Origin of the sequence: Pedobacter rhodius (assembly GCF_027213645.1) — a bacterium.
In the GTDB taxonomy this organism is placed as follows: Bacteria; Bacteroidota; Bacteroidia; order Sphingobacteriales; family Sphingobacteriaceae; genus Pedobacter; species Pedobacter rhodius.
Genome location: NZ_JAPWGL010000004.1, coordinates 1 through 230,686, shown reverse-complemented (window position 1 = coordinate 230,686; position 230,686 = coordinate 1). Strand labels below are relative to the sequence as shown.

Sequence of the window (230,686 nt, the reverse complement as noted above, 5' to 3'; positions counted from 1 at the left end):
TCATCTATGGTGCTGCTACTAGCCAGTTCCTTTCTCTTGTGCTTTACGCTGCTGAGAATGGATTCAAAAAAAGCCCCTTTAGAAAAAAAAGCACTGCTAAAAGTTGAGAGTGGGCTTAGCGAAATAGGAACAACTGTAAGTAAGCTTAAAAGAACTCTGGAAATTAGGGAAGCGCTGAAAGTTTTATTGGCCAAGGAAACGCTAAATAGCCAGGACAGCCTGCTCATGGTCAGTATGGTAGCCGAGCTTGAGCGTGCCGGCCACACGAAGAATTAATTAAATTATATGAAAAAAATAGATTTAAAAAAGCCCAGGTACGCTCTTCCCATAATCTGTCTGCCTTTTCTTTTTCTCTTCTTTTATGTCTATAAAAGCAGTTTTGGAAAAGAAGGTAAAATAGTCCTGGGAAGAGATTCGCTACAGACCAACGTGGCAAATGTTTCCGAGCAGGTGAGGAACCAGGAGCTTTCGGGAAAGCTGGATGCCTTTAGAAATAAATTCAAGCAGGCCGATGGATACACTGCTGTTGGTAGTATTGGTGAAGAAAACCAACAGCTGGCAGAGATAAGCTCATCCTACAATTTGAGGGAAAAGCATATGCTAGATTCCATTGACCAGGTAATGAAGGCAAAATATGGTCTGCCAGGCAGACCGGAAAATGTAAACCATGGATATTCTGCGGCAGGACAGAGCTTTGTAAAGTCGCGGAACCCTTCCAGAACTGAGCAGGACATCGCACTCGCCTCGGCACTGTCGAAGATAAAAATGCAGGAGAACAGGGTAACTAAGGAGGTTGATAACTCTAAAAACCCATCCGATCCCATGCAGCTTTTTCGGGCACAGATGGCTCTTGTCGACAGTATGGGGAAAGCTAATGATCCCGCTGTAAAGGAGAATATTGAAAAAGAACGGGCTCTGAAACTGGCCGAAGCAGAAGCCAAAAGCAAGAAGATCATTCCGGTCAAAAGATCGCATGGATTTTCGGCTGGCTTCAATACCATACTTTCCGGAGATGTCGAACGCCCTATTTCTGCGATCATTGATCAGGATGTTACAGGCTTTTCCGGATCGCGCCTGCGTATAAGGCTGACTGATGATATCATGGCCGGCAAGTTTATGATCCCTAAAGGCACCTACCTCTATGCAACTATTTCAGGCTTCTCTGCCCAAAGGGTTTCCTTGGTGATCTCATCGGTATTCCATGGCGGGGAAATTCTGCCGGTAAATCTTCAGGTTTATGACAACGACGGAATGGCCGGTATTTATGTTCCATCTTCCGCCTTTCGCGAATTTACCAGGGACATGAGCAGTTCAAGCACGCAAGGGATTACCATACAGCAGATGGCAGAAAACAACAATCAACTCGTTATGGGGGTGCTTTCCAAGATGTTCCAGTCTACAACAACAGCGGTAAACAAGTTGATCCGGTCCAATAAGGTCAAGGTCAGATACAATACCCAGGTTTATCTCATTGATCCCAATGAGCTTAAAAGAAAACAACAATCTTATTAGAATTTCATGAAAAAAATATTGTTCCTAGCTCAAATTTTCCTGAGCTCACTGGCCCTTTATGCGCAAGTGCCACACTCAGTTACCGTTGCCGATATTCCGGTAATCGGAATATCGGGTTCAGTTTCTATCCACTTCATCTCGCCAGAGAAAATTTCCTATGTAGACCTATCCAGCAGTTCGCTGATTGGTGACCTTCCGGAAAAGAACATTCTCAGGATCAAGGCGATTCCAGACTCTGTTGCCGCTCTTTTCTCCAGCGGCGATGCTGGCCTGGTTACCATTGTCGGAGAAACCTTTATTGCACAATACAGACTCTCCTTTTTATCGCCTGCTAGTCCCGAGCTGGTTTCCACACAAATCGATATCCTGCCAACCTATATGAGATCCATTGATATTTCGGGGATAGGATTATCAGAGAACGAAATGAAGAGCAATGCGCTTTCCCTGCTAAAGCGCAGAGGGGATTCCCGAATTAAAAAAGAATCAGCTTTCGGGATATCACTGGTGGTAAACCGGGTTTATACCCTTGGCGATTGCATCCTTCTTGACCTGAGCTTCCATAACTCGACAAATCTCACCTTTGATGTCGACGAGCTCAGGTTTAAGATAGCGGACAGAAAGATCAATAAATCTACCAATGTCCAGTCCATAGAATTAAAGCCGGTTTTTCAGCTTTATCCCTTTGAAAGATTTTCGAAATCCTATCGTAATATTTATTTCATTAAAAAAACCACCTTTCCCGGTGACAAGGAATTCAGTATTGAATTATCGGAAAAGCAGATTTCCGGAAGAAATCTTCGCGCTTCATTAAGTTACTCCGATATCCTAAACGCCGACACCTTTTAATGTTTCATTATGGAAGAAAGCAAGGAACAACAGAGCCTGCACCGCTTCCTTCAGTTTGCCATTTATCTAGCCCTTTTGCTTGATGTGCTCATGTTTGTCTATGCAACTAAGCTGTTAACTGATTTAGGTGCAGAGAAAATCGGGCTCGCCAGGTTTCTAGTGCGCATGTCACGGATTATTATTTACCAGCACCCGCTCTACAGCCGGTTTTTCTCGTTGTTGCTTATCTCGCTGGTTTCAATCGGGACACTGAGCAAAAAAGAAAAAGATCTTGATGCTAAAACAGCGATCATTTATCCGCTCGTGTTGGGATTAGTCTTAATGGCGGCCAGTATCTTTTTTTTTGGTGAAAAGGGGACTGCGGTTTTTTATCTGACCAGCTGGCAGGATATCGGGTATATCTTTTTATTGTTGATAGGTACGATCCTGGTGCACCTAGCGATGGATAATGTTTCCAAGATTATCAGCTCTTCTTTAGGTAAGGATAAGTGGAATACCGAAGAAGAATCCTTTATGCAGGCAAGAAAGCCTGTAAACGGACCATTTGCAGTTACCATCCCCTCACTTTTTTATTACCGCAAGAAAGTACATTCGGGCTTCATTAACATAGAGAACATCTTTCGCGGAACGCTTTTGATCGGGACCCCGGGCTCGGGCAAGAGTTTTGGCATTGTTATGCCCTTTATCCGGCAGCTTATCTTTAAGGAATTCTGTATCTGCTGTTATGACTTTAAGTTTCCCGACCTGGGTCAGATCGCCTATTACCATTATCTGCTGGGTAAAAAGCAGGGCAGGCTCTCAGGCTTTGATTTTCATGTCATCAACTTAACCCAGGTAGAGCGAAGCAGGAGGATAAATGTATTAAGACCAGATTACATAGTAACGCTCGCCGATGCTGGCGAAACAGCGGAAGCCCTGGTTGAAGCCTTGAAAAAAGGGGATAAATCCGGTGGTAGCGATCAGTTCTTTACCCAGAGTGCGGTAAATTTTCTTTCTTCCTGCATTTATTTCTTTTCTCAGTACCAGGGAGGGAAGTATTCTACTTTTCCGCACGTACTTTCATTTTTGAACTGCAGTTATGAGCAGATTTTTTCGGTGCTATTTTCCAATCCTGAGCTTGGGAGCTTACTTTCTCCATTTGCCACTGCATGGCAGGCTAAAGCTTTCAACCAGCTAGAGGGGCAGATAGGAACGCTAAAGGTATTCATCTCCCGCTTAGCTACTAAAGAGACGTTCTGGGTTTTTTCCGCGGATGATTTCAACTTAAAGATTTCATCCCGGGCGGAGCCCTCTATATTAGTCCTTGCCAATGACCCCAATACACAGAATATCAATTCCGCCTGCTATTCTGTGGTGCTCAACAGGCTGACCAGGCTTATCAACTCTAAAGGAAACCGGCCCTCGGCCTTGATTATCGATGAGCTGCCAACCTTATTTGTGCACCGCATTGAAAATCTAATTGCCACTGCCAGATCAAATAAGGTAGCGGTTCTCATGGGACTCCAGGAGCTTCCACAGTTTCAGCAGCAATATGGAAAGGATACCGCAACCACCATTACCTCGGTAGTAGGGAATGTACTTTCTGGCTCGGTAAGGAACAAGGAAACGCTCGAATGGCTGGAGCGGCTTTTTGGGAAAGTTAAGCAACAGTCAGAGAGCTTGTCCATTGATAGAACCAAGACATCGGTGTCGCTCTCGGAAAAACTAGAATCGCTGATTCCTGCAGGTAAGATCGCATCATTGAAGGCCGGAGAGCTCGTTGGTATGCTTGCAGCGGATGCGGTAGAAGAATATACCGGAAAATTTGATACCTCGGCGATCAACTGCAGGGTGAATCTTGATATGGAGGCATTAGCTACAGAGGAAAAAGCTTACCCTGATATGCCGTTGTATTATGATTTCGCAGGAAAAAAGGATGAGATTCTCCGTAAAAACTTCATGCGCATAAATGATGAAATACAGGTATTGGTTAAAAAATTCAGAACCGAGGCTGCCGTCCCAAAAAATGGGGAAAGTCCCAAAGCCTCCATGGCAGGCGGAATGAAGAGATAAACAAACTATTTTTTTTCAATCTTAAAATCAATTTTTATGGAAGAATTAACCGGCCGGCTTGTGGTGGTACATCCCCAGCTGACAACAGATCCTGTTTCCAGACAGGGTCAGATAGGTGTAATTGCAATAGCGGATCTTCAAAAAGATAACATTAGCGTCGGCTTTGGTAGTGGTCCACTTGGCAGGTATTCCTCAGATGCCCTCCTTGTGCTAAAGGATAAAAGGGAGCTTTATCAGGATATTATGACCGGGGTAAAGGATATGGATGCCGGTACTTTTAAAGACCTGCTCGATATTAATATGAAACAGGAGTATTCAGATTATGGTCACATCTCTGCTGCGATGAAGATTGCTGTCGAAAATCCAGAGGTGATGAAAAGGAGCATGATTTCCCTGGAGGACTATATTTCACGAAATCACAATATAAATGTCAGCGAAGCGGTTTCTTTTGAGCGTTAGGCTTTTGGCAGGCGTACTTCTCATTTTTGTTTGCTCTTCTCTATCCTGCTACTCCCAAATCTCCTTGCCTTTGAATTCAATAAAGGTAAATAGCGCTTTTGGTAAAAGGATACATCCTATTACCCATTTTGCGGATTTCCATCGTGGCATTGATCTTCACGCAAGAAATGAGCCTGTATTTTCTTTTCTTACCGGAAAGGTATCCGGCGTAGGCTTTAATCCAATTCTGGGAAAATTTATAAGGATTGATCATTCAGGCCTTGAAAGCATATATGGCCACCTCTCCATTATTCTGGTTCGAAAGGGCGAGGAAGTCCGTTCTGGGGAAGTTATAGCGGTTACGGGATCTACCGGTAGGGTGACTGGCGAACACCTGCACTTTAGTTTGCGCATCGGGGGAGTCTACATCGATCCTGTAAACTTTATTCTTCGCTACTATAAAGTAGCCAAAATTAATCAAATAAATTTTATGGAAAATTCAGCCTATTTGACCCTAAGGCAAAAACTGGAACTACTCGCCATGGTAGAGGAAGTGGAACTGAATCAGGACGAGGCCTGGGTTTACGGAATTGGTTTTGCGGATACGGAGGAAGAGCAAGATGGATAAAAAAGATGTTCATAAACCCCTGCACGTTCAGGTTGCCGAGAAAGTAATTGAGGCACTCCGCGCCGGAACCGCACCCTGGCAGATTCCATGGGATTCAGCGGGCATGCCTCTTCTAATGCCTTACAATTTTCAGAGCGGCAATAGATATAAGGGAATCAATGCCCTATCACTTTTGATGGCAGGTAGGGAAGATCCAAGATGGATGACCTACAGGCAGGCAGAGGAAAGCGGAATGCAGGTGAGAAAGGGAGAGAAATCCATGCTCATCCAGTTCGTTAAAACAAGTGATGAGCGAACCAGGCGCGACGCTTCAGGAAAGGTTATGCATGATGAGCTCGGAAAGCCCATAAAGGAAACAAGGGAACTTCCCCATGCCATTGTTCGCAATGCTTACGTGTTTAATGCCGCGCAGATCGAGGGCATGCCCAAACTGGAAAGAGAAAAGCCAGGCACCAAGTGGGCACCGGTTGAGCGGGCAGAGAATCTCATTGCCTCCTCAGGCGCAGTAATTTTTCACCAATATTCCGCAAATGCCTTTTATGACCCAAAAAGGGATGCTATTACGCTTCCCTACAAGGACTGGTTTTCTGAAAGCCACAAATATTATGCTACACTGCTCCACGAACTGGGACACTGGACGGGGCATCCAGACCGGTTGAACCGAGACATGGGTAAAGGCTTTGGGGATGCGAGCTATGCCAGGGAGGAGCTCAGGGCAGAAATCGCTTCGATGCTTATTGGACAGGAACTTGGTATAGGCCATGACCCGGGACAGCATTATGCCTATGTGGAAAGCTGGATATCGATTCTGGAGAACAATCCTTTTGAGATCTTTTCTGCTTCCATGGATGCCGAGCGTATTCTTGGCTATATCATGGATATAGAAAGAAAGCAGGAGATTACCAATGAAAAGGTTTCCCTGAATGCGATGCAGCCTGCTCCCGGAAAAGCTTCTGGGTATCTCACCACGGGAGATAAGATTCCATATAACGGATCGGTCTATGAGGTTCTAGGCCATTTAAAACAGGGAAGGCTGAAGATGCATGAAAGCCTGAACGGCAATGCATTTACATTGGGCCGGGAAGATAGACTCTACGCAGCGCTTTTATATCTCAAACGCGAAATGGGTGCTGAGTTTCAAAATGATAAGCACACTAACCAGATTGGCGAAGCTGTGAACCAATCACATCTTGATTTAAACAGATAAAACGAATTTATGAAAAATATAATTATCGAGGAGGCCCTGCCCGTTGCAGAGCTATCCAGGCTAGGGCTATACGACGGGACCAGGTACTTATTGGACGACACAGACATTGCTGCACTTCTTTCGGGCAGGAGAACTTCTTTAGTGAACCTAAAGAATCTGGTCAGCGAGGCTTTTGCTATTGATAGCCTGGATGCTAAGCTATCCTTAAACCTGGATGAAGATAGTCTCCACGAGATAAAATTGCATCCTATTTACAAGGAGCCGAAACTGTCTCCGGATTTATTGGATGTTGAAGCTGATGCGCTGGTCGCAGGAGAGGTTAAGAATATTGCAAAACCCATTAATTTTCCTGATGGCACAAATAGGACTATCGTATTTGAATATGATAGTGAAACCAGGGAGTTCATTTCCTATGATCCAAAAGGGGTAGAGGTTCCATTTCAGATCAACGGAGAGAAACTAGATGTAAAGAAAAGTAAGGATTTTGCCCTAGGACGCATTGTGCAGCTAATCGATGGGACGATGATTCAACATAGGGCCAGTGAGCCCAAGGGGATCGTAGCCAGCCGTACAGCACTTATCTTAACTTTTTTGAAAGACGGTAAAGCCGCGGGTTTTTTATTAAAAGATCTCGCTCCCATAATGGATTCAAGTATTCATCAGACTCCCTTTTCACTAGGCTTTGAATCAGCATTCCTGGAATTGAAAAAAAACGATGGCGCAATTTCAGACGAGATGTTGCAGCAGAGAGAACTCGATGAGTTCAAAAACGAGTATAGCCGCGGCTATAGTCATGGCATATCTAGATAAATATGGACAGAGAATGGGTTATGTGCGATGGTTTCGCATACCTGATTCCTTACGGGCTGCCAGAGATATGTATCCGTACCGTTTATCTTTTTTATGAAAAAAGGGATTGTCTAAAAGTTCTGTCGGATGCTACCTCAGTCAAATTTCGGGATGCCGCGCTGGCAACGTTTGGTTTTCTTGCTCTTCCGGAAGGTATAATACGCATCAGCTTGGTATTTCCCAATGCGAAATTCGTGACTGTATTCGGAGATGATCTGCCTGCAATCGTATTAACCTGTAAGATTTCGCTATGGCTGAAAGGATTTGACGCAACTTTTCTGGTTTTATCCCATCATGTGATTTTCACTTTTAAGTCATGCGAATTTTCATGTGCGGAATCACTCTTTTCACTTAATAGGTTTTGTAAGATCACCGGATTTAGGACTAATCTAAGGCCTTTGCAAATCCGGTAAAATCCATTCCCATGATTCCAGAAATTTTCAAACAGGATATAAGTCTCGATATCCGGGTATTTGGATTCGATGTCAATGTCAATTATGTGTACAACTGGCCCAGCAAAAGAAATGATGAAAAAGAGCCAACCGTTGTACACCTGGAGTTTCGCTCAGATTCCAATATTATATCCGGTACAGGCTACCGGTCACATTTTCTCTTTTCTGCTTTTTTAAAGGATTGCGGATATGCGTCCATCGAGGAACTGGCAATCTCCCTTGGCGAACACCTCGCCCGGGAAAATGGCTATAGCCCTCCCCAGCCTGAGCGACAGCTTAGCCTATTTTAATTAATTAATAATATATTCTTATGAATGAACAAAATTTGGATTATCTAAAAAAGAGCCTGGATTATCTGGGCTTTGGAACAAAACTTAACGATGTTCTTGAATCAGCAATTTCCAGGGAACTCCCTGCTTTTACCCTCGGAGTTACGCAAAGCTACACATCTGCCAACGCCAAAAAGAATCCTGCAATTGGTTCCGATCAGGTCAGGTTCATGCTGAATTTCAACCGCTCCAAGCAGAGCGATATGTATTTTCTGAACGATTATGAGGTAACTCTGAATAAGGCCGGAAGTGCCTTGCCTATCAGACAAATCTTTGATCTGGAAAGGGACAACCGGATTACGGTGCTACAGGCCTATAAACTACTCTCTGGGAACTCACTTGAACGGGATGTTTACACCAAATTGGAAAACAGTGAGGGTTCGGAAAAGAAAAAGGTTTGGTTTAAGCTCAACCTTGATGTTCAGGATGCCTACGGGAATCATCCCCTGAAAAAATTCTACCCCGAATTCAAGTTTGAGCTATCTGATGCCATAGACAAATATCCGTTCAAGGGTCTTACTGAACTTGGAAAGGATGGTATGATGAAAATGCTGAGAAGTGGCCATCTGGCACCGGCCGAGATGATGGTGGGTAAGAAAGCCGTTGCTGTAATGGTAACCGCGAATCCCCAGTTTAAGGGACTTGATGTTTATGATAAGAACATGGCCATTATCCGCCAGGATGAAATCTTTCCTAAAAAAGAAGAGCAAAAAGAAAGCACGGCCTCGGCTGAGCAAAGAACTTCCCAAAAAAGCGAAATCGATGCCAGCAATACAGAAGAGCGGTTTCCATGGGAAAACCAGCGGGATGGTGATACCTCCCAAAGCGAGGAAATAGGAAGATAATCTTTTGTAACAGCAAAGAAAAAATGAGAAAGCTTTTAGCTAAGATAGACCGCATCCGCGCAAGCGGATGGGTTACCCTTGATCTTAAGGAAGATCACCTGCTATATAACTTAAACGGCAAGCGCTTTCAGGTAGAAAGTATGGCCACGCCCGATATCAAGTGCAGGGTGTCGGTAATGATTGAGGGTGAAAAAGTTGATTTAAGCATTGACGACTTGTATTAGAATTTATGACCAAACTAAAATTAAGAACCCCCATAAGCTATTATGGGGGTAAACAAAAATTAGCCAAACGCATTGTTTCGGTAATTCCGCCACATGTGCTTTATTGTGAGCCTTTTATTGGTGGCGCGGCGGTATTCTTTGCTAAAGAACAATCAAAGGTTGAGGTAATTAATGATACCAATAAAGAACTGATGAATTTTTATAGGGTAGCGAAGGAGGATTTTACTTCACTTGAAAAGGAGATCAGGATCTCTCTTCATTCCAGGGATCTGCACAGAAAGGCTTCGGTGATCTATAACAATCCGGATATGTTTTCGGAGATAAAAAGGGCATGGGCAGTCTGGCTGACTTCATCACAGAGCTTTTCTTCGCAGCTTGACAGCAGCTGGGGATATGATAAATCAGGTAATACCACCACAAAAAAAATAAATTCCAAGAAAGAAGGATTTGTTGAGGAAATGGCTATCAGGCTCCAGAACTGCCAGATAGAATGCGCAGATGCGCTCTACATCATCGCAAGCCGCGATACCTCAGATAGTTTCTTTTACTGTGATCCGCCCTACTACAACTCTGACTGTGGTCACTATGATGGTTATTCTGAAGGGGATTTTGAAGCCCTTCTTTTTTTACTGGCCGGAATAAAAGGTAAGTTTTTGCTCTCTTCCTACCCATCTCCACTATTGGAAAAATATGCCAAAGAACATGGCTGGCATCAATGGTCGGTAAAGCAACAGGTCTCCGTTAATGCAAAGGGAGGAAAGCAGAAAAGCAAGACGGAGGTGCTAACAGCTAACTACCCGATAGACCTAAAGACGGAATTTGGAGTTTGAAAGTAAAGGAAATAAACCCAGAATTGCTGGCACTTTATCATGGTTCGCTTGGACTGGACGGTGGGAAAATAAACATCCAGTCCGGTAAAGGAGTTGGCTGGAACGCTCTCACTCTCGGAAATGCATTTTATACTTCAATAAGTGAGGACGCCGCCTGCCTTTTTAGCCATCTCGTACTCCAGAAGTCAAGATTGAAAGGTGAATCGGGGTTTGATAATCTTGGATATGCCAAAATCTATAAGATAACACTCAGCAAGGATGCCAGCATTTTGGATGCTGACAAAGCTCTGGACGCATCTCGCGTCCGGAGTATTTTGCTGTGCGCAGGAGTTTCCGAGCGATACCTAAATCACTGGCACGATGACCAGCTCTCTGATTTTTACAAGGTTGCTGATCTGCTCTGCTATGGGATGGACTGGGAAGGTAACCGTAATGAATATCTTACAAGGGTACTGGGTTACGACGGACGTTTAATTAAAGAGAGAGCCTGGGAAAACTGGGATTATTATCCATCAGGCATTGGGATTGACTGGGATAAAACAAACGACCCGAAACTTTGGCCACCAAAAACAGTCGCGATATACAATACAGATAGTGTAGCGGGATTTGAGGTAATCCGCGATGGCGTAATTGAATCTTTGGCAATAGATCATTCAGATTTGCAAAGATAAATTATTAACAGGAGACTCATGTGCTCATCTCAAAATGCGAGTACATTAATGATAGATGCACCCCAGGTTATGCCTATTTGCATCTATTTCTAACAGGAGCGTAATTAAATGTGATTATCCAATCCTGTTATTCTTCAGAATACCGTTCGAAAAATATTTGTTACTCAAAATAAACGTCATGGATATGGAGTTTGATTTAAATATAGAAACTATTGTGCGCCAGCATGATCTAACGATCGAAGAGGTGCTTTCAAAGCAAATGTTTTCACATTTTACCGAGCAGCAGGCTAAGGATGTGATCCTTACTATCAAAAAAATGTCTATAATCATTTTTAATGCAAGTGAAAAAAAGGATCAAAAAACTTGATAAATTAATTGATTATTAGTATCTTATAGTGTAATAAAAAGAAGTATTATTTATGTCAGACATCTTTTTTTTCGACTCATTTGCAAAAGGGAAACAAAATAAAAAAGTTTCCAAAAGCTTGGAATGCGTTATCTATACAAGGGTTAGTAGTAAAGAGCAGGCTGATAATTTAAGCCTGGGAACCCAATTGAAGGCATGTATGCTATACGCAGAGAAATTTGGGTTTAATATTGCCGCTCAGTTTGGGGGAACCTACGAAAGCGCTGAGAACGATGAGAGAAAGCAATTTACCGCCATGCTTTCTTTCGTGAAAAAATTCAAAGGAAAAATATCTTCTATCTTAGTGTATAGTCTGGAGAGGTTTTCAAGAAATGACAACTCAATCTGGCTTAGCGGAGAATTGAGGCGCTTAGGTATAGAAATAATTTCCGTAACACAACCTATTGATACCTCGAGTGCTTCGGGTCAGATGCAACAAAAGTTGTTGTTCCTGTTTGGCGAGTTTGACAATCAATTGAGAAAGCAAAAATGTAGTGCTGGTATAAAAGAGATGTTACTGCGTGGTGATTGGCCGACTAATCCCCCTTTAGGATTTGAGATTGACAGATCGAAGAACAAAAGGCAGATTGTTATAAATGGGAAGGGAAGGCTCATTCGTCAGGCCTTTGAATGGAAAGCTTATGAAAATGTGTCAAATGAGGTAATTCGCGATAGGCTGGCGGCTAAAGGACTAAAATTGATTCATCAGCGTATCTCAGAAATCTTTAGAAATCCATTCTATTGTGGCTTGATGGTGCACAATATGTTGGAGGGACAAGTGGTTGTGGGCAATCACGAGAAATTAATTAGCAGGGAACTTTTCTTAAAGGTTAACGGTATGCTAGATAAGATTCCCCATGGTTTTTCACTAAATGAAGAAAATGTGCACATTCCTTTGAAGCGCTTTATGGTATGTGCCGAATGCGGGAAGCCGTTGAGTGGCTACCTCGCACGCAAAAAGAATATACATTATTATAAATGCAAAACCAAAGCTTGCTGTAATAACAAAAATGCTGATTCTCTTAATTCCAGATTTGCAGACATACTTGATTTCTTTAAAATTGACATTGCCAAGGAATATATAGAACTATTGGTTGAGCAGGTTGCTGCAACATTTAACCAGTTGACTCAAAATAAGCAAGCGGATCTTTTAGAGTTGGAGAACAGCCACAGAGAAGTGAAGAAGAAGGTGGAGCGATTAGAGGAAAGATATATTGAAGAAGATATAAGTCAGGAACTTTACACAAAGTACCATGAGAAATATTCGGACGAAAAAAGAGAAATTGAGCGGAATTTGCTCATCCTGTCTAATAAAAGTTCGAACCTTTTAAAATGCGTTAGGTTGGCTATAGAATATGCCACTCAGCTACCTTTAAACTGGCTTTCTGGTGATTACCATACTAAGCAACAACTCCAAACATTACTGTTCCCTAGTGGTATGAGTTATGATAAGAAAAATGATAAAGTTCGAACCACTGAAATAAATTTAGTGTTTTTGTATATAGCTTATTTTCAGCAACTTATCAGTAAAAAGAAAAGAGGCATACCAGAATTATCTCTGGATTATGCCTCTTTTGCCGATTCGGTAGCGGGGAGCAGGATCGAACTGCCGACCTCAGGGTTATGAATCCTGCGCTCTAACCATCTGAGCTACCCCGCCGGGTAAAAATATTTGCTTATATTATCAAATATTTAGGTGGTTATTTTTTGGAGTTGCAAATATAGAATAAATTACCTTTCTTTAGAAAAATAAAATAAAAAAAGTAGTCCGGAATTTTATTCTGGTAATGAATTAACATGGCAGATAAGAAAAAATTTACGCTTGAGTACGAGGTTAAATCGTCACCACGAATATTGTATAGTTTTATAAGTGAGCCAAATGGCTTATCGCAATGGTTTGCTGATGATGTGAATTTTCGCGATCAGGTTTACACTTTTACCTGGGATGATGAAGAACAAAAAGCAAAGCTTGTTTCAATAAAAGAAAATAAACTGGTTAAGTTTAAATGGCTTGATGATGAACCGCAATGCTATTTCGAGATGGAAATTGTGCAGGATGAGCTAACCAATGATGTTGCACTGGCCATAACCGATTTCTCCACAGAAGAACTACTTGCCGAGAAAAAATTAATCTGGGATAACCAGATCGATTATCTGATAAGTGTTTTAGGTGCGTAATATTTCTATGCTTTGTTTACCTTTGTAAGGTGAAAAAGATACATCTGCTCATAATAAAAACATTCATCAGGCCATTTATTGCCACGTTTTTTGTGGTAATGTTTATCCTGTTAATGTTTTTCCTCTTTAAATACGTAGATGATTTAATTGGTAAGGGCTTCGAATGGTATACCATACTCGAATTAATGTACTATCAGTCTATGGTGCAGATATCCATGGCCTTACCGCTTTCCGTGCTGCTTTCCTCCATCATGACTTTTGGTACGCTGGGTGAAAATTATGAACTTGTGGCGATAAAATCGGCCGGTATTTCACTTCAGAAAGCCATGCAGCCTTTAGTGGTTTTAATTCTTTGTCTTACCGTTAGCTCATTTGTATTTTCCAATTACATCCTGCCCAAGGCAAATCTTAAATTTTATTCCTTAATGTATGACGTGCGAAATAAAAAACTCGCATTCTTAATTAAGCCGGGCGTTTTTAACAACAGTATTCCCGATTATTCCATTCGGGTAGATAGTAAGGATGAAGATGGTAAAATGTTTGGCATCATGATTTACGACCATAAAGGAACGAACGGGATTCCGAAAGTGATTATGGCCAAAGAGGGGGAGATGAAAAAATCTGAAGATGGCAAGTTTTTAATTTTTAACCTTAAAAATGGCGTAACCTACGAAGAACAATCGAGTAGTAGCGGCGTGTATAATCCAAGGCAAATCCTGTCGCGGAGCAGGTTTAAAGAAACCGAGCCAAAGTTCAGCATGGAATCTTTTGATATGCAAAAAACCGATCAGGGCGCTTTTGGCAATAGTACAGTAATGCTCAATTTAAAGGGAATTGTGAGGAAACGCGATTCGCTTTCCAAACAAATGGATACCCTATACCGAAATACGGGCAGAAGTTTAGGTAATAACTTTAAGCAAAATAATATCGCCATAGGGTATTCGAAGCTTAAGGTAGCACCAAAAAAAATTGATGACAATATTCTAAAGAGTATTCCAAACGGATCGAGGTTATCCAGTATTCAGAGTGCATCCAATACCATAACGGTAATTACGCAAAGTCTGGCAAACAGCGTTCCACGGGATGAGGATTTAAAAGGAGAAATTATTTTTACAAGTGTAGAATATCAGCGGAAATTTACGCTCGCGGCATCATGCGTTTTGCTTTTTTTTATCGGTGCACCGCTGGGTGCCATTATAAGAAAAGGCGGTATGGGTTTACCTGTTGTTATTGCAATTTCCTTCTTTCTGGTCTACCATATTGTAACTACGGTAGCTGAAAAATCTGCCCGGGAAGGTTCTATTAATCCTGTTTTCGGGATGTGGATTGCCTTTATCATTCTAACACCCTTAGCGGTATTCCTTACCTATAAAGCAACGGCAGATTCGGCTTTGTTCGATATCAACCAGTATAAGCAGTTTTTTGTCAAACTTTTCAAGTTGAAGCAACGTTAACCCTGGGGTTTTCCTTTACTTCTAAATGATATATCCATAAAACATATTGCTTAATAAGATTGTACCTTTGTATTAATGAATGGCTGGCAATTTGTTAAAAAACTGCTGCCATTATTGATTATTGTAATTACAAAATGCAAACAAAATTAAACACCATACAAGAGGCTATTGAGGATATCAAAGCCGGTAAAGTTATTATTGTTGTAGACGATGAAGACAGGGAGAATGAAGGCGATTTTTTAACAGCTGCTGAGAATGCAACGCCGGAAGTCATTAATTTCATGGCAACTTATGGCCGTGGCTTAATTTGTGCGCCTTTAACTGAAGAGCGCTGCGATGAGCTTAACCTGAATTTAATGGTGGGCAAAAATACAGCAGCCTATGAAACTAACTTTACGGTGTCAGTTGATTTAGTGGGGCATGGTTGTACCACAGGTATTTCTGCAAGCGACCGTTCGAAAACCATGTTGGCTTTAGTAAATCCAAATACCAATCCTGATGAATTAGGCCGCCCGGGACATATTTTTCCGTTAAGGGCAAAAGATGGCGGTGTAATCAGAAGAGCCGGACATACAGAAGCTGCTGTAGATTTAGCCAGATTAGCCGGTATGAAACCTGCGGGTTTGCTGGTTGAAATTTTGAAGGAGGACGGCGAAATGGCCCGCTTACCCGATTTGTTTAAAATTGCCGAACAACATCAGTTAAAAATTATTTCGATTGAAGATTTAATTTCCTACCGCTTAGGTATCGATAGTTTGGTTAAATCGGAAGTAACCATAGATTTACCGACGGCCTGGGGCGATTTTAAAATGACGGCCTATACGCAGCTTGATAATAACGCAACACACCTTGCCATATCTAAAGGAACATGGAAAGAGGGCGAACCCATTCTTGCCCGCGTACACAGCTCTTGCGTAACCGGCGATATCTTCGGTTCCTGCAGATGCGATTGTGGTCCTCAGTTGCATAAGGCGTTAGAAATGATTGAGAAAGAGGGTAAAGGTGTTGTGGTTTATATGAATCAGGAAGGCCGGGGAATCGGTCTCATCAATAAACTTCGCTCTTATAACTTACAGGATGCCGGTTTTGATACGGTTGAAGCCAATATTAAATTAGGCTTTAAAGGTGATGAACGTGATTATGGTGTTGGTGCGCAGATTTTAAGATCGCAGGGTGTTACTAAAATGCGCCTGATGAGCAATAACCCCACTAAACGTGCCGGTTTAATCGGGTATGGTTTAGAAATCGTAGAAAACATTCCGATTGAAATTGAAAGTAATGTTCATAACGAACGTTACCTGAAAACTAAAAGAGATAAAATGGGTCACTCCATTATGAAGGGATAGATCAGTTAGCAATGGGCAGTTTTCAATTATGTTAACTTCAAAACCTTAAACTGTTAACCGAAACTGTCCAATTAGTCGTCATTGCGAGGCGGCTTTTTCAGCCAACGAAGCAATCTTTTTTGCATGACAGATTGCTTTGTCACCCTCCTCGCATCCGATAGCTACAGGATTACTATTTGGCGATTACATGAAGCGAACTGCTGACCGAAAACCATTCAGCTCGCCGTCATTCCGACCGTAGCGTAAGAATCTTTTTCGTAAGATACTTTATGGGTTAGATTGCTTCGTCATTCCTTCTCGTATCCGATAGTTATAGAAATGACTACTTGGCGATTGCATGAAGCAAACTGCTAACAGAAAACCAATCAGCTCGTCGTCATTCCGACCGTAGCGGAAGAATCTTTTTCGTAAGATACTTTATGGGGTAGATTGCTTCGTCATTCCTTCTCGTATCCGATAGTTATAGAAATGACTACGTGGCGATTGCATGAAGCAACTGCTAACAGAAAGCCAATCAGCTCGTCGTCATTCCGACCGTAGCGGAGGAATCTTTTTCGTAAGATACTTTATAGGATAGATTGCTTCGTCGTTCCTCCTCGTATCAGATAGTTATAGAATGACGAATTGAACTGAAAACTACCTCTTAGGGTTATTCTTTCTGTCGTTGATAATCGCTTCTTTACTTATCGATTTGTTTGTTTTAACGGGTTGTTCCGCTTGTTTCTTCCTCAGATTTCTTCTGTAAGCCCCGGTAAGTTTCTGTAAAAATTCTTTAAACGTATCGAACTGCTGGGTATAAACCAGCCCGATAGAAGTAACATTGGCTGTTGCGCTTATACCACTGTTTAGAAAGATGCTTTGTTGAGTAGGTGGTTTATTGGCTAATTTCCCGGTTAAACTTCCGTCTTTTCTGATTAGAAATAAGGCCTCAACCTCACTGCCGACATTATTTTTAGAAAAATCGATTACGGTAAAATCATTTACACTATTTCTGTCGACAATACCCGCATTTATAATTAAACGGTCGTTAAAGAACTTAAATGAGGCATTGGCTTCACTTAGAGATTTCACGTTTAAATCTACAAAGTTGAGGTTTAAGGAGGAAAGTACATTGTTAAACTGATTGAATACCAGCTCTGTAGCTGTACTTGATACGCTCGAACCCAATTGTTTACCGATTGATTCACCACCGTTACCAGGTGCAAAACTTCTTCTTATAATTAAGCTGAATGCCTGTAAATTCCGGTTACTTTCATCACTAAAATACGTTTGCAATTCTTCTTTAATGGCCGGGTTAGACGGGAAATTAATGTCTAATTTAATATCCGGTTGTAATAGCAAACCTGTTAAACCCATTTCTACCTCAGTGTTTACCCTTTGATTCGCATTAGCACTCGCATCGCGGTTAGCGGCTTTAAATAATTCATTTAAACTGGCTCTCAATGCATAAACGGCTTTTAAGTTTATTTGAGCAGCAGTTGGATTACCAGTCCACCTGATGGTTCCACCTTGCCTTATCTCGAATTTTTTATTGATAACTTCCTGTGCAGTAAAATCAAAGCTACCGCTCTCGATAATATAATCGCCAGACATTTCAAAATCGCCTAAACTGTTAATATTCAGGTTTAATTCTGCATTACCTTTTCCGCTTAAATTACCAAGTGTGGTATAAATATTTGCCGTGGTATTTGGATCTATGGTTAATTTAAAGGTTAAGGTCAAGCCTTCGAAGTTTGTTGTTTTCTTTACAACCTTTGCCGAATCTCTACTTATAAAATTGATAAAATCTTTATCCGATACCGTTTCAGAACTATTCAGAGGCAGGTTAAATACTGTTCCTTTTTCCGTTTTTGCCTTAATATCAATCTTCATTTTACTGGTTGGGCCGGTAAAATTGAAAACACCAGTACCATAAGCTTTTCCGAAATAAACGGAATTATCTTTCGATGTGGTGTTAAGTGCCATGAAATTCTGGGCATTTAACTTTACTTTCAGCGTAGGGTCGTTAATATCATTTAAATCTACCGAACCATTCGCGGTTGCTTCATGACCTTCAAGATCTGAAAGTTTAAAATTATCCAGGTTAATCACACTATTTTCTACCTGAACTTCGTCACTGATGGTATAGGTTGTTTTAAGGTAATTAACCATAAGCTGTCCCTTATCAAAAGACAACGTTCCATTAATCTTTGGATTATCCAACTTTCCTTTTACCGTTAAATCTGAAGAAATATTTCCTTTTAAATTAGATACCAATGTTTTAACAAAAGGTTCAAAAATGGTTAATTTACTTTCATCCATTTTAACTTTTAAATCGATGTCTTTTTCTTTGAGGTCTAAATTCCCCGATAATTTAAAGGTTTCCGTATCATCAGCCATAATTCTGGTGTAAACATTAATATTGTTTTTATCGCTGTTGAAAGAAGAAGTGTCTGTTAGTGTGCCGATGTAGATATCATTAAAATTTAAAGAGTCAATCTTAACATCGTCTGTAATTCTCGGCCCTTTTAAAATGCCATATAAATCTGTTTTACCATTAACAAGACCACCCAGTTTAACGCCAAACCCTTTAGTAAAAGGATTAATTGTTTTAAGGTTGAAATCTTTAAAACCAACCTGAAGTAAATCTTTGGGATCATCGGATATTAAACCATCTACCGTAATCTGTTGATTCCCGTTAGTTAAATCGAAGTTCTTTATTTCTGTTTTACCATTGTTTAAAACGATACGGACCTTTTCCTGGATGCGCCATTCTTCATTGTTAATCTTTAAAATCGATGGTAAAACACTCAGTCTGGCCGCGGTATCCTGATTCTTGGTAAATTCAACCAATCCGTTTAAATCCAGTTGATTGTCTTCCATTGCGCTCGACATCTTTACGTTGAACGCCAGGCTATCATTCCTTAAAATATTTGAAATGTTCACATCCTTGATAAATAAGCTATCATTTATCTGAACCCGGTCTGATGTGATGTTGAGTTGTAATTGCTGCGGTGTTGTGTTTTCATCAACAATGATATTGTTTACGACAATGCCTTGATATTTTAAGTTTTTGACAAAACCATTAAGCGTTGCGGTATTGTTTCGTGAATCGAAATTGCCTATAAAGTTTGCACCTTCAGCCAGTTCTAATCCGGGAGAAATCAGCTGTGCCAATGCTTCGAATTTCTTAATCTTTAAAGTGAACTGAAAAATCTGTTCGTTATATTTAATAATCTTCGTCTGGAAAGATGGAACATAGGTTTTAGCAATGGCTTTATAATAGGAGCCGATGGAATTCAGATCGTACTCACCGTTAACACTTGCATCAAGGATATCAGATTTAATGGTCAGGTTTCTTGCCACACCGGTTCCATTTGCTGTAAGTTCTACCGAATCAATGCTGTAAGTTCCTTTTGGATTTTTTAAAGTAATTTCCTGTATGCGTAGCTTTCCTTCAATATTATTCAGGTTTGTGCCGGAGAAGTTTGTTGTAAATTTAGCATCAACCCTTAAGGAATCTTTGAGCAGGTGTAATGCCTTCAGTTTTGCGCCTGATATCGTTGCATTAAAATTAAATACCGGTAGTTTTGGATTTAAGTTTACCCCTCCATCAAAAATAAGCTTAATGTTTTTGTCATTGATGCTTAGTTTGCCATCAAAATATTTTTTATCGAAAGTTCCGTCTACCTTAACATTCCGGTACCTGTAGTTGTTAAAATCGATGTATTCAATGTTGCCGTTTAATTTTTCTGTTAAGTGCTGAAGTTCTGTTCCTCTGCCTTTAACATATAGGGATGAAGTGATTTTGCCTAAACTTTTTTCGTTAAGGAGGTTGCCTATATTGAAATCATACGTTTTAACATTGCCCGAGTAAGATGGAACATCGTTTTTGTCGATTTTCATGTTAACATCAGAAACAATTCTACCGATTTTGGTTTTAAATTCCCCGTAAGCAATAAAATCATTTTGAAAACCTGTAAAGCTTCCGTTGAAGTTTATGTTTCCAAATTTATTTACAATTGAAGGAACCAGTTTTTTATTTTTACCCGTAATCCCGGCAAGCACTTCATCTAAATCTGTTTTATTTGTTCCTGCCAGCTCAATGTTCAAATCCATAAAAGTTTCATCCCAATTGGGTAAACCTTTAATAATGAAATCACCTTTTATATAAGTAGCTTTTCCTGATTTAATAGAAAGTTTTTTGGCTTTAAGGTTGTTTACCAGGCCTGTAATCTGGCCATCAACATCTACATCAAGTTTCATCCTGTTCATTTCAGGCGCAAAAAATGCAACATCTTTCGAAGTGATGTGGCTGTCTTTGAAAACCGCTTTCATCCGCACATTATCAATGTAATGGTTAAAATCTCTGAAGGTTTTAAACTTCATTTGAAAGTAATTCGTTAACCGGCTTTGATTGGTTACCAATAATAAGTCTTTGAGTTCTATTGCATTCGAGTCTACAGTGGTTTGAGCCGAAAGGTTTTTTAAATAAAAGCCGCTTTTTTCTTTTAAGGTGAGGTTTTTAATATTGGTTTTTAAAAGATGGTTTTTAATGTCAAAACCTTCTAAAATAACACTTAATTCTTTTACATCTACGTTATCGAAATTTACGCTTTTACCTTGCGTTAAATCTTTTGCCTTAAAGTTTTTGTATTTAAAATTAAGCTTGTTGATAATGGCTCTTCTTAAGTCTATCTTGTAAGGCTTTTTATTTGGATCTTTTACACTCGGCTTACCGGAATTGAAATAATTAATAATGAAATCGAGATTAGAAGAATTATCTTTGAAGTCTTTCAGGAAGAAAGTTCCGTTGTTTATTTGTACCGTATTGATATCGATTATCTTTTTTTCAATAGATAACTGATTGATATCGACCATAAATGAAGGTGTACTTAAAAGGGTATCTTTTTGGAGATCCAAAACGAGTAAATCTTCGAGTACAACAGATTTAAAGGGCTTTATATATAAGCTCTTAATGGAAACAGTAGTTTTAAGTTCCTTTGATAAATAGGCCGCTGCTTTTTGAGCAAAATAGGTTTGAACCGATTTAAATTGCAAAGAAAAAATAAGAAGCGCCAGCAGCAAAATTATTGATGCGATTACCCAAAGGAGTATTTTAAATAGTTTTTTAATAATTTTGCAGCTTAAATAAAAATAATTTGTCTGTTATACTTGCTATCGAGTCTTCTTGCGATGATACTTCAGTCGCTATCTGTAACAACGGCAAAATTACGGCCAATGTTATTGCAAACCAAACAATTCATGAAAATTATGGTGGTGTAATCCCTGAATTAGCTTCAAGGGTACATCAACAAAATATTGTGCCTGCAGTTGAGCAGGCTTTAAAAAATGCAAATGTTTCAAAACAGGACATCAGTGCTGTTGCTTTCACTCGCGGACCCGGCTTATTGGGTTCATTGTTGGTTGGTGTTTCTTTTGCAAAATCTTTCGCATTGGCATTAAATATACCTTTAATTTCTGTCAATCATATGCATGCCCACATATTGGCACATTTTATTGATGAACCAAAACCGAATTTTCCGTTTTTATGTTTAACCGTTTCTGGCGGACATACACAAATTGTGCTGGTTAAGGATTATTTTGACATGGAAATCGTTGGTGAAACACTGGATGATGCGGCAGGTGAAGCTTTTGATAAGACCGCAAAAATTTTGCAATTGCCTTATCCCGGCGGACCATTAATTGACAAGCATGCGCAGTCAGGTAATCCACATGCCTTTAAATTTGCTGAGCCGAAAATAGATGATTTGAATTTCAGTTTCAGTGGATTTAAAACATCCATCTTATATTTTATCAGGAAGCAGGAAAAAGAAAACCCTGATTTTATTGCCGAAAATTTAAATGATATTTGTGCCTCAGTTCAGTACAGCATCATTCAGATTTTATTAAACAAATTGAAGAAAGCAGCAAAGCAATATGGAATAAAAGAAATAGCAATTGCCGGAGGGGTATCTGCTAATTCTGGCTTAAGAAATACCTTACAGGAAACTGCTGTTGAGTTAGGCTGGAACGTTTATATTCCGGCTTTTCAGTATTGTACAGATAATGCAGGTATGATCGCCATAGCTGGTTACCAGAAATATTTAAAGCAGGATTTTGCAGGTCAGGACGTTTCGCCAATGGCGAGAATGGCGTTTTAAATAAGGTTGGTTAGCTGTTTAAATTGCTTAATTGTTGAAATGGTTAACTGCCAGCTGAAAATTTGGTTAACTGGTAACTTATAATTGAGAACAGTAAACTGGTTAATTGTTTTATCGCTGAATTGTGGAACTCAAAATTGAGCTGCCAACTAAAAATTGAAAGCTGGTTATTGTTTATTGCTAAATTATTTATTGTTGGTTTGAAATTACCAGCTAAAATTGAATTATATGACAGGAGCATCATTAGTATTTTGGATTGTTTGTGCGATTCCGTTAATCGGTATTTTATATTACCTGATTAGAAAAGATAAAAATAAAATGAAGGGTTGCTGGGGCGTTATAATTTTAGGTGTTTTGTTAATTGCTGCAATACTGGTTATTGTTTATGTAACCAAAGATTTCAATGCAATTTTTAGTCAGGACGGGAATTGATTTTAAAGCCTGTTTATACTAAACTTAATATCATAGTTGACAATTTTGATATTCCCATTTTCCATATAGAAAGTTAGCGTTTCAATCGTTTTATTTATTTTTCTTTCAACATCGAACGTTAAAGTATATACATTTTTGCTTTCGTCATTACTTACTGTAATCGTATGCCAGTGAGCCAAATTAGTATTAGTTACAATACCTTGTTCGTTCGAGATTTTATTGTAATTTTTAAGTAGTGCTTCTTCGCTGATGAACTGAAAGAATTTTGGGCTAAAAAGATTAAAGGTATTTGCATATTCTTGTTTTTTTAATGCCTCATAGAATTTAGTTGCTATACTTTCAGCTTGATTTTTATCTTTAATATTGTCAGTGTATATTGTAGTTGTTTTAGTTGTGCATGAAACAAGTACAGATGTCAGGAAAAACAGCAATAGATAATATTTCGACAGAATGATTTTCATGTTAATTTTTTATAAGATCGAATAATAGGTTGTTGTTCGTCTTAATTTTTTTGTTATTTGGGATCATTAAAATAAAATAAAGATGGTCGAATCTTTTTAAAAATAATATCTGTGCATTCAATGCTTTTTCTTTACTACTTGCAAATAGTTCCACATCTTGCTCACTATTGAATTTGATTGATAAATTATCTAATATTAAATGATAACTTAAAAAATTATTTTTTGCTTTTACCTTTAAAGAGTCACCAGAAATAGAGAGGTTTAGGCGTTGACAAATTTGAGGATTACTGTTAATATTTGACTGGTAGTTAAAGCTATTTAAAAATAATATTGAATTATAGATAACACCAATAGTCGGATGCGACTGACCAGTATTTAACCTGATTAATTCTTGCAGATTAGTTTTTTGATTTATTTTAAAACTACTAACAATAATCTTATACTTCCCGTCATAGTTAAATGTTGCAATAGGTAATTTCGTTTTATTAAAGTATGTTAAATCAGACTTGATTAAGTCTGATTTAATAAATATTTGAGCGTACAAGTTTGTTTTCTTTGTCCAAATTACACTTTTATCAATATGCCATATTTTGATTATTGAAATAACAAAATACAGTAAAAACGCAATGGCAATTATACCATAGAAATATATCCTTTTAAATTTCATCTACTTCTATTTAATTTCTCTAAGGAATTCCAACAGATTCCCGGGTAATAACAAACCACTCTAAAGCAGCGACCTGAATAATTACTACCGTCAATGTATCCGGTACCATAGCTCATACCACCCAACCCACTTAAAAAACCAAAATCGGTGTAAGAACCATATTATTTCGCCTGCACTATCGACAGTAGTGGGTTCCACATTTTCACCTAGGTTTCCACCACTATAGATAGTGTTTTCTGGTGCTTGGGCAAGGCCTCCTTTAATTTTTGACTCCATGCTCAGGCTGGAATCGACCAAACTCATCTACCCCATTAGTTCGAACTCTAATCTCTTTTTTCCCATGTCTTTAAAATTTAATTTTTATTAAAAAGATGATTCTACTGTAAACCTCAAAAAGTTTTATGAAGAAATGGTGAATAAAATATCGTTTTGGCGTTTCTATATTTTAAAATATTCCAATTTGTCTATTGGAATATAAGCACCTTGATAAATCTTCAATAATTTCCGAACGACAGACAGTTAGGCATGATGGACAGCGGTCCTGCATATTTAAAAATGATTGCCAAGCATTATGAAAGATTTGACTCTTAACAACATTTATGGGATAAGTATGGCATTATGAAAGAAGGTGTTTCTTTTAAGATATCATCCATGCTTAAGAAGAAATAGGATTAAGAAGCTGCTCTTTTAAATGTACTATTTATGATTTGTTGCTTAAAATTCCTTTAACCGCAATTCTACATTTGGATAATAGTCACTTTGTGGTTGTGTATAAGACTAAGCTGATTCTTTAACAACGAGCACTACGAAAACAGAAAAAGAGTGAAATTGATACTTATCTCGTTTTAGTCGATTTTCCGAATCAGTTAAAAACGAATTACGGAACCAAACTTGATTTTAAAGCAGAAACAAAAGGTACCGCAGAAATTATCACTAATGACGGACGATTAATTCAAAAGTTATTTGATAACTTAAATATATTATGAAAAAATAAAATGCAAAAGCCCCAAATTACTTACAATTTGGGGCTCTATTTAAATGTAGTGTTAAACTATTTTTCTTCTAATTTATCGCCGGTTACTTCAGCTTTAATTTTAACTTCTAATTCCTCAGCCAATTCAGGGTTATCACTTAAAAGTTGTTTAACCGCATCTCTTCCCTGGCCAAGTTTAGTATCGCCATAAGAATACCAGGAACCTGCTTTCTTAATGATGCCGAAATCTACGCCTAAATCGACAATTTCACCATTTTTAGAAATCCCTTCTCCAAACATCACATCAAACTCTGCGATGCGGAAAGGTGGAGCAACTTTATTTTTAACGATTTTAACTTTAACGCGGTTACCGGAAACCTCATCAGAATCTTTAATCTGAGAAATACGACGGATATCCAAACGAACTGAAGCATAGAATTTTAAGGCGTTACCACCGGTTGTTGTTTCAGGGTTACCGAACATTACGCCGATTTTATCACGTAATTGATTAATGAAGATACAGCAACATCCGGTTTTTGAAATTGTACCGGTTAGTTTACGTAACGCCTGACTCATTAAACGGGCATGTAAGCCCATTTTGCTGTCACCCATTTCGCCTTCAATTTCACTTTTAGGAACCAAAGCAGCAACAGAGTCAATAACAATTACATCAATAGCGCCCGAACGAATTAAGTTGTCGGCAATTTCCAAAGCCTGTTCCCCGTTATCCGGCTGCGAAATTAACAGGTTGTCTGTATCAACGCCTAGTTTTTTAGCGTAAAACTGGTCAAAAGCATGTTCCGCATCGATAAATGCCGCGATGCCACCTTTTTTCTGTGCTTCAGCAATAATATGTGTAGCTAAAGTTGTTTTACCTGAGGATTCAGGGCCATAAATTTCAATTACACGGCCTTTTGGAATACCGCCAATGCCTAAAGCAATATCTAAACTGATTGAACCTGTTGAAATAAAATCAATTGGTTCTATGGCGGTATCGCCAAGTTTCATTATGGTACCTTTACCATAAGATTTTTCTAATTTATCCAGCGTTAACTGCAGGGCTTTTAATTTGTCAGGATTTGCGCTTGCCATGTTTAATTGTAATTTGATTTCGTAAATATATTGAATTATCGGCTAATCTATTCTTATGTTTATAAGTAATAATACTAAAATATTTAGCTAAGTTAATGGTTTTTTGGCTAATGTCAATAGTAAAATGAAAATAAATTTATATTGGGTTACCAGTTAAAGGTCAAGGATTGCAAGGTATGTGTTTTATTCGTGGTTAAACAACAAGTTTACCGGTGTTTAGCTAAATTTATGTATCTGATAACCAGCCAACAAAACCTTAAACATTTAACCGTTAACTTCTTAATTTATCCCGCTCGTTTTGTGCAGTTAAACGTTCAAAATACCTGCACATATAGGTAATTTCACAAACAGCACATTTCGGATTTCTGGCAACACAAACATATCGCCCGTGAAGAATCAGCCAATGGTGAGCAATATGAATATCATGCTCGGGGAGGTTTTTAACCAAATCTTTTTCTACCGCAAGCGGCGTTTTACCACTGGTTAAACCTAATCTGTTTGCCACACGGAAAACGTGTGTATCAACAGCCATTGCCGGCGCATTGTAAATTACTGATGCAATTACGTTTGCTGTTTTACGGCCAACACCGGGCATTTTCTGCAAATCATCAATAGCTGAGGGAACCACATCATTAAATTCATTAACCAAAATATTTGCCATTCCAACTAAATGTTTGGCCTTGTTATTCGGATAGCTAATGCTTCTGATGTAATCGAAAACAATATCGGGCGTTGCTTCCGCAAGTGTTTTTGCATTAGGGAAACGCTGAAAAAGGGCAGGTGTAACCAGATTAACTCTTTTATCGGTACACTGTGCAGAAAGGATTACAGCAACTAAAAGTTGATAGGGATTATTATAATGTAATTCGGTTTCTGCATCAGGCTGCTTCGCAGAAAAGTGTTCTACAAAAAGTTTATAACGTTCTTTTTTAAGCATCAGCAAATATAAACGAAAGACAGGTTAATCGTTAAAGGGTTAACGGGTTAATTGTTTGAATCGGTTAAATAAAAAATCCTGACTGTAAAAGTGATAACCAATTGTATCCGACAGAGGCATATGGCAAATAAAACTAAACTCAGGTTGTTATTGAAAACCGTTTAAGAGACCAAATTTGCATATTAATGCAGTACAACATACTTTTCCTTCGCCTTAATTCCGTCAGAAGTTGGAATTGCAGCATTTCTTTTAATCAGCCAAAAAGCAAAGAAAGCCCCGAATAAAGCCATCGCCGCGCCAACGTAAGCCGGTGAAGTATAATCAAAACCATACACCAAAGGTAATCCGCCGAAAAACGCACCTAAAGCATTGCCAATATTAAAACTAGCCTGACTGGCAGAAGCAGCCAGCATTTCTGAGCCTTTGGCACTTTGAATCATTAACATTTGTATTGGTGCGGCTAAGGCAAAGGAAACTGCGCCGGTAAAAAAAGTCATGATTAATGCTAAAGGTTGACTGAAAGCCGTAAAATGAACAATGGTTAAAGTAACCACCATCGTCAATAATAAAGCTGCTGATGCTTTTGCGGGTGAAAATTTATCAGCAAGTATTCCACCGATGTAATTTCCAACCATCATACCTAAACCGGCAAGCATTAATATATAGGTTACGGCATTCGGCGAAAAACCTGCAACTTCTGTCATAAGCGGGGCGATATAGCTATACCAGGTAAATAAACCACCTGTGCCTATCGAAATCATAAAAATAATTATCCATGCATCTCTTTTTTTGAAAAAACTTAATTCTGCTTTTAAATCACGATTTTTAGTTGCTTCTAAAGCAGGCAACCATAATTTAAGACTTAATAACGTAACCAGCCCAACAAAAACGACAACTGCAAATGAAATTCTCCAGGAAAAATTATGGCCTATAAATGTGCCTAAAGGAACACCGACAATATTAGCAATCGTTAAACCCATAAACATTAACGAAACGGCTTGAGCAGCTTTTCCCTTTTCCGCAATTCGACTTGCAACCACAGAACCAACCCCGAAAAAGGCACCATGCGGTAAACCCGAAAGTAACCTGGCAATAAATAAAGTATCGAAAGTAGGCGCAAAGGCAGAAAAGGCATTAAACACCGTAAACATCACCATCAAAGCGATTAATATTTTTTTCGGTGGATATTTACCGGCAATCATAATTAAAAGCGGTGCGCCGATAACAACACCTAATGCATAGGCAGAAATTAAATGACCAGCTCGTGGAATGGATACGTTTAAATCTTTTGCAATATCAGGGAGCAGGCCCATCATAACAAATTCGGTTATTCCGATGCCCAAACCACCTAACGTAAGCGGGAGTAAGCTCTTATTCATATGCTTAGTGTTAAAATTACACTAAGCAAAGGTAAAGTTTTTTTAACCAATAAACTGTAAAATTCAAGACATTTTAAGCGAGATGAAAATGATGGATAGTGGAAGATGTAAAATGGCTGATGTAAAATGGCTGATGTAAGATGGAAAATGGATGATGTAAGATTGATGATGTAATGCAATCCGCACCATGACCCATCTAACCGCCTACATTTTTACATCTCAAAAAAAAAGCTGCTTCATTTATGAAGCAGCTTTTTAGCTCGTGTAAATTTACTTTGTTTTGCTGTAGGCTAAAATCCTGTTGATTGTATCGTCCAAAGGATTTTTAACCAGCCCATCTAACTTACTTTTGATTTGGTCATAAAATAAGTCAATTTCTGCGTCAGAATCGTTATCAGTTGTCGACTGAAACATGTTTTGTGTAGGTAAATTTACATTTGTTTTTGATGTAGAGGTTTTTGTCATAAGCAACTAAAAAGTTAATGTTTTATAAACTTAACGACAGTTCAGAGGCTTTATTTCAATCACTAAAACATTTTTTGTAACAAATTCATTACCCTTTATAGGTCATCTCTTTAGTCTTAAGCATTTTGCGCAAATTGCTTAAAGCATACCGCATACGTCCTAAAGCTGTATTAATGCTCACATCAGTTAAATCGGCTATTTCTTTAAAGCTTAACTCCGCATAGTGGCGCATTAAAAGTACCTCTTTCTGCTCATCAGGCAATAAATGTATCATGGCCTTTAAATCTTTATGTGTTTGGTCGCGGAGCATTTTTTCTTCTGCACTTTCATCATAAAAGTGTAGCATATTGAATACATCCATTCCATCAGAACTCGTGATGATAGGCGTCCTTTTTTCTTTTCGGAAATAATCGATAACTAAGTTATGCGCAATACGCATTACCCAAGGTAAGAATTTACCTTCCTCGTTATATCTTCCTGATCGCAGCGTATTAATTACTTTTATAAAAGCATCCTGAAAAATATCTTCTGCCAGATATTGGTCTTTAACCAACAAATAGATAGAAGTATAAATTTTACTTTTATGTCTTCTTAAAAGTTCCTGCAATCCATTCTCGTTCCCGGCAACGTATAACTTTACCAGGTCCTGATCATTATATGATTGTAAATTCATAGGTTTACCTACACTAAATCCCGTACTATTTGCTAAAAATTAATTTGTAGAAGTTTAATTTCTATAGCTGTTCTCCTATGTTTTTTGAATGTGTTAGTTTGGTTCTGAGATTGTTAATATCCAAAGAAAGTTAATTTTTTATCAAAAAACAAAAAATAAAATGTTAAAAAATAAATTAACCACCTCAGTACCCTATTTTTGTATATTGTTTATAAAACCCAGATAAGTAAAAAGGGTTGTATATTATATTCTTAATCATTCATGAGCAAAAAAGAAGCCGAAAAAGATCCGCATAAAAATATTATTATAAAAGGTGCCCGTGTACACAACCTTAAAAATATAGATGTTGCTATTCCAAAAAATAAATTAGTAGTGGTAACAGGTATGTCCGGTTCGGGTAAATCGTCGCTCGCATTTGATACTTTATACGCTGAAGGACAGCGGCGTTATGTAGAAAGTTTATCGTCATACGCCCGGCAGTTTATGGGCCGGATGAATAAGCCTGATGTTGATTATATAAAAGGTATTGCACCTGCAATTGCAATTGAACAAAAGGTAATCACCTCAAATCCGCGTTCTACCGTGGGTACATCGACAGAGATTTATGATTATTTAAAGCTGCTTTTCTCGCGGATTGGAAAAACGATATCCCCGGTTTCGGGAAAGGAAGTTAAAAAAGACTCAGTAAGTACCGTTGTCGATTACGTGAGTTCCTTACCCGGAGACACAACTGTAACAATTTTCTGCCCGCTTTACCCGCATAATAACAGAACCATTAAAGAAGAACTCGCCATCTTGTTGCAGAAAGGTTTTTTAAGGGTTTTGATAGCTGGTAAAATTTTAAAAATTGAATCCGTTTTAGATGATGCCGACTTTAAAGATGCCGAGTTAACGGATGACAAAACCGTACAAATTCTTATCGACAGGATTGTAACCAACCAGGAAGAAGAAACGTTAAGCCGGTTGGCAGATTCTGTTCAGACTGCTTTTTTTGAAGGGAAAGGCGATTGTTATGTTGAAGCTGAAGGCACAACAAAACATTTCAGCGACAGGTTTGAATTGGATGGTATGCGCTTTGAAGAGCCGACGCCGAATTTTTTCTCTTTTAACAATCCTTATGGTGCCTGTAAACGTTGCGAAGGATATGGGAATGTTATCGGAATTGATGAAGATTTGGTGGTGCCTGATAAGAGTAAAAGCGTTTATGATAATGCCATTGCGCCTTGGCGTGGCGAAAAAATGAGTGTCTGGCTGCAGAATTTTATTAAAGCTGCACCAAAATTTGATTTTCCGATTCATCGTTCTTACAGTGCGTTAACAGAAAAAGAGCAGCAATTGCTATGGACCGGCAATAAGTACTTTGCTGGATTGGATGCTTTTTTTAAAGAACTCGAGGAGCAAACATATAAAATTCAGTATCGTGTAATGTTGTCGCGTTATCGGGGAAAAACGACCTGTCCGGATTGTAAAGGTTCCCGTCTTCGTAAAGACGCGTCGTATGTTAAAATTGCGGAAAAATCAATTATTGATGTGGTTTTGATGCCTTTATCAAAAGCACTTGTTTTCTTTAACGAGTTGAAACTAAATGCAAACGATACTAAAATAGCCAAGCGTTTACTGGCGGAGATTGATAACCGTTTTCTATACCTTAATAATGTTGGCTTAGGTTATTTAACATTGAACCGGTTATCAAATACGTTATCCGGAGGTGAATCACAAAGGATTAACCTGGCAACCTCCTTAGGTAGCAGTTTGGTTGGTTCGATTTATGTTTTAGATGAACCGAGTATTGGCTTGCACCCCAGGGATACGAATAAACTTATTGAAGTTTTAATTTCATTAAGAAATGTGGGTAATACGGTAATTGTTGTAGAACATGAGGAAGAAATGATGCGTGCTGCCGATTACATTATTGATATTGGTCCGGAAGCCGGAACACATGGCGGAAATCTCGTGTTTAGTGGTAATTACGAGGAAATTCTTAAAGATAAAAAAAGCTTAACAGGCCGGTATCTGGCCGGAATTGAGAAAATAGCAATCCCGGAGAAGCGCCGCAAATGGAAAGACCATGTATTGATTAAAGGTGCGAGAGAAAACAACCTTCAGAATATTGATGTAAAATTCCCGCTTGGTGTTTTCACTGCAGTTAGTGGTGTTTCGGGTTCGGGTAAAACCAGTTTGGTTAAAAAGATTTTATACCCGGCATTGCAGAAAGCCATTGGCAATTATGCAGGCGAACAAACCGGAACCTACGATGGCATTTTCGGTAATTATGATCTGGTTAGTGCTGTTGAAATGGTCGATCAGAATCCAATCGGCCGTTCAAGCCGTTCAAACCCGGTAACTTATGTTAAAGCCTGGGATGATATCAGGGCATTGTTTTCAGGTTTAGCAGCCGCAAAAGCAGCAGGCTTGAAACCGGCGGCTTTCTCTTTTAATGTTGAAGGTGGCCGTTGTGATGTTTGCCAGGGGGAGGGCGAAGTTAAAATTGAAATGCAATTTATGGCCGATATTTACCTGCCTTGTGAAGCTTGTGGTGGTAAACGTTTCAAACAACAGGTTTTAGATGTGACCTACAAAGAGAAAAACGTTTCCGAGATTCTGGATATGACTATTGATGAAGCGGTTGAATTCTTTAAGGATGAGCAAAAGATTCTGAATAAATTAAATCCTCTTGTTGATGTAGGTTTGGGTTATGTTCATTTGGGTCAATCTTCTAATACTTTATCCGGCGGTGAAGCACAGCGTATTAAGCTGGCATCTTTCTTAATTAAAGGGAATAATGCCAATAAAACCTTATTTATTTTTGATGAACCGACAACAGGTTTACATTTTCATGATATCAAAAAACTACTTAAAGCCTTAAACACTTTAATAGAACAAGGTAATACGATTTTGGTTATCGAGCACAATATGGATATGATTAAATGTGCCGATTGGGTAATTGATATCGGTCCGGAAGGTGGCGACGGTGGGGGTCAACTGGTTTTTGAGGGCGTACCTGAAGATCTGGTAAAAGAGAAAAGTTCTTATACAGGTAAATATTTGGCATCTCATTTAAATTTAAATCCATAATTTCGGCAATGCTTTTTGTAACGTTTTTCTTGGGCATTGTTGTGAATGCTATGGGTTATATTCCTCCGGGCAATATTAATCTTACTGTTGCACAACTTGCTATAAATAAGGGCATGCGGCAGGTTTGGTATTTCATTCTTTCTTTTTCCTGCGTTGAAATCTGCTTTACTTTCGGTATGATGCGTTTTGCCCGTTGGGCGATGAGTGATATTAACCCAAATGCCGCAGTAAGTGAAGTAAGGTTGGGTACTTTAGTCGATTGCTTTATGATTCTCATGTTTATTGTTATGGGAACAATAACCTGGGTAAATCGTAAAAAAGCACCTAAAACAAGTGCAAGGAAAGATGATAAACGCAGCGGAAGTGTTTTATACGGGTTAATACTTGGTGTTTTAAATCCTGTTCAAATTCCGTTCTGGTTATTTTTTGGGAATTACGTTATCCTGCATGAATGGATTAAAACAGATTACCTGTCGTTAATTATTTTTAGTATTGGCTCCGGATTTGGTTCGGCACTGGCATTGTATGTATATGCACATTTCGCCACTTTTATTCAGGAAAAATTTGCGCTAAGTAGTTTAATTATTAATAAATCGATAGCAATATTTTTATATGTTTTAGCCGTTTATTTAATTGTGAAGCAGCTGATAATTATTCTATAGGAATTGAGGTAGTCTTAAGGTCAATCTGTTAAGGAATTTTTTTCAACAGTTAACTTTTAGTTCCTACTACTGATTCTCGATGATAAGCCTTGGCCCTCCGTTGTTGTAAACACATTTATCAAATGTCAATTTACTCTTTGGGAAATTTATTGAGCAACCATTCAGGGTATCTGGAACTGCTACTTTAATTTCTATTACTTTGATAAATATTGGAATCTTTGTGTATCTGCTCAACTTGTAAGTAAATAAGGGGCCACCTGAAAAACCCTGATCTTTTTTATATTCGATTTTGTAGTTTTCGAATTCCCATTTTTCTTCTACAGTTATTGTTCCGGCAATCTTAGATAGACAAACCAAGCCGAATAGTCCAAATACGGATACCACAAAAATGACAATCTTTGTTTGAGGACTTATTACTTGAACAATAAATGTGTAAGAAGTTGCTAAAATGGCAAAAAACAAAATTTCATTGAAATAAGGAAATGTATAAGAATATCCGATGAGTATTGGTAAAAATAGTAAGGCACTAGCAATTAAGAGTGTTTTGACAATTTCTCTTGAACTATATTTTAGAAGCAGTTCGCCGACTACGGGTGATAAGAGGAACCATAAAATATTGAATCCTTGTTCCACTAAATAATACATAACTTAATCTTTTACTTTAAAAACTCAACATTCCAGATCTTCTCAGCCTTTCTGCCAATAAGCCAGAATGATGCTGCTAAGATTGAAAAGAATAAGGCTTTGTGCCAGCTATCCCAGAAGTATTCGAAATAGCGGGTATATAGATTTAGGAATAGAAACGTAATTCCAAATTCACGGGCGATATCATCATGGTACTTTAAGCCGAATACGGTACTGGCTACACAAACTGCGGCCGAAATTAAAGCCCAGTAAAATAAACTTAATTGTCTTACCGTATACCATTCTTCTAAACTGGCAAAGTTGCCAAAAACCGATAATGCCCACAAGGCGACAAAGAGATAAACCATTCCGGCAATATAAGTAACCTGGAAAAAGTGCTGCATTTTCGGATTTACTTTCATAATAAACGAAGCTGCAGTAAGTATTGCTCCGAAAATTACAAAACGTAAAGGATAATTCATTCCAAGGAAATAGTAATTCCAGCGGCTCAGGTAACCCGTTTCAGTTCCGAACCAGGCGCCGAGCGAGATAAGGGCGAAAATCCAGATTAATCTCGAATTGAAAATAAATCCAAGGGCACCGTAAATGAAAACCGAAATTAATATCAGAATTGAAAAGTTTCCTGAACCATTATCCAATGCTTTGCCAAAATAAGCAATGGCATTGGCTGTTAAAAGGATAGCAGAGAAAACAATGGCTTCGTTGCTAAATTTTAAGTGTGCCAATTTTTTCTTTCTGCGGAAACCTAAAATGTACAGCCATGCGGCCAATCCACCTGAAACGATAGCAATAACAATATTCGGTGTATCATAAACGCGCTTAAGGTAATTGAGGATGGAATTATCGATTAACAACGAACCTAATGCAATGAAACCACAAGCAAGTGCAACCCAAAACGCATATTGCGCCAATCGAAGCCAATCAAAATTTTTCGCTTCATAGCTTTTACGGAGTTTATTACTCGTTTCTTCATTAATTAAGCCATTGGTTTCCCATTGCTCAATCATATCATCCAAAAACTCACTTTTTTCTCTATCTACTTTCATAGGTTGGGTTGTACACGAAGATATAAAATTAGTATCAAGATGTTGGTATCAAGTATCAAGACCAGTTTATTAAATAAATCCTTTTAAACTTCTTACACCCGACCCTTGGCTATAGTACTTCTTTTATCTTCTTCTTATTTCCTACAATCCAGATGACATCGCCATTATCGAAAACAAAATCTGAAGACGGATTTAAAATCTTATCGGCTCCGCGTTCAATACCTACAATTAAAGCCTGTGCCTTTTCTCTTATGCCTGCATTTCTGATGCTCAGACCATAAACCGGAGATTCGGTATTGACGACAACTTTCTGCAAAGTCATTTCTTTATCCGGAAAACTTTTTTCCTGCCCGGTTTCCGGTATATCAACTTCTAAAATGGCTTTAACAGCCGCGAGCTGATCGTCGGCACCTATTAACAATAATTTATCGTTGGGATATAATCGCTCATCTCTGCCTGGTGTGGGAATACTGTTGCGGCCACGCTCGATCATGGCAATGTTGACCCCATATTTCTCCCGAATCATCAGACTTGCCAGCGTCATACCGACTACTTCTGATTCTGGTGAGACCATAAGCTCTGCCAGGTGTGTATCCCATGGTAAAATGGCGGGTTTTTGATTTTCACGGTCATTTAAATTGAGCATGAAACGTTTCTCTAACTTATCATAAAATGACTGCAGTTTTCGTGCGAAAATAATCATCCCCAAAATAATCAGCACCAGCGCAATTCCTGCGGCAATTACGGTATCAAAAAATTCGTACATTAAAAAGCCCACAAAGAAAATGCCTAAGGCAATTCTGAAAATTTCGATGGCAATCAGCGGTCCGCGGGTGTATTTTTTGTTTAACCAAAGATGCGCATAAGCCGTCTTCTGAATTCTTCGGATGGATAATGCCCATAAAAAAGGAGCCATCAGAATAAACGAAACTACAATACTGATAATAATCGAAGTTAAGCTGTTCGCTATATTTTTAACGATAAAAGGTTGAACATATCGGTAAGCCAGAAAAATAATTGCGATAATAATAACCGAGTGGATAATCGTATTAAATATATACGAACGCAGTAATATTTTCCAATCGCTTAATGTAGTAATGCCTTCTGTACTTGAACTGTATCTTTCAATTCCATCGAGCCATTTTTGAGGTAATTTTCTTTTTAAATACTGATAGAATGGTTCTGATAATTTAATTAAATACGGAGTTGTAAAGGTTGTTATTGCAGCGGCGGCTACGGCTATCGGGTAAAGGAAATCGCTCGTTACTTTTAGCGTTAAACCAAGTGAAGCGATGATGAAAGAAAATTCACCGATTTGGGCTAAACTCATACCCGATTGTACCGATGTTTTAAGCGGTTGCCCGGATAATAATGCACCGAGAATGGTGAACAATATTTTTCCGAAAATAATTATGAATGCAGCAATAAGAATTGGTATTGCATATTTTACCAGCATTGCAGGATCTATAAGCATACCAACAGACACAAAGAATACTGCGGCAAATAAATCTTTAACTGATTTCGTTAAGTGTTCAATGCGCTCGGCCTGAGTGGTTTCGGCCAGGATAGAACCCATTATAAAAGCACCAAGGGCAGGAGAGAAGCCCACTTTATCGGCCAATAATACCATAACTAAACATAGTGCCAGTGAAACCACCAGCATGGTTTCATCATTCATTAATTTTTTCGTGGCTTTTAAGAAAGAAGGAACCAGAAATATACCACCGAGAAACCAAAGCACCAAGAAGAAAGCAAGTTTCAAAATAGAAAAAAGCATTTCTGTTCCGGCCGATTGCTGACTGACAGCCAAAGTAGAAAACAGTACCAATATTAAAATGGCAACCAAATCTTCTACAATTAAGATACCGAAAACCAAACCTGCGAATTTCTTGTGTTTTAAGCCAAGTTCTTCGAAAGCCTTTATGGTTATCATGGTAGAAGAAATAGACAAAACGCCGCCAAAGAATAAGCTATCCATGTTCGACCAGCCCATCGCTTTGGCAACTAAATAACCTGCCAGAATAATAAATAACACTTTTACAATTGCCGTGATAGAAGCCGCGCCGCCTACCTTAACCAGTTTTTTAAAACTAAATTCTAAACCTAAGCTAAATAACAGGAAGATTACACCAATTTCACCCCAGATGTTGATGCTTTTCGTATCGGTTACCGTTGGGAAAAAGCTGAGGTGCGAACCCACTAAAAGACCGGCTAAAATGTAGCCTAAAACCAAAGGCTGTTTAATTCTTTTAAATATGAGCGTCGTTATTCCCGCTGCGGCAAGAATTAAACCTAAATCGGCAATTAAATCTGGTAAATGCATCTATAGAAATTCGATAATATGTAAAATACAAAAGCATAGCATTTGCTATGGATATGTTTTCGGGAGATTCTGCATCACTGCGGTTTATCGGGAAATTTTACCAGAAAACGTGTTTCGGGTAAAACATATTAAATAAACACCAATAATTAAATTTTAATCTTTTGATTACAACTTTAGCATAGATGGTTTTATTCTTTAAAAAGAGAAAGACAAGAAATGTGAGCAAAATGAACGGTGTTTGTGAAATCTTTAGAACAACATTGTTGAGGAAATCTTTTTGCAGTCTATCGTTTTCCCGGCTGAAATCCGAATTAACTTTTACCTGTTTTTTGCTTGAAATAAAACTGATTTTAGGGCTTTTATTTAAAGCAATATTGTTCTTCTCCTGCGACGCAAAGCCTGCAAAATTTATAGAAAACAGGAAGAAGATAATAATGTAAAAAAGCCTCATTGCTGCTAATATAGCTAAAATGAGGCTTTTTTGAAAGTAAAAGCTGCAAAAAAAAAACGTTTATTCTGCGGTTCTGAAATAATCTAAAGTTGCTTCTTTGTCTTTTTGGAGTTGAACAGTTAAGGCTTCTAAACCGGTAAATTTCACATCATGACGCAGGAACTTTAAAAAATTCATTTTAATATCCTGGCCATAAATTTCCCGGTCGAAATCGAAGATGTTAACTTCAATATTTCGGGTCATTCCGTTTATGGTTGGTCGCTGACCAATGTAAGCCATGCCTTTAAAGGTTAGCGGTTTAGGACTGTAAGGTGTAGGGGTTTCATCCTCAGACTTCAGACTTCGGACTTCGGACTCTGAACTCATTTCTACTGTTACGGTATAAATACCATCGCCGGGAATTAATTTATAAGTTTCCTCTACAAAAATGTTAGCCGTAGGAAAGCCAATGGTTCGGCCAATTTTATCGCCTTTAATAACCCTGCCGAAAATAGAAAACGGATAGCCTAAATAATCGGCTGCTAAACTTACATCGCCTGCCAGAAGCGCCTGCCGGATTTTAGTTGAACTTACGGCCACATCATGAATGTCCTGTTCCATAATTTCTTCGACAGTAAAGCCAAAATGAATTCCTGCAGCCTTTAAATCGTTTAAATTACCTGAGCGGTCTTTACCAAAACGATGGTCGTAACCAATAATGATGTGCTTTGTACCGATGTTATTTACCAAAGTATTTTTGATGTAATCTTCGGGAAGCTGATTGGAAAAATCTCTGGTAAACGGTGTAATAATAAGATGGTCGACACCTAAATTTTTTAAAATTTCGGCTTTTTCATTGATGGTGTTTATCATTTTTAAATCCAGGTTTTCAGGATCGATAATCATACGCGGATGCGGGAAAAAAGTTAGGATTACACTTTCTCCATTATCGGCTTTTGCTTTTTCGACCAATTGTTTAATGATTTTTTGATGGCCGAAATGTACGCCATCGAAAGTGCCAATCGTAACAATGGCATTATCTAATTTCTTAAAATCGGAAAGGTTATGGTATATTTTCAATGGTGTGCTCTTTATGGCTTTGGGTTTTTGCGTTAGGGATGGCAGCGGTAAACAGCCCGACCCCTTGCGCAGCTTGGGGTAACGCCCAAATTCCTTTTTAATTATTTAATTTAATGTAAGGCATGGCGTTTAACCACACCGCCTTTTATATCGGCAATTTGTTGTTGTATTACAAAAGCATCTGGGTCTATTTGCCTGATGGCTGTTTGTAATTTACTCATTTCCAGTTTGGTAACTACCGTAAAAACAATATCGATATCTTTTTTCTCGCCATAACCACCCTCGCCTTTATAAATGGTTACACCACGTTTCATATCACCAATAATAAAGCCCTTTATTGCTTCCTGATGCTCTGAAATGATGGTTACGCCCGTATATTGTTCTATTCCATTTACAATAAAATCAATAGTGCTCGAAGCTGATAAATAGGTTAAAATGGCATATAAAGCCGTTTCAATATTTAGAAAATATGCAGCAAAAGCAAAAATAATGATGTTTAAAATTAAGATGATATTACCAACAGTTAAGATGCTGTTTTTACTGATGTAGAGTGCTAAAACCTCCGTTCCATCGATTACACAACCACCCCGCATGGCCAGACCTATTCCGCCCCCGAGAAACAATCCTCCAAAAAAGGCAATCAATAATTTGTCGTGGGTAATGGGTTGAAAGGGTAAAACAACCAGGGCGATGGAAAGTGCAGCGATTGCGATGGCTGTTCTCAGTGCAAAGCCTTTTCCGATTTGCCTGAAACCCAAAATTACAAATGGAATATTAATTATCGCAATGAGGTAGGATAAATTCCAGCCCGTCAGCGTACTTACCAACAGGGAAATACCGGTAACGCCACCATCTATAAAATGACTGGGCATTAAAAAACTTTTTAAACCAAAACAAGCTGAGGTAACACCGGCCACAATTAACAGGATTTCTTTAATTAACCGGGCGTTCTTGTTTTTGATGTGGTTCATGCTTCTTCTTGTGCTTTAGCTTCTTCTTTCTTACTGCGAATATAATTAACAAGCTCTAAAACCTCAAACGAATTGGAAAGCAAAAAGTTTCCGCTACGGGTACGTGTCAGTTTCGAAAGATATGCCCCATTATTTAATTGCTTACCAAAATCGGATATTAAAGAGCGAATGTATGTGCCTTTACTGCAAACAATTCTGAAATCGATTTCCGGCAATTCGATTCGGGTAATTTCAAACTCAGGAACAGAAACGAAGCGTTTGCGTAACTCTACTTCTTCACCTAACCTGGCTTTAACATACAGGCGTTCGCCGTTTACTTTTACTGCAGAATGGGCCGGCGGATATTGTTCTATATCGCCTGTGAAAGGTTTACATGCTTCGTAAATTTCTGCTTCTGTAATTTTGCTGGTGTCAAAAGTTTCATCAACTTCAGTTTCCATATCGAATGATGGCGTGGTGGCGCCCAAAATCATGGTGCCTGTATATTCTTTTTCTTCAGCCTGGAAAGTGTCTATCTGCTTGGTTAATTTTCCTGTGCAAATGATTAATAAACCTGTTGCCAGCGGGTCTAGTGTACCTGCGTGGCCAACCTTAAGCTTTAATGGCTTTAAAGAATTCCGGATTTTGCCAACCACATCAAATGATGTCCATTTGTATGGCTTATTAATCAGCAGCAATTCGCCTTCGGCAAAATTGAAATCTTTAAATTTTGAATTTTCTGTACTCACGAATCTTTTTTGCGCAAAGATACAGATTAAATAATTTGTAGGTTATGGCCTGTATATAACAAAATGATTAAGATTAACCCGGCTACAATTCTATACCAGCCGAAAACTTTGAAACCATGTTTATTCAGGAAGCCAATAAAACTTTTAATGGCTAAAAGTGCTACAACGAATGCAACCACATTGCCAATAATTAGCAAATTAGTTTGCTCATGTGTAATTGTATTGCCCTCTTTATAAAAATCGTAAAGTTTTTTAGCTGTAGCGGCGAACATAGTTGGAACCGCTAAAAAAAATGAAAATTCAGCGGCTACTTTTCTGCTTAGTTTTTGGCTCATACCACCAACAATGGTTGCACCGGAACGGGAAACGCCGGGAATCATGGCGATACACTGGAAGAAACCAATCTTCAAAGCCGTAAAATAAGTTACATTTTCCTCTTCGGTAACTGTTGGTTGGTTAAACCATTTATCAACGAATAATAAAATTACGCCGCCGACTAACAACGAAATACCCACCGCCATCGGACTTTCTAAAAGTTCATCAATTTTTTTGCTGAGTAAAAGGCCGAAAATAGCTGCGGGAATAAAGGCCACTAACAGCTTAATGTAGAAGTTTATGGATTTAAAGAATCTTTTGAAGTAAAGTACCACCACAGAAAGTATTGCCCCAAGCTGAATGGCAACAGTAAACAGTTTTACAAAAGGATCGCTGGCGATACCCATCAAAGAGGAGCCAATAATCATGTGGCCGGTACTTGATACGGGCAAAAATTCAGTTAATCCTTCAATAATTGCAAGGATAATGGCTTCAAAAGAATTCATAGTTGTTATTTATTGGCTATTGCCAAAGTAATTTTATTTTGTAGTTTTTTAATTTTTGATCTTTGGATATTAAAGTTAAATTCTCGGCAATTGCTTGTGAGACGATGATTCTATCAAAGGGGTCGTTATTAAAAAAATCGAGATTTAATAATGTAGTTAGGTGGGCTTCGTTAATGGATATTATTTCAATTTGATTTCTTTCTGTAAATCGAAAAAGTTCATCAAAGTCTATACTTAGTTCGAGCTTACCTATTTGTTTTTTTATTGCTATTTCCCACATAGAAGCAATACTTAAGAAGCATGGCTCGTTAATATCAGAAAGCTTATTTTTGATAAATGCCGGTAGTTGACTATCTCCGGCAACAAACCATAAAAAAGTATGGGTGTCTAATAAAAAAGCCATTAAACGTAATCCGTGAACATTTCTAATGGCTCGTCAAAATCATCGTCCAATTTAATTTTGCCTTTGGCATAACCAAACTCGCGTGATTTTAGTTTAGGTTTATTTTTGTTCTTTGTTTTCAAAAATTCAACAAAATCTGCTACTTCCCGCCTAAGATTCATAGGCAAGGAATTTATTTCTATCTGCAAATTAGTTGTCGTCATACCATAAAGTTAAAAAAGAGTTAACTTAAAGCAAAATATTATTTTTTAAGAATGGCGTATATCCCAAAAGCAAAACCAAATAGCACAACTAAAGGTGCCAGCAAAGTTCTTCTGAAGTCATAAATATCGCCTGTGGTACCCATCATTAAGATAAAACCAACAGCTACAATCGCCATGCTGATTAGTAATAACTGATAGTTTTTTTTGGTAAAAACCAATTCGCTTTTAACGTCCTTTGCAATCGGACTTGTTTTTTTTTCTGCCATTATCTGTAAAGATGATAAGATTTTAAACGTAAATACCTGCTTACTGCAAACCAGGTACTAATACCTGTAATGAAAATACCGATGACGACCAGGCTGATAAACACAAAGCCAAATTCTTTGTAGTTATTCAGGATAATGATTTCAGGTACTTCTTTACGGGCATATATTAATGTTGCCAGCAAAATAATAATTGCAATAAATGCCGCAATTAAACCATGTAGCGCAGCATATAATAAGAAAGGACGTCTGATAAAATTTTTCGTTGCACCAACCAGCTGCATACTTTTAATTAAAAATCTCTGTGAATAAATCGCTAGTCGTATGGTGTTGTTAATCAGTGCGATAGAAATAACCAATAATAAAGCAGCGAACGCTAAAATAATTAAGCCAATGGTATTGATGTTTTTGTTTACCATATCAATTAAAGAACTCTGGTAAACCACTTCTTTAACAACAGGGTTTTTTGCAATATTGGCCTTCAAAGCATCAATGCTCTTATTATTGGCATAATCTGCTTTTAAATATACATCGAAAGTTGAGGTTAAGGGGTTGTAACCTAAAAAGTTAACAAAATCTTCGCCTAAATCCTGCGTTAAATTTCTTGCGGCAAGTTCTTTATTTACATACTGCGTTTGCTTGACGGCAGGGTTAGCGTTCAGTTCTTTTTGAAACGCTAAAACATCAGTTTCTTTAGCACCTTCATCAACAATAATATTTAAAACGATGTTTTCTTTAACGTAGTTAGACAGGTTTTTGGCATGTACAAGTACCAACCCAAGCAGCCCAAGCATCAATAAAACCAAGGCTATGCTTATAATCGTCGAGATATAAACGGTTTTGGTTTTCTTAGATGCGTCACTTACTTCGAATTCTTCCATGTATTTCAATTTTGTTTTTGCGAAAATATAAATTATACCTGATAAACGCCAATATAAAGCATTTCTAAATGAAACATAACGTGCTTTGATAAGATTTAGTTCAGTTCGTAATGAAAAGTCGAATCAGTGGCTTTTTTTAAATCCGTACGAAAACCAGAGAAATGGCGTTTATTACCATAACTAAAACTTAAATCTACTCTAAATGAAAAAACAAATTACCATACTGAGTTTGCTTTTTTTGGTAACAACGGCATTGTTTTCCTGTAAAAAGGATGAGACTTCCTTAAAAGCCAGGATTATTGGAAAATGGACCGTAAATAAAATTGAAGTATCAGGAAATACAAATGAATCACTCAACGGAACATTTAATTACACCATTAATGATTATATAGATTTCAAATCAAGTGATGATGATCAGGTAGAGCTGAGTTTAACCAACCAGCGTACAATCGGTACCTTTACGGTATCACTTGGCAACGATTTCGGAATGGTTTTTCCTGAAGGAACATCTTACTGTACCGTTTCCACACTTTCGGGAACGCAGCTCCAGTTTACCGCTAAAATTGATAAAACCAACATCGTTAAAAAATATTATTTAACGAGATAAAAATCTTAATCCCCCGATTATTTGCTTGCGCCATTGGTTGTTTTAATCAATGGCGCATTTTTTTATGGTCTCTTCGAATTCAGATATAAATCAAAATTCCTTGAAAATCTGTGTTTCCGTGGCAAAAAAGCGGCGAAAATTATGTTTCACTAAACCCCTTTATTTCCGTAATTTTGCCCCTTTAAAAATTTAAAACCTGCAATGGATTACCAATTCAAAGAAATAGAACAAAAGTGGCAGAAATTTTGGGCCGATAATCAATCATTTAAAGCCGAGAACCATTCTGAAAAACCAAAATATTATGTGTTAGATATGTTTCCTTACCCATCGGGAGCAGGTTTACACGTTGGTCATCCGCTGGGTTACATTGCATCAGATATTTTTTCGAGATACAAACGCCTTAAGGGCTTTAACGTTTTGCACCCGATGGGTTACGATTCTTTCGGTTTGCCTGCAGAACAATATGCTATTCAAACGGGTCAGCACCCGGCTATTACAACCGAAGCGAATATTGCCACTTACCGCCGACAGTTAGATCAGATTGGTTTTTCTTTCGATTGGAGTCGCGAGGTGCGTACCAGCGAGCCTTCTTATTACAAATGGACGCAATGGATTTTCATGCAGTTGTTCAATTCCTGGTATAATATTGAAAATGACAGGGCAGAAGACATTACCACATTAATTGAAAAATTTAATGCTTCAGGCACAGCCGATGTTAAAGCCGTTTGCGATGAAGATGTGAAATCTTTCCTGCCGAGCGATTGGGCAACTTTTACTGAAGAAGAAAAACAGGTTGAATTGTTGAAATACCGCATGACTTATCTTCGGGAAAGTACGGTGAACTGGTGCCCGGCTTTGGGAACGGTTTTGGCAAACGACGAAGTGAAAGATGGTTTTTCGGAACGTGGCGGATTTCCTGTTGAGCAGAAGAAAATGATGCAGTGGAGCATGAGAATTACCGCTTATTCTGACAGACTTTTGCAAGGTTTGGATACCATCGATTGGCCGGAGCCAATTAAAGAAATGCAACGCAACTGGATTGGGAAAAGTGTTGGCGCATCGGTAAAATTTCAGGTTGAAGGCAACGACAAACAAATCGAAGTTTTTACAACCCGTGTTGATACGATTTTTGGAGTTTCCTATTTGGTTTTAGCACCGGAGCACGAGTGGGTTGCTGAACTAACTACCCCAGCGCAAAAAGCTGACGTAGAAAATTATATTGCCCAAACCAGAAAGAAATCAGAACTGGACCGCATGGCGGATACAAAAACGGTTTCGGGGGCTTTTACGGGTACTCATGTAATTAACCCGGTGAATGGCGAACGCGTTCAATTGTGGATTGCAGATTACGTACTTGCAGGTTACGGAACGGGCGCGGTTATGGGTGTGCCAAGTGGCGACCAACGCGATTGGTTATTCGCAACGCATTTCAATTTGCCAATTATTCAGATTCTGGATGGACAAAAAGATCTCGAAACACAAGCCGATCCAACTAAAGAAGGAAGATACATTAACTCAGGCTTCATCAACGGACTAAACTACAAAGAAGCGATTCCGTTTTTAAATAACTGGTTGGAAGAAAATAAAGTCGGAAAAGCAAAAGTTAACTTCCGCCAGCGTGATGCGATTTTCGGTCGCCAGCGTTATTGGGGAGAGCCGATTCCCGTCTACTTTAAAGATGGTTTGCCTTACTTATTGAAGGAAGAAGAGTTGCCTTTAATTTTGCCGGAAATTGATAAATATTTGCCAACTGAAACCGGCGAACCACCTTTGGCAAGAGCTGAAGGTTGGGTACCTAAAGCGGGCGGGAGTTACGAACTAAGCACCATGCCGGGCTGGGCCGGAAGCAGCTGGTACTGGTACCGTTATATGGATGCCAATAATAATGCTGAATTTGCATCAAAGGAAGCTATTGAATATTGGAAAGATGTGGATTTATACATCGGCGGTTCGGAACACGCAACCGGGCACTTATTGTACAGTCGTTTCTGGAATAAATTTTTGAAAGATTTAGGTTATACCAAAGAAGAAGAACCTTTCAAAAAGTTGATTAACCAGGGAATGATTCAGGGCAGAAGTAATTTTGTTTACAGAATTAACGATGCTGATGGGAAACCAACAAATACCTACGTATCAGCAGGGCTAAGAAAAGAATACAAAACTTCAGCATTGCATGTTGATGTGAACATTGTCGAAAACGATACTTTAGATTTAAATAAATTCAAAGCCTGGAGAGAAGAATACGCAAATGCAGAATTCATTCTTGAAGGTGGAAAGTACATCTGTGGTGTAGAAGTAGAAAAAATGTCGAAATCAAAATTCAATGTGGTTAATCCCGATGATTTGATTGAGCGTTACGGCGCCGATACCTTGCGTATGTACGAAATGTTTTTAGGTCCGCTGGAGCAAAGCAAACCCTGGAATACAAATGGTATTGAGGGTGTGTTTAAGTTCTTACGTAAGTTCTGGCGGTTATTTCATAATGAAGCTTGGGAATTTGCTATTTCTGACGCAGAACCAACCAAAGCCGAGCTAAAATCATTACATAAAATCATTAAGAAAGTTCAGGATGATATCGAGCGTTTTTCTTTCAACACCTCTGTTTCCAGTTTCATGATTGCGGTTAATGAGCTAACGGATTTGAAATGCAACAAACGCAGCATCTTGCGGGATATGGTAGTCATTTTATCGCCATATGCGCCGCACATCTGCGAAGAACTTTGGGTTCAGTTGGGTAACCAACCAGGAAGTTTATCTTACACAGAATTTCCAGTTTTCGACCCCGTGCATCTGGTAGAAGATGAATTTGCTTACCCGGTTTCCATCAATGGGAAAATGAAAATGAATTTGAGCCTGAGCTTAACATTGGCGCAACCGGAAGTTGAAGGAATTTTGTTGGCTAACGAACAGTTCCAGAAATTCCTCGATGGCAAAGCGCCAAAGAAAATCATTTTCGTTAAAGGAAAGATTGTTAATGTTGTCGTATAAGCTGAAAGGTTAAAGACTAAAGCGGAAAGCTTTCCTGTAATTTTTATAATAAGAAACCCCGGGTTGAGCAAATCAATTTTGGGTTTTTCATTTTAGGCTATCGTCATTCCCAATTTTACTGAGAATCTTAAAGCTAATCGTATTAAGATTTCTGCCTGCGCGGGAAAGACGACCGCTCTTGGGCGACCGTTCATATATGTGTTAAGCACTTCGCCTATTCATCGCGATCTGGCTTCAGCCGCCGGAAAAATAGAAAAACAAAACCCGGGCTGTAATTTACAATCCGGGTTTTATACAATTCGTGTGAAAGCTTTATCCTTTCAGCTTTATCCTTTCAGCTTTTAGCTTACTTCGCTTTAGCCTTATTTCTATTTCCACCAAATCTCCTGTTATTGCTGGCGTTACGGGGTTTACCGCTCATGTTGCCATCGGCTCCACTTCTTTTACCGCCGCCGCCACCTTTCGATTGTGCCTGAGGTTTGCGTTTTACCTGGTTTTTAGCCAGCATGCTTTCCCAGGTTAATGGATAAGGGTGGTTATCAACAATGGGTAAAGTAATTTTTATCAGTTTTTGGATATCCAATAAGTACTCATTTTCTTCCGCATCGCAGAATGAAATGGCAATACCATTTGCCCCGGCACGACCCGTACGACCAATTCTATGCACGTAAGACTCCGGAATATTTGGTAATTCGTAGTTGAAAACGTGAGATAACTGGTCGATATCAATACCACGTGCAGCAATATCCGTTGCCACCAAAACACGAATTTTCCGGTCTTTAAAGTCGGTTAAGGCCCGCTGACGAGCATTTTGTGATTTGTTTCCATGGATCGCTGCAGCTTTAATTCCCGCATGGGCTAAGTCTTTTACGATTCTATCCGCACCATGTTTTGTACGGGTAAAAACCAGCGCCGTTTCAATTGCCTTATCTTCTAAAAGGTGAATTAACAATTTCTTTTTATCAGGTTTATCAACGAAATAGATTGATTGATTGATGGTTTCAGCTGTTGAAGAAACTGGTGTAACCTCCACTTTCGTAGGGTTGGATAGGATCGTATTTGCTAACTTTTGAATTTCATCAGGCATGGTTGCTGAGAAAAATAAAGTCTGGCGTTTCGCCGGTAATTTAGCTACTACTTTCTTCACATCGTGAATGAAACCCATATCCAACATCCTGTCAGCTTCATCTAAAACGAAAAGTTCAATAGTATTTAAGCTGATAAATCCCTGGTTCATTAAATCTAATAAACGACCGGGGGTAGCAACCAATATATCAACGCCTTTCCTTAAGGCCTCAACTTGCGAATGTTGATTTACCCCACCAAAAATTACCAGGCGGCGTAAATTTAAATTACTGCCATAAGCTTTAAAGCTTTCTTCAATTTGAATGGCAAGTTCGCGGGTTGGGGTTAACACCAAAGCTTTTATGTTTTTTGTTGCTTTGGTATTAATGTGTTTTTCGTGCAATAATTGCAACATCGGGATGGCAAAGGCAGCGGTTTTACCTGTTCCGGTTTGCGCGCAGCCTAATAAGTCTTTTCCTTTTAATATTGTGGGGATGGATTGCTCCTGTATAGGTGTCGGTTGTGTATAACCTTCTTTCTCAAGCGCCTTTAAAATTGGCTCAATGAGGTTTAATTCTTTGAATAACATGTATCTGTTTTTGTAATATTTGTTGAAGAAGCTAGAACAATCATTTGTTGAAGGACTAACTTGCGGAGAGAATATGCCATTCAGAATGGCAAGCCCTTATTCCTGCTTCGGCGGCAAATATACGAATTATTATGGAAAAACTAAACCTCCTTTAAGCCGAAGAGTTTGTATCAATATTATTATAGTTATCAGGTAAGCAATTTATCTTTTTTGTATGACCATAATTATTTATTTGTATATTTATTATTATAATAAGTATTTTATTTATCATTGTTAATAAAGTATTTTAGAATACATTATTGTAATTATTAACTTCTAACCAATTATTATGAAAACTCCATTACTCTATTTTGAGAAATTTATTTCTCCCCCATCTGTACAGTATTTAAAAAAGGAATCGGCTTTTAACTGCTGATGAATTATGTACGCTGATACGTAGATTCAAATAATCTATAAAGTCTGATTTCAAAAATTATTTACTAATCATTAACATATGAAAAAAAATCTATCTTTTATCAAGAGGAGTTTTCTGCTCTTGTGCCTGGGCATGCTGTTTGCCATTACAGCAAATGCACAAACCAAAGTAACCGGGAAGGTAACATCCAGTGATGAAAAACTTCCGGTAATCGGTGCAACAATTAAAGTCAAAAATGCAACTAACGGAACCACTACGGATGCGAATGGTGCATTTTCAATTACGGTAAATCCAACTGATGTACTCGTCTTTTCTTTTGTTGGCTATGTAACAAAAGAAGTTTCGGTAGGTAACCAAACCAATATATCCGTTATTTTGCAGGCCGAAAACAACAACCTTACCGAAGTGGTCGTAACAGGTTACTCTGCCCAGCGAAAAAAAGATTTAACCGGTGCAGTAGCAGTGGTGAGTATGGATTTGTTAAAAGCCCAGCCTGCTGCAAGTGCTGTAGAAGCTTTGCAGGGTAAGGCTACCGGCGTGCAGATTATAAACGATGGTGCACCGGGCTCTACCCCACAAATCCGGATTCGTGGTACGAGTACAATTAATAATAATGAACCACTTTACGTTATTGACGGCGTTCCTTTCGAAGGCAAATTATCCTGGCTTAACCAAAATGATATCGAAAGTATGCAGGTTTTGAAAGATGCCTCTTCTGCGTCTATTTACGGTTCGAGGGCCAATAACGGCGTTGTAATCATTACAACAAAAAAAGGTATAACAGGTGCGCCGAAAATTACATTGGATTCTTATTATGGTACCCAGGCGCCGAGAAAAAGCAGTTTTCCCGAAATGATGAATCCTCAGCAATACGCACAATACGTTTTTGACGGTTACAAAAATGCCGGGAAAGCAATCGCAGCAGGCAGAAACTATGGCTCAGGTCCGACACCGGTACTTCCTGAATATCTTGTTGCCGGTTCAAAATTAGGTCAGGATGTTACGGCAGCAGATGCTGACCCTTCAAAATATAATTATAGCCGCGATCCAAACCTGTTTTATCAGATTACGAAAGCAAATAAACAAGGTACAAACTGGTTTGATGAGATAACTGATGCTGCCCCGGTTCAAAATTATCAGCTGAGTGCTACAGGCGGTGGAGAGAATGCAACCTATACCTTTTCTGGTGGCTATCTCGATCAAAAAGGAACCATCAAGTATACAGGTTTTAAGCGATATAATTTTAGGTCGAATACCAACATATCTGCCTTTAACAAACATGTGCGTTTTGGTGAAAATGCGCAATACAGTTACTCGGAAGGTTATGGATTTGGTGTTAATCCAAATACACCTGGTGGTTATCAGGATCAGGGAAGTGCTTTGGGATGGGCTTACCGTATTCCAACAATTATTCCGGTTTATGACATTAACGGAAATTTTGCCGGAAGCCGCGGAAGCCAGCTGGGTAATGCCGAAAATCCGTTGGCTTTCCTTTACCGTGCTAAAGATAATTTAAATAAAAGCAATTTCTTTTTTGGAAATGCATTTGCAGAAGGCGACATTCTTCCTGGTCTGGTACTGAGAACAAATTTCGGTTTACGTTACGAGAACTTTAACGGTTTATCCATGCGTTACCCGAATTTAGAATTCTCCGAGGGAAACAATTCAAATAACCTGAACGAATACCAGGGCTATAATACGGAGTGGACCTGGACGAATACCTTGAATTACAGTAAAGTATTTAATGAGAAACACCGACTGAATGTATTAGTTGGTACGGAAGCCATCCGATCGAGATCGAGGCAATTAAACGCAGGCAGAAATGACTTCTTTATTTTAGGTAATCAGGATTATTATTATTTAAGTACAGGCTCTTCTAATATTAGCAATACAAGTTTCGGTTCGATAGGGTCGCTTTTCTCCCTGTTCGGTAAGGTAGATTATTCTTATCATGACCGTTATTTAGCCAGCATAACCCTTCGCCGCGATGGTTCCTCCAACTTCGGAGATGCCAATAAATATGGTTTTTATCCTGCAGCAAGTGCAGCATGGAGATTATCGGAAGAAGAATTCATGAAAAGTGTAAAATGGGTTAGCGACTTAAAAATTCGCGTAGGCTACGGACAAACCGGTAATCAGCGGATACCACCATATCAGTATATTAACCGTTTCCAAAGTTCTATTATAAATTCGGCGTACGCAGTTGGTGGTGCAAATGGATTAACAACCGGTGTATGGCAAAATGCGTATCAAAATGCTGATGTAAAATGGGAATCTTTAAAAGCCCTGAACGTCGGTTTGGATTTTACCCTGTTAGGTGGTGCCTTTGATGGATCTATCGATTGGTATAATAAAAAAACATCAGATATGCTTTACAACCTTCCTTTGCCGGCGAGTGTAGTTGGTTTGGGTAGTTCACCATTTGTAAATATTGGTGATATGAGCAATAAGGGTATCGAATTTAATGTAGCTTACCATTATGGTAGAACAGCTGAAAGCCCGCTCAGATTTGATGTCGGGTTAAATTTTTCAAAAAACAACAACAAGATTGTAAGGTTAGCACCGGGTATTTTTAACCAGGTTTACGGTAACTACAGAAGTTTACAAACCAGTGTGTTGCAAGAAGGCGCACCGTTCGGTTCATTCTATGGTTATAAAACTGCGGGAATTTATCAAAGCACTGCCGATATACAGAATAATCCATCTTATTCAGGCGCAAGGGTTGGTGGTTTGCGTTATCAGGATGTTAACGGAGACGGCTTAATTGACCCGAAAGACCGTACCATAATAGGTGATCCCAATCCGGACTTTACATATGGTTTGAATTTAAATGTATCTTATAAAAACTTCGATGTTGCTGCATTTATATACGGCGTTCAAGGAAATGATATTTTCCAGGCCACCCGTTATTTCACAGATTTCCCATCTTTCGATGGTGCTAAAAGCACGAGATTATTAGATGCCTGGAGTCCTTCAAATCCAACAAGTCTTACACCTTCTGCCTATGCAGGCGCATCAGATTTAGAATTTGCGTCATCAAGCTATTATATCCAGAACGGGAGTTTTGTGAGGTTAAAAAACATACAGATTGGTTACTCAATCCCTACGGCTAAAGCCTTTGGTTCAAAGGTCGCCATTAACAGGTTAAGGGTTTATGTAAGCGCAACAAACTTATTTACCATTACCAAATATACCGGCATGGACCCAGAGGTAAGTCAGATTACGGATACCTTTTCAGCACCAGGTGTAGATCAAGGTGTTTATCCTACGCCTCGTCAGTTTTTAATCGGTATTAATGTTGGATTTTAATTAAAAGATATAAAGATGAAACATATAAAATATATTATCCTTTCGCTGTTAATTTGCAGTACACTTTCCTGCAAGAAGGAATTTTTAACTGTTCAGCCTCAGGGAGAACTTACGGAATCGCAATTAACCACACAGGATGGTGTTGAAGGTTTACTGGTTGGTGCTTACAGCTTATTAAACGGTAATGTTAATGGTACTTATGGAAATTATGGTGCTGCACCAAGCCAGTGGTTATTTGGTGAGGTTGCTTCCGATAATGCACATAAAGGAAGTAGCGTAGGTGACCAGCCGAATATGAATGCCATTGAACAGCATGCACCAACGAGTACAAATGATAATTTATCAAACATCTGGAACAGGTGTTTTGAAGGTATTCAGCGTTGCAACAATACCCTGAAAATACTGGCCAATTTACAAGCCGGTCAGGGTTCGGTTAAATTTGGAGATGCCCGTGCAAAAGAAATACAGGGAGAAGCCCGCTTACTGCGTGCGCATTATTATTTCTTTTTGGTAAGGGTTTTCAAATTGGTTCCTTATGTAACAGAAGCAACAACGGGTACATTTGTGCCAAATGATAAAGATATTTATCCGAATATCGTTGATGATCTTACTTTCGCTGTAGCAAATCTAAGTACAAGCAAACCAAAAAATCAAAAAGGACGTGTAGATAAATACGCAGCTCAGGCTTATCTTGGAAAAGTATATTTGTATCAGAAAAAATATACCGAAGCCTACAATTTGCTTAATGCCGTAATTTTAGCTAAACCGGACTTGACTACGCTGCCTTATTCTGATAACTTTGATATCACTAAAGAAGACGGTCCTGAAACCATTATGGTTGTAGAACATTCCGTTGGAACAGATGGCACCGGTGGGGATAATGGAAACGTAGGCGATATTTTAAATTTTCCTTATGGTAATACGCCGATTAACTGCTGCGGTTTCTTCCAGCCATCTATTGATTTGGCCAATGCTTTTAAAGTAGATGCAAACGGTTTGCCATTGCTTGACGGTAGCTACAGAACGAATCCGTATAAATCTGATTTTGGATTAACCGGCGCCGCCAAAGATAATTACGTTGTGGATAAAACCCTTCCTTTAGATCCTCGAATAGAATCAACTATTGGCAGACGTGGCGTTCCATATCGCGACTGGGGAATAATGGCCGGCGATACCTGGATTCGTGATGTAAGTAATGGTGGTCCGTTTGTTGCCGTTAAAAATACAATAGAAGCTGCTCAGATTGCCAGTGGTACTGCACCTGGTACAACCAATGTAACCGGATTAAATGTTAACCTGATTCGATTAGGTGATGTTTACCTGATGGCCGCAGAATGTGCTGTGGAAAATGGCGATTTAAGTCGGGCTTTAACGCTCGTAAATGCAGTTAGGCAACGTGCTGCAAAAATAACTCCGCAGCAAATCAATGGTTCGCCCGCAGCAGCCTACAAAGTAAGTCCTTACCCATCTTTTCCAAACGCTACTTATGCCAGAAATGCAGTACGTTTTGAACGAAGACTGGAATTGGCTATGGAAGGTCATCGGTTTTTCGATCTTGTTCGCTGGGGAATTGTTAAACAGACACTGGAAAGTTATTTTTCTTTTGAAGGCGGGTATTTCGATTATTTAAAAGGTATTAATGTCGAAACACGGGATGAATACTTTCCGCTGCCTCAAGACCAAATCGATAGGAGCAAGGGCACACTTAAGCAGAGCCCGGGTTACTAATTTGTGGTTTAACTTATAATTATAATACATGAATATGGGTGCTGATTAATCACACCTTTATTCATGTATTTTTTTGTTTAATGCTATTGCGGTTGATAAACTATTGTAATTTACCACCTCAGACATCTTAGTTCATCTGAGGAGCTTTATAAAAACTGCTTATATTTCCTTAAATATATTATATGGTAAAACTCGCTTTATGCGCTTTGCGGTTAATAAACTATCGTGATTAACCACCTCAGACACCTTAGTTCACCTGAGAAGTTTTACACAGCCCGCTTATATTTTCTTTAATATCTTATATGGTAACACTAGCTTGGTGTGCTTTGCGGAAAACTTGTGTCCCTTTGCGGTTAAAGATATCTCAACTACCTACTTCTTTTCTTTAAACCTGGTAAAAAACAGAAACGCGAGTAAACAAAGTCCGAAACCAACAACTCCATTAAGGCGTAAGCCGAAGTCATTTCCGGGATCTTTACCGTAAATGGTTAACATCGCAAAGATTGCGATACCAAAAGTCTGACCGAGTTTTACGAATAAATATTTGACAGCGAAGAACATACCTTCATGATTTTCGCCGGTTGTCAGCGTATCTTCCTGGGCAATATCCGCCAGTATTGCTGTAGGTAAAATGCCCAGTGCGGCTAAAGGGAAAGACGCAGATAAAACCAGTATATATATCTGTGTATATGGACTCAGGGGCATTTTTCCCAAAAAGAAAATGGCGATGAAAATTAAGCATAAAACCACAAAAGCAAGCAGTACAAAAGGTTTTTTGCCAAAGCGGGCCGAGCCGAAGTTCACTATCGGATAAAATAGCAAAGAAGCCATCACCATGGCGCCCATAAATTTTCCACCTTCAGATTCTGAAAGTCCTAACAAAACGGTACAAAAAAATAATAAACCGCTCGAGATAATACTTAAAGCAGTATAAAAGGCAAAATCAGAAATCAGGTAATATTTAAAATTGCGATTTTTAAAGGTGTTTTTTATCGCCGGCCAAAGCGGAATATGTGTTGGTTTGGCAACTGAGAATTCCTTTTCGTTGATGAAGAAAATAGGCAGAAGCATCACTAAGCCTGATAACAGGCATAAGCCCCAAATGGCAATTTGGACAGCCTCGCTGCGACTGGACACGACAAAATTCATTTGAACTAAATCAGCAAAATTATTGGTGCAGGCGGATAGAATAATACCAATTACGAAACCAACCTGCTGATAGCTGGATAACTTTACTTTTTGACGAGGCGTATTTGTTACCTCAGCCAGCAATGCATTATAAGGAATAATATAAGTGGTTACCGAAATGAAAAATAAGCAAAGTGTAACAGTTAACCACCATGCATTATGCAGGCTTTCTCCTTTTTGAATGGGATAAAAAACCAATCCGCAGAAAATCATGGCGGGAATTATTGCCCATTTCATAAACGGCAACCGGCGGCCATTCGGATTCTTGCTTGCATCACTTTTTGATGCAATAAAGGGGTCAAAAATAGCATCAATTAATCTGCCCGAAGCGGCAATGATTGATAAAATATTAAATGCGCCCAAAAAAACAAGCTGTGGAACCAGTGGCGGTAAACCCGAATTACTCGGCGGGAGGTAGAAATAGGGCAGCATCACAATGATAATATTCGTCATTGTACTCCAGCCAATCATACCGGCAGCGTAAGCAATTTCCTGCTTTAAAGAGAGTGTCTTATTCATGTCTTAAACCGAGGTTTTCCTATTAAACATTTTCGAAACAAAATAGATGATTAGAAAACCAATAAAAATATATAATCCGTTTAACGCAGCGTTCGGGTCATCCGCATAAATGCTAAACGCAACGAACGTGTAAGCAGCGATAAATATGATGGGCAATATAGGATATAAGGGGACGGTGTAAATGGTTTTTTTATCAAGATGTGCCGTGCGTTTCCTGAGGATAAAAATAGTGGCTGCAGAGCTGGCCATACTTATACTTTCGAGAAAAATCGTATAATTTAAAATTTTATCGAACGTTTTGGCGTAAAAAATAATGACAACGGCTATAACCGTAAAAATGGTTAAACTCCAGGTTATTACCTCAGTTTTCTTATTCATTTTGCTGAATAGTTTTGGCAAAGCACCTTCTTCGCCCATGGCAAACATCGCCCGTGGATTACTTAACAAATTCACATTAACATAGCCCATTACAGATATAAAAATGATAACGGAAAGCATTTTAAATCCCGCCGGACCAAATATTTTGGAAGCTAAAATAGCCGCAATACTTTCAGCTGATTTTAATTCTTCGAAGCCAATGACTTTTACATACACATAATTTATAGTCAGATAAAGAAGTACAATTATAGTTAAGCCGATAATAATCGAACGTGGAATCACTTTTTTTGCTTCCTTAACTTCACCGCCGAAATTGATGGTTTGCGCATAACCGGCATAAGAGAAAGAGACCGCAATTAAGCACAGGCCTAACGCTTTTCCATAGTCGGCCCAGGTTGGTAAAGCACCGCCTGAAGTTTTAAAAATTGGTGTAACGGCTTGTACTTGTCCGCCAAAAAATACCGCACAAATCAAAATTAAAATCAAACCGATTTTGATAACTGTTAATACATTTTGGGTTTTGGAACTGGCTTTTAAGCCTAATAAATTAATGAGATAAAATATTAAAATGGTGGTAATCGCGATAACAACCCGATAAGTTTCATTCTGCATTTCTGCAGGTAAAATAATTTTACCAAGGTATTCGGCACCGATTATCGAAATTGCAGCTACTGATGCGGCACTGGAAATTAATACAATACAGTTAATCGCAAACGCTATTGATGGATGATAGGCAATGGAGAAAATTTTGTAGTAGCCACCGGTTACCGGATAGCGAGAACCGATTTCTGCATAAGTTAGTGCGCCACAAAAAGCCACTAAACCGCCAATAAACCAGGCCAGGTAAAATAATTCTGGAATCTGAGCTTTTGCAGCCACATTCACCGGCGTACGAAAAATACCCATGCCGATTACCAAACTAACCACAATCATGGATAAATCGAAGCGCGAAAGTTGCTTTTTCTGTTGCATTAAAAGGAATACTAAATGATTGGATGAAGATAGGGAAAATATGGAAGATGGAGGAAATGTATGATGGAAGATGGGAAATGTATGATGATGGATAACGGAAGATGGATAACGGAAGATGGATAATGGAAGATGGATAATGGAATAAAAAACCGGGGATTTTAATGCAACCAGCCCGTCATCCATCTTACATCATTACATTTTCCATAAAATCTTACGTGTTCTGTTACTTTGTTGAATTTTATTTTGCTAGCCTCGAAGAATAAATCTATTATTGCATAATAATTTTGCTATTTGAGATCTTTGAAAACAAACAACAGTAATTTTCAAATTCTCGATAGCAAATCATCCCTGAAATTATCATGTTGAATGTTAAAGCTTATTCCGAACATCCCTCGTTATGGCTGCTTTGTATTAAAATAAAGTTCAATCAACCTGACAGCAAATAACAAAATTTATGGCAGAAGTAATTTATAACGACGACAGTATTCGCTCATTAGATTGGAAAGAACACATCAGACTACGTCCCGGTATGTATATCGGTAAACTTGGTGATGGCTCTGCACAAGACGATGGGATTTATGTTTTGTTAAAAGAAATTGTAGATAATTCTATTGATGAGTTTGTGATGGGAACCGGAAAAACCATTGAAATCACCGTTTCTGAACAAAAAATAAACGTTCGTGATTATGGTCGTGGTATTCCCCTGGGAAAAGTTATAGATTGCGTAAGCAAGATTAATACGGGTGGTAAGTACGACAGTAATGCCTTCCAGAAATCGGTTGGATTAAATGGTGTGGGTACGAAAGCAGTAAATGCATTATCCACCAGCTTCACTGTACAATCCTACCGGGATGGTAAAACTAAAAAGGTCGAATTCTCGAAAGGGGAGATCGTAAATGAGCAACCGGTAATTGATACAACGCAGCGAAATGGTACGGCCATTACGTTCTATCCTGATGAAACCATTTTCAGAAACTACCATTACATTCCTGATTTCGTGGAGAGCATGGTTTGGAATTATGTATTTCTGAACACCGGATTGACGATAAACTTTAACAATCAAAAATATTTTTCGGAGAGAGGTCTTTACGATTTACTTTCTAAATTTAATAAGCCGGAAGAGATCCGCTACCCGATTATTCACATGATTGGTAATGATATCGAAATTGCGATGACGCATGGTCAGCAATACGGCGAAGATTACCATTCATTCGTAAACGGGCAACATACTACACAGGGCGGAACGCATCAGGCGGCTTTCCGGGCTGCGGTAGTAAAAACCGTTCGTGAATTTTTCAAAAAAGAATTCGATGCTGCTGATGTTCGTTCATCAATTATTGCGGCCATTTCCGTCCGTGTGCAGGAACCTGTTTTTGAATCGCAAACCAAAACAAAATTGGGCTCTCAGAACATGGGACCCGAGGGGCCATCGGTTGCAACCTTCATTAATGATTTCGTTAAAAAGGAACTTGATGATTATTTGCACAAAAACCCGGATGTTGCTGATGCACTTCTAAAACGTATCAATCAATCGGAAAGAGAACGTAAAGATATTGCCGGTATTAAAAAACTGGCTAACGACAGGGCTAAAAAAGCATCATTGCATAATAAAAAACTTCGCGATTGTAAGGTTCATTTCAATTCTACTCATGAGAAACGTTACGAAACTACCTTATTTATTACCGAAGGCGATTCCGCATCAGGTTCGATTACAAAATCCCGTGATGTAGACTGCCAGGCTGTTTTCAGCTTAAAAGGTAAACCGCTTAATTGTTATGAGTTAACCAAAAAAGTGGTTTATGAGAATGAAGAATTCAATTTATTACAACATGCCTTAAATATTGAGGATGGTTTGGAAGGCTTGCATTACAATAATATTGTTATTGCTACCGACGCCGATGTAGATGGAATGCACATCAGGTTATTAATGATGACTTTTTTCCTTCAGTTTTTTCCTGATTTGGTAAAAGCAGGACACGTTTACATTTTACAAACCCCATTGTTCAGGGTTCGGAATAAAAAAGAAACCATTTATTGTTATAGTGACGAAGAACGCCGAAATGCCATCGAAAAATTAGGTAACAAGCCTGAAATTACCCGTTTTAAAGGATTGGGAGAAATTTCTCCTGATGAATTTGGTTTGTTTATTGGTAAAGACATCAGGCTTGACCCTGTTATATTGAAAGATCAAACCATTAAAAGTTTGCTTGAATATTATATGGGAAAAAATACGCCCGACAGGCAACAGCACATTATTAAAAACCTGCGCGTAGAAAAAGATGAGGTAGAGGAAGAACCTAAAATTATCGATGAGGTCGCATAAATGACATTAACACAATCGAAAAATTAATTAACGCATTTGAACATTATTAAAAATTCAGCACAAAAGTATTTAATCGTCGTATTTTTAATATTAGTCATGTTTGGTATAATAGCCGGACTGGTTGTTAATTTTTCTAAAATATCCCTCTTAAAATCCGGAAATAGGTTTATTCATGTTCAGAATGACTTCACTGAATTAGACAGCTGCATTTTTAAGCTCTACAACGCGGAAAATAATTGCAGAATGTATGTGATTGTTGGTGAACGGGATTATTACACAAAATTTCTAAGTGAGGTTAAAGAATTTTCTTCGATCGTGGATAAAATTGAAGAGCTGAATCAAAGCGAACAACCACTATCGAAAACGCAATTTAATAATTTAATTAAGCAGAAAAAACTTAGAACTGCACAGTTCATTGTTTTAAAGCGACTCGCTGATAGCTTACTAAGTTTTTCTGTCGAACTGGGCAAAAATGTAAACAAAATCGTCCCTGTCCGCAAATTGATTATTAACCGGAAGTTAAAGACAATTATAAAGTTCGACACCCTAAAATCAAATCGTACGTCCTTTCAATCTGACAAGAACTATTTTAATGCAATAAATACTAACGCCGTTTATGAAGGGAGACCGGCATTCATCAGAGATGTTATTTCACCGGATTCTTTTCCTGTTAACTCAGCATACCAAAAAATGCAGTTTAAAGCCATTGATAATTATATCAGGCTTTATAACATTAATAAAAAATTAAAAAGCAAGGAAAAGAAATTGCTTAACGTAAATCATCTGCTGATATCTACTATTCTAAATGGATTAAAGCAGTATAAATTGAAGGAGAAAGATTATTATTCTTCTATACAGCATTCCGCGAATGTAAAAAAGGATGGTACAGTAGAAAATTTAGATAAATTCACGGTCTTACTACTTGTTTTAGCAACTGGTTTATCATCGTTTGTTTTTTACATGGTTTATAATTTTTACAGAAACGAACAGGAGTTAATAGATTACAGTAAAAAAGCGGAACTTAATGCTTTATCCAAAAGTCGTTTTTTAGCAAATATGAGCCATGAAATTCGTACACCATTAAACTGCATCATTGGCTTTTCCGAGCAACTCACACAGGTTAATCTTGAGGAAAAGCAAAAAGAGCAAGTCGGTTTAATTAAAAATTCGTCGGTGCTGCTGCTGGATGTTGTAAATGATATTCTGGATTTCTCTAAATATGAAACGGGAAAAGTAAACATTAAACAGGTGGCGTTTTCGCCCTTATCGGCAATTCAGGATGTTTTCGACGGTATGAAGATTCAGGCCGATAGAAAGAAAATTGGTTTTATTAAAGAAATAAACATCCGAAAGGATATTTACCTCCTCGGCGACCCTTTACACTTAAAGCAGGTTGTAATGAATCTATTAAGCAATGCAATTAAGTTTACGGTTAAGGGGCATGTAAGTTTAAAAGCTGAATTAATAAAAACGGATTTAAAACAAACCTCATTAAAAGTTAGTATTTCAGATACGGGAACAGGTATTAAACCTCAGGATCAGCAAGTAATTTTTGATGAATTTGCACAGGCAGATTATTCGTCAACAAGAGGGAAGCAACAGGGTACGGGACTGGGACTAGCCATCTGTAAAAAAATAATAGAATTTCAGGGTGGCATCATCAGCGTAAACAGCGAGGAAACAAAAGGTTCGGTTTTTTCATTTGAGCTGCCTTACGAAATAACAAAGAAACCACCTGTAACAGAAACAAACTATGCTGTAAAAACTGAAGATGTACATGTATTAAAAGATAAACGCATTCTTTTAGTAGACGATAATGTATTGAATATCTTGCTGGCAGGTACAATTCTTAAAAAGTATAAAATTAATTTTGATTCTGCGCATAATGGATTTAAAGCCTGTGAATTATTTAACGAAAATGATTACGACATTATCGTAACGGATATCCAGATGCCTGAAATGTGCGGTATTGAATTAACCAGGCTAATCAGGGGAAATGAAAATACGTTAAGGAAAAACATTCCGATTTTAGGCTTAACTGCAAATGTAATGCCCGAAGACCGGAAGAAATACATTGAATCGGGTATAAACGAATTGGTTTTAAAGCCTTTTCTGGAAAAAGAACTAATTGAGAAATTAATTCAGATTTTAAAGTGATTTAAGATTTTATTTCCGGTGCATCAACCGTGTTTTCTGGATGTTGCGGCGGTAAAACATCAACTTTCTTTTCCACAATGGTAATCTTGGTAAATACCGCATATTTACTTGGCGAAATTCCACCATCGTATTTTTCTGCGTAGGCCTGGGTAAATTCTGCGCCAAAATAGAGGATTATAGATGTATAATAAATCCAAAGCAAAATTACGATAATTGAACTGGCCGCACCGAATGCAGAACCCGGGTTGCCTTTCTCTATATAAATGCCAATCAGGTATTTACCCAAACTGAAAAGGACCGCAGTAAATAAGGCGCCAATGAGAGCCGACTTCCATTTAATAATGACATCAGGCAAGACCTTAAATATCACCGTAAACACGGCCGTCACCGCGGCTAATGTTATTACATTGTTTAGTATGTAAATAATTAGCCCCATCGTATCATCGGCAACGGGAACCACCTTATCGATATCTGTTTGAGAAAGTAGCTTTATTAATTTATCCCCCAGGCCGACAACAATACTGTTTATCACCAGCGAAACCAATAAAAGGAAGCCCATTGATACTATCAGAGAAAAGGAAAGTAACCTGTTGGTCAGCATTTTCAGCCAGCCTTTTTTCGGAATGGCTTTAACTTTCCAAATCATGTTTATACTGTCCTGAATTTCTATAAAAATTGCTGTAGAACCAATAATAAGGGTTGCGATACCGATAATTAAACCAATGGTAGATTGTCCGCTCTTATTTGCATGTGTTACAAAACCCTCAATTTGCATTGCTGCGTCCTTACCGACCATTTCCGTAACCTGAACAAAAAACTTATTGCGCGTATCGGTATTCATTTTGTCGCCAAAGAACAATGTTGCTGCCGATAATATAATGATGATAAGCGGTGTTAATGAAAAAATAGTGTAGTAAGCAAGCGAAGCACTGAGCTTAGTTACCTTATCTTCAGCAAAACCTTTTCCTGCGGCAATAAAAAGATGATAAAGTGCAATAAAGAAATTTTTAATCTTGTTAATTAATTTCATAAAAAATTTAGAAAGGATAGCCTATTCCAATATTAAAAATTAAATTCTCTCTTCGCCAGTCTTTGTTTCCAAAAGCGATATTGTCAAACACCCATCGCTGGCCCTCTGGTAAATAAGGTTTACGAACCGGAAAAGCAACATCTAAACGAATAACAAAAATGGTAGCGTCGACACGTAAACCGGCACCAGTACCGACCGCCAACTCATTAAGAACATTGCTGACTTTAAATTCGGAACCTGGCCTTAATGGGTCTTCTTTTCTAAGCCAAACGTTTCCGGCATCTGCAAATAAAGCGCCATATAAAACACTAACCAGTTTAAACCTCAGCTCAGAGTTAAGCATTAATTTAACGTCTCCACCCTGATCGGCAAATATCGCGTTATCATCAACTTTAAATGTTCCGGGGCCTAATGTCCTGGCTGGAAAAGCCCGGATATCATTACTTCCGCCGGCAAAAAATTGGCGTACAAATGGTAAAGAAGTGGTATTGCCATAGGCATAACCATATCCTAAATTTAACCGGTTAGCCCAAATCAGGTTCCTGTTAATTTTATAATAGTCTCGTAAATCGGCCTCCAGTCTTACGAATTGCGTTAAAGGTGTTCCGAAAATTGATTTTTGTCCGTCATCATTTTTCGGAGCAAATAAGCCCCAAACGTTTCCCCCGGTTTCAATACCACCAAAAAAATAAGTGTTATTTCTTCGGCTCTCTTCCATCTGGTTGGTATAGGTGAAATTATAACTGCTACCAATAATGAACTGATTTTCAAGGGTAGCTTTTAATAGTGGATTTGCGGCATATAAGCTATCTCTAACGTCATCCGAAGGAAAACCTGTCGAGATATAGCTAACAGAAACAGGATTTAAATTATGCTCTTTGTATAAGTTTTCTTTAAAGTTATAACCAAACTCACCTTTAAAGGCTCGCAATGTGTATTCAGAACCCCTGCTTAACATTTGATAGGATAATGAAGCTATTGTTTTGGGAATAAAGGCCGTGGTGCTATTTGGCTTGTAAAAGGGTACAATAAACCTCGGAAAAGTTAGTTTACCTTCTGCAGTTAAAGAAAGAGAATTTCTTCCTAATGATGTTCCCCTGGTTTGCGTTTCAAAGCCGCCACTTACACTTACATCCAATTGCTCTGCACCCCGAAAAAGGTTTCTTGTTGTTTGCGTAACCTTAACTTCAGAACCTACGAAATTATTAGATTTACTGGTTCCGGTAACAGAGAAGGTAAGCGAGTTTTTTTTGAGCGGTGTCAGGTAAATATTTAAATCGAGCTGGTTATTTTTAAAGCTATCTACCGGTAAAAACTCTGCTCTCACATCCTGAAAAGCACCAATATTAACCATGCGGTTTAACGACTGGTTATGGTCTTTACGATTATAGGCTTCGCCTTTTTGGAAAAATACCAGTCTGTCAAAAAGCCTTGGTTTAAAAGTATTTTTATCATCGTAAATGTTGAAATCATTGTATTGCAATGGTTTTAACTTCCTTAATGCACCATCTCTCCTCAGGGAATAATTAGGGTAAATATTGATGGTTTTAATTGAATAAGGCTTTAATGCCGCATCAGGTGCAATATCTTTTACTTTTACAGAAATATTAACCAGGTTTTTACCGATTGTGCTGTCAACCTGCATAATCAGGTAATCCGGACTGAAATAGAAGTAACCGATTTCTTTTAAGTCATTATCAATTCTAATCCGTTCGTTTTTATAAACATCGAGGTCATAATAATCACCGGTTTTTAAAAGCGTTTTTTCTTTATTTGCATTAATAATTTTAGTTAAAACACCGGTATCCGGTGGAAAATTAATTTTGTTAATTTTATATCTGTCGCCGGTATTGGCGGTATATATTGCCTTACCTTTTTTTTCTTTAACAACCGTATCACCTGTAACCACAGCTTGTAAGTAACCTTCGCTGATTAAATAACTCGTTAACACATCATTATTATATTTAAGTTTAACTTCACTTAAAAGCACAGGCGGTTCACCCTGTCTTCTTAACCAGTTTTTAAAACCTTTAGGTTTTGTTGGTTCACCTGCAAGATTATATATGCCAAGCTTATATTTTATGCCTAATATAGACTTATTGGGGCGTGGCCGGGTTTTAGATTCCAGATCTGTTTTTACTTGTTTTTGATCATCAATTTTTGCCGATGAATCAGGATTGATATTTACTTCTGCACCGGTATATAGAATCTGTCCAGGTTTTAAGGATTTCGTGCTGCTGCAACCTGCCCAAACTAAACAGGCCATAATTAATAAAAAAGGTCTAGTTAGTTGTTTCATTTTGTGCTTTCTCTTCAATGTTTCTTATTCTTCTAATTCTCTTCTTCTGAAATATCTCTTTAAACTTATTGTAATCAACAACCAGTGTAAACCCTAATCCCGTTTCAATAATTTGCCCCTGAACAATTACGTCGTTCTGGTTTCTTCTGTATGCCCTCAGCCTATAACGCCCATCCGCAGATAGGGCATATTCTACATTAACATTACCGGCAATATCTGTCGATTTTTCACCAGGTGCCTGAGGACCTTCGAGTGCAAATGAGCTACCGACGGTAACCGTTAACCTGTCGTTGAGTAATTTTTTAGATAAGCCGACTTCTAAATCCGTTTTCTGCTGCAATGAACCGGTAGAATAATCTTCTGATGAGTTTACACCAAAGTTTAAATCTACACCCTGAATTAAGTCTGAAGTCAAATTATTTAATTGTTCGGTCAGCAGTTTACTTACGCTTGAACGGGCAAGCGTAGATACACCACCTCCGCCGCCGGCTAAACTTTGGAATGGGTTATTAGCAATAAACCTGTTCAATGCAAGTAAGGCAAAAACCTGTTTATTTAATTCGCTTTCATCCCGGTTAACATTTAATAATCTGGTGTAAACAATTCCACTTAAAGCACCTCGTTCATTTTCCGGTAAATCAAGTTTGAATGAAATGATGGGTTTTAACAATTCGCCTTTCATCATTAAATAAACCTGAAATGGTAATTTGGTTTTTGCCTGAACATTAGACGGATCATTTATTAAATCTATCGGTGCTGCATTAACTTCATACAAAGCGGTCAAATTAACATTTGCGGTAGTCGGCTCTCCTGTCCAGATAATTGTACTGCCTTTAACCAGTTTGAATTCTTTTTTGCCAAGCGGGCCAACCGAAAGGTTGTAGGAACCATCTGAAATTTCATAACGGCCTGTTAAGCTTATTTTCCCACTTGGATCCATCGTCGCATTTAGATTTGCATCACCACGAACCTTTAAAGCATCGCCATTCGATGGGTCGACAACTACATTAAGCTCCGCTTCGGGATCGATGGTTACGTTTGCAACCAGATTTATTCCTTTAATAGGCGACTTGCTTACACTATCTACTTTTAAGGCCCGCTGACCGTTGAAGGGTGGCGCATCGGCATCGATAAATTGTACAATACCTTCCTGGTCGATTATTGAAGGGTCGTTAGCAGGCAGCGCAAAAAAGAATTTTGTTCCTTTATTTACTTTAAGGCTCATGTTTACATCCGGCTGATTTAAATCACCACGAACTTTAATGTTACTGGTCAGGAACACCGTTCCGTAAATCATTTCATTATTGGCAGCAGTAGAATTTATCGCCCTGAAATTGTTCATCCGGATATCCAGACCGAAACGATAATTTTTAAAATCAGTTGTTAAAATTTTTCCGTTAATTGTCGCTTTTTGGTTCAGTGAATCTATCAGGGTAAAATTGTTAAAACTAATACCTTCATTTGTAAAGGATATTTTCTCATTAGGCATACGGAAATAAGAATTCACATAAGCCACATTAATACCGGCGTTATTAAAAGTCAGATCGCCCAGAATTTTGGGCGCAGTTAAAGCACCTTTAACTGAAAGTGCACCGGTTAACGTTCCAGTACCGTTTTTCAGCTGGCCTTGAGATAAACTCTCGATGTTTTTCATCTCAATTTTATCGATATTAACCGTTAAATCTAATGCACTTTGCGGCGCTGTGTAGTAAAAACCATTTACCCTCAGCTCATGTACGCCGGTTAAAGCGACATTAACTTCGAATGCATTTTGAGTATTATTGTTTACAGCTAATCTCAGGGTACCCAGTTGATCTTTTTGATAACGTAATTGGTCAATCGTCAAATTTGCCTCGAATTTTGGTGTCGATGCTAAATCTTTAACATTTGCCGTTCCGTTTAATCTTCCGCCAACCAATGTAGTATCGGTTTCTGCAAATTTTGTTAAAGTTTCTAATTGAAAATCTTTAAACGCTACATTTAAGGGTGCATTCGGTTGGGTTGGGTTACTGTTTATTGATAAAGACTGCCCGCTATTGCTGATTTCGAATTGGTTAACCAAAATGCCAGAAGCGCCGAACTGAATATAATTGTCTTGCGAAACCACCCATTTCTGATAGTCGAGCAACAATTTTTGCGGATCTAAACTGAATTTAAAATCTTTGTTTATCGACTGGAAAGTTCCGCCGATTACATATTTGTTTTTAAGTTGCCTGTCGCGAAGGAAAATGTTCACACCCAAATTATTATTTGCAGCATCTCCACTCACTTCTGTATTGAAAAGCGACACTGACGGACTTTGTAAGCCTTTAACAGTTAAAGAATAAGCCAGTTTATTGTTGTCGTTATTAATGTTTAAAACAGTGGTATCAACTTTAAAATCGCCATAAACTACTTGTGGAAAATTGCCTTTAATTTGCAGACTGTCCTTTTCTGTATCAATTAATCCGTAAAACTGCGAAGTTTTAAAAACAGTTAGTTCCGGTACAAATTGCTTTAATAATTTTGAATCATAAACCTTTACAAAAAACCGTAAGCGTTGATCCGGAATTTTAGTTACTTCACCAAACGCATAATATTTATTGATTTCATTAATAATGGCGTTGCTTACTTTCGTAAGCTGATATTTACCGTCAACTTTTGCTGAAAGTATTTCTGATTTCAATGTTAATTCATTTGAAGTTTCCGTTGTTTTTGCATTTAAGGATATGGTATCGACATTAATTCTTTGTGCATCTTTTACAAGCTGTAATCCTGTAATATCGACCGAACCATTTAAATAATCAGCATCAGCCGTTGCTAGATCTACTTTAACCACACCTGCGGCGCTTAAAACCGTCGGACTGAAATTCAAAGCCTGCAGGTCAACTTGTTTTAAGTTCAGATTCGCCTTTACCGCCGGATATTTGCCCGCCATATTCACTTTAGCATCCAGCGCAAAGTTTGCGTTGCTATCCGGCATGCTGCTTTTAATAATTATGTTCTGATTACTATAATTTCCTGCAAGGCTTAAATTGCGGTAAGTATATTTGTTATAATACGCACTTAAAACTTTTGCGTTAAACTTTGCATTGATTTTTTTAGGATCAAGGCCAGTGCCTGCGACATCAGCCTTAACCGAAACACGGCCTAATTTCGGCTGCATTTTTAATAAGCGGCCTACGTTAAAATTATTCAGATTAATGTTTGCTTTATAACTTTCCCTGCCTTTAGGTCCTTTCATTGATGCGGTTAAGATAGCGCCACCCATATCTGTCTGGATATTCATATTGGTGTTGAAATCTGTAAGCGAACCTGTGAATTTTCCTTTTGCGTTAATTACATTAGGCAATTCAATGCTTGGTGGTAACGATTTTTTGGGAACGGCGACCAGGATGTCAGCTTTGGTTACATAAAGCTTTTTAATGTTTAAATCGAGAAAAGTTTTATTAATATCGGGTAAACCTTTTGCGGTACCGCTGATGTCAATTTGGGTGTTTTTTAACCCGCTGATTTGCAGACGTGGAATATTTAAATTGTTTAGGTAGCCGTAAACATCAGCATTCAACTTAATTTTTTCATTTCGGTAATTCGCCGGAATGGCGTCGCTAAAATAGCCTGCATCTTTTAAACCTATAGTAGTATTCTTGAAATTTAATGCCAGTTTAACTTTTTCAGGATGCTTAGTCAAATCATCCATCGAAGTAAAATTCAGTTCTGTAGCATTTTCGATGCTTGTGTTAGGCGTTTTTAAAACGAAGTTGGTCAGCTTAATTTGCTTATCGTTATAAACGGCATTCCCTCTTAATTCATTTAAGGCAAAACCACTTTTCTCCTTTAACGAGCCATTTTTAACGTTGGCCTTTATACCTTCGGCACCATAACTGACATCACCTGCACCGAACGTTAAGCCGGAGATTTTTAGGTGATTAAAATCCATGCCTTTCGGAGCCGCTTTTGCACCCAAATTATCGAACTGTACATTGTTATCGGCCAGGCTGATGTTTTTAATGATTAATCCTAAAGTCGATTTTTGGGGAACAACCGTATCCTTTACTTTCTTTAAATCGTTACTCGGAGCAGGTTTAAAAGCAAAGAGGATATTTGATTTGTTCAGTTTTGCATCATCAACCGTATATTTACTATTGGTCAAATCTACCTTGAGGTTAACCAGACCCAATTCATTTACATCAGCTACCGCTTTTGTTGTCGAAACCTGATCATCGTAATTCACTTTTACATTGCTGAAAGCAAAATTTTCCACTTCAATTAAAGGTAATTTCCAAGCTTCCTTCTGACTACTGTCTATACTATTGGTCAGGTGTTGAACCAATTGGGTTAATGGTTTTTGTTGAAGGTATTTTAGTGAAGTGTTGTTTAAAGTCAGGTCGCGGATTACATAGTGTTGATTGGCTAAATCAAATGTTTTCAATTTAGTTTTAAACGCACCTAAATAAAGTTTAACATCATTCCCTGCAACGTCATCTCGATAGGTAATACCGATGTCTTCAAATGAAACCTTATCAACCGAAAATTTAAGTGTAGAAGTAGTGTCTTTATCAACTTTTTCTTCAGGTTTCTTCTGGTCGCTCATAAAAGCATCCACGAGGAAAGAAAAATTGAAAGTGGTATCCGGATTTATGCGTTTAACATTTGCACGTATATTTTTCAGTTCAATGTTATTTATTTCAACTGTGTTTTTTAAAAGTTTAAACAGGCTGATGTCGACCGCTAATTTTTCAGCATATAATAAGGTGTCGCCTTTTCGGTCTTCGATGTAAAACTTATTTAAAACCACATCTTTAGGGAGTGCAATTTTGATGCTTTCAAGGCTTACTTCCGTTTTAGTTTTGTTTTTCAGGTAATTAATGGCTTTACCTTTAACAAAGTTTTGCACTGCGGGAATGTTTAACGATAGTGCCAAAGCTACAACAAGTATGATGATTGAGGCAATTACCCAGAGTAAAACTTTAAGACTTTTACGTACGTATTTATTCAAAACGAATTGTGTTTGGTGATTTTATAAAATGCAAAAGCGTGCCATTAAAATTAATTTTAAGGCAATCTTTATAATTAATACAAAAAATAACCTAAATTGTTCGCCCCGCTAAAAAATTTAACATTAGCGTTTTGTAATTCTTTTAAAATGAACTTAATAAATCTAAATATAATTTTTGAACAGTATAAAGGTGTAGAGGAGTTGAACGAAAACGACAGATTATTGTGCGAACTTTCTGAACAAGCCCTGGCCAGTTCTTATTCTCCTTATTCCAAATTCAGGGTTGGAACAGCCATTCGCTTAGCCTCGGGAGAAATAATTCTCGGGAGCAATCAGGAAAACCTGGCCTACCCTTCAGGTTTATGTGCCGAACGTGTTGCGCTGTTTTCAATCGGCGCTGCTTACCCGAATGCGGTTATCGAAAGTATGGCCATCACGGCGCAAACCGATAACTTCGAAATTTTAAAACCGGTTACGTCTTGCGGGGGATGCCTGCAGGTTATGGCCGAGTTTGAACGTAAACAGTCGGCACCAATTGAAGTCATATTTTATTGCTTAAATGGCGAGGTTTTGAAAGTGCCGAGTGTAAAGAGTTTATTGCCTTTTGCTTTTGTTGAAGATAGGTTGGAGAGATAGTTTTATATTTGAGTTTTCGATTTTATGAAGCAACTTTATATCCTTATTTTCTCAGTATTTACCGTGGTTTTTGCCCAGGCGCAACAAGCTTTAAAAACAAATTCAACCTACAAAATAGTTTATTGGCGCTCTGCAGATGAGAAGCCGAAAGAAGATAGAAATCCTATAGTCGTTATCGCCGGCGCAAAACAAAATCTATTAAGTATGGAAAGTGTATTGGCCAATAAAGCTAAATATCCTTTCGAGCAAAGTATTATCGTCAAGCCAGAAAATATATTATTTCAGGTTGCCGATTTGGGTAAAAGCAATCAAATTTCTACAGCAGATAGCGCTACAATCGCTAAACAGGTTTTCGAATTCAGTAACGAAACCAAAGTGATTTTAGGCTACACCTGTAAAAAGGCAAAAACGATAGTCGACTCGAATACAATAGAATTGTGGTACACGGCTGATGTCGGAATTAAAGCTGCACCAACGGTTCTGGGGCAAAGTCTGGGTTTGGTATTAGAGCAGGTTCGAAACGGAAATAGTTATCTAACAGCAACAAAAATTGAAGAAGTTAAAAACAATGAGCCGATTGATTTAAGTACATTAAAACTAACAGACGGATTATCGTACAAAGATTTGCTTTGGAAAAGCAGGTTTACCACACTCAACGTTTTCAATAATGAAACCATCAACTTTACAGATAAACCGCTGTCTGATTCTGTTTTCAGGTTTGCCGGCGGAACGGTCATTGCCAGGAAAGTTAAATTTCCGGAATTGCTGACCAATCCAGCTATTTTTGTCGATTTAACAGAGCAATCAAACGGTGATGCTTATGACAGAACAGGTTCTGTTTTTGTAATTCCAACGGATAAATCGGTTGGCTTAATGGATGCCTTGAAAAATTCAGTAAAGGTTTTGCCGGTTTATAACAATGGAAATGGAAAAACCTACCAGGGTGTTGTGGCTACGGCAACTTACAATCCGGTTATCGAACTGATGCGGTTTTTTACACCCTTCGGTGTGGGCAAATACAATAACTTAAAGTTGAAAGATAAAAACTGGGCAGATAAGGTCTACTACAGGCAAGATATTTCAGAATTATTTCCTTTAGTTAATGGAAAAGAAGTTTGGATAGCCGTTTTTATTGGCAATTATGATAAAGGCGGACATAAGGTTTCATTAAACATTACCCTTCACAATAGTGGCAGGGAAAAGGCTGAGAAAAATATAATTATGCCTTTGTTTAATTCGACCAATGTATTAGAAATGGCCGGACAGGAATATGCCACCATGTTTAGCAGCGATAGGGGTCTGGAAGTTTCTTTCACTTTAGAAAAGGATGTTAAAGATGCAAAATTACGTTACATCACTACCGGTCATGGTGGTTGGGGTAGTGGGGATGAATTTGTACCTCGGAAAAATACCATCTGGCTGGACGGAAAAGAGGCCTTTGCTTTTATACCGTGGCGACAGGATTGTGGTTCTTACCGCTTATCAAACCCTGCATCGGGTAATTTTGAAACGGGACTTTCCTCTTCCGATTTAAGTCGTTCGAACTGGTGTCCCGGAACGGTAACCAATCCAAATATAATTTCCTTAGGCGATTTAAAAGCCGGTACACATACCATAAAAGTAACCATTCCAATGGGGCCACCACAAGGTTTAAGTTCCAGCGCATGGAATGTGTCTGGTGTACTTTTAGGTACAGAATAAAATTTTATTACCCCAAATTACAATCGCTGCTTTTCAAAAAACTATTACACAATTATGCCGTTCTACTTTTAAACAAAATAGTAACTTTGCGCCATAATTTTGAATGCGTGAATGTGAGCATAGATAAAATCACAAGCTCATTCATTCCTTCTATCATTCAATAATTTTGAAAAACATGAAGAAAGTAAAAGTTGGCTTAGTACAAATGACCTGTACTAAAGATAAGCAGGAAAATTTAGATAAAGCGATAGGGAAAGTGAGAGAAGCGGCGGCAAAAGGCGCACAGATAGTGTGTTTGCAGGAGCTTTTTACCTCTTTATATTTCTGCGACGTTGAAGATTATGACAATTTCGATTTAGCGGAAGCGATTCCGGGTCCATCTACAGATGCTTTACAGGTTGTGGCTAAAGAGTTAAACGTGGTAATTATTGCTTCTTTATTTGAGAAACGTGCGGAAGGTTTATACCATAATACCACAGCTGTGCTAGATGCCGATGGTTCTTATTTAGGTAAATATCGTAAAATGCATATTCCTGATGATCCGGCGTTTTACGAAAAATTTTATTTCACGCCGGGCGATTTAGGTTACAAAGTTTTTGAAACGAAGTTCGCTAAAATCGGCATCTTAATTTGTTGGGATCAGTGGTATCCTGAAGCTTCCAGAATTACCGCTTTAATGGGCGCTGATATTATGTTTTATCCAACAGCAATTGGCTGGGCAACTGATCAGGATGAAGAAACCAATCAGGACCAGTACAATGCCTGGCAAACCATCCAACGTTCGCATTCGGTTGCAAACGGCGTTCCGGTAGTTAGTGTAAACCGTGTAGGATTTGAGCAAGATGGCGCCATGAAGTTCTGGGGTGGCAGTTTCGCAACAAATGCACAGGGTAAACTGCTTTATCTGGCCTCGCACGATAAGGAAGAAACGGAAGTTGTGGAGTTAGATTTAAGCCAAAGCGACTTTATGCGTAAACACTGGCCATTTTTAAGGGATAGAAGAATTGATTCTTATCAGCCGATTACGAAAAGGTATATTGATGGGGATTAGTTATTCGTCCGAAGACCGGGGTCAGAAGTCTGAGTGCAAATACCAAATAGTTAAACTTGGTTTGAAGATTAAGATTTTGTAATTTGATGTTAATAAATTTATATCTTTCGACTTCGGACACCTGACTTCGGACGCCCAAATTCGGACTTTTTTAACATGGCATTCAAATTTGAAAAATTAAAAGTCTGGCAAAAGGCATTAGACCTGGCAGATGAGATTGATAAAATGACTAAAACTTTTCCGAAAGAAGAAGTTTATGTTTTGACATCTCAGGTAAAACGTGCTGCTGACTCCATCTCGATGAATATTGCTGAAGGAAGTACTGGGCAAAGTAACCCGGAGTTCAAGAAGTTTTTACGCTATTCGTTGAGGTCAGATATTGAGGTTGTAAATTGTTTGCATTTGGCAATAGGCGTGGATATATTACTGAGGAGATTTTTAAGAAACACTACCAATCCTGCGAAGAAATCTTGATAATGATTTCTGCTTTAATCAAATCTTTGGAATAAAAAGAACTCATGAAATATAATATCTTCCGACTTCTGACATTTGACTTCGGACTTTTAGCAAATAATATCTTCCGACCTCGGACCCCTGACTTTCGGACTAATTAATAAACATGAACCTTAGACATCCGAATTCGGATTAAAAAAATATGTCACAACTTCCTCCAAAACCAACATTAAATATCAATCAATTCGATTATTCTCCAAAGCAACAGGGATATGCTTTCCCTGCTGAATGGGCCAGACACGAAGCAACCTGGTTAAGCTGGCCATACAAAGAGGCAAGCTGGCCAGGAAAAATCGAAACCATTTATAAGCCATATTGCCAATTTATCAAAGCCGTGGCCGAAGGCGAAAAAGTGCGAATCAATATTAAAAATGAAGAAATGAAAGCTTTTGCTGTTTCTGAATTAACCAAAGTTGATGCCGACTTAAGCCAGGTTGAATTTTATTTCAATGAAACGAACGATGCCTGGTGCCGTGACCATGGTCCGGCGTTTGTGTTGAAAGGAAATGAGAAAGCCGTAGTAGATTGGGGTTACAACGCCTGGGGTGGGAAATACCCGCCGTTTGATTTGGACGACGTGGTGCCAACCAAAATTGCTAAACATTTCAAGTTGCCGTTATTTACACCTGATATTGTGATGGAAGGCGGTTCGGTGGAATTTAACGGCGCCGGAACGATTTTAACCACAACAGCTTGCTTATTAAACGAAAATCGTAATCCGCATTTAACCAAAGAACAGATTGAAAAATACTTACTTGAATATTATGGTCAGGAACAGGTTTTATGGCTGGGTGACGGAATAGTAGGCGATGATACGGACGGTCACATCGACGACATCACGCGTTTCGTGAATGAAGATACCGTTTTAACGGTTGTAGAGAGCAACCCGTTGGATGAAAACTATGTTTTATTGCAAGAGAATTTAGAGGCCCTGAAAGCAATGAAATTGAAGGACGGTCGCCCGTTAAATATTATTGAGTTGCCAATGCCATCGCCGGTTATTTATGATGATACGCGTTTACCGGCATCTTATGCAAACTTTTACATCGCTAACGCTGCCGTAATTGTGCCGGTTTTTAATGATATAAACGATCAGAAAGCTTTGGATATTATTCAGGGTTGTTTCCCGGATAGAAAGGTTATCGGTATTAATTCAGTTGATATTATCTGGGGGCTGGGCAGTTTTCACTGTTTGAGCCAGCAGGAACCTGCGGAAAAGTAAATCACTATGATATTGAGCAGAATAATTTTATTTGGTAATGATATTGATGGATTAAAGGCTTTTTATCAATCCATATTTAATTTTCCGTTAATCGAGGAAATAGAAGGAGAATGGTTAGTTTTCAATTCAGGGTCGTTGGAAATTGCATTTCATAAAATAGGAGAATCATTCAGAAAAGAAATTCCTTTTAAAGCAGAAAGTAATACTAAATTAGTTTTTAGTATTGATAAAGATATTGAAGATTGCCGCAAAAAGTTAATAGAAAAAGGGGTTAAAATGGAAAGCGTTAAGTCTTTTGAAAATATAGATTTCCTTTTTTGCGATGGAGAAGATATTGAAGGGAACGTTTTTCAGCTTAGTCAGAAAAAAGCATAATCTTATATTGCTTTAAATTATAACTTTACAACATTAAAAATATTTCAACTTTACAACATTTCATAATGAAATTATTAGAAGGAAAAACAGCATTAATTACAGGCGCATCGAAAGGTATTGGTCGTAAAATAGCTGAAAAATTTGCTGAGCAAGGTGCTAACGTTGCATTCACATACTTATCATCAGTAGAAAAAGGCGAGGCGTTGGAACAGGAATTGCAAAGCTTCGGAACAAAAGTTAAAGGTTACCGTTCTGATGCATCAAAATTCGACCAGGCAGAGCAATTAATCAATGATGTGGTTGCCGAATTTGGAACCATCGATATTGTGGTAAATAACGCTGGAATAACCAAAGATGGTTTGCTTATGCGCATGAGTGAAGAGAACTGGGATGATGTAATTAACATCAACTTAAAGTCTATATTCAACGTAACCAAAGCAGCATCGAAAATTATGATGAAAGCCCGCAAAGGTGTTTTCATTAATATGAGTTCTGTAGTTGGGGTTACGGGTAACGCCGGGCAAGCGAATTATGCTGCATCAAAAGCTGGTATCATTGGTTTCACAAAATCTGTTGCTAAAGAACTGGGTTCAAGAAATATCCGTGCTAACGTCGTTGCTCCGGGTTTTATCCGTACCGAAATGACAGAGGTTTTAGACCCCGCAGTTGTTGCAGGTTGGGAGAAAGATATTCCACTTAAACGTGCTGGCGAAACGGAAGATATAGCAAATGTTTGTGTTTTCTTAGCTTCAGATATGAGTGCCTATGTAACCGGACAAACTTTATCGGTTTGCGGCGGAATGCTATAGAAGCGGGTTGAAAAATTGACGGTTGGAAGGTTGAAAGGTTTTGGATTCAGAACTTGCAACGTTCCAACCTTTAACATTTTAACTATTTTACGACATATTTCCCCTTAACTTCTTTAACATCCACAGCGCGCTGATTTTTTTCAAAAGCCAAATAACCTGGCTGTAAAGTTTTCCAAAAACTGGTTTGCGCTGGAAATTGAACAGCATATTTTCTCATATTCCCATCCGTCATTTTGAACGGATAAATGTTAACAGGAATTTTTTCCTGACCAGAATTTCTGGCTTCGACACCTAAGATGTATACTTCTTTAATTTTTTCATCGGTTAAAGGAATACAGCCAACCGTTACACAATTGCCGTGGATGTAAATGTCGCCACCAGTTTTTCTGTCTTTTCCGGTTCTGACAGAATCAACTGAATTTGGATAATTTACACCGAGCGATAAATGGAAACTACTCATCGGATTGAATACATTGATGTAATAAAATCCTTCGGGTGTTTGTCCGTCGCCCTCTATCACTTTCGGACCTAATGTACCCGAGTGCGCACAAAAATCGTAGGTTCTGAATAGCGAATAAGTCTTGTCTGATTTATCTTTTAACCAAATTTCTAATTTTCCCTCTGCTTTATAAGCATTTATCAGCATTGAAAAATCAGTACTATAGCCAGCTGCCTTGATAAATTTTTGTAAAGTTTCCCATTTTTCATTATAAGCTTTTTCTACTCTTTCAAATTTGATTTGAGTCGCCTTGAAATTATTTTGTGAATTCGCCATTATGCTGAGTGATAATAAAAACGTTAAACAGATTAATTTCATAAAATTTACTTTAGTTAAAGCTAGTTATTTAACCACAGAGAACACGGAGATTTTAAATTTGTGCTATGCACAGAGAGCACTAAGTTAGGCTTTGCACTTTTCTCTGTGATACTCTGTGTATATCTTTGTGCCCTTTGTGGTAAATAATTTGTGGTTTTTGCGGTTAACAGCAAATTTGCTTTGGTTAAAGCTAAGAAATTATTGATTTCACCACGGCCTACATAGATATTTTTGCAATCACAAAAGCACGAGAACGCCAAGTTAAATTGGTGAGTATATCTCTGTGTATTCCTTTGTGCCCTCTGTGGTAAAAAGCTTGATGTACCTTTCTTTACGTAAATTCTTGGCTTCCTTTGCGGTTAATAACAAAATTAGCATCTTTATAAAATATGAACAGCTTTTTTGCCGGTACTTCTATTTTGTATTTTCTGGGTTGCCTTGCTTTGGGTGTTTTATATGCATGGTTGCTGTATCGGGGTAACAAAAATCTCGATAAAAAATTACAATATGGCTTAACGGCACTTAGGATTATTGCAGTAACAGCTATCGCCTGGCTTATTTTTGCACCATTAATCAAAACCCTTAATTACACCTTTGACAGGCCGGTTATCATCATAGGGCAAGATAATTCTCTATCTGTTGGTCAGGTTAAAGCAGCTGGCTTCGACCAAAAATTATACGAACAACATCTTAAGGTCTTAAAAGATAAGTTATCAGATAAGTATGAAGTAAAAACCTACAATTTTGGCGACTCCGTAGCCGATGGATTTGATTTCAAAAACCAGGGAAAGTTAACAGATGCCAGTGCTTTTTTTCAAAAGATTAAAGATGAATATGCCAATAGAAATGTTGGAGCAGTTATTTTGGCAACGGATGGTATTTTTAATCACGGTGGAAATCCTTTGTACATCATCAACCAAATAAATGCGCCGATTTATACTATTGCTTTGGGCGACGGCATTCCCAAACGGGACGTTTTAATTTCTAACATCAACTATAATAACATCGTCTATCTGGACGATGATTTTACCATTGAAGTGCAGGTTCAGGCCTTTCAAAGTGAAAGCGAAAATACGGCTTTAACAGTTAGTCAGAATGGAGCAAAAGTTGAACAACAAAATATTACTATTGCCGGAAATTCCTTTGTGAAAACCATTCCTGTGAAACTGCATGCCGGTAAAATTGGCATGCAGAAATATACCGTTCAGTTAGGCACGCTGCCAAACGAAATGACCACCAAAAATAATTCACAAACTTTTTATATTGAGGTAATTGACGGCAGGCAAAAAGTATTGTTAGCTGCAGCGGCCCCGCATCCCGATTTGGCTGTTTTAAAAGAGGCAATTTCACTTAACAAGCATTATGAGGCTAAACTTGTTCTCGCTGATGACTTAAGCTCGACCGACCCATCTAAATTTGATTTAATTGTGTTGTACCAGTTACCTGATGCTCAAAACATCTCAACTTCTTTTTTACAGAAAGTAACGGGTTTAAAGAAACCCATCTGGTATATTTTGGGTGCACAAAGTAACTTGAATGCCTTTAACCGAATTCAGAATCAGGTTAATTTGAGTGCTGCAAATGGTTCCCTTCAGGAAGTTTATCCCGATTTTTCCAATGGTTTTACAAGTTTTAACTTATCTGAAGAAGACAAAAAACAATTTTCCACTTTCGACCCATTGCTAATGCCATTCGGTAGGTTAACGGTAAATGCCGGTGCTACGCCAATTTTCAATCAGCGTATCGGAAAAGTAGTTACACAACAACCATTGTTGTTTTTTACGAATGAAAATGGCTTAAAAGCGGGTTATTTAATGGGAGAGGGTTTATGGCGTTGGAAGTTATCGGCCGCTGAAAATGAAAGCGAACCATCAAGCTTGAACGATTTGATTTCCAAAACCGTTCAATACCTTTCTGTAAAGGATGATAAGCGAAGATTTAAGGTTTTTACATCTAGATCTGCTTATGATGAAAATGAATCTGTCCAATTCAACGGCACGCTTTACAACGAAAGTTATCAGCCGGTAAATGAATCGGAAGTGAACTTGCAGGTTAAAAATGAAGCCGGCAAGGTTTTCAATTATGTTTTCTCCAGAACGGAAAATGCTTATCAGCTCGATGCCGGGGCAATGCCCGCAGGAAATTATTCTTATACGGCTAATACTTCGTTAGGCGGACAAAAATTTGCCGCTGCGGGTCTTTTTTATGTGAATGCTTTAATTGCCGAATATCAGCAAACTACGGCCAATCATCAGTTACTAAATACGATTTCCAAGCAAAGCAAGGGAAAGCTTTTCATGCCGGCCGATTTATTAAAAATTGCTGATGAAATCCTAAAAAATGAGAACATTAAAACCATCAGCTACGAAGACCGTAAGTACAATGAACTCATTAATATAAAATGGCTGTTCGGGTTGATATTGGTTTTATTAAGTATAGAATGGTTTTTGCGTAAACGAAATGGGGAATTATAATATTTCTACATCAGAAGTTATTGAGGTTTTGGGAACCATTGCCTTTGCCATTTCAGGTACTTTTACTGCAATGCAACGTAAACTCGACCCATTTGGCGTACTAATTATTGCTTTTGTAACTGCAATTGGTGGCGGTACTGTCAGAGATTTGCTAATTGGCGATACGCCTGTTGCCTGGATGCGAGATATGCAAACTTGTTTAGTAATATTATTTACCGCGCTGATAACCATGTTTTTTAAAACTCATGTGCAGAAAATGAAAATTACGCTGTTTTTATTCGATAGTTTAGGTTTAGGACTCTTTACCATGGTTGGTTTACTTAAAGGAATTGCTTTCGGCTTAAATCCTGGTATTTGTATTGCCCTTGGCACCATTACAGGCTGTTTTGGAGGTATTATCAGAGATACTTTGTTAAATACAATTCCGCTGGTATTCAGGCGAGAAATATATGCATCGGCTTGTATTTTGGGTGGCTTGCTGTATTATTTGCTAATTCTAATTAATGTAGAGAGCGTAATTGCTAAACTTGCTGTGGTCGCCTTTATTTTTATATTTAGAATTGTTGCAGTTAAATTCAAGCTTTCGTTGCCAAAATTCGAATATTAATACAAAATTTGAAATACTATTATAGTAACTAAATCCTGCCTTATCCTTAAATCCTTAAAGTCCTGAAATTCTGTTCTAAAATCCTGGTTAGTCTTTTTTCTCTTCATGAATAATAACAAAAACATCTTCGTTATCTTTCTTCATGAAATATTTTTCCCGGGCGAATTTCTCTGCGGTATTTAAGTTGGTATTCAGCTCGTTTAAATCCTTTTTAACCTGGGCGGTTTCTTTTTCAAAATATTCCTTTTCCTCTTGTAATTTATTGGCCTGACTACGGTATTCGTATTGCGACATCATATCGTTTTTATCGAAAAACAGCATCCACACGGCAAAAGCAGCTGTTGCGAGGAAATATTTGTTGCGGAAAAGGTCTATCAAACGTTTCATAATGCTTTTTATAAACCTTACAGGTTTGTAGAGACAAATATAATGTAAAATAAAACATCCGAAGATTTAAAATCTCCGGATGTTCTGCAAATCAATTTTTCAACTTGTTAACATAAAATCTATTTGTCATGTTGAGCCTGTCGAAACATCTATCAGAAAGTTCTTCGACAAGCTCAGAATGACAACTATTTATTTCTTAGCGTATTTGAATTTCGAACCGATGAAACGGGCGTTTTCACCTAACTCTTCTTCAATACGTAATAACTGATTGTATTTTGCAATCCTGTCAGAACGTGATGCTGAACCTGTTTTAATTTGTCCGCAGTTTAATGCAACAGCTAAATCAGCAATGGTAACATCTTCAGTTTCGCCTGAACGGTGACTCATTACCGAGGTATAACCACTGTTCTGTGCTAAAGTAACCGCATTGATGGTTTCCGTTAAAGAACCGATTTGGTTAACTTTTACCAGGATTGAGTTTGCTGTATCTTCGTCGATACCACGTTGTAAACGCGTAACGTTCGTTACAAATAAATCATCACCAACCAATTGAACATGGCCGCCAATTTTATCAGTTAAGCTTTTCCAGCCGGTCCAATCGTTTTCATCCATACCATCTTCAATAGAGATAATTGGATATTTTGCAGAAAGGTCAGCTAAATATTGTGCTTGTTCTTCGCTTGAACGGATAACACCTGTTGCGCCTTCAAATTTAGTGTAGTCGTATTTACCATCTTTGTAAAACTCAGATGATGCACAATCTAACGCCAGGCAAATTTGAGTGCCTGGTTTATAACCGGCCGTTTCAATTGCTTTCAATACCGTTTCAATTGCATCTTCCGTGCCGTCAAAAGTTGGAGCGAAACCACCTTCGTCGCCTACAGCGGTAGATAAACCCCTGTCGTGAAGTATTTTTTTCAAGCTATGGAAAACCTCAGTTCCCCAACGTAAAGCCTCAGAGAAAGATGGTGCGCCAACCGGCATAATCATAAACTCCTGGAACGCGATAGGCGCATCAGAGTGAGAACCACCGTTAATGATGTTCATCATCGGAATTGGCAAAGTGTTTGCATTAACGCCGCCAATGTAACGGTATAAAGGTTGGCCGATTTCATCAGCAGCAGCTTTAGCAACCGCCAGAGAAACACCTAAAATTGCATTAGCACCTAAGTTACCTTTGTTTTCAGTACCATCAAGCTCCAGCATTAATTTATCGATAGCATTTTGCTCAAAAACATCAATGCCACGTAATGCATCCGCAATTTTAGTATTTACATTTTCAACAGCTTTTAAAACACCTTTACCTAAATATGTAGATTTATCTCCGTCACGTAACTCAACAGCCTCATATTGCCCGGTAGATGCACCGCTTGGTACAGCTGCACGGCCAAAAGCGCCTGCTTCTGTAACGACTTCAACTTCTACTGTTGGATTGCCTCTCGAATCGAGAATTTGTCTGGCATGGACATTAACAATTATGCTCATTTCTATTTGATTTTTTGTTGATTTTTTAACCTGCTTAGTGTATAAAGTACAATTACTAAGCGTAACATCAAAGTTAGTATATTTTTTAAATAAATAAAGGGTTTTGGCCGTTAATGTTACGATAGTTATTCAAGTTTAACCAGTTCTTAATTTTAAATCAATATTGGTTTTTGGAAGCAATTGATGTTATTTCCGGATAGCAATACCATTTTTTTGTTGTAAATTTTTTTAACCTTCTGTCATTTTGAAAAACGAAGAATCTGTTTCATCGGTTGCGGATGCTTCGTGCCTCAGCACGACAGCATATGCACAGTTTCTGCGATGAAAAGTATTTCACTGCAATCGGGTTTAGATAAGTCAGCTACTGTAATTCTTGGAACGAACCACCTGAAAATTTATTGAGGATTTTCAATAAAGCTTCTTAGCCTTGATTATTCATTGGTGTCTATTTATTTTTAACTGTGTTCATGAGCTCGCAGAAGGCTCGGTTTTTGGCTACTTTTTTACCACGTAAAAAGGACAAGGCTGTCTGGCTAAGACAAAAAAGCTACTAATCAGATGGCCACAGCCAATGAAAAATCGGCTTCGCAATGAGGAGTTAGGGTATTTATCGAGCTATAAACTGATAAAAAGGTACAAACTCCCGATGCCAAAACCATCCCGAATGTTTTCCGTCTTCTTTTTCAACAAAAACTACATTTTTCTTCTTACCGTTCGGATTCAAAATGACATAAGCTTTCTTCATGTCTGGAACCATATCTGTACTTTCTTTATCGCCTGCAACAAAATACACTTTGCTATCAATCATGCCTGCTAAATTAAGAGCAATATCATCGTAAATTTTAGGCGCCACCCAAAAAGCCGGACTAAAAACTCCCGCCGAACCAAATACTTTCGGGTAATTAGCAATGGCATACATCGAAATTAATCCACCCATCGAACTTCCGACTATGGATGTATTTTTTGCATCCTTTAATGTTCTATATTTCGAATCTATAAAAGGTTTAAGTGTTTCAACTAAAAACGAAACATATGCTTTTCCCTCGCCTTTCCCGAACTGGCTATCGTATGGGTTATATTCTATCAAGCGGTTTTTTCCGCCATGGTCTACAGCAACAATGATCATTTCCTTTGCACCAGTTCTAATCAAACTATCCATTACTGTATCAACAGCCCATTCATTTGAACGTGGAGGGTTGCTGTGAAATAAATTCTGACCATCATGCATGTAAATCACTGGATATTGCTTTCTCGAATCCTTATAGCTTTTAGGTAAATAAATCCAAATCTTCCGATTTTTATTTAATTGAGGTATAAACAATTCAGAATCTACAACATGAATGTGGTCGCCGTATTGATATTCTTCTTTAAGCTGCTTAAAATTATCGGTCCAGTCTACAACATTGATATTCATTACAGTATCGACATTTAAATTTACCGTTCTGTTGGGGGTAGGTTTGCCATCACTTTTCGATTCTGCTTTATCCCAACTACCTCTGGTAATTTTAAACTCAAAATTTCCTTTAGGTAAATTAAGTGAAATAAAATAAGCGAGACTATCTTTTTTTATCAAGCTGTAATTAGTATTTCGCGGATTCCAGTCGTTGAAATTTCCTGCAATAAATAAACTATCTGTTATTTTCTTTGGAACATGAACATTTAAATCAACTTTAACCTGGGCAAATAAGGCAAAGGGATATAATAGCGTAAAAAATAGAATTTGCCTTAACATATTAAATGGTTTTGATATTGCTTTAATTGCAACGTAATTTAAATAAATACCTTCTGCTATAACCCCAGAAGTTATGCTTTAAATAGTTAATTTATTCAGTAAAGTAATTGATTAAGCTTGGCATTAAATATTGGCAAAGCCAAAACTTAGCCTCGCCAGTTCAGTTTTTACCTGATTCATTCCAATTAAACCGCCCGAAAATCCACTCGTTTGCTGAAAAATATTGACCATGAGATCGCCTTCAGGGGTCGGGCTCATGGTTATACTAAACTTATAATAGGTAACAAATGCCCCAAGTAAAAGTCGCTGTATTCTGCTTCCCTTTTCCAGGATTAAATTTCCAAACCCCTGGTCTGATACTTTATACCCTTGTTGTTCTAAATGAAAAGTAATCAATTTGGTCATTTCTTCGATGGAAATATTTCCATATAAATTAGAAATCAAACCGTCTACAGTCTGAAGGTTTTTAATAAAGTGAGGCATCGTATTATTTTATTTTAATGTATCTAAAACTTTAAATAGTTTCCTGTTAATTCCGCTACTGCTGTAATTGTTGATATTGATAACGATTACATACTTATTTCCTGCCGGATCTATATGGTAACCTGCAAAAGCAGACACATCATTTATTGTTCCACTTTTAATTTTCATGCCGTTATAATCTGGTAAGGCCTTGTAAAAATCAGGGAACCAGCTTTCTTTTTGGATTCGGAACAGAATACTTGCCATTGCTGAAGTTGTAATTCTATCGCCGGGAGAGAGCCCGCTACCATCAATAATATTTAAAGCCGATTTATCGATACCTTTTGCTGCCCAGTAGTTAATTTCAGTTTCTGCGCCTTTAGCTGTGGTTCCGGCTTTTCCCGATTTTACGGCAATGGTTTTCAACAATGTTTCGCCGTACAGGTTAATGCTTTTTTTCAAAAACCAGTAGGTCATTTCACCTAACGTTGGCGAACTAATCGTACTTATTTTTTGGGTTATAGCAGGAATAGCCTGATGATTCAAATCCATTAATCTTGCTGTAGTCGCTTGTTGATTAGTGGTAATGCCTAATCTTTTCAGCGTATCCTGTAAGCGGTAGGCACAATCGAAAGCAGGATCGGGTAGTGCAACAGAAATTCCTGATTTGGCAATGCCAATCCCCCAGCTGCCACGTAAATAAGCAACATTGCTATAGGGCGGAAGGAAGGCATAACTTCTGTCGCCTGAACCAGAACTGCCGGTTTTCAGTTCATTTACAATCTGGATATAAGGTGTTTCAGGAACAGTTTTTATAACTTTGACATCATCAGTTGTGTCTGAACCTGGTTTTAAATGAATATCGAACTGATTTTCCCGCCAGGCCAAGCCTGAAGTTCCTGCACCGTAATAATTGCCAATATCTTGCCAAACCCAACCCTCCGGTGTGGTTTGCGTTCCAAAAATTCTGTCATCACCAATGATTGCGCCTTCAATTTTTTTTATCCCTGCTGATTTGATGGCAGCAATCCATTGCATTAAAACTGTGTTTTCTTTATTTTGATATCGCCATGAGCCTAAAGTGGGGTCGCCACTACCAATTATAATCAGATTGCCCTTAAGCGTTCCATCGCTTGTAATATTCCCCGAATAAGCTAAAGTTGTTTGAAATTGAAAATCTTTGCCCAAAATGCTGAAAGCTGTGGCGGCAGTAATGGTTTTTAAAGTTGATGCAGTAGCCAAACCGATTTCTTCGTTTTTGGCGAAAAGTGTTTTGCCTGTATTGGCATCTAAAACACAAAGTGAAGTTATGGCGTGTTTTGCCTGTTCATCCGCCAGCAAATTATTAAAAGCTTTCTCCAGGTTTTGGATGTTGTTTTGGGCAATTGTATTGGTTGCGGAGCAAACAAATATTAATATGAAGAACAGTTTGAAAAACTTCATTTTATAGTGCTGAATGATTTATAACAGAAAGTTGGTGTAATTGGATTTATTTATAACGTGAGTTGCGTTAGTGTTGTATGCATTTAGAAATGTAGATGGAAATTTAACTTTTTTCTTCTCATTCCATTTTATTTCTATAGCATTTATTTTCCCATCGATTTCCTCTATTAAATCAATTTCCTGTTGCTGAAAACTCCGCCAAAAATAGTATTTAGCAAGTTTTCTTTTGTTATTATTGGCCTTAACATATTCTGAAACAATATAATTTTCGAAAAGTTGCCCGGCATCCTGTCTTAATCCTAACGTACTAAAGTTTTCGATTATGGCATTTCGTATGCCGGTATCGTAAAAATATATTTTTTTACTTTTTTTTATTTCATTGCGTAAATTATTACTGTAAGCGCTCAGTCTAAACACGACAAAACATTGTTCCAATAAATCAACGTAACGTTCTACAGTTAGTTTATCGGCTTCAATCATCTGCCCCAGCTCACTATATGATACTTCGTTTCCAATTTGTAAAGCCAAGGCCTTCACCAATTTTTCAAGTTGTAGGGGTTTTCGAATTCCGCTGAGCGCCAAGATATCTTTAAAAAGATAGCTGTTACTTAAGTTTAATAACAGTTCTTTTTCTTCTCCGGGATAATTTATAGCATCAGGATAAGTACCGTAAATTAATCTTTTTTCAAGGGCCTGTTCTTCGGTAAGTATATTGGTTTCTTCAACAAGCTCTGCTACCGAAAAAGGGTAAAGGTGGTATTCAAATTTTCTTCCCGTTAAAGGTTCTTTTATGCCTGCAGCAAGATCTAATGAAGAAGAGCCTGTAACTAAAAGCTGTACATCAGCAAAATTATCAACAATTAACTTTAGTGTTAAACCAATATTGTTAATCCGCTGTGCTTCGTCGATAAAAATAATTTTATTTGTGCCTATTATCGATTTTAATCGCTCTATACTAATGTCTGTCAGCGTGTTACGTACATTAGCTTCGTCGCAGTTTAGAAAAACGAATGGCAATTCGGTCTTTTTAACCAATTGTTTTAGCATAGTGGTTTTACCTACCTGCCTCGCGCCGGTAACTATAACAGCTTTTTGTTTAAAAAACTTCGATTCGATATGAGCTTGTAAACTTCTGATAATCATATCATTCTTTTTTACAAATATAAGAAAATTAAAAGCTAATCTCTTTTTTATATATAATTTAGATATTGTAATCTCTTTTTTATATATAATTTAGTGATTATAATCTCTTTTTTATATATAATTTAGTGATTATAAGTTCTTTTAATTTAAAAGACATTAATCAAAAGGGCATAAAAAAACCTGTGAATTTTGAGTTTCACAGGTGTTAACTGATTTTTTTATTTTTATACCAACTCTTTCTGAATTAAATATTCCGCAATCTGAACTGCATTTGTTGCAGCACCTTTGCGTAAGTTATCTGCCACAATCCAAAGGTTTAAAGCTTTTGGCGCCGATTCATCCCTGCGGATACGACCAACAAAAACCTCATCTTTTTCATGTGCATCTTTTGGCATCGGATATTTCAGGTTTGCTACATCATCTACAACGATAATACCCGGCGATTTTTCTAAAATGCTGCGAACCTCAGCTAAATCGAAATCATTTTCAAACTCAATGTTAACCGATTCTGAATGGCCACCCATAACCGGAATACGAACAGTAGTTGCGGTAACTTTAATGTTGTTATCGCTCATAATTTTGTTCGTTTCTTTAACCATTTTCATCTCTTCCTTAGTATAGCCATTTTCCATAAAAACATCGATATGAGGAAGAACGTTTAAGTCGATTTCGTATGGATAGGCTTTCGGACCATCAATGCCCTTACGCTCGTTCATCAGTTGCTCAACCGCTTTAACGCCAGTTCCGGTAACCGATTGGTAAGTAGAAACCACCACACGTTTGATTTTATATTTATCGTGCAAAGGTTTTAAAACAACCACCATTTGAATGGTGGAACAGTTCGGATTTGCAATAATTTTATTATCAATAGAAAGCTCGTGCGCATTCACTTCTGGAACAATTAATTTAATTGCCGGATCCATTCTCCAGGCCGAAGAATTATCAATAACCGTTGTTCCGGCTTCTTTGAAACGGGGTGCATGTTCTAATGAAGTATTTCCGCCGGCTGAAAACAAAGCAATATCCGGTTTCATGCCAATTGCAGTATCCATGCTAACGATTGGGAACTTCTTACCCTTAAAAGTAATTTCCTTACCAACACTCTTTTCTGATGCTACGGGAATTAACTCTGTTAAAGGGAAATTTCTTTCCTCCAATACTTTTAACATTACGGTACCAACCAATCCGGTTGCACCTACTACTGCTACTTTCATTTTAAATTTTAATTATTATATTTATAAACATTTGATATAAGCCCAAATATGAAGAAAATTCTGCTTATATCCCTATTGTTATTTTGTAAAATTACATTTTCCCAGGTTTCTGATTCATTTACCGATGGCGATTTCTCCCAGAATCCCATTTGGAGGGGTGATGTAAATTACTTTCAGATAAATACCAAAAATCAGCTGCAAACACAAGGGCAACAACTTGCCGCTCAAACAATTTCGCTGTCTACAGCAAATCAGCTGAGTTTAAATGCCAGCTGGACGTTTTTTGTGCAGCTCAATTTCGACCCAACCACAACTAATTTTGTCAGGATTTATTTAACTTCTAACAAAGAAGATTTAAAAGGAAGTTTGAATGGGTATTTTGTGCAGATAGGAGAGACTGGCGCGACTGATGGATTCCATTTATACAAACAAAGCGGTACTTCTGCAACACGGATTATCGTCGGGGCGCAGAAAACAAGAGTAAACGCTAACGTGGTTTTAGCAAAAATAAAGGTTAAAAGGGATGCTGCCGGCAAATGGGACTTGTTTACAGATGTAACTGGTGGGAATAACTTTAATCTCGAAGGAAGTACTACTGAAAATAGTTTTACAAGTTCGGGCTTTGCAGGTGTTTTTTGCAGGTATGCTACTGCGTCGCGGTACAATCAATATATTTTTGATGATTTTAACATCGATGACTTAATTCCCGATACAACGCCGCCTGCAATAAAAAGTATTGCTGCTGTTAACGCCTCTACTTTAGATGTTACTTTTTCTGAACCTTTAGATTTGAATTCGGCAACTGTAACAGGCAATTACAATTTATCAAACGGCTATGGCAGCCCAACAAATGTGGCTTCGACAGCGCTACCAAATGTATATCGGTTAACCTTTCTAAAAGAATTAATTTCTGGTGATTATAATTTAACGGTTAGCCATGTAAGGGATAAAAAAGGAAATGTCATCGCTTTTAACAGTAATTTAGGATTTACTTATATTAAACCTTACACTGTAAAATCTGGCGACTTGGTTATTAACGAAATATTTGCAAACCCAACCGGAAGTCTGGCGCTGCCACAAAAAGAATTTGTTGAAATCTGGAATACAACAACTGAATATATTTTAATGCAAGGCTGGAAATATGCCGACCAAAACTCAACTTATACGTTTTTAGCAGATACAATTAAGCCCCGTCAATACGTAATTCTGGCAGCAAAAGCTGATGAAGCACTTTTTAAACCTTTTGGGAAAACGATAGGACTTTCACCCTGGCCGAGTTTAAATAATGATAAAGATATTTTGACTTTAACGGATAATACAAGCAGAATAATTGATAAGGTTGCTTATTACGATACCTGGTATAAAGATGATGTAAAGAAAAAAGGGGGTTATAGCTTAGAACTGATCGACCCGAAGAATGTATGCGGCGGAACCCAAAATTGGTCAGCTTCTTCTGATGCCTCAGGCGCAACACCTGCTCAATCCAATTCTGTTTATCAAGCTCAAATGAGCACAGAAGTTCCAAAGCTTTTGTCAGCAAGTGTCATCGACAGCGTAACGGTTCAGGTTGAATTTTCAAAATCGATAGATAGCTTGTCTGCTGTACAACTTCCTAACTATTTCGTAAATAATGGTGTTGGCAATCCAATGAGTGTAATTATTCAATCAACTAATTTCAGCACAGCAATTCTTCAATTTTCGAATCCATTAACAAGAGGAATTGAAAATATTTTAACTATTACTAGCGTAACAGATTGTGCCGGAAATCTTATTAGCTCGGCAGCGAACACAGCAAAACTATTTATTGCAAAGAAAGTTACTGCAAATGATATTTTAATTTCAGAAATATTATTTAACCCAAAAGTTGGAGGTGTTGATTTTGTAGAAATTTATAATAATGCCGGGCATGTTTTGGATCTGAAAGATTTGCAGCTCGCTAACTTAGATGCGGGTGGAAAGGCTGGCAGCATTAAAAATCTGTCTGCCAAAAATTTGTTAATTCAGCCGGGAACATATTGGGTTGTCAGCACAAATACAGCGAATATAAAAACCGGTTATGTCTGCGAAAATCTTGACAATTTTATCCAGTTAGGCGCGCTCCCTGCGTACAATAATGATAGAGGAACAGTGATTTTGTTAGGTAATAATATGCAGATTGATAGATTTAACTATACTGAAAAAATGCATGTTGCCTTGCTTCAAAATCCCGAAGGCGTATCGCTGGAAAGGGTTTCTTTTTCGAAAGGGGCAAATGAGGCTGGCAATTTTAAATCCGCCGCTGCATCTGTAGGATTTGCAACGCCAACTTATAAGAATTCGCAAGCGCCTGACGGCCAGGAAAGTTATGTTAAGCTTTTATCTAAAACCTTTTCTCCGGATGATGATGGTTTTGAGGATGTTTTAACTTTAGATTATCAGGTAGCTGAAAATACAAGTTTTGCCACAGTATTGATATATTCGGATAAAGGTCGACTAGTCAGAAGTTTGTTGAAAAATCAAACTATAGGTACAAAGGGAACTTTTATCTGGGACGGTTTAGACGATAACGGACAAAAAGCCCCGATTGGAATTTATATTGTTTTGTTTGATGTTTTCAATTTAAACGGACATACCAGACGTTTTAAAAATACTTGTGTATTGGCTGGAAAATTGTGAAAAGACATGCGAAGTTTAAACCGCTTTTAGGTTGCTTGCGCTCGTTTTTAACGAGTGTATAAACAAGCTAACTAATCGTTTTTGAACTTTATTTAGTCGCTAAAAGCGACTAATTATCAAACATGCTCGTTACAAACGAGGGTGAGCAAGATCGATATCCCATCCTTTCGACCGCAGTGGAGAAATCTTTTTGATTGAACTAATCTTCTAATTAAAGATCTCTCCACTTCGCTGTGCTTCGGTCGAGATGATATTATTATATCAAATTTGCTTTAATGTAATCGCAACTTGTTTTTATCGAGCCAATTGGATCGGGATTGTAATTGGTTTCATGCTCTACAAAATAATGTTGCATGCCCGAAAGCTTTGCCTCGGCAAAAATTGATTTAAAATCAATAGAACCTTTTCCAATTTCTGTGTTCCATTCAGGCTTTGCTTTATCCATATCTTTAACATGCCACATCGGGAAACGACCAGGATACTTTTTAAACAAAGTAAGTGGGTCATTCCCGGAACGAACTACCCAATACAAATCCAGCTCAAAATTTACAAGACTTTTATCTGTTTCATTTAAATAAATGTCGTAACCTGTTGTGTCACCAATTTTTTTGAATTCGAAATCATGATTATGGTAAGCAAATTTTAAACCTGAAGCTTTAGCCAGTTCGGCAACCTTGTTAAAACCTTCAGCAGTTTTTTTAAAACCATCAAGTCCCTTATTTACGTCGACATATGCACCGGCAATAGTGAAATACTTTCCGCCAATTGCAGCCGAAGATTCAATATCTGCTTTCAGTTTATCCGTATTTCCGGTTTTCATGAAATCATCCATGTGATAGTGACCACTAGGGGCCTTCAAACCGTTATCTTTTAATAAAGTTTTGAATTCTTTTGGTGTTAATCCCCAGAATTTTCCGTTAGAGAAACCATACGTTTCAACTTCTTTGTAGCCTGCCTCCGCAACTTTTGCAATTACGCCTTTAACATCAGCTGGTAGTTCTTTACGTAAGGAATACAGCTGCAAACCTACATTTTTGGTTACTTTATCAAAAGCAAAAGACGGAATTAACAATGCAGCACCAGCTGCCAATCCGGCTTGTTTTATAAATGTTCTTCTGGAATTCATGGTCGTGGATTTAAGCTATATTAATTCTTTTTTTATGTAGTCGCAGCTGATTTTTACCGATTCAATCGGATTCGGCTTATAATTGGTTTCATGCTCAACAAAGAAATGTTTCATACCTGAAAGCTTTGCTGCGGCAAAAATTGATTTAAAATTAATTGAACCCTGACCTACTTCTGTATTCCATTCTTTTTTCGTTTTATCCATATCTTTTACATGCCACATGGTAAAACGGCCTGGATTCTCTTTAAATAGTGCTATCGGATCTTTACCTGAACGGACAACCCAATATAAATCCAGCTCGAAATCAACAAGGCTCTTATCTGTTCCTTTTAATAAAATTTCGTAGCCTGTTGTGTCGCCATGTTTCTCAAATTCGAAATCGTGATTGTGATAAGCCAGTCGTATGCCTGCATCTTTACACATTTGACCGGCTTTGTTAATCTTGATAACCAGTTTTTTATAATCTTCTGCAGTTTTTCTTAAATCAGGACTTAACCAGGGAATTGTTACATATTCACTGCCGAGTACTTTTGCAGCGGCAATTGCAGCTTTAAGTTCATCGGTATTATCATCAACCAGATAACTTCCCAAACCGTAATGGCCACTCACCGCTTTTAAACCATTTGCATCTAAAACCTGCTTAAATTCAGCGGGTGTTAATCCCCAAAACTGATCTTTAATGGAAAAACCATAGGTTTCAACTTCTTTAAAACCGGCCTTACCAACTTTTTCTAAAACGCCTTTTACATCTTTTGGCAAGTCTTCACGAAGTGAATACAATTGCAAGCCAACTACTTTTTTATCCGCTGCGAAAGCAAAAGAGGGTATCAGAAAAGCAGCGGCTGCTGCCATACTGCTATTGGTTATAAATTTTCTTCTGGATATCATAATTATTAAATATCGCAAATTGAAATGGCCTTTTTCAAAGAAGCCAGTTTATCTGCATTTTTAGGTATAAATTCTTGTGCTACAAAACCTTTAAAGCCGGTTTCAACTATGGCTTTCATTATGGCAGGATAGTAAAGTTCCTGCGTATCATCAATCTCATTTCTGCCGGGGACGCCAGCTGTATGATAATGCGCGATATAATTGTGACTCGTTTTTATGGTACTGATGACATTACCTTCATCAATTTGCATGTGGTAGATATCATAAAGTAATTTGAAATTTTCAGAACCTAAACGCTTACACAGTTCAACGCCCCATGGTGTATTATCACATTGGTAATCCTTATGGTTAACTTTACTGTTTAGTAATTCCATAACCAATGTGACATTGTGTTTTTCAGCAAGCGGAATTAATTTTTTTAATCCCTCAACACAATTATTCCAGCCGGTTTCATCATCTTTTCCCCGGCGATTGCCGCTAAAGCAAATCAGGTTTTTGTAACCTGCTTCAGCAACGAGCGGAATCATTTCAGAATAGTTCTTAATCAGTTGATCATGAAATTTCTTATCGTTGAAGCCATCTACCAGGTTAATTTCTGCTCCATTACACATGCTTGAGGTTAAACCGTGTTTTTTCAGAATAGGCCAGTCTTTCGGGCCAACTAAATCAATTCCGGTTAGACCAAGTTTTTTAGCCTCAATACATAACGTTTCTACATCAAGTGCACTGAAACACCATCGACATACTGAATGGTTAATATTTCCTTTCAGTTTTGATTCTTGCGCAGTTAAATCTGTGTTATCCATAGCCAATGCCGAAAAGCCAGAACTAACGCCTATAGCCGCTGTACCAGCTATGATGTTTTTTAAAGCGCTTCTTCTATTTAAATTCGACTCCATTTTATACTGTTTTAGCTTCGATTTCTGTTTTTGTTTTATCATTGAATACCAATGCAAAAAGTATAAATACAAGTGCCGCGATACCGGCAGGAATTATCCAGACCATTTTCCAGTCGATAACACCCTCAGCCGATTTATAGGCATCAGAAATTTTACCAGCAACAGCAAATCCGATAAGCATGCCTACACCATAAGTGGCTAAAGTAATTAAACCCTGAGCCGAACTCTTGAAGCGTTCACCTGCTTTAGAGTTGGTATAAATTTGTCCTGAAACAAAGAAGAAATCGTAACAAACACCATGTAATGCAATTCCTAAGATTAGCATAAAGCTCAATTCTCCGGCATTTCCATAAGCGAATAACGCATAGCGAACCGCCCAGGCCAACATACCAACGAGGATGGTCATTTTAAATCCAAAGCGTTTAAAGAAAATCGGTATAAAAAGCAGGAAAATCACTTCAGAAGCTTGTCCGATAGTCATTTTTCCGGTTGGATTATCTACACCAATATCAGATAAAAACGGATTTGCATTTTGATAATAGAATGCTAAGGGAATACAAATCAGAATTGAAGAAATGAAGAAAATTAAAAAGTTTTTGTCTTTCAATAACTTTAATGCATCTAAGCCTAAAACATCAGAAACAGTAATTTTTTCGCCGGTAACTTTAGGAGGTGTTTTAGGCAGCGTAAAGCTGAATATACCCAAAACTAAGGATACAATTCCAGCCATCAGGAACGTATTTTTCAGAAGTCCTGATTCTGTTCCTTCTTTTGAATCCCAATGGAAAAAATAACTGATTAGCAAACCCGCTGCAATCCACCCAATTGTGCCCCATATGCGGATATTTGAAAATTCTTTTTCAGGATCCTTCATCTGGTTAAAAGAAACGGAATTAACAAGAGCCAAGGTAGGCATAAACAGGATCATGTAACCTAGAACGTAGGGATAGAAGACACTTATTTCTGTGGCATTATACATTTGGTACATTAAAACTGCACCGATTATGTGCAAAACACCTAATATTCTTTCGGCATTAAAATATCTATCGGCAATTAAGCCAACGATAAAAGGCGCAATAATTGCCCCCCAGGATTGTGTAGAGAATACAGCTCCGGTTTCGGCACCGGTAGCTTTTAAGTTATTGCCCAAAAATGTTCCTAAAGTAACAAACCAGGCGCCCCAGATAAAGAATTCCAGGAACATCATAAAAGAAAGTTTAAAGCGAGTAGTGCTATTCATTTGGTTAAGTTTTTATATAAAATGGAAGAGGTAAGATGGATAAATAATGTAAGATGGGTAAATGTAATACGGATGATGGGATTGTTTCAAATTATACATTTCCCCTCTTACATCATCCATAGTTATTATAGTTCTTTTATCGAAATGTTTTTATACCAAACCTCATCACCATGGTCTTGCAAAGCGATTTTGCCTGTTTTGAAGGTTCCCCAGTTTTTCCAGGTTGCGAATTTACTACCTGCAACAAGGGCTTTCCAGTTTTCATCCCATAGCGTGGTTTTTACAACCGTAACACCATTTAAAATTAAGGTTAGTTGCCCTTTTTTACTTATAATTTCAGCCGAATTCCATTCACCTACCGGTTTAACAGGTTCTGACGAACTCTTAACCAAATCATACAAATCGCCTGCGCGGTGTTTTGTAATTTTTCCATCCGGATGGCCATCATTATCCAATACCTGCATTTCAAGGCCGGTAGAATAGGTTGCATGGTATTGCGGCTCTTCATGGACATAAAAAATCAGACCACTATTGGCTTTAGGCGCCACTTTCCAATCGTATTTAAGGTGGAAATCACTGTATTCTTTGTCGGTAACCAAATCGCCGCCACCATCTGTACCTTTTTTTGCAGGATCCAGGTGTAAAGTACCGTCATGAACTTGCCAGCCGGTGCCAACAGTCGTTTTATTATAAGTATGCCAACCGGTTGTTGTTTTGCCGTCAAATAAAGGTTTGAAACCTTTTTGAGCATTTGATATTTGTACAGCAGCAAATAAAATTACTGCAGAAAGAATGTATTTTTTCATTTTTTTTTGATTTATTGTCATTGCGAGGTACGAAGCAATCTTAATGCTTTAGAAGGAAATTCCAAAACTTTTTCCTCGTTGTAGGATTGCTTCGTGCCTCGCAATGACGGACATATTTATTATAAAGTTAAATTATTCCAGCCCTTACGGTATTCGCGTTTTACAAACTGGTTAGCCTCATCAAAATTGGTAATTTTCATGTTGTCGTTATCCCAAAGCATTTTCATATACCTGCCTGGATAAGTCACCTTATTATTTACTGTTTTCTGGATATCAAAACTCCTGATTGCCAGGTTTGCCATCAACAATGCTTCCGTTAAGGGGCCGGCAATTTCGAATGGAGAACTTACTTCCTGCTTACCATAACCTGCAATTGCTGCTTCAACCCATTGTTTATAGTGTCCGTTTGCACCATCAGGTACACGGGCATACTTAGGGGCAACCTTGATATCATTATTTCTGCTCAGCGGTAATAGTTTAGGATTTGCGCTATAGGTTTCGCTCATCATTTTGCCTTTTGTACCGATAAATAAGGTTCCGTTTCCTCCATCGCCAAATGTTTCGTTTGCTTCTAATTCTGCCGGGCGTTCGGGTTGAATGCCACCGTCCATCCAGTGTAAAGTAACATCGCCTTTGGTTTTATTGGTTTTAGGAAATTTTAAAGTTACATGGCTCGAAGGCGGACAACTTTCCGGGAAATAACCGCGTTTAAACTCATCAACATAAACAGAGCCAACGCTTGCTTCAACCTCTTTGGCATATTTTAAATTTAAGACACTGAAAGGGGCTTCAATTAAGTGGCAGCCCATATCGCCCAAGGCGCCGGTTCCGTAATCCCACCAGCCACGCCAGTTAAATGGTACCAGTTTATCTACATAATCCTTTTCAGGAGCAGTACCCAGCCAAAGGTTCCAATCTAGTTCTTTAGGAATTTCCGCTTTTTTATCAGGCCAGGGAATACCCTGCGGCCAAACCGGACGATTCGTCCAGGCGTAAACCGTATGTACGTCGCCGATTAAACCGGCTTCATACCACTCTTTCATCTGACGGGGGCCATCGTTGGATGCACCCTGATTACCCATTTGCGTAACTACCTTATATTTTTTAGCAGCGGCGGTTAAAATACGGGCTTCGTAAATATCGTGGGTTAAAGGCTTTTGAACATACACATGTTTACCCAATTGCATGGCCGCTAAGGCCTGAATTGCATGGTTATGATCAGGTGTAGAAACCGAAACGGCATCGAAATTTTTATGCTCCTTATCTAATAATTCCCTCCAGTCTTTATAATATTTAGCTTTTGGGAAAGCTTTTACACTCGCTGAAGCTCTTCTGTCATCAACGTCGCATAAGAAAGCGATGTCTGCCTTGCCGCTCTTCGCAAACATTGCAATATCACTTTGACCTTTACCGCCGGCACCAATACCTGCAACCAATAAACGATCACTGGGCGCTAAAAACCCCTTGCCACCTAAAACATGGCGTGGGACAATCATAAATGCAGCGGCAGCAATAGCACTGGTTTTAATAAAATCACGGCGGTTACTCGTGTTTTTATTTTCTTGCTCTGTTTTCATTATTAGTAGGTTTATATCTGGTTCTATTTTTTTAGCGACAAAATATATTTTGCCATTAATTTAGCATCTTCCTTTTTTAAAGTTGCGTGAGCTGTCATTGGCATAGTACCCCAAACACCTGTTCCGCCCTTAATAATTTTATCTGCTAAATAATTAATGTTCTTTTCGTTATTTGCATATTTTTTTGCAACATCTACATAAGCCGGACCGATAATTTTATTGGTTTTGTTATGACAACCTAGGCAATCGGATTTGTTAATTAATTTTTCACCTGGAGATACCTGAAAAACGGCATGGGTGTTTTTAGTTGCAATTGAAGCTACAGCTTTTTCTTTTGTTAAATCGGCTTTTGAGAAGGATGCCATAAAAATTACGACAGCACCTAAAATTAAAAATGTTTTTTTCATGTGTGTTTATTGTTATTTGTGTGTTTCTAATGTGTTATAAACCTAATATTTTTTTATTAAAACCAGCATCACTTCCGGATGCGGCAAAATCATCAAAAGCTTTATCTGTTACTTTAATAATATGATTCTTTATAAATTCTGCACCTTCTTTTGCACCATCTTGTTGATTTTTTATACAACATTCCCATTCCATAACGGCCCAACCTTTAAAATCATATTGTGCCAATTTACTAAAAATGGTTTTAAAATCAACCTGGCCATCGCCGGGAGAACGGTATCTGCCTGCGCGGTTTGCCCAGCTTTGGTATCCGCCAAATGTACCTTGTCTTCCTGTAGGGTTAAATTCTGCATCTTTTACATGGAAGGCTTTTATCCTTTCGTGGTAAAAATCGATGTATTGAATGTAATCTAATTGTTGCAGCACAAAGTGAGATGGATCATACAATAAGCATGCCCGGGGATGATTATTTACAGCTGCCAGAAACATTTCATAGGTTTCGCCATCAAATAAATCTTCACCGGGGTGAATTTCATAGCAAACATCTACGCCGCAATTATCGAATTCATTTAAGATTGGTGTCCAGCGTTTAGCTAATTCCGCAAAGCCCTCTTCAACCAATCCTGCAGGGCGTTGAGGCCAGGGATGAAAGTATTGCCATAGTAACGAACCGCTAAAAGTAGCGTGTGCATTTAAACCTAAATTTTGAGATGCTTTAGCAGCATATTTCATTTGTTGAACAGCCCATTCTGTTCTGGCTTTTGGATTGCCATGAACTTCTTTTGGTGCAAAGGCATCAAATAAATCATTATAAGCAGGGTGAACTGCTACCAACTGGCCCTGAAGGTGTGTGGAAAGTTCTGTGATTTCTAAACCGTAAGACGCAATTCTTCCCTTTAATTCATCTGCATATGTTTTGCTTTCTGCCGCTTTTTGTAAATCGATAAACCTCGAATCGAGGGTTGGCATCTGAATGCCTTTAAAACCTAGTCCCTTAGCCCATTCGCAAATACTATCTAAAGAGTTAAATGGTGCTTCATCACTGATAAACTGAGCTAAAAATACGGCCGGTCCTTTTATTGTAGTCATCTTTGGTTAAATTTTATAGTCCCACCATTTCTGGTCTGAATTGCTTGAATTTACAACATTCTCAATAAATGCCATACCTCTGATGCCATCTTCAGTACCTGGGAAATCAAGCATTTCGGCAGTTGGCTGTTGTTTATTCAGCTTAGCGTCAACTGTTAACGCAAAATTTCTGTAAATATTTGCAAAAGCTTCTAAATAACCTTCAGGATGGCCCCCAGGTGTTCGGGTATTGTGTTTGGCAAAACTGCCCATATAGCCATTTCCTGTTCTGTAAATTTGAGCAGGCTCATTTAACCACCTTACAATTAGAGTGTTGGGTTCCATCTGGTGCCACTCTAGGCCACCTTTTTCACCATATACCTTAATTTTTAGCGCGTTTTCTTCTCCGGCAGCGATTTGTGATGCGATTAAAACACCGTTCGAACCATTATCAAATTTTAACAATACGTTACCATCGTCATCAATAGCCCTGCCAGGAACCACAATGCTTAGATCGGCACATAGTTTTGTGATTTTTAATCCCGAAATATATTCAGCTAAATGCGCAGCATGTGTACCAATATCGCCCATGCTTCCACTTTTTCCGGTTTTTGAAGGATCGGTTCTCCAGGCGGCCTGCGCATTTCCTTCCCTTTCAGAAAGTGTGCTTAACCAGCCTTGAGGATATTCTACAACAATTTTCCGTATGGCGCCCAATGCACCTTCGCTAACCATTTGTTTAGCTTGTTTAACCATAGGGTAGCCCGAATAGGTATGCGTTAAACAAAGCGTTAAGCCTGTTTCTTTCACTTTAGCATCAAGCTGTTTAGCTTCATCTAAGGTTAAAGTCATTGGTTTTTCTATAACCACGTTAAAGCCCAATTCTAATGCCATCATTGCCGGCGCGAAATGCGCAAAGTTTGGGGTAACTATGGTTACAAAGTCGATTCTTTCGTCAGCAGGTAATTCACTTTCTGCTTTCAGCATCTCTTCGTAACTTTTATAAATTCTGTTATCCGGAAGGAACAGCATTTTACCTGACTCATAGCCGACTTCAGGATTTACACTTAAAGCGCCCGCAGATAGTTCTACCAAACCATCCATGTTAGCCGCAAGGCGATGTACGGCACCGATAAAAGCGTCTTTTCCGCCGCCTATCATGCCCATTCTTAGTTTTCTTTGCATAAGGGATAAGATAACGACAAAAGGCTTAAGGTAAATGGAAAACTCCACAAACCTTAAACCTTTTGCGTTTAACTTTTTATTAAATGTTATTTTTCTTTAATTCTTTTACTGCATAATCACATGCACGCGCTGTTAAAGCCATAAACGTTAATGATGGGTTTTGACAAGCAATAGAAGGCATACTCGCTCCATCCGTTACAAATACATTATTTACCTCATGCATTTGGTTCCATTTATTCAGTACAGATGTTTTTGGATCTTTACCCATTCTGGCTGTTCCCATTTCGTGTATAGCCATACCAGGATAACAACCATTATCGTATGTTTTAATGTTTTTCATACCTGCTTTTTCTAACATTTCAGCGGCATCATTCATCATATCCACACGCATTTTTTTCTCGTTATCTTTATATTCACAATCAATAGCGAGTACAGGTTGTCCCCATTTATCTTTTTTAGTTTTATCGATGTAAACCCTGTTCTCATAGTAAGGCAGCATCTCGCCGAAACCACCCAGACCCATCGTCCATTTGCCTGGTTTAGTCATCTTTTCTTTAAGACCTGCACCAAAAGATAATTCGGCCACATCGCTTTGCCAGTTGGCTCTACTCGCACCACCCTGGTACCCGAAACCACGTAAGTAATCACGTTTATCGTTTCCAATGTTTTGGTATCTCGGAACATAAATTCCATTTGCACGGCGGCCATAAGTATATTTATCATCAAAACCTTCGGCTTCGCCCGAAGCACCGCAACGGAAATGGTGATCCATTAAATTATGACCCAACTGACCGCTTCCATTGCCTAAGCCATTTGGATGTGCTTCGGAAGTTGAGTTTAACAGTATAAAAGTAGATCCTAATGTAGAGCCGTTAACAAAAACAATTTTTGCATAAAATTCCATCGTTTTGTTGGTTTGGGCATCAATTACCATAACGCCTTTGGCTTTCTTAGTATCTTTATCATAAATGATATGATTAACAATGGAGTAAGGTCTTAAGGTTAAGCGCTTGGTCGCCATCGCGGCAGGCAATGTAGAAGATTGAGTGCTGAAATAGGCACCAAACGGACAACCACGGCTACAAAGGTTACGATACTGGCAATTGCCACGACCTTTATGTGGAACTGTTAAATTAGCAACCCGGCCAATCATTATAATACGTTCTCTTTTATAGTGTTCTTCCACACGGGCTTTAACCGATTTTTCTACGATATTTAAGTCCATCGGTGGTAAAAATTCACCATCCGGACATGTCGGCCAGTTTTCTTTAGAACCACTGATTCCTGCAAACTTCTCTGCATAATCATACCAAGGAGAAAGTTCCGCATAACGAATCGGCCAGTCAACTCCATGACCGTCTTTAGCATTATCTTCAAAGTTATGATCGCTCAGGCGATAGCTTTGGCGGCCCCACATTAAGGATTTACCGCCAACATGGAAACCACGATACCAATCAAAACGTTTATCTTCTGTATATGGACATTCCAAATCGTTAACCCACCATTTTTCATTGGCTTCGCTGTAAGGATAATCTCTTTTTTGAACCGGGTGCGTACGTTTTTGTTCCTCTGTTAATTTTCCGGCATGTTTAAAGTCCCAGGGATTCTTCATTGCCGTTTCATATCCGGTAATGTGTTCAATATTCATTCCCCGCTCGAGCATAAGCACGCGTAAACCTTTTTCAGTAAGTTCTTTTGCAGCCCAGCCGCCACTAATCCCCGATCCTATAACGATAGCATCGTAAGTATTTTCTGCTTTTAAATTCGTATTTAAATTCATGATGTTTTGTTGTTGTATTTAGAAATCAGCTAGTTGCCCAAGATTTTTGACCTGGTTTTAATGGCGCATTGCCATCGTATCTTCCAGGAACAAGAACATATTCCCTTGCCTTCGTACAGCCTATTTCTGAAGAATAATAGCCCAATAAAGTTAAATCCCTGGCGGTGGTAAAGAAATATGCCAAATCTTTGTTTTCGTCGGATTTGGTTTCTTTATTAGCCAGTGATATTGCTCTTAAGTCGACCATCAATTTCGTTCTTTCCGGAACGGTTAAAGTAATATAGCTTTTCCCGAAATCTTTCATTGATTTTGCCTGAAGTTCTTTAAAACCCTTTGCAAATGAGCTTTGCATTTCAGCAGGATAACAATCCTGCATCATCATGGGGATAAACTTGCCCAGCCCTGCTGCTTTTGCACCCGCAGATGATTTTGTCGTGGGAACAATAATATCAGCAAATTCAGCGAAAATCTTCTCATCCTGTAAGGAGTAGGATACAAAGTTTTTTTCATTTTCAGGGAGCGTAAAACTTTCAAACAAAACGCCCATTGTACTTGCTGAAATTGCGCCTCCCAGCAAAAATGCAACGTTTTTTAGTGCTTCTCTTCTATGCATCGTTTATGTGTTTTTTATATATTGGTTATCTATATATTGGTTGGTAATAATAGAAAAAATATGGGATAAAAACTGTTAAAAATAGTCTAAATAAATTTTCTGCAATGTGATTGTTACCGGGTGGAATTATTCTAAATAAAGGGTTTTTTCTTTGTCTAAATGTGCCTAATCGTATTTTAACAGTAAATTTACTTCTTGTAAAGCATACGCGTAACGCTAATTAATAATTAACGTGCGAATACATACAACTACAAGGTTTAGTATATTCATTTTTTTAAATTATTTATTGATTACTAACCAAATTACCTATTACCGGACACAATTTATTTAAACACTGGTTAATCTTTATACAATAAAATGAGCAGCTGCGTTTCCTTTACTTGATAAATCTAAATAATACCTGCTGGATAGATTTCATAACCTGTTTTAAATACAAGTTAAATATAATAAAATTAATTTTCTTTACATTCAGAGAAATACCGTAATATGTAAAAACTCATGGCAGAAGCTTAAGTATTATACAATTTGTAAGGCAAATAACTTAGTGTAAATATTTTATAGCCTTTTATGCCATTTTTTTAACTTTGCCCAATCTTTAGAAAGAATATGCAGGAAAATATAGTTGTTTTAGGTTCGAACGGACAAATAGGAACTGAGTTGGTAACCATGTTACGTAAAATATATGGTGATGATCATGTTGTTGCCTGCGACATTCGCCGGCCGGATTATGATATAAAAAATTCTGCACCATTTGAATTTGTTAACGTTCTGGATAAGGAAATGATTAAAGCTATTTTCCAGAAATATAAGCCAACGCAGGTTTACTTATTGGCTGCTTTATTATCAGCAACTGGTGAGCAAAATCCTAAACTTGCCTGGGATTTGAATATGAACGGCTTATTAAACGTTTTGGATTTAGCGCTGGAATATAAAACTGCAAAAGTTTACTGGCCGAGTTCTATTGCGGTTTTCGGGCCGAACTCGCCGAAAGATAATACACCACAATACTGTACTATGGACCCGAATACGGTTTATGGAATCAGTAAACTGGCAGGTGAACGTTGGTGCGAATATTACCATCAGAAATATGGTCTGGATGTACGAAGTATCCGTTATCCAGGTTTAATTAGCTGGAAAGCTGCCCCGGGTGGCGGAACCACTGATTATGCGATTCATATTTTTCACGAAGCACTAAAAAAAGGCAGTTATCAAAGTTTCTTAAATGCAGGTTCTGAATTGCCGATGATGTATATGGATGACGCCATTCGTGGTACAATTGAGTTGATGGATGCACCTGCAAACCAGATTTCGGTTAGAAGCAGTTATAATTTTGGCGGTGTAAGTTTTACGCCTGAAATTTTAGCAACGGAAATCAGGAAACATATCCCTGATTTTAAATTAACTTACAGTGATAAAGATCCCCGTCAGCAAATTGCAGACAGCTGGCCTCGTTCTATTGACGACAGCGTTGCCAGAAAAGACTGGAACTGGAAACCGGAGTTCGATTTATCGAAACTCACAATTGATATGTTAAATAATTTAAAGAAAAGCTAAAAGCGGAAAGACTAAAGCTGAAAGCAAAACTAGGTTAGAAGGTTTAGGATATAGGATTTAAAGGTTTGGGATAAAATGCCCGGTCTTGATACTTGATGCTAAATACTTGATACTAAATACTTGATACTACAAAATGGGAAGAGCATTCGAATTTAGAAAAGAAAGAAAATTTAAGCGTTGGTCTAAAATGGCTGTACAATTTACCCGTATCGGTAAGGATATTGTGATGGCTGTAAAAGAATCAGGTCCAAACCCTGAAACCAATTCGCGTTTACGCACGGCAATGCAAAATGCAAAAGCTGTGAATATGCCTAAAGATAGGGTGGAGGCAGCTATTAAGCGTGCTTCTGATAAATCGATGGCAAACTATGAGGAAATTGTTTATGAAGGTTATGCACCTCATGGCGTTGCTGTTTTAATCGAAACGGCTACGGATAACACAAACCGTACTGTTGCAAATGTTCGTAGTTATTTCAACAAAACAGACGGCTCGTTAGGTAAAACAGGTTCATTGGATTTTGTATTTAACCGTAAATCTGTTTTCAGGTTTGTACCCGCAGAAGGGCTGGATTTAGAAGAACTAGAATTTGAGTTAATTGATGCTGGCTTGGAAGAATTATACGTAGAAGCTGATGAAGAAGGAAATGATGTTGCAGTTGCTCAAGGTGCTTTCGAAAACTTTGGTTCGCTGCAAAAAGCTTTAGAAGAAAAAGGTATCGAATTAAAAAGTTCTAAATTAGAACGCATCGCTCTATCACATCACGAAGTTACCGAAGAACAGGCCGCTGATGTGTTGAAACTGATTGATAAATTAGAAGAAGATGATGACGTTCAGGCCGTTTACCACAACATGGCTGAATAAATGTTTAAGCCTCACAGGTTTTGAAAACCTGCGAGGTTTAAGTTTTATCTTTTATGTGAAAACAGCCACGGTAATAATTGCGGTTCAGCAAAAGCGCTGTCCCAGCTGTTGTGATTTGACAATGGATACAGCGTAAACTTTACCTCATCGCCAACGGTTTTTAAACGCTCAGAAATTGCTATTGAAAAGGCCGGATCAACAACATCGTCTTTACCGCCATGAAAAATCCATAAGGGCACAGTTTTATATTTGTCTATATTATTAGTGTTATCGCCGCCACAAATGGCAATTGCTGCGGCAAAGGTTTTTCTTTGTCTGCGTAGCAATTCATAAGTACCCATACCACCCATAGATAAGCCGCCAACATAGACTTGTGCTTTATTTACAAAAGGCTTTTTAAGAAAATCTTTTACCATTCCCTGTAAGGCATGCATGGCTTTTGTAGGTTTTCCACCTTCAACAAAACTGAAACTTCTTTTGCCTTGTCCGTTCGGTGCAATATTTACATTTGCCCAATAATCGTTTGCCGGACATTGCGGAAAAACAACAATTGCCGGAAAATTCTTTCTAATATCATCCTTTAAAAATAATTTACCACCATGAACCAATTGACTTTCATTATCATTCCCCCTTTCACCGCTTCCATGTAAAAAGAATACAATCGGATATTTTTGAGCGGGATTAAAATTTTCCGGAAAAAGAATTCTGTAAGAAATAGAATCTTTACCCTTTATGAAATTGCCCTTATCATATTTATTGAAATCCTGAGCTTTCATCATAAATACAAAAGCCATCATGAATATGGTTAGAAATATTTTCTTCATCTTACAAAAATAAAAAACCCCGGCCATTATACAATAGTCCGGGGTCTAACCAAAATAGTATTAAATTTATTTCAGGCTGAAGGCGGCTTCTTTAACATCTCTGGAATTTGAGCCAATAAAGACTTTAAAATCGCCGGGTTCGGCAATAAATTTTAATTCTGAATTATAGAACTTTAAATCCTGTTCTGAAATTGAAAAAGTAACATTTTTTGTTTCCCCGGCTTTCAGGTATATTTTTTGAAAGCCCTTTAGCTCTTTCACAGGGCGGGTGATACTCCCAACCAAGTCCCTGGTGTAAAGTTGTACAACTTCTTTACCGCCAACAGCGCCGTTATTTGTAACAGCGATTGTTGCCGTAATGCTTTTACCTTTTGTTAAGGTATTTGAACTTAATTTTATATCGCCATAACTGAAAGTGGTATAGCTCAATCCGTAACCGAATGGATAAAGCGGTTCGTTACTTACATCTAAATAGTTGGAACGGAATTTTTCAAACCATTTTCCTTCGTCAAGCGGGCGGCCGGTATTTTTGTGCGCATAAAAAATCGGAACCTGACCAACGTTTTGCGGGAAAGTGGCACTTAATTTACCTGAAGGATTTACATCACCAAAAAGTACATCAGCAATGGCATTCCCAGCCTCACTTCCGGGAAACCAAACGTTTAATATTGCTGGGATATTTTCATTTTCCCAATTTAAGGCTAATGGACGACCGGTAAACAGAACCAATACAACAGGTTTACCTGTTTTAGCTAAAGCTTTTAACAAGTTTTTCTGGGTTTCAGGAATCTGAATATCAGTTACGCTGCTGCTCTCACCCGTAAATTCCGAACCTTCACCTAACACAGCAACGACAACATCCGATTTTTTAGCTACATTAACAGCCTCTTTTATTAGTTCTTCTTCAGTTCTCGAATCACGTGTATAAGTATTATTGTGAATGTTAACATAGCGGTGTTCCATAACTGAATCGGCGAGGAAGTTAGCGCCACGGGCAGTTAAAATCTTAGCATTTTCGCCCAAAGCATTTTTCATACCTTGTAAAACGGTTACCGATTTATCGAATAAAGCTGCTACGCTCCAAGTACCATACATATTGGCGGTATTATCTGCCAACGGGCCGATTAAACCTATTGTTCCCGATTTTTTTAGGGGCAATGCATTATTCTGATTTTTTAATAATACAAAGCTTTCGGCAGCGATTTGTCGTGCCGCTTCACGGTTTTGAGGCGTAAAAACTTCGTTTTCTGCTCTTTTTACATCACAAAATTTATAAGGGTTTTCGAATAAACCCAGTTTGTATTTTGCCTGAAGGATTAAACGACAGGCGCGGTTAATTTGCTCAATGCTTACTTTTTTCTCTGCTAACGATTTTTTCAATGTTCCAAGGAAACCTTCACCAACCATATCCATATCTACACCAGCATTTAAAGCCAAAGCCGAAACGGTTTGTAAGTCGCCCATTCCATGTGCAATCATTTCAGGAATACCGGTGTAATCTGTTACAACAAAGCCTTTAAAACCCCATTGGTTACGCAAAACCTCGGTCATTAACCATTTGCTTCCGGTAGCCGGAATACCATCAACTTCATTGAACGATGCCATAATACTTGCAGCGCCTGCATCCACAGCAGCTTTATAAGGCGGTAAATACTCGTTATACATGCGCACTTTGCTCATATCTGTGGTGTTATAATCGCGACCAGCTTCAGCGGCACCGTATAATGCATAGTGTTTTACACAGGCTAAAATCTGATTGTTTGCTTTTAAATCACCCTGGTAACCTTTTACCATTGCTTTTGCAATTGCAGAACCTAAGAAAGCATCTTCACCACTTCCTTCTGAAATTCTTCCCCATCTTGGATCGCGTGAGATATCAACCATTGGTGAAAAGGTCCAGTTGATTCCGCTTGCACTCGCTTCAATTGCTGCAATTCTTGCCGACTTCTCCACAGCATACATATCCCAGGTTGCACTCATGCCTAATGGAATGGGGAAAACGGTATTGTAACCATGAATAACATCCATACCAAAAAGCAAAGGAATTTTTAACCTGCTTTCTTCCACAGCGACTTTTTGAACAGCTGCAATTTTTTCAACACCTTTTATATTAAAGAGTCCGCCAACTTGCCCGGCTCTGATTTTTTTACCAATATCGCTGCTATTCGCCTGTCCGGTGGTAATATCGCCCGAACTAGGTAAATTCAGCTGACCAATTTTTTCATCAACGGTCATTTTCGCCATCAGGTTGCTGATAAAGGTATTCATTTTTGCTTCTTCAGCGGAAACCGGCTTTTTTGTCTGCGCGGATAGGTTTAGCGCTAAAGCAAGTATTAAACTAAATAGTATGTTCGCTTTTCTCATTATATTGTGTGTTATTCTTTTTTAATCAACTTCTTTTATTGCTGTTTTTTTAGATACGCCGTTTTCATTAATCGCTTCAATGCTGAAGTAATATTTTTTCTTTAAATCCATCGCCTTGAACCAATATTCGTTAAGATCGTGAATCATAATGCAGTTGTAAAGTTTATCGGGTGCAGTGCCATAGTATAAATTGTATGCAAATGCATTATCAACGGGTTGCCATTTGATGTACGCACTACGCTTATCTTTTTCAGTTCTTAAAACAATTAAGTTTTTTACTTCTCCAGGTTTAGTACCGTTGCCATTACCAAAAACGCGCAGGCCGCTTATTGCAAATTTTCCGGTAGGCATGTGAATGTTAACCATTTTTATAAACCTTGTTTTTACAGGTTTTTCCAATTCGATGTAATCATGAGGAACATCCGTTTTGTTTTGGCTTTTATCGACCAGTGTTGTCCATTTCTTTCCATCGATGGATGATAAAATTTTATACTGGTGGTAGATTCCAATCTGTTTGCCAATAAATTCTGCATCCTGATCGGCATAATTAATCTGGATGGCATTAACGGTAGCTAAACTGCCCAGATCGGTTTGAATCCATTCGCCGTTATTGGAAGTCTTTGCGCTCCAATACGTTTTTATGCTTTCATCAACTGCATTATTTGCATTGAATGCGCCTAAAGTAGAAGAAACAGTTACCGGCTTTTTGTAATTAATCAACATCCATCCCGGTCCGGCTGGTCCGCCTTCTTTTCTTTCGGAGGGTAAGTAAAGCGGATAATCGCCAAACGCTGTATTGGTCCACATTACATCATCATTATCAAAGCCAGTAGGCCAGATACCAATTCTTCGCTCCCAGGTATTTTTTACGCAAATAATGCTTGTAGAAACGTGCCAGTAATTCTTACTGTTATCCTGAAACGTTGCACCATGACCTGCGCCACGCGAAAAACCGCCGGCTTTGAAACTTAAAGGATCAGACTGCGGTGTAAACGGACTATCATAAAAAAGTGGTTTACTGCCAACAACAACACCATCCGCATAACCGCTGAATTCTGTTCCCGGCGCACCATATTGAAAATAGTATTTGCCATTATGTTTTGTCATCCAGGCGCCTTCTATAAAAGGATCGAGAAAGGTATTATCCATGTTTTCGCCGAAACGCTGCCAGCCGTAACGCCATGATTCTAAAATATACATGGGCATCCGGGTTCCGATGGGTTTAAAAGTTTTTCTGTCCAGCTCTACGCCGTAAACCGGATAATTGTTGCTGCTGCCGTTATACATGTAAAAACGGCCATCATCATCCGTGAAAAATGCAGGATCCCAACCGCCGATTTCCAACGAATCCACAAGAGGTTTCCATTCGTTGGCTTTCGGATTTGTACTCATCCACAAAGTAAAGTTTTTGGTATAAGTGCTTCCGAAAACAACCATCGTATCACCTAAAATACCTACTGCAGGTGCGCAAAGTTCATCTTTAGTCTTATTCCAGGGACGGAGAAATTTACGCTCCTCAAATTTCCAGTTTAACATATCGGGGCTGTGCCAGTAACCCCACTGATTGGTGCTGAACAAATAAAAATCGCCTTTATAATTAACGATAACCGGGTCTGCCGTTGCACGATGTCTGCCCCATTCAGTAAAGGATTCGAATGGTGTATAACCGTAGTCGATGTTAATCGGGTTACAGTAGGTTTTTTGTTTTTGAGCGAAAGCAGCAAAAAAAGATATTAAACAGAAAAGTGTAAGTATGGTTTTTTTCATATTGTTCGCTTCAAATTCATTGCTTTTTTGCCACAGATTAACAGATTATATTCTATTATCCTCTTCTAATTTTATTTTTTAATCTGCGAATCTGTGGCCTTTTTATTTTAAATCAGGGCTTTCAAATCCTAGCTTTGTTAAACCATTTTTTACATCCTGATTCTGCATAAATAATTTCCAAAGCAAACCCGATCTGTAATTTTCTATCATGACAACCATTGGTCCCTGATCAATACCTAAATATCTTTTCGGATACCAGTTGTCTGTTTCAGAATAAGCGTCGTAAAAGCCATATTTCCCCCAAACTTTATCCCCCAAATCTTCATAGAGATGCCTGATAACTTTAATGGATTCTTTAGGTGTATAAGGAATAGAGGAAATTGCCGCGGTAGGCGAAATCACGCCAAAATCTTCCTGTGGGTTATGTGCGGCATAACCTGTTACGGAATAACTCGCAGTTAAACCCCAGCTATTTGTTCCGTATCCTTTAAAACCTTTTGGATTTGCAATACAATAATCATGAATGGCCAGCGTATGGTTTACATTATTTGCCCAATAATCGGCATATCTGTCTTTTAAGCCTTTCGGATTTAAACCTAAATAGGAATAATGTGCCCAGAATAAGGGTCCCACTGAATTTTTTTGTCCCTGATAATCCATCGTAAATGGATGGCCATAAACTTTAAAATTTGCTTTGATGCCACCATTTCTGCCCCAGCCTTCATGGTAAACTTCCGCGGGAATGGTATGGGTAGGAGAGGCGGCTCCCATAACGTACATAATTAAACATTCGTTATAACCTTTTACAGGAAAGTTCATTTGCCATGCATATTCCGGCGACCAATGCCAATAAAGTACATTTTGGCTACCGTTTCTGTACCAGCTAAAATCAATTCCTTTAAAAAGCTCATCTGCTTTTTTAGCGAGTGTTTTTTCTTCTGCTGTTCCGTTTTTATAATATTCTTTTATACAGATTAGAGCTTGTGCCACGAAAGAAGTTTCAACCAAATCGCCACCATTATCTTTTTTGCCAAACGGGCGAACTTTTCCGGTTTCACCATGAATCCAGTGCGGCCATGCACCGTGAAAACGATCGGCTTTTTCTAAAAAGGTTAAAATTTTGTTTAGCCTGTCAAAGCCTTCTTTTTTTGATACGTAACCTCTGTCGATCCCGCTTAAAATTGCCATAAGGCCAAAGCCTGTTGCACCGGTTGCTACCGTGCTTTTATCATTTTCCGGGTAAATATTATCGGCATGGTAACGTTCTCTTCCTGCACCTGAATTTGGTTCAGCGCCATCCCAGAAATATTGGAAAGTTTGTTTCTGAACTACATCAAGTAGGGCATCATCTGATAAGCCTTTTTTAATCGGAGGAGCAGCTTTTATCGTTTCAAAGGTTTGTGCTTCAGTTGTACATTGGATACCTGAAGTAATTAAAATAACGAGAAGAATTCGGAATGTAAATTTCATTTTACAGAAAGAAGGTTAAAGATTCGGACTGCTAAAACCCAGGTTGCGCATACCCGCTTTTACTTCGGGTGCACTCATAAATAAGTTCCAGATTAAATTTGAGCGGTAATTTTCAATCATCACAATTATTGGTCCCTGGTCGATAGCAAGTGTTGAGGAGGCAAACCACTGATTCTGTAAAGAAAAAGCATCATAAAAGCCATAATCGCCCCAGGTTTTATTACCAAGTTTATAATAGAAATATTTTAGTGCCTGCATGGATTCGGTTGGCGTGTACGGAAAAGATGATAATGCTGCCGTTGGTGCAATAACACCTACATCATTGCCAGGAGCGCTTGCCGTATAACCACCATTAATATCGCTGGCGGTTAATCCCCAGCAGTTTGTGCCATAACCATAAAAGCCCATCGGATTTGCAACGCAATAATTATAATTAATCTGCGTGTGTGCCTTGGTTTGCGTTTCATAATTTGCATAGGCATCCGTTAAACCCTTCGGATTAATACCCATAAATGAATAATGGGCAAAAAATAAGGGACCACCATTTGCCGGACCTAAAGGCAGCTGTACACCATAATAGGTATTTCCATTTTTCATGGCACCATTTTGAGCCCAGCCAGCATCGTAAACCGTTTTTGGAATGGAATAAGCAGGAGATGCGGCAGCCATAACATAAGTGACCAGACACTCATTCCAGCCTTTTACCGGTAGATTCATATCCCAGTTATAATTTGGACTCCAATGCCAGTAAAGTGTACTGCTGTTATCCTTGCGGTACCAACTCCATTCCACGCCATTGTAAATGGCATTAATGTCAGTTCTTAATGCGGTTTCGTTGGCATCGGTTCCGTTAAAGTATTGACGGGCTGTGATTAACCCGGCCATCAGGTAAGAGGTTTCGACCAAATCGCCGCCATTATCTTTTGTGCTGAAAGGAATAACTTTACCTGTATTTCCATCCAGCCAATGCGGATAAGCGCCATGAAAACGTTCTGCTGTTTTCAGGAAAGCGACTATCTTCTGCATCCTGCTTAAGCCCTCAGCCCTGGTGATAAAATTACGGCTGATGCCTGTAACAAGTGCCATGATTCCAAACCCGGAACCACCTGAAGTAACCGTATTGCCAGATGTGTTCCTTTCACGGGCCAAGCCACTTGTCGGGTGTCCAAAATCCCAGAAGTATTTAAACGTTTGTTTTTGAACCAGTGTCAGCAATTCATCATCGCTTATTCTCGCAAATTTATCGGTGTCATCTACCGCTGTAATTAAGTTAACGGTAATACCGCTTTGGAGTTTACTGCCGGTTTTTGACAACAATCCGGTATTGGCGGTTAATGTATATTTTGTAATCGCTTGTAAAGCCGCCGACGGCGTAATTACAAGCGTATTATCGTTGTTCTCTAAAGTTGAAGTAAATGCAGTTATTGTTCCTGCTGCATCAGTAAGGGTAATATTTCCGGCAACGGAAGATAAATTTATAGGAGATGAAAAGGTGATTTTAACAACAGGTACGTTGTTTAATCCGTAATAGGTAAAACCCGTGTAGGTGCCGTTTACTTTTAAATCGGAAAATGAAAAAGATGTAGGCGTAACAGGCGGGTCGACCGGAGTTGGTGTATCACCCTTTTTGCATGCAAAAACAAAAAGTAAAAGAATTAAAAAGTAGGGAGATATTTTTGACATTACATATAATTAAAAAGGGTTGTCAGATTTGACAACCCTTTATCGTTTAATTGCCTTTTATTATTAGGAAATCAGGTAGTTTACTTTCCTCTTCCTTCTAATTTAGCCAAGTATCCAACTTCTTCATCAGATAATGCCTTGTTGAAAATTTTAACTTCATCCAATCGACCAGTTAAAAAACTAGCCCAAGGCTCTTTTGAATGGCTTGTTGTTTGACTCGGTGTTGTCATAAATTGAGTTGTACCGAAAACCAGGTTTCCAGAATTAACAAAATTTAAAGGACCCGTTATTCCGTCAAGTTTACCCGAACTTACTCTTGAGCCATTAACGTATACTTTTACTGTTGAAGTTGTTTCATCATAAGAAACGGAAAGCGCATTCCATTTACCGAAGAAATTTACAACGTTGCTAGCGGTATAGGTTTTATCACCTGTTCCATTATTAATAAATACAATTTTTAAGGTAGCATTATCATTGGTACTACCATTTTCTACGAAAATTTCTAAATTTCCCCAAAACTGAGATTTATTAGAAAGACTGAAAAGACCAATAATTCCATTTGATGGTGGAGGTGTATTAACCCATTCTGTAATGGTGAAACTTTTTAAACTTAAAACCTTCGCAGAAGGCGCACATAAAAAATAACTATCTGTTGCACCTTGTAACGACTTACCTTTAATACCTGTGGCAAAAGTTGTGCCTGTATTAACTCCAGCACCATTTGATACACTATCAATTAAACTACCGTCAAAAGCCCAATAAGCCGCTAAGTTTGTAGCTGCGATTTGCTTCGAGCTAGTAAATCCGCCAATATTTAACGCCGGAGCATAAGTAGATGGATCAAATTCTTTTTGGCAAGATGATAACCCCAAGGTTACAACAGATACCATCAATAAAAAATATTTTGTTTTCATTTCTATTAAAATTTAGCGATTAATAACCTGGGTTTTGAGTTAATGTGCCTGCGCTTTTGTCGATTTCATTAGATGGTATAGGCCATACTTCATTCTTATTAGCTTTCCAGCCTTTAGGCCCAAAAACAGTAGCCGCACGGCCTTGGCGAATTACATCAAAATAACGATCGTATTCCATGGCTAATTCTACAAATCTTTCTTTCCAGATTGCCTGACGTAAAGCATCTTTGTCTGAAGTTGTAACATCAGGTAAAACACCGGCTACACCGCCTCTTGCACGGGCACGAACGCGATTTAAAGAAGTTTTAGCTAAAGTTGTATTTCCTTGTTCATTTGCTGCTTCAGCATTCATTAGCAAAACATCGGCAAAGCGAATAACCCTTACGTTTTGTTGTGCGCCCTGGTTAAAGCTTGTATTAATTAAGTTAAAAGGAACATAAGGTTTTTGGCTATACATTGGGTTTGGTACAGAAACGGGAATAGCATCACCCTGAGGCGTGGTTTCGCCTCTGTAGATGATTGTCGCATCTCTTCTTACGTCTCCCGCCTCATAAGCGGCATTTAGAGCGGCGGTTGGCACGTTAAGTCCATAGCCTGCAACAGTTCCTCTTACGCCTTGAATTTGGCTATATTGAGAAGTTGCTGAACCCGGTATACTTGCATTTATTTCACATTGAATTTCAAATATCGATTCGATGTTATTTTCGTTGTTAAGACGGAAACTCTGCTCATAATTAGGGAACAAATCGTAACCCATTGTCATAACTGTATTAGTATAAGAAAGTACATCAGCCCATTTTTGCTGATACATTGCAACTTTTGCATGTAAAGCTAATGCCGCACCTTTTGTAGCACGTCCTAAATCAACCGATGGATAAGTTTGAGGTAATACTGCTGCTGCTTCATTCAAATCTTTTTCAATAGCCGCCCAAACTTGCGCTTTGGGTGTTCTAGGAAGATTAAATTCGGACGCATCTTTCGGTACATTTAACCGTAAGGGCACATCCCCATAAGCACGAACTAACCTGAAATAAGAATAGGCACGAACAAATTTAGCTTCTGCTAAATAACGAGCTTTAAGGTTTGCATCCATACTAATTGCAGGAATGTTATCTAAAACCTGGTTACACAAGTTTATATTCTTGTATTGACCATTCCAAAAGCCTTGTAATTGTCCTTCTGTAGAAGAAACTGAAAAATCATCGTAATTGTTATAATAACTTGCATCATTTGGGTCGCTACCCTTTTCAGCATCATCTCCACCAACGCTTTCTATGGCTATAGCAGAGAAGCCTGTATTATCGTTGCTACGCAAAATTCCATAAATAGAATTAACTGCCTTTGTAGCATCATCCTGTGTTTTCCAGAAGGTAACAGCAGGTTGTTGCGCTTGAGGATCTACATCTAAAAAACTTTTTTTACATGCAGGTAATACGAACAGACCGGAGCATAAAGCAATAAGTCCAATCTTTTGTATATAATTATTTTTATAAATTTTCATTGCTTTATTTATTAGAAAGTAACTTGAAGACCGAATCTATAGGTTGCTGATAACGGATAAACACTAGCATCTATACCTGCATTTGTTGGTGAACCACCGATTTCAGGCGTAAAGCCTTTATAACCGAAAATGTTTATGGCATTTTGTGCATCAACAAATACCCTAACCCTTTGCATTTTCCATTTGCTTGTTAACAATGAAGGTAATGCATAGCCTAATTGAACATTTCTAACACGGATATATGAACCATCTTCCACGTAGAATGAGTTTGGTGCAGCATTAATTGTTGAACCAACAGCAGCCGATGGATAAGTGGTAGAGGTTCCTGCACCATGCCATCTGTTATCATAAAAATCTTTACTAAAGTTTTCATTACCAAATCGGTAAGCGATATTTGCATTATATACATCAACACCTGCAACACCTTGTATATCTAGAGATAGATCGAAGTTTTTATAACCGAATGATGTATTTAAACCATAACTAAATTTAGGATTAGGATTACCTAAAACCACACGGTCTTTACCATCAATAATTTTATCTCCATTTTGGTCAACGTATTTAAAATCACCAGGTTTAGCACTTGGCTGGGCAGAACCTGTAATCTCTGCAGCAGTTTGAAAGATGCCAGCTACCTTATAGCCAAAAAATTCTCCAATTGCACCACCTTGAATGGTGCGAGTTGATAAAGCACCATTTGCAATGCCTGCACCGCCTGCATAAATTGGGTTTAATCCGGTTACAACTGATAATACTTTGTTGTTATTTATGCCAATGTTTCCACTTATAGAATAACTAAAACCACTTTTTGATTTATCTGCATAAGTAGCTAAAAATTCGAAGCCACGATTTTGAAAATCGGCCTGGTTACCAATTAATGATCCAGATGCTGTACCAATTGAACTTAAAATTGGAATCTCGAAAATAGCCTGTTCCGTTTTTTTGTTGTAAATACCTGTCTCGATAGTTAAACGATTATCTAAAAATTTTGCTTCAATGCCAATATCAGTCCCAGTTGTACGTTCCCAGTTTAAAAATGATGGTACCAAAGAATTAATATTTGCACCTGTATAACCTACCCCATTAAAAAATGCAACCAGATCACCACCTTGCGAAACCGTTAAAGTCGTTGGGTTAACCGGTACACCTGCATTACCGACTTTACCCCACGAGCCTTTTAACTTTAAGTAGTTAACTACTTTTTGTTCTTTCATAAACTCTTCACTGCTGATTACCCAACCTGCACCAACCGCCGGGAAATTACCCCATAAATCTCCTCCTCCAAAAAATTGAGAAGCTCCATCTCTACGGATTGTTGCATTTAATAGGTAACGGTCTTTATAAGAGTAATTAATACGACCAAAATAAGATGCTGATGTAGATAAACTACCACGATCGACAACAGTACGTGTTGCTGCAGTTCCTAATGATAAGTATAAATCGCCGTCACTAGAATAAGGAACATCAAATGCGGTTGAAGAAATATTATATAACTTTCTTCTTTGGGCGGTTGTACCAGCTAAAACGGTTAAGTTATGATCACCAAATGTATTTTTGTAAGTTAAAGTATTTTCTAATATCCAGTTTCTGGTTTCTTCTCTTTCAATTTTTAAAGTACTTTGAGTAGTTCTTTGGCCTTGAGTTGCCGCATAAAGTGGCGTATAACCTATTATTTCTTTTTGACCAAAATCTCCACCTGCACTTGTTCTGAATGTAAAGTTTTTAGCAACAGTTAATTCTGCATATACATTACCATTAAAGCGATAGTTTTTAGTCTTTTGGTTAAAATAATCTAATGTAACCTGAGGATTAAAATTGTTACCACCACCTAAGCTAAAATCATTCGCATCGCCGTAACTTCCATCTGCATAATAAACTGGAACAACAGGGCCAGCTGTATATAACTGGCGGAAAATGCCATCATTTATATCATTGGTGTTAATAGCAGTTCCTGAAACGGTATAACCTATTTTTAAGGGTTTTAAAACCTGAAAATCATTAGAAAGTTTTGCCGTATAACGTTTGTAGTTTTGTGTTTTTACAATTCCATCTTCATTTGTGTAACCTAAAGAGAAATTATAAGTTGTTTTCTCTGTACCGCCATTTACTGAAACCTGATGATTGGTTTGTAAGGCATTTCTGAATGCCTGATTATACCAGTTCGTTCCGGTACCGAATGAGGAAGGATTTGCAAATAAAGGATTTGCGCCGTTTGATGCAGATAATTCATTAATAATCGTTGCATATTCTGTTGCGTTAGCCATTTCAACCTGATTGGTAACGGCTTTAAAACCAATTGAACCATTATAGGTAATAACCGGTTCGCCTGTTTTACCTTTCTTGGTTGTGATTAAAACAACGCCATTTGCTGCACGGATACCATAAATAGATTGCGACGATGCATCTTTTAAAATACTTAGGTTTTCGATGTCGCTTGGATTTAAAAAGCTCACATCATCATACCAAACCCCGTCAACAACATATAACACGCCTGTATTACCATAAATTGTACCTGTACCGCGGATGGTAATCTGAGGAGATGAACCTGGCGCACCAGTATTCGTGATAGATACCCCGGCCACTTTTCCTTGTAATGCACTGATTGGATTTACAGATGCTTGTTTAGAAATTTCTTCTCCTTTTACTGTTGCTACAGAACCTGTAACATCAACTTTTCTTTGCGTACCGTAACCAACTACGACAACCTGATCTAATTGTTGAGAGGAAGAAGCCAATTCAACATTAAGGGTTGTTCTGTTATTAACAGGAACTTCCTGTGTCGTATAGCCCAGGTAAGTAAATACCAGTATTGCATTTGCCGGGGCGCTAATGCTATACATTCCTGATGCATCTGTTTGCGTACCATTTTGTGTTCCCTTAACTAATACGCTTACGCTTGGAATGGTGGTTTTATCTCCGCCATCTGATACCCTACCTTTTACAGTAATGTTTTGCGCAAATGCTACGTTAATTGCGAGTAAACAAAATACGGCCAGAACAGAAATTCTTGTAAAGATTCTTTTCATGCTTTATTAAAATTTAGTTTAATTGTTAATCTAAAGTGAGGTAGTTTTTTTGGTTATGCAAGTGGAATTACCCCTACATTAATACATCATGTAGCAAAATGTGGTATCTCAAATTTGCATACCAAATGCTGAAACAGGCTGAAAACGCAGTTTTTGAAGTTCTGATAGATTAATGGTACCTACACAAGTGTATAAAGTACACCAAGTGTTTTTGACTGAAGAAAAAAGCCTTATGAGAGGTAATGATGTAGTGCTAAAATTACGAATGATATTAATTTAGCGTTAAAAATCAAATCGCATGCAAACGTTCCCGAAAAAATTTAGATGGCTATTTAAGGAAAAACTAAAGTTCCATCAGGAATTCTGTTAAATTTTTATCATGAGGAACGTTAAGTTTTTTACGTAACCGATACCTCCGGATTTCAACTCCTCTTAATGTAATATTTAATAAGGATGACATCTCTTTACTACTCATATTCATTCGTAAATAAGCGCAAAGCTTAAGGTCGTTCGGCACTAAATCTGGGTGATTTATTTTTAGCTTTTTAAAGAAACTTTCATGTGCTTCGTTAAAACTGTTTTCGAATAAGTTCCAGTCCCGTTCATCATTCATCCCATCATTAATAACCTTCTGAATTTTACGAACCTGGTCGTCTGCGAGTTTTTTCCCATTCTCATCTTTAAGCTTTAAAATCTCCTCGCTGAGTTTTTGTAACAGCTCATTTTTATAGACCAGTGTCATAGCTGAATTTGCAAGCTCACGATTTTTGGACGCCAGTTCAGCCTGAAGTTTTTCGGTTTGTAACTTATGGATTTGCTTTTCGTTAGCTTCTGTTTCCTGTTTTAAAATCTCCTCCTGTTCAGCTTGTAACCGGTCGCTTATTTTCTGACTGTCTTTTTTAAGTTTACGCTCATATATTTTCTTTCCTGATATCAACGCAAAGGCAAAAGCTATCGCGTAGAATAATAAAGCCCAATTGCTTAAATACCATGGCCGAAGCACCGTGAATTCGAAGGTTGTAATTCCACTTATAGCCGAATCATCTATTTTAGCACGAACCTTAAATATATATTTACCGCTGCTCAGATTTGTAAAATCTTTTTGAGTTGCATAGCTCCAGTCAGACCAGTCTTTTGAATAGCCTTCAAGATAATACTGGAATTTTATTTTCGCCTGCCGGTAATAGGGCAATGAAAAGGAAATCCGGATGTTATTCCGGCTATTCTTAATTTCAATTTCCGAACCGTCATTACCATTTTCACTTATAATCGAATATTTGTCTGTTATGTCTTCAATCCGTCTGATTAATACATTTTGCTGAATTTTATTTGACTGCGCCAGTATTTTCTGGTTCGCATTATAAAAAACGAATCCATCGTCAACACTGATTAGATAAATAGAATTACTGATGCGACTGATGTTTTCATAATACTGAACCATCTTCCCATCAAGAATGCTGAAGCGGTTAGAATCAATAGATATTTTGCCCGGCTCGCTAAAATCGGCTAAAGCTGTTTTACCATGGTTAATAAACCAATACTTTTTAGCGCCGGCATTGATAATTTTATTTGATGAAGCAAATGAACCCAATGCTTTATTCAGGATGCTATATTTTGAAAATCTATCGCTGATATTATCATAAGTATAGAAACCTGAATCGCTGGCAAATACAATCTTATCTTCCAGAACAAATAAATTAAGATTGTAATTGCTTGTCAAGCCATTTTTTTCATCATAATATTTATTGGAAATAACGGTACTGTAATCGCTGCTCAATTTTAATTTATAAAGGCCTTTGTATGCATGACTAACCCAAATCTCACCCTTGCTGTCTTGCTCTACATATCTTGACGGAACATTAAAATTGGCTATTTTTTTATAAAATTGCCATTTACCCTGACTATTTTTATTAAAGAGGAGCAAGCCGGTATAGGTTCCCTGAATGAGGAGGTTTGGATTACTATTTAGTTTTTTAATGGTCCAGCCTCCGCTATAAGTTGTAAGTTTTTCAATTTTATCGCCAACAACATTAAATGTGCCGTTATTGTGTCCACATAATAACTGACCGTCGATTATATTTAACTCCCAAACCTGTCCCTGCGAATTTGCTATCAGCCTGAAGTTTAATGTCGAAAATTGATTCCCTTCTTTCCATTCGCTATAAAATAGACCCTGGTTGGTACCGAGATAAATTTTTCCCTTAAAAATAACACTGGAGTAAACTGTACCGAAAACACCTGTTTTATCTAAGTAAAAATAAAGCGGCGAATTAAGTTCTATTCTATCAATGCCATTATCTAAACCAGCCCAAAGGTTTTGCTCATTATCATTATATAAACTTAATACGGTATTGTTTTGTAAGCCGCTCGATTTGTTAATCCGTTGGATGATATTCCCGGCTTCATCAATAATAATAATCCCATTTAAGATTGTTCCGTAAGCATAATACTTTCCAAGAATTTTAGCACCGTTGTTTAACTGAAAGGCAGAAAGAAAAGAATTTGCAGGCGTATTAAAAGGTTTAAAAGTTATGCCGTCGAATATGAATAATCCGTTTTTCCCGGTTCCGATGATTAGCTTGTTTTCCTGAAATGGTAAAATAGATAAAACCCCGGTTTTGCAGATGACATCGCTTCCCGGTATAAATTCCAGTTTATTGCCCTTAAGTTCGTATAAACCTTTGTTTTCGACAATAAATCGATTGCCGATTTTGTAGGAGAAAAGAAAATTACCGGCGTTTTTTAAGATGGTAATTTTTCCGTTGGCATAAATATAAATGGTACTAAACGATTGAAAGATAATCCGGCTACCATAAATGTGAATTTTCCAAATCTCATCTTTTAGTTGATTGTTTTTAGGAATAAGACCGGTTAGGGAAGTATATTTTAGTTTGTTTTGCTGAAAAGACCAATATCCAAAATCGCCAAAGCCGCCGGTATAAATTTTACCATTATCATCTGTAGCTACCGAGCGGACAATCTGATTATTTGGCATTTTATATTTCTGCCAATAACGGCCATCGTAAGTTAATAGCCCTTCGGTATTACCGAAATACATTACGCCGTTTTTATCTTTAGCAACACTCCAGTTTTGATTACCTGAAGCATAAATGGCTTTAGAATAATTTTCTATGTAGGGAACGCCGATACTTTTTATATCGGCAGCGTATATGGATTTGAAAGAAAAGATTGAAAGTAATAAAAGGCAGCTTAATATTTTTCGCATGTGTAAATTGTGGTAAACCTTTATTACACAAAGTAAATAAAAATAAAGGGAAGATATTAAATTGAATTATTTCTTGATAAAAGCAAAGAAAACAGCCAGGATAATGAGGCAAAAAGCCACAATATGATTCCATGCAATTTTTTCAGTCTTGAAAAACAAGATCGAGAAAATGAGGAAAACTGTAATAGATACCGCTTCCTGAGTTACCTTTAGCTGCATCAAGCTGAAAGGGCCGCCATTTTCCCTGAAACCATATTTATTTGCGGGCACCTGAAATATATATTCGAATAGGGCAATGCCCCAGCTTATTGCAATGATCGCAATCAAACCAAGACTTTTACTCCACTCCATTTCTTTGAATTTTAAATGGCCATACCAGGCCAAAGTCATGAATGTATTGGACACAAAAAGGAAAAAAACGGTTAATGCTGCACGCATAAATTATTTTGGCTGATGGTTAATGGTCAATAGTTTAATCGCATTCGATCCTAATAATACAGTATTTTTATAAAGATGTTTTAAGTTTTGAAATCATTTTACAGAGTTGTTCATATTCGTTATAAAGTCTTTTAAAAACATCTTCCGAAATGTATTTTCTAGCAAGCGCCATAAAAAGACAACTCACAACTTCAAGGCCTGAACGAATAAAATAAGTAAGAAATCTGGAGAACTCTGCTTTGGATTGACCTATACATCCCTCGGCGATATTTAGATTTACAGAATCAGCCGCTTTCTTTATTTGACTACTTAAGCTAAATAACTCAATTTTAGGAAATTCCTTTGTAATTAAGTCGATTTCGTTGCTTAGTTTTAGAGTAATTTGCCAAACTTTTAAGTCTTCAAATTTGAATGCCATACTTTATTGTTTGAATAAATATATGGCTTTTCGGTAAAAGGTTGATTATTTTTTCAGTTCATGGTTAATTGCCTGGGCGCATAAACCATTAGCCATCGACTATTGACCATTGTCTATCAACCATTATTGTCTACTAATCAATAACTTCGGTTTTCTTACCAACAGGCTGAGGAACTTTTACATAATAGCCTGTACCATCGTATGGGCGTTTACGAGGATTCGTCGTGCAGGCAACCGAACAACAACCTTCTAACTCTTCGCCGCAGTCATCACACTGTGTAATGTGCTCATTACACTCCGGATTTGCGCAATTAATCATTTTCGGTGTAGTTTTTCCACAGTTAAAACAAACTGAAACGATTGACGGATTTACGGCGTTTACATCCACAGCAATCCGGTTATCAAACACATAGCATTTGCCTTCAAAATCTTTTCCGCCAGCTTCTTTTCCATATTTTATAATGCCGCCGTGTAATTGGTAAACATCATTAAAACCATGATGAAGAAGTAATGCAGATGCCTTTTCACATTTGATACCGCCGGTGCAATACGTTAAAATCTTTTTGTCTTTGTATTGCGCAAGTTGATTTATCTGCTCGGGAAAATCGCGGAAGTTTTCTATATCAAGCGTAACTGCATTTTTAAATTTGCCCAGATTATGCTCATAATTAGAACGAACATCTAAAATTATAACATCTTCATCATCTTTCATTTTCATGAAGTCGACAGGCTCCAGGTGTTTACCCGTTTTTTTATTCGGATTAATGATCGAAGTGTCTCTTAAGCCAGAATGAACAATTTCTGATTTATAGCGACAATGCATTTTAATAAAAGAAGGTTCTTCCACATCATCGATTTTGAATTCTGTTTTTGCAAATCTTTCATCAGCATGTACGGCTTTCATATAAGCTTCGCAAGCTTCAGCCGTACCCGAAACCGTACCGTTTAAGCCTTCATCGGCGACGATAATCCGGCCAACTAAACCCAGTGATTTACAAAATTTAAGGTGATCTGCAGCGAATTGTTCTGCATCCGCTATGTAACTATAGCAATAGTAGAGTAATGTTTGATATCTTTTCATAATGCATTGATACCGTTGCAAACGGCGTTTAAAGCGGAGCAAAGATAGGGAAATTATGGAAGATGGAAAAGGGGAAAATGGAGAATGGAAAATGTAAGATGTAAGAGGGAAAATGGAAAATGACGGATAGACTTTGTATCCATCAGCCATTTTCCATGATTACATCATCCATGTTAAAATTTATAGCTGATTCGAAACCCCTGCGAAATCTTTTTAGCGCCGTCGTAAGCAAAACCATAGCTGGCCCTTAAAACTAAACGTTGTAATCCAAAATAAAATTCCTTGTAATTTCTTTTCTCCGGCGATGATAAGTAACCGCCCCCAATAAATTCTTCCAGCTTGGCTTTCCGTAATAAGGGCACTTTGTTTAAAAAGAAACCCGCAAAATTGTGTTCTAAATGCGCTTCAAAATATTGTTGATTGGTACTGAATTGGTAAAACTCCAAATACTGAAACTTCCTCAGGTTAGGCGGAAAAATGGTCGAGATATTACCGGCGAAATGTTTATATTCAGGATAATATATTTTGCTGTTGTTGATGAATTTTCCTGCACCCACTAAAAAAGATGTGTAACCCCAAAGGCCTAAACCAATTCTGTCCTGGTACACTTCTGCCTTAACAAAATCGTAATCTATATCGCTGCCGAAAAGTCCGTTAAAACCCTTTTTATATAAAATGTTTATTCTTGGAAACCGCGATTCAGTATAAAACTTACCATCCGGACGCGTAATGTATTTCTGACCAATGGTATAAGTTAAACTTACAGACGCACTGGCGGATGTATATGTTGGGAACAATGGCGTTTCAGTAGTCGGTGTAAAAGGATTATTCGATGTAAATTCCCTGCTTTTATTATCAAAAAATTTAAAATCAGTTGTATTGGTTAAGGTATGATTCTTTGAATAATCAAAACTTAAAGAGCCTTGTAAACCACTTGCCAATTCTCTTGTAGTGTTTAGATTCACGAAACTTTTTTCATAGAATTTAGAGAAATTTTTCTCGTATAACAGTGCGTTAATTGCATATCCGAAATTAGTCATAGACCCTAAATTGTTTAAGTCGAAAATTCCATTTCCGAATGAAGCACCAATACTCGCCCTTTTAAGAGGGTTATAGTAGTAAGTGCCGGATAAACTTCCGGTTAATTTTTGATTAGCAAATCCATATCTTAATTCAGGTCTGATGCTGTACGAACGTCTGTCGCCAAATACTTTTCGATAAGTAACACCATATTTTATAGCAAAGCCCTCTACAGTATTATAAATTAAAGCACGTAACACCGGATCAAATGAGATGTAAACACTATCATACCTGTTGTTAACGCTATAACCTCTTAACAGTAATTTTCCGATACCAAACTTATTATTTTCTTTTTCCAGCGAGTCGAGGTAGGCTTTAGATTCCTTTCTTTTTGCAATACTGTCTTTAACAACATAATTTATTTGCTCATCTGGAGTAAGGGGAATCGGCCGGTTGTTATTCCAGTAAATCGAATCTTTCTTATTCACCATTTTGGTGATTTTTAAAATTTCTCCGCTAAAAAAGTTTTTAGAAAAAACCGGATTAATATCATAATTACTGTAAACACCTACAAAATAACCCGCAAACTTAAACCCTAAAACATTTCCGTTAAACTGGAAATTTATAGCTGTAGGCATATAAACATCTTCAACTTTGGTAAATTGCTGGTTAATGTTTAAAGTATCAATAAAATTAATTCCCGCGCTTTTTGTCAGAAATAAATCCGTATTGTAAATTCTCCAGCTATCTTCGATAATATAAATAATACCTCTGAAAACCGGATCATTAGGCCGGCGTGGAATAACTTCTATTTTATTTATTATTTCACCATTTTCTTTTGTTTCGCCCAGGTATTTGTATTTATAATAAAACAATGCATTATCAGCAATAGGCGATATAAATCCCCTGGCGCTTAATTTATTTTCCAGTAAATAATTATCATAAAAGTTTATAATCAAATCTGAAGCTTTGTTAAAGCTGAATGCATTGTTTCTGCCGGCTACTTTCGATGAAATCATTTCTTCATGAACATCATTTGGCCTTCTGAAACTAAACTTACTTTGAGATTCGGATAAGTATATAATGCCTCTACGGTTGGTATCAAGTTCCATTACTTTTCTGATATCCTGGCCCATAAACTTTTTTGGCGCACTTTTTAAACGTTGTACACCTTTAATGTAAACATCGCAATTAAATGATTTTACTTCCTCCAAATGAACTTTGCGCTTTTCTATCGCCTTGCGAATAATTGCATAAGCCGGATCTTCTGCATTCGCCTTAATGGTTACATTGTTTAAGGTATAGGTTTCCGGCACCAATGAAATGTTTAAAATTGAAGAAGCCGTAATATTCAGAATTTGGTCTTGTTGTTTATAACCGACTGCCTTGAAAGTTAAGGCCTGCTCACCTTTATTTAATTTAATTTCGTACTTACCATCAACATTTGCTGAAGTTCCCTTAGTTGTATTTTTTAAATATACCGACACAAATGGAACAGGTTGCCCGCTAATATCTTTTATCGTACCCGAAACCGTAAATTGTTGTGAAAATGCAAAGTTGCCGAGGGAACAAAAGATTAAGAGTGCGTAGATTTTTATCATAAGTGCTGACCAGTTAAGCTATAAATATCGAATAAGTTTTAACACTATACACATATTTACATGTTAAAGTTTGTTAATCATGAAAATAAATAGGTTTGGAATGGGTTGCTTTAACGGATTGTCCTTTTTAAAATCCATCTTCCATTTTACATTTCAAACCATATTCTTTCACCCTTTTTTATAACTTTGAGCGTAAATCAACCAATAAAAGCCATGTATAAAACATTACAGCCTGTTCTTCAAAAAGAATTAGAAGAAATTCAAAATGCAGGATTATTTAAACGCGAGCGAATTATTACAACACCTCAGGGTGCGGATATCAAAGTAAGTGGGGGTGCAGATGTAATTAATTTTTGTGCAAATAACTATTTAGGTCTATCATCTCACCCGAAAGTCATCGAGGCGGCTAAAAAAGCAATAGATGATTACGGATATGGAATGTCTTCTGTACGTTTTATCTGTGGAACACAAGATGTACACAAGGAACTTGAAGCCAAGATTTCAAAATTTTTAGGTACTGAGGATACAATTTTATATGCAGCGGCATTTGATGCCAATGGTGGTGTTTTTGAACCATTATTTAATGCAGAGGATGCCATTATTTCTGATGAATTAAACCATGCATCGATTATTGACGGTGTTCGTTTATGTAAAGCGCAACGTTTCCGTTATAAAAATACGGATATGGAAGATTTGGAAAAACAACTAATCGCAGCTTCGTCTTGCAGACATAGAATTATCGTTACCGACGGTGCTTTCTCTATGGACGGTTCTGTTGCACCACTGGATAAAATTGCTGATTTGGCAGATAAATATGAAGCATTAATTATGATTGATGAATCGCATTGCTCTGGTTTTATCGGCAAAACCGGCCGTGGTACGCACGAGCATTTTAACGTAATGGATAGAATTGATATCATTACCGGTACTTTGGGTAAAGCGCTTGGTGGCGCATCTGGCGGTTTTACTTCTGGTAAAAAAGAAATTATTGATATGCTGCGTCAGCGTTCACGCCCATACTTATTTTCAAATACCTTAGCTCCGGCGATTGCAGGTGCATCAATTGCAGTTTTAGATATGCTGAGTGAAACTACATCATTAAGAGATAAGCTGGAAAGCAATACCAGGTATTTTCGCGAAAAAATGACTGAAGCAGGTTTCGATATTAAACCTGGATTTCATCCGATTGTTCCGGTTATGCTGTATGATGCTAAAATTGCTCAGGAGTTTGCAGCAAAAATGCTTGATGAAGGTATTTATGTTATCGGATTTTTCTATCCCGTTGTAGCTCAGGGTAAAGCAAGGATCCGTGTGCAGTTATCTGCGGCACATGAGCAACATCACCTGGATAAGGCCATTGCAGCCTTTACAAAAGTTGGAAAAGAATTAAGTGTGATTTAATTCCTATAAATGCTAAGATGTTTTTAAAGCCGCAATGAATTGCGGCTTTTTTCATTTCGAGTTCATTTTCTTTTATAATGATATTGTAAACAGAATTTTTGAACCGGTATGCATTTAAAATTTAAGATAATTTGCCGTATATTTGGAGTCATGTTACAGGATAAAATAACACAATACACTGAAAAAATTAATGCTTTTGCAACTGAAAAAGCAGATGAATTAGAACAGTTTCGGATAAAATATTTAGGCAGTAAAGGTATTATTAAAGAAATTTTTGATGATTTTAAATCTGTTTCTGTCGAAGAAAAAAGATCTTTGGGTAAAGTGCTGAATGAGTTTAAACAACTGGCAGAATCTAAATACTTAACTTTAAAAGAAGCTGCCGAAGCCAATCAAATTCAGGGAACGGAAAACGCTCAGGATTTAACTTTGCCGGGCGAGGGTTTCGAGATTGGTTCACGCCATCCTCTGGCACTGGTTCGTCGTGAAATTGTGGAGATTTTTGCAAAGCTTGGTTTTACGGTTGCTGAGGGTCCTGAAATAGAGGACGATTGGCACAATTTCTCTGCTTTAAACTTTCCTGAAGAACATCCGGCAAGAGACATGCAAGATACTTTCTTTATAAAAAAGGGAGGCGAAAAAGGCGATATCGCTTTGCGTACGCATACTTCATCAGTTCAGGTGCGTATGATGGAGCAAGGTCAGCCGCCTTTCAGAGCAATTATGCCCGGTCGCGTTTATCGCAACGAAGCCATTTCGGCAAGAGCACATTGCTTTTTCCATCAAATAGAAGGGCTGTACGTTGATGAAAATGTGTCATTTGCAGATTTAAAACAAACCTTATTTTATTTTGTACAGGAACTTTATGGCGAAGGCACAAAAGTTCGTTTCCGCCCATCATATTTCCCGTTTACTGAACCATCTGCCGAAATGGATATTTCCTGTACAATTTGTAATGGTGCCGGTTGTCAGTTATGTAAATATAGTGGCTGGGTAGAAATTTTAGGGTGTGGAATGGTCGACCCTAATGTTTTGGAAAATTGCAATATCGATTCAAAAAAGTTTAGTGGTTTTGCATTTGGTATGGGCATTGAACGTATTGCAAACCTAAAGTATGTAATAAAAGATTTGCGTTTATTTTCCGAAAACGATGTTCGTTTCCTGAAACAATATAAATCTGCTTTAATTTAATGATAAAGCATCTGTATAGCATATTATTTGTACTTGTTCTGTTTACAAGTTGCGGAAAAGATACCGGTTACATTCCGGATGTTGCCGTTAATTTAAGCTTACCGCTTACCGATCCACGTTTGAGCCGGTTAAGTAGCCCGGGGGGTGCGGTTTTAATTAGCGGTTATGGGATTGCAGGATTAGTATTGTATCGCAGAACAGATAATGGTTATGTCGCTTTTGATCGTTGCAGTACGGTAAATCCTGAACAGAAATGCGCCGTAACTTTGGATGATCCTACTTTAACTGTAACAGATCCCTGTTCAGGAGCAAAGTTTTTGTTGGAAGATGGAAGTCCTGTAAAAGCACCGGCAGTTAGAGCATTAAAACCTTATACAGTGGCCATTTCAGGTCTGAATTTACATGTAACTAATTAAAATGGAAGCCGAAAAAATTAAGGAAACTGTAAAGAAAGCAGCGAAAGAACTTTTTAGAAAATATGGATATCATAAAACCAGCGTAAACGAGATAGCAAAAAAAGCCCGTATCGCGAAGGCTACGATTTATAAATATTTCGAAAGTAAAGAACAGGTTTTAGATAGCATTCTTATGGATTACCTTGACCAGAATTTGTATGAAATACTTAATAATAAAGTAAGCTACGGTTCTGAAGAAGAGCATCTGAAAGCGTTGGTCATGAAAACCAGCCGACTTTCTTTCACGGCATGTAACGAGTTTATCGGCTGGGATTTTGTTCGCGAGAATGCAAATTCACAGGAGTTTTTAAAACATCTTTCTGATCAGTTAGAGGCCTTATTACTTGCGGCTTATTTACAATTGGACAACTTCAAAAATAATCCGGCCAGGAGAGAAGGTTTAGCCTTTTTGTTAAAAGCGAGTAAAAGCATTGTTTTCTCTTTTGCTTTTACGTCCGTTAGCGATTCTGATGTGCGTAAGAACTTTGTAAGTTTTCAAAAGGAAATATTGCCTTTTTTAGTTAAAGCTGCCCTCTAATTAGGTTTGCAACGGAACAGGCTTATTAATTCTGAATTAAGTTTAACGCTCCCGTTTTCTGTTCTTTACGTAATTATTAATAGCCGTTTTGGTTGTTAGCCAGTTTCTGCCTTCTTTATAAGCATCTATTTTGCCCTGGCGCGCCAGAAGACTAATATATTCCTGCCCATATTTAAATTCAGGTTCGGAAACAATTTGCGATATAGGTTCGTAATCGCCATAAGTATTACCCGGCATTGCGTTTAGGTAAATATTTAAGGAACGCTCTAAAGCCTGCAACATCAGTAGATAAAGTTTATAATAGCTTCCCTTATTCGCCTGGTTAAGTGCTTCATAATACTTTTTTCTATCGTTTTTTAAAATAATAGCAGGCGGAAAACCTTTACGCATTAAAAGCAAATTCATTGCTAAACGTACAGTACGACCATTTCCGTCAAAAAACGGATGAATCCAAACCAGTTTATGATGGAAAATGGTTGATAATAAGATGTCATTTAAACCTTTTGTATTCTCATTTATAAAAGAAATTAGTTCGTCTAATAAATCAGAAACCTTATTCGCATTTGGTGGCGTAAAGTTTGCGCCAATAATACGAACGCCACCATTTCTTAAGCGACCTGCAAAATCATCTTCAATGCTGCGTAAAACTAAACCGTGCAGGGAAAGAATATCGATGCTTCTTAATACGTAATTTTCATTTACAAGTGTATACAAATATTCAATTGCCTTTTCGTGATTATGCGCTTCGAAATGCTCGACCAATGATTTGCCTTTGATGGTAATTCCTTCCTGCAAAACCATTTGTGTTTCCCTTAGGCTTAAAGTATTGCCCTCAATACTGTTAGAGTTGTAAGTCCACTCTAAACTTAGATCAGTTCGTATCCGCTGTAAAGCACTGTTCGGCAATGGACGAGAAGTATCGAGTTTCAATTTTTTCTCCAGTAGCCTGTTCAGTTGAGGCTGTAGTTCTTCGATATCACTGAGATCAATATTCCACATCCACAAATATACTAATATCGGATTGGATTAAAAAAAATCTATCCGATATTAAAAAAAATATATTTCATTTTTAAGAATATTACTTTTTCTTATCGGTAATCAGATTATAAGAATTTTTTATTGATCGTAAAACAGGCTATTCCCACTTAAAGACCTTTACAGCAACTGCATAAATGCCAATTCCCCAGATTACGAGAATCATGATTTGAAATTTTACGTCCCACAGGTTTAAACCTTCAAACGCAACCTTACGCATGGCGTCATTTAAATAAGTTAGCGGTAAAGCCCTGCTAATCGGTTGTAACCATTTTGGAAATGTCTCTATAGAAAAAAAGGTGCCGGAGAGTAAGAATTGGGGTAACGTTACAATATTGGATATTGGTGGAACCATGCTTTCGCTTTTTGCAACTCCGGATATGATAAATCCAAAGCCCATAAACACAATTACACCCAGGGTCGCCAAAATGAGCATATTAACAACTGTTAAAACGCCATGAACTAAAGTGAAACCGAAAAAGAAATGGCCAAGAACAATGATAAACAAAGCGCCGATTAAGGCAAAACCGATTCTGGCAATACCCTCGCCAATTACAATGCTCGAACGCTTTACAGGTGTTGCGAAAAAACGCTTGATAACTAAAGTTTGGCGTAAACTTAAAAACACAAAAGCAGTTCCAAAAACACCGGTACTTAATAATGAAAAGCCTAACTGCCCAGGTAAAATAAAATCAATGGTTTTATATGCTCGGCCATGAATTGTACTTTCCTTAATTTCGGCTACTGATGGTTTTAAAGTTTTATCATAGAAAAGATTGTTTAAAACCGATTTTAAAATACTCCCTTTATCCATTGATGCGGAAGTGTAAACAACATTTACGGAGTAAGCAACAGAATTTACTTTTCTGTGTACATCAATCATGGCATCTACGTTTCCTTTCTCCAAAAGTTTATCGAATTCGGCCTTCGATTTATCTTTTACCAACCGAATCATTCCTGTTTTTTCGAGCATGCCAATCACAGGGTTATTTATATCCGATCCGGGTGTAATGCCAACATCAATATGAGTTCCGCCACCGCCTAAAAATCCAAAAACCAAAATAAATATCAAGGGGAAAGCCAATGTAAAAACCACCGCCGACGGACTTCGCATAATCGAGCGGAAGCTTGCCTTTGCAAGGGCTAATGTTGCTTTTGTATTGCTGTAACTCCCAGCTCCTAAAGGGGAGCTTGATTTTCTGTCGTTCAATCCTTCCGCCCCTGAAGGGGTGTCTAAATGCTCAATACCCATATTTATTCTAATATTTTACTTCCTTCTTATTTTTTTGCAATTGCTGCTTGCGTTTTGACTATAGCGTCACATTAAGGGCGGGAGATTATTCCCGCCATTCATTACCCGTAAGGTGGATGAAAACATCTTCCAGGTTAGCTTTTTTAACTTCCTTTTTGCGTTCAAAGCCGGAACTCACCAATTTATCTATCAGATTGTCGGGTGTATCTAAAGCGATTATCTGACCACGCTCTACAAAAGCAACCCGATCACAAAGCTGCTCTGCCTCATCCATATAATGTGTGGTAAGAACCACGGTGGTTCCGCTATTTCTGATTTCTGTAATTAAATCCCATAGATTACGTCTGGCCTGGGGGTCCAAACCGGTAGTCGGCTCATCAAGGAAAATAATTTTTGGCTGGTTAATTAATGTTGTTGCAATGGAAAAACGTTGTTTTTGTCCACCCGAAAGGGCCTTATATTTTGCTTTGGCTTTATCCTGAAGATTTACTTTTTCCAGCATTTCCATTGGCCTGATATTCGCGCCATAAAGCCCTGCAAAAAGTTCAATCAGTTCAATTAGGTTAAGATTTGGGTAGTAACCGGCTGCTTGTAACTGAACGCCAATGATTTGTTTAATTTCGTGTGCTTGCTTGTCAACCGAAAAACCATCAACAATAATTTCACCTGAAGTTTTAGCCCTTAAGGTTTCTATAATTTCAAGTGTAGTGGTTTTGCCGGCACCATTTGGGCCAAGTAAACCGAAGATTTCATTTTCATAAACCTCAAAATTTAAATCTTGTACGGCTACAAAATCATCATACTTTTTTACCAGGTTTTTCACACTGATAATGGCTTTGTTTGTTTCCATATTACGAATGTAAGAAGCTTTAAATGAATAGAAAATGAATTTATATTACAAAAACTCAAAATGTCGGTAAAATGATGTTTCTGGCAGGTGAATTTGGTCATAAAACAAAATCTGCGAACCTTCGGCTCCAAATAGCCACAGATTCGCAGATTTTATGTTTTGCTTTAGTCTTTAAGCTTTTATCTTTCAGCTCAAACTACCAAACCAGCTCGCCCTTCATTACATTAACGAAATCATCGAACAGGTAACGTGAATCGTGTGGACCGGGAGATGATTCGGGATGGTATTGAACCGAGAATGCTTTTTTACCTTTAACACGGATACCTTCGATAGATTTATCGTTTAAGTTTACGTGTGTAATTTCAACTTTGTCAGAATTTCTAACCTCGTCGGGAATTACGCCAAAACCATGATTTTGAGAAGTTACCTCGCAGTGGTTTTTAATAACGTTTTTAACCGGGTGGTTTAAGCCGCGGTGGCCGTTAAACATTTTCATTGTACCTATATCATTCGCTTCAGCCAATAACTGGTGACCCAAGCAAATGCCGAATAATGGTTTATCTTCTGCTAATATTTCTTTAATGGTTTCAACAGCGTAGGGCATTACTGATGGGTCGCCGGGGCCGTTTGAAATAAAATAACCGTCAGGATTGAATTTTTCCATTTCAGCAAATTTTGTTTTTGCCGGGAAAACCTTAACGTAGATATCGCGGTTTTCGAAACTGCGTAAAATGTTTTTCTTAATACCCAAATCTAAAGCGGCAACTTTCAAGCTGGCTTCCGGGTTGCCATAAAAATAGGGCTCTGTAGTGCTTACTTTTGAGGAAAGTTCCAGGCCTTCCATTGAAGGAACATCTGCAAGTTTCTTTTTTAACTCTTCTAAATCCGTAATTTCAGAAGAAATAATTGCGTTCATTGCGCCCTTATCCCTGATATGACGAACCAGAGCACGCGTATCAATATCTGAAATGGCTACAAGATTGTCATTTTGGAAATAATCCTGGATTGATTCTGTAGCTAATTTGCGACTATAAACGATATTATAGTTTTTACAAACCAACCCGGCGATTTTTATCGAATCGGATTCAATTTCCTCTTTCTGGATGCCATAATTCCCAATGTGCGAATTAGTGGTAACCATAATCTGCCCGAAATAGCTTGGGTCGGTAAAAATTTCCTGATAACCTGTCATCCCGGTATTAAAACAAATTTCGCCTGTTGTGGTGCCAATCTTTCCGGCAGCTTTGCCATAAAAAACTGTGCCGTCGGCCAGTAATAAAATCGCAGGTAACTTGGTGTAGTTAGTCATGGTAATTACAATATGGATTTTGATTTAAAAAAGACTTGAAAAAAGGATGGCTTTCGGCATTAAAGCCGTTTTTGCGGAGTGCAAAAAAAGATGAATAAATCCCTTCCATTTCGGGGTACAAAGATAGGGTTTAGGATTGGGATTGTAAAAAGAATTTTCAAATAAAGAAGCTCAAAGCGAAAAGACTAAAGCAGATTCAGTTAATTAAGCAGATTTATTTATAGTGTATTATTGCTTTAGTCTTTTAGCTTTAGTCTTTCAGCTTTTTTTAAAGAAAAAACAATACTTTTGGCTCAACAAAACGAAAGCCATGTCGGTACATAAGGAAATTAAACGCATTACCACGCACATCTTGCAAGAGATGAAACAACGCGGTGAAAAAATATCAATGTTAACGGCCTACGACTATTCGATGGCAACCATTCTGGATGATGCCGGACTGGATGTTTTATTGGTAGGTGATTCTGCTTCTAATGTTATGGCTGGTCATGAAACAACTTTGCCTATAACCTTGGATCAGATGATATATCATGCTGCATCTGTTATCAGGGCGGTAAAGCGTGCTTTTGTTGTAGTCGATTTGCCTTTTGGGTCTTATCAGGGGAATTCTAAAGAGGCCCTGAATTCTGCAATCAGAATTATGAAAGAATCCGGAGCGCATGGTGTAAAATTAGAAGGCGGAGAGGAGATTATCGAATCCGTTCAGCGGATTATTACGGCAGGTATTCCGGTAATGGGGCATTTGGGTTTAACACCGCAATCCATTTATAAATTCGGAACCTACAGCGTTCGAGCAAAAGAAGAAGAAGAGGCAAATAAATTAAAATCGGATGTATTGGCACTGCAAGCTGCCGGTTGTTTTGGTATTGTATTAGAGAAAATTCCTGCGACATTGGGCAAAGAAGTTTCTGAAAGCTTACATATTCCAACAATTGGGATAGGTGCCGGACCAGATTGCGACGGACAGGTTTTAGTTGTTAATGATATGATTGGCTTAACTAAAGGATTTAAACCACGCTTTCTACGTCAGTATATTAATTTGTATGATGAAATATTGGGTGCTGCGCAAGCTTATATCCGGGATGTTAAAGCAAACGATTTTCCTAACGAAAAAGAACAGTATTAGTACCTGTTACCGGTTTAAGTTATAGGTTTAAAGCGTGTAACCCATAACCCGTATCCCATAACCCATTTATGCCAATAACCGATAAAGACATACTTTTTGAAGATAACCACCTGATTGCAATTAGTAAAAGAGCAGGAGATATCGTACAAGTAGATGAAACCGGCGACGAACCTTTAGATGAGCAGGTAAAAAAATACATCGCTAAAAAATACAATAAGCCAAATGGCGCTTTTTTGGGTGTTGTTCATCGTTTGGACAGGCCTGTTAGTGGTGTAATTCTTTTTGCAAAAACAAGTAAGGCGCTTGAACGTATGAATGCGGTTTTTAAAAATCGGGAGGTTAAAAAAACCTATTGGGCTGTTGTCAAAAATAAACCTGTTCAAGAATCGGGCACATTGATTCACTGGCTGGTTAAAAATCCGCAAAAAAATGTGGTAACCTATTATAATACGGAGGTTCAGGGCTCGCAAAGAGCTGAGCTTTCTTATCGTCTTCTTGCGCAGGTTGGCGATTATTTTCTTATTGAAGTTAATCCGCTTACCGGACGTTCGCATCAAATCCGGGTTCAATTATCTTCAATGGGCTGTCCGATTGTCGGCGATAATAAATATGGATATCCAAGGGGAAGCAGAAAAGGCAGTATCTGCCTTCATGCCCGTAGGTTACAATTTCTGCATCCGGTGAAAAAAGAACCGGTAAACATTTTTGCTAAACTCCCAATTGATGGTTTCTGGGAGCGGTTCGAGAATCTGTAAAGTAGATTGTTGTCATTCTAAAAAAACTGTTTTATTTACAGTTCGTTTTTGTTAGTGTTATCGATTTGCCAAATATAAGTTTATGGATATCTTTAAACTTAGTGTCGCCGTTAACCTGATAAACATCTCCATAGCCTTCTAAAAGCTGATCACCTTTCCTCAGCCATGCAACCTCTCTGTGTGAGTATTCGCCTTCCGATTGAAATTTATAATCAACAATTATAGTATCGCCTTTCACTAATCCATATATATCGCCGCTATTTTTATCTTTTCCATCAAACTGATACTTTAGCTGACCTAATACCTTATTTTCACCGGTACCATAAATTCTTAAAGATGCCGTACTGTTGTCTTTTTTATATTCAAAGCACTCATCCGGAACTGTGTATACCGTTTCCTGTCCACTCATTATCGTCGAATCAACTGTCGTATATTTTTTATTATCGCTTTGGCACGAAAGTATAGCTGTGGTTATGAAAGCAAAGGCTGCGAATAATTTTCTCATTATAATTAGGATGACTTAACTTAATGTAATTCTGTTGACTCTAAAATTAGTAATTCTTATCAATATCGACAAGATAAGTTACCATACAAATGTTCCCACAGCTCCTTTTTCAATCGTTATGGTTACCATCTTTCCATTATATTTTATATTGAAGATAGCGTCATCCATATTATTATTACAAACAATCAGTACATTTTTGCCTTCTGGTGTTTTGAAAGCTACATTTTGTAAATTGCTTATAATGTTCGATGCGATGCGTACCGAACCAGGTTTCACAAATTTAGAAGCATGTGCAATTACATAATATGCAACATTTCTGCTTATTTCTGGTGCTATTGTTACTGCACCTAAACAATTTGTGCAACCACCTTTATCCGTATGTGGATTATAATTTGGATCTGCAGCCAAATTCCATTCCAATACATTCTTACTCCAGTTTCTGGTTGCACCGATTATTAAATTAGTGACATGCCATTTTAAATCTTCACCGAAATTAGATGGCCCGCCAACCCACTGCTCCGTGAAATATATATTTTTATCAGGATGAGCATTGTGTACTTGAGTTAAGGCAGAGATATTTCCTGCGTATAAATGAAATGCCGAACCATTAATGTATTTTTTCGCATCAGCATCGTTTAAAATCGTTATCGGATATTCCGGTTTATCAGCATTATGGTCATAAATAATAATTTTAGTACTTAATCCGGCAGCTTTAAAAGCAGGGCCTAAAGCATTTTTTACAAACTTTGCCTGGTCTAAAGCTTCCATAAACATGCTTGGGTTATTTCCCGGGTGTAAGGGTTCATTTTGTGGCGTTATCGCATCAATGGCAATGCCTTCGGCTTTCATAGCCTGAATGTATTTTACTAGGTAATTCGCATACGTTTGATAGTATTCGGACTTTAAACTTCCGCCAATAAAGCTTTTATTGGTCTTCATCCAGACAGGAGCTGTCCATGGTGAACCTAATATTTTAATGTCTGGGTTAATGGCAATTATTTTTTTAAGAATTGGAATTAAATCAGCCTGTTCTCTGGCGATTGAAAATTTAGCCAGTGTTTCATCGGTTTCACCGTCCGGTAAATCATTATAAGTAAATGAGGATGCACTTAAATCTGATGCGCCAATGCTAATTCTAAGATAAGTTACGCTGATGGCATCGTCGGCGGTGCTGAATAATTCATTTAATAATTTATCCCTATCAGCTGCGGGAAGTGCATTGATTAAAGTGGCACTACCACCGGTTAAAGTATAGCCAAATCCATCTATACTTTGAAAAGTCGTATTTGGATCAATCTCTATGGTAGGATTTGAATTTGTATACTCAGAAAAATTAAGTGCAATATTTTGTTTCTTTAATAATGCACTTTTATCTCCTTTTGTCAACCAGAAATTAACTTCAGTTTTTACAGGTTCTATCGATGTTATTTGCGTTTCGGATGTTCCTTTGCTGCAAGCGCATGCAATAATTAATATGCCAAGCGCCATTGCGCTTAAACCATAAATGAATTTCATATTAAGGAATTTGGTTAGAAATGATATTGGAAGATAGTAAAATTTAATTATACAAGGGACTTTAATTCGTTCCGGGAAATATTAAACTTATACATGTTCCACGATTTTCTTCAGAATCAATTTCTACTTTAATTTTGTGAAATTTAGCTATGCTTTGAACAATTGCTAAACCTAAACCGAACCCATTTTCTTCTGTATTACCCCTTTTAAAGCGGTCGAAAGCATTATTAAGCAATTCGTCACTCATGCCTTTGCCGCTATCTTTAATTGTTAAATTATAATGATGGTCTTTGATTTCACCTTTTACAATTATTTCACCACCAGCATTATTGTATTTTATCGCATTGTTTAAGATGTTAATAAGCAGGGTATGTAACAATGCCTTGTTTCCGATAAAATTAAAATCGTTTTTTAAATCAGTTTTATAGGTTAAGTTCTTATCAAGAATTCTGTCTTCTAAATCGTCATAAATGTCATTAAGTTCTTCCTTGATGTTTATTTGTTCTGTTTTTAAGTATTGATTGTTTTCAACTTTCGAAATTAAGAGCAGACTGTTTATGATAACCTTTAATCGGTTAAGGGTTTTTAAAGAAGCAAAAATTTTATTTTCATGTTCTACAGGAATATTAGGTGTATTTAACATGTTTTCGAATCTGGTGCTCAAAATCGAAATTGGTGTAAGCAATTCATGTGAAACGTTAGCGATAAACTGTTTCTCCAATGCAAAAAGCGTATTTATTTTGCGCATCAGCGAATTTATGCTGTTATCGAGAATTTTAAAATCATCGGTGTTGGTGCGTATGTTCTGATAATTAAAGTGTGTGGGATCATCAACTTTATTTATTTTTTTATCAATAATTAAATAAAATGGTTTTAACAGGAAATTTGTAAAGGCAAAATCGGTAAGCAGTGTAACGAGTAAAGACACAAAAAGTACAACAAGCATATAAAAACGGATAGAGTTTTTTATGGATTGCAAGGCCGTCATACTTTCTCCGAGTTCGAGTTTATACCAGTTTGTGTGATATAGAAACTTATAGTTTAAAATACGGTAAAATTCAATATCGCCTTCGATTTCCCTTTTCTCAGTAATGATTTTTGCGTCAGAATCTACCTCATTGTCGGGGATATCTGTCAGAATAATGAATTCTTCTTTCAGGATATTATAATCGGTAAAGGTTTGTTCGTTACTTAATAAACTATCAATTTCTGCGTCGTTAAGGTTTTTAATAATTTTCCCTTTTTTCTTTATCAGGCGATTATCAAGTTGGTTGTAAGCAATCCTATCAAGCGAAAACAATATAATCGTGCCTAAAATGACTATGATCGCAATTTTAGTTACGGCATTATATAATGAAAACTTGACTTGTAACTTCATTTCTGTGTAAGACGTATAATGTAAAATGGATGATGGGGTCTTAACTTAAGTTTTTCATTTTAACCTTTCAGCTTTCTAACAATTTATCCGGTAGCCAATGCTTCTCACGGTTTCAAACCAATCTGTCGGATTCACCGCTGCCAATTTTTTACGAAGGTTTTTTACATGGACATCAACAAAGTTAGAATCCGAATTTACCTCCAGGATGTCTCCCCAGACGTGTTCAGTTAAACTCATTCTCGAAACTACCCGGTTTTTGTTCAAAACCAGGTAATTAAAAATTTCAAATTCCTTTTTGGTCAGGTTAAGGCGTTCGTCGGCAAACGATACGGTTCTGTTTTGAATATTAAGCAAAAAGCCATGAATATTAACCTCATTTTTTTCGAGTTTATGTTTTCGGCGAATAATTGCATGCATCCGGGCTAAAAGTTCATTTAACGAAAAAGGTTTCGGCAGGTAATCATCTGCGCCTTCGTCTAAGCCTTTAATTCGATCATCTACGGCACTTCTGGCTGTTAAGATTATAACCGCATCATCCCTGTCTTTAAAGGATTTAAGTTGCTTTAAAACTTCAAAACCATCACCATCAGGCAATCCTAAATCTAATAAAACGAAATCGTAACTGTTGACAAAAATTTTTTCTTCTGCTGATGCTTTTTTCCAGGCATGCTCGATTATGAATCCCTCGTTGCTCAGGAATTCATCCATCTCAAGGGCCAGGCTTTTCTCGTCTTCAACTATTAAAACGTTCATTTTAGTATCGGTATTTAGGGGTTAAGTATCGAGTATTAAGTATCAAGTATTAAGTATCGAGTATCAAGTATTTAGTATCAGGTATCAAGATTGGATGCAAAGCAAATTTTTCTAATTCTATCCACTTAATTTTGGTCTCCAAGCTTATCTTTACGCTACAGTTTTTTTGCTTTGGTCTTTCTTCTCCACAACTAAGTTAATATTTTTTAAGATGATGGCGCAAGCATCTTCTATTTCTGTTTTGGTAATTATTAAAGGGGGGGCAATACGCATCGAATTGCTGCAATGTAAAAACCAATCAGATAATACACCGTCTAAAATACAGGCATCAATGATTTTTTTATTGATTTCGAAGTTTTCAAACGCTACGGCCAGCATTAATCCTTTACCTCTTATTTCTTTAATAGCCGGGTGAATAAGTAATTGTTTAAAAAGCTGACCTTTTTCTTCAACTTCATCTACAATTTTATCATCTATTAAGGTTCTCAAAGTAGCCAAACCCGCTGCACAACAAACCGGGTGACCACCAAAGGTTGTCATGTGACCAAGAATAGGTGTATGAGAGAGCACCGACATAATCTGTAATGAGCTGATAAAGGCGCCAATCGGCATTCCGCCACCAATGCCTTTTGCTAAAAGTAAAACATCAGGGGTAATGTTGTAATGTTCAAAGGCGAACATTTTGCCGCTTCGGCCAAAACCTGATTGTATTTCATCAAAGATAAGCAGTGTTTTTGTTTCATCGCACTTTGCCCGTAATGCTTGCATGTAAGCCACATCAGCAACTCTAATCCCGGCTTCACCCTGGATGGGTTCTATAAAAACAGCAGCAATATCAGTTGTAATTTTTTTTAAATCGGCGATATTATTATGCTCAATAAAACTAACATTAGGTAAAAATGGTCCGTACCCCGAAGAATAGAAATCGCTTTCCATTAAACTTTCTGCACCATGAGTGCTGCCATGGTAAGCGTTTTTACAGGCAATGAAGCCTTGTCTTCCTGTATAGCGTTTTGCCAGCTTCATTGCCCCTTCAACAGCTTCCGTACCCGAATTGAGGAAATACGTACAACTTAAACTTTCAGGTAAAATATCGGCCAAAGCTTTGGCAAAATTTACTTGCGGTGCCTGTATGTATTCGCCATACACCATTAAGTGCATGTAAGTTTCGGCCTGTTGCTGAATGGCTTTAACAACTGCCGGGTGGCAATGGCCCACATTACTTACACCAATACCGGCAATAAGATCTAAATGTTTTTTATCCGATGAATCATAAATATAAACTCCTTTCGCCCTTACAAATTCAAGCATTAAGGGTTCTGGAGAAGTTTGTGCATTGTGTTGCAGAAACAACTGACGTTGTGTTAACATACTGCAAAAATACGGAAATGAGCTAACTTAAATAAAAAAGTCTTACAGTTTTAACTGTAAGACCCTCATTTATTGTCTGTCTTTAAATCGATTCAGCAATTCTCGCTTAAATGCTTCCTGAGCCCGGTAGTACTTACCAATAATTTTAATTGGCAATACTGCTTTAAATTTATTGTAGTATTTCTTTTCGATGTTTAAGTCACGTTGCCTGAAGTCGAATTCGCTGGTGATTAAACTTTGAATTTGCGCATCAGTCAGATTATCAATTTCAGCTGTTTTTCTGAAAGAAATCATTTTTTGAAAGCGTTCTTTCCGTATGGCGTTCTGTTCTTCCTGCATATCATTATAAATTGGCCAGAAAACTTTTGCCTCATCAGGCGATAAATCCAGTTTCTTGGTAAAAAAAGCAATTTTTAATGATTCAATTTCTTCGCCTTTTGGCCTTTGTGCCCAAAGTATTGAAGGTAAAAGAAATAATAAAGCGGCGAAAAATAAATTCTTCATTTTCTAATTAATTTTATAATTCCTGAGCCAAATCACTCGATGAATAATTACTCAGGATGTAGTTTTCCACTTCTGTATCTGAGGCAGAAGCTGTATTTGTATTCGATGTACTTTGTGCTTCCAAATGATCGATAATTGTTGTTTCATCGATATCGTAAAGCATTTGGTCATTAGCTAAATCTGCAGTTTGCATCTGTGGAACACTCACTGCATCAGCCGATTGATTATTTTGATAAAAATATATTCCAAAAGATGCTATCAGTAAGAAACAAGCTGCACTTGCGTATTTAACAAAACTTCTCCGCCATAACGGGATAATTTTGGCTTCCTTTTTAGGGTCTTGTTCAGCTTCAATTTTACTTGTTATTCTGCTTTGTAAAGTTTCAAAATAATTTTCAGGTACTGCAAATTTGTTAGTTGGCTGAACCGATTGCTCGAAAGCGATTCTTGTTTCAATCATCTCGGTTAATTCCTCAAAATAATTTTCAGGAACCAGGAAAGAATTCGCGCTTGTTTTTTGCTTCAGGCTTTCTAAAAAAATATGGCTGAAAATAGCCTCATCACAATTGTCGAAATATCCGGCAGGGACGGAGAAGGGATTGCGGTTGCCCATTGCAGCAAGGGTAGGCGCATCTTTAATCCAATCGTTATTTTCTAAATTTTCATTCATCACAGATATATGATACAATTAAAGTGAAAAGGTTTAATAGTCTATTTCATCATTTGTAATAAAAGCTTCAATTTTTTTTGCTGCGATGTGAAATGATGCTTTTAAGGCACCTACAGAGGTTCCGAGCACTTCAGAAATTTCTTCATATTTCATATCATCAAAATATTTCATGTTGAAGATTATCCGTTGTTTTTCAGGCAGGGTGAGAATCGCTTTTTGCAATTTTAGCTCAAGCTTATCGCCGTTAAAATAGGAGGAAGCGACCAGGTTTTCTGCAAGCTCGGCAGAAACCTCATCCATTGGCGTATTATTGCGCTGTTTCTGCTTGTTTAGAAATGTAATTGATTCGTTTGTTGCGATACGATATATCCAGGTATAAAGCTGGGAATCAGAACGAAATTTATCCAGGTTTTTCCAGACCTTAACAAAAACTTCCTGAATCAAATCGTCGCAATCGTCATGGTTGAGTACCAACCGGCGAATGTGCCAGTAAATTTTTTGCTGGTACTTTTTTAACAACAAATTGAAAGCTTCATTTCGAGTGCGCTCTACAGCAAACATTGCAAGAATTTCTGAATCTTCAACTTGTTTCATTAAGGATTAATTTAATAATTGCCACAAAGGCACCAAGATCACCAAGATGTACTTTGTGTTCTCCGTGCCTTTACAGTTAGTTTAATGCTATTTCTTTCTGCCAATTACTTTTTGAACAGCTTCAACAATATTTACCGCATCCAAGCCATATTTAGACATTAACTGATCAGGTGTTCCGCTTTCACCGAAAGTATCATTTGTTGCTACAAATTCTTGTGGTGTCGGCAATTCTGTTGTCAACAAACGGGCAACACTTTCGCCTAAGCCGCCAAATTTATTATGCTCTTCGCAGGTAACAACACAACCGGTTTTTTTAACTGATTTTAAAATTGCATCGTCATCCAAAGGTTTAATCGTATGGATGTTGATGATTTCAGCATCGATGCCTAATTCAGCTAATTTTTCGCCAGCTTCAATTGCTTTCCAAACCATGTGGCCTGTTGCGATAATGGTAACGTCTGTACCTTCGTTAACCATCCAGGCTTTACCGATTTCGAATTTCTGATCAGGATCGGTAAATACAGGAATAACCGGTCGGCCAAAACGTAAATAAACCGGACCTTCGTACTCGGCAATTGCTAAAGTTGCTGCCTTTGTCTGGTTGTAATCGCACGGATTGATAACCACCATTCCCGGCAACATTTTCATTAAACCGATATCTTCTAAAATCTGGTGGGTTGCACCATCTTCGCCTAAAGTTAAACCGGCATGTGAAGCACAGATTTTGACATTTTTATTTGAATATGCTACAGATTGACGAATCTGATCATAAACACGTCCTGTAGAAAAGTTAGCAAAAGTACCGGTAAATGGAATTTTTCCGCCGATTGTCATACCTGCAGCTATACCGATCATATTTGCTTCTGCAATACCTACCTGTGTAAAACGCTCCGGAAAATCTTTAATAAAAGCATCCATCTTTAATGAACCAACTAAATCGGCACACAAAGCAACAACGTTTTCATTCTTTTTACCAGCTTCATGTAAACCGGCACCGAAACCTGAACGTGTATCTTTTTTCTCTGTATATGTGTATTTTTTCACGTTTTTATGTTTTTAAATTATCTGCGTTAAAGCTTGCTTCGCAGGTTTTCATAACCCCAAACCCCTCAAGGGGCTTATTTGTTAGTATAAAATTTAAGTTTTTTATCGCCCTTTAAGGGGCTGAAGGGTTTAGTAATCCCCTAAAGTTTCTGGTAATTGTGCTAACGCGGTGGCTAACTGTTCATCATTAGGCGCTGTTCCGTGCCATTTATGTGAACCCATCATATAATCTACACCGGCACCCATTTGAGTACTCATCAGGTTTAAAATTGGTTTACCTTTTCCGGTTAACGTTTTAGCATAGTGTAAACCTTCAACTATCGACTGCATATCGTTACCATCCGTGTTTATTACATGCCATCCGAAAGCTTCGAATTTTGCTTGTAAACTATCCAAAGAAAGCACTTTTTTAGTTGGCCCATCAATCTGCTGGCCATTATAATCCACACTGCAGATTAAGCGATCCAACTCATGGAACGGAGCAAACATTGCAGCTTCCCAGTTCTGGCCTTCCTGTAATTCACCATCACCGTGCAAGGTGAAAACATATGAATTGTCATTATTTAACCTTTTGGTAAGTGCTGCACCAATTGCAACCGACATACCCTGACCCAGTGAACCTGAAGCCACGCGAATGCCTGGCAAACCTTCGTGTGTGGTCGGGTGACCTTGTAATCTTGAATCTAACTTACGGAAAGTTGCTAATTCGCTTTTATTAAAAAAGCCTGCATGGGCTAGAGTGCTATACCAAACCGGGGAAATATGGCCATTGGAAAGGAAGAATAAATCTTCGCCAATGCCATCCATTTTGAAATCAGTATTGTAATTCAGAACTTCGAAATATAAAGCTGTAAAGAAATCGGCACAGCCTAATGAACCACCCGGGTGGCCTGATTGGCATCCGTGAACCATTCTTACAATATCCCGTCTTATCTGCGAAGCAATATCTTCTAATTCTTTAATTGTATGTTTCATTAAAATAAGAGTTGTTGTTATATAACAAAGGTAATATTTTACCTGCTATAACCTAATTAGTTATTGATTAAATCGAGTACTTGTTGTGTTGAGTTTTTGGTGTCAACTTTTTTAATGATATGCGAAATTTTGCCCTCACCATCAATGATGAAAGTTGTTCTGACGGTACCCATATATTTCTTCCCGTACATGTTTTTTTCCGCCCAGACACCATAATCATTAACGATTTTCTGATCGGTATCTGCCAGTAAAGTAAAAGGTAAATTATGTTTGGTTACGAATTTCTGATGAGACTTCTCATCATCAACGCTAACACCCAGAACCACAATTCCTTTGGCTTGTAAGCCTTGATAGTTATCTCTGAAATCGCAGGCTTCTGCTGTGCAACCCGGTGTATCGTCTTTCGGATAAAAATATAAAACGACAGTTTTTCCTTTATAATCATTTAAGGAAACTTCGGCTCCGTTTTGGTCTTTCGAGATGATTGCGGGAGCAACATCACCTTCTTTTAACTCTGCCATAATGATATTAATTGATTTTGTAATTTAAACAGTTTTCTCTATTAATGTGTTCATCTCTTTTTAAAATATGACAGTTTAAGGTTTTTACGGTTATGTAATGATTAGCGGTTTTTACACACAAATCTTAAATCGAATTACCCTTAAAATCCTGTTTCTATCGATAAAAAGTTACTGTATATTTTCTTGTGTTTTCTTTCATGTCAACCACTACCAATTCGAGCGTATGTTTACCGGTTGAGGTTCTTTCATCGAAACTATGCCAAAGCGTTGCTGTTTTAGTATCAAATTCCATCAAGACCCATTTTCCATCGATATAACCGTTAAAACTTTTCAGGCCTGAAAGATTATCACTTAATCTAAAAAAGATTTTCGATAGGCCCGCCATGTTTTTTCCTTCAGAAATATTAACCGGAGCAATTCTTGGCGCAATGGTATCAACAGATATATAAAAAATGCCAAAATTTTTCGGCGTTGCTTTAACATAACCGTTATCATAGTTTCCACCTTGTGATGAGCCGTTTGCGTTCACGATTAATGCTTTATTTCTCAGTTCTTCAGGTAAGTTATCAGCTTTTATCCATAAATCGAAGCCAACATGCAGCGGCGTATAACGATTATGAATCTGATGCATGGCCGAATAGGCATTCCCCTTTGGCTTTGGCAACTTTTTATAAGTGAAGTTTAAATCACTGTATAAAGTTCCTTTTTGAAAAACAACTTTTAAATCATCAGTGTTAAACTCGTTAACTTTGTTATAAGGATAAATAATACCCGACGGAATTACTGCTGCGGTAGTTGATGCAGAACCCGCATGAACTGAAAAAGAAAGTGTAGAAGCATTCCCCTTTGAATCAGTGATGATGTAGCGCAGCTGGTGAATTTCACCATCATTAAAGTTTATTCGTCCGCTGTTTACCAGGTTACTGTAAATGCTTAGCGGATTGCCTGGTTCTACAAAGCTTTTTTGGATACTTCTTTTCGTGTTTAAATAGGTCGGATAATCGATGTGAGCATTTATCGCCTTACTGTCTGCAAATGCAAAACGTTCGAGTGCAGCGGTGTAAACCATTTTCCCATCTAATTCCAATTGAATGGAATAAACACCATTTGTACCTGACAAGCCATTGTGCCTGTCGGTTGTTACCACGCCGAAACCAACTTCTCCGGTTAAACTTACAGGAGCTGAAGCTTTATAATTTCCGTTAGCACCACTTATCGCAATTGCCTGTTTTGGCGTAGATTCATTAAAAACCTTTCCATTTAAACGGTAGGCATATAAACTATAGATAACCGGCGGAATGTTATCGGGAATGTCGATTCCAAAGAATTGCGGATTTATCGTTTCTTCAGTTTTGCTATCCCTGATTTCGAAATGCAAGTGTGGGCCACCTGAACTTCCCCGATTTCCTGACCATGCAATTACCTCACCTTTGCGCACAGGTATTAAGTTTTCATTAGGGAATTCATCAATTTCAAAAGATTTCTTTTCGTATTCGAGGCTTTTTACGATAGCTGCAATTTTTGGGGCAAACCGCTGCAGGTGACCATAAACAGAAGTAAATCCATTTGGATGATTAATGTAAAGTGCCTGGCCGAAACCGCTGTTTTGAACACGCAGTCTTGAAATATAACCATCAGCAACTGCATAAACAGGATAACCTTCACGTTGGTTCGTTCTAAAATCAACCCCGGAATGAAAATGATTTCCCCTGATTTCGCCAAACGAGCCGGCAAGCGCAGGAGGTGTAATGTCTAATGGTTGTCTGAAATAAGTTAGCGGGTATTTATTCGCACTAAATATTTGTTGAGCATAAGTTGAAGTCGCGGAAAGCAAAAAACAAAAAATGGAAGCGTAATATTTTAAATTGGAACTGGATTTTTTTTGCATTCGGTTTATTTAACATCAAAATTTAACAGTTGTTTACCTTCTAACCAGGCTTCTAATTTATCCCCTCTATTCACTTTACCTACGCCCGCAGGTGTTCCGGTGAAAATTAAATCACCTTTTTTTAGCGTGATGTATTGGGAAACAAAGCTGATTATCTTCTCGAACGGGAACAACAAATCTTTAGTATGACCATTTTGTTTGGTTTCTCCATTCACTTTTAACTCGAAGCTTAAATTATACAGGTCTTCAAAATCAGTTTTTGGAAAGAACATACTAACGGGAGCCGAGTTATCGAAAGCTTTTGCCAGTTCCCAGGGCAAGCCCTTTTCTTTGTGTTTTGCCTGAATATCGCGGGCAGTAAAATCGATGCCCAAGCCAATTTCATCGTAATAATTTGATGCAAATTTCTCGGCAATATGTTTGCCTTCTTTACAGATTTTTAGCACAACTTCTAATTCATAATGTACATCATCAGAAAATTCAGGGTGATAGAAAGGTTTATTATCTTTTAATAAAGCTGTATCTGGTTTTAAAAAAATTACCGGTGTTGTTGGAACAGGGTTATTTAATTCTTTTGCATGTTCTGCATAATTGCGGCCAATGGCGATGATCTTCATTTTCTTTTAGATATGAATTTGAGGTGATGATTTGAAATTCTCAAATCAATTCAAAAATAGAAAAGAAAATGGTGTTATAAAACAGAGATTCGTTTTACCTGACTTTCCGCGCCCGCAACAACTCTTAAAAAGTAAATGCCGGCATTTAAGCGAGACGGGATGGCAAAAGTTTTGATTTGCTCACCGGAATTTAAACGTTCGTTCGCTAGGGTAACGACTTCGTTGCCCAACAAATCAATTATCTTAATAGTTGTTTGAGTTCCGTCTTTCCCTATTGATAAAATGATGTTTAACTGATCTTCAACAGGGTTAGGATAAATTTTAACAATGGTGAGCAACTTATCTTTTGCGGCTACAATTGTATTTTTAGTGGTTGCCGAATAACTGTTAAACATACTTCCACCGTTAATCGACATATACAGCGGTCTGTATGGTTGTATATTTGCTTTAATCTCAGGAATTCTGCTTGGTTTTTTAGCTCTTGTTTTAAGGCTAATGTGAATACTATCAGTTTGTTGAGCCAAAGAGTTTATCGCGCATAACATCACCATGCATAAAATACAGGTTAGTTTTGAGATAAGCGTTATCTTTGGGTAGAGTTTCATCAAATTTGTATAGCAAATATATTAATTTAAAACAAAGAAATTAAACATTTTGTTTAAATGCCATATTTTAACACAATTTAACAATAAATTTTAAATTTCATAGTGTTAAAAATACACAATAAATTGGTTGTTAAATTGTTATAGTTAGTTTACTTTTGCCGCACTAAAAAATATAAAGAAGTGTCAAATCATAAAAATGTAAATGCGCTAACTGCCGGTGGGGTTCTCATTAGTTTAGGAATTGTTTTCGGAGATATTGGTACTTCACCTTTATATACGTTAAATGCGATTTTTACCACAATACTTGGTGGTAAGCAGGATATAAATCCCACAAATGTTTTAGGCGTACTATCTTGTATTATCTGGACGTTAACGCTCCAAACAACAATCAAATATGTTATTATTACCCTAAGAGCAGATAACAAGGGTGAAGGTGGTATATTTTCACTTTTTTCTTTAGTTCGTAAGAAGGCAAAATGGCTTGTTGTCCCGGCGGTTGTTGGTGGTTGTGCCTTACTGGCTGATGGTATCATTACACCCAGTATTACGGTAACTTCCGCTATTGAAGGATTAACAAATAAATTTGAAGTTCCCGTTATACCAATCGTTTTAACCATTTTAACCATCCTTTTTATCATTCAGCAATTCGGCACAAATTTAGTCGGCAAACTTTTTGGGCCGGTTATGTTTGTTTGGTTTGCGGTTTTGGGTGTTTTAGGATTATCATTTATTGTTAAAGATTTCAGTATTTTAAAATCGTTCAATCCATATTATGCAATTCACCTGCTTGTAACCAATAAACTGGCATTTTTGATTCTGGGGGGCGTGTTTTTATGTACTACAGGAGCAGAAGCGTTATATTCAGATTTAGGTCACTGCGGAAGAAACAACATCCGGATCAGCTGGATTTTTGTTAAGCTTACTTTAATATTGAATTACTTAGGTCAGGGTGTCTGGATTTTAAAAAATAGCGGAAGTTACGTTCCTGGTGCTAAGATGAACCCTTTTTTCCAAATCGTGCCTGATCAGTTTCAGGTTCCGATGGTTATTTTGGCAACAATGGCTGCGGTTATTGCCAGTCAGGCATTAATCAGTGGATCTTTTACGCTTATTGCTGAGGCTGTTCGTTTAAATCTTTGGCCAAAAATCAGAATCGTTTATCCTTCGGTTTCTAAAGGACAACTGTATGTTCCTTCGATAAACTGGATGCTTTGGATTGGCTGCTGCGGAATCGTTTTGCTTTTTCAAAAAGCAGAAAAAATGGATGCTGCATATGGTTTATCCATAACCATTGCCATGTTAATGACAACTATTCTGGTTAGCTTTTACCTGCGCAGTAAGCGATTCCCGAGGTATTTAATTGCTACTTTCTTTTTTACCTATGTTATCATAGAAGGTACTTTCCTGATTAGTAATTTAACTAAATTTTTGCACGGCGGTTGGGTTACTGTATTAATCGGTTCACTTCTGTTTACTATTATGTGGAGCTGGTTTGTGGCCAGAAAAATTAAAAATCGTTTTGTGAAATATGTTGAAATTGAGGATTACTACCAAATTTTAACAGAATTAAGCAATGATGAATCGGTGCCAAAGTATTCTTCTCAACTGGTGTATTTAACCAGTGCGAATTTCAAAACGGAGATTGAGTCGAAAATTATTTATTCTATTATCCAAAAAGAACCAAAACGTGCAGATGTGTATTGGTTGGTTCACGTTGACGTAATGGACGAACCCTATACACTTGATTATAAAGTAGAGTTCTTAATCCCCGGAAAACTTATCCGTATCGATTTCAGACTAGGTTTCAGGATTGAGCAAAGGGTAAATTTACTTTATCGTAAAGTTGTTGAAGAGCTCGTTAAGAACGGCGAAATCGATATTACCAGTCAGTATACTTCCTTAAATAAACATAAAATCGCGGGCGATTTCAGGTTTGTTATTTTGGAAAAACACTTGTCTAAGTTTACTAAGCTAAGTTTTTATGAGCGTCAGATAATGGATTATTATTTTATCCTTAAAAGACTGAGTTTATCTGAAGAACGAAGTTTTGGTTTGGATAGCAGCTATGTGGATGTAGAAAAAGTTCCATTAATTTTCGTTACGCCAGACGATATCGAGTTACACAGATTGCCGGTATAATCGATGAGAAAACTTCTTTTGATACTGGCGATTTGCCTTTTTCTTATTGGTCCGGCTGCTAAAGTGCTGCACTGGCCTAATGAAGATAAATATATGATTGCTTCATTTGCAGGACTGATTCTGATAACTGTTATGGCCTTTGTAAAGAAAAAGGATTAGTCAAGATATTCTAAAACTAAAATCCCTCATTCGAATAAAGAAAGAGGCATTGTTATTTATCTATCGGTTGGTGTCTCACCGACCGAAAAATTATACTTGCTGCTGTCCTAATTTACTATGCTTAAAACCATAAGCAAAGTAAACAACCAAGCCTATAACCAACCAGATACTAAATCCAATCCAGTTTGATATGCCTAATTCACACATCATGTAAAGACAGCTGATTAAACCCAAAACCGGAATCAGAGATAAATTTTTAGTGATACTGAAATAGGTAATAAACACGCAAATAATCAGGAAAATCCACATTGGTATTTTGTGTTTGAATAAGCCCCAGCCACTTTCATATTTCTTTTCTACAGGAATTTGCGAAGAAGAAATAAACTGTTCGTATTTGTCGGCGGGCAGATTACTTAAATAAGATTCTGCATCAACTTTTTCTGTCAGAATAATTTGCGGTGCTGCATTTTTAACAATTTCCTGTTTAACTATTTTTAGTTCATCGCCATTTAATGAAGTTACAAAAGTTACTGTTTCTATTGTTTTTGGCGTATTAAAAATAAAGGCCTTTGTTTCTTTATTATAGTTTGTAAAGGCAAAAACAATTGCTGCGATGAAAACGAGCGGAATGATGTATTTACTGTTTACATAAGGAATTTTAAATTTTCCACGCTGTACATCAGGCCTGTTTTGTAAAACCAAAACACCTGCACAAACCAATACGAAGGCAAATAAAGTACCTATTGAACATAAGTCGGTTACAATGGTTAAATTCATAAACAAAGAGGGAACCGCCACAACAAAACCTACAACAATGGTTGCGAAAGATGGCGTTTTATATTTCGGGTGAATTTTAGAAAACGATTTCGGTAGCAACCCATCGCGGCTCATGCTCATCCAGATACGTGGCTGCCCCATCTGGAAAACCAAAAGTACGCTGGCCATTGCAAATACCGCGCTGACAGCGATAATGCCGCTCATCAATTTTAAATCAATCTGGTCGAAAACAAATGCCAGAGGATCGCCAACGGCAAGTGTATCTGATTTCACAATCCCTGTTAAAACCAGGGCGATTGCAACATATAAAATTGTACAAATAATAATTGCCCACATCATCCCACGGGGTAAATCGCGTTGCGGGTTTTTACATTCTTCGGCAGTGGTAGAAATGGCATCAAAACCAATGTATGCAAAAAACACTGCTGAAACACCTTTTAAAACACCTGAAACACCGTTAGGCGCAAAAGGATTCCAGTTTTTTGTATCAATATAAAATATTCCGACTGACAAAACCAAAAGGATTACAGCCAGTTTAACAACTACCATTGCGTTACTTGCGTTTCGGCTTTCTTTCATGCCACGGTAAACCAAAGCCGTAATAAAAATGATTATGCCCAAAGCAGGTAAATCTGCAACCAGGTGAAAACTTCCGATTTGCGGTGCGGTTAACCATGCATTGTTCGCTACCGCAGTTGCAGCATCAAGTCCACCGATGTTTTTGCCGGCAGCTAAAAGTGCTTCGGCATGTTTATGTCCGTTAAAAGCTGTCAGGTAATCCATTGTAGCCCAATCAGGAATGTTAATTCCATCGATACCTAAAGCCGGTATTCGAATAGAGGACAGCAGACCCGTAAAGTAATCAGACCATGAAATCGCGACGGTGATGTTCCCGATGGCATACTCCATAATCAGCGACCAGCCGATAATCCAAGCAACTAATTCGCCAAAAGCAACATAAGAATAAGTATAAGCGCTACCAGAAACCGGTACCATAGAGGCAAATTCTGCATAAGCAAAAGCAGCAAAGCTACAGGCAATGGCTGTGAAAATAAATAGGAAAATTACAGCCGGACCGCCATCTGCACTGGCTTTTCCAATGGTACTGAAAATACCCGCACCGATGATTGCTGCGATACCGAATGCGGTTAAATCACGGACACCAAGTGTTTTATGTAAAGAACTTTCATGGTCGCCATAGCCTTTTGCCGCATCTTGTAGTATCTTGGAAATAGATTTCTTTCTGAATAGCTTTTCGAACATCTGTTTTGGTTTGTTGTATTCTTCAAACTTAAAAAAATATCAGTTAAAAACGCTTAAAGCAGGATATAAATTTCATAGCGCCACGGTTTTAAAGGCAAATAAAGTAGATTGACTTAAATTTCAAATATAAATCTGAACTGAACGTAAAATACTGTCATGATTGTAATCTGGTTGTGTTTATTTAACAAATGACGTATCTACTATAGGGTAAAATGCTACTTTTGCCGCTCATAATAAATCGGCTTGGTACCTATTTTTAATTCAAATGACATCTTCTTCCATACAACAATCATACATCAAAGAAAAAAATAAAGGCCTTGCAACTATTTTGGCATTTGCATTGATTCCGCTTTCCGGTTTTGCTACCGATATCTATATTCCTTCTTTACCAACTATGGCCGGGGAAATGAATATCAGCAGTGTTCAGGTTCAGCTTACCTTAAGCATTTTTCTAATCAGCTATGGTATAGCACAATTATTTGTTGGTAGCTTGCTGGATAGTTTCGGCCGATACAAAATCTGTTTATATAGTTTATTGGTATTTGCTGTGGCCAGCATTGTGATTGCCGTTACTCATAATATATATCTGATTTATTTAATGAGAGTTATCCATGGCCTGTCAGTAGGGGCAATTGTCGTGGCAAAACGAGCCTACTTTGTGGATTTATTTACGGGCGATAAACTTAAACATTACCTCAGTTTATTTTCTATTATCTGGTCTACAGGGCCGATTATTGCTCCTTTTGTTGGCGGCTATTTACAAACTGTTTTCGGATGGGAATCTAACTTTTATTTTCTTGCAGGTTTTGCGGCGGTTTTTGCTGTGCTAGAGTTTTTACTTAGCGGAGAAACGCTAAAACATTTTACCGATTTTCAATTGAAGAAAATAATCAATATTTATATCGACATGATTAAAACCACAAATTTTACTTTGGGTATCGTGATGTTGGGTTTGGCATACTGCATGGTAATGGTTTACAATATGACAGGACCATTCATTATCGAACATGGCTTGAAATATTCACCGGTAATTGCCGGTTACTGCTCATTGGTTTTAGGCTTCGCCTGGATGGTTGGCGGCTTTATTGGTAAAGCAACCATCAACAAGCCATTTTTTAGCCGATTGCTGATTAACGCATTGCTGCAAGTCGTTTTCGTTGTTTTAATGATGGTTAGCCTGAATTTTGTATCTAATTTATATTCATTAGTATGCTTTGCCTTTATTATTCACATCGGAGCTGGCTATACATTTAATAATTACTTCACTTTTTGTTTGAGTAAATTCCCAAAAAATGCAGGTATCGCCGGAGGATTAACCGGAGGGATTACCTATGTGATTGTTTCCTTTTTAAGTTATGGTGTTGTGAATTTGTTTCCGGCAAAAGATGAAAGAAATTTGAGTTTTAGCTACCTGGTTATGATTATTCTTTCCGTATTTGTAATGTTTTTGATTATGAAAACGAGGAAAAAAGATGAGGAAGGTGCTTAACATTTTTTAAGTGTTAGGCTCTGCGTTAATCAGCGAGGTTTTCGGAAACTGAACTGTCATTTATTCTCCTGTTTTATCCTGCCTTCTTCATCGGTAACGCTCGTTTTTCGATCTCTTGTGGCTTTAACCGTATTGCTGCCGAAACTGTAATTTAGGCTAACCCTGAAAATCTGGCTTTCTTGTTTTTGACTAAGGCTATAATTTAATGTTGATAGGGCACTGCCTATCCTCGCTTTTCTACTATTTAGAATGTCGTTTATCGCAAATTTTAAATTCAGTCTTTTATCAATAAATGATTTTTTTAAGCCAAAATCAATTCCGTAATAGGGTTTGATGGCGTAAGTTCCGTAAATTTGGGCAGACACAAATTCTCCTGAAAGTTCTGCAGTTGTTGATGGCGAAATAGCAAAGTTATGACTGCTGTTCAATGTAAAATTTACTTTTTTTCTATCGTAATCTACTCCGCCTAAATTCGCCGATTTTATTTGATTATATGTACTGGTAATGGTATTATCCATGCTCCAGTATTTGGTTATGTTTGTTGGGTAACCAACCGTTAAATCGTAAGAGAACTGTTTATCTAAATTCTGAACCGTTTGAAATAAGGTCTTTTTAACATCATCAGGAAGTAGCACGTCAATAATCAGGTTATTAGTAATGCTGTAACCTAATGAAATATTAAGTGCATCTTTATAATTGTAAGAAAATGTAAAAGCGTTGGTGTATTGTGGATTTAGAAATGGATTTCCCTGGCTAAAAGTATACAAATCGACAAAATAAACAAATGGATTTAGCGATTTATAATCCGGCCGGTCTATTCGCCTGCTGTAAGAAAAACCTAATTGATTATTTTCTGATAACGTTTGATTAACAGAAAAACTCGGGAAAAAGTCGAAGTAACTTCTTTCAACAACTTTTTGCTCGCTAACAGAATTTCCCTTTGAGTTGGTTTGTTCAGTTCTCAATCCAACTTCAACACTTGTTGATTTAAAATCGTGTTTAAAATTTACGTAAGCTGCATTTATATTCTCATCGTATACGAAACGATTGCTTCTTGTTACATCATTTCGCCACTGCGAAGCGACCAGATTTTCGAATCTGAAATCATTATCGGTACTTACCCAGCTGCTTTTCAGGCCAAAATCAAACTTAGTTTTAGGATTTAGCGGTAGCGAATAATCAATCTTCACAGCCTTTATTTTTATAACTGATGGCGTTAAATTTCTGAAAGTTAAAGGAGATTTATATTGATAACCATTCGCATCAGAAAAATAGTTGTTATAAACTGTGTATTCTTCACTGCGGTATTTTGCGTAATCCAAATCAACGGAAAATTCCTGACCAAGTGTGTCAATAACCGATTTGTAATTAAGGTTATAAGCTTGATTTCGATATTTATTTGTTGATGGATTATCTGCAACAATTGAAGAATCTATTTTGGTAAAACTTTTTCCTATATCCGTTATTCCATTCGAGCTGTCGTGGCCGTTATTGAAATATCCTGTAGTTAGAAAGCCAATTGTATTTTTTTCATTTAAGAAATAATCTAAGCCTAATTTATAATTATTGTTGTGGGAGGAACGAATTTGGGTATTGTATTGGTGAAAATAAGTATCAGAAAAGCCGTCATTTGTGATCCTGTTGATGTTTAAATCTTCCTGATATTTATTGTTGTTACTTGCGAAGTTCCCGAAAATGTTGAGGTTCTTATTTCTATGATTGAGTGAAATGCCCGCATCGCTTTTAGGGTTTTTTCCGTAGCCAAACCCCAAATCAACATTACCATTGGCGCCGAAAACTGAGTTTTTTTTCAGTTTGACGTTAATTATGCCAGCATTGCCTTCGGCATCATATTTCGCAGATGGATTGGTAATCAGTTCGATAGATTTAAGTTCGTTGCTGTTTATCGATTTTAGCCTGGTTGCAAGTTGTTCACTTGAAAGAAAAACAGATTTTCCATCGATTAAAATATTAACACCCGATTTTCCCTTGACGCTGATAATGCCATCCTGATTTACCGAAACGCCAGGCATTTTAGCCAGTACTTCGAGTGCGGTATTTCCCGTGGCAACTAAACTGTTCTCCACATTCATTACGGTTTTATCGCTGAATCTTTCGATTAATGGCTTTTTCCCCGAGATATTTATACTGCCTAAATCATTTGATTCAGCAATCAATTTAAAGGTCTTATCAATAAATAACTTATTTGGTGTAATCTCTATTTTTTCATTAATGGTTTTGGAACCAACAGCATTTATACTGAGGGAGAATTTGCCATAAGGTAAATTTTGAAAACTGAATTGGCCTTTATCATTTGTTGAAATGCTTTTGACAAACATCGTGTCGGCCAAATTCTTTAATACAATTGTACCTGAAAGGGGTTTTTCTTTTTCATCAATTAACAAACCTGAAATTTTACCATTTGTAATTTGAGCTTTCGCTTGTGATAAGAAAAAAATAAATAGGAATGAGAAAAACGTAGAGCTTTGTTTCATGTTAATTTGATAGACTGATGATTAGTATTTCCTTATCCGGAGGAATGACATCACGAAACTAAATGATTAGGTTTATCAGGCAGAGCGTTTTAACATTGTTTAACTTAATTAACAAAATTTTACAAATTTGTAGTGCTTGCGGTAATCAAATAAAAAAAAGTCGCAACGTTATATTGCGACTTTTTTCAAAACAAATCTATACTTTTAGAATTGACCCTAAACCCTAAACCCTAAACCCTAAACCCTAAACCCTAAACCCTAAACCCTAAACCCTAAACCTATCCCAATTTCTCTAATTCTTCTTTTACAAAAGCCGCTAATTCCTTAACATACTCTGCACTGAAATCGAATTTGATTCCTGCCGTTTCGTAAATCTCGTTCATTGGTTTTGTGTAACCCAAAGCGAGTGCGGCTAAATATTGTTCTAAAGCTTTTTTAGGATTTTCTTTATAGTTTTTCCAAACTGCAATGGCGCCTAGCTGAGCAATTGCATATTCGATATAGTAGAAAGGAACTTCGAATAAATGAAGTTGTTTTTGCCAAACATTGCCAAACTGTTGTTCCAAATCTGTCCAATCGGCAAAGCCTGCACCAAAACGGTTGTAGATTTGTTTGAAAGTTTCTTCTCTGTCGGCCGCGGTATGATTTGGATTGGTGTAAATCCAGTGTTGAAACTGGTCGATAACCGCCACCCATGGTAAAGTTTTCAAAACATCCGCCAATTGCTCTTTTTTCGCACGAATCAAATCTTCTTCATTGTCGAAATAAATAGCCCAATTATCCATCGAAATTAATTCCATGCTCATCGAAGCCAATTCAGCGACTTCTGAAGGGCAATGTTTAAAATCGTTTAATTCTAAATTTGCCGTTAAGAAAGTATGTATTGCATGTCCACCTTCATGAACCATTGTAGTTAAATCGCGAAGGGAATTTGCCGAATTCATAAATATAAAAGGTGCGCCGGTTTCTGCCAGCGGATAATTGTAGCCTCCCGGTGCTTTGCCTTTTCTGCTTTCTACATCGAAAAGGTTGTTGGCTTTCATGGTTGCCAGTTTCTCGCCAAGTGTCGCATCAATGGCATTGAAGCAGGCAATACTTTTATCAATCAGTTCTTCGCCGTTATTAAATGGTTTCAAAGCCGGTTTGCCACTTACGCTCACTTCCAAATCCCAAGGTTTTAAAATATCTAAGCCTAAAGCCTCACGGCGTTTTTCAGCTTGTTCTTTTAAAATCGGTACAATTTCCTTTTCAATCGCATTAGCGAAATCATAACAATCCTGCGGTGTATAATCAAAACGGCCTAAAGCCTGAAACATGTAATCGCGATAGTTTTCGAAACCTGCATTCAAGGCAACCTGATTTCTCAATTTTATCAACTCATCAAACAGAATGTTTAAATCATCTTTATCGATAAGCCTTCTTTGCTGAATAGTTTTCCAGGCATTTTCACGCACTTCGCGATTTAAATCTTTTACAAAAATGGAGGCTTGCTCCAAAGTGTATTCCTGACCGTTAATTTCAACACTCATAGCGCCGGTTATGCCCTGATACTTCTGTTGCTTAACTTGTAATTCAGTAAAAAGCTCGATATTTTCTTCGCGATATAATTCTAAGGCTTTTTTAATCGCCCGGCTGTAAACAAAATACTTTTCCTTGTCTAAAGCGTCCATAAAAGGGCTTTCCACAAACTTCTTGTTTAACGCATTCGATAAAGGTGAAATTTTCGGCTCAATCTCGGTAGCGAAATACTGGAAATTTTTAACTAATTCTTCGTTAGCCGTATCACAGCTCATTCTGATATATCGCCATGCAAAATCTTCTTCCAGGGCTGCTTCTAATTCGGAACGATCTTTAAGCCATTTCTCTAATGCTCCAGCACTTGTAATTTCACGGTTTTGTAATTCAGTAAAAAGTGGTGCTAAACTTTCCCAGGTAATACTTAAGTCCTCTGGTATATATGTTCTTGGTTTTTTATTAATAATCATATTCTATTCAATTGGATAATGCTTGAATGACAGGGGCGGGTTGGCCCATCGCCAAAACTCAATCATTCAAAACTCATTCATTCTATTATTTCGTTCTTATATACGCATCAATCAAAAAGCAAAGTGCAAAAACAACCGATGCATATCCATTTAAAGTTTGAAAAGCCCTGTTTACTTTGCTGATGTCGTTTGGTTTTACGAGTAAGTGTTGATATATCAGCATGGAGCAGAAAAATACAATTCCTACATAATAAACCCAGCTGAATTCGGTGAAGAATACAGGTAGAATTACGCAGGCTGCCGAAAGTATGTGCAATAAAACCGATACGTTTAAGGCATTTTTTATGCCAAGCGCCGAAGGGATAGAGTGCAGATTTTCTTCGCGGTCGAAATCTTCATCCTGTAAAGCATAAATAATATCGAAGCCACTTACCCAAAACAGCACGGCAAAAGAATACAAAACGGGAACCAACGCAAAATGACCGGTAACGGCAATATAGGCACCAATTGGCGCTAACGATAAACCTAAGCCCAAAACCAGGTGGCAAAGCGCGGTAAATCTTTTCGTGTAGCTGTAAAACAATACAACAAATAAAGCGACCGGCGATAAATAGAAACAAAGCGGATTAATGAAATAAGTTGTAATGGCAAATAGCAAACAATTTGCGATTACAAAAATCAAAGCCTCGTTAGCTGAAACTTTCCCTGCCGGAATATCACGCATTTTGGTACGGGGGTTTTTTGCATCAATATTTCTATCCAGATAACGGTTAAAGGCCATTGCCGAATTTCTTGCAAAAACCATACAAAGCAAAACCAGAATTAATTTTTCCCACCTGAAAGGGCTGTCGGTTGTGGTAACACCCAGGAAAAAGCCAATCATAGCGAAAGGCAAGGCGAATATAGAATGTGCGAATAATACGAGTGAAAAGTATTTTTTCATTTTTATATATACGATTTTTATTTAGCTTCAGACTGCTTAAAATTTGCTGATAACCGGCTTTACGAAATCTTTATTAACCTCATAAATAAAGTTTAAAACCTCTTCTTTTCCGGTTTGTTTTTCTGCGGATGTTAAAATAGTTGTCGGTATTTCTTCAAAAAAATCGCCAAGCTTTTTCTTAAAGGCGGCAACATTTTTAAGCGATTCATTCATACCTTGCTTATCAGCCTTGGTAAAAAGCAATGCAAATGGAATTTGTTTTTCGCCCAGCCAGTAACAAAACTCGATATCAATTTGCTGGGGTGTTAAGCGGCTGTCTATCAAAACAAAAACACACTGAAGGCTTTCTCTTTTTGTGATGTAGGCACGAATAAACTTTTCCCATTTTTCCCTGCTGGTTTTAGAAACCTTTGCGTAACCATAGCCCGGCAAATCCACAATGTACCAGGCTTCGTTTATTAGGAAATGATTAATTAACTGTGTTTTTCCAGGCCGCTGCGATGTTTTTGCAAGTCCGTGGTGGTTAACCAACATGTTAATTAACGAAGATTTCCCCACATTTGAACGGCCGATAAATGCATATTCGGGCATGGTTGGCGCGGGTAAAGCCGAAACCTGGGTATTGCTGCAAACAAATGTTGCCGTTTTGATAATCATATTGCAAAGGTAGTAATTTTGTAAGGATGGTTTAAGCGTTTAAACTGTTTAACTGCAGTTCATTTGACAATTAACCGATTAAAACAATTTAAACAGTTAAACAATAAACTTATCTTTGCCACACATCATGAATCAGAACATCACACCATATCAGGTAGACAACGCGACTAAAAAAGAGCAGGTTGCAACCATGTTTAACAACATTTCGGGCACGTACGATTTTTTAAACCATTTCCTTTCACTTGGAATAGACGTTTTGTGGCGCAAGAAAGCGATTAAGGAGCTGATTTCTTTGCAGCCTCGTATTATGCTCGACGTGGCAACCGGAACAGGTGATTTCGCTTTTGAAGCAATAAAAAAATTACACCCTGAAAAAGTTATCGGTGTCGATATTTCTGAAGGCATGCTTGAAGTTGCCAAAAAGAAGATTAATGAACGTAGTTTAACTGAAATTTTCTCCGTTCAGCTTGGTGATTCTGAAGGTTTGCATTTTGCTGATGATACTTTCGATGCCATTACGGTGGCTTATGGCGTGCGTAACTTCGAGCATTTAGAACAGGGTTTAAGCGATATGTTCAGGGTTTTAAAACCCGGCGGTAAACTAGTGGTTTTAGAATTTTCAAAACCGAAGGTTTTTCCAGTGAAACAATTGTATAATTTCTATTTTAAGCAGATTACCCCATTCTTCGGAAAGCTATTTTCTAAAGATGCGCGGGCATATACTTATTTACCAGAATCTGTTGCGGCTTTTCCCGATGGAAAAGATTTTACAATTTTGATGGAAAAAGTAGGTTTCAAAAGTACCAAACAAACAATTTTAACGTTTGGAATAAGTTCGATATATACCGGTTCTAAATGATAAAAAAATTAAGCCTTATCATCTTCCTTTTTATGGTTGTTACAACTTCTTTTGCCCAAAACTGGGGTGGGGGTGTAGATGATGAAGACTTACATTTTGGTTTCAGTTTTCAATATATTTCTGCGGAGTACAAAATTTTAAAGGCGGCAAACTGGAGAAATGCTTTTTATGAAACCGCTGATGGTAATAGCGTTACCTATAATCCGGAAGGTGGAAGACAGATTACACAACCCATGCGGGCAATTTCAAGTCCTCCTTCTGTGGGGTTTGGTCTGGGTTTCGTTGTAAACAAGCGGGTTTCCGAAAACTTTGACATTAGAGCAACACCGTCATTAATTTTTAGCGACAGGATTATTCGTTATGAGTACGAGCCTGCCCCGGAGACTACTCAACCAATAAACACGGCAATAACACCGCCTGCTTTTCAAACAGCTATCGATAAAAAAGTTCAGGCGACAATGTTCGAAATCCCAATAGGCATAAAAATAAAATCGAACAGATTAAATAATTTCAGGGCTTACTGGTTAGGTGGTGCAAAATATTCCATGGATATCGCCTCTAAAAAGAAAACTTTCGATGAAGGCGAAACCCAGATTAATAAGTTATTGAAAAATAAAAGAAACTACTTTTCCTATGAAACCGGAATTGGATTTGACCTGTATTTTGAGTATTTTAAGATGTCGCCCGAGATAAAAGTTTCGTATTCTATGAATGATATTTTGCAGCATGACAATACGGCTTTCGCGAACCCTTTGGATAAAACCAAGCTGCGTCATTTTACATTCAGCTTGTTTTTCGAGTAGCAGCACAATCTAAAAAAAACTTACCTTTGTTGCGATTATGGAAGGTATAGAAAATATTTTCCAACTTATTATTTTATCAATATGTCTAAAATTGCTTTAATTACTGGCGCGACTTCAGGTATTGGCGAAGCTTGTGCACATATCTTTGCGCAAAATGGGTATAACCTTATTTTGGTTGCCCGCAGAGCCGACCGTTTAGCTAAAATTGCGCATCATCTTGAAGCTAAATATGCAATAACCACCCAGCAGGTTTTAGCCGATATTCGTGAAAAAGAAAATTTAAATAAAGCTTTTGAGGCTATCCCGGCTGAATGGAAAAAAGTTGATGTGCTGATAAACAATGCGGGTTTAAGCCAGGGATTAGATCCGATTGATAAAGGCAATACCGATGATTGGGATACCATGATTGACACCAATGTTAAAGGCTTGCTGTATGTGACAAAAATTGTTTCTAACTGGATGATTCCAAATAAATCGGGCCACATCGTAAACATCGGTTCAATTGCCGGTCAGGAAGTTTATCCAAACGGAAATGTTTATTGCGCAACCAAACATGCTGTAGATGCATTAAGTAAGGCCATGCGGATTGATCTCTTACAGCACGATATTAAAGTAACAGCGATTAATCCGGGCATGGTTGAAACCGAATTTTCAGTCGTTCGTTTTAAAGGAGATGCAGAACGTGCTAAAAATGTTTATGCAGGTTTAGAACCTTTAATTGCCGATGATATTGCCGATGCAATCTGGTATGTAGTGAGCAGACCTAAGCATGTAAATATTAACGATATGCTGATTATGCCGACTGCACAGGCCACGGCAACGCTTGTAAATAGAGCAGGTTAACTGTGGAACTGTTTTAATTGGTTATTGTATAGTTAGCCAATCAAACAACGATAATAATATTTGAAAATAAAATTTGGGTGTGGGTTTTACGATTAACCGATTAACCATTTTAACCAATTAACCAAAAATGATATCAAACACAATAGATCAGGAAATAAAAAAAGCCATGCTGGCTAAAAACGATGCGCAGTTAAGAGGATTAAGAGCAATTAAAGCTGCAATTCTTCTGGCCAAAACCGAGAAGGGTGCGTCAGAAGAAATTACAGAAGAAACTGAATTAAAAATTCTCCAAAAGCTGATTAAACAACGTCGCGAATCGGCCGATATTTATAAACAGCAAAACCGCGAAGATTTATATAAGGTAGAAGAAGAAGAGATTGATGTCATCAACCAGTTTTTACCGAAACAATTAGATAGAACTGAGGTTGAAGCGATAATTGCTGATGTTATCAAACAATCGGGCGCCACATCAGTTAAGGACATGGGTAAGGTTATGGGCTTGGCGAACAAAGCGCTTGCAGGTAAAGCTGACGGCAAATTGATTGCCGAAATCGTTAAAGAAAAACTGGCATAGAGCGGAAAGCTTAAAGTCTAAAAGTTTAAAGTGGAATATTAGTTGATAGCGGCCCATAATACTAATATCTCGATACCCGGTACTCAAATCTTGATACTTGATACTCCTATCTTGATACTGGATACCCTCATCTTGATACACTAATAATTGTTTTTAGACCGTTTTCCATTTTATTTCAGAAAAATAGTAAGGAAATGCCAAAAATTAATTTTACTCTACTAACTTAGTAGCAATATACTGTATATAATATATATGAAATACCAGGTAATAGAAGAAGAAGGATTTAAATACATCGAAGCCGGGAAAGGCGAAACACTGGTATTGCTGCATGGTTTGATGGGTGAATTGAGTAACTGGGAACCGGTTATTGAACAATTTAAAGATCGTTACCGTGTTGTTGTTCCTATTCTTCCGATTTACGAATTGCCAATTTTAACCTTAGGTGTTAAGGCATTATCAAGATACCTTCATCGCTTTATTAAATATAAAAACTTAGGGCAGGTTGTACTTATTGGCAATTCATTAGGCGGTCATGTTGGCCTGGTGTTTACAGTTGCGCACCAGGAATTTGTTAAAGCTTTAGTGCTCACGGGAAGTTCTGGTTTATATGAAAATGCTTTCGGAGGTTCGTTTCCACGAAGGGAAAGTTATGATTATATAAAAGAAAAAGTAGAATTTACATTTTACGATCCGGCAACAGCCACACCAGAACTTGTTCAAGAGGTTTTTAAAACCGTTAACGACAGATCGAGGGTTATACGTATTTTAACCATGGCAAAATCGGCTATTCGTCATAATATGGGTAAAGAATTATCGAAAATTACAATCCCGGTTTCTTTGATCTGGGGTAAAAATGATAAAGTTACCCCACCTGAAGTAGCGGAAGAATTTTACCAGCTGTTGCCAAATTCAGAATTGAACTGGGTTGATAAATGCGGACATGCGCCAATGATGGAGCATCCGGAAATATTTAATGCTTACTTAGAGAAATTTTTAGATAGGGTATTATTAAAATAATGTTTGCCGAAGAAATCATATCAAATGTTATACCGCCGGTAAAAACGGACGACACGGTGCAGAAAGTCTTAGATCGGATGAACGAATTTAAGCTTAAGCATATGCCTGTGGTTAATGATGATCAGTTTTTAGGTTTACTTTCCGAAGATGATTTACTCGAGGTCCGCAATCACGACATTTTAATTAAAGATGTTAATCTCAATTTGTTAAATGCCTTTGTTTTTAATAATGCGCATACTTACGACGTTATCAGGCTGCTGAGTACGCTCAAATTGACGGCTGTTCCGGTGCTAGACCAACAGAAAAATTATGCCGGGTTAATTTCTATTAATAACATTTTAGATTCTGTTGCATCCTTATACGCAGTGAACGAGCCGGGTGGTATTATCGTTTTAGAAATTAGTAATCGTGATAATTCTTTGGCACACATTGCCCAGATTGTGGAAGCTGATAACGCACAAATACTTTCATCTTACGTAAACTCTTTTGAAGATTCTACCCGCCTGGAGGTTACATTAAAAGTTAATAAAACAGAAATAACAGCTTTAGTTGCTTCTTTCGAACGTTATAATTATCAGGTTAAGGAAGTTTACAATAACACTCAAGTAGACGACGGTTCGCAGGAACGTTTCGATTCTTTTATGAACTACTTAAACGTGTAGTATTTACATAAATCTTATATCTTTATGTAAAAAAACTTCATGAAATTTAAACGCTCACTCCTTTTTACTACCACAATTTTTGCTCTATTTTATACTGCTGTAAAAAAGATAAAACTGAACGGGAAAACGCCAATAACATAATTGCTGGAGCAAAGAATTGGTTTTCTACCGCCAATAAAAATTATAGCCCTAGCTGGCAAAACGCAGTATCAATTTCGAAAGATAATTCAACTTATATTTTTCTTCCCTCCAACTATAAATTAACTGTAGATACAAATAAGATAATTTCCCGTTTGATAATAGTAGATTCTGCTGGTAAGTATTCTGCTAAATTAATAGAGTTTATTAATTCTAATGTTCCGGAGAATTTAAATAATATTGTCGCGATTTATCATGGGGATAAGAATTTAAAGAATCTCGACGGCCAATATTCAGGTAAAGTATTGGTATTAAATGCCGACCATGTTTCCTTAACGGGTGGCAGTTTGAAAATGGCGGTTTTAAGTATAATCTGAAACTAAACAGTTTAAACGAGGATGAATCCATGCTTAAAAAGAAATCATCGATGACGTTGCAACCGGATCCTGGTGCTTCAGTTTGCACAGATTGGTATCTAACAACATGGGATGCAAATACCGGCGTTGTTTATAGCTCCATATTTTTATATAATTCTTGCGAGATAATGGGTAGTGGCTCAGCTGGTACCGGCCCGGCCGTACAGGATAGTATAAATGTTTTGGCCAAACAATTTTGTGAAGGCTTATCTGACCAACAAATGCAAACGATTAATAACACCTTAAATGAGTATAATGCCTTTAACTGCGCCACCCGATATTTAAGTGGTTATTTTAAAACCAGTAGCATTCAATTCAAATTTTGTATCGAAAATATAAGCGAAAGTGCGCAATACCACCCCGGGCAAAACAGCATTAGCTTCAGTAATAACTATGCCGCAAGCCGTGTTGATATGCTGGAACATGAATTATACCATGCCTATCAAGACCGGCTATATCCCGGAGGTACATAACAATACGCCCGAGTAAATAAGGTTGGACAAGCGGGCTTTGTTAATATTGAATTTGAACAAGCTGTGATAACTGATATCATGCATAATAGTACTACAGCTTTTGATATTTATGGAACAGATGGACAAAAGCGTTTATATGAATTATGGATTGAGGAATTAACCAATAGCGGAACATCTTTTCCAAAATTTAATGCTAATGGTACACCAGCAGAAGTAACAGCTTATAATACCTTTATTACAAAATACAATTCTTTTTTAAGCGATTTTAATGCTCTGCCAAACAACCCATATCATAGCGATCTTCTAAATTTAACGCCCAAAGCCATCGTCAATTTATTTAATAATATACCTTCAAACTGTCAATAATGAAAAAGTTAATTGTCTTAAGTTTAGCGATATGCATGTTTTCATCTTGTTATGCGCAAAAAGCTATTCAAGCTGATCTTTATAAGATTAATGGTAAAAGGTTTAAAGTTACTGATTATGGGGCTGCTGCAAACTCTGATAAGATTCGAATCGGAATTAATAATCCAGATTATAAATATGAAAATGTCCCTCCTCCTCTGCCTAAAGTAGAATTTCCTTACCCTATGCAAAAAAAGGATATTCATTTAGATAATGATAAGGTTAAAAAAATAATTTTTGAAGTATTAAAGTCTAAATTGAAGTATTTAAAAATAAATAGTGAGATTTTAAGTCTATCATTTAGCCTTTCAGAAAATGGTACAGTTTTAAATATTAATTATTTTTTAAATCAAAAAACATATATTTCAGTTAAAGACATTGCGGAGATTGATGAAAGAATAAAATCAGAAATTAGGGTCAACTTTACCGGTGTAGATTATTTGCAGTATTATGTTATAAACTATTCAATGCCTGCTATCTTTTTTGGTAAACTGTAGTTATAGGGTGTAATGAAAATATTTATGTTTATTATTAAAAGAATAAACTAGTTTTGTAAACGCCTGAATAAATTATGTTTTTAATCTAGCGCTTTACAATTAAACCTTTATTATGAGGATTGCCATTTATGGAAGAGATTTTAATGATACCGTATTGCCATACGTTCAGGAGATTTTCGATCTCTTAAAAAATCATGGCATACAGCCGGTTCTTCATCATAAATTTAAAAACTCCCTCCATGGTAAAATTAAACTGCCGGCGCATACCATTATTTTTCATAACCACGAGGAGTTAAAGCAACAAGCCGATGTTTTGCTAAGTTTAGGTGGCGACGGTACATTACTGGATACGCTTTCCCTAATCAGAAATTCTGGTATTCCCGTAATTGGTATTAATTTTGGACGTTTAGGCTTTTTGGCAAGTATTAATAAAGGAGAAATCGAATCGGCCTTAAAAGCCCTCATTCACGGAGAATACACCTTGGATGAACGCTCACTTTTGCGCTTAGAATCTGATAATGGTTTATTTGGAGAAGAAAACTTTGCCTTAAACGATATCACGATTCACCGTCGCGATAATTCGGCGATGATGATTATTCATGCCTCCATGAACGGTGAGTTTATAAACTCTTATTGGGCCGATGGATTAATCATTGCCACACCAACCGGCTCAACAGCCTATTCGTTAAGTTGCGGAGGCCCTATTATTTATCCCGATTCGCAAAGTTTTGTAATTACACCAATTGCGCCGCATAATTTAAATGTTCGCCCGGTCATTATTCCTGATGATAATAACCTATCGTTTGAAGTAGAGGCAAGAGAATCAAAATTTTTAGTATCCTGCGACAGCAGAACCGTTACCGTAGAGCGTTCCGTAAAAATTACCATCAAAAAAGCCGATTTTTGTGTAAATCTTATTCGTCTTAACAATGAAACTTACTTAAACACGTTAAGGAATAAATTATTATGGGGCATTGATACCCGTAACTATTAAATATGGCGTTAAACAAACCTGTTTTATTCATCCTTCTTCTTTTATCTTTTTCACAGCTCGGCAGCGCGCAGTCTTTTGCCACCTGGGAAATCGGCTTTTCTGCCGGAGGTGCCGGATATATAGGTGATTTAAATCAGAATAACCCGTTACAAATCAGTGGCTTTAATGCTGGGGCTTTTGCTAAGCGTAATTTCACTTCTTACCTGGGTTTAAGGTTAAACTATAATTACGGACAGATTCGGGCTAATGATGCAAATTCTGCTAATGAGCAATTCAGAGAACGGAATTTAAGTTTTAAAACCGCGCTGAATGAGGGCAGCGCAATTTTCGATATAAACTTTTTCGATTACAAGATAAATGGCGGAAACAGAAGGTTTACACCCTATCTATTTGCGGGTGTGGGCTTTGTTAATTTTAAGCCAGAAATAAAATACCAGGGAACAAGATACAGGTTAGACCGCCTGTTAACAGAGGGGCAGGATAACAATTATCCAAATATAGTTTTAACAATTCCCTATGGGGGTGGTATCCGGTATAATTATAAAGACACCTGGAGTATTTTTTCCGAAATAGGTTACCGCACAGCATTTACAGATTATTTGGATGATGTAAGCGGTGTTTACCCGGTAAATCCTGTTTATGTAGGTAGTAATCCGGCACTCAATGTTTCCGATCCTTCTTTGAATAATACAGGTGTCGCTGGTACCCAAAGAGGTGATTTTAGAAAAAGAGATACTTATCTATTTGTTAGTGTTGGCATATCTTTTACCTTTGTATCCTCAAAATGCTATTCCTTTTAAGCTGATTTTGAAATAATTAATGGGATTTAAAGAACAAATAGACTATAGCCGCCTGCCAAAGCACATTGCCGTAATTATGGATGGTAATGGCCGCTGGGCAAAAGGCCAGGGTAAAATGCGTGTTTTCGGGCATGAACAGGGTGTACTTTCGGTAAAAGATATTGTAGAAGGCTGTGTTGAGGTTGGTGTTAAATACCTTACCCTGTATGCTTTTTCTACTGAAAACTGGAGCCGTCCGAAAGAGGAAGTCGATGCATTAATGCAAATCCTGATTTCGACTATAAATAAAGAAACAGAAACGCTTAACAAAAATAATGTTAAGCTAAATGCTATTGGTAACATCGAATCATTACCGCAGGAATGTATTGATGATTTGAAAGAAGCGATGGATAAAACAGCACACAATGAAAAGTGTACGTTAACACTGGCTTTAAGTTACAGTGCAAAATGGGAAATTGTTAATGCTGCGAAGAAAATTGCCGTTGCAGTAAAAAATCGAGAAATTGATATAAATGATATTGATGAGGATTTATTTTCATCACAATTAACAACTGTAAATATTCCTGACCCCGAGTTGATGATTAGAACCAGTGGTGAACACAGAATAAGCAATTATTTGCTGTGGCAAATGGCTTATACTGAGTTTTATTTTACTGACATTTTATGGCCCGATTTCAGAAGAGAAAATCTTTTTGAAGCCATTGTCGATTATCAAAAACGCGAGCGCCGTTTTGGCAAAACCAGCGAGCAATTAAACTAATTTTTCTTTTAACACTTTTTAACAAGGGTTTAAATTAACTTAGCAGCACTTTTATACGATAAATGTAACCACTTCAGAAGGATGAAAAATAAAGCATTTTGCTTTCTAAAACATTGTTACCTTCGTGGCCATTACTGAACAAATTATTTTAATGAAAAGAATATTTCAAGTTTTAATCCTATTAGTCTTAGCCGCTCCGGCCTTTGCTCAAATTCGTCCGACAGGACAGGCACCGGCAACCCCTTCTTTAAAGGTTGGCGGCTTAGATCTCGATTATTTTAATCCAAAAGAATTCATTATCGGCGGTACAAAAATCACAGGAACAGAATACCTTGACAAGGAAGTTTTAATTACTTTATCGAAATTAACGAAAGGCGACAAAGTTGTTTTACCAGGCGAAGCAACTTCTGATGCAATAAAAACACTTTGGGCACAGGGATTGTTTGACGATGTTAAATTAAATATTGAAAAATTTGTTCAGGATACCGTTTACTTTGAAATTGAAGTTGTTGAGCGCCCGCGTTTAAGCTCAATTGATTTAAAAGGTGTTCGTAAATCTGAAAAAACAGCAATTCAGGAAAAGTTAAATGATAAAACCGGTAAAATCGTTAATGATAACCTGTATAATACGACATCGGCAATTGTTAAAAAATACCTTTTAGATAAAGGCTATTTCTTTACTAAGATTGATTATACGACGCGTAAAGATCCAAATTCAGAAAATAGTGTGGTCTTGGAAGCGAACATTGATAAAGGGCATCGTGTAAAAGTTCAGCATATCGATTTTACAGGTAACAAAGATTTTAAAGCCGCAAAACTTCGAAAATTCCTAAAAAATCCTAAACAGTTTGCATGGTGGCGCTTTTGGGGCTCCGGTAAGTTCAGTAAAGAAAAATACGAAGAGAATAAAATTAAAATGATTTCTAAACTGCACGAAAAAGGTTATCGTGATGCAGAACTTCTAAAAGACAGTATCTATCCGTTCAATAAGAAAAAAGTGAACATTAAGATGGATATCTATGAAGGTAAAAAATATTACTTCGGTAAAATTACATGGGCCGGAAATGCAATTTATACAACCGATGTTTTAAATAAAGTTTTAACCATCGAAAAAGGCGATATCTTCAGTGAAGATAAACTTGATAAGAAAATTAATGGCGGCGGTGAAAACGGTGGTGATATTAATAGCTTATATACAGATAACGGCTATTTGACTTTTAATATCGACCCGGTACAAACAAAAATTTACAATGATACGGTTGATGTAGAGATGCGCATTTATGAAGGTCCGCAATACACAAATAATCGTATTACTTTAAAAGGAAATACGATTACAAATGATAAAGTTGTTTTACGTGAGATTCGTACAAAACCCGGACAGAAATTTAACAAAAGTGATTTAATCCGTACCGTCCGTGAGATTGGTCAGTTAGGTAACTTTGATGAGCAAAAAACGGTTCCGACACCTCGTCCTAATCCGGCAGATGGAACAGTAGATATTGAATATGCAGTAGAAGAGAAACCTTCCGATCAGATTGAATTATCAGGTGGTTTTGGTGGTGGCCGTATTATCGGTACTTTGGGTTTAACCTTCAATAACTTCTCGCTGAGAAACTTATTTAATTTAAAAGCTTATAAACCGCTGCCAAAAGGAGATGGACAGAAATTAAGTTTACGTGGACAAACCAATGGTAAATATTACCAGTCGTATAGTTTCTCTTTTTCTCAGCCATGGTTTGGTGGCGAAAAACCGGTGAGCTTTGGTTTAAGTGCATTTACGTCGTTACAATCGAGCGGTACTGCGGTAGATGCAAGTGGTTATTACAAAATCCGTTTAAATGGTGTAACGGTAAGTTTGGGAAGAAGATTAAACTGGCCGGATAACTATTTCCAGTTAACACACTCGGTAAACTTACAACAATACATTCTTCAGAATTATCCGGGTTATTTATTCAGCACCGGTACTTCTTATAACTTAAACTTAACGCAGGAAATCAGCCGCGATTCAAGGGATTCGCCAATCTTCCCTAAATCAGGTTCATTTATCAGATTTACGATACAGGCGACACCACCATATTCATTATTTAATAATGTGAATTACGCTACGGCTTCAGATAAAACAAAATATAGATTTACAGAATACCATAAATGGAAATTTGATTCGCAATGGTTCCAACGCGTAGGCGGTAACTTTGTAATTAAAGCACAGGCACAATTTGGTTTCTTAGGTCAGTATACTCAAGCCGTTGGTCAATCCGCATTCGAAAGGTTTAAATTGGGTGGTGATGGTATGCAGGGATTCGATTTCTTACAAGGTTCGGAGTTGATAGCCATGCGTGGTTATGCAAATAATACCGTAATCCCGGTAGGCTCTAATCCAACTATTGCACAACAATCAGGTAGTCCGATTTATACTAAATATGTTTTAGAAGCACGTTACCCGGTTATTGCCAGTCAGCAGGCTACCGCATTCGTATTGGCTTTTGCCGAAGGCGGAAATACCTGGAATCGATTCGGCGATTTCAATCCATTTAATATCAGAAGATCTGTAGGGGTAGGTGCCCGCATATTCTTACCGATATTTGGTTTATTGGGTATTGATTATGGTTATGGCTTTGATGCAATACCTGGATTACCAGATGCCAATAAAGGTCAGTTCCACTTTAGTATCGCACAACAATTAGGTGGATTTTAATTGCTTATGACTAAAAAAATAATTATTTATGCAATAAAATAGTATAAGTTAAGTTTATAGAAAGCTTAACTTATTATAACCAATCATTAAACACACACAAATGAAAAAATATTTTTTTATCGCATTTTTACTTTGCACAACTTTTGGCGCTTTCGCCCAAAAGTTTGCTTATGTAGACACAGAGTATATCTTAAAGCATATGCCAGAGTATAAATCGGCATTAAACCAGTTAGATGTGGCCTCTAAACAATGGCAGCAGCAGGTTGACCAGAATTTCTCTGAAATCGACAGGATGTACAAGGCTTACCAGGCCGATCAGGTTTTATTAACTGATGATATGCGCAAACGTCGTGAAAATGAAATTATTGAAAAGGAGAAAGCAGCTAAAGAATTTCAGCGTCAGAAATTCGGACCTGATGGCGATCTTTTTCAAAGCAGGGCTAAATTGATTAAACCTATTCAGGATAAAGTTGCTGATGTAATTAAACAAATTGCAAAAGCTAAATACCTTGATTTCATTTTCGATAAGAGCAGTGAAGCAACGATGATGATTTACGCAAGCAGCAGCTACGATGTTAGTAATGATGTAATCGTAAAATTGGGATACAAACCGGGGACTGTAAATAATTAGTATATTCGCCCCTCGAATTAAGCAAAATAATTAAAAAAAATAAAAAGTAAAATAAAACATGAGAAAGTTAATTAACGTATTCTTTGTAGCAGCAGGTTTATTGTTTACAGCGAATATGGCAAATGCACAGCAAAAGATTGGTCACGTAAATTCAGAAGAGGTATTTGCTAACTTACCTGAATCTAAATCAGCACAAACGACTTTAGAAAACTTAAGTAAAACAAAACAGGCTGAAATTGATGTAATGATTAAAGAATATCAAACACAGTTAGCAGCTGCACAAGCGAAAGAAAAAACACGTAGTGAGGCAAATAAAGAAACTGTTGATAAGGAATTACAAACAGCAGCAACTCAATTACAGGATTTACAAAAACGTATTGGTGATGCTCAAACTAAGGCACAGCAAGATTTAGGCACTAAACAAGGTGAGTTATTTCAACCGATTCAAGGTAAGGTAGCAACAGCCATTTCAGCTATTGCTAAAGAAAAAGGTTTAGCTTATGTTTTTGATATTGCTAACGGACAAGGTGGAAATAACTTGGTATTCTGGGATGGTGGAGAAGATATTACAGCTGCAGTTAAAACCAAATTAGGTATTACGGCAACTGCAAAAGCACCAGCACCTAAAAAATAAGCAACATACCTGAACAATTAACGTCGGGTTAATGTATGTAGTGCGGAATTAAGTTTAACTTAATTCCGCATTTTTGTGTAAAAGAATTATCTTGGAGGTTAATTGTTTGATTGCTCAATTGCAGGCTAAACATCTAAAAACAACAATTTAGCAATACAACAATCGGAAACAATAAATAATGCAAAAATCATCACCAATAGGTATTTTTGATTCTGGTTACGGAGGTTTAACCGTATTTCGTTCTATTGCTGAAAAACTTCCGGATTACGATTATATCTATCTGGGTGATAATGCCCGTTCCCCTTATGGCGATCATTCATTTGATACCATCTACAGATATACTTTAGAATGTGTAGAATGGCTTTTTGATAAGGGATGTAATCTTGTGATATTGGCCTGCAACACGGCATCAGCAAAAGCCTTGAGAACCATACAGCAGAAAGACCTGCCGTTGAAATATCCTGATAGGAGAGTCCTTGGTGTTATCCGGCCAACCGCCGAAGTTATCGATAATTATACCAGTACAAAGCAGATAGGCGTAATGGGAACCCGGGGAACTGTTAATTCTCAATCTTATTTATTAGAAATCAATAAATTCTTTCCCGAAATAAAGGTTTACCAGCAAGCTTGTCCAATGTGGGTTCCGTTAATCGAAAATAATGAACACGAGCAACCCGGTGCTGATTTTTTTGTCAAAGAATATTGTGATGCATTGATGAATCAATCAGAAAATATTGATTGTGTTCTATTGGCTTGTACACATTACCCTTTATTGTTGCCAAAACTTAAGGAAGTGTTTCCGGATTATATAAATATTTTAACCCAGGGGGAAATTGTTGCTTCCAGTTTGGTTAGTTATCTGGGAAGACATCCTGAAATGGAATCAACTTTTTCGAAAACGCAAAAAAAAGAATTCTTCACCAGTGGTGATCCAAAGGCTTTTGATGAGCACGCATCGATATTTTTTGGCGAAGAATTAATATCGGAAAAGATGGGCTAGCTGGTAGGTTGTGAATTATTATTGTCAACTGAAAAATATAAACTAAAAACCCTTAATAAACGTGTTTTAATCTGATTAATGATAGGAACGGAATTTTAATGCCTGAAACTTCGTCAGCTAAACCTCATCATTAGAAAAGAAAACACTTTTGTTTAGGTTGTAATTGTTTAAAAGGATAACTTTGCGGCTTCAAACCCACACAATGAGTGATCAGATAAAACACGAATGCGGAATCGCTTTTATTCGCCTGTTAAAACCACTTTCTTACTACCAGCAAAAGTACGGTACAGCACTTTACGGCCTTAACAAATTATACCTTTTAATGGAAAAGCAGCATAACCGGGGCCAGGATGGCGCAGGTATTGCAACCATTAAGCTGGATATGAAACCCGGCAGCAGGTACATTAGCCGATACCGGAGCATGGCTTCGAATGCGGTAGCAGATATCTTCGAATATGTTCAAAGTAAATTCGTAGACATCCAGGAAAATACGCCTGAACTAATGCAGGATACAGAGTGGCTCAAAAACAACGTAAGCTTTATCGGCGAAGTGTTAATGGGCCATTTGCGTTATGGTACCCATGGTAAAAACAGTATCGAAAATTGCCATCCTTTTTTAAGGCAAAATAACTGGATGACCCGTAACCTCGTTATTGCAGGTAACTTCAACATGACTAATGTTGATGAATTACTGGAACAACTGTACGAATTAGGCCAGCATCCGAAAGAAAAGGCAGATACGGTAACCGTTCTTGAAAAAATCGGTCATTTCCTGGATGATGAAAATCAGGATCTTTTTGATCAATATAAACAGGAAGGTCATGATAATGTAGCCATTACACATAAAATTTCTGATAATTTAGATATTGCCAATATTCTTCGTCGTTCGGCCAAAACCTGGGATGGCGGATATTCTATCTGTGGTATGGTAGGTAATGGCGATTCTTTCATTATGAGAGACCCGGCAGGTATCCGTCCGGCCTACTATTATTACGATGACGAAATTGTTGTGGCGGCGTCAGAGCGTCCGGCTTTGCAAACGGCTTTCAATATTCAATTTAAAGATGTTAAGGAAATTGATCCCGGTCACGCCTTAATCATCAAGAAAAATGGCGAGGTAAGCATGGAGCAATTCCGTGAGCCTACCGAAAGGTTATCTTGTTCTTTCGAACGCATTTATTTCTCAAAGGGAAGTGATGTTGAAATTTATCGTGAACGGAAGCAATTAGGCCGTTTATTAAGCGATAAAGTGCTTCAGGCAGTTAACTATGATTTAAAGAATACGGTATTCTCATTTATTCCAAATACGGCAGAAGTTGCTTTTTTTGGTATGGTAGATGGTGTGCAGCAGTATGTGCGTAATCATCAGAAAAATACTTTATTACACAATAAAACGCAATTAAGTGATGAGCAGTTAGATGATTTACTATCTATGGCACCACGGGTTGAAAAACTTGCTGTTAAGGATGTAAAACTCCGTACTTTTATTACGCAGGATGCGGATAGGAGCGAAATGGTTGCCCATGTTTACGATACTACCTACGGAATCATAAATAACCATAAAGATACGTTGGTTGCCCTGGATGACTCTATTGTACGCGGAACGACATTAAAGCAGAGTATCATAAAAATTGTAGACAGGTTACATCCGAAAAAAATCATCATTGTTTCTTCCGCACCTCAAATTCGTTACCCTGATTGTTATGGTATTGATATGAGCCGTATGGGACAGTTTGTTGCTTTTGATGCGGCAATACAATTACTAACAGAACGAGGTCAATGGCAAGTGATTGAAGATGTTTATGCTAAATGTAAAGCTTCACTATTGTTGCCCAAGGAAGAAATTGTAAATCATGTTAAGGATATATACAAGCCTTTTACACCTGAAGAAATTTCCGCTAAAATTGCACAGATTATAACGCCAAAAGGTACTGTTGCTGAGGTTGAGGTAATTTATCAAAGTTTAGAGAATTTACATGAAGCCTGTCCGAAGAACAAAGGTGACTGGTATTTTTCTGGTAACTATCCAACGCCGGGAGGTAATAAAGTGGTAAATAAAGCTTTTGTTAACTGGAAAGAAGGAAACAATCAGCGGGCTTATTAACCTTTAAATAAGATTTTGAATAATGATAGCTCACATTTTTATGTGGGCTATTTTTTTTAATATAGTTTATATAATAGGTTTTAATATCGATTTTGTGATTTGACATATCTTTTGTTTCATTTTAAATGAATATTGTTATTTTTAACTTCTTGTAAGACAGTATTATATATATGAAACGGTTATTTTTAGTCTTCATCATTGCTTTAATTATTTTTAATAATCGCGCAAATGCACAATCTTCTTCGACTGGAATTGTGTTTTTTAAGGGTACCTGGACTGATTTACTTGCCGAATCCAAAAAACAACAGAAATTAATCTTCCTCGATTTTTACACAGATTGGTGTCCTCCATGTAAAAGAATGGATGCAGAAATTTTCCCTAATAAAACAGTAGGAGAAGTTTACAATAAGCTCTTTATTAATTATAAAATTAATGCTGAAAAAGGTAATGGAATTGAGCTGGCAAAAAAGTTTGGAGTAAGAGCTTATCCAACATGGCTTTTTGTTGATGAGTTAGGTAATATGGTTTTACGTGCTGATGATTATATGTCTGCAGCAAACTTTATTGATTTAGGACAACGAGCTGCATTAAAGAGAAATGATACTGGAAGTTTGACACAGTTTGAAAAAAGATTTTTAGATGGTGAGCGTGAATTGGTTTTTCTTAGGGAATATATAGTGAAACTGACAAGCATGAAAGTAACAAATTCAGCAATCCTCAATACATATGTAAAATGTTTACCAGCCAATAAAGTTAACCAGGCGGATGAAATTATGTTTTTAGGCAAAAATATAGGCTTTGCTAAGTCTGACGCAGTTCAGATAGTTTTGTCAAATCTCAATGTTTTAAGTACAGATCAGAAGCAGGAAATTACTAAACCTATGTTTGCAATGCTTAGAAATGAATTTGCAGAAGCTAGGAAAGATAAGAGGCTTGATGATGAAGAAAAAGCGATAAATGACATTGACTTGCTTTTACCTTCTATGAATGAGACGCAAGTTAGCACAGTTAACAACCTTAAATTGCTTTTTTATACAGAGCGTAAGGATACGGAAAGAATGAAGGTTGTTGGTTCATCTATCGCTTCGAAATTGATGTTAATTCCTGATGAAATAATTGATAAGAAAAATCAGGAATTTTATAATGAAATTATGGCTCCGTTTTTATCTGGTAAAGAAGATAGCACAAAAATACCAGGCTTTGCTGAAGAGGTAAAAAGAATTAAGAAAAACTACTCTGCGGATATAGCGTCTCGTCTTTATATGGTTTCTGAAGCCTATTTCAAAACCCTTCAATCTGATGACCATGCTTTATATGATTCACTTCGATGGGCCGAGCGTGCGCATGCGTTAATTCCAAATGAAGCCACATTAAAATTAAAGGAAAATATTAAAGCTAAAATTGGTAGCTAGGTTACAATCTTATAAGTATTCGCTGAGATTTTTGCCTTAAGATTCCCGCCTGCGCTGGAATGACGGGTTGAGGTGGAGCGGCTTAGTTGTTTCTTATGTTTCTAAGGTGGTGAAAATGGAAGATGGAGGATGTAAGATGGATAATGGGATGGTAGACGCTGGGCCTGAAGATTTGACCTTTTTAGAAGTTCTGGTCCTAAAATTCTTTTTACTCCGTGGAAACCTTGGATTGAGCCTTAAGATTCCCGCCTGCGCTGGAATGACGGGTTGAGGTGGAGCGGCTTAGGTGTTTCTCAGGTTTCTAAGGTGGTGAATGAAATAAATGGAAGATGTATAATGGGATGTTAGATATTGAGCCTTAAGATTCCCGCCTGCGCTGGAATGACGGGTTGAGGTGGAGCGGCTTAGGTGTTTCTTAAGTTTCTAAGGTGGTGAATAGACAAATGTAAAATGGATTAATGTGAGATGGACGATGGTATGTTGTGAAGTTGATTATTAATACTAAAATCCTCGAAGCCTACTGTATGATGCCATGTTTACGCTGTAGTGGAAACGAGCAGGCAATTAAGCGTAAAACTTCATATAAGTTTTTATAACCAGCCAAAAGGCGAAGAATATAATTATAACACCGGCTATTTTATTCAGTTTTCTAAGCGAATCCTCTTTAATTTTATAACGGAGTTTGCTGGAGTAAAAACTCTTGGCACCATCAATGGACAGTTGGGTTGCCATAGCAATAAAGAAGCAAACTAACTTTTCATTAAGCATATTGTTCAGCTTAACAGAGATAATGCCGCTAACGATAATCCAGAACATTAATGTGGAAGGTGTAAGTATGCACATTAAAAATCCTTTCAACACATAACCCCGTTTACTTACTTTTTGCAAGGTAGCGCTATCGTAATGGACCGTTATTTTAGAAACCAGGTAATAGATACCAACCGCAAGAAGAAACAAACCGCCAACTATCCCAACATATTTATCGAAATCGGCTTTATACTCGAAAAACTGGCTTCCAAAAAGTACTAATGCAATTAAAATTACATCGCTTATTATTACACCAATGGCTAAAGAAAAACCAGCTTTGAAGCCTTTCTCTATGCTGGTTTTAATCATTGCAAAAAATACCGGACCTGTTAAAAACGACGAAATAATCCCTGCCCCTATACCTAACAATATGGCTTCAAACATGCATTGTGTTATTTATGAATATGCGAATATGCAATTTAAACCTAAACAAATCAATTTTATTTTTGTTGCGAAGGCTGGTATAAATAACCGTTTTTTAATTTTTTTTTATTTAAGTTTAGCCCCACTAAAACTAAATTTAAAATGAGTCAGGAACAAGCGCAAACCAAGTGGGGGCAATTTATTCCCTTAGTTACAGTCTTCTTTTTTTGGGGCTTCGTAGCAGCCAGTAATGATATTCTAATTCCGGTATTTAAAAAAGCATTCGATTTATCGCAAGCCGAAAGTCAGTTAGTTTCATTGGCATTTTACATTGCTTATACGGTAGGTGCCTTGATTTACAATGGAATTTCAGTATTAATAAAGCAAGATATTGTAAACAAATTAGGTTATAAAAATTCATTGGCGCTTGGACTGGTTATTTCAGCGCTTGGAACTTTACTTTTTTATCCGGCAGCAAACCTTCATTCATTTCCGTTGATGCTCTCAGGCTTGTTTATTGTGGCACTAGGTTTCTCTTTACAACAAACCGTAGCCAATCCATTGGCAATTGCATTGGGGCCAATAAGAACCGGATCCCAGCGTTTAACCTTAGCTGGAGGTATTAATAACTTCGGAACAACAATTGGCCCATTAGTGGTAAGTTTTGCCATTTTTGGTTCTGCTGCTAACGCAACTACAGATATTAGTATTGAAAGTGTTAAAATTCCTTATCTGATATTGGGCGTTGCCTTTATTGCTGTTGCAATTTTCTTAAAAATGTCTTCTTTACCGGATAGACCTACCCTGGTAGAAGCTTCGGTAGAAGATAATAATTCAATTAAGGGTTCTGCATTGAAGTATCCGCAATTGGTATTAGGTATGATTGCAATTTTTGTTTATGTAGGGGTAGAGGTTTCTACAGCAAGTAATCTGCCTGCTTACATGGAAAAAGATCTTGGTTTTGCAATTAAAGATATTGCACCTTACATTTCACTGTATTGGGCAAGTATGATGATTGGCCGCTGGACCGGTGCTGTTGAAGCCTTTACAGATGATGTGAGCACTCAAAAAGTATTAAGGTTTATTGCACCATATTTGGCCTTTGGTATCTTTTTGGCTGTAAATGCAATCGCCAAGCATGATTTAGCACCATTTTATGTGTATGGTTTAATCATTCTGGTTTTGATTGCAGCAGATATGGCAAGTAAAGGTAATCCTGCAAGAATGCTGTTAATTTTTTCTGCAATAGGAATTACGGCCTTGTTAGTCGGTATGCTTACAACCGGAATGGTAAGTGTTTACGCCATTACAAGTGTAGGTTTATTCTGCAGTACTTTATGGCCTTGTATTTTTACTCTGGCAGTTAGTGGTTTAGGTAAACATACCAGTCAGGGCAGTAGCTTCCTGATTATGATGATTATGGGTGGCGGTATTATTAGCTGGCTTCAGGGGGTAGTATCAGAGTTTACAGGTATCCAGTATAGTTATGTCGTTGGTATTATCTGTTTTGCTTATTTAGCATTCTATGCATGGAGAGTTAGCGGAATATTAAGATCGCAGGGAATCAGTTTTGATAAAAAACTTTCTGGCGGCCATTAACATATAATTAAACTAATTTTGCAGCCACAGAAAGATTATATTTTCTGTGGCTTTTTTAATTTTTATACATGACTGACAAACCGAGCTTCGATTCTATTTTTATGAACCTGGCGACAGAATTGGCTACACGTTCACATTGTGTACGTGCCCATGTTGGCGCTGTTTTAACAAAAGATACCCGCATTATTTCTATCGGATATAATGGTCCGCCCGCCGGAACACATAATTGTGATGAAGAATGGCCCGATACAGGTTGTGCCCGTGACAGTAAAGGAAGTTGTTCGCTGGCCTTACATGCAGAGGAAAATGCCATCCTGTATGCCTCTAAAAACGGCTCTAAAATTGAAGGCTGTACTTTGTATACTACTTTATCGCCTTGCATCGCCTGCGCCAGGTTAATCTTATCTTCAGGCATAAAACTGGTTTACTATTCTAAATCTTATGCCGCTTATAAAGGTTTGCCAAGTGATGAAGGGGTAGATTTTTTGAGGAAGTTTGGTGTAGAGGTGAAGTTGATGGAAGCTTAGGTTAATGTGTAAGTTGGTTGGCTTGAATTGCTTTCATTGTTGAATTGCTAAATTGGCTATAAATAACAATAAAACAATTTAACAATTCCCTTTCTTTCCCTATCTTTGCGGATGCAAGAAAAAATCATTATCGTCGATTTTGGTTCGCAATTTACACAACTCATTGCCCGTAGAGTTCGCGAACTGAATATTTACTGTGAAATATATCCATTCAACAATCTTCCTGATATAAATACCCCTGACGTAAAAGGTGTTATCTTTTCCGGCAGCCCCTATTCTGTTCGCCAGGATGATGCACCACAGGTAGATTTAAGCCAATTCCATTTAAAATTTCCATTATTAGCCGTTTGTTATGGTGCGCAATACATTGCACAAAAATCAGGTGGCGACGTTCAGGCTTCATCAACACGCGAGTATGGTCGTGCAAATCTTAGTTTTGTTAATCAGGAAAATAAATTATTTAAAGGCATAAATATCGATTCTCAGGTTTGGATGAGCCATGGCGATACCATTACCCAAATGCCTGAAGGTGCTGAGTTAATTGCGAGTACGGAAAGCGTTAGCGTTGCTGCATATCATATTAAAGATTCTGATACTTATGCCATTCAGTTCCACCCGGAGGTTACCCATAGCATTGACGGTAAAATCCTTTTAGAAAATTTCCTTGTTGATATTTGTGGCTGCAGTCAGGATTGGACTTCAGCAGCTTTTATCGAAACGACAATTGCCGAATTAAAAGAAAAGCTTGGCGATGATAAAGTTGTTTTAGGTTTATCGGGCGGTGTCGACAGTAGCGTGGCTGCGGTTTTATTGCATAAAGCAATCGGAACAAATTTACACTGTATTTTCGTTGATAATGGTCTTTTGCGTAAGGATGAATACGAACAAGTGCTTGAGCAATACAAGCACATGGGCTTAAATATTAAAGGTATCGATGCAAAAGATCGTTTCCTTAGCCAGCTTGCTGGTTTAAAAGATCCTGAATTAAAAAGAAAAGCAATCGGACGTGTGTTCATCGAGGTTTTTGACGATGCTGCACACGAGGTTACGGGCGTAAACTGGCTGGGTCAGGGTACCATTTATCCGGATGTTATCGAATCTATTTCTGTGAATGGGCCATCGGCAACCATAAAATCTCACCATAACGTTGGCGGTTTGCCGGATTTCATGAAACTGAAGGTCGTTGAACCCTTAAAAACTCTATTTAAAGATGAAGTTAGAAGAGTAGGTAAGGCATTGGGCATTGATGATGTGATTCTGGGTCGCCATCCTTTCCCCGGACCAGGTTTGGCCATTCGTATACTGGGTGATGTAACCGCGGAAAAAGTTGAAATTTTACAACATGCCGATTCGATTTATATTAATGAATTAAAAGCGGCAGGTTTATATGATAAAGTGTGGCAGGCCGGCGCTATCTTCCTTCCGGTTCAATCTGTTGGTGTAATGGGCGATGAACGTACATACGAAAATGTTATTTGTCTGCGTGCAGTGGAATCTGTTGACGGTATGACGGCAGACTGGTGTCATTTACCATACCCTGTTTTAGCAAAAATTTCTAATGAAATCATCAATAAAGTTAAAGGTATTAACAGGGTTGTTTATGACATCAGTTCTAAACCGCCTGCAACTATTGAGTGGGAATAAGGCTAATTACAATTAGTAATTTTCAGTTAATTTTATCGTATGCTGGCAAACTTTTGCCGGCATATTTTGTTAAAATATTAGAATATGGGTTTTAGAAAAAAGTATTGGTTTTTAGCTTTCCTGTTTATCGCTCTTGCTGCATGTTCTCCAAAAATACGTACGCCGAAATCAGAAACCCAGAAGCAGGCGGAGAAAGAAAAGCCGGCTGAAAAAAAACCGGTCAGGAAATTTACCCAGGCGAGCATTTCACTCCTTATACCTTTTAAGCTAAATGAAGTTAACTTAAAATTTATGAGCAAGGCAGATGCTGAAAAATATGCCATGCCGATTGATTTTTACCAGGGATTTAAGTTGGGTTTAGATTCTGTTACGGCTTCAGGCGCCAATTTCAAACTTAACGTTTATGATACACAGGATGATAATGCACAGATTGGTTCCTTATTTAAACTGGATAATTTCAGGAAAAGCAATCTGATCGTTGGTCCGGTTTTTCCTGAAGGTGTGAAATATATCACCAACTATTCAAAATTAAATAACGTACCGGTCGTTTCTCCTTTGGCAGCTTCCGAACCGTCTGATTTTAATAATCCGAACCTGATATCAATAGTAAATAATATTGATTTACATGCAAAGAAAATAGCAGCCTACATTGCTAAAACTTTCAATCCTGCAAATACGATAATTGTAATCATCAACCCTAAAAAAACGGAAGATGAGCAATTTGCAATACCTTTAAGAAAATATTTTCAATCGCAAACGAATAAATTTATTGTTCAGGAATACGCTTCAGCTTTTACTTTCGAAACAAAAATGATTAAAGGCAAGCAATATGCGGTAATTGTAACTTCATCAGACAGGGCATTTGTTTTACCAACAGTAGAAAAGCTTTATAAATTAAAAAACCTGCCAACAGGTGGGTATGCGTTAAATCTTTTCGGACACCCGCTTTGGTCAAAACAAAACTATCCTGCAGATAAATTGCAAACTTTGAACACCATTATAAGTTCTTCTTATAAAGTGGATTACCGAAATCCTAATGTTATCAACTTTGTTAAAAGTTATAGAAAAAAATATGGTTTTGAACCCGGAGAATATGCTTTTAAGGGTTTCGACGAGGGCTATTATTTTGGGAAATTAATGTCTACTTATGGAGAAGACTATCTGGAGTATTTAACTAAAGAAAAATATAAGGGTTTACATAATAGTTTTACTTTCGTATACGACGATCAACTGGGTTACATTAACACCAGTTTGGTGCTTTTAAGGTATAAAAATTTTGCTTTAAATATAATCGAGTAAAATTTATAAATTAACCGAATGAGAGTAGAGCATCAGCTAAAAGCGTTTGAACAGGTTTTGCAAAATTATGATGGAAGTTTACCGCTGCATCGGTTTCTGCCGGCATATTTCAAGCAAAATAAACAAATGGGCTCGTCAGACAGGCGTTGGGCTACGAGGCACCTCTATAGTTTTTTTCGTTTAGGTAAAGCATTATCTAAACTTAGTCATGAAGAAAGGTTAAGCGTTTCCGATTTTCTTTGTCACGATACTTTAAGCTTGATCGTAGAAAAAAACCTTCCGGATTTACAAGATAAAATCACCGCTTTACCGGAAGAGAAACTTCAGTTAATTTCTGCAAGATATCCTGATTTCAATTTAGAGGAAGTTTACCCTTTTAATAATCAACTATCCGGCGATATTGACAAGGCCTGTTTTTATAAGTCATTTTTCTTACAGCCTGATCTGTTTATCAGGGTTGCAGCAAGCGACGCGCCATCAATTGTATCTAAATTGCAAGCTGAAAATATAGCTGTAAAGCAGGTTTCAGAGACTGCTTTATCGCTGCCTAACGGTACAAAACTTGAAAGCGTTTTACAAGATGGAACTTATCAGGTTCAGGATTTATCCTCTCAACATACCGGAACCTATTTCAAACCAAGTAAGTGGGATAAATGGTGGGATTGCTGTGCTGCCTCAGGTGGAAAAACTTTATTGCTGCATAGTTTAGAGCCTGTTTTAGATTTATTGGTAACCGATCTCAGGGAAAGTGTTTTGCTAAACTTGGATGAGCGTTTCAGATTAGCCGGGATAAGAAAATACCATAAAAAGGAACTGGATCTCCTGAAAAATAATGATCAGATTTTGCATCACTATGCCTTCGATGGAATTATACTCGATGCACCTTGCACAGGTTCGGGCACATGGGGGAGGACACCAGAAATGCTCACTTTTTTCGAAGAAAGAAAAATCAGCCAATTCTCAACGATTCAGAAAGCAATCGTTCAAAATGTGGTCAGGTATTTAAAACCCGGCAAGCCATTAATTTACATTACCTGCTCGGCCTTTGCAGCAGAAAATGAAGATGTAGTTAAACAGATAACCGAAACCTTACCACTCGAGTTAGAATCTATGGAGTTAATAAAAGGCTACGATAACAATGCAGATACGATGTTTGTAGCGAGGTTAATCAAGAAAAACCAGGATTAAGGGATTTTAGGATTTTAAGATACACGGAAACCATTTTCTTCTCGAGAGACTAGAGTTTAGCGCTATTGGTGATATTCAAAACAAGCTTCTTTAGTTTTAAAGTAAGCCAATGGTTTTTAGAAAATCCGTCTCGTCATTTCGAACTGAAGTGCTGGATTGTAAGATGGAGTGAAGCAATCTTTCCAAATATAAGATCCTGAAATACCTTATATATGGCAGGTCGTAATTCAGGAAGAGATGGCCATACGCATTACGTATGTTTAAACCAAGATTTAAAATTCTTTTTCAGGTGCTTTACGGCTTCAATTAAAACAGCAATCGCCCCGATTAGTACAGTATATTTTTCAAAGCTGTTCATGTTAGCTTTTTAGTTTAGATAAATATACTCAATTTTTGTTACAAGCTAATGAATTATTAGAATCGGATTCCATCTTCCATTAAACATCTTCCGTGTATCAGAGTCCTGTGTTATTTCTGAAAAGCTTAATCGCAATGGCCAATAAAATTACACCAAAAGCTTTGCGAAGAACATTTAACCCCGATTTGCCAAAAAGCTTTTCCAGCCTGTTCGTGTTCTTTAGAACAAAATAAACGAAAAGAATATTGAGTATAATGCCGATAAGGATATTTTGTGTATGGTACTCGGTTTTTAAAGAAAGTAAGGTCGTCATTGTGCCTGCACCTGCAATTAAGGGGAATGCCAGGGGAACAATTGAAATCGTTTCCGGTGCTTCTTCTTTGAAAATGGTGAGACCTAAAACCATTTCCATAGCTATAAAGAAAATCACAAAGGAACCTGCAATTGCAAATGACTCTACATCCAAACCAATTACCTTTAATAAAGATTCGCCTAGAAATAAAAACAGAATCATTAAACCAGCTGCTACAAGAGCGGCTTTTTCCGATTCAATGTGGCCTGCTTTTCTCCGAAGCTGTATAACAACAGGAATTGAGCCCAGAATATCGATAATAGCGAAAAGAACCATTGTTGTAGATAGAATCTCACTCAGGTTGAATGTCATAAAATCAAATTTCATAAGCTTACAATTTTAGCAAAGGTATATCAATTTGGATTAAATACGCATTTATCAAATTAATTATTAGAAATAGAATTGTGTCCTTAATGTTAACACGTTGTCTTTTCTATCAGAAGTATAACCCGAAATTTGAGTTGATTCGTTTTTAATGATATCGTAATAAATCACCGCTTTAAAATGAGGATTAAAATGATGTAAAAATCCAAACCCAAAAGTATTGAATTTCACGTCAGCAGCCGATAATCCTAGAGATGAAGAGATATCCGTACCTTTTACTTTACTGTTCGGATCGTACCAGTCATATTTTAAAATTAATTGGTTATCGGTGCTGTTTAATGTTTGCACGAAAGTAAAATAGGCACCATTGAAATTCCGTGTGTAATAGGGAAGGGGTTCCGATTGACTATCGGTAGGGTAGGAACCTGGCGTTGTAGATGTTGTAGCTGTTCCGGTTTGTAATCCGGAGATAACTTCGGCCCTTAATTCTGATTTCCAGCTTTTGGTATTTGTTGATAATTGGATATCTGCACCGTAGTACCTTCGGGGAGCCACTTTATTGATTGTTGAAGCAGATGAATCTTTAGCCATATACCAAATGTTATTTGCCTTTTCCATTTTATAACTTACGGGTAAGCGATGGTTTAAGCCACCTTGTAAAGTGCTGATTCCGCCTGCAACTGTAAATGGCAGGTTTTTCATTTTGTATGATTTATGGCTTAATCTTAAAATAAAATCCTTGCTGTTATCAAATTCTGCCGTACCGGCCAATCCCTGGCCGTTATAAATTCCAAAATCTAGGGAAATGTTTTTTAGTTTAGCACCTTTCCATCGGGGATTTAATGTGAAAGTTACTCCTAAATCACGTTCTGTACGCATTAATATTTGCGACATCCTGCCGCGTTCCGGTGCCTCTCTAACGGATGAGGATAACTGAAGTTCATTGCCGAACGGACGGCCTGATAAACCTAATGTTACCGCTAATATTTTCCATTTGTTTTCATAATACCTGCCCCAGAAATCCCTTACGGCAACACCTTGTTCCGTACCATCAAATTGAAGTACAAAATAAGTTGATGGCGCGCCATCGTCGGTTAACAGCATGTAATCGGCTCTTAAACGCCCGCGTCTTAATCTGAAACGATTATTTGTAAATTCTCCAAAATTGCCACCCTGGTATTCAGCCTGGGCTCCATTCGATTCTGCCACCTGAAATTGAGGTTGCAAATAGCCGCTGAATGAAAGAGAACCATATTTTTTAGAGATAATCAGTAAATGATTGACCGTTGTAGAATCCATTACATCATTAATTGTTCTTTGTGCGAAAGCTTGTGAATAAGAAATCAATAAAGCAACAAACAGGACAGGTAAATACTTGCTTTTAATCGGCGGGGAGTAAAGATTCATTTTTCGGACTTTTCGCAAAGTTAAATTAAAGTTAATTCATTGCGCATAAAAAAGCCCCGAATTTAGGTCGGGGCTTCATGTTTTTTTAAATTTCGTTTATTTCGAATCTTTTAAATGAGAATTCTTTTTGCTGTATCCGAAGTAAATTATAAATCCAAGTGCTAACCAGCCAAATAACCTCAGCCAGTTAGTCCAGCCTAAACCTAGTATCATTAATCCGCAGGCTGCGACACCAAGAATTGGAATTAAAGGTACCCAAGGCGTTTTAAATTGACGAGGAAGATCAGGGTCTGTTTTTCTCAGGATAATTACCGCAACGCAAACCAGCATGAATGCAAACAATGTACCAATACTGGTCATGTCTCCAACAACATCGCCTGGAATAAATGCAGCAAACAAGCCCACAATTACTAAGATAACCAGGTTAGCTTTGTAAGGTGTTTTAAATTTAGGATGTAAATCGCTGAACATTTTCGGCAATAAACCATCTTTACTCATTGAATAGAATACGCGGCTCTGACCTAAAAGCATAACCAATATTACGGAAGAAAAACCCGCTAAAATTGCAATGGTTACTAATTTAGCTAACCAGCCATATCCGGTCATATATTCGCTGATTGCAGCTACAACAGATGCTTCACCGCCTTTAGTTCTGAAAAATTCTACCGGAGCAACACCTGTTAATACGTGTGCAAAAAGGATGTATAGAACCGTACAAACGGCTAACGAACCTAAAATGCCAATTGGCATGGCGGTTTTAGGATTTTTAGTTTCCTGCGCTGCTGTACTAACTGCATCAAAACCTATAAAAGCAAAAAATACGGTTCCTGCGGCACCGATAACTCCCCAGAAACCACCAAAACTATGGCTGATACCGGCGTGGTCTACATAAGTAGTTGCAGCTGGAATGTATGGATGATGATTTTCCTCATGGATAAAGCCCCATCCTAAAACGATAATTAGGATAACAATACTTACTTTAGTAATAACGATAACACCGTTTACAAAGGCCGATTCAGAAGTTCCTTTAATTAAAAGTAAGCTTAATAACACAACAATAAATAAAGCAGGCAAGTTCATAATACCTGCAACTGTTCCATCGGCATGTGTTTGAAATGGCGAATGACACCATTCGTATGGTATGGGGGATACATGTAAAACTTCTACCAATAATTTATTCAGGTATTCGCTCCAGGCGATACCCACTGTAGCAGCACCAACTGCATATTCCAATACCAAATCCCAGCCAATTACCCAAGCCATCAATTCGCCCATAGTTGCATAAGTATAGGTATATGCACTACCTGAAATTGGAATAGATGATGATAACTCTGCGTAACATAAACCTGCTAAAGCACAGCCTATCGCCGCGATTATAAACCCGATTGTAACCGAAGGGCCAGCATTTTGGGCAGCTGCAGCTGCAGTACGAACAAATAAACCGGCACCAATGATTGCGCCAACACCTAGGGCAACTAATGCACCTGCGCTAAGTGTACGCTTTAAGCCTTTGCCTGAATCGCCCGCTTCTTCAAGCAGTAGATGCATCGGCTTTTTAGTAAATAAACCCATATTATAGTTTTTGTTTAGATTAATTCAGTTCCAAACGTAATTAAAAATTACGGAAAAATAAAAGGGATTTTGGTTAAAAATCCCTTTTGATAATATTATATCTATGTTTTTACAACTAACGACTTAATGTATCGGTTGTATTGACTAAAGTATCTGTTGTTATGTTACCTGAACCATCGGTTTTTTGCTGAATCCTGATTTCCTTGCGAACTTCCTGCCTATGTTCGCCGGTAACGGCCTTAACCGCGATGTAAGGGGCAATAACCAGGGAAACGATAGACATTAATTTGATTAAAATGTTCATTGAAGGGCCGGAAGTATCTTTAAAAGGATCGCCAACGGTATCTCCGGTTACGGAAGCTTTGTGTGGTTCAGATTTTTTATAGAACATTTCGCCATTAATCATAACACCTTGTTCAAATGATTTCTTGGCATTATCCCATGCACCACCTGCATTCGATTGGAAAATACCCATCAGTACGCCGGTTACAGTAACACCGGCTAACAGTCCTCCAAGAACTTCCGGTCCGAAAGTAAAGCCTATAATTACAGGTGTAATTAAAGCAATAGCACCGGGCATCATCATTTCACGGATAGATGCTTTGGTAGAGATGGCTACGCATTTTTCGTATTCAGGTTTGGCTTTATATTCCATAATACCCGGAATTTCCCTGAACTGGCGGCGAACTTCCTGAACCATATCCATTGCTGCCTTACCTACTGCCTGAATACACAAGGCTGAGAAAATGAAAGGAATCATTCCACCTACAAACAAGCCGGCCAAAACAGGCGCCTTATAAATATCGATTGCGGTAATGCCTGCAATACCAACAAAAGCGGCAAATAAGGCTAATGAGGTTAGTGCCGCAGATGCGATGGCAAATCCTTTGCCCGTTGCGGCAGTAGTATTTCCAACCGCATCTAAATTATCGGTACGCTCGCGGACTTCGGGAGGCAGCTGACTCATTTCGGCAATTCCACCTGCATTATCTGCAATTGGTCCGAAAGCATCAATAGCCAATTGCATCGCGGTGGTAGCCATCATACCGGCAGCTGCAATGGCAACGCCATATAGTCCCGCAAAATGATACGAAGCCATAATGCCACCTGCTAAAACTAAAATCGGTATTACAGTAGATTTCATTCCAACAGATAAACCGGCAATAATATTGGTTGCATGACCAGTTGACGATTGCTGAATAATAGAGTTTACAGGTCCTTTGCCCATTGCGGTAAAATATTCTGTAACAATACTCATTATGGTTCCAACAACTAAGCCAACAATTATTGCGTAAAATACATTAATACTCGAAAATTCATAGCCCCGAAGATTTAAAGTTTCGGGCAGCATCCATTTAACAATAAAATAGGATGCAACTGCTGTAATTACAATAGATGACCAGTTGCCCAGGTTTAGTGCATTCTGAACGTTTGATTTTTCATCTTTTATAGTCACAAACCAGGTTCCTATAATGGAAAAAATAATACCCAGGCCGCAAATTACCATTGGTAACAGAATTGGAGACATCCCTCCGAATTTATCAACTACGGTAATTTCCTGCCCTAAAACCATTGTAGCCAGAATTGTAGCCACATAAGAACCGAATAAATCGGCACCCATTCCGGCTACGTCGCCAACGTTATCACCTACGTTATCTGCTATTGTTGCCGGGTTACGTACATCATCTTCGGGAATCCCTGCTTCCACTTTACCTACCAAATCTGCACCAACATCGGCAGCCTTTGTGTAAATGCCCCCACCTACACGAGCAAACAAAGCAATTGATTCTGCACCTAATGAAAAACCGGTAAGTACTTCAATCGCTGTTCTCATTTCTTCGCTATTTGCATTGGTTACATGAAATATCTGAAGAAAAGCAATGAATAAACCACCCAAACCTAAAACAGCTAATCCCGCAACACCTAATCCCATTACGGTTCCACCGGTGAAAGAAACCTTTAGTGCTTGTTTTAAACTTGTTCTGGCCGCTTGCGTTGTTCTGACGTTTGCTTTTGTTGCGGCTTTCATACCAATATATCCTGCTGATGCAGAAAATACGGCTCCGATTATAAAAGAGATGGAAATAATCCAGCTGGAATGCATTGCTACACCATTAATTTCGGTAATTGTTCCGGAGTAGGCAAGTAAAGCGGCGGTAAATGCAGCGAAAATACTTAGCACTTTCCACTCAGCTTTAAGAAAAGCCATTGCGCCGTCGGCAATGTAACCGGCAAGTTCCTGCATGTTTTTGTCACCTGCATCTTGCTTGCTTACCCAGGCACTTTTAAATAGCATAACAATAATCCCGACAAGGCCAAGCGCCGGAATTGCGTAAATCAGATTGTTTTGTAAAAAATCCATAGTTAAATATTTGGTTTTGAATTTTGTTGATTCAAAGTTCTGTTGCTCATAACTAATTAAGCATGGTTAAGGCTTAACTTACAGAACATTGAATTATTTAGTTTAGCAATATAATAAAATAATTTTCTACGCATCATCACGAAGAAAAAAATTATAAGGTATGAGAATATTTTTTATTCGTTTAAAATAATACACGACAACTTGATGCGAATTGTTTTTTTTAAATAAATTAGCCCAACTAAAGCTAAAACCAAACAAACAAAAAAATGGAAAAACTACAGGAAAAAGAACCTTTAAAAAGAAAATTGGGTCTTTTTGATGCTGCGATGCTGGTCATGGGCTCAATGATTGGAAGTGGTATTTTTATCGTGAGTGCCGATATTATGAGGAACTTAGGTTCCGGTTATTGGTTAATTGTGGTTTGGCTGATAACCGGAGTGATGACCGTTGCGGCGGCAATTTCTTACGGAGAACTTTCCGCTATGTTTCCTAAAGCCGGCGGGCAGTACACCTACCTGAAAGAAATTTTTGGTAAGATGATGGGATTCCTTTATGGATGGGGCATGTTTACCGTAATTCAAACGGGTACTATTGCTGCGGTTGCAGTTGCCTTTGGTAAATTTACCGCTTATTTAATACCTGCTTTAAATGATGCGGCGCCAATTTTTCAAAGTGGTAGTTATAAAATTACCTGGATACAAATTCTGGCCATCTTTATTATTCTGCTGCTTACCTACATAAATACAAAAGGGGTCGAAAGTGGTAAAATATTGCAAAATATTTTTACAGGTTCAAAGATTATCGCGCTAATTGGTTTGATTATTCTGGGTTTTCTTTTGGTAAAAAGTAACTTCTGGACGGAGAACATGGGATTTGGATGGAACGCATTTAATAATATAAGAACAGATTTGACCGGCAATTTCACAAAATCAGGATGGGAATCCATTTCAGGAATGACCATAATGGGTGGAATTGCGGCCGCAATGGTTGGCTCCGTATTCTCCAGCGTTGCCTGGGAGAATGTAACCTTTATTTCCGGAGAAATCGAAAATCCAAAGAAAAATATAGTTCGTTCCATGGTCATTGGCACTTCGGCTGTAATGGTTCTTTATCTGCTGGTTAATTTTGTGTATTTAAACACATTAAACAGGGATAGTATTGCCTTTGCAGCAAACGATAGGGTTGCTGTTGTTGCTTCCGAGCAAATTTTTGGTGATGGCGTAGGTACTGTTGTGATGGCTGTTTTAGTTATGATTTCCACTTTTGGTTGTGTGAATGGTTTAGTAATGGCAGGTGCCAGAGTTTTTCAAACTATGGCAAAAGATGGTATGTTTTTTAAGGCTGCGATAGAAAATAATAAAAGCGGAGTTCCGGAAAAATCCCTTTGGATGCAGGGGATTTGGGCCGCTGTTTTGTGTTTAAGTGGCCAGTATGGTAATCTTTTAGATATGATCTCTTTTGTCATCGTATTATTTTATATGATTACGGTTTTTGGCGTTATTTATTTAAGATTAAAAAAACCCGACTTGGATAGGCCTTTCAAAACATGGCTGTATCCGATTACACCTATTATTTATTTGCTTATTGGCGCTGCATTTTGCATTTTACTGTTAATATATAAACAACAATATACCTGGCCCGGACTTGTAATCGTTTTGCTGGGTGTTCCTGTTTATTTTTTAATTAACAGAAATAAAGCTTAGGTTCAGATTTAAGGATTTTAAGATTGAGGTTTCCAAAAATGTCTGGGAGATATGTTTTTTATTTCTTGGAAAGCAATAGCAATGCTTATCGGTTATGATAGTCCCGCCCTTTGCTAAATGTCGAAGAAAAATCGACATACCGCTGCCGGTCGGGTTTATTTAACCTCGTTTTGTACAGGGAAGTAAATTCCTAATTCCGACACTGCGTATACCAGCCTGGAGCTTAAGGTTTGCATGCGTTTAACAAATGGCGGGTTTAGACTTAATTGAAATGTGGCAATTGCTTTTCTGACTAATTATTAAGCGTTTGTAATCTTGATTGGTAATGCCATTATCTTAATAGTTATTACGTATTTTTGCAGCCAATGGGAACACAGGTAGATTTAGGTATAAAAGGATATAAAAATTACGGCACATATTTGCGTGAGAAATACAATGGCCAGCGGGTTTTTAAAACGATTGTAGATGGCGGTTTCACTTGTCCGAATCGTGATGGCAGCAAAGGCTATGGCGGTTGTACATATTGCAATGTAGATTCTTTTACACCGGAAATTTCGCGTAAAATGCCAACCATTCGCGAACAACTGGAAAAAGGAATGGAGCGTGGCAAGAATTTTTATAAGGCCGATAAGTTTATCGTGTATTTCCAGCCAAATACCAATACGTATGCGCCGGTACATTATTTGAAAATGATGTATGATGAGGCGCTGTCTGTAAATCCTGAGGATGTAGTCGGTTTTTCCGTAGGTACCCGCCCCGATTGTATCGATGCAGAAAAGGTGGCCTTGCTGGAAAGTTATGCCGACAGGTATGATGTGGATTTGGAAATGGGTATGGAATCGATATATGATGAAACGCTAAACCAAATTAACAGGGGCTGCAGTCATGGTGAATTTGTAGAAGCCGTTAAACTTTTGGAAAATAGCAAACTCGACTTATGTGTACATACTATCTTCGGTTTTCCTTGGGAAACTAAAGAAATGATGCTGGGTTATATTCATGAAATCAACCGCTTCCCGCAAATTAAGTTTGTTAAATTTCATCATTTGCACATTGTTGAAGGCTCTATAATGGGTGTTAAGTATAAAAAGGAGCCATTTAAATTGTTCACGTTAGAGGAATACACCGATTTATTGTGTGAATTGATTCCTTTACTTCGTCCGGATATCGTAATTCAGCGGCTTTTTGGAATTTCCGACTGGGATTTATTAATTGCACCAAATTGGGGTTTAAATAAATCATCAATTCAGACTTATATTGATAAAGAAATCGAAAAAAGAGGTATAATTCAGGGTTCTCTGTATTTTGAATAAAAAATTAAAAAACACCAACATTTTTATAAAAAACCGTGATTTTTCATGGTTTTTTTGTTTTTAGACTGCTTTTTATGATAATTATTCATAATTTATAGATAAAATTCTATAATTCTGTCAAATTATATGATTTTGGTTTTGTTAAAAAGATTGTAAAAAAACAGTCTTTTTTTTAATTTATCATATTTTTAAGTTAAAATTTTGTTTGATTTTGCAAAAATTAAGTGATTTAATTAGAAAATTTCTATTTAATGGTGTAAAAACTACAATAACTTGTATTTTTATAAAAATTAAATCAGAGAAATTAAATTATTTAACCAACACAAACAAATAAACTTAAAACTATGAGTAAATTTTCCTTAAAACAGGTTGCACCCTTCTTGGTATTAACTATTGTGGCGGTTGCCGCAATATTTGTTCCCGCTTTACCGAATTATGATGTAGGTAAATATAATGCTGCAGATGTGGCTTGGGTAATAGTAGCAACCGCGTTAGTATTTTTAATGACTCCGGGCTTAGCATTCTTTTATGGTGGTATGGTTCACAGAAAAAATGTGTTATCAACAATGATTAAAAGTGTTGTTGCAGCAGGTGTTGTGTCAGTGCTATGGGTAGTAGTAGGTTTTAGTTTAGCTTTTGGTAAAGATATCAGTGGCTTTATTGGAGATCCTTCTACATTCTTTTTCTTTAAGGGTGTAAACTCCGGAGGACCCTGGAGCCTTGCACCAACGATTCCATTAACATTGTTCGCATTGTTTCAATTAATGTTTGCAATCATCACTCCAGGATTGGTAGTGGGTGCAGTTGCAGAACGTATTCGCTTTACATCGTACATTTTATTTACTGTACTTTTCGGTTTACTAGTTTATGCGCCGTTAGCACACATGACCTGGAGTCCGGATGGTTTATTAATGAAAATGGGTGTTTTTGATTTTGCCGGAGGTACAGTAGTACACATTTCTGCTGGAATGGCTGCTTTGGCAGGTGCATTAGTATTAAAACGTAGAAAAGCACACTTAGATCATAAAGAAATTCCGCCTGCAAATATTCCATATGTATTAATTGGTACAGGTTTATTGTGGTTCGGTTGGTTTGGTTTTAATGCAGGTTCTGCTTTAGGCGCTGGTTCATTAGCCGTTTCGGCCTTTGCTACTACAAACGTTGCCGCTGGTGCAGCAGGTTTATCCTGGATGTTCTTTGATGTTCTTCGTGGTAAAAAACCTTCAGTATTAGGCTTCTGTATTGGTGCGGTAGTTGGTTTAGTTGCCATTACGCCGGGAGCTGGTTATGTAGCAATTCCACAAAGTATCTTTATCGGTGCATTTGCAGCTATTGTTTCTAACTTGGTGGTTTATGGGAAATCTAAAACTACAATTGATGATACTTTAGACGTTTTTCCTTGCCACGGTGTAGGCGGTATTGTTGGAATGATTTTAACTGGTGTTTTTGCCACTAAAACTGTAAATTCTGCAGGTGTAGATGGTTTATTATATGGTAATCCGGAATTCTTCTTCACTCAATTAAAAGGTGTGGCAATTGTTGTTGTATTCAGTTTTGTAGTATCATTTATCATTTTCAAATTCATCAACTTAATTCAACCAATCCGCGTTTCAGATGAAGAAGAAGAATTAGGCCTTGATGCATCACAACATGACGAAAAATATTCTCAAGGTACTTTATTAGTTGAGGAGAAAGCTATTTACATCGAAAAAAATAGTCCAATTCAAGAAGCTATCTAAGAAATTATATATATCTAAACCCCAATAAAGCTCAAACATGAAGAAATTTTTATCTGCTATTTTTAGTATAGCTAGCACTACGTGTGCCCTGGCGCAAGAAGCCCCAACATCACCACTTGAATTTTCAGGGTCGGTTGATACGTATTACAAATACGATTTCGCAAAAAAATCTAATATTCCAACTTCTTTTGCCTCTGATCACAATTCAGTTTCATTGGGTATGATAGATCTTGCCTTGAAGAAGAAAACCGGAAAGGCATCTTTCGTAGGCGAAATTTCCTTTGGTCCACGCGGTCAAACACAATCAATTCCTGATGCTGCTGCAAACGGCTCCTCATTCCACATTCAGAATTTGTACATCAATTACGATTTTTCTGATAAGTTTTCGATGACAGCAGGTTACATGGGTACATTTATTGGTTATGAAGTGATTTCACCGGTTGGTAACTTCAACTATTCTACTTCTTATTTATTTACAAATGGTCCTTTCCAGAATGCAGGTATTAAGGCAACCTACAAATTCTCCGACAAAGTAAGCCTGATGGCAGGCTTATTTAACGATTGGAACCTTTATAGCGCAACAAGAGGGGTTTCCAGTATTGGTGGACAGCTTATGGTTTCGCCAGTTGAAGGATGGACTGCATATTTAAATGTGTTGTCAGGTGCTGATCCGACAGGATACGGAACAATTGAAGATTTAACTACGTCATACCAAATCAGCAAAGCATTTAAATTAGGTTTAAATGCAGCCAACTATGATAAGGCAGATGATGCTGGTGGTTATGCAGGTGTTGCACTATATCCTCAGGTTGCCGTTGCGGAAGCAGTTACTTTAGGTTTAAGAGGTGAGTATTTCAAAATTAAAGATGTTGGTGCGATTCAAGGTACTTCGTATACTGGTTTAACCTTTACTGCAAATATTAAATCAGGTGGTTTAACTTTTATCCCTGAAATTAGACTGGATCACAATGGCGATAAGCCATTTGTCAACAAAACGGGAGGTGCTGCGCCAAATGCAGGTCAGTTCTCCTTGGCAGCAGTTTACGCTTTTTAATATTTAATTTAATTTTTAATCAGCCTCCGGCTTTCAGGCCGGAGGCTTTTTTTATTATCTTTAGTTTTTAAGCCGATAATAACATATGAAATACTGCCTAATCCTGGTCTTTGCAATTCTTTCATTAAAAGTTTCCGCTCAGCAGAAACAATTTTCTACTGATGATAATGGTAAATTTATCTATTACGAGGTTGTTGAAACAGGTACCGGAAAAGATAGCTTAATGCTGAGGGCTAAAGCTTTTGTAGATGCCTATAAAAAAACAATAAAAAAAATAAGCAATACAGATACGTCCATTACTGCAAAAGGGATTACTGTTATTGATAAAACAGTTTTAGTTGCAAGTCACCCAAGCGGTGAAGTAAGCTATAATATGACTTTTGAGGCAAGGGAAAAAAAATACAGGTTCTGGTTAACTGATTTTAAATATATCCCTTATGCAAGAGACCGCTACAGTAACTATGTTCCAACAACTAATATTGGCACACCTTTAGAACAAACGCCGGGAAAATTAAGTGCAGGTGCATGGAAAGATATTTTAGAAAGTGCGTACAACAAAACAGCTAAACTTGCCGAAAATTTTAAAAAAGCACTTGCAACCAATCAAACAGAAAAACTCAAAAAGAAAATAGAAACGATTTCAACTAAAAAGTGGTAGAAAACCTGCTGATTAAAGCTTTCCGAAAAGTTCCTCCACTTTTTTATATCTATAATTAAATATTCCGTTTATCTTACTGTTAACTACAATTTCATTTGCCAGCAAGCCAATTGGTCCCCAACCAATCGCGTAGTGTAAAATATCGTGCATTAATACACCGCCCTGTACCGATTCAAAATGATGGTTGTGATGCCAGAAAGCAAAAGGGCCGAAGCGTTGTTCATCAATAAAATATTCTTTTTCCTTTACATGCGTAATTTCGGTCATCCAGTTCAATTTTATACCAAGTAAAGGCGATACCTTGTATGTAATAATCATGCCCGGATACATCTTCGAGTCTTTCTGTATTGGCGAAGTGACATCGAAAGTCATGTCTTCCGGTGTAATTTCAGATAAGTTTAGTGGTGATGAAAAAAAATCCCATGCAGTATCTAAATCAACGGGTATTTTTTGCGTAAATTCTAATCGGTAAGTTTTCAAATTCTTAATTTATAGCTGAACAATCAAAACGCTATTTTGTTGCTTTGTCTTTTAATTTGCCATCAATTAATTTAACCAGGGTTTGAAATTCTTTTTCTTCATAACCGATTGACTGATAAATTATTTTCCCGGTTTCATCAATCAGGATATTTCTTGGGATAGATTGCCTGGCAAACTTACTAAAAACACTTCGATCTAAATCGGGTAAAATAGGGAAGGTAAAACCCTTCTTTGCTTTGTAAGGAATTAATTTATCCCAGCCTTCTTCACGTCCAAATACAAAAAATGCAAAATTATTATTGTCTTTATGCTTATCCCAAATTTCTTTTTGAACCAAAGGTAATTCGGTATTACATGGCGGACACCAGGTTGCAAACAGATTTATGAGGATAAGCTTTCCTTTATAATCTGCAATATTAACGGTTTTGCCTTTTTCTATTTCGAAACTAAATTTCGGGATTTCATCACCAATTTTAGTATAAGTATCCTTGTCTTCACTTTGTGCGAAAACAGAAAATGTAATTAATAAGGTAAATAACGATAGGAATATCTTTTTCATAAGTAAAAGTCTATGATTTAAAGATACGCCTATTGTGTCTTATTTCAAATCTAGTGAACCATTTTATCTGCGCATGTAGAACTGGCAAAAGCCTCTGGTTTTGCTTTAAAAATAAAGCCCATACTTAATATGTAACCCATTGCATCATTTAATGCTTTGTTTGATTTAAAGGATGGATTGGTATTAATATCGGCATGCACTTCAAGCGCTACATCATAAATATCAAGCAAATCGCAAATGGAATAAGCCGTTTCTATAGATTTCTGAACTTCCATCAACATGCGTTCTTTAATGCTTACCTGTTGAGATGACTTTTCCTGATGAATGTACATAAAGCCTCCATGATGCTCCCTAAGCAGTACAATTACAGTCGCGAAATCGGTAATTGTGCCTTTAACCTGCGAATCGGTTCCGATGCAGACCTTAAGTTTATAACCGTTTTCTGTTTCTCTGATAATTGCCATTTCAATTTCTTCAAGAATAGAAGATTGGATTACTTCGCCGCTAAATTTTTTCCATGTCATACATTGAGTGGTTAAGGTTAACAAATGATAATCAGGTTTTTATAAAAATAAGTGCTAAAAATTAAATCCGTGTTAAGTATTGGTTGTTTATTTGCTAACAAAACTTTAGTTATCAACAGGTTATCTGTCTGAAGTTAATGATTTTACTGTTTTTACAACAATTACTAACTATTAAGCGTTAGATTTATCTATTAGTTAACCAAATCATTTAAATTATGAAAGCAGAGTTAATCCAGGAATTTCAACTATTACAGCAAAGCCGTGCCAATAAATTTGCCGGAGAAATTGCTGATAGAATTATTTCATCAGTTGATGCTGTTAATGAGAAAGTTACGACTTCTATGTCGCAAAGAGGCAGGATGCTGCTATTATTAGAAAATAAACTAAACTTTTCTATGCTTAAAAGGTTAAAGCGAAGATTTTTAAAATTCTGATAAGCAGTTTCGTGATATTGCAACACCAATAAATGTTTAACTTTGGCGTAATGATAGAAAATGCGCTTAAAAGATTAAATATTTCAGCGCTTAACGATATGCAAAACGCATCAGTTAAGGCTGCAAAAAAAGGAGCTGATGTTGTATTAGTGGCGCCCACGGGTTCGGGAAAAACCTTGGCTTTTTTGCTTCCGGTATTATCCGTCCTAAAAGCAGATGTAAAAGGAGTGCAGGCACTCATTCTGGTTCCATCAAGAGAACTTGCCTTACAAATTGAGCAGGTTTTTAAACAAATGGGCACTTCTTTCAAAATAAACTGCTGTTATGGCGGTCACGCCGTTCGTATAGAAAAAAATAATCTGGCGCATCCTCCTGCAGTTTTAATCGGTACACCCGGACGAATTGCTTATCATTTAGAGCATCATAATTTTGATGAGTCTTTTATCGAGTACTTAGTTTTAGATGAGTTTGATAAATCATTGGAATTCGGTTTTGAACAGGACATGTCGTATATCATTGGTACGCTGCTATCATTAAAACAGCGGATTTTGACCTCAGCAACTAAGATGGAAGAAATTCCGTCGTTTGTAAAGTTAAACCAGCCTGTTGAGATCGATTTTTCAAAAGATGCGCAGGTTAAACCAGATTTAAAACTTAAAAAAGTTGTAGCGCCGGCTGCAGATAAACTTGATGTTTTATTTAAACTGCTAAGTAAAATCGGTGGAGCAAATACTTTAGTATTTTGTAATCATAGAGAAACTGTCGATAGAATCAGTGATTTACTTTTCGAGCATGGCTTAGGACATGATGTTTTTCACGGTGGGATGGAACAGGCAGATAGGGAAAAAGCGCTATTAAAATTCAGAAACGGCAGTCATAAGATATTAATCACCACAGATTTAGCTGCCCGTGGACTGGATATACCTGAGGTAGAAAATATTGTGCATTATCAATTGCCTTATACCGAAGACGCCTATATTCATCGCAATGGCAGAACAGCCAGAATGAATGCCAAAGGGACAGCTTACGCGGTTTTAACGGAAGAAGAGCATTATAAATATTTACCGGAAAATATTGAAGAAGAAAAACTTAGCGATAAGTATAAACTGCCTGAAGCCAGTGATTGGGTAACTTTATACATCGCCAATGGTAAAAAAGATAAAATTAATAAGATTGATATTGTTGGCTTATTTCTTCAGAAAGGGGGCTTGCAAAAGGAGGATTTAGGCCTTATAGAAGTTAAGGATACCACAAGTTATGTTGCTGTAAAACGAAATGTGGTTGATAAACTTCTTAAAGCACTTAATGGCGAAAAAATAAAAGGTAAAAAATTAAAGTTAGAGGTAGCGAGTTAGAGGTTCATTGGTTCATTGGTTCATTGGTTCATTGGTTCATTGGAATTTTGGCAAATAAGTTAGCACTATCATATAACATTCTATCATTAAATACATGAGTAACAACGATATTTTAAAAAAATTAAGAGTAGCATTATCTTTAAAAACTGAAGACATCATTACGATTTGCGATTTAGTAGGTTTTAAGGTTACCAAGGCGGAATTGGGCGATATTTTCAGAAACGAGGATCATGAAAATTTTAAGCCCTGTGGTGATCAGATTCTACGAAACTTTCTAAATGGCTTGGTTATTTATAAAAGAGGTCCGAGAGAAGAGAAGAAATAGTGAATGTCTTGCACTAAAGATTGAAGATTTACTTGTCTTGATATCAAGAAAGATTGCTTCGTTGGCTGAAAAAGCTGCCTCGCATCCGATAGCTATCGGATGCGAGGTGGCTTTTTGAAATTAATCTAGCTTTTTATACCTGATGCGTTTCGGTGTAACATCTCCCAAACGTTTTTTGCGATTTTCTTCATAATCAGAGTAATTGCCTTCGAAGAAATATACTTCGGAGTTACCTTCAAAAGCTAAAATGTGCGTACAAATCCTATCTAAAAACCATCTGTCGTGGCTGATGACTACTGCACAACCGCCAAAGTTTTCTAAAGCTTCTTCCAATGCACGTAACGTATTCACGTCGATATCATTGGTTGGCTCATCTAGCAGTAGCACGTTCGCGCCCTTTTTTAACGTAATGGCCAGGTGAACACGATTACGCTCACCACCCGACAAAACACCAACTTTTTTCTGCTGGTCGCCGCCATTGAAATTGAATTTAGAAACATAAGCACGACCGTTTACTGCTTTATTACCCAATTGAATGTTGTCCAAACCATCAGTAATGTTTTCGTAAACCGTTTTGTCGGCGGCTAAATCATTGTGCATCTGATCCACATAACCCAGTTCTACCGTTTCACCAACGCGGAAAGTTCCGTTATCAGCTTCTTCCTGGCCGGTAATTAAACGGAATAAAGTTGTTTTACCCGCGCCATTCGGACCAATAATCCCCACAATTCCTGCAGGCGGAAGCGAAAAGTTTAAATTGTCAAAAAGAACTTTATCCCCATAGGCTTTGGTCACATTAGTGGCTTCTATAACCACGTTACCTAAACGCGGACCGGCAGGAATGAAAAGTTCCAGTTTATCTTCTCTTTCCTTTCCATCTTCAGATGCAAGTTTGTCATAATTTGCCAAGCGGGCTTTAGATTTTGCATGACGGGCTTTTGGTGCCATTCGTACCCATTCCAGCTCACGCTCCAGTGTTTTCTGGCGTTTGCTTTCGGTTTTCTCCTCTTGCGATAAACGTTTGGCTTTCTGATCTAACCAGCTGCTATAATTTCCTTTCCACGGAATACCTTCACCACGATCTAATTCTAAAATCCAGCCTGCAACATTATCCAGGAAATATCTATCGTGCGTTACGGCGATAACTGTTCCCTCGTAATTCTGTAAGAATTGTTCTAACCAATCAATACTCTCGGCATCCAGGTGGTTGGTTGGCTCATCCAATAATAAAACGTCAGGATGTTGAAGCAATAAGCGGCACATGGCCACACGACGGCGCTCACCACCAGAAAGTACACCTATTTTTGTTTCCGGGTCAGGACAACGCAAAGCGTCCATCGCCCTTTCCAATTTCGAATCAATTTCCCAGGCACCTAAAGCATCAATTTTATCCTGTAATTCGCCTTGCCTTGCCATGAGTTTATCCATTGCATCGGGGTCAGAATAGTTTTCTTCTAATCCAAAGGCCTCGTTAACTTCTTCGTATTCTTTTAAAATCGCAGTTACTTCTGCAACGCCTTCTTCAACAACTTCGCGTACTGTTTTTTCAGGATCAAGAATAGGTTCCTGTGCTAAATAACCAACAGAATATCCGGGAGAAAATACGACTTCACCCTGATAGGATTTATCTAAACCGGCAATGATTTTTAACAAGGATGATTTTCCGGAGCCATTTAAACCGATAACACCGATTTTTGCACCGTAAAAGAAAGAAAGGTATATATTTTTTAAAACCTGTTTTTGTGGTGGGTAAATCTTATTTACACCAGCCATTGAAAATATGATTTTCTCGTCTGCCATTATGAAATTTTGTTTGTGCAAAGATGCTTAATTTCAAACGAAATGGAAATTGCTTTTCAATAAAACGTTTAAACAGAAATGCCCGGTTTAAACCGGGCAATATCTAGCTTTTTAATGAGGCCATATCGATTACGTACCGAAACCTTACTTCTTCATCTTTAATTTTTGCCAATGCTTCATTAATATCTTCAATGTTTATCAGCTCTACGTCGGGTATAATCTGATGTTCAGCGCAAAAATCCAGAATTTCCTGTGTTTCTATTGTGCCACCAATCAAAGAACCGCCAATTGTAGTACAAAATTTGGCAACATCCATATTATTTGTCGGGTTTTTGTATGGTCCTAATAATCCAACGGTAACCAGCGCGCCCCGTCTTCTCAACAAAGGAATATAATCATTTACATCAAAAGGAGAAGGAATTGTACAAAGTAAGAAGTCAAATTTATTTGCGCTTACTTCCATTGCTTTTTTATCTTCAGAAATAAGTACATCATCAGCACCTAAAGCGAGCGCCTGTTCTTTTTTCTCTTCCTTAGTGGTAATTGCCGTAACTGAAGCACCCATTGCTTTTGCTATTTTAACACCCATATGCCCCAGGCCACCAATACCAATTATACCAACTTTGTGGCCTTCTTTAACCCCAAAGTGTTTTAATGGTGAATAGGTTGTAACACCTGCGCATAAAATTGGCGCTGCTGCCGAAATTTCAAGGTTTGAAGGGATTGACATCACAAATTTCTCCTGTGCAATAATATTTGTAGAGTATCCGCCAAAAGTATTGAATTCAGGATCAGGTTTCCAGTAACCGTTATAAGTCATGGTTTGTCCGTGAGGTCCCTCGCAGAATTGTTCTTCACCTTCCAGGCAGGGTTCGCAATGCTTACATGAATCTATCATACAACCAATGCCAACGACATCACCTTGTTTAAATTTCGTAACAGCCGGTCCTGTTGAAATTACCTTCCCGATAATTTCATGACCAGGTACGCATGGATAAATTGTATTTTTCCAATCATTATTTACCTGGTGCAAATCAGAATGGCAAACGCCGCAATAAAGTATGTCGATTAAAACTTCATCGTCTTTTGGCTGATTGCGTTCAAACTCCATCAATTCGAGCGTTTTTCCGCCAATCAACGCTCCACTCGCACCATATCCTTTAGTTTTTATCTTTTCCATTAGTATAAGTTTTGTTTCTTGTCAACATCATGTTTTTGAAAATAGTTTGAACCTTTTTAAAACTGAAAAGAGTAAATCTTCACCCGGATTTAATGAAAAATATCTTGAACAAACTTTTTACCTTGTTTTTAGTTATAATTCCAGTTATAATGTTTAGAAATTAAAAAGGTGCAAAAGCGGATATTAGCAATAGATGATGATAATGATTTATTGGAAGTTTTTCCGATGATTTTTAAAGACAGGGATTACCTTTTAAAAGGTATTACAGATATTTCCGATTTGGATAAGACTGTCGGCGATTTTAAACCGGATTTAATTCTTTTGGATATTTGGATTGGAGCGATTGATGGTAGAGTTGTTTGTAACTATTTAAAAAGCCATGAAGAAACTGCTGATATTCCTATTGTTTTGATTTCTGGGGTTTTAATCGATATAGATGATGTGAATTGCACACCTGATGCTATACTTCAAAAACCTTTTGAAATCGGAGATTTACTTGGAGTTACAAATGAATTGTTAAATTAAACTTACAACGATATAAATACTATCACCAGCCAAATTATGCTAAAGATAGAGCCAAAATAGACCATAGGCATATTTTGTTTCAGGTTTTTCTTAACCAAACCTGCATAAATTAACCAACCAGAAAAGGCTATAAAATAGAGAGGGACTGCAAATACAAGCATAACGGATAATTTTATAATCAAATATATGTATTAAAATATTTCATCAAAACTATTTCTGAATTCATTTCACCTGTAAACAACGCTCAGCTCAAAAATGTTACTTTTATAAGGTAAATCTTTTTTATAAATGATTAAATCATCAGATGTTTTTTACAGCAATTTGCCCGCCCAACGCATAAAGTTAAGTAAGCTATTTACCCAAAAGGAACTTTTTAAGCAAGTTCCCGACGATTGGCATGTAATCATTACAGATATTAAAGGATCTACAAAAGCAGTTTTAGATGGGTTTAACGAAAATGTAAATCTTATAGCCACAGGAAGTATCGTTACCGTTTTAAATTTAGCCTACAGTTCTGGCATAACTATACCTTTCTTTTTTGGTGGGGATGGAGCAACCTTTCTGGTGCCATCTTCCATTTTGGACTCTGCATTAAAAAAGCTATCTGTTTTTAAAGAAAATACCCTCACCAATTTTAACTTAAATTTACGTGTGGGCAGCATTCCTGTAAAACAAATTTACGATGCTGCATTTCAACTCCGTATTAGTAAATTTCATGTATCAGAGTTTTTTTCCATTCCTGTTATTTTAGGTGACGGATTGAGTTATGCAGAAAAACTAATTAAGGCCGAAGATTATCTATTGGCACCAATAAATCAGCAAGATGAGATTTTAGATTTAAATGGTATGCAATGCCGATGGGATAAAATTGATCCGCCTCAGCATAGCAACGAAGTAGTAACTTTATTGGTTGTGGTAAATAATGTTGAAGAGCAACCGAAAATTTTTAGTGCAATAGTTAATCAGCTAGATATAATTTATGGTGAACCAGAAAAAAGACAGCCTATTTCGGTAGATAAACTTCGGTTCAATACCACCTTTAACCGATTGAGTAGAGAAATGAGAACACGGATCGGAGAAGTTAAAATCTTCGAATTGATGAAAACCTGGTTAATAAATTTGTACGGATACATTTACTTTAGAACCGAAAGTGGTAAAAACTACCTGAATAGACTGGTAGAAATGTCTGATACGCTTGTACTCGATGGTAAAATTAATACAGTAATTTCAGGAAATGAACAGCAAAGACTTAAGCTAGTTAAATACCTTGATAAACTGGAGATTAAAGGTTTAATTTTATATGGATTACATGTAAGTAGTAATTCTACGATGTCTTGTTACGTACGGGATTTGGTTAACGAACACATTCATTTTGTAGATGGCTCTGAAGGCGGTTATACCCAAGCTGCCAGAATGTTAAAGGCCAAGCTGGAAAATCCTTAGATTTATTTTACAATTAAGGAAATGCCTGTTCTGTTAAAAGGATTAGTTTTGTAGGAAATAGCCACCTGAAATGAAAAATAAAAAGGGATTTTCCATCCCGCCGGTTCCTGCAGTGTTGTTGTCAATCATAAGTGTGCAAGCCGGTGCAGCCATTGCAAAAGGCATATTTCCTGTTTTAGGTGCTGCGGCAACGTCATCATTAAGAATAGTTTTATCTGCCTTTATTCTTATTGTTTTTAACCGGCCTGATTTAAAAAATTTAACATCAAAACAATGGAAAACCGTTATATTATATGGTATTACTTTGGGTTTAATGAATTTAATTTTTTATTTGGCCATCGAACGCATACCGCTTGGATTGGGTGTGACCCTGGAATTTATTGGCCCCTTAGTTTTAGCTTTAACAGGCTCTAAAAGAGCGCTGGATTTTTTATGGGTTATTTTAGCTGCTGCGGGAATAGCTTTGATAGCGCCTTGGAGTAGTAAGAATATCGATTTAATTGGCGTTTTGCTTGCCTTGCTTGCCGGTGTTTTCTGGGCCGCATACATTGTTATCGGCGGGCGGATATCAAAAATAATGGATACCGGCAAAGCCGTTACAATAGGGATGATGATTGCTTCAGTTGTAATTATCCCGTTTGCGCTGGGCGGGGGAATATTAGCGCACATGAAACCAGTTTTTTTACTTTCGGGTTTAGCATTGGCTTTACTGTCAAGCGCAATTCCTTTTACTTTAGAAATGAGTGCACTTGGTAAAATGCCTGCTAAAACATTCAGTATTTTATTAAGCCTGGAGCCAGCTGTGGGTGCATTATCGGGATTGATTTTTTTAAACGAGCATCTTTCCGTTTATGAATGGATGGCCGTTCTTCTGGTCATTACGGCGAGTGCCGGCGCTGCATTAACCAGGAAAAAGCCGGAGCAGGTTGTTGCCGAATGTTAACAAGTTAATCTGTATACGATATATACCTTTTATTTCCACAATAAAAATTTTTGTTACCGGTTCCATACCAAGTTAAAAATTTCACTCGGGTTCGCTAAGCGCTAATCGAGAAGATAAGAACGATAAGTCGTTATTTCGAGCGTAGTTAGGAAATCTTTATAATAGCGTTAAACACTAAAGTTAAAGCATAGAAGATGAAATGATATGTTATTTTCTAAGAATTCGCCTGACAACGACGAAATGATTCATGTTAACCGGAATTTAACCGCCAGTTAACCTGGGCAGACTAGTTTTGGGCACGAGTTTACTGACTGTTAGACAAAGAAGCTATATTTTGATTTTTTAAATCCAGGTAACTGAGATCGCAGAATAGCGTTGGATAAACGCTTCACAATACGTAGTTTTAATTTCAGACCTCGACTATTTTATTCAATTTTATGTTAAAAATATGATCAGAAAATTAAAAACATGGCTAACCTCAATTAGTTTAATATGTTGCTCTTCTTTACTTTATGCGCAGACATACCAGGTAAATAAGAATACACATTCGCATAATGACTACCAGCAATCGCAGCCTTTTTACACGGCTTATGCAAATCGGTTTGCTTCAATAGAGGTTGATGTGTTTTTAGTAGATAATGAGTTTTATGTGGCACATGACAAAGAGGATATCGATAAACGGAAAACTTTAGAAAGTTTATATATCGAACCTATTTTAAATCAAATTAAGTTAAATGGTGGTGAAAAAGTTTATCCGGATGGCGGGAAATTGCAGCTGTTAATCGATCTTAAAACCTCAGGGGAACCTGCAATGAAGCGTTTGGAAGAGAAACTAAAACCGGTTAGAAAATATTTCGATTTAAAGGCTAACCCAAATGCGGTAAATCTGGTCATTAGCGGAAATATTCCGGCACCGGAAAAATTTACTGCTTATGATGATATATTCCATTTTGATGGTCGGAAAAGTGTTCGTTACACTGCTGAACAGATGAAAAGAATCGCTTTCTACAGTGCTTCATTTCAGGAATTTTCTAATTGGAATGGTTTAGGCAGAATGACACATCAAGACTTTTCTAAGGTTAAAAAATTTGTTGATTCGATTCATTCTGTTGGCAGGCAAGTTCGTTTCTGGGGCAATCCGGATACTAAAACCTGTTGGATTGCATTCATGAAATTGGGTGTCGATTTTATCAATACCGATTCGCCTGCTGAACTGGCTAAATTTCTGAATGATTATGAAAACAATACTTATCTGGCCAATGCTAAATACATACCTTATCGGCCTACTTATAAAAGTGATGTTCCGAATAAAAAACCAAAAAATGTTATTCTTTTAATTAGTGATGGTGCCGGATTTGCGCAGTTCTGGGCAGCGGCAACAGCTAATGGAGGTTACCTGAATGCAACGAACTTTAAACACATTGGTTTCTCAAATACGGCTCCTGCAGATGATTACAACACCGATTCGGCTGCCGGAGCGACAGCAATGGCTACCGGAGAAAAAACAAATAATCGTTTTATCGGAATGGATAGTACCGGAAAGAAATCAGCAAATCTTCCTGAAATACTTTCAGCAAAAGGCATTCGCTCCGGAATAGTAAGCAATGATAAAGTAACGGGTGCAACACCCTCTTCATTTTTTGCACACAGAACCGATCGCGATCAGAGTGACAGCATTTCTTCCGACCTTCAAAGAAGTGCTGCTTCACTGATAATCGGTGGCTATCATGAAGCTTTTGGAAAAGAACAAGATCGTATTCTGAATCAAGTAAAAGCATCAGGATTTGGGATTTATAACGGCTTGGCTAACTTGCCTTCTTCTTTTGAAAATAAAAAAGTATTGTGTTTTGATCAGGATCAGCCGGATAAAAATTTCAGATTGATTGAGCAGGCCTTCGATAAGAGCATAAATTTTTTGTCGTCAAATAACGATAAAGGTTTTTTCCTGATGATGGAAGGTGCTAAAATTGATGCTGGCGGTCATGCAAATCGCATTAAACAATGTATAGATGAGTACCTCAGTTTTGATAAAGTAATTGGAAAAGCAATGAAATTTGCGGATGAAAATGGCGAAACTTTAGTTTTAGTTACTTCCGATCATGAAACAGGCGGACTGATTCTTTTTGACGGTAACTACAAAACGGGTTCCGTAACAGGTACTTTCACAACAATTGATCATACTGGTCTCCCGGTACCCTTGTTCAGTTACGGTCCGGGTTCACAGAATTTTTCTGGATTTCTGCAAAATTCAGACATTCCAAAAAAAATAGTTGAGTTATTAAAATAAAGAATCATCTGATAAGACTGGATAAAAAACGGCAATTTTCTATTTAAAAACTGCCGTTTTTTATTGAAATCAAAGTATTTATGGGGTTATTTACACTAATAATAAGATGCGAAAAGCACTTAAGTTACAGCCGATCTTACTAATTGCTAAAAACCTAAACCTAAAGTAAAACCCCTAACAGGTGTTGCTATAGTTGCGCCTGCAGTTGCTGCGCCTGTTGTTAAATTAATACTATATAATTTTTGTGTTCCACTTACGGTAAAAATTCCATAAGCCAGGCCGCTTGTGCCGCCAATATCGAAACCATTATTCGCTTCAACATTAACGCCTAATGCCCCAACATCAACTAAAGTGCCGTTGTTAGGCGGATCTTGTTTGTATAAACGGTCGCCCATAGCATCAATATCGTAAAGGATTGTTGTTGTAGCACCGGCAAAATTATTTGTATAAGCCGCTCCCGAAATAGAGGCAGTGGTTAAAGTTACAGCACCATCAACGGTTAACATACCATCAGCAGGATTTATCCTGAGATTCTGGCCTGTATTGGTTACAATCCGGATTCTATCTACCGTTGGGTTGAAATCGAAACCTACGGATGTACCCGAAATTAGTGTCGATAGCGGAGTAGCACCAACCGCGACAGCCGCGCCCGAAGACGCATTTATGGTATAAATTCTGCTCGTGCTTCCCAATGCAAAAAGCTGACCGTTTAACGGACGCATATCAATACCTAATATACTTTCACCTGTTTGTATACCGGTAATGGTTTTAGCAATTGGTGCCGGGTTAGCCGACGCCGGATTAAAAATCAACAATTCATTATTATTAGATACAGCGTATGCAACTGCTTCTGTAGGAATCGCAAGACCCGTAATTTGCAAGCCTAAATTGCCGATTTTTGATGCCTTACCGGAATTTACATCAAGGATAAACAAAGCAGAAACACCTCCGCTTGTTAAGGCTGCCAGTGCAGCAGTTCCATCAGGATTAATGTCGAATCCGCCAACTTCATCAATATCTAAACCTAAACTTCCAACCTCTACCAGTTTTCCGTCGTTAGGCGGATCTTGTTTATAAAGTTTATCAGTCGCGGCATCAATATCATATAATATAGTTGTGGCTGCGCCGGCCTTGTTTTGCGTATAAGCAACCGACGATACTTTGGCATTTGTTATACCATTGATAGCGCCATCTGTAGCGGCCACGGTACCAGTTTCCGGATTAAGACGTAAATTTTGTCCGGTGTTGGTTACCAAACGAATTCTGTCGACAGTCGGATTAAAATCGAATCCTACTGATGTTCCGCTTAGAACGGGTGTAAAAGGTGCCGTAGAAATTGATCTGGCGGCGCCGGTTTTAGGGTCGATTACATATAAACGACTGGTGCTGCCAATACCATAAAGCTGTCCGGTTGCAGGACGAAAATCGATTCCCAGAATACTCTCGCTGGTCTGCAGTCCTGTTATGGTTACTGTTGAAATAGCAGATGATGGATTTTTTGCATTAATTAACAACAATTTACTATCTGAAGTTAATGCGTAAAAATTTACGTCAGGTCCGGGTGTTAAAGTTTCTGAATAACCCCTGTCTTTTTTACAGGCCGAAAATAGAATAGGTGCCATAATAGCAAATAATGCTATTATGATAAAGTTTTTAATTTTTATCATGATTTAATTAAGTTTAATAGAAGAAAAATTTTAAGTTTAGCTATGACAGCTGATTTTTCGGCGGTTGCTCAGGAATTGGCAGATGGCAATGGGTGAGTATAAAACTTTCTGAGAAAAAATTGTTTTTTAACTCAGGGGTATACAAAAAATTAATATTTATTAGCTCCGGTGCGATTAAGTCGGCAAGTTTAACCTTTTCCTCCAAAGGCTCTTCTTTATCTGATTGTTCAGTTTTCTCCGTTTTTTTACCTGAATGTTCACTAAGAATATCTTTTATAAACTTTTGATGTACAGGCATAGCATAAATTCCAATTCGACCTGTAAAGGCGATGAGCAGGATGGTTACAATAAGGAATCTTTGGTAATGAGATGCCATGCTAAATGTTTAGTTTTTTCAGTTTGATTCACTTACGGAAATTTTGCGGCAATAGATTTTTTAGGAATAGTGTTTCTTGTGGCATATTATTTTTATCTCCCGCAGATTTCGCAGGTTACCGCAGACGGACAATTAGTTTAACCCTTTCTGCGGATATAAGAAACAGTTTAAAAGGAAATGATAAAAATTGATTTCACGGTCATTACTATTCCAAAACAAAAACAACTTTATGGCGGTTAAATCCGTATAGGGATTTAACGGCGGTTACCCTTGGTATATATTTATCTAATAATAATGTTAAATCATGTCAGGTTCCTTTTATTTTTCTGTCAAAACATGTAAATTGCTTAATCAAGAAGAAACAAATTGTCAGTTAAAGGTTTTAAATAAATACTTACAATAATCCGACAAAATGGAATTAAAAAGAGCTGTTCTTCGTAAAAGTCTTTTTAAAACCTATAAAACAGTTATTACGTAGATAGATATAAGATATTTATTATTTATCAAATAGATAATCGCATAGTAATTTTTGAGTTGATGGATATGTAATTGGCCCTTTATCCACCTATATGGCGCAATTGTTGATAAAATAAAGAAAACAGTAGCGTCGCTTTTTATAATTTATTTTATAGTTTAGGGGCGAGCTGTTAAGAAAGGTATTATGGAAGCAAAATTTTCACCACAGGTTAAAGATGTAATCTCTTTTAGTAGGGAGGAAGCGCTGCGTTTAGGGCATGATTACATTGGAACCGAACATTTATTATTAGGCCTGATTCGCGAAGGCGATGGAATGGCTATAAAAATTTTACGATCGTTAGGGGTTGATACCGGTAAATTGCGCCGCTCAATTGAAGATGCCGTTCGCGGTACTTCGAGTGTTACAGTTAACTTAGGGAATATACCATTAACTAAACAGGCAGAAAAAGTTTTAAAAATTACTTACTTAGAAGCTAAGATATTTAAAAGCGATTTAATTGGCACTGAACATTTATTGCTATCTGTTTTGAGAGATGATGATAACATCGCCTCGCAAATCTTATTGCAGTATGGTGTTACTTACGATGTTTTTAAACAGGAAGTTGAAGTGAATAAAAATGGTTTCAGAGACGATGTTTCAAACAGCGCATCAACAGGAGGCGATGATGATTATCGTGAAGAAGAAAGCTTTAGTACACCTAAAAAGGTTTCTGATATAAAATCTAAAACGCCGGTTTTGGATAACTTCGGCCGTGATTTAACCAAGGCCGCAGAAGAAGGTCGTTTAGATCCGATTGTTGGTCGTGAGAAAGAAATTGAGCGTGTTTCGCAGATTTTATCCCGTCGGAAAAAGAACAACCCGATTTTAATTGGCGAGCCAGGTGTTGGTAAATCGGCAATTGCTGAAGGTTTAGCCTTACGCATTGTTCAACGTAAAGTGTCGCGTGTGCTTTTTGGCAAACGTGTTGTTACTTTAGATTTAGCATCACTTGTAGCCGGTACAAAATATCGTGGCCAGTTTGAAGAACGTATGAAAGCCGTAATGAACGAGCTTGAAAAATCTACCGATGTAATTTTATTTATTGATGAGATTCATACTATCGTTGGCGCTGGTGGTGCATCGGGTTCGCTCGACGCTTCAAATATGTTTAAACCTGCATTAGCCAGAGGCGAAATTCAATGTATTGGTGCAACCACGCTTGATGAATATCGTCAGTACATTGAAAAAGATGGTGCCTTAGATCGTCGCTTTCAAAAAGTGATGGTTGAACCGGCTACACCTGATGAAACTGTTGAAATTTTAACCAGAATTAAAGATAAATACGAAGAGCATCATGGTGTAACTTATACAGATGAAGCAATTTTAGCATGTGTAACTTTAACATCCCGTTACATTTCCGATCGTTTCTTGCCTGATAAAGCGATTGATGCTTTAGATGAAGCCGGTTCGAGGGTTCACTTAACGAATATTCATGTTCCTCAAACGATTATCGATATCGAAGCAAAAATCGAAGACATTAAGTTAGAAAAAAACAAAGTTGTTCGTAGTCAGAAATACGAAGAGGCGGCCAAACTTCGCGATACCGAGAAAAATTTAATTGAAGAGTTAGATAAAGCTAAAGCAGAGTGGGAAGCCGAAACCAAAACTAAACGCTATGAGGTATCAGAAGATAATGTAGCTGAAGTTGTGGCCATGATGACCGGTATTCCGGTACAACGTGTCGGTCAAACCGATAGCCAAAAGCTTTTGAATATGTACGATAAAGTGGCCGAGAAAATTATCGGTCAGGACGATGCAATTAAGAAGTTAACCAAAGCCATTCAACGTACAAGAGCAGGATTAAAAGATCCTAAAAAACCAATCGGTTCATTTATTTTCTTAGGTCCGACAGGCGTTGGTAAAACAGAATTGGCAAAAGAATTGGCCCGTTTCATGTTTGATAGTGATGATTCACTAATTCAGATTGATATGAGTGAATACATGGAGAAATTTGCTGTATCACGTTTAGTGGGTGCGCCTCCGGGATATGTGGGCTATGAAGAGGGTGGACAATTAACTGAAAAAGTTAGAAGAAAACCTTATGCGGTAATTTTATTGGATGAGATTGAAAAAGCACATCCTGATGTATTTAATATTTTATTGCAGGTTTTAGATGAAGGTCAGTTAACAGATAGTTTAGGTCGCAAAGTTGATTTTAGAAATACGATCATCATTATGACTTCAAACATTGGTGCCCGCCAGTTGAAAGATTTTGGTCAGGGTGTTGGTTTCTCTACTGCAGCAAAAACAAATCAGGCAGATTCTCACAGTCGTGGTGTAATTGAAAGTGCTTTAAAACGTGCTTTTGCACCAGAGTTTTTAAACCGTGTTGATGATGTGGTTGTATTCAACAGCTTAGGTAAAGATGAAATTTTCCGAATTATCGATATTGAATTAAAAGCTTTATTCGGTCGGGTTCATACTTTAGGTTACGACATCATTTTAACAGAAAATGCCAAAGAATACATTGCAGATAAAGGATTTGATAGTAATTTTGGTGCACGTCCTTTGAAAAGGGCAATTCAGAAATATCTTGAAGACCCGATTGCTGAAGAAATCCTGAAAGGTGAATTAACTGAAGGCGATGTTTTAGAAATTGATTACGATAAAAAAACAGAGTTGATTTCAATTATTCATAAAAAAGGCGAAAAAAAGAAGGAAGCGCCCAAAGAAGAAGATTCCTCAAATTAATTATATGCAAGGCCTCAGGATTAAATCCGGAGGCCTTTTTCTTTTAACAAAAAAAAATACCCTCAAATGCTGCCTTTCCCGCGCAGGCGGGAATCTTAAAGCGAATAATTATCTAACTAAATCGCCAATTCGTTTTTACGAAACGAAAGGTAGTGTGCGTAATAGAGAACCTGCCGACCTCAGGCAGACAATTTTTCCTGTAAAAAAATCATACTCGGGCAGCTAATATTTTTTAAAATTTATCTGTATTTTTGCGCGTCAATCCCTATTAATGAAGAAAACTCTTTTTTTGTGCATTTGCATATTTACTTTCTTTGCATCGTGCAAGAAAAATACCGATCCCTTAGTAGAAACTGAAACAGGTTCTGCATCAACCAAACTTGCTGTTTCAACTGGTTTAAATAATGATTTATTACTTAAACTGGTAAACGAAAAAAGAACTTCAGGCTGTAACTGCGGTACTACCGCTATGCCTCCGGTAAATGCCTTAACCTGGAATAATAATTTGGCTGCGGCAGCTTTAGCACATAGTAAAGATATGAATGCTAATAATTATTTCAGTCATACTTCACTCGATGGGCGAGGAGCCGGCGAACGTATAACTGCAGCCGGATATAAATGGATGGCTTATGGTGAAAATATTGCTGCGGGCCAACCAACAGAACAAGTGGTTTTTGATGCATGGATCAACAGCGAAGGCCATTGTAAAAACATCATGAGTGCAAATTATAAAGAAATGGGCGCTGCAAAAGATGGTAAATACTGGACTCAGGAGTTTGGAGCGAAACTGTAGATTTTCTTCTTAACGAGTGGGTTTTAACTGTAGTCATGCTGATTATTCTTACTTATTCGTTAAGACTATTTTTGCCAATTTTTTCCTCAGATTTAAACAAATATAATCTGTGGCTAACCATTAATTTACTGGCCGGTTGGTGTCTACCTACAATTATTCAGAAGAGTTGGACTATTATTTAATGCCTTAATCAGAAGCAATCTATTACGCTTAAACCATTTGGAATTTAAGGTTATTAAGATAAAAATGTTATTGTCATTTAACTATCGGTTGGTGTCACACCTACCGAAAAGCAAATATAATCTGTGAATCTGTGGCTAACCATTCAGCTTCAATGTTTGTCAGGGAATAATTTGCATCGTGATGGCTATATATGAATTAAATTAGTTCCATTAATGCCTGGTAATACCTTTCGTAATTTTCAGCATCTGTATTGAGAAACAAAAATGGCTCGATGAGTTCGAGTTCCATCAATAAGAATTCGCCTTTAACAAAAGTTCCGTCAACCCTTGCGTAAAGGCAATCTTTAGCAAATAAAGTTACATATCGCTGTGCGTTTGCAATTAACTCTTCACCTGGTTTTTGCGGATGAACAGATCCGCCATGAGCCGGCTGAACTCTAAAATCTCCCGGTTTTGCCTGCTTAATCAACGAATGGCTGTAAGAACCGTTAAAGAAAATGAAAGACCACTCACCACTTTCTAATACCTCAGGTAAAAATGGCTGTATAATAAAATCTTCAGCTTCAACAAGCAAATTTAATTGTTGATTTACTTCTGCAACATTCTCTGCCGTAACTTTAAAAGTGTTTTTAGCTCCGCCGCTCACGCATGGTTTTACGATGAGTTTATCCGTATTAAACATTTTAAAGAAATCGTTAAGTATAATCTTATCATTTTTGTTGATGAAAACACTTTGCGTAACCTTTAAGCCGGCAGCCTCAATTTCTTGCAGATAATGTTTGTCGGTATTCCATCGTACAATATCAACAGGATTAAGAAGCTTCACATTTTTTTGCTGCAAATGGTCAAGCCATTGGTTAAAATCTGCAATCAAATCAAAATAATCCCAGGGTGATTTTAATATCGCCAGTGGATAGTCTTCCCAGTTAACCAACGGATCATTCCAGATAACTTTCTCAATTATTAAGCCCTTTGCTTTTAAAAAATCAAGTAACCGGTCATCCTCACTTTCAACTGTAGTTGAATCGTAAGCACCTTTATCGTAATAAGTAACGTAAGCAATATTCCTATTTGACATAATTGCTAAATTAAAAATTATAGTTAAAATAAACTTATCTGAGCGCCCGGAACTTTGAATAAGGTATGATCCAAAAAGATTTCTTTCGTATTCAAACCATTTAACCGGCAGTGAAGTTTAAAGTTATCTCTAATCATTTGTGCAATATGGCCATCGCCACGCATGCGATCACCAAATCTGCTGTCATTCACATTTCCTCCATGACAACTTTGTATCATGTGCCATACTTTATCAAACCTATCCGGAAAATTCTTGCGCAACCAATCTTCAAAAATTTGACCAATAGCGCCGTTTAAACGAACGATAGTATAACCAGCCCTTATTGCACCCGCATTTGCGACCGCCTTTAAAACCGCGGGAATTTCATGATCACTTAAACCAGGTACAAGCGGGGCGACCATTACACCCGTTGGTATTCCGGCTTTGCTCAGCGCCTCTACAACTTTTAAACGCTGATTTGCCGTAGCCGTTCTGGGTTCCATGGCTAAACGCAACTTATTATTTAAACTGTTTATCGATGAATAGACCATAACTAAATTCAGCTTTGCCATTTCCTGTAGAATATCAATGTCTCTGAGAATTAATGAATTTTTAGTAATCATCCCGATAGGTTGCCTGTACGCCAAAGCAATTTCCAGGATTTGTCGGGTTAGTTTAAATTTTCTTTCTGCAGGCTGGTAGCAATCTGTATTTCCGGAAAGTGAAATTGTTGTCGCGTCCCAGCCTTTTTTTTCTAAAAACTTTTTAAATAGAGCGGGGGCGTCTTTTTTTACGATAATTTTCCGCTCGAAATCCAATCCGGCACTGTATCCCCAATACTCATGAGCATTGCGTGCGTAACAATATGTACAGCCATGTTCGCAACCCTGATAGGGGTTAAGCGAATAGGCCATACCAACATCAGGACTATCAACTTTGTTAACGACGGTTTTTGAATTTTCGAATAGAAAGGTTGTTTTATGATCACTTTCCGCCCAATCATCAATGCCTTCATGATGCGCTTTTACATAACTGCCTTTTAAAAACTTATTATGTGGATTAAACTGAGCGCCTCTTCCTTTAAAATATTCATTTTCATCCTCCTTAATCATAGGTTAAAATTACTAATATTTTTAGTAATTTTAATTGATGTGCATAAGTTGTTTAAAGATTTACTTTCTGGCCAACGGGATATAATCCATTGGAACCATGTCGCCAACTTTTTCATAAGCCCAATACCCTTCGTAAAGCATGGAACGCGAATCGTAAATACCTCCGTTGGCGTAGAAACGAACCGGATAGGAAGAGGTATGATTTACTACAGAGATTTCGTTTTCAGGAACATCCAATGGACGGAAAACCCAAAAACCGGTGTTGGAATAAGCTAAGGATTCTTTTTCTTTCGTGTATTGTACACAAAGTGCGTCCGTGTAATTTATCCATTTCAGGTTCTCATTGTAATCATGAACAAGCGTATCTGGATTTACGTCGGCCCTGCTGAATTTATCGATAAACCTTGGCATTTCTTTTTGCTTGGTCCAGAATTCCAAAAGATCGACATCAATTTTGCCTGCAACTTTTCTTATGCCGGTTTTTTCGGGAACAGTTTTTATTCTGGTTAAATTTTCATTGATAACTTCTTCAGGATACCGGTTCGGATTTGGTGTTTTGATGATTTTATTAATTAAAAATCCTTCTTCCTTACTTTTGTTTTCGTAAAGCGACCTGAAAAAATGTTGCGATGAACCATAATAGGCGATTTCTCTCGCTTCAATGTATTTTTTCTTTTTCGCTGCAGAGGCTTTTAGTTCTTCAAAAAATGGATGCCCGGAAAAATAAATAATATGTGTTCGGCTATTGTATTCAAAATAATCGAGCATATACTTTAATCTGTAGCCAAGGGCTTTGTTTTCGACAACTAAAAATTCTGTCGTTTTAACCGTTAACAAGCTTTTTGTAACGTCAAAGTCAACGTTTAATACCTGTGGATTTAATATTTTACATTGTTTGGAATTGGGTGTAATACCAATAAAATATTCTGTAAACTGCTTAATGTATTTTGCTCTGTTCGGATCGGCCCTGATGGTAACCTCATTAAGTTGAACTGTATTTTCCTTCAGCACTAAATCAACCTGAACAGATTTATCAGAGATAATTACACTTTTTGAAAAGGGTAGGTAACCAACCATTTGAACAAGTAAATCGTAACTCCCTGGTTTAAGATTCGGTAAGCTGAAATTTCCATTGTTATCGGCAACCGTTGCGATTTTATAACCACTTAAATAAACACCTGCACCTGGTAATCCACCCTGATTATCCCTAACTTTCCCGGTAATAGAAAAAGTATTCTGACTAAAAACATTGAAGCCTGAAAAAAGGAACAATAAAGACAGAATAATGCTTTTAATCATGAGAGCGAATGTAACCAAATGGAATAATAAATATTAAATTGTAGGATAGATTTTAACAATTTTAACATTTAATAAACTCAGATTATTTCTTCACTGTTGCCGGTAGGTAATCCAGCGGAACACTATCAGCTATTTTTTCCCAACTCCAATAACCCTGGTAAAGCATGGAACGAGGATTATAAGTTCCGCCGTTTTCATAAAAATAAACCGGCGCAACCAATAAATTAACGATTGAGATTTGGTAATCGGGCATATCCAAAGGTCGTGAAACAGAAAGGCCAATTTGATTGGCATAACTGGCTGCCTCCTTTTCTTTGGTATAAATTATATATAAAGCATCTGTAAAATTTATGCTCTTAATGCTTTCATTATATTTTTTTACCAAAGTATCGGGTAAAACTTCTTTTCTGCTTAAAATAGAAATTTCTTTTGCTTTATTTCGTTGCTTTAACCAATAATTCAAAGAATCATTTTTGCCAATGGATAACGTTAATTTCTCTGAAGAGCCCTGATTTAAGCCTCGAAACTGCTTTAGTTTTGCATTAATTAAACTATCTGTTGGTCGGGTTCTATCAACTTGCTTAATTAATTTGTTTATGATGAAACCTTCTGCTTTTGATTTGCCAAAATAGAGGCTATTAAAAAAATGTTGCGGCGAGCCATGATAGGCAATTTCACGTTTGGCTGCCCAACGTTTTACTTGTCCTTTACTTCCTTTTAAATCTTCATAATATGGATAACCTTCGTAATAAATAATACGGGTTTTATTATCGAACTCAAAATTATTAAGCTGATATTTTATACGATATCCCAGCGCTTTATTTTCTATAATCAGAAACTGATTTGTTTTTACAGTTAACTTCGCATCTTCATCGCTATAATCGATAATTAGTACATTCGGATTTATAATTTTACATTGCGTAGCATTAGGTGTAGTGCCAATGAAGAAATCAGTAAACATTCTGACGTAACCTTCCCGATTCGGATCAGGTTTAATCGTAACCTCATTTAATTGAAAGGAATCTTGTTCCAAGATGAAATTCGAAATCAAACCCTTATCGCTGATGATAATATTTTGATTTAAAGCCTTATAACCGATTAATTGAACTAGAATATCATAGTTTCCGGGTTTTAAGCTTAAACTGTATTTGCCGTTATTATCTGCAACTGTAGCGATTTTATAACCACTAACATAAATACCTGCACCCGGCAATGTTTCACCATTTTTATCTTTTACAACACCAGAAAGGATAAAACTTTGCTGCGCAAAAGAAAGGGTGCAAAAAAACAAAAACGCACAAAAGGGAATAAATTTTTTCATTAAAACAAATATAAACTAATTATTTAGTTTATAAAATATTTGAAATAATGGTAAATTATTCAATTAATTTAAATGGAAACTGTAAGAGATATCGATGATTGAATTGGTATTCCGCTAATAGCCCTTGGATACCACATCTTTACACTTTTTAATATATTAATTACTTGTTTTGCACAACCATAGCCAATGTCTTTTACGATTGTGAAGTTTTTTAATTTACCATTTTCTGTAAAACTGTAAACCGGACATTAACCACACCTTCAATATTTGCGCTTATAGCATTTGCCGGATAAACTAATTTACTTTTAAGTAGCTGGTAAAGTTTATTTAAGCCTCCGGGGTAGGCATCATTAATTTCATAATTTTCTTCATCAAAGCCAGATTGACGTGAAATTTGTTTAATTTCAATTCTTTTTCTTTCAGATAGACGTTTTGCCTGGATGGCGGATCCACGTATTTCCCTAAGCCGAAGTTTTTCAAGTTTGACTAATAAATACCTGCTTTGAGAATTTTCAAATTCGGCTTTACCACTTTCTGATAAAAATAAGAGTTTATCGACAGGGTTAATGCCTGATAGTTTAAATTCTCCATTTTTATCAGATTTGGTGCGTTTGAAATAATAATTTTCGTCTAAAGTATGAGATATTATCAACGTATTTGGAACAGGATTTTCATCCTCATCGATAATTTTCCCATAAATATTAATGGTATCAACTAAAGATGTAATTGTGTCGGCAACTTTTTGGGCGCTTATGCTTTGAGCGATATGCAATAATAAATAAAACAAAAGGTATTTCTTCATGCAATTAAGATGCAGAAAAATATATATTCCATAACTAAGTTAGAAGTTCTCTGGCATTTTCGATAGCAGATGCACCTGGATTTTTACCACTTAACATTTCTGCAATTGCCGTAATTCTTTCTTCCTGTTTTAATTTACGGATGCCTGTTGTCGTTTTTCCGCCATCTTCGTTTTTATACACAAAATAATGAGAATTACCCTTAGCAGCTATTTGCGGTAAATGGGTAATTGACAATACCTGCATATCATGCCCCAGGTCAGAAATGACTTCTCCAACTTTTAATGCTGTTTCACCAGAAATACCGGTATCAATTTCATCAAAAATTATTGTTGGTAGTGAGGTGTGTTTTGCAAGTAAAGCTTTAATGGCTAACATCAATCTCGAAAGCTCGCCACCAGATGCTACTTTGTTTACTGGTGCAGGCGCTTGTCCGGCATTTGCCGTGAAAAGTAAATTGATTTCATCAAGTCCATCTTTATTTAAATCAGGTATTAAGTTTTGTGTTAAAACCAATTTTGCATTTGGCATACCAACTTGCTTTAACGTTTGAGCCGTTTGTTCCTCGACCAATTTTATCGCTTTTTTTCTGTCGGAACTAAGTTGTTGGGCTTGTTTTGTAAGTTCTTGCGCTAATTGTTTGGTTTCTTTTTGAAGCTTCTCAATATTTTCATCTGATGTTAACAATTGATTTAAATTACTTTCCAGTTGTTCTTTAACAGCTATCAATTCCGTGTTATTTGCCACGCGGTGTTTCTGCTGCAAAGAATAAAATAAATCTAATCTCTGATTTACAATTTCCAGCCGTTCTGCGCTGTGTAATGTATTTTCTTCAATGGTTGAAGTTTCAGCAGCAATATCTTTAATTTCAATTATTGAGGAACGAAGCCTTTCAAATAAAACATTTATTGACGGATCAAATTTTTCGATGCTTTGTAATTGTATTTGTGCTTCCTTTAGCAATTGCACAGCAGATGGTTCGCTTTCTGTTAACAATCCGGAAGCCGTTAATAAGGCCCGCTTTATGGTTTCAGCATGCGTTAGTTTTTCAAGTTCTGATTCTAATTCTTCCTGTTCGCCGTCTTTTAAATTAACTTGCTCTAATTCATTGAATAAAAATTGTTCATAATCTTGCTTGCTTCGGGCTTCATCTGCATCGGTGATTAATTTTTTCAACCGTGCCGTATCTGTTTTTAGTTTTTTGAAACCGACTCTGTAAGCTGATAAAAGTGCTTTGTGATTAGAAAGTGAATCGACAATTAACAATTGGAAATCGGCGTCGTTAATTTCCTGAGTGGCATGTTGCGAATGAATATCAATCAGCTTTTCGCCTATTTGCTTCAAAAGCGACAGGTTAACAGGCGTATCATTTATAAATGAGCGGGATTTTCCGTCAATAGAAATCTCCCGGCGTAAAGTATTTTCATTGAAGAAATCTAAATCGCTTTCTTCAAAAAGTATCCTTAAATTTTCATCAGCCAATAAAAAGGTACCTTCGATAACACATTTTTTATCCTGATTAAAAAAATATTTACTCTCCGCCCGCTGACCTAAAATCAACGAAAGTGCACCCAGAATAATGGATTTACCTGCACCGGTTTCGCCGGTAATAATATTTAAGCCTTTATCAAATTCGATGTCGAGGCTGTCAATTAATGCGTAATTGCGTATTGAAAGTTTTTGTAGCATAGCTTAAGCAAAAATACTAAAAAGTTATTTTAAGAAAGCTACAAAAGCAAAACGGCGAAGAAATATCTTCGCCGTTTTGCTTTATTTGTTTGGTTGTTATTGATCTGATTTTTCTTTTCTTTCAGGTTTTTCTTTTTTCTCCATTTTCTGTTCCAACGCCCTAACTTCCTTATCAAATTTCTCTTTTAGTTTTTTATATTCTTCCGAGTTTCTTACTTTGCTTTTGTTGCCATTGTTATCAAAGTAAAACACACTGCCGTCGGGTCCAGCCATTTTATAGCGGCTGCCTGCCGATAAACTGTCTAATTTAAATCTTTTCAACACTAATTTTGAATCATCAATATCTTTATAAGCTTTTGACTTGAGTTCAAGAACATGTGCTCTGAATTCTGGCGTATTCATTTTTGCCGCCATGTCTTCACCCATTTTTTTCCATTTTGCCTGTGCTTCAGGCGAGTCAAATTCTTTAGCCAGGTCTTCTCCAAACTTTTTCCATTTTGCCTGTGCTTCAGGAGAATTGTATTCTTTCGCTAAATTTTCACTTAATTTTTTCCATTTGGCTTGTGCTTCGGGTGAATTGTATTCTTTGGCAATATCGTCACCAAATTTTTTCCACTTGGCCTGTGCCTCTGGCGATGAATATTCTTTGGCTACATCTTCTCCGAACTTTTTCCATTTCAACTGTGCCTCCGGAGAAATGAATTCGCGGTATATTTTTGTTTGAAATGCCGAATCTCTGAATTTAAAATTAAAAGCCGAATCAGATTTTAAAATAAACGCATTGCGACCGCCGAGAAGTTCGTCACGATAGAAATCTTTTCTCAAGCTATCCGGCATTTCTTTAATAGAATTGTATTCCGTTTTTTTGCCGTTAGCATCAATAGTTACAATTTTGACTTTACGTTTTTTGGTGGTGTCCATATAAACAACCGGACTTTTGCCTGCTATTGTTTTGAACTGCAAAATATGTTGCTGCAAAACTTTCTTTTCTTCTTTTTTCTTTTCAGCAGGATTAATCCATGCAATAGAGCACAAACAGGCAACGCCTAATGTTAAGGCTGCCATTTGTTGTTTGGCATTTAAATAATTCGTTTTCATATTGGTTATTCTTTTTATGCGTTGATACAGGTTTTGGGTTTTTCCGGTTGCAGCCAGGGCATAGGCCGGACTGGTTTTATCTTTTAATAATTCTAATTTCAATAAAGCATGCGCATAATTGAGCGGTTTTCCGGTAACTTTAAGCACCAAATCATCACATGCATGTTCGCGCTCAATATGGATAAATTTGCCTGCCATCCAAACAAATGGATTATAGAACAGCAAGGTTTCAATAGCCGTTTTAATCAGGTTCAACAGAAAATCATGTCTTCTGATGTGCGAAAGTTCATGGATAAGAATGGCTTCAACCTGGTCGTTATCCAATTGATTAACCAGGGCCAATGGAAATAATACAACCGGTTTTAAATAACCAATTACCAGAGGAACATTTACAATTTCAGATAAGTGAAATTTAATTGTCTTACTGATTTTTAAGTTTGCAGTAACGTTTTCAAAAATCAGTTTCCAGCTTTCCGGGATGCTGCTCAAACTGTTTTTCTTAAGTTTTGAAAGCTGATTATAGCCTTTAGCAATAACAAATAACTGAAGTGCTATACCGATAAGATAGAAGGTAACAACAAGGGGGAAGTACTGTTCGACTTTATTGCTTAAACTTTGTGGAACATTGCTGAAATACTGGTAAGCCTCGAAATTAGCGGCGTTGGCGACATTTGTTTTGTCAGGCACATTTTTTAATAAATGACTGATAAAGTTATAGCCAAAACAGGCAAACATTAGAACGATAGATCCGAAAGCAAGGTTATGCTTAAACCTGGCCGCCAGCTTTGGCAAGCCGATTAGAATGATAAATAAAACACCATAAATTAAAGCACTTTGCCATAAGGAATTCACAATGCTCCAGCCAAAGGCTTTGATAAATTGTTGTAGTAAAGTTTCCATATTAGTTGTCTTTTTCTAATTTTTCTAAATACTTTTTTATCTCCTCTATCTCATCTGCACTTGCGGTATGGTTTCCTAATGCCTGCATAACCAATCTCGCAGCCGAACCATTAAATACATTGTCAATCATTTTATTAACCAATTGCTTCTCCGTTTTATCCTGGTTTACAAGCGCCTTATAAATATGTGTTTTTTGATTGGTGTCTCTTTCTACCATACCTTTCTCATGCATAATCTGCATCATCTTCAGGGTAGTGGTATAACCCGAATCTTTTTTATCTAAAGCTTCATGAACTTCACGTACCGTACAAAGGCCTTTCTGCCAGAGTACTTGTAAGATTTCCATTTCACCTTCAGTTGGTTTGATGTTGTTATTGCTCATATGTTACAGTTGTACGAATTATTTCGTATTCAAATGTACGAAGATATTCGTATTATCAAAATATTTTAACAAATTTTTACTGTTAAGAATGTTTAACTGTTGGAATTGGTTAATACTTAACCGTAAAATAAGATTAATTATTTGTGATCAAGACCATAGAATATGCAAATTGTTGCATGGAACCTTAAATTTAATAGGGGGTATTTGAACAGTAGAATAGCAAGATTAACCGATTTAACAATTAATAATTTTAACAATTAACCAAAAGAATTAATTTTTCTTCAAGCCTTCGTACTTACCAATGTTTGCGGGATCAATTTCAGATAGCATATTATATGCCTTCAAACGCTCCTGGGTATTTAATTTAGAAAGAACATTTGTAATTTCTTCTGCCTTAGCAGCGAAGTAGACATTCGGGAAAATGGAACCCAGTTTTTGTTTATCCATTTTCTGTAAGTCTGATAAAGCATTAACAATTGGCATTAAACCTTTATCATTATCCGTCAACTGATCTAAACCACTAAAGTGATAATTGTAGATAAAATTGCGTAATTCCCCGAATATTGGATTCAAAGCATTTTCATTAAACCAAAAACGATTACGAAGTCCATCTGCCGCTTTCCAGCCTGTATTGCCGGACGCCTGGGCTAAATTGATAATGGTTTGAGCTTTCTTAAAATAAGGTGTTCCGCCCATTTTACTAAAGCTATCTTTATCCAAACCAATGATGGTATAGGCATAATAGGTAAGGAGTGCGCTGATATTGGAAATGTAATTCTGATCAGAAAAATCAATAACAGCACCATCATTAAAAGTGAAGTCGAAGTTTTTATCACTCATGTTTAGCAGCGTACTGTTGTAATTGCTGTTGAACACCGGCCTGCTACTTTGAATCTGCGCTTCTGCCGTATAGCCCGAACCGCCATCCCAGGAGTTAATGGTGATAACGAAATTGCAGTCTATTCGTTCCTGAGGTTTATACGTTTCGTTGGTAAACTTATTGTTGTTTAAAAAATCGCGGATTGTTTTTTGCAAAGCATCTAAAGTCGGCTTACTGATGTTTGATACCTGTGGTGCTAATAACTGTACCCTCGTATTAAGTTCCTGGGCCTGTAGTTTACCAAAGCCAATTAAAAAAAGCAAGCAAACGATCCTTTTTATCATTCTATTATATTTAAAATGGCTTTACAAATATCTTTTGCAACTTCAGTTTTTGATTTCATACCAAAAACCATTTTCTCTGATGCACGGTTAAAAATAGTGATTTTATTTGTATCCGATTTAAAACCTGCACCTTTATCATTCAAGGAATTTAGAACAACCAAATCCAGGTTTTTCTTTTCCAGTTTACTTTTGGCATAATTTTCTTCATCATTGGTTTCTAAAGCAAAACCAACTAAAATTTGATTTGCTTTTTTATTTCTTCCTAATGATGCTAAAATATCAGTTGTTTTTTCTAATTCTAAAATCAGGGTACTTTCTTGTTTCTTTATTTTTTGACCAGCAACTACCTTGGGTTTATAATCTGCAACGGCAGCACACATAACCGTGATGTCTGTAACATCAAAAATTTCGGTACAGGCATCAAACATATCCTGGGCACTTACAACATTAATCCTTTTTAGATTTTCGCTTGATTTCTGCTCGGTCGGCCCGGCAATCAGCGTTACATCGGCGCCAAGTTTGGCGAGTTCATCAGCTAGGGCGAAACCCATCTTACCTGATGAATGATTGCCAATAAAGCGAACAGGATCTATAGCTTCGTAAGTGGGACCCGCCGTAACCATCACTTTTTTGCCAAATAAAGGCATCGATTTTTTAACTGAATTTTCCAGGAATAAAATAATTTCTTCAGGCTCAGCCATTCGGCCTTCGCCAGATAAACCACTGGCTAATTCACCATTTCCCGGAGGAATAACAATATTTCCGAAGCTTTTAATTCTATCGATATTAAACTGCGTACTTTCATGTTTCCACATGTCCAAATCCATTGCCGGGGCAACATATACAGGGCATTTAGCAGAAAGATAAACAGCAGTTAAAAGATTATCGCATATTCCGGTAGCGAGTTTTGCTAATGTATTAGCGCTAATTGGTGCGATGATGATTAAATCTGCCCAAAGGCCCAGTTCAACGTGGTTGCTCCATACGCCGGTTTCCTCTTCGAAATATTGTGTATAAACCGGATTTTTAGAAAGCGTGGCAAGGGTAAGTGGTGTAATGAAATTAGCACCATCGGGGGTAAGAATAACCTTAACGTTTGCACCGGCTTTAACCAGAAGCCGAACTAAAAAAGCCGACTTATATGCTGCGATGCTGCCGCAAACGCCAAGGATTATATTTTTATTGTTTAGCATGGAGTTTAGGGCATAGGACTTAGAGCATTGATATGCTTAGGATAGCGCCATGCTCTTTGCTCTTCGCTAATTACTTTTGTTCTTTTGCTGGATTTCTGTGGTAAATTTTCTCATTCAAAAATTCATCAATTGCTACCAAAACAGGCTTAGGCATGCGCTCGTAGTGCTTGCTGATTTCAATTTGCTCACGATTTTCGAAAATTTCTTCTAAATTATCATTGCTGGATGCAAATTCTGCTAATTTACCATGCAATTCTTCTTTCATATTATTAGAAATCTGATTCGCTCTTTTAGCAATAACAACCAGCGACTCATATAAGTTATCTGTTGTTTTATCTAAATCGTGTACATTTCTGGTAACCGTAGTATTTGGTACTGCAGGTTTGTTCGTATTCATGTGTTACTTGTTTTTAATATCTGTGGTGTTATTAACTTTGGTCGTATCTTTTATCTTGCCGGTTCTCTTCAGCATTTCCATATACTTTGCCTGGTCGGCTGCAAAAATAGCCATTTCTTGTTTATTTAATGCTATCCCTGCGTCAATATCAGTTTTAAGTTGTTTAGCATCATTTATAAAAATACTTTTAGGATATTTTTCGGTAAACTCGTTATATAAGTCTGTAGCCTCGTTATAACGGTCTTCCTGGCGAACCGGGATACTGTTTTTAGCATACATATACTGAGACTTAATCATCAGAAAATCCATTTCTTCAGCATATTTAATATCAGGATAATCCCTTTGCGCATTTTTTAATGCAATAACCGCTGCACGATAGTTATCTGCATTACTCGGACCTGTGGTTAAATACATTTTTGCGTTTTCAAAAACCTTATCCTCAAGCTTGCCTCTTAATATAGCTATATATTTCGCCGCTGCAGTCGCGCGTTCGCTTGTAGGGTATAAGTTAATGAACAATTGCAAAGCATCTATAGCTTTATAGGTATTTTCTTGGTCAAGGGAAAAAACAGGCGATTCTAAATAATAGCAATAGGCCGCCATGTAACGTGCCTCTTCAGCATCCTTACTCGCAGGATAAGTATCTGCAAAACTTTTAAACTGGTACCTTGCAGTTGTATAATCCTGTAACTTATATAAAGTATTTGCATAATAGAAGTTCAGGCCCTCTGCTTGTTCACGTCCACGATATTTCTGAGATAAATCTTCAAAAAGTATCAATGCTTTACTGAAATTCCTGCTGTTATATAGCCTGATCCCTTCTTTATATTTCTTAGCCACATCATTACTGGCCCTCAGCTTTTCAAAACGGCTTTTACAACCCGCCATACCAATAGCGGCAACAAATACTAAAATAATTAAGTGTTTAACTTTAAACATTCTGCAAAGATAATTAATAATACGATAACATCAATATAAAACAATTGGCCGCTAAGCTACTTATTGCATTTCAGTACATATATATAGTTAACAATTTTTAACATCTGTTTAGGTATTGGGAAAGCAGGGGCTTGTGCTGCTATTATGGGTTAGTCCCGCCCTCCATTTCAAATCCTCGCCTCGTTCTTTGGCGCCTGCCTGGGGTTGGCAGGGGGTATTAGGGTCTGGTTTATTTTACTTTTTTCAGTATAATTATTCAGGCTCCGGCATTCCTGTTCAAGCCAAAAATTACTTAAAATTTAAATTGACATCGCTTTATTCAAATTAAACGATAACTTTTTCTTAGTGTAAATCATACACTTACGTTAATGTTGTTGTAAAATACGACAGATTGTTTGGTGTGGAATGGATTTTTTTCTACTTTTGCAACCCGCTTCGGAGGAAGGGAAAAGGTTGGAAAGTTGAGGAAAGGGTTTTAGAATTATTTTAAAATATTTCTTGTTTGAAAGGGGAAAAGATGTTACCTTTGCAACCCGGTTCGGAAGGAGCGGAAAAGGATTGAAAAGCGGGATTAGGGAGAAAAGAGAGGCTAAAAAATAAAAAATTATTTTATTTGGAAGTTTAGAAAAGATTCCTACCTTTGCACTCCCAAGCGAAAACGAAGGGGAAACAAAACCGGAACGGCGGATGTCGGGAAGGGATAAAAAAGATTGAAATAAACGAAAAACGAATGAGGAAAGACGATAAAGACTTTCGGAGTTAGTTTTAAAGTTTAACGAAATAAAAAGGCCGCCGCGAGGTTTGTAGCCGAATAAGTTCTTAAAAGAGATGTCAATGTAGCGCAAGCGAGGTAATAAAGTACGGATTCAAGTACAGAATACC

The 230,686-nt window shown here is 37.5% G+C and carries 191 protein-coding genes and 1 tRNA gene (1 of these 192 cut by a window edge); 87 read left to right on the top strand and 105 right to left on the bottom strand.

Annotated elements, in window-relative coordinates:
- From O0931_RS15295 to O0931_RS20175, 15 genes are all read left to right on the top strand, one after another.
- Positions 1-276 carry the 3' portion of a hypothetical protein gene (locus O0931_RS15295; RefSeq protein WP_269416449.1) on the top strand. Its footprint begins 111 nt before the window's first position, so the window shows 276 of its 387 coding nt (coding positions 112-387); its start codon lies beyond the left edge, outside the window; it ends in the stop codon at positions 274-276.
- A gap of 9 nt (positions 277-285) precedes the next feature.
- Positions 286-1,512 (top strand): conjugative transposon protein TraM, encoded by a 1,227-nt coding sequence (gene traM / locus O0931_RS15290; RefSeq protein WP_056095039.1) that lies wholly within the window; start codon positions 286-288, stop codon positions 1,510-1,512.
- Positions 1,513-1,518: 6 nt separating this feature from the next.
- Positions 1,519-2,358, top strand: a complete 840-nt coding sequence (locus O0931_RS15285) for a DUF4138 domain-containing protein (RefSeq protein ID WP_269416448.1) — start codon at positions 1,519-1,521, stop codon at positions 2,356-2,358.
- A 9-nt stretch (positions 2,359-2,367) separates the two neighbouring features.
- A complete protein-coding gene (locus O0931_RS15280) occupies positions 2,368-4,410 on the top strand; it encodes a type IV secretion system DNA-binding domain-containing protein (protein ID WP_056095033.1) in 2,043 nt (680 codons plus the stop codon).
- Between the two features lie 36 nt (positions 4,411-4,446).
- Positions 4,447-4,869, top strand: coding sequence for a hypothetical protein (locus O0931_RS15275; protein WP_269416447.1), 423 nt, complete (start codon positions 4,447-4,449; stop codon positions 4,867-4,869).
- A gap of 70 nt (positions 4,870-4,939) precedes the next feature.
- Positions 4,940-5,476, top strand: a complete 537-nt coding sequence (locus O0931_RS15270; RefSeq protein ID WP_197413307.1) for a M23 family metallopeptidase — start codon at positions 4,940-4,942, stop codon at positions 5,474-5,476.
- Positions 5,469-6,683 carry an ArdC family protein gene (locus O0931_RS15265; RefSeq protein ID WP_269416446.1) on the top strand — a complete coding sequence of 405 codons (1,215 nt, stop codon included), beginning with the start codon at positions 5,469-5,471 and terminating at the stop codon, positions 6,681-6,683. Before O0931_RS15270 ends, O0931_RS15265 begins: the two co-directional genes overlap by 8 nt.
- Positions 6,684-6,692: 9 nt before the next feature.
- Complete coding sequence (locus tag O0931_RS15260; RefSeq protein ID WP_056095020.1) at positions 6,693-7,493, top strand: DUF4099 domain-containing protein; 801 nt, start codon at positions 6,693-6,695, stop codon at positions 7,491-7,493.
- Between the two features lie 463 nt (positions 7,494-7,956).
- On the top strand, positions 7,957-8,274 hold the full coding sequence (locus O0931_RS15255; RefSeq protein ID WP_056095014.1) for a hypothetical protein: 318 nt from the start codon (positions 7,957-7,959) through the stop codon (positions 8,272-8,274).
- A gap of 20 nt (positions 8,275-8,294) precedes the next feature.
- On the top strand, positions 8,295-9,158 hold the full coding sequence (locus tag O0931_RS15250; protein WP_056095011.1) for a hypothetical protein: 864 nt from the start codon (positions 8,295-8,297) through the stop codon (positions 9,156-9,158).
- Between the two features lie 23 nt (positions 9,159-9,181).
- Positions 9,182-9,382, top strand: a complete 201-nt coding sequence (locus O0931_RS15245) for a hypothetical protein (protein ID WP_056095008.1) — start codon at positions 9,182-9,184, stop codon at positions 9,380-9,382.
- A 5-nt stretch (positions 9,383-9,387) separates the two neighbouring features.
- Complete coding sequence (locus O0931_RS15240; protein WP_269416445.1) at positions 9,388-10,212, top strand: DNA adenine methylase; 825 nt, start codon at positions 9,388-9,390, stop codon at positions 10,210-10,212.
- Positions 10,209-10,883, top strand: a complete 675-nt coding sequence (locus tag O0931_RS15235; protein ID WP_269416444.1) for a hypothetical protein — start codon at positions 10,209-10,211, stop codon at positions 10,881-10,883. Before O0931_RS15240 ends, O0931_RS15235 begins: the two co-directional genes overlap by 4 nt.
- Positions 10,884-11,067: 184 nt before the next feature.
- Complete coding sequence (locus O0931_RS15230; protein ID WP_147273612.1) at positions 11,068-11,250, top strand: hypothetical protein; 183 nt, start codon at positions 11,068-11,070, stop codon at positions 11,248-11,250.
- A 52-nt stretch (positions 11,251-11,302) separates the two neighbouring features.
- Entirely contained in the window at positions 11,303-12,916 is a 1,614-nt protein-coding gene (locus tag O0931_RS20175) for a recombinase family protein (protein ID WP_369817107.1), read from the top strand.
- Here the strand turns inward: O0931_RS20175 and O0931_RS15225 are convergent.
- Positions 12,876-12,949 (bottom strand) — tRNA-Met (locus O0931_RS15225). The two genes, O0931_RS20175 and O0931_RS15225, sit on opposite strands and share 41 nt — an antisense overlap.
- Before the next feature lie 137 nt (positions 12,950-13,086).
- Between O0931_RS15225 and O0931_RS15220 the strand changes: the two genes are divergently transcribed.
- The 3 genes from O0931_RS15220 to O0931_RS15210 all read left to right on the top strand — a co-directional run bounded on the left by O0931_RS15220 (position 13,087) and on the right by O0931_RS15210 (position 16,267).
- Complete coding sequence (locus O0931_RS15220) at positions 13,087-13,467, top strand: START-like domain-containing protein (RefSeq protein ID WP_269416443.1); 381 nt, start codon at positions 13,087-13,089, stop codon at positions 13,465-13,467.
- Positions 13,468-13,496: 29 nt separating this feature from the next.
- Positions 13,497-14,921 (top strand): LptF/LptG family permease, encoded by a 1,425-nt coding sequence (locus tag O0931_RS15215; protein ID WP_269416442.1) that lies wholly within the window; start codon positions 13,497-13,499, stop codon positions 14,919-14,921.
- Between the two features lie 134 nt (positions 14,922-15,055).
- Positions 15,056-16,267, top strand: coding sequence for a bifunctional 3,4-dihydroxy-2-butanone-4-phosphate synthase/GTP cyclohydrolase II (locus O0931_RS15210; protein ID WP_269416441.1), 1,212 nt, complete (start codon positions 15,056-15,058; stop codon positions 16,265-16,267).
- Between the two features lie 636 nt (positions 16,268-16,903).
- On the opposite strand, the gene O0931_RS15205 is transcribed toward O0931_RS15210, so the two are convergent.
- Complete coding sequence (locus tag O0931_RS15205; protein WP_269416440.1) at positions 16,904-21,307, bottom strand: translocation/assembly module TamB domain-containing protein; 4,404 nt, start codon at positions 21,305-21,307, stop codon at positions 16,904-16,906.
- 101 nt (positions 21,308-21,408) lie between these two features.
- On the opposite strand from O0931_RS15205, the gene tsaD reads away from it, so the two are divergent.
- Positions 21,409-22,410: a tRNA (adenosine(37)-N6)-threonylcarbamoyltransferase complex transferase subunit TsaD gene (gene tsaD, locus O0931_RS15200; RefSeq protein ID WP_269416439.1), complete on the top strand. Its 1,002-nt coding sequence runs from the start codon at positions 21,409-21,411 to the stop codon at positions 22,408-22,410.
- A gap of 228 nt (positions 22,411-22,638) precedes the next feature.
- The gene (locus tag O0931_RS15195; protein ID WP_269416438.1) at positions 22,639-22,842 is read left to right on the top strand and encodes a hypothetical protein; all 204 of its coding nucleotides are present in this window, start codon (positions 22,639-22,641) and stop codon (positions 22,840-22,842) included.
- A gap of 2 nt (positions 22,843-22,844) precedes the next feature.
- Here O0931_RS15195 and O0931_RS15190 read toward each other — a convergent pair whose 3' ends face one another.
- The 7 genes from O0931_RS15190 to O0931_RS15160 all read right to left on the bottom strand — a co-directional run bounded on the left by O0931_RS15190 (position 22,845) and on the right by O0931_RS15160 (position 29,489).
- Positions 22,845-23,303, bottom strand: a complete 459-nt coding sequence (locus tag O0931_RS15190) for a hypothetical protein (RefSeq protein WP_269416437.1) — start codon at positions 23,301-23,303, stop codon at positions 22,845-22,847.
- A gap of 1 nt (position 23,304) precedes the next feature.
- Positions 23,305-23,970, bottom strand: a complete 666-nt coding sequence (locus O0931_RS15185; protein WP_269416436.1) for a hypothetical protein — start codon at positions 23,968-23,970, stop codon at positions 23,305-23,307.
- Positions 23,971-25,021: 1,051 nt separating this feature from the next.
- Entirely contained in the window at positions 25,022-26,035 is a 1,014-nt protein-coding gene (recA, locus tag O0931_RS15180) for a recombinase RecA (RefSeq protein WP_056869925.1), read from the bottom strand.
- A gap of 271 nt (positions 26,036-26,306) precedes the next feature.
- Complete coding sequence (nth, locus tag O0931_RS15175; RefSeq protein WP_269416435.1) at positions 26,307-26,972, bottom strand: endonuclease III; 666 nt, start codon at positions 26,970-26,972, stop codon at positions 26,307-26,309.
- A 182-nt stretch (positions 26,973-27,154) separates the two neighbouring features.
- Entirely contained in the window at positions 27,155-28,351 is a 1,197-nt protein-coding gene (locus tag O0931_RS15170) for an MFS transporter (protein ID WP_269416434.1), read from the bottom strand.
- Between the two features lie 270 nt (positions 28,352-28,621).
- On the bottom strand, positions 28,622-28,816 hold the full coding sequence (locus O0931_RS15165; protein ID WP_269416433.1) for a hypothetical protein: 195 nt from the start codon (positions 28,814-28,816) through the stop codon (positions 28,622-28,624).
- An 88-nt stretch (positions 28,817-28,904) separates the two neighbouring features.
- Positions 28,905-29,489, bottom strand: coding sequence for an RNA polymerase sigma factor (locus O0931_RS15160; protein WP_269416432.1), 585 nt, complete (start codon positions 29,487-29,489; stop codon positions 28,905-28,907).
- Positions 29,490-29,750: 261 nt separating this feature from the next.
- Between O0931_RS15160 and uvrA the strand changes: the two genes are divergently transcribed.
- On the top strand, positions 29,751-32,564 hold the full coding sequence (gene uvrA / locus O0931_RS15155; protein ID WP_269416431.1) for an excinuclease ABC subunit UvrA: 2,814 nt from the start codon (positions 29,751-29,753) through the stop codon (positions 32,562-32,564).
- Between the two features lie 8 nt (positions 32,565-32,572).
- Entirely contained in the window at positions 32,573-33,226 is a 654-nt protein-coding gene (locus O0931_RS15150; RefSeq protein WP_269416430.1) for a LysE family transporter, read from the top strand.
- Between the two features lie 66 nt (positions 33,227-33,292).
- Here O0931_RS15150 and O0931_RS15145 read toward each other — a convergent pair whose 3' ends face one another.
- The 11 genes from O0931_RS15145 to O0931_RS15095 form a co-directional block, all read right to left on the bottom strand.
- Positions 33,293-33,871, bottom strand: coding sequence for a hypothetical protein (locus tag O0931_RS15145; protein WP_269416429.1), 579 nt, complete (start codon positions 33,869-33,871; stop codon positions 33,293-33,295).
- An 11-nt stretch (positions 33,872-33,882) separates the two neighbouring features.
- Positions 33,883-34,917: a DUF2157 domain-containing protein gene (locus O0931_RS15140; RefSeq protein WP_269416428.1), complete on the bottom strand. Its 1,035-nt coding sequence runs from the start codon at positions 34,915-34,917 to the stop codon at positions 33,883-33,885.
- A gap of 109 nt (positions 34,918-35,026) precedes the next feature.
- Positions 35,027-37,240 carry a cation:proton antiporter domain-containing protein gene (locus tag O0931_RS15135; RefSeq protein WP_269416427.1) on the bottom strand — a complete coding sequence of 738 codons (2,214 nt, stop codon included), beginning with the start codon at positions 37,238-37,240 and terminating at the stop codon, positions 35,027-35,029.
- A gap of 511 nt (positions 37,241-37,751) precedes the next feature.
- Positions 37,752-38,750: a bifunctional riboflavin kinase/FAD synthetase gene (locus O0931_RS15130; RefSeq protein WP_269416426.1), complete on the bottom strand. Its 999-nt coding sequence runs from the start codon at positions 38,748-38,750 to the stop codon at positions 37,752-37,754.
- A gap of 110 nt (positions 38,751-38,860) precedes the next feature.
- On the bottom strand, positions 38,861-39,721 hold the full coding sequence (locus O0931_RS15125) for a YitT family protein (protein WP_269416425.1): 861 nt from the start codon (positions 39,719-39,721) through the stop codon (positions 38,861-38,863).
- The gene (truB, locus tag O0931_RS15120) at positions 39,718-40,449 is read right to left on the bottom strand and encodes a tRNA pseudouridine(55) synthase TruB (protein ID WP_269416424.1); all 732 of its coding nucleotides are present in this window, start codon (positions 40,447-40,449) and stop codon (positions 39,718-39,720) included. Before truB ends, O0931_RS15125 begins: the two co-directional genes overlap by 4 nt.
- 26 nt (positions 40,450-40,475) lie before the next feature.
- Positions 40,476-41,270 carry an undecaprenyl-diphosphate phosphatase gene (locus tag O0931_RS15115; protein ID WP_269416423.1) on the bottom strand — a complete coding sequence of 265 codons (795 nt, stop codon included), beginning with the start codon at positions 41,268-41,270 and terminating at the stop codon, positions 40,476-40,478.
- Positions 41,271-41,286: 16 nt separating this feature from the next.
- Positions 41,287-41,673 (bottom strand): type II toxin-antitoxin system VapC family toxin, encoded by a 387-nt coding sequence (locus O0931_RS15110; RefSeq protein ID WP_269416422.1) that lies wholly within the window; start codon positions 41,671-41,673, stop codon positions 41,287-41,289.
- A complete protein-coding gene (gene vapB, locus O0931_RS15105; protein ID WP_269416421.1) occupies positions 41,673-41,876 on the bottom strand; it encodes a type II toxin-antitoxin system VapB family antitoxin in 204 nt (67 codons plus the stop codon). The genes O0931_RS15110 and vapB overlap by 1 nt, the downstream gene beginning before the upstream one ends.
- Before the next feature lie 38 nt (positions 41,877-41,914).
- Positions 41,915-42,142 carry a DUF3098 domain-containing protein gene (locus O0931_RS15100; RefSeq protein ID WP_269416420.1) on the bottom strand — a complete coding sequence of 76 codons (228 nt, stop codon included), beginning with the start codon at positions 42,140-42,142 and terminating at the stop codon, positions 41,915-41,917.
- Complete coding sequence (locus tag O0931_RS15095; RefSeq protein WP_269416419.1) at positions 42,142-43,020, bottom strand: cell division protein FtsX; 879 nt, start codon at positions 43,018-43,020, stop codon at positions 42,142-42,144. The genes O0931_RS15100 and O0931_RS15095 overlap by 1 nt, the downstream gene beginning before the upstream one ends.
- Before the next feature lie 202 nt (positions 43,021-43,222).
- Here O0931_RS15095 and O0931_RS15090 point away from each other — a divergent pair, with 202 nt between their 5' ends.
- A complete protein-coding gene (locus O0931_RS15090) occupies positions 43,223-43,627 on the top strand; it encodes a hypothetical protein (RefSeq protein WP_269416418.1) in 405 nt (134 codons plus the stop codon).
- Between the two features lie 201 nt (positions 43,628-43,828).
- On the top strand, positions 43,829-46,615 hold the full coding sequence (leuS, locus tag O0931_RS15085; RefSeq protein WP_269416417.1) for a leucine--tRNA ligase: 2,787 nt from the start codon (positions 43,829-43,831) through the stop codon (positions 46,613-46,615).
- A 346-nt stretch (positions 46,616-46,961) separates the two neighbouring features.
- Here the strand turns inward: leuS and O0931_RS15080 are convergent, their stop codons facing one another.
- Entirely contained in the window at positions 46,962-48,269 is a 1,308-nt protein-coding gene (locus O0931_RS15080) for a DEAD/DEAH box helicase (protein WP_269416416.1), read from the bottom strand.
- Positions 48,270-48,762: 493 nt separating this feature from the next.
- On the opposite strand from O0931_RS15080, the gene O0931_RS15075 reads away from it, so the two are divergent.
- On the top strand, positions 48,763-51,993 hold the full coding sequence (locus tag O0931_RS15075) for a SusC/RagA family TonB-linked outer membrane protein (protein WP_269416415.1): 3,231 nt from the start codon (positions 48,763-48,765) through the stop codon (positions 51,991-51,993).
- Positions 51,994-52,008: 15 nt separating this feature from the next.
- The gene (locus O0931_RS15070; RefSeq protein ID WP_269416414.1) at positions 52,009-53,721 is read left to right on the top strand and encodes a RagB/SusD family nutrient uptake outer membrane protein; all 1,713 of its coding nucleotides are present in this window, start codon (positions 52,009-52,011) and stop codon (positions 53,719-53,721) included.
- 372 nt (positions 53,722-54,093) lie between these two features.
- Here O0931_RS15070 and O0931_RS15065 read toward each other — a convergent pair whose 3' ends face one another.
- Together O0931_RS15065 and O0931_RS15060 are read right to left on the bottom strand one after the other, a co-directional pair.
- Positions 54,094-55,428, bottom strand: coding sequence for an MFS transporter (locus O0931_RS15065; protein WP_269416413.1), 1,335 nt, complete (start codon positions 55,426-55,428; stop codon positions 54,094-54,096).
- Positions 55,429-55,431: 3 nt separating this feature from the next.
- Positions 55,432-56,961, bottom strand: coding sequence for an APC family permease (locus O0931_RS15060; RefSeq protein ID WP_269416412.1), 1,530 nt, complete (start codon positions 56,959-56,961; stop codon positions 55,432-55,434).
- Between the two features lie 271 nt (positions 56,962-57,232).
- Between O0931_RS15060 and O0931_RS15055 the strand changes: the two genes are divergently transcribed.
- Positions 57,233-59,101 carry a DNA topoisomerase IV subunit B gene (locus tag O0931_RS15055; RefSeq protein WP_269416411.1) on the top strand — a complete coding sequence of 623 codons (1,869 nt, stop codon included), beginning with the start codon at positions 57,233-57,235 and terminating at the stop codon, positions 59,099-59,101.
- 96 nt (positions 59,102-59,197) lie between these two features.
- A complete protein-coding gene (locus tag O0931_RS15050; protein ID WP_269416410.1) occupies positions 59,198-61,258 on the top strand; it encodes an ATP-binding protein in 2,061 nt (686 codons plus the stop codon).
- 1 nt (position 61,259) lies between these two features.
- Here the strand turns inward: O0931_RS15050 and O0931_RS15045 are convergent, their stop codons facing one another.
- Genes O0931_RS15045 through O0931_RS15035 form a run of 3 tightly spaced genes read right to left on the bottom strand, consistent with a single transcriptional unit; the run spans position 61,260 to position 69,565 of the window.
- Positions 61,260-62,288, bottom strand: a complete 1,029-nt coding sequence (locus O0931_RS15045; protein WP_269416409.1) for a YihY/virulence factor BrkB family protein — start codon at positions 62,286-62,288, stop codon at positions 61,260-61,262.
- A 7-nt stretch (positions 62,289-62,295) separates the two neighbouring features.
- Complete coding sequence (gene tamL, locus O0931_RS15040) at positions 62,296-64,554, bottom strand: translocation and assembly module lipoprotein TamL (protein WP_269416408.1); 2,259 nt, start codon at positions 64,552-64,554, stop codon at positions 62,296-62,298.
- A gap of 16 nt (positions 64,555-64,570) precedes the next feature.
- Complete coding sequence (locus O0931_RS15035; protein WP_269416407.1) at positions 64,571-69,565, bottom strand: translocation/assembly module TamB domain-containing protein; 4,995 nt, start codon at positions 69,563-69,565, stop codon at positions 64,571-64,573.
- A 147-nt stretch (positions 69,566-69,712) separates the two neighbouring features.
- On the opposite strand from O0931_RS15035, the gene O0931_RS15030 reads away from it, so the two are divergent.
- From O0931_RS15030 to fabG, 7 genes are all read left to right on the top strand, one after another.
- Entirely contained in the window at positions 69,713-70,201 is a 489-nt protein-coding gene (locus O0931_RS15030) for a cytidine deaminase (protein ID WP_269416406.1), read from the top strand.
- A gap of 24 nt (positions 70,202-70,225) precedes the next feature.
- Complete coding sequence (locus O0931_RS15025) at positions 70,226-71,902, top strand: PNGase F N-terminal domain-containing protein (RefSeq protein WP_269416405.1); 1,677 nt, start codon at positions 70,226-70,228, stop codon at positions 71,900-71,902.
- Positions 71,903-72,077: 175 nt separating this feature from the next.
- Entirely contained in the window at positions 72,078-72,953 is an 876-nt protein-coding gene (locus tag O0931_RS15020) for a carbon-nitrogen hydrolase (protein WP_269416404.1), read from the top strand.
- Between the two features lie 156 nt (positions 72,954-73,109).
- On the top strand, positions 73,110-73,427 hold the full coding sequence (locus tag O0931_RS15015; protein ID WP_269416403.1) for a four helix bundle protein: 318 nt from the start codon (positions 73,110-73,112) through the stop codon (positions 73,425-73,427).
- A 181-nt stretch (positions 73,428-73,608) separates the two neighbouring features.
- Complete coding sequence (locus O0931_RS15010; RefSeq protein ID WP_269416402.1) at positions 73,609-74,688, top strand: agmatine deiminase family protein; 1,080 nt, start codon at positions 73,609-73,611, stop codon at positions 74,686-74,688.
- A 12-nt stretch (positions 74,689-74,700) separates the two neighbouring features.
- Entirely contained in the window at positions 74,701-75,063 is a 363-nt protein-coding gene (locus tag O0931_RS15005; RefSeq protein ID WP_269416401.1) for a VOC family protein, read from the top strand.
- A 65-nt stretch (positions 75,064-75,128) separates the two neighbouring features.
- The gene (fabG, locus tag O0931_RS15000; RefSeq protein ID WP_269416400.1) at positions 75,129-75,872 is read left to right on the top strand and encodes a 3-oxoacyl-[acyl-carrier-protein] reductase; all 744 of its coding nucleotides are present in this window, start codon (positions 75,129-75,131) and stop codon (positions 75,870-75,872) included.
- An 82-nt stretch (positions 75,873-75,954) separates the two neighbouring features.
- On the opposite strand, the gene O0931_RS14995 is transcribed toward fabG, so the two are convergent.
- Positions 75,955-76,647 (bottom strand): L,D-transpeptidase family protein, encoded by a 693-nt coding sequence (locus O0931_RS14995; protein WP_269416399.1) that lies wholly within the window; start codon positions 76,645-76,647, stop codon positions 75,955-75,957.
- 431 nt (positions 76,648-77,078) lie between these two features.
- Between O0931_RS14995 and O0931_RS14990 the strand changes: the two genes are divergently transcribed.
- Both O0931_RS14990 and O0931_RS14985 read left to right on the top strand, forming a co-directional pair.
- Positions 77,079-79,163: a hypothetical protein gene (locus tag O0931_RS14990; protein ID WP_269416398.1), complete on the top strand. Its 2,085-nt coding sequence runs from the start codon at positions 77,079-77,081 to the stop codon at positions 79,161-79,163.
- Complete coding sequence (locus O0931_RS14985) at positions 79,150-79,770, top strand: trimeric intracellular cation channel family protein (protein WP_269416397.1); 621 nt, start codon at positions 79,150-79,152, stop codon at positions 79,768-79,770. The genes O0931_RS14990 and O0931_RS14985 overlap by 14 nt, the downstream gene beginning before the upstream one ends.
- Positions 79,771-79,857: 87 nt before the next feature.
- Here O0931_RS14985 and O0931_RS14980 read toward each other — a convergent pair whose 3' ends face one another.
- From O0931_RS14980 to O0931_RS14950, 7 genes are all read right to left on the bottom strand, one after another.
- Complete coding sequence (locus O0931_RS14980; RefSeq protein WP_010599472.1) at positions 79,858-80,157, bottom strand: FtsB family cell division protein; 300 nt, start codon at positions 80,155-80,157, stop codon at positions 79,858-79,860.
- Positions 80,158-80,346: 189 nt separating this feature from the next.
- Entirely contained in the window at positions 80,347-81,642 is a 1,296-nt protein-coding gene (gene eno, locus O0931_RS14975; protein WP_269416396.1) for a phosphopyruvate hydratase, read from the bottom strand.
- 607 nt (positions 81,643-82,249) lie between these two features.
- On the bottom strand, positions 82,250-83,374 hold the full coding sequence (locus O0931_RS14970) for an alpha/beta hydrolase (RefSeq protein WP_269416395.1): 1,125 nt from the start codon (positions 83,372-83,374) through the stop codon (positions 82,250-82,252).
- 123 nt (positions 83,375-83,497) lie between these two features.
- Complete coding sequence (locus tag O0931_RS14965; RefSeq protein WP_269416394.1) at positions 83,498-83,857, bottom strand: hypothetical protein; 360 nt, start codon at positions 83,855-83,857, stop codon at positions 83,498-83,500.
- Positions 83,858-83,866: 9 nt separating this feature from the next.
- A complete protein-coding gene (gene dacB / locus O0931_RS14960) occupies positions 83,867-85,279 on the bottom strand; it encodes a D-alanyl-D-alanine carboxypeptidase/D-alanyl-D-alanine endopeptidase (protein WP_269416393.1) in 1,413 nt (470 codons plus the stop codon).
- Positions 85,280-85,297: 18 nt separating this feature from the next.
- Positions 85,298-86,422, bottom strand: a complete 1,125-nt coding sequence (locus O0931_RS14955) for an ATP-binding protein (RefSeq protein ID WP_269416392.1) — start codon at positions 86,420-86,422, stop codon at positions 85,298-85,300.
- A gap of 224 nt (positions 86,423-86,646) precedes the next feature.
- On the bottom strand, positions 86,647-87,636 hold the full coding sequence (locus tag O0931_RS14950; RefSeq protein WP_269416391.1) for an aspartate-semialdehyde dehydrogenase: 990 nt from the start codon (positions 87,634-87,636) through the stop codon (positions 86,647-86,649).
- Positions 87,637-87,684: 48 nt separating this feature from the next.
- Here O0931_RS14950 and O0931_RS14945 point away from each other — a divergent pair, with 48 nt between their 5' ends.
- Positions 87,685-90,291 (top strand): lamin tail domain-containing protein, encoded by a 2,607-nt coding sequence (locus tag O0931_RS14945; protein ID WP_269416390.1) that lies wholly within the window; start codon positions 87,685-87,687, stop codon positions 90,289-90,291.
- 256 nt (positions 90,292-90,547) lie between these two features.
- Here O0931_RS14945 and O0931_RS14940 read toward each other — a convergent pair whose 3' ends face one another.
- From O0931_RS14940 to O0931_RS14890, 11 genes are all read right to left on the bottom strand, one after another.
- The gene (locus tag O0931_RS14940) at positions 90,548-91,417 is read right to left on the bottom strand and encodes a sugar phosphate isomerase/epimerase family protein (protein WP_269416389.1); all 870 of its coding nucleotides are present in this window, start codon (positions 91,415-91,417) and stop codon (positions 90,548-90,550) included.
- Between the two features lie 15 nt (positions 91,418-91,432).
- The gene (locus O0931_RS14935; RefSeq protein ID WP_269416388.1) at positions 91,433-92,269 is read right to left on the bottom strand and encodes a sugar phosphate isomerase/epimerase family protein; all 837 of its coding nucleotides are present in this window, start codon (positions 92,267-92,269) and stop codon (positions 91,433-91,435) included.
- A 41-nt stretch (positions 92,270-92,310) separates the two neighbouring features.
- A complete protein-coding gene (locus tag O0931_RS14930; RefSeq protein ID WP_269416387.1) occupies positions 92,311-93,204 on the bottom strand; it encodes a hydroxypyruvate isomerase family protein in 894 nt (297 codons plus the stop codon).
- A gap of 1 nt (position 93,205) precedes the next feature.
- The gene (locus O0931_RS14925) at positions 93,206-94,444 is read right to left on the bottom strand and encodes a nucleoside permease (protein WP_269416386.1); all 1,239 of its coding nucleotides are present in this window, start codon (positions 94,442-94,444) and stop codon (positions 93,206-93,208) included.
- A 125-nt stretch (positions 94,445-94,569) separates the two neighbouring features.
- Positions 94,570-95,250, bottom strand: coding sequence for a 3-keto-disaccharide hydrolase (locus O0931_RS14920; protein ID WP_269416385.1), 681 nt, complete (start codon positions 95,248-95,250; stop codon positions 94,570-94,572).
- 119 nt (positions 95,251-95,369) lie between these two features.
- A complete protein-coding gene (locus tag O0931_RS14915) occupies positions 95,370-96,827 on the bottom strand; it encodes a Gfo/Idh/MocA family protein (protein ID WP_269416384.1) in 1,458 nt (485 codons plus the stop codon).
- A 23-nt stretch (positions 96,828-96,850) separates the two neighbouring features.
- Positions 96,851-97,234, bottom strand: a complete 384-nt coding sequence (locus O0931_RS14910) for a c-type cytochrome (protein ID WP_269416383.1) — start codon at positions 97,232-97,234, stop codon at positions 96,851-96,853.
- 34 nt (positions 97,235-97,268) lie between these two features.
- A complete protein-coding gene (locus tag O0931_RS14905; RefSeq protein WP_269416382.1) occupies positions 97,269-98,321 on the bottom strand; it encodes a sugar phosphate isomerase/epimerase family protein in 1,053 nt (350 codons plus the stop codon).
- Positions 98,322-98,327: 6 nt separating this feature from the next.
- Positions 98,328-99,485: a Gfo/Idh/MocA family protein gene (locus O0931_RS14900; RefSeq protein WP_269416381.1), complete on the bottom strand. Its 1,158-nt coding sequence runs from the start codon at positions 99,483-99,485 to the stop codon at positions 98,328-98,330.
- 79 nt (positions 99,486-99,564) lie between these two features.
- A complete protein-coding gene (locus tag O0931_RS14895) occupies positions 99,565-101,265 on the bottom strand; it encodes a GMC oxidoreductase (RefSeq protein WP_269416380.1) in 1,701 nt (566 codons plus the stop codon).
- Positions 101,266-101,290: 25 nt separating this feature from the next.
- A complete protein-coding gene (locus O0931_RS14890) occupies positions 101,291-101,878 on the bottom strand; it encodes a gluconate 2-dehydrogenase subunit 3 family protein (protein WP_269416379.1) in 588 nt (195 codons plus the stop codon).
- Between the two features lie 606 nt (positions 101,879-102,484).
- Between O0931_RS14890 and O0931_RS14885 the strand changes: the two genes are divergently transcribed.
- Together O0931_RS14885 and O0931_RS14880 are read left to right on the top strand one after the other, a co-directional pair.
- Positions 102,485-103,432 (top strand): NAD-dependent epimerase/dehydratase family protein, encoded by a 948-nt coding sequence (locus O0931_RS14885; RefSeq protein ID WP_269416378.1) that lies wholly within the window; start codon positions 102,485-102,487, stop codon positions 103,430-103,432.
- A gap of 133 nt (positions 103,433-103,565) precedes the next feature.
- A complete protein-coding gene (locus tag O0931_RS14880; protein ID WP_056094831.1) occupies positions 103,566-104,294 on the top strand; it encodes a YebC/PmpR family DNA-binding transcriptional regulator in 729 nt (242 codons plus the stop codon).
- Between the two features lie 44 nt (positions 104,295-104,338).
- On the opposite strand, the gene O0931_RS14875 is transcribed toward O0931_RS14880, so the two are convergent.
- From O0931_RS14875 to O0931_RS14815, 13 genes are all read right to left on the bottom strand, one after another.
- Positions 104,339-105,118, bottom strand: coding sequence for a carboxylesterase family protein (locus O0931_RS14875; RefSeq protein WP_269416377.1), 780 nt, complete (start codon positions 105,116-105,118; stop codon positions 104,339-104,341).
- A 66-nt stretch (positions 105,119-105,184) separates the two neighbouring features.
- On the bottom strand, positions 105,185-107,482 hold the full coding sequence (gene bglX, locus O0931_RS14870; RefSeq protein ID WP_269416376.1) for a beta-glucosidase BglX: 2,298 nt from the start codon (positions 107,480-107,482) through the stop codon (positions 105,185-105,187).
- Positions 107,483-107,503: 21 nt separating this feature from the next.
- On the bottom strand, positions 107,504-109,249 hold the full coding sequence (locus O0931_RS14865; RefSeq protein ID WP_269416375.1) for a discoidin domain-containing protein: 1,746 nt from the start codon (positions 109,247-109,249) through the stop codon (positions 107,504-107,506).
- A 102-nt stretch (positions 109,250-109,351) separates the two neighbouring features.
- The gene (locus tag O0931_RS14860; RefSeq protein ID WP_269416374.1) at positions 109,352-110,719 is read right to left on the bottom strand and encodes a glucoamylase family protein; all 1,368 of its coding nucleotides are present in this window, start codon (positions 110,717-110,719) and stop codon (positions 109,352-109,354) included.
- A gap of 15 nt (positions 110,720-110,734) precedes the next feature.
- Complete coding sequence (locus O0931_RS14855; RefSeq protein WP_269416373.1) at positions 110,735-112,402, bottom strand: glucoamylase family protein; 1,668 nt, start codon at positions 112,400-112,402, stop codon at positions 110,735-110,737.
- A gap of 80 nt (positions 112,403-112,482) precedes the next feature.
- On the bottom strand, positions 112,483-113,316 hold the full coding sequence (locus tag O0931_RS14850) for a LamG domain-containing protein (RefSeq protein WP_269416372.1): 834 nt from the start codon (positions 113,314-113,316) through the stop codon (positions 112,483-112,485).
- A 19-nt stretch (positions 113,317-113,335) separates the two neighbouring features.
- Positions 113,336-114,817 carry a RagB/SusD family nutrient uptake outer membrane protein gene (locus O0931_RS14845; RefSeq protein WP_269416371.1) on the bottom strand — a complete coding sequence of 494 codons (1,482 nt, stop codon included), beginning with the start codon at positions 114,815-114,817 and terminating at the stop codon, positions 113,336-113,338.
- Between the two features lie 11 nt (positions 114,818-114,828).
- Positions 114,829-117,843 carry a SusC/RagA family TonB-linked outer membrane protein gene (locus O0931_RS14840; protein ID WP_269416370.1) on the bottom strand — a complete coding sequence of 1,005 codons (3,015 nt, stop codon included), beginning with the start codon at positions 117,841-117,843 and terminating at the stop codon, positions 114,829-114,831.
- Between the two features lie 343 nt (positions 117,844-118,186).
- Positions 118,187-121,069 carry a helix-turn-helix and ligand-binding sensor domain-containing protein gene (locus tag O0931_RS14835; RefSeq protein WP_269416369.1) on the bottom strand — a complete coding sequence of 961 codons (2,883 nt, stop codon included), beginning with the start codon at positions 121,067-121,069 and terminating at the stop codon, positions 118,187-118,189.
- Positions 121,070-121,135: 66 nt separating this feature from the next.
- On the bottom strand, positions 121,136-121,507 hold the full coding sequence (locus O0931_RS14830) for a DMT family protein (protein WP_269416368.1): 372 nt from the start codon (positions 121,505-121,507) through the stop codon (positions 121,136-121,138).
- Between the two features lie 67 nt (positions 121,508-121,574).
- On the bottom strand, positions 121,575-121,925 hold the full coding sequence (locus tag O0931_RS14825; protein WP_269416367.1) for a four helix bundle protein: 351 nt from the start codon (positions 121,923-121,925) through the stop codon (positions 121,575-121,577).
- Between the two features lie 133 nt (positions 121,926-122,058).
- Complete coding sequence (trhO, locus tag O0931_RS14820; RefSeq protein WP_269416366.1) at positions 122,059-123,006, bottom strand: oxygen-dependent tRNA uridine(34) hydroxylase TrhO; 948 nt, start codon at positions 123,004-123,006, stop codon at positions 122,059-122,061.
- Positions 123,007-123,179: 173 nt separating this feature from the next.
- Positions 123,180-125,627, bottom strand: coding sequence for a DUF5686 and carboxypeptidase regulatory-like domain-containing protein (locus O0931_RS14815; protein WP_269416365.1), 2,448 nt, complete (start codon positions 125,625-125,627; stop codon positions 123,180-123,182).
- Between the two features lie 213 nt (positions 125,628-125,840).
- On the opposite strand from O0931_RS14815, the gene kbl reads away from it, so the two are divergent.
- The 4 genes from kbl to O0931_RS14795 all read left to right on the top strand — a co-directional run bounded on the left by kbl (position 125,841) and on the right by O0931_RS14795 (position 129,212).
- Positions 125,841-127,028 (top strand): glycine C-acetyltransferase, encoded by a 1,188-nt coding sequence (gene kbl, locus O0931_RS14810; RefSeq protein ID WP_269416364.1) that lies wholly within the window; start codon positions 125,841-125,843, stop codon positions 127,026-127,028.
- A gap of 150 nt (positions 127,029-127,178) precedes the next feature.
- Positions 127,179-128,219, top strand: coding sequence for a phenylalanine--tRNA ligase subunit alpha (gene pheS, locus O0931_RS14805; protein WP_269416363.1), 1,041 nt, complete (start codon positions 127,179-127,181; stop codon positions 128,217-128,219).
- On the top strand, positions 128,219-128,635 hold the full coding sequence (locus tag O0931_RS14800) for a Rieske (2Fe-2S) protein (RefSeq protein ID WP_269416362.1): 417 nt from the start codon (positions 128,219-128,221) through the stop codon (positions 128,633-128,635). Before pheS ends, O0931_RS14800 begins: the two co-directional genes overlap by 1 nt.
- A 1-nt stretch (position 128,636) precedes the next feature.
- Positions 128,637-129,212: a TetR/AcrR family transcriptional regulator gene (locus O0931_RS14795; RefSeq protein ID WP_269416361.1), complete on the top strand. Its 576-nt coding sequence runs from the start codon at positions 128,637-128,639 to the stop codon at positions 129,210-129,212.
- Positions 129,213-129,254: 42 nt separating this feature from the next.
- On the opposite strand, the gene O0931_RS14790 is transcribed toward O0931_RS14795, so the two are convergent.
- The 4 genes from O0931_RS14790 to carA form a co-directional block, all read right to left on the bottom strand.
- Positions 129,255-130,211, bottom strand: a complete 957-nt coding sequence (locus tag O0931_RS14790) for a Fic family protein (RefSeq protein ID WP_269416360.1) — start codon at positions 130,209-130,211, stop codon at positions 129,255-129,257.
- A gap of 136 nt (positions 130,212-130,347) precedes the next feature.
- Positions 130,348-131,499, bottom strand: coding sequence for an ABC transporter permease (locus O0931_RS14785; protein ID WP_269416359.1), 1,152 nt, complete (start codon positions 131,497-131,499; stop codon positions 130,348-130,350).
- Positions 131,500-131,584: 85 nt separating this feature from the next.
- A complete protein-coding gene (locus tag O0931_RS14780; protein ID WP_269416358.1) occupies positions 131,585-132,349 on the bottom strand; it encodes an ABC transporter ATP-binding protein in 765 nt (254 codons plus the stop codon).
- 196 nt (positions 132,350-132,545) lie between these two features.
- The gene (gene carA / locus O0931_RS14775) at positions 132,546-133,658 is read right to left on the bottom strand and encodes a glutamine-hydrolyzing carbamoyl-phosphate synthase small subunit (RefSeq protein WP_269416357.1); all 1,113 of its coding nucleotides are present in this window, start codon (positions 133,656-133,658) and stop codon (positions 132,546-132,548) included.
- Positions 133,659-133,968: 310 nt separating this feature from the next.
- Between carA and panB the strand changes: the two genes are divergently transcribed.
- Both panB and O0931_RS14765 read left to right on the top strand, forming a co-directional pair.
- Positions 133,969-134,784 (top strand): 3-methyl-2-oxobutanoate hydroxymethyltransferase, encoded by an 816-nt coding sequence (panB, locus tag O0931_RS14770; RefSeq protein ID WP_269416356.1) that lies wholly within the window; start codon positions 133,969-133,971, stop codon positions 134,782-134,784.
- Positions 134,785-134,852: 68 nt separating this feature from the next.
- Positions 134,853-135,539 carry an RluA family pseudouridine synthase gene (locus tag O0931_RS14765; RefSeq protein ID WP_269416355.1) on the top strand — a complete coding sequence of 229 codons (687 nt, stop codon included), beginning with the start codon at positions 134,853-134,855 and terminating at the stop codon, positions 135,537-135,539.
- A 31-nt stretch (positions 135,540-135,570) separates the two neighbouring features.
- On the opposite strand, the gene O0931_RS14760 is transcribed toward O0931_RS14765, so the two are convergent.
- The 14 genes from O0931_RS14760 to O0931_RS14695 all read right to left on the bottom strand — a co-directional run bounded on the left by O0931_RS14760 (position 135,571) and on the right by O0931_RS14695 (position 148,398).
- Positions 135,571-136,044 carry a hypothetical protein gene (locus tag O0931_RS14760; RefSeq protein WP_269416354.1) on the bottom strand — a complete coding sequence of 158 codons (474 nt, stop codon included), beginning with the start codon at positions 136,042-136,044 and terminating at the stop codon, positions 135,571-135,573.
- 78 nt (positions 136,045-136,122) lie between these two features.
- A complete protein-coding gene (locus O0931_RS14755; RefSeq protein ID WP_269416353.1) occupies positions 136,123-137,559 on the bottom strand; it encodes a glycoside hydrolase family 30 protein in 1,437 nt (478 codons plus the stop codon).
- Positions 137,560-137,620: 61 nt separating this feature from the next.
- Positions 137,621-138,937: a sensor histidine kinase gene (locus O0931_RS14750; protein ID WP_269416352.1), complete on the bottom strand. Its 1,317-nt coding sequence runs from the start codon at positions 138,935-138,937 to the stop codon at positions 137,621-137,623.
- A gap of 75 nt (positions 138,938-139,012) precedes the next feature.
- Positions 139,013-139,690 carry a response regulator transcription factor gene (locus O0931_RS14745; protein WP_269416351.1) on the bottom strand — a complete coding sequence of 226 codons (678 nt, stop codon included), beginning with the start codon at positions 139,688-139,690 and terminating at the stop codon, positions 139,013-139,015.
- A 150-nt stretch (positions 139,691-139,840) separates the two neighbouring features.
- Positions 139,841-141,061, bottom strand: coding sequence for an aspartate aminotransferase family protein (locus O0931_RS14740; protein ID WP_269416350.1), 1,221 nt, complete (start codon positions 141,059-141,061; stop codon positions 139,841-139,843).
- A 69-nt stretch (positions 141,062-141,130) separates the two neighbouring features.
- The gene (locus O0931_RS14735; RefSeq protein WP_269416349.1) at positions 141,131-141,565 is read right to left on the bottom strand and encodes a hypothetical protein; all 435 of its coding nucleotides are present in this window, start codon (positions 141,563-141,565) and stop codon (positions 141,131-141,133) included.
- Between the two features lie 13 nt (positions 141,566-141,578).
- Positions 141,579-142,235, bottom strand: a complete 657-nt coding sequence (locus O0931_RS14730) for a hypothetical protein (protein WP_269416348.1) — start codon at positions 142,233-142,235, stop codon at positions 141,579-141,581.
- A gap of 33 nt (positions 142,236-142,268) precedes the next feature.
- The gene (locus O0931_RS14725) at positions 142,269-142,829 is read right to left on the bottom strand and encodes an RNA polymerase sigma factor (RefSeq protein ID WP_056870119.1); all 561 of its coding nucleotides are present in this window, start codon (positions 142,827-142,829) and stop codon (positions 142,269-142,271) included.
- Between the two features lie 87 nt (positions 142,830-142,916).
- The gene (locus O0931_RS14720; RefSeq protein ID WP_269416347.1) at positions 142,917-143,873 is read right to left on the bottom strand and encodes a transketolase family protein; all 957 of its coding nucleotides are present in this window, start codon (positions 143,871-143,873) and stop codon (positions 142,917-142,919) included.
- A gap of 129 nt (positions 143,874-144,002) precedes the next feature.
- Positions 144,003-144,848, bottom strand: coding sequence for a transketolase (locus O0931_RS14715; RefSeq protein WP_269416346.1), 846 nt, complete (start codon positions 144,846-144,848; stop codon positions 144,003-144,005).
- Between the two features lie 56 nt (positions 144,849-144,904).
- Positions 144,905-145,369 carry a thioredoxin-dependent thiol peroxidase gene (gene bcp / locus O0931_RS14710; RefSeq protein WP_269416345.1) on the bottom strand — a complete coding sequence of 155 codons (465 nt, stop codon included), beginning with the start codon at positions 145,367-145,369 and terminating at the stop codon, positions 144,905-144,907.
- Positions 145,370-145,523: 154 nt separating this feature from the next.
- Positions 145,524-147,257 (bottom strand): M23 family metallopeptidase, encoded by a 1,734-nt coding sequence (locus tag O0931_RS14705; protein ID WP_269416344.1) that lies wholly within the window; start codon positions 147,255-147,257, stop codon positions 145,524-145,526.
- 5 nt (positions 147,258-147,262) lie between these two features.
- Positions 147,263-147,874 (bottom strand): fumarylacetoacetate hydrolase family protein, encoded by a 612-nt coding sequence (locus O0931_RS14700; protein WP_269416343.1) that lies wholly within the window; start codon positions 147,872-147,874, stop codon positions 147,263-147,265.
- Between the two features lie 74 nt (positions 147,875-147,948).
- A complete protein-coding gene (locus tag O0931_RS14695; protein WP_269416342.1) occupies positions 147,949-148,398 on the bottom strand; it encodes a T9SS type A sorting domain-containing protein in 450 nt (149 codons plus the stop codon).
- Between the two features lie 261 nt (positions 148,399-148,659).
- On the opposite strand from O0931_RS14695, the gene O0931_RS14690 reads away from it, so the two are divergent.
- The gene (locus O0931_RS14690) at positions 148,660-150,618 is read left to right on the top strand and encodes a KUP/HAK/KT family potassium transporter (RefSeq protein WP_269416341.1); all 1,959 of its coding nucleotides are present in this window, start codon (positions 148,660-148,662) and stop codon (positions 150,616-150,618) included.
- Between the two features lie 3 nt (positions 150,619-150,621).
- Positions 150,622-150,777: a hypothetical protein gene (locus O0931_RS14685; RefSeq protein WP_269416340.1), complete on the top strand. Its 156-nt coding sequence runs from the start codon at positions 150,622-150,624 to the stop codon at positions 150,775-150,777.
- 90 nt (positions 150,778-150,867) lie between these two features.
- Here O0931_RS14685 and O0931_RS14680 read toward each other — a convergent pair whose 3' ends face one another.
- Complete coding sequence (locus tag O0931_RS14680) at positions 150,868-152,817, bottom strand: amino acid permease (protein ID WP_269416339.1); 1,950 nt, start codon at positions 152,815-152,817, stop codon at positions 150,868-150,870.
- 265 nt (positions 152,818-153,082) lie between these two features.
- Here O0931_RS14680 and O0931_RS14675 point away from each other — a divergent pair, with 265 nt between their 5' ends.
- Complete coding sequence (locus tag O0931_RS14675) at positions 153,083-154,306, top strand: MFS transporter (protein WP_269416338.1); 1,224 nt, start codon at positions 153,083-153,085, stop codon at positions 154,304-154,306.
- A gap of 56 nt (positions 154,307-154,362) precedes the next feature.
- Here the strand turns inward: O0931_RS14675 and O0931_RS14670 are convergent, their stop codons facing one another.
- The 4 genes from O0931_RS14670 to yihA form a co-directional block, all read right to left on the bottom strand.
- Complete coding sequence (locus O0931_RS14670; protein ID WP_269416337.1) at positions 154,363-156,801, bottom strand: TonB-dependent receptor; 2,439 nt, start codon at positions 156,799-156,801, stop codon at positions 154,363-154,365.
- A gap of 278 nt (positions 156,802-157,079) precedes the next feature.
- Entirely contained in the window at positions 157,080-158,786 is a 1,707-nt protein-coding gene (locus O0931_RS14665; protein ID WP_269416336.1) for a M3 family oligoendopeptidase, read from the bottom strand.
- A gap of 85 nt (positions 158,787-158,871) precedes the next feature.
- Complete coding sequence (locus tag O0931_RS14660) at positions 158,872-159,729, bottom strand: UbiA-like polyprenyltransferase (RefSeq protein ID WP_269416335.1); 858 nt, start codon at positions 159,727-159,729, stop codon at positions 158,872-158,874.
- A 36-nt stretch (positions 159,730-159,765) separates the two neighbouring features.
- Entirely contained in the window at positions 159,766-160,386 is a 621-nt protein-coding gene (yihA, locus tag O0931_RS14655) for a ribosome biogenesis GTP-binding protein YihA/YsxC (protein WP_269416334.1), read from the bottom strand.
- A 127-nt stretch (positions 160,387-160,513) separates the two neighbouring features.
- Here yihA and ubiE point away from each other — a divergent pair, with 127 nt between their 5' ends.
- From ubiE to O0931_RS14560, 19 genes are all read left to right on the top strand, one after another.
- Entirely contained in the window at positions 160,514-161,245 is a 732-nt protein-coding gene (gene ubiE, locus O0931_RS14650; protein ID WP_269416333.1) for a bifunctional demethylmenaquinone methyltransferase/2-methoxy-6-polyprenyl-1,4-benzoquinol methylase UbiE, read from the top strand.
- Complete coding sequence (gene porT / locus O0931_RS14645) at positions 161,242-162,048, top strand: type IX secretion/gliding motility protein PorT/SprT (protein ID WP_269416332.1); 807 nt, start codon at positions 161,242-161,244, stop codon at positions 162,046-162,048. Before ubiE ends, porT begins: the two co-directional genes overlap by 4 nt.
- A gap of 81 nt (positions 162,049-162,129) precedes the next feature.
- Positions 162,130-162,891 (top strand): SDR family NAD(P)-dependent oxidoreductase, encoded by a 762-nt coding sequence (locus O0931_RS14640; protein ID WP_269416331.1) that lies wholly within the window; start codon positions 162,130-162,132, stop codon positions 162,889-162,891.
- Between the two features lie 127 nt (positions 162,892-163,018).
- Entirely contained in the window at positions 163,019-163,465 is a 447-nt protein-coding gene (locus O0931_RS14635) for a GatB/YqeY domain-containing protein (RefSeq protein WP_269416330.1), read from the top strand.
- Positions 163,466-163,717: 252 nt separating this feature from the next.
- Positions 163,718-164,482, top strand: coding sequence for an alpha/beta fold hydrolase (locus O0931_RS14630; protein WP_269416329.1), 765 nt, complete (start codon positions 163,718-163,720; stop codon positions 164,480-164,482).
- Positions 164,482-165,144: a CBS domain-containing protein gene (locus tag O0931_RS14625; protein WP_269416328.1), complete on the top strand. Its 663-nt coding sequence runs from the start codon at positions 164,482-164,484 to the stop codon at positions 165,142-165,144. The genes O0931_RS14630 and O0931_RS14625 overlap by 1 nt, the downstream gene beginning before the upstream one ends.
- A gap of 293 nt (positions 165,145-165,437) precedes the next feature.
- Positions 165,438-165,659: a hypothetical protein gene (locus O0931_RS14620; protein ID WP_269416327.1), complete on the top strand. Its 222-nt coding sequence runs from the start codon at positions 165,438-165,440 to the stop codon at positions 165,657-165,659.
- A gap of 29 nt (positions 165,660-165,688) precedes the next feature.
- The gene (locus O0931_RS14615) at positions 165,689-166,171 is read left to right on the top strand and encodes a hypothetical protein (RefSeq protein WP_269416326.1); all 483 of its coding nucleotides are present in this window, start codon (positions 165,689-165,691) and stop codon (positions 166,169-166,171) included.
- 78 nt (positions 166,172-166,249) lie between these two features.
- Positions 166,250-166,537 carry a hypothetical protein gene (locus O0931_RS14610; protein ID WP_269416325.1) on the top strand — a complete coding sequence of 96 codons (288 nt, stop codon included), beginning with the start codon at positions 166,250-166,252 and terminating at the stop codon, positions 166,535-166,537.
- Entirely contained in the window at positions 166,537-167,073 is a 537-nt protein-coding gene (locus O0931_RS14605; RefSeq protein ID WP_269416324.1) for a hypothetical protein, read from the top strand. The genes O0931_RS14610 and O0931_RS14605 overlap by 1 nt, the downstream gene beginning before the upstream one ends.
- A gap of 112 nt (positions 167,074-167,185) precedes the next feature.
- Complete coding sequence (locus tag O0931_RS14600; protein WP_269416323.1) at positions 167,186-168,067, top strand: NAD kinase; 882 nt, start codon at positions 167,186-167,188, stop codon at positions 168,065-168,067.
- Between the two features lie 2 nt (positions 168,068-168,069).
- Positions 168,070-168,867: a type IX secretion system protein PorG gene (gene porG / locus O0931_RS14595; protein WP_269416322.1), complete on the top strand. Its 798-nt coding sequence runs from the start codon at positions 168,070-168,072 to the stop codon at positions 168,865-168,867.
- 19 nt (positions 168,868-168,886) lie between these two features.
- Positions 168,887-169,627 carry an undecaprenyl pyrophosphate synthase gene (uppS, locus tag O0931_RS14590; protein WP_269416321.1) on the top strand — a complete coding sequence of 247 codons (741 nt, stop codon included), beginning with the start codon at positions 168,887-168,889 and terminating at the stop codon, positions 169,625-169,627.
- A gap of 151 nt (positions 169,628-169,778) precedes the next feature.
- Entirely contained in the window at positions 169,779-172,322 is a 2,544-nt protein-coding gene (gene bamA, locus O0931_RS14585) for an outer membrane protein assembly factor BamA (protein WP_269416320.1), read from the top strand.
- A 100-nt stretch (positions 172,323-172,422) separates the two neighbouring features.
- Complete coding sequence (locus O0931_RS14580; protein ID WP_269416319.1) at positions 172,423-172,953, top strand: OmpH/Skp family outer membrane protein; 531 nt, start codon at positions 172,423-172,425, stop codon at positions 172,951-172,953.
- A 58-nt stretch (positions 172,954-173,011) separates the two neighbouring features.
- On the top strand, positions 173,012-173,587 hold the full coding sequence (locus O0931_RS14575; RefSeq protein WP_269416318.1) for an OmpH/Skp family outer membrane protein: 576 nt from the start codon (positions 173,012-173,014) through the stop codon (positions 173,585-173,587).
- Positions 173,588-173,765: 178 nt separating this feature from the next.
- Positions 173,766-174,587, top strand: a complete 822-nt coding sequence (gene murI, locus O0931_RS14570) for a glutamate racemase (RefSeq protein ID WP_269416317.1) — start codon at positions 173,766-173,768, stop codon at positions 174,585-174,587.
- Between the two features lie 202 nt (positions 174,588-174,789).
- Positions 174,790-176,691, top strand: coding sequence for an amidophosphoribosyltransferase (locus O0931_RS14565; protein ID WP_269416316.1), 1,902 nt, complete (start codon positions 174,790-174,792; stop codon positions 176,689-176,691).
- Positions 176,692-176,861: 170 nt separating this feature from the next.
- On the top strand, positions 176,862-178,103 hold the full coding sequence (locus O0931_RS14560) for a thioredoxin family protein (RefSeq protein WP_269416315.1): 1,242 nt from the start codon (positions 176,862-176,864) through the stop codon (positions 178,101-178,103).
- Between the two features lie 564 nt (positions 178,104-178,667).
- Here the strand turns inward: O0931_RS14560 and O0931_RS14555 are convergent.
- Positions 178,668-179,294 (bottom strand): LysE family translocator, encoded by a 627-nt coding sequence (locus O0931_RS14555; RefSeq protein WP_269416314.1) that lies wholly within the window; start codon positions 179,292-179,294, stop codon positions 178,668-178,670.
- 141 nt (positions 179,295-179,435) lie between these two features.
- On the opposite strand from O0931_RS14555, the gene O0931_RS14550 reads away from it, so the two are divergent.
- The 5 genes from O0931_RS14550 (at position 179,436) to O0931_RS14530 (ending at position 185,530) form a co-directional block, all read left to right on the top strand.
- Positions 179,436-180,872 carry an MFS transporter gene (locus tag O0931_RS14550; protein WP_269416313.1) on the top strand — a complete coding sequence of 479 codons (1,437 nt, stop codon included), beginning with the start codon at positions 179,436-179,438 and terminating at the stop codon, positions 180,870-180,872.
- Positions 180,873-180,940: 68 nt separating this feature from the next.
- Positions 180,941-181,399, top strand: a complete 459-nt coding sequence (locus O0931_RS14545; RefSeq protein WP_269416312.1) for a deoxycytidylate deaminase — start codon at positions 180,941-180,943, stop codon at positions 181,397-181,399.
- 111 nt (positions 181,400-181,510) lie between these two features.
- Positions 181,511-183,043, top strand: a complete 1,533-nt coding sequence (gene guaA, locus O0931_RS14540; protein ID WP_269416311.1) for a glutamine-hydrolyzing GMP synthase — start codon at positions 181,511-181,513, stop codon at positions 183,041-183,043.
- An 84-nt stretch (positions 183,044-183,127) separates the two neighbouring features.
- Complete coding sequence (locus O0931_RS14535; protein ID WP_269416310.1) at positions 183,128-184,342, top strand: ABC transporter substrate-binding protein; 1,215 nt, start codon at positions 183,128-183,130, stop codon at positions 184,340-184,342.
- A gap of 18 nt (positions 184,343-184,360) precedes the next feature.
- Positions 184,361-185,530, top strand: a complete 1,170-nt coding sequence (locus tag O0931_RS14530; RefSeq protein WP_269416309.1) for an RsmB/NOP family class I SAM-dependent RNA methyltransferase — start codon at positions 184,361-184,363, stop codon at positions 185,528-185,530.
- Positions 185,531-185,985: 455 nt separating this feature from the next.
- Here O0931_RS14530 and O0931_RS14525 read toward each other — a convergent pair whose 3' ends face one another.
- From O0931_RS14525 to O0931_RS14510, 4 genes are all read right to left on the bottom strand, one after another.
- Complete coding sequence (locus O0931_RS14525) at positions 185,986-186,552, bottom strand: MarC family protein (RefSeq protein ID WP_269416608.1); 567 nt, start codon at positions 186,550-186,552, stop codon at positions 185,986-185,988.
- Between the two features lie 78 nt (positions 186,553-186,630).
- A complete protein-coding gene (locus O0931_RS14520) occupies positions 186,631-187,971 on the bottom strand; it encodes a porin (RefSeq protein ID WP_269416308.1) in 1,341 nt (446 codons plus the stop codon).
- A 96-nt stretch (positions 187,972-188,067) separates the two neighbouring features.
- On the bottom strand, positions 188,068-189,543 hold the full coding sequence (locus tag O0931_RS14515) for an amino acid permease (RefSeq protein ID WP_269416307.1): 1,476 nt from the start codon (positions 189,541-189,543) through the stop codon (positions 188,068-188,070).
- A gap of 115 nt (positions 189,544-189,658) precedes the next feature.
- Complete coding sequence (locus O0931_RS14510; protein WP_269416306.1) at positions 189,659-191,905, bottom strand: sodium-translocating pyrophosphatase; 2,247 nt, start codon at positions 191,903-191,905, stop codon at positions 189,659-189,661.
- Between the two features lie 266 nt (positions 191,906-192,171).
- Here O0931_RS14510 and O0931_RS14505 point away from each other — a divergent pair, with 266 nt between their 5' ends.
- From O0931_RS14505 to O0931_RS14485, 5 genes are all read left to right on the top strand, one after another.
- Complete coding sequence (locus O0931_RS14505; protein WP_269416305.1) at positions 192,172-193,608, top strand: APC family permease; 1,437 nt, start codon at positions 192,172-192,174, stop codon at positions 193,606-193,608.
- Positions 193,609-193,973: 365 nt separating this feature from the next.
- Positions 193,974-194,921 carry a tRNA modification radical SAM protein MnmL/YtqA gene (gene mnmL, locus O0931_RS14500; RefSeq protein ID WP_269416304.1) on the top strand — a complete coding sequence of 316 codons (948 nt, stop codon included), beginning with the start codon at positions 193,974-193,976 and terminating at the stop codon, positions 194,919-194,921.
- Between the two features lie 344 nt (positions 194,922-195,265).
- Complete coding sequence (locus O0931_RS14495) at positions 195,266-196,660, top strand: ammonium transporter (protein ID WP_269416303.1); 1,395 nt, start codon at positions 195,266-195,268, stop codon at positions 196,658-196,660.
- 37 nt (positions 196,661-196,697) lie between these two features.
- Positions 196,698-197,714 carry a porin gene (locus O0931_RS14490; protein WP_269416302.1) on the top strand — a complete coding sequence of 339 codons (1,017 nt, stop codon included), beginning with the start codon at positions 196,698-196,700 and terminating at the stop codon, positions 197,712-197,714.
- 85 nt (positions 197,715-197,799) lie between these two features.
- The gene (locus O0931_RS14485; protein ID WP_269416301.1) at positions 197,800-198,372 is read left to right on the top strand and encodes a DUF4468 domain-containing protein; all 573 of its coding nucleotides are present in this window, start codon (positions 197,800-197,802) and stop codon (positions 198,370-198,372) included.
- Between the two features lie 12 nt (positions 198,373-198,384).
- Here O0931_RS14485 and O0931_RS14480 read toward each other — a convergent pair whose 3' ends face one another.
- Genes O0931_RS14480 through O0931_RS14470 form a run of 3 tightly spaced genes read right to left on the bottom strand, consistent with a single transcriptional unit; the run spans position 198,385 to position 199,935 of the window.
- Positions 198,385-198,852 carry an SRPBCC family protein gene (locus O0931_RS14480; protein WP_269416300.1) on the bottom strand — a complete coding sequence of 156 codons (468 nt, stop codon included), beginning with the start codon at positions 198,850-198,852 and terminating at the stop codon, positions 198,385-198,387.
- A 31-nt stretch (positions 198,853-198,883) separates the two neighbouring features.
- On the bottom strand, positions 198,884-199,411 hold the full coding sequence (locus O0931_RS14475) for a TlpA family protein disulfide reductase (RefSeq protein ID WP_269416299.1): 528 nt from the start codon (positions 199,409-199,411) through the stop codon (positions 198,884-198,886).
- A 50-nt stretch (positions 199,412-199,461) separates the two neighbouring features.
- Entirely contained in the window at positions 199,462-199,935 is a 474-nt protein-coding gene (locus tag O0931_RS14470; RefSeq protein ID WP_269416298.1) for a ribonuclease H-like YkuK family protein, read from the bottom strand.
- Positions 199,936-200,150: 215 nt separating this feature from the next.
- Here O0931_RS14470 and O0931_RS14465 point away from each other — a divergent pair, with 215 nt between their 5' ends.
- The 3 genes from O0931_RS14465 to O0931_RS14455 all read left to right on the top strand — a co-directional run bounded on the left by O0931_RS14465 (position 200,151) and on the right by O0931_RS14455 (position 202,049).
- Positions 200,151-200,369: a hypothetical protein gene (locus O0931_RS14465; RefSeq protein WP_269416297.1), complete on the top strand. Its 219-nt coding sequence runs from the start codon at positions 200,151-200,153 to the stop codon at positions 200,367-200,369.
- Between the two features lie 32 nt (positions 200,370-200,401).
- Positions 200,402-201,724, top strand: a complete 1,323-nt coding sequence (locus O0931_RS14460) for a DEAD/DEAH box helicase (RefSeq protein WP_269416296.1) — start codon at positions 200,402-200,404, stop codon at positions 201,722-201,724.
- 94 nt (positions 201,725-201,818) lie between these two features.
- The gene (locus O0931_RS14455; RefSeq protein ID WP_047798500.1) at positions 201,819-202,049 is read left to right on the top strand and encodes a DUF1456 family protein; all 231 of its coding nucleotides are present in this window, start codon (positions 201,819-201,821) and stop codon (positions 202,047-202,049) included.
- Between the two features lie 120 nt (positions 202,050-202,169).
- Here O0931_RS14455 and ettA read toward each other — a convergent pair whose 3' ends face one another.
- Both ettA and O0931_RS14445 read right to left on the bottom strand, forming a co-directional pair.
- Positions 202,170-203,849 carry an energy-dependent translational throttle protein EttA gene (gene ettA, locus O0931_RS14450; RefSeq protein ID WP_269416295.1) on the bottom strand — a complete coding sequence of 560 codons (1,680 nt, stop codon included), beginning with the start codon at positions 203,847-203,849 and terminating at the stop codon, positions 202,170-202,172.
- Between the two features lie 103 nt (positions 203,850-203,952).
- Positions 203,953-205,029: an NAD(P)-dependent alcohol dehydrogenase gene (locus tag O0931_RS14445; RefSeq protein ID WP_269416294.1), complete on the bottom strand. Its 1,077-nt coding sequence runs from the start codon at positions 205,027-205,029 to the stop codon at positions 203,953-203,955.
- 168 nt (positions 205,030-205,197) lie between these two features.
- Here O0931_RS14445 and O0931_RS14440 point away from each other — a divergent pair, with 168 nt between their 5' ends.
- The 4 genes from O0931_RS14440 (at position 205,198) to O0931_RS14425 (ending at position 210,227) form a co-directional block, all read left to right on the top strand.
- Positions 205,198-205,554: a response regulator gene (locus O0931_RS14440; RefSeq protein WP_269416293.1), complete on the top strand. Its 357-nt coding sequence runs from the start codon at positions 205,198-205,200 to the stop codon at positions 205,552-205,554.
- Between the two features lie 288 nt (positions 205,555-205,842).
- Complete coding sequence (locus O0931_RS14435; RefSeq protein ID WP_269416292.1) at positions 205,843-206,997, top strand: DUF3095 family protein; 1,155 nt, start codon at positions 205,843-205,845, stop codon at positions 206,995-206,997.
- A gap of 70 nt (positions 206,998-207,067) precedes the next feature.
- Complete coding sequence (locus O0931_RS14430) at positions 207,068-207,940, top strand: EamA family transporter (RefSeq protein WP_269416291.1); 873 nt, start codon at positions 207,068-207,070, stop codon at positions 207,938-207,940.
- Positions 207,941-208,388: 448 nt separating this feature from the next.
- On the top strand, positions 208,389-210,227 hold the full coding sequence (locus tag O0931_RS14425; protein WP_269416290.1) for an alkaline phosphatase: 1,839 nt from the start codon (positions 208,389-208,391) through the stop codon (positions 210,225-210,227).
- Between the two features lie 146 nt (positions 210,228-210,373).
- Here the strand turns inward: O0931_RS14425 and O0931_RS14420 are convergent, their stop codons facing one another.
- Complete coding sequence (locus O0931_RS14420; RefSeq protein ID WP_269416289.1) at positions 210,374-211,894, bottom strand: DUF4394 domain-containing protein; 1,521 nt, start codon at positions 211,892-211,894, stop codon at positions 210,374-210,376.
- Between the two features lie 40 nt (positions 211,895-211,934).
- Entirely contained in the window at positions 211,935-212,270 is a 336-nt protein-coding gene (locus O0931_RS14415; RefSeq protein ID WP_269416288.1) for a hypothetical protein, read from the bottom strand.
- 661 nt (positions 212,271-212,931) lie between these two features.
- Here O0931_RS14415 and O0931_RS14410 point away from each other — a divergent pair.
- Both O0931_RS14410 and O0931_RS14405 read left to right on the top strand, forming a co-directional pair.
- On the top strand, positions 212,932-215,478 hold the full coding sequence (locus tag O0931_RS14410) for an ATP-dependent Clp protease ATP-binding subunit (RefSeq protein ID WP_269416287.1): 2,547 nt from the start codon (positions 212,932-212,934) through the stop codon (positions 215,476-215,478).
- Positions 215,479-215,749: 271 nt separating this feature from the next.
- The gene (locus tag O0931_RS14405; RefSeq protein ID WP_269416286.1) at positions 215,750-216,271 is read left to right on the top strand and encodes a CAP domain-containing protein; all 522 of its coding nucleotides are present in this window, start codon (positions 215,750-215,752) and stop codon (positions 216,269-216,271) included.
- 378 nt (positions 216,272-216,649) lie between these two features.
- Here O0931_RS14405 and O0931_RS14400 read toward each other — a convergent pair whose 3' ends face one another.
- The 12 genes from O0931_RS14400 to O0931_RS14345 form a co-directional block, all read right to left on the bottom strand.
- A complete protein-coding gene (locus O0931_RS14400; protein WP_269416285.1) occupies positions 216,650-217,531 on the bottom strand; it encodes an ATP-grasp domain-containing protein in 882 nt (293 codons plus the stop codon).
- Positions 217,532-217,554: 23 nt separating this feature from the next.
- Entirely contained in the window at positions 217,555-218,622 is a 1,068-nt protein-coding gene (locus tag O0931_RS14395; protein WP_269416284.1) for a PA0069 family radical SAM protein, read from the bottom strand.
- 60 nt (positions 218,623-218,682) lie between these two features.
- Positions 218,683-219,921: a carboxypeptidase-like regulatory domain-containing protein gene (locus O0931_RS14390; RefSeq protein WP_269416283.1), complete on the bottom strand. Its 1,239-nt coding sequence runs from the start codon at positions 219,919-219,921 to the stop codon at positions 218,683-218,685.
- A gap of 82 nt (positions 219,922-220,003) precedes the next feature.
- Complete coding sequence (locus O0931_RS14385; protein WP_269416282.1) at positions 220,004-221,242, bottom strand: carboxypeptidase-like regulatory domain-containing protein; 1,239 nt, start codon at positions 221,240-221,242, stop codon at positions 220,004-220,006.
- A gap of 211 nt (positions 221,243-221,453) precedes the next feature.
- Complete coding sequence (locus tag O0931_RS14380; RefSeq protein ID WP_269416281.1) at positions 221,454-222,044, bottom strand: hypothetical protein; 591 nt, start codon at positions 222,042-222,044, stop codon at positions 221,454-221,456.
- Positions 222,045-222,078: 34 nt separating this feature from the next.
- Positions 222,079-223,731 carry a DNA repair protein RecN gene (gene recN / locus O0931_RS14375; RefSeq protein ID WP_269416280.1) on the bottom strand — a complete coding sequence of 551 codons (1,653 nt, stop codon included), beginning with the start codon at positions 223,729-223,731 and terminating at the stop codon, positions 222,079-222,081.
- A gap of 96 nt (positions 223,732-223,827) precedes the next feature.
- On the bottom strand, positions 223,828-225,729 hold the full coding sequence (locus tag O0931_RS14370; protein ID WP_269416279.1) for a M56 family metallopeptidase: 1,902 nt from the start codon (positions 225,727-225,729) through the stop codon (positions 223,828-223,830).
- A gap of 1 nt (position 225,730) precedes the next feature.
- Positions 225,731-226,111 carry a BlaI/MecI/CopY family transcriptional regulator gene (locus tag O0931_RS14365; protein WP_269416278.1) on the bottom strand — a complete coding sequence of 127 codons (381 nt, stop codon included), beginning with the start codon at positions 226,109-226,111 and terminating at the stop codon, positions 225,731-225,733.
- A gap of 270 nt (positions 226,112-226,381) precedes the next feature.
- Complete coding sequence (porD, locus tag O0931_RS14360) at positions 226,382-227,275, bottom strand: type IX secretion system protein PorD (protein ID WP_269416277.1); 894 nt, start codon at positions 227,273-227,275, stop codon at positions 226,382-226,384.
- Positions 227,272-228,468, bottom strand: coding sequence for a bifunctional phosphopantothenoylcysteine decarboxylase/phosphopantothenate--cysteine ligase CoaBC (coaBC, locus tag O0931_RS14355; protein ID WP_269416276.1), 1,197 nt, complete (start codon positions 228,466-228,468; stop codon positions 227,272-227,274). The genes porD and coaBC overlap by 4 nt, the downstream gene beginning before the upstream one ends.
- Positions 228,469-228,538: 70 nt before the next feature.
- Complete coding sequence (locus O0931_RS14350; protein WP_056094546.1) at positions 228,539-228,865, bottom strand: DNA-directed RNA polymerase subunit omega; 327 nt, start codon at positions 228,863-228,865, stop codon at positions 228,539-228,541.
- Positions 228,866-228,868: 3 nt separating this feature from the next.
- Positions 228,869-229,804: an outer membrane protein assembly factor BamD gene (locus O0931_RS14345; RefSeq protein WP_269416275.1), complete on the bottom strand. Its 936-nt coding sequence runs from the start codon at positions 229,802-229,804 to the stop codon at positions 228,869-228,871.
- Between the last annotated feature and the right edge of the window lie 882 nt (positions 229,805-230,686).

Excerpts from the sequence above, each read along its gene's own strand:
- traM (WP_056095039.1), top strand. The coding sequence starts at position 286 with ATGAAAAAAATAGATTTAAAAAAGCCCAGGTACGCTCTTCCCATAATC.
- O0931_RS15285 (WP_269416448.1), top strand. The coding sequence starts at position 1,519 with ATGAAAAAAATATTGTTCCTAGCTCAAATTTTCCTGAGCTCACTGGCC.
- O0931_RS15280 (WP_056095033.1), top strand. The coding sequence starts at position 2,368 with ATGGAAGAAAGCAAGGAACAACAGAGCCTGCACCGCTTCCTTCAGTTT.
- O0931_RS15275 (WP_269416447.1), top strand. The coding sequence starts at position 4,447 with ATGGAAGAATTAACCGGCCGGCTTGTGGTGGTACATCCCCAGCTGACA.
- O0931_RS15265 (WP_269416446.1), top strand. The coding sequence starts at position 5,469 with ATGGATAAAAAAGATGTTCATAAACCCCTGCACGTTCAGGTTGCCGAG.
- O0931_RS15260 (WP_056095020.1), top strand. The coding sequence starts at position 6,693 with ATGAAAAATATAATTATCGAGGAGGCCCTGCCCGTTGCAGAGCTATCC.
- O0931_RS15255 (WP_056095014.1), top strand. The coding sequence starts at position 7,957 with ATGATTCCAGAAATTTTCAAACAGGATATAAGTCTCGATATCCGGGTA.
- O0931_RS15250 (WP_056095011.1), top strand. The coding sequence starts at position 8,295 with ATGAATGAACAAAATTTGGATTATCTAAAAAAGAGCCTGGATTATCTG.
- O0931_RS15245 (WP_056095008.1), top strand. The coding sequence starts at position 9,182 with ATGAGAAAGCTTTTAGCTAAGATAGACCGCATCCGCGCAAGCGGATGG.
- O0931_RS15240 (WP_269416445.1), top strand. The coding sequence starts at position 9,388 with ATGACCAAACTAAAATTAAGAACCCCCATAAGCTATTATGGGGGTAAA.
- O0931_RS15230 (WP_147273612.1), top strand. The coding sequence starts at position 11,068 with ATGGAGTTTGATTTAAATATAGAAACTATTGTGCGCCAGCATGATCTA.
- O0931_RS20175 (WP_369817107.1), top strand. The coding sequence starts at position 11,303 with ATGTCAGACATCTTTTTTTTCGACTCATTTGCAAAAGGGAAACAAAAT.
- O0931_RS15220 (WP_269416443.1), top strand. The coding sequence starts at position 13,087 with ATGGCAGATAAGAAAAAATTTACGCTTGAGTACGAGGTTAAATCGTCA.
- O0931_RS15210 (WP_269416441.1), top strand. The coding sequence starts at position 15,056 with ATGCAAACAAAATTAAACACCATACAAGAGGCTATTGAGGATATCAAA.
- O0931_RS15195 (WP_269416438.1), top strand. The coding sequence starts at position 22,639 with ATGACAGGAGCATCATTAGTATTTTGGATTGTTTGTGCGATTCCGTTA.
- O0931_RS15190 (WP_269416437.1), bottom strand. The coding sequence starts at position 23,303 with ATGAAAATCATTCTGTCGAAATATTATCTATTGCTGTTTTTCCTGACA.
- O0931_RS15185 (WP_269416436.1), bottom strand. The coding sequence starts at position 23,970 with ATGAAATTTAAAAGGATATATTTCTATGGTATAATTGCCATTGCGTTT.
- recA (WP_056869925.1), bottom strand. The coding sequence starts at position 26,035 with ATGGCAAGCGCAAATCCTGACAAATTAAAAGCCCTGCAGTTAACGCTG.
- nth (WP_269416435.1), bottom strand. The coding sequence starts at position 26,972 with ATGCTTAAAAAAGAACGTTATAAACTTTTTGTAGAACACTTTTCTGCG.
- O0931_RS15170 (WP_269416434.1), bottom strand. The coding sequence starts at position 28,351 with ATGAATAAGAGCTTACTCCCGCTTACGTTAGGTGGTTTGGGCATCGGA.
- O0931_RS15165 (WP_269416433.1), bottom strand. The coding sequence starts at position 28,816 with ATGACAAAAACCTCTACATCAAAAACAAATGTAAATTTACCTACACAA.
- O0931_RS15160 (WP_269416432.1), bottom strand. The coding sequence starts at position 29,489 with ATGAATTTACAATCATATAATGATCAGGACCTGGTAAAGTTATACGTT.
- uvrA (WP_269416431.1), top strand. The coding sequence starts at position 29,751 with ATGAGCAAAAAAGAAGCCGAAAAAGATCCGCATAAAAATATTATTATA.
- O0931_RS15150 (WP_269416430.1), top strand. The coding sequence starts at position 32,573 with ATGCTTTTTGTAACGTTTTTCTTGGGCATTGTTGTGAATGCTATGGGT.
- O0931_RS15145 (WP_269416429.1), bottom strand. The coding sequence starts at position 33,871 with ATGTATTATTTAGTGGAACAAGGATTCAATATTTTATGGTTCCTCTTA.
- O0931_RS15140 (WP_269416428.1), bottom strand. The coding sequence starts at position 34,917 with ATGAAAGTAGATAGAGAAAAAAGTGAGTTTTTGGATGATATGATTGAG.
- O0931_RS15135 (WP_269416427.1), bottom strand. The coding sequence starts at position 37,240 with ATGCATTTACCAGATTTAATTGCCGATTTAGGTTTAATTCTTGCCGCA.
- O0931_RS15125 (WP_269416425.1), bottom strand. The coding sequence starts at position 39,721 with ATGAACCACATCAAAAACAAGAACGCCCGGTTAATTAAAGAAATCCTG.
- O0931_RS15115 (WP_269416423.1), bottom strand. The coding sequence starts at position 41,270 with ATGAATTCTTTTGAAGCCATTATCCTTGCAATTATTGAAGGATTAACT.
- O0931_RS15110 (WP_269416422.1), bottom strand. The coding sequence starts at position 41,673 with ATGGCTTTTTTATTAGACACCCATACTTTTTTATGGTTTGTTGCCGGA.
- vapB (WP_269416421.1), bottom strand. The coding sequence starts at position 41,876 with ATGACGACAACTAATTTGCAGATAGAAATAAATTCCTTGCCTATGAAT.
- O0931_RS15100 (WP_269416420.1), bottom strand. The coding sequence starts at position 42,142 with ATGGCAGAAAAAAAAACAAGTCCGATTGCAAAGGACGTTAAAAGCGAA.
- O0931_RS15095 (WP_269416419.1), bottom strand. The coding sequence starts at position 43,020 with ATGGAAGAATTCGAAGTAAGTGACGCATCTAAGAAAACCAAAACCGTT.
- O0931_RS15090 (WP_269416418.1), top strand. The coding sequence starts at position 43,223 with ATGAAAAAACAAATTACCATACTGAGTTTGCTTTTTTTGGTAACAACG.
- leuS (WP_269416417.1), top strand. The coding sequence starts at position 43,829 with ATGGATTACCAATTCAAAGAAATAGAACAAAAGTGGCAGAAATTTTGG.
- O0931_RS15080 (WP_269416416.1), bottom strand. The coding sequence starts at position 48,269 with ATGTTATTCAAAGAATTAAACCTCATTGAGCCAATTTTAAAGGCGCTT.
- O0931_RS15075 (WP_269416415.1), top strand. The coding sequence starts at position 48,763 with ATGAAAAAAAATCTATCTTTTATCAAGAGGAGTTTTCTGCTCTTGTGC.
- O0931_RS15070 (WP_269416414.1), top strand. The coding sequence starts at position 52,009 with ATGAAACATATAAAATATATTATCCTTTCGCTGTTAATTTGCAGTACA.
- O0931_RS15065 (WP_269416413.1), bottom strand. The coding sequence starts at position 55,428 with ATGAATAAGACACTCTCTTTAAAGCAGGAAATTGCTTACGCTGCCGGT.
- O0931_RS15060 (WP_269416412.1), bottom strand. The coding sequence starts at position 56,961 with ATGGATGACGGGCTGGTTGCATTAAAATCCCCGGTTTTTTATTCCATT.
- O0931_RS15055 (WP_269416411.1), top strand. The coding sequence starts at position 57,233 with ATGGCAGAAGTAATTTATAACGACGACAGTATTCGCTCATTAGATTGG.
- O0931_RS15050 (WP_269416410.1), top strand. The coding sequence starts at position 59,198 with ATGTTTGGTATAATAGCCGGACTGGTTGTTAATTTTTCTAAAATATCC.
- O0931_RS15045 (WP_269416409.1), bottom strand. The coding sequence starts at position 62,288 with ATGAAATTAATTAACAAGATTAAAAATTTCTTTATTGCACTTTATCAT.
- tamL (WP_269416408.1), bottom strand. The coding sequence starts at position 64,554 with ATGGCCTGTTTAGTTTGGGCAGGTTGCAGCAGCACGAAATCCTTAAAA.
- O0931_RS15030 (WP_269416406.1), top strand. The coding sequence starts at position 69,713 with ATGAACTTAATAAATCTAAATATAATTTTTGAACAGTATAAAGGTGTA.
- O0931_RS15025 (WP_269416405.1), top strand. The coding sequence starts at position 70,226 with ATGAAGCAACTTTATATCCTTATTTTCTCAGTATTTACCGTGGTTTTT.
- O0931_RS15020 (WP_269416404.1), top strand. The coding sequence starts at position 72,078 with ATGAAGAAAGTAAAAGTTGGCTTAGTACAAATGACCTGTACTAAAGAT.
- O0931_RS15015 (WP_269416403.1), top strand. The coding sequence starts at position 73,110 with ATGGCATTCAAATTTGAAAAATTAAAAGTCTGGCAAAAGGCATTAGAC.
- O0931_RS15010 (WP_269416402.1), top strand. The coding sequence starts at position 73,609 with ATGTCACAACTTCCTCCAAAACCAACATTAAATATCAATCAATTCGAT.
- fabG (WP_269416400.1), top strand. The coding sequence starts at position 75,129 with ATGAAATTATTAGAAGGAAAAACAGCATTAATTACAGGCGCATCGAAA.
- O0931_RS14995 (WP_269416399.1), bottom strand. The coding sequence starts at position 76,647 with ATGGCGAATTCACAAAATAATTTCAAGGCGACTCAAATCAAATTTGAA.
- O0931_RS14990 (WP_269416398.1), top strand. The coding sequence starts at position 77,079 with ATGAACAGCTTTTTTGCCGGTACTTCTATTTTGTATTTTCTGGGTTGC.
- O0931_RS14985 (WP_269416397.1), top strand. The coding sequence starts at position 79,150 with ATGGGGAATTATAATATTTCTACATCAGAAGTTATTGAGGTTTTGGGA.
- O0931_RS14980 (WP_010599472.1), bottom strand. The coding sequence starts at position 80,157 with ATGAAACGTTTGATAGACCTTTTCCGCAACAAATATTTCCTCGCAACA.
- eno (WP_269416396.1), bottom strand. The coding sequence starts at position 81,642 with ATGAGCATAATTGTTAATGTCCATGCCAGACAAATTCTCGATTCGAGA.
- O0931_RS14970 (WP_269416395.1), bottom strand. The coding sequence starts at position 83,374 with ATGTTAAGGCAAATTCTATTTTTTACGCTATTATATCCCTTTGCCTTA.
- O0931_RS14965 (WP_269416394.1), bottom strand. The coding sequence starts at position 83,857 with ATGCCTCACTTTATTAAAAACCTTCAGACTGTAGACGGTTTGATTTCT.
- dacB (WP_269416393.1), bottom strand. The coding sequence starts at position 85,279 with ATGAAGTTTTTCAAACTGTTCTTCATATTAATATTTGTTTGCTCCGCA.
- O0931_RS14955 (WP_269416392.1), bottom strand. The coding sequence starts at position 86,422 with ATGATTATCAGAAGTTTACAAGCTCATATCGAATCGAAGTTTTTTAAA.
- O0931_RS14950 (WP_269416391.1), bottom strand. The coding sequence starts at position 87,636 with ATGAAAGTAGCAGTAGTAGGTGCAACCGGATTGGTTGGTACCGTAATG.
- O0931_RS14945 (WP_269416390.1), top strand. The coding sequence starts at position 87,685 with ATGAAGAAAATTCTGCTTATATCCCTATTGTTATTTTGTAAAATTACA.
- O0931_RS14940 (WP_269416389.1), bottom strand. The coding sequence starts at position 91,417 with ATGAATTCCAGAAGAACATTTATAAAACAAGCCGGATTGGCAGCTGGT.
- O0931_RS14935 (WP_269416388.1), bottom strand. The coding sequence starts at position 92,269 with ATGGCAGCAGCCGCTGCTTTTCTGATACCCTCTTTTGCTTTCGCAGCG.
- O0931_RS14930 (WP_269416387.1), bottom strand. The coding sequence starts at position 93,204 with ATGGAGTCGAATTTAAATAGAAGAAGCGCTTTAAAAAACATCATAGCT.
- O0931_RS14925 (WP_269416386.1), bottom strand. The coding sequence starts at position 94,444 with ATGAATAGCACTACTCGCTTTAAACTTTCTTTTATGATGTTCCTGGAA.
- O0931_RS14920 (WP_269416385.1), bottom strand. The coding sequence starts at position 95,250 with ATGAAAAAATACATTCTTTCTGCAGTAATTTTATTTGCTGCTGTACAA.
- O0931_RS14915 (WP_269416384.1), bottom strand. The coding sequence starts at position 96,827 with ATGAAAACAGAGCAAGAAAATAAAAACACGAGTAACCGCCGTGATTTT.
- O0931_RS14910 (WP_269416383.1), bottom strand. The coding sequence starts at position 97,234 with ATGAAAAAAACATTTTTAATTTTAGGTGCTGTCGTAATTTTTATGGCA.
- O0931_RS14905 (WP_269416382.1), bottom strand. The coding sequence starts at position 98,321 with ATGACTACAATAAAAGGACCGGCCGTATTTTTAGCTCAGTTTATCAGT.
- O0931_RS14900 (WP_269416381.1), bottom strand. The coding sequence starts at position 99,485 with ATGCAAAGAAAACTAAGAATGGGCATGATAGGCGGCGGAAAAGACGCT.
- O0931_RS14895 (WP_269416380.1), bottom strand. The coding sequence starts at position 101,265 with ATGAATTTAAATACGAATTTAAAAGCAGAAAATACTTACGATGCTATC.
- O0931_RS14890 (WP_269416379.1), bottom strand. The coding sequence starts at position 101,878 with ATGCATAGAAGAGAAGCACTAAAAAACGTTGCATTTTTGCTGGGAGGC.
- O0931_RS14885 (WP_269416378.1), top strand. The coding sequence starts at position 102,485 with ATGCAGGAAAATATAGTTGTTTTAGGTTCGAACGGACAAATAGGAACT.
- O0931_RS14880 (WP_056094831.1), top strand. The coding sequence starts at position 103,566 with ATGGGAAGAGCATTCGAATTTAGAAAAGAAAGAAAATTTAAGCGTTGG.
- O0931_RS14875 (WP_269416377.1), bottom strand. The coding sequence starts at position 105,118 with ATGAAGAAAATATTTCTAACCATATTCATGATGGCTTTTGTATTTATG.
- bglX (WP_269416376.1), bottom strand. The coding sequence starts at position 107,482 with ATGAGAAAAGCGAACATACTATTTAGTTTAATACTTGCTTTAGCGCTA.
- O0931_RS14865 (WP_269416375.1), bottom strand. The coding sequence starts at position 109,249 with ATGAAAAAAACCATACTTACACTTTTCTGTTTAATATCTTTTTTTGCT.
- O0931_RS14860 (WP_269416374.1), bottom strand. The coding sequence starts at position 110,719 with ATGAAATTTACATTCCGAATTCTTCTCGTTATTTTAATTACTTCAGGT.
- O0931_RS14855 (WP_269416373.1), bottom strand. The coding sequence starts at position 112,402 with ATGTCAAAAATATCTCCCTACTTTTTAATTCTTTTACTTTTTGTTTTT.
- O0931_RS14850 (WP_269416372.1), bottom strand. The coding sequence starts at position 113,316 with ATGAAAACAAAATATTTTTTATTGATGGTATCTGTTGTAACCTTGGGG.
- O0931_RS14845 (WP_269416371.1), bottom strand. The coding sequence starts at position 114,817 with ATGAAAATTTATAAAAATAATTATATACAAAAGATTGGACTTATTGCT.
- O0931_RS14840 (WP_269416370.1), bottom strand. The coding sequence starts at position 117,843 with ATGAAAAGAATCTTTACAAGAATTTCTGTTCTGGCCGTATTTTGTTTA.
- O0931_RS14835 (WP_269416369.1), bottom strand. The coding sequence starts at position 121,069 with ATGCGAAAAATATTAAGCTGCCTTTTATTACTTTCAATCTTTTCTTTC.
- O0931_RS14830 (WP_269416368.1), bottom strand. The coding sequence starts at position 121,507 with ATGCGTGCAGCATTAACCGTTTTTTTCCTTTTTGTGTCCAATACATTC.
- O0931_RS14825 (WP_269416367.1), bottom strand. The coding sequence starts at position 121,925 with ATGGCATTCAAATTTGAAGACTTAAAAGTTTGGCAAATTACTCTAAAA.
- trhO (WP_269416366.1), bottom strand. The coding sequence starts at position 123,006 with ATGAAAAGATATCAAACATTACTCTACTATTGCTATAGTTACATAGCG.
- O0931_RS14815 (WP_269416365.1), bottom strand. The coding sequence starts at position 125,627 with ATGATAAAAATCTACGCACTCTTAATCTTTTGTTCCCTCGGCAACTTT.
- kbl (WP_269416364.1), top strand. The coding sequence starts at position 125,841 with ATGTATAAAACATTACAGCCTGTTCTTCAAAAAGAATTAGAAGAAATT.
- pheS (WP_269416363.1), top strand. The coding sequence starts at position 127,179 with ATGTTACAGGATAAAATAACACAATACACTGAAAAAATTAATGCTTTT.
- O0931_RS14800 (WP_269416362.1), top strand. The coding sequence starts at position 128,219 with ATGATAAAGCATCTGTATAGCATATTATTTGTACTTGTTCTGTTTACA.
- O0931_RS14795 (WP_269416361.1), top strand. The coding sequence starts at position 128,637 with ATGGAAGCCGAAAAAATTAAGGAAACTGTAAAGAAAGCAGCGAAAGAA.
- O0931_RS14790 (WP_269416360.1), bottom strand. The coding sequence starts at position 130,211 with ATGTGGAATATTGATCTCAGTGATATCGAAGAACTACAGCCTCAACTG.
- O0931_RS14785 (WP_269416359.1), bottom strand. The coding sequence starts at position 131,499 with ATGGGTATTGAGCATTTAGACACCCCTTCAGGGGCGGAAGGATTGAAC.
- O0931_RS14780 (WP_269416358.1), bottom strand. The coding sequence starts at position 132,349 with ATGGAAACAAACAAAGCCATTATCAGTGTGAAAAACCTGGTAAAAAAG.
- carA (WP_269416357.1), bottom strand. The coding sequence starts at position 133,658 with ATGACTAACTACACCAAGTTACCTGCGATTTTATTACTGGCCGACGGC.
- panB (WP_269416356.1), top strand. The coding sequence starts at position 133,969 with ATGTCGGTACATAAGGAAATTAAACGCATTACCACGCACATCTTGCAA.
- O0931_RS14765 (WP_269416355.1), top strand. The coding sequence starts at position 134,853 with ATGCCAATAACCGATAAAGACATACTTTTTGAAGATAACCACCTGATT.
- O0931_RS14760 (WP_269416354.1), bottom strand. The coding sequence starts at position 136,044 with ATGAGAAAATTATTCGCAGCCTTTGCTTTCATAACCACAGCTATACTT.
- O0931_RS14755 (WP_269416353.1), bottom strand. The coding sequence starts at position 137,559 with ATGAAATTCATTTATGGTTTAAGCGCAATGGCGCTTGGCATATTAATT.
- O0931_RS14750 (WP_269416352.1), bottom strand. The coding sequence starts at position 138,937 with ATGAAGTTACAAGTCAAGTTTTCATTATATAATGCCGTAACTAAAATT.
- O0931_RS14745 (WP_269416351.1), bottom strand. The coding sequence starts at position 139,690 with ATGAACGTTTTAATAGTTGAAGACGAGAAAAGCCTGGCCCTTGAGATG.
- O0931_RS14740 (WP_269416350.1), bottom strand. The coding sequence starts at position 141,061 with ATGTTAACACAACGTCAGTTGTTTCTGCAACACAATGCACAAACTTCT.
- O0931_RS14735 (WP_269416349.1), bottom strand. The coding sequence starts at position 141,565 with ATGAAGAATTTATTTTTCGCCGCTTTATTATTTCTTTTACCTTCAATA.
- O0931_RS14730 (WP_269416348.1), bottom strand. The coding sequence starts at position 142,235 with ATGAATGAAAATTTAGAAAATAACGATTGGATTAAAGATGCGCCTACC.
- O0931_RS14725 (WP_056870119.1), bottom strand. The coding sequence starts at position 142,829 with ATGAAACAAGTTGAAGATTCAGAAATTCTTGCAATGTTTGCTGTAGAG.
- O0931_RS14715 (WP_269416346.1), bottom strand. The coding sequence starts at position 144,848 with ATGAAACATACAATTAAAGAATTAGAAGATATTGCTTCGCAGATAAGA.
- bcp (WP_269416345.1), bottom strand. The coding sequence starts at position 145,369 with ATGGCAGAGTTAAAAGAAGGTGATGTTGCTCCCGCAATCATCTCGAAA.
- O0931_RS14705 (WP_269416344.1), bottom strand. The coding sequence starts at position 147,257 with ATGCAAAAAAAATCCAGTTCCAATTTAAAATATTACGCTTCCATTTTT.
- O0931_RS14700 (WP_269416343.1), bottom strand. The coding sequence starts at position 147,874 with ATGAAGATCATCGCCATTGGCCGCAATTATGCAGAACATGCAAAAGAA.
- O0931_RS14685 (WP_269416340.1), top strand. The coding sequence starts at position 150,622 with ATGAGAAAACTTCTTTTGATACTGGCGATTTGCCTTTTTCTTATTGGT.
- O0931_RS14680 (WP_269416339.1), bottom strand. The coding sequence starts at position 152,817 with ATGTTCGAAAAGCTATTCAGAAAGAAATCTATTTCCAAGATACTACAA.
- O0931_RS14675 (WP_269416338.1), top strand. The coding sequence starts at position 153,083 with ATGACATCTTCTTCCATACAACAATCATACATCAAAGAAAAAAATAAA.
- O0931_RS14670 (WP_269416337.1), bottom strand. The coding sequence starts at position 156,801 with ATGAAACAAAGCTCTACGTTTTTCTCATTCCTATTTATTTTTTTCTTA.
- O0931_RS14665 (WP_269416336.1), bottom strand. The coding sequence starts at position 158,786 with ATGATTATTAATAAAAAACCAAGAACATATATACCAGAGGACTTAAGT.
- O0931_RS14660 (WP_269416335.1), bottom strand. The coding sequence starts at position 159,729 with ATGAAAAAATACTTTTCACTCGTATTATTCGCACATTCTATATTCGCC.
- yihA (WP_269416334.1), bottom strand. The coding sequence starts at position 160,386 with ATGATTATCAAAACGGCAACATTTGTTTGCAGCAATACCCAGGTTTCG.
- ubiE (WP_269416333.1), top strand. The coding sequence starts at position 160,514 with ATGAATCAGAACATCACACCATATCAGGTAGACAACGCGACTAAAAAA.
- porT (WP_269416332.1), top strand. The coding sequence starts at position 161,242 with ATGATAAAAAAATTAAGCCTTATCATCTTCCTTTTTATGGTTGTTACA.
- O0931_RS14640 (WP_269416331.1), top strand. The coding sequence starts at position 162,130 with ATGTCTAAAATTGCTTTAATTACTGGCGCGACTTCAGGTATTGGCGAA.
- O0931_RS14635 (WP_269416330.1), top strand. The coding sequence starts at position 163,019 with ATGATATCAAACACAATAGATCAGGAAATAAAAAAAGCCATGCTGGCT.
- O0931_RS14630 (WP_269416329.1), top strand. The coding sequence starts at position 163,718 with ATGAAATACCAGGTAATAGAAGAAGAAGGATTTAAATACATCGAAGCC.
- O0931_RS14625 (WP_269416328.1), top strand. The coding sequence starts at position 164,482 with ATGTTTGCCGAAGAAATCATATCAAATGTTATACCGCCGGTAAAAACG.
- O0931_RS14615 (WP_269416326.1), top strand. The coding sequence starts at position 165,689 with ATGCTTAAAAAGAAATCATCGATGACGTTGCAACCGGATCCTGGTGCT.
- O0931_RS14610 (WP_269416325.1), top strand. The coding sequence starts at position 166,250 with ATGCATAATAGTACTACAGCTTTTGATATTTATGGAACAGATGGACAA.
- O0931_RS14605 (WP_269416324.1), top strand. The coding sequence starts at position 166,537 with ATGAAAAAGTTAATTGTCTTAAGTTTAGCGATATGCATGTTTTCATCT.
- O0931_RS14600 (WP_269416323.1), top strand. The coding sequence starts at position 167,186 with ATGAGGATTGCCATTTATGGAAGAGATTTTAATGATACCGTATTGCCA.
- porG (WP_269416322.1), top strand. The coding sequence starts at position 168,070 with ATGGCGTTAAACAAACCTGTTTTATTCATCCTTCTTCTTTTATCTTTT.
- uppS (WP_269416321.1), top strand. The coding sequence starts at position 168,887 with ATGGGATTTAAAGAACAAATAGACTATAGCCGCCTGCCAAAGCACATT.
- bamA (WP_269416320.1), top strand. The coding sequence starts at position 169,779 with ATGAAAAGAATATTTCAAGTTTTAATCCTATTAGTCTTAGCCGCTCCG.
- O0931_RS14580 (WP_269416319.1), top strand. The coding sequence starts at position 172,423 with ATGAAAAAATATTTTTTTATCGCATTTTTACTTTGCACAACTTTTGGC.
- O0931_RS14575 (WP_269416318.1), top strand. The coding sequence starts at position 173,012 with ATGAGAAAGTTAATTAACGTATTCTTTGTAGCAGCAGGTTTATTGTTT.
- murI (WP_269416317.1), top strand. The coding sequence starts at position 173,766 with ATGCAAAAATCATCACCAATAGGTATTTTTGATTCTGGTTACGGAGGT.
- O0931_RS14565 (WP_269416316.1), top strand. The coding sequence starts at position 174,790 with ATGAGTGATCAGATAAAACACGAATGCGGAATCGCTTTTATTCGCCTG.
- O0931_RS14560 (WP_269416315.1), top strand. The coding sequence starts at position 176,862 with ATGAAACGGTTATTTTTAGTCTTCATCATTGCTTTAATTATTTTTAAT.
- O0931_RS14555 (WP_269416314.1), bottom strand. The coding sequence starts at position 179,294 with ATGTTTGAAGCCATATTGTTAGGTATAGGGGCAGGGATTATTTCGTCG.
- O0931_RS14550 (WP_269416313.1), top strand. The coding sequence starts at position 179,436 with ATGAGTCAGGAACAAGCGCAAACCAAGTGGGGGCAATTTATTCCCTTA.
- O0931_RS14545 (WP_269416312.1), top strand. The coding sequence starts at position 180,941 with ATGACTGACAAACCGAGCTTCGATTCTATTTTTATGAACCTGGCGACA.
- guaA (WP_269416311.1), top strand. The coding sequence starts at position 181,511 with ATGCAAGAAAAAATCATTATCGTCGATTTTGGTTCGCAATTTACACAA.
- O0931_RS14535 (WP_269416310.1), top strand. The coding sequence starts at position 183,128 with ATGGGTTTTAGAAAAAAGTATTGGTTTTTAGCTTTCCTGTTTATCGCT.
- O0931_RS14530 (WP_269416309.1), top strand. The coding sequence starts at position 184,361 with ATGAGAGTAGAGCATCAGCTAAAAGCGTTTGAACAGGTTTTGCAAAAT.
- O0931_RS14525 (WP_269416608.1), bottom strand. The coding sequence starts at position 186,552 with ATGACATTCAACCTGAGTGAGATTCTATCTACAACAATGGTTCTTTTC.
- O0931_RS14520 (WP_269416308.1), bottom strand. The coding sequence starts at position 187,971 with ATGAATCTTTACTCCCCGCCGATTAAAAGCAAGTATTTACCTGTCCTG.
- O0931_RS14515 (WP_269416307.1), bottom strand. The coding sequence starts at position 189,543 with ATGGGTTTATTTACTAAAAAGCCGATGCATCTACTGCTTGAAGAAGCG.
- O0931_RS14510 (WP_269416306.1), bottom strand. The coding sequence starts at position 191,905 with ATGGATTTTTTACAAAACAATCTGATTTACGCAATTCCGGCGCTTGGC.
- O0931_RS14505 (WP_269416305.1), top strand. The coding sequence starts at position 192,172 with ATGGAAAAACTACAGGAAAAAGAACCTTTAAAAAGAAAATTGGGTCTT.
- mnmL (WP_269416304.1), top strand. The coding sequence starts at position 193,974 with ATGGGAACACAGGTAGATTTAGGTATAAAAGGATATAAAAATTACGGC.
- O0931_RS14495 (WP_269416303.1), top strand. The coding sequence starts at position 195,266 with ATGAGTAAATTTTCCTTAAAACAGGTTGCACCCTTCTTGGTATTAACT.
- O0931_RS14490 (WP_269416302.1), top strand. The coding sequence starts at position 196,698 with ATGAAGAAATTTTTATCTGCTATTTTTAGTATAGCTAGCACTACGTGT.
- O0931_RS14485 (WP_269416301.1), top strand. The coding sequence starts at position 197,800 with ATGAAATACTGCCTAATCCTGGTCTTTGCAATTCTTTCATTAAAAGTT.
- O0931_RS14475 (WP_269416299.1), bottom strand. The coding sequence starts at position 199,411 with ATGAAAAAGATATTCCTATCGTTATTTACCTTATTAATTACATTTTCT.
- O0931_RS14470 (WP_269416298.1), bottom strand. The coding sequence starts at position 199,935 with ATGACATGGAAAAAATTTAGCGGCGAAGTAATCCAATCTTCTATTCTT.
- O0931_RS14465 (WP_269416297.1), top strand. The coding sequence starts at position 200,151 with ATGAAAGCAGAGTTAATCCAGGAATTTCAACTATTACAGCAAAGCCGT.
- O0931_RS14460 (WP_269416296.1), top strand. The coding sequence starts at position 200,402 with ATGTTTAACTTTGGCGTAATGATAGAAAATGCGCTTAAAAGATTAAAT.
- O0931_RS14455 (WP_047798500.1), top strand. The coding sequence starts at position 201,819 with ATGAGTAACAACGATATTTTAAAAAAATTAAGAGTAGCATTATCTTTA.
- ettA (WP_269416295.1), bottom strand. The coding sequence starts at position 203,849 with ATGGCAGACGAGAAAATCATATTTTCAATGGCTGGTGTAAATAAGATT.
- O0931_RS14445 (WP_269416294.1), bottom strand. The coding sequence starts at position 205,029 with ATGGAAAAGATAAAAACTAAAGGATATGGTGCGAGTGGAGCGTTGATT.
- O0931_RS14435 (WP_269416292.1), top strand. The coding sequence starts at position 205,843 with ATGATTAAATCATCAGATGTTTTTTACAGCAATTTGCCCGCCCAACGC.
- O0931_RS14430 (WP_269416291.1), top strand. The coding sequence starts at position 207,068 with ATGAAAAATAAAAAGGGATTTTCCATCCCGCCGGTTCCTGCAGTGTTG.
- O0931_RS14425 (WP_269416290.1), top strand. The coding sequence starts at position 208,389 with ATGATCAGAAAATTAAAAACATGGCTAACCTCAATTAGTTTAATATGT.
- O0931_RS14420 (WP_269416289.1), bottom strand. The coding sequence starts at position 211,894 with ATGATAAAAATTAAAAACTTTATCATAATAGCATTATTTGCTATTATG.
- O0931_RS14415 (WP_269416288.1), bottom strand. The coding sequence starts at position 212,270 with ATGGCATCTCATTACCAAAGATTCCTTATTGTAACCATCCTGCTCATC.
- O0931_RS14410 (WP_269416287.1), top strand. The coding sequence starts at position 212,932 with ATGGAAGCAAAATTTTCACCACAGGTTAAAGATGTAATCTCTTTTAGT.
- O0931_RS14405 (WP_269416286.1), top strand. The coding sequence starts at position 215,750 with ATGAAGAAAACTCTTTTTTTGTGCATTTGCATATTTACTTTCTTTGCA.
- O0931_RS14400 (WP_269416285.1), bottom strand. The coding sequence starts at position 217,531 with ATGTCAAATAGGAATATTGCTTACGTTACTTATTACGATAAAGGTGCT.
- O0931_RS14395 (WP_269416284.1), bottom strand. The coding sequence starts at position 218,622 with ATGATTAAGGAGGATGAAAATGAATATTTTAAAGGAAGAGGCGCTCAG.
- O0931_RS14390 (WP_269416283.1), bottom strand. The coding sequence starts at position 219,921 with ATGATTAAAAGCATTATTCTGTCTTTATTGTTCCTTTTTTCAGGCTTC.
- O0931_RS14385 (WP_269416282.1), bottom strand. The coding sequence starts at position 221,242 with ATGAAAAAATTTATTCCCTTTTGTGCGTTTTTGTTTTTTTGCACCCTT.
- O0931_RS14380 (WP_269416281.1), bottom strand. The coding sequence starts at position 222,044 with ATGAAGAAATACCTTTTGTTTTATTTATTATTGCATATCGCTCAAAGC.
- recN (WP_269416280.1), bottom strand. The coding sequence starts at position 223,731 with ATGCTACAAAAACTTTCAATACGCAATTACGCATTAATTGACAGCCTC.
- O0931_RS14370 (WP_269416279.1), bottom strand. The coding sequence starts at position 225,729 with ATGGAAACTTTACTACAACAATTTATCAAAGCCTTTGGCTGGAGCATT.
- O0931_RS14365 (WP_269416278.1), bottom strand. The coding sequence starts at position 226,111 with ATGAGCAATAACAACATCAAACCAACTGAAGGTGAAATGGAAATCTTA.
- porD (WP_269416277.1), bottom strand. The coding sequence starts at position 227,275 with ATGATAAAAAGGATCGTTTGCTTGCTTTTTTTAATTGGCTTTGGTAAA.
- coaBC (WP_269416276.1), bottom strand. The coding sequence starts at position 228,468 with ATGCTAAACAATAAAAATATAATCCTTGGCGTTTGCGGCAGCATCGCA.
- O0931_RS14350 (WP_056094546.1), bottom strand. The coding sequence starts at position 228,865 with ATGAATACGAACAAACCTGCAGTACCAAATACTACGGTTACCAGAAAT.
- O0931_RS14345 (WP_269416275.1), bottom strand. The coding sequence starts at position 229,804 with ATGTTTAAAGTTAAACACTTAATTATTTTAGTATTTGTTGCCGCTATT.